The organism is Mycobacterium farcinogenes (assembly GCF_019739075.1).
In the GTDB taxonomy this organism is placed as follows: Bacteria; Actinomycetota; Actinomycetes; order Mycobacteriales; family Mycobacteriaceae; genus Mycobacterium; species Mycobacterium senegalense.
This window is the reverse complement of the sequence record NZ_CP081673.1, coordinates 1,602,263-1,831,219: the sequence shown is the minus strand read 5'-3', so window position 1 is coordinate 1,831,219 and position 228,957 is coordinate 1,602,263. Positions and strand designations below refer to the sequence as shown.

221 protein-coding genes, 3 tRNA genes and 1 pseudogene (1 of these 225 running past the window's edge) are annotated in these 228,957 nt (G+C 66.2%); 116 read left to right on the top strand and 109 right to left on the bottom strand.

Annotated features, from left to right (window positions below; genetic code table 11):
• Positions 1–23 carry the end of a lipid-transfer protein gene (locus tag K6L26_RS08645; protein ID WP_019343066.1) on the top strand. Its footprint begins 1,168 nt before the window's first position, so the window shows 23 of its 1,191 coding nt (coding positions 1,169–1,191); its start codon lies off the left edge, out of view; its stop codon occupies positions 21–23.
• 193 nt (positions 24–216) lie between these two features.
• Here K6L26_RS08645 and K6L26_RS08640 read toward each other — a convergent pair whose 3' ends face one another.
• Positions 217–822, bottom strand: coding sequence for a TetR/AcrR family transcriptional regulator (locus K6L26_RS08640; protein ID WP_064894807.1), 606 nt, complete (start codon positions 820–822; stop codon positions 217–219).
• Between the two features lie 62 nt (positions 823–884).
• Between K6L26_RS08640 and K6L26_RS08635 the strand changes: the two genes are divergently transcribed.
• The gene (locus K6L26_RS08635; protein WP_065063106.1) at positions 885–1,715 is read left to right on the top strand and encodes an alpha/beta fold hydrolase; all 831 of its coding nucleotides are present in this window, start codon (positions 885–887) and stop codon (positions 1,713–1,715) included.
• 243 nt (positions 1,716–1,958) lie between these two features.
• On the opposite strand, the gene K6L26_RS08630 is transcribed toward K6L26_RS08635, so the two are convergent.
• Entirely contained in the window at positions 1,959–3,581 is a 1,623-nt protein-coding gene (locus K6L26_RS08630) for a fatty acid--CoA ligase (protein WP_221852948.1), read from the bottom strand.
• A gap of 107 nt (positions 3,582–3,688) precedes the next feature.
• On the opposite strand from K6L26_RS08630, the gene K6L26_RS08625 reads away from it, so the two are divergent.
• Positions 3,689–3,997, top strand: a complete 309-nt coding sequence (locus tag K6L26_RS08625) for a hypothetical protein (protein WP_064894801.1) — start codon at positions 3,689–3,691, stop codon at positions 3,995–3,997.
• Positions 3,998–4,000: 3 nt separating this feature from the next.
• On the opposite strand, the gene K6L26_RS08620 is transcribed toward K6L26_RS08625, so the two are convergent.
• From K6L26_RS08620 to K6L26_RS08610, 3 genes are all read right to left on the bottom strand, one after another.
• Positions 4,001–4,315 (bottom strand): hypothetical protein, encoded by a 315-nt coding sequence (locus tag K6L26_RS08620; protein WP_221852947.1) that lies wholly within the window; start codon positions 4,313–4,315, stop codon positions 4,001–4,003.
• A gap of 95 nt (positions 4,316–4,410) precedes the next feature.
• Positions 4,411–5,766 carry a cation:dicarboxylate symporter family transporter gene (locus K6L26_RS08615; protein WP_019343062.1) on the bottom strand — a complete coding sequence of 452 codons (1,356 nt, stop codon included), beginning with the start codon at positions 5,764–5,766 and terminating at the stop codon, positions 4,411–4,413.
• Positions 5,767–5,901: 135 nt separating this feature from the next.
• Entirely contained in the window at positions 5,902–6,171 is a 270-nt protein-coding gene (locus K6L26_RS08610; protein ID WP_036394538.1) for a hypothetical protein, read from the bottom strand.
• A gap of 197 nt (positions 6,172–6,368) precedes the next feature.
• Here K6L26_RS08610 and K6L26_RS08605 point away from each other — a divergent pair, with 197 nt between their 5' ends.
• Together K6L26_RS08605 and K6L26_RS08600 are read left to right on the top strand one after the other, a co-directional pair.
• A complete protein-coding gene (locus K6L26_RS08605; protein ID WP_221853355.1) occupies positions 6,369–7,904 on the top strand; it encodes a sensor histidine kinase in 1,536 nt (511 codons plus the stop codon).
• 16 nt (positions 7,905–7,920) lie between these two features.
• Positions 7,921–8,610: a response regulator gene (locus K6L26_RS08600; protein ID WP_036394534.1), complete on the top strand. Its 690-nt coding sequence runs from the start codon at positions 7,921–7,923 to the stop codon at positions 8,608–8,610.
• 1 nt (position 8,611) lies between these two features.
• On the opposite strand, the gene K6L26_RS08595 is transcribed toward K6L26_RS08600, so the two are convergent.
• Positions 8,612–9,703 (bottom strand): MmpL3/TtfA transport complex stabilizer, encoded by a 1,092-nt coding sequence (locus K6L26_RS08595; protein WP_084676912.1) that lies wholly within the window; start codon positions 9,701–9,703, stop codon positions 8,612–8,614.
• Positions 9,704–10,167: 464 nt separating this feature from the next.
• On the bottom strand, positions 10,168–11,007 hold the full coding sequence (locus K6L26_RS08590; RefSeq protein ID WP_064894795.1) for a peptidoglycan recognition protein family protein: 840 nt from the start codon (positions 11,005–11,007) through the stop codon (positions 10,168–10,170).
• Between the two features lie 185 nt (positions 11,008–11,192).
• Between K6L26_RS08590 and K6L26_RS08585 the strand changes: the two genes are divergently transcribed.
• Entirely contained in the window at positions 11,193–11,954 is a 762-nt protein-coding gene (locus tag K6L26_RS08585; RefSeq protein WP_245008706.1) for a DUF3060 domain-containing protein, read from the top strand.
• On the opposite strand, the gene K6L26_RS08580 is transcribed toward K6L26_RS08585, so the two are convergent.
• Positions 11,927–12,814 (bottom strand): alpha/beta fold hydrolase, encoded by an 888-nt coding sequence (locus tag K6L26_RS08580; RefSeq protein WP_221852946.1) that lies wholly within the window; start codon positions 12,812–12,814, stop codon positions 11,927–11,929. The genes K6L26_RS08585 and K6L26_RS08580 overlap by 28 nt on opposite strands.
• Positions 12,815–12,918: 104 nt before the next feature.
• Between K6L26_RS08580 and K6L26_RS08575 the strand changes: the two genes are divergently transcribed.
• Positions 12,919–13,521: a TetR/AcrR family transcriptional regulator gene (locus K6L26_RS08575; protein WP_019343054.1), complete on the top strand. Its 603-nt coding sequence runs from the start codon at positions 12,919–12,921 to the stop codon at positions 13,519–13,521.
• 1 nt (position 13,522) lies between these two features.
• Here K6L26_RS08575 and K6L26_RS08570 read toward each other — a convergent pair whose 3' ends face one another.
• Positions 13,523–14,296, bottom strand: coding sequence for an amino acid ABC transporter ATP-binding protein (locus K6L26_RS08570; RefSeq protein WP_019343053.1), 774 nt, complete (start codon positions 14,294–14,296; stop codon positions 13,523–13,525).
• Positions 14,293–15,708, bottom strand: coding sequence for an amino acid ABC transporter substrate-binding protein/permease (locus tag K6L26_RS08565; protein ID WP_065064906.1), 1,416 nt, complete (start codon positions 15,706–15,708; stop codon positions 14,293–14,295). The genes K6L26_RS08570 and K6L26_RS08565 overlap by 4 nt, the downstream gene beginning before the upstream one ends.
• Positions 15,709–16,350: 642 nt before the next feature.
• On the opposite strand from K6L26_RS08565, the gene K6L26_RS08560 reads away from it, so the two are divergent.
• Entirely contained in the window at positions 16,351–16,644 is a 294-nt protein-coding gene (locus K6L26_RS08560; protein ID WP_064896635.1) for a hypothetical protein, read from the top strand.
• Between the two features lie 12 nt (positions 16,645–16,656).
• Here K6L26_RS08560 and K6L26_RS08555 read toward each other — a convergent pair whose 3' ends face one another.
• Together K6L26_RS08555 and K6L26_RS08550 are read right to left on the bottom strand one after the other, a co-directional pair.
• Positions 16,657–17,568, bottom strand: a complete 912-nt coding sequence (locus K6L26_RS08555) for a TauD/TfdA dioxygenase family protein (RefSeq protein ID WP_221852945.1) — start codon at positions 17,566–17,568, stop codon at positions 16,657–16,659.
• 72 nt (positions 17,569–17,640) lie between these two features.
• Positions 17,641–17,955, bottom strand: a complete 315-nt coding sequence (locus tag K6L26_RS08550; protein ID WP_234791813.1) for a hypothetical protein — start codon at positions 17,953–17,955, stop codon at positions 17,641–17,643.
• A 156-nt stretch (positions 17,956–18,111) separates the two neighbouring features.
• Here K6L26_RS08550 and K6L26_RS08545 point away from each other — a divergent pair, with 156 nt between their 5' ends.
• Complete coding sequence (locus K6L26_RS08545) at positions 18,112–18,408, top strand: DUF4193 domain-containing protein (protein ID WP_019343048.1); 297 nt, start codon at positions 18,112–18,114, stop codon at positions 18,406–18,408.
• 35 nt (positions 18,409–18,443) lie between these two features.
• On the opposite strand, the gene K6L26_RS08540 is transcribed toward K6L26_RS08545, so the two are convergent.
• Positions 18,444–18,803 (bottom strand): Rv2640c family ArsR-like transcriptional regulator, encoded by a 360-nt coding sequence (locus tag K6L26_RS08540; protein WP_019343047.1) that lies wholly within the window; start codon positions 18,801–18,803, stop codon positions 18,444–18,446.
• A gap of 98 nt (positions 18,804–18,901) precedes the next feature.
• Here K6L26_RS08540 and K6L26_RS08535 point away from each other — a divergent pair, with 98 nt between their 5' ends.
• The 10 genes from K6L26_RS08535 to K6L26_RS08490 all read left to right on the top strand — a co-directional run bounded on the left by K6L26_RS08535 (position 18,902) and on the right by K6L26_RS08490 (position 26,818).
• The gene (locus K6L26_RS08535) at positions 18,902–19,333 is read left to right on the top strand and encodes an ArsI/CadI family heavy metal resistance metalloenzyme (protein WP_065064861.1); all 432 of its coding nucleotides are present in this window, start codon (positions 18,902–18,904) and stop codon (positions 19,331–19,333) included.
• Entirely contained in the window at positions 19,330–20,403 is a 1,074-nt protein-coding gene (arsB, locus tag K6L26_RS08530; protein WP_260508808.1) for an ACR3 family arsenite efflux transporter, read from the top strand. Before K6L26_RS08535 ends, arsB begins: the two co-directional genes overlap by 4 nt.
• Complete coding sequence (locus tag K6L26_RS08525) at positions 20,403–20,825, top strand: arsenate reductase ArsC (protein WP_036394520.1); 423 nt, start codon at positions 20,403–20,405, stop codon at positions 20,823–20,825. Before arsB ends, K6L26_RS08525 begins: the two co-directional genes overlap by 1 nt.
• Positions 20,826–20,974: 149 nt before the next feature.
• Positions 20,975–22,336 carry a cytochrome P450 gene (locus K6L26_RS08520; protein WP_221852944.1) on the top strand — a complete coding sequence of 454 codons (1,362 nt, stop codon included), beginning with the start codon at positions 20,975–20,977 and terminating at the stop codon, positions 22,334–22,336.
• Positions 22,337–22,348: 12 nt separating this feature from the next.
• Positions 22,349–22,666 carry a hypothetical protein gene (locus tag K6L26_RS08515; protein ID WP_221852943.1) on the top strand — a complete coding sequence of 106 codons (318 nt, stop codon included), beginning with the start codon at positions 22,349–22,351 and terminating at the stop codon, positions 22,664–22,666.
• Entirely contained in the window at positions 22,666–22,962 is a 297-nt protein-coding gene (locus K6L26_RS08510) for a cupin domain-containing protein (RefSeq protein ID WP_221852942.1), read from the top strand. The genes K6L26_RS08515 and K6L26_RS08510 overlap by 1 nt, the downstream gene beginning before the upstream one ends.
• A 105-nt stretch (positions 22,963–23,067) precedes the next feature.
• Positions 23,068–23,631 (top strand): hypothetical protein, encoded by a 564-nt coding sequence (locus K6L26_RS08505; RefSeq protein WP_064896624.1) that lies wholly within the window; start codon positions 23,068–23,070, stop codon positions 23,629–23,631.
• Complete coding sequence (locus tag K6L26_RS08500; RefSeq protein ID WP_221852941.1) at positions 23,628–24,953, top strand: Dyp-type peroxidase; 1,326 nt, start codon at positions 23,628–23,630, stop codon at positions 24,951–24,953. Before K6L26_RS08505 ends, K6L26_RS08500 begins: the two co-directional genes overlap by 4 nt.
• Before the next feature lie 8 nt (positions 24,954–24,961).
• Positions 24,962–25,975, top strand: a complete 1,014-nt coding sequence (locus K6L26_RS08495; RefSeq protein ID WP_221852940.1) for a hypothetical protein — start codon at positions 24,962–24,964, stop codon at positions 25,973–25,975.
• 12 nt (positions 25,976–25,987) lie between these two features.
• On the top strand, positions 25,988–26,818 hold the full coding sequence (locus K6L26_RS08490) for a bile acid:sodium symporter family protein (protein WP_221852939.1): 831 nt from the start codon (positions 25,988–25,990) through the stop codon (positions 26,816–26,818).
• Here the strand turns inward: K6L26_RS08490 and K6L26_RS08485 are convergent.
• The 3 genes from K6L26_RS08485 to K6L26_RS08475 all read right to left on the bottom strand — a co-directional run bounded on the left by K6L26_RS08485 (position 26,748) and on the right by K6L26_RS08475 (position 30,112).
• Positions 26,748–29,012 carry a LuxR family transcriptional regulator gene (locus K6L26_RS08485; protein WP_221852938.1) on the bottom strand — a complete coding sequence of 755 codons (2,265 nt, stop codon included), beginning with the start codon at positions 29,010–29,012 and terminating at the stop codon, positions 26,748–26,750. The two genes, K6L26_RS08490 and K6L26_RS08485, sit on opposite strands and share 71 nt — an antisense overlap.
• A 39-nt stretch (positions 29,013–29,051) precedes the next feature.
• Positions 29,052–29,714, bottom strand: a complete 663-nt coding sequence (locus K6L26_RS08480) for a YczE/YyaS/YitT family protein (protein ID WP_064896653.1) — start codon at positions 29,712–29,714, stop codon at positions 29,052–29,054.
• A 140-nt stretch (positions 29,715–29,854) separates the two neighbouring features.
• Entirely contained in the window at positions 29,855–30,112 is a 258-nt protein-coding gene (locus K6L26_RS08475) for a hypothetical protein (RefSeq protein ID WP_036395071.1), read from the bottom strand.
• 132 nt (positions 30,113–30,244) lie between these two features.
• On the opposite strand from K6L26_RS08475, the gene K6L26_RS08470 reads away from it, so the two are divergent.
• The gene (locus K6L26_RS08470; RefSeq protein ID WP_076213642.1) at positions 30,245–31,084 is read left to right on the top strand and encodes a glycoside hydrolase family 16 protein; all 840 of its coding nucleotides are present in this window, start codon (positions 30,245–30,247) and stop codon (positions 31,082–31,084) included.
• Positions 31,085–31,089: 5 nt separating this feature from the next.
• Here the strand turns inward: K6L26_RS08470 and K6L26_RS08465 are convergent, their stop codons facing one another.
• Positions 31,090–31,704, bottom strand: a complete 615-nt coding sequence (locus K6L26_RS08465) for an LGFP repeat-containing protein (RefSeq protein WP_019348051.1) — start codon at positions 31,702–31,704, stop codon at positions 31,090–31,092.
• Between the two features lie 104 nt (positions 31,705–31,808).
• Here K6L26_RS08465 and K6L26_RS08460 point away from each other — a divergent pair, with 104 nt between their 5' ends.
• Positions 31,809–32,117 (top strand): GNAT family N-acetyltransferase, encoded by a 309-nt coding sequence (locus K6L26_RS08460; protein WP_019348052.1) that lies wholly within the window; start codon positions 31,809–31,811, stop codon positions 32,115–32,117.
• Between the two features lie 10 nt (positions 32,118–32,127).
• Here the strand turns inward: K6L26_RS08460 and K6L26_RS08455 are convergent, their stop codons facing one another.
• Positions 32,128–32,742 carry a TetR/AcrR family transcriptional regulator gene (locus tag K6L26_RS08455; RefSeq protein ID WP_245008705.1) on the bottom strand — a complete coding sequence of 205 codons (615 nt, stop codon included), beginning with the start codon at positions 32,740–32,742 and terminating at the stop codon, positions 32,128–32,130.
• A 92-nt stretch (positions 32,743–32,834) separates the two neighbouring features.
• Here K6L26_RS08455 and K6L26_RS08450 point away from each other — a divergent pair, with 92 nt between their 5' ends.
• Positions 32,835–34,043, top strand: coding sequence for an alpha/beta hydrolase family protein (locus tag K6L26_RS08450; RefSeq protein ID WP_076213636.1), 1,209 nt, complete (start codon positions 32,835–32,837; stop codon positions 34,041–34,043).
• Here K6L26_RS08450 and K6L26_RS08445 read toward each other — a convergent pair.
• Both K6L26_RS08445 and K6L26_RS08440 read right to left on the bottom strand, forming a co-directional pair.
• The gene (locus K6L26_RS08445; RefSeq protein ID WP_019348055.1) at positions 34,034–35,176 is read right to left on the bottom strand and encodes a zinc-binding dehydrogenase; all 1,143 of its coding nucleotides are present in this window, start codon (positions 35,174–35,176) and stop codon (positions 34,034–34,036) included. The two genes, K6L26_RS08450 and K6L26_RS08445, sit on opposite strands and share 10 nt — an antisense overlap.
• Positions 35,177–35,193: 17 nt before the next feature.
• A complete protein-coding gene (locus tag K6L26_RS08440; RefSeq protein ID WP_131828874.1) occupies positions 35,194–37,068 on the bottom strand; it encodes a hypothetical protein in 1,875 nt (624 codons plus the stop codon).
• A gap of 162 nt (positions 37,069–37,230) precedes the next feature.
• Here K6L26_RS08440 and K6L26_RS08435 point away from each other — a divergent pair, with 162 nt between their 5' ends.
• Complete coding sequence (locus K6L26_RS08435) at positions 37,231–37,851, top strand: VOC family protein (RefSeq protein WP_076213631.1); 621 nt, start codon at positions 37,231–37,233, stop codon at positions 37,849–37,851.
• A 29-nt stretch (positions 37,852–37,880) separates the two neighbouring features.
• Here K6L26_RS08435 and K6L26_RS08430 read toward each other — a convergent pair whose 3' ends face one another.
• Positions 37,881–38,513: a cutinase family protein gene (locus tag K6L26_RS08430; protein ID WP_019348058.1), complete on the bottom strand. Its 633-nt coding sequence runs from the start codon at positions 38,511–38,513 to the stop codon at positions 37,881–37,883.
• A gap of 248 nt (positions 38,514–38,761) precedes the next feature.
• Between K6L26_RS08430 and K6L26_RS08425 the strand changes: the two genes are divergently transcribed.
• Positions 38,762–40,069: a hypothetical protein gene (locus tag K6L26_RS08425; protein ID WP_221852937.1), complete on the top strand. Its 1,308-nt coding sequence runs from the start codon at positions 38,762–38,764 to the stop codon at positions 40,067–40,069.
• Between the two features lie 193 nt (positions 40,070–40,262).
• Positions 40,263–41,120 carry a CDP-diacylglycerol diphosphatase gene (locus tag K6L26_RS08420; RefSeq protein ID WP_221852936.1) on the top strand — a complete coding sequence of 286 codons (858 nt, stop codon included), beginning with the start codon at positions 40,263–40,265 and terminating at the stop codon, positions 41,118–41,120.
• Between the two features lie 59 nt (positions 41,121–41,179).
• Here the strand turns inward: K6L26_RS08420 and K6L26_RS08415 are convergent, their stop codons facing one another.
• The 4 genes from K6L26_RS08415 to K6L26_RS08400 form a co-directional block, all read right to left on the bottom strand.
• The gene (locus K6L26_RS08415; protein WP_076213627.1) at positions 41,180–41,743 is read right to left on the bottom strand and encodes a dihydrofolate reductase family protein; all 564 of its coding nucleotides are present in this window, start codon (positions 41,741–41,743) and stop codon (positions 41,180–41,182) included.
• Between the two features lie 144 nt (positions 41,744–41,887).
• Positions 41,888–42,283 (bottom strand): nitroreductase family deazaflavin-dependent oxidoreductase, encoded by a 396-nt coding sequence (locus tag K6L26_RS08410; protein WP_221852935.1) that lies wholly within the window; start codon positions 42,281–42,283, stop codon positions 41,888–41,890.
• 79 nt (positions 42,284–42,362) lie between these two features.
• A tRNA-Leu gene (locus K6L26_RS08405) sits at positions 42,363–42,436 on the bottom strand.
• Between the two features lie 66 nt (positions 42,437–42,502).
• Positions 42,503–42,691, bottom strand: a complete 189-nt coding sequence (locus K6L26_RS08400) for a hypothetical protein (protein WP_221852934.1) — start codon at positions 42,689–42,691, stop codon at positions 42,503–42,505.
• A 254-nt stretch (positions 42,692–42,945) separates the two neighbouring features.
• Between K6L26_RS08400 and K6L26_RS08395 the strand changes: the two genes are divergently transcribed.
• The 3 genes from K6L26_RS08395 to K6L26_RS08385 all read left to right on the top strand — a co-directional run bounded on the left by K6L26_RS08395 (position 42,946) and on the right by K6L26_RS08385 (position 46,780).
• Positions 42,946–43,353 (top strand): nitroreductase family deazaflavin-dependent oxidoreductase, encoded by a 408-nt coding sequence (locus tag K6L26_RS08395; RefSeq protein ID WP_221852933.1) that lies wholly within the window; start codon positions 42,946–42,948, stop codon positions 43,351–43,353.
• Positions 43,354–43,553: 200 nt separating this feature from the next.
• Complete coding sequence (locus tag K6L26_RS08390) at positions 43,554–44,267, top strand: ABC transporter ATP-binding protein (protein ID WP_435405364.1); 714 nt, start codon at positions 43,554–43,556, stop codon at positions 44,265–44,267.
• The gene (locus K6L26_RS08385; RefSeq protein ID WP_221852932.1) at positions 44,267–46,780 is read left to right on the top strand and encodes an FtsX-like permease family protein; all 2,514 of its coding nucleotides are present in this window, start codon (positions 44,267–44,269) and stop codon (positions 46,778–46,780) included. Before K6L26_RS08390 ends, K6L26_RS08385 begins: the two co-directional genes overlap by 1 nt.
• Here the strand turns inward: K6L26_RS08385 and K6L26_RS08380 are convergent.
• From K6L26_RS08380 to K6L26_RS08370, 3 genes are read right to left on the bottom strand one after another with little or no spacing between them, the layout of a single operon-like run.
• A complete protein-coding gene (locus tag K6L26_RS08380; RefSeq protein ID WP_221852931.1) occupies positions 46,767–47,390 on the bottom strand; it encodes a class I SAM-dependent methyltransferase in 624 nt (207 codons plus the stop codon). The two genes, K6L26_RS08385 and K6L26_RS08380, sit on opposite strands and share 14 nt — an antisense overlap.
• A 5-nt stretch (positions 47,391–47,395) precedes the next feature.
• Positions 47,396–47,956, bottom strand: coding sequence for a DUF4389 domain-containing protein (locus tag K6L26_RS08375; protein WP_221853351.1), 561 nt, complete (start codon positions 47,954–47,956; stop codon positions 47,396–47,398).
• Between the two features lie 10 nt (positions 47,957–47,966).
• Positions 47,967–49,154, bottom strand: coding sequence for an FAD-dependent oxidoreductase (locus K6L26_RS08370; protein ID WP_221853350.1), 1,188 nt, complete (start codon positions 49,152–49,154; stop codon positions 47,967–47,969).
• Between the two features lie 113 nt (positions 49,155–49,267).
• On the opposite strand from K6L26_RS08370, the gene K6L26_RS08365 reads away from it, so the two are divergent.
• From K6L26_RS08365 to K6L26_RS08335, 7 genes are read left to right on the top strand one after another with little or no spacing between them, the layout of a single operon-like run.
• The gene (locus K6L26_RS08365; protein ID WP_208862501.1) at positions 49,268–49,441 is read left to right on the top strand and encodes a hypothetical protein; all 174 of its coding nucleotides are present in this window, start codon (positions 49,268–49,270) and stop codon (positions 49,439–49,441) included.
• A complete protein-coding gene (locus K6L26_RS08360; protein ID WP_019347277.1) occupies positions 49,438–49,527 on the top strand; it encodes a potassium-transporting ATPase subunit F in 90 nt (29 codons plus the stop codon). Before K6L26_RS08365 ends, K6L26_RS08360 begins: the two co-directional genes overlap by 4 nt.
• Positions 49,527–51,197, top strand: a complete 1,671-nt coding sequence (kdpA, locus tag K6L26_RS08355) for a potassium-transporting ATPase subunit KdpA (RefSeq protein WP_065061868.1) — start codon at positions 49,527–49,529, stop codon at positions 51,195–51,197. Before K6L26_RS08360 ends, kdpA begins: the two co-directional genes overlap by 1 nt.
• Position 51,198: 1 nt before the next feature.
• Positions 51,199–53,373 (top strand): potassium-transporting ATPase subunit KdpB, encoded by a 2,175-nt coding sequence (kdpB, locus tag K6L26_RS08350; protein WP_280639571.1) that lies wholly within the window; start codon positions 51,199–51,201, stop codon positions 53,371–53,373.
• Position 53,374: 1 nt separating this feature from the next.
• A complete protein-coding gene (locus K6L26_RS08345; RefSeq protein ID WP_221852930.1) occupies positions 53,375–54,235 on the top strand; it encodes a potassium-transporting ATPase subunit C in 861 nt (286 codons plus the stop codon).
• 19 nt (positions 54,236–54,254) lie between these two features.
• Positions 54,255–56,792, top strand: a complete 2,538-nt coding sequence (locus K6L26_RS08340) for a DUF4118 domain-containing protein (protein ID WP_221852929.1) — start codon at positions 54,255–54,257, stop codon at positions 56,790–56,792.
• Complete coding sequence (locus K6L26_RS08335) at positions 56,789–57,490, top strand: response regulator (protein ID WP_221852928.1); 702 nt, start codon at positions 56,789–56,791, stop codon at positions 57,488–57,490. Before K6L26_RS08340 ends, K6L26_RS08335 begins: the two co-directional genes overlap by 4 nt.
• Positions 57,491–57,493: 3 nt before the next feature.
• Here K6L26_RS08335 and K6L26_RS08330 read toward each other — a convergent pair whose 3' ends face one another.
• The 3 genes from K6L26_RS08330 to K6L26_RS08320 are packed head-to-tail and all read right to left on the bottom strand — an operon-like array spanning position 57,494 to position 60,386.
• On the bottom strand, positions 57,494–59,092 hold the full coding sequence (locus K6L26_RS08330; protein ID WP_221852927.1) for a phytoene desaturase family protein: 1,599 nt from the start codon (positions 59,090–59,092) through the stop codon (positions 57,494–57,496).
• Positions 59,089–59,562 (bottom strand): SRPBCC family protein, encoded by a 474-nt coding sequence (locus K6L26_RS08325; protein WP_043369976.1) that lies wholly within the window; start codon positions 59,560–59,562, stop codon positions 59,089–59,091. The genes K6L26_RS08330 and K6L26_RS08325 overlap by 4 nt, the downstream gene beginning before the upstream one ends.
• 20 nt (positions 59,563–59,582) lie before the next feature.
• Positions 59,583–60,386 carry an SDR family NAD(P)-dependent oxidoreductase gene (locus K6L26_RS08320; protein ID WP_221852926.1) on the bottom strand — a complete coding sequence of 268 codons (804 nt, stop codon included), beginning with the start codon at positions 60,384–60,386 and terminating at the stop codon, positions 59,583–59,585.
• On the opposite strand from K6L26_RS08320, the gene K6L26_RS08315 reads away from it, so the two are divergent.
• Entirely contained in the window at positions 60,361–62,382 is a 2,022-nt protein-coding gene (locus K6L26_RS08315) for a propionyl-CoA synthetase (RefSeq protein ID WP_342394409.1), read from the top strand. The two genes, K6L26_RS08320 and K6L26_RS08315, sit on opposite strands and share 26 nt — an antisense overlap.
• A gap of 69 nt (positions 62,383–62,451) precedes the next feature.
• Here K6L26_RS08315 and K6L26_RS08310 read toward each other — a convergent pair whose 3' ends face one another.
• Positions 62,452–64,407, bottom strand: a complete 1,956-nt coding sequence (locus K6L26_RS08310) for a heavy metal translocating P-type ATPase (RefSeq protein ID WP_221852924.1) — start codon at positions 64,405–64,407, stop codon at positions 62,452–62,454.
• A gap of 105 nt (positions 64,408–64,512) precedes the next feature.
• Between K6L26_RS08310 and K6L26_RS08305 the strand changes: the two genes are divergently transcribed.
• The 6 genes from K6L26_RS08305 (at position 64,513) to K6L26_RS08280 (ending at position 70,222) form a co-directional block, all read left to right on the top strand.
• A complete protein-coding gene (locus K6L26_RS08305) occupies positions 64,513–64,866 on the top strand; it encodes an ArsR/SmtB family transcription factor (RefSeq protein ID WP_036395046.1) in 354 nt (117 codons plus the stop codon).
• Positions 64,867–65,367: 501 nt separating this feature from the next.
• Positions 65,368–66,072 carry a ZIP family metal transporter gene (locus tag K6L26_RS08300; protein ID WP_019349182.1) on the top strand — a complete coding sequence of 235 codons (705 nt, stop codon included), beginning with the start codon at positions 65,368–65,370 and terminating at the stop codon, positions 66,070–66,072.
• Positions 66,073–66,097: 25 nt separating this feature from the next.
• Positions 66,098–66,883, top strand: a complete 786-nt coding sequence (locus tag K6L26_RS08295) for a prolipoprotein diacylglyceryl transferase (RefSeq protein ID WP_047040067.1) — start codon at positions 66,098–66,100, stop codon at positions 66,881–66,883.
• The gene (locus tag K6L26_RS08290) at positions 66,880–67,371 is read left to right on the top strand and encodes a hypothetical protein (RefSeq protein ID WP_245008704.1); all 492 of its coding nucleotides are present in this window, start codon (positions 66,880–66,882) and stop codon (positions 67,369–67,371) included. The genes K6L26_RS08295 and K6L26_RS08290 overlap by 4 nt, the downstream gene beginning before the upstream one ends.
• Positions 67,368–68,939, top strand: coding sequence for a radical SAM protein (locus K6L26_RS08285; protein ID WP_065061856.1), 1,572 nt, complete (start codon positions 67,368–67,370; stop codon positions 68,937–68,939). Before K6L26_RS08290 ends, K6L26_RS08285 begins: the two co-directional genes overlap by 4 nt.
• A 212-nt stretch (positions 68,940–69,151) precedes the next feature.
• Entirely contained in the window at positions 69,152–70,222 is a 1,071-nt protein-coding gene (locus tag K6L26_RS08280; RefSeq protein WP_245008703.1) for an MPT63 family protein, read from the top strand.
• Between the two features lie 112 nt (positions 70,223–70,334).
• Here the strand turns inward: K6L26_RS08280 and K6L26_RS08275 are convergent, their stop codons facing one another.
• From K6L26_RS08275 to K6L26_RS08255, 5 genes are all read right to left on the bottom strand, one after another.
• The gene (locus K6L26_RS08275; protein WP_280639569.1) at positions 70,335–71,273 is read right to left on the bottom strand and encodes a Ppx/GppA phosphatase family protein; all 939 of its coding nucleotides are present in this window, start codon (positions 71,271–71,273) and stop codon (positions 70,335–70,337) included.
• Entirely contained in the window at positions 71,270–71,761 is a 492-nt protein-coding gene (locus K6L26_RS08270; protein ID WP_019347208.1) for a DUF501 domain-containing protein, read from the bottom strand. Before K6L26_RS08270 ends, K6L26_RS08275 begins: the two co-directional genes overlap by 4 nt.
• A complete protein-coding gene (locus K6L26_RS08265) occupies positions 71,754–72,461 on the bottom strand; it encodes an FtsB family cell division protein (protein WP_221852921.1) in 708 nt (235 codons plus the stop codon). Before K6L26_RS08265 ends, K6L26_RS08270 begins: the two co-directional genes overlap by 8 nt.
• Positions 72,462–72,488: 27 nt before the next feature.
• Positions 72,489–73,772: a phosphopyruvate hydratase gene (eno, locus tag K6L26_RS08260; protein ID WP_019347206.1), complete on the bottom strand. Its 1,284-nt coding sequence runs from the start codon at positions 73,770–73,772 to the stop codon at positions 72,489–72,491.
• 96 nt (positions 73,773–73,868) lie between these two features.
• Positions 73,869–74,600 carry a lytic transglycosylase domain-containing protein gene (locus tag K6L26_RS08255; protein ID WP_043369906.1) on the bottom strand — a complete coding sequence of 244 codons (732 nt, stop codon included), beginning with the start codon at positions 74,598–74,600 and terminating at the stop codon, positions 73,869–73,871.
• A gap of 207 nt (positions 74,601–74,807) precedes the next feature.
• Between K6L26_RS08255 and efeU the strand changes: the two genes are divergently transcribed.
• Genes efeU through efeB form a run of 3 tightly spaced genes read left to right on the top strand, consistent with a single transcriptional unit; the run spans position 74,808 to position 78,227 of the window.
• Positions 74,808–75,755 (top strand): iron uptake transporter permease EfeU, encoded by a 948-nt coding sequence (gene efeU / locus K6L26_RS08250; protein WP_221852920.1) that lies wholly within the window; start codon positions 74,808–74,810, stop codon positions 75,753–75,755.
• Positions 75,752–76,924, top strand: a complete 1,173-nt coding sequence (gene efeO, locus K6L26_RS08245) for an iron uptake system protein EfeO (RefSeq protein ID WP_221852919.1) — start codon at positions 75,752–75,754, stop codon at positions 76,922–76,924. The genes efeU and efeO overlap by 4 nt, the downstream gene beginning before the upstream one ends.
• Positions 76,905–78,227 (top strand): iron uptake transporter deferrochelatase/peroxidase subunit, encoded by a 1,323-nt coding sequence (gene efeB / locus K6L26_RS08240; RefSeq protein ID WP_019347202.1) that lies wholly within the window; start codon positions 76,905–76,907, stop codon positions 78,225–78,227. The genes efeO and efeB overlap by 20 nt, the downstream gene beginning before the upstream one ends.
• Before the next feature lie 81 nt (positions 78,228–78,308).
• Here the strand turns inward: efeB and K6L26_RS08235 are convergent, their stop codons facing one another.
• On the bottom strand, positions 78,309–79,118 hold the full coding sequence (locus K6L26_RS08235) for a serine hydrolase (RefSeq protein ID WP_221852918.1): 810 nt from the start codon (positions 79,116–79,118) through the stop codon (positions 78,309–78,311).
• A gap of 496 nt (positions 79,119–79,614) precedes the next feature.
• Here K6L26_RS08235 and K6L26_RS08230 point away from each other — a divergent pair, with 496 nt between their 5' ends.
• A complete protein-coding gene (locus tag K6L26_RS08230; protein ID WP_221852917.1) occupies positions 79,615–82,479 on the top strand; it encodes a PE-PPE domain-containing protein in 2,865 nt (954 codons plus the stop codon).
• Positions 82,480–82,601: 122 nt separating this feature from the next.
• Here K6L26_RS08230 and K6L26_RS08225 read toward each other — a convergent pair whose 3' ends face one another.
• From K6L26_RS08225 to mfd, 3 genes are all read right to left on the bottom strand, one after another.
• Complete coding sequence (locus K6L26_RS08225) at positions 82,602–83,621, bottom strand: nucleoside triphosphate pyrophosphohydrolase (protein ID WP_065061844.1); 1,020 nt, start codon at positions 83,619–83,621, stop codon at positions 82,602–82,604.
• 182 nt (positions 83,622–83,803) lie between these two features.
• Entirely contained in the window at positions 83,804–84,292 is a 489-nt protein-coding gene (locus K6L26_RS08220) for a hypothetical protein (protein ID WP_076214489.1), read from the bottom strand.
• 258 nt (positions 84,293–84,550) lie between these two features.
• Complete coding sequence (gene mfd / locus K6L26_RS08215; RefSeq protein ID WP_221852916.1) at positions 84,551–88,171, bottom strand: transcription-repair coupling factor; 3,621 nt, start codon at positions 88,169–88,171, stop codon at positions 84,551–84,553.
• 67 nt (positions 88,172–88,238) lie between these two features.
• On the opposite strand from mfd, the gene K6L26_RS08210 reads away from it, so the two are divergent.
• Positions 88,239–88,808 carry a hypothetical protein gene (locus tag K6L26_RS08210; protein ID WP_221852915.1) on the top strand — a complete coding sequence of 190 codons (570 nt, stop codon included), beginning with the start codon at positions 88,239–88,241 and terminating at the stop codon, positions 88,806–88,808.
• 81 nt (positions 88,809–88,889) lie between these two features.
• Positions 88,890–90,230 carry a diaminopimelate decarboxylase gene (lysA, locus tag K6L26_RS08205; RefSeq protein ID WP_221852914.1) on the top strand — a complete coding sequence of 447 codons (1,341 nt, stop codon included), beginning with the start codon at positions 88,890–88,892 and terminating at the stop codon, positions 90,228–90,230.
• Positions 90,231–90,240: 10 nt separating this feature from the next.
• On the opposite strand, the gene K6L26_RS08200 is transcribed toward lysA, so the two are convergent.
• Positions 90,241–90,834, bottom strand: coding sequence for a TetR/AcrR family transcriptional regulator (locus K6L26_RS08200; protein ID WP_019348299.1), 594 nt, complete (start codon positions 90,832–90,834; stop codon positions 90,241–90,243).
• An 85-nt stretch (positions 90,835–90,919) separates the two neighbouring features.
• Between K6L26_RS08200 and K6L26_RS08195 the strand changes: the two genes are divergently transcribed.
• The 8 genes from K6L26_RS08195 to pth all read left to right on the top strand — a co-directional run bounded on the left by K6L26_RS08195 (position 90,920) and on the right by pth (position 96,881).
• Positions 90,920–90,991, top strand: a tRNA-Gln gene (locus tag K6L26_RS08195).
• A gap of 47 nt (positions 90,992–91,038) precedes the next feature.
• Positions 91,039–92,511 (top strand): bifunctional UDP-N-acetylglucosamine diphosphorylase/glucosamine-1-phosphate N-acetyltransferase GlmU, encoded by a 1,473-nt coding sequence (gene glmU / locus K6L26_RS08190; RefSeq protein ID WP_221852913.1) that lies wholly within the window; start codon positions 91,039–91,041, stop codon positions 92,509–92,511.
• Between the two features lie 101 nt (positions 92,512–92,612).
• On the top strand, positions 92,613–93,593 hold the full coding sequence (locus K6L26_RS08185; RefSeq protein ID WP_019348297.1) for a ribose-phosphate diphosphokinase: 981 nt from the start codon (positions 92,613–92,615) through the stop codon (positions 93,591–93,593).
• Positions 93,593–93,931 carry an arsenate reductase (glutaredoxin) gene (gene arsC / locus K6L26_RS08180; RefSeq protein ID WP_019348296.1) on the top strand — a complete coding sequence of 113 codons (339 nt, stop codon included), beginning with the start codon at positions 93,593–93,595 and terminating at the stop codon, positions 93,929–93,931. Before K6L26_RS08185 ends, arsC begins: the two co-directional genes overlap by 1 nt.
• Complete coding sequence (locus K6L26_RS08175) at positions 93,928–94,572, top strand: LpqN/LpqT family lipoprotein (protein WP_019348295.1); 645 nt, start codon at positions 93,928–93,930, stop codon at positions 94,570–94,572. The genes arsC and K6L26_RS08175 overlap by 4 nt, the downstream gene beginning before the upstream one ends.
• 24 nt (positions 94,573–94,596) lie before the next feature.
• On the top strand, positions 94,597–95,469 hold the full coding sequence (locus tag K6L26_RS08170; RefSeq protein ID WP_047039968.1) for an oxidoreductase: 873 nt from the start codon (positions 94,597–94,599) through the stop codon (positions 95,467–95,469).
• 170 nt (positions 95,470–95,639) lie between these two features.
• Entirely contained in the window at positions 95,640–96,293 is a 654-nt protein-coding gene (locus tag K6L26_RS08165; RefSeq protein ID WP_036394443.1) for a 50S ribosomal protein L25/general stress protein Ctc, read from the top strand.
• Between the two features lie 12 nt (positions 96,294–96,305).
• Positions 96,306–96,881, top strand: coding sequence for an aminoacyl-tRNA hydrolase (gene pth / locus K6L26_RS08160; protein WP_019345030.1), 576 nt, complete (start codon positions 96,306–96,308; stop codon positions 96,879–96,881).
• A gap of 6 nt (positions 96,882–96,887) precedes the next feature.
• On the opposite strand, the gene K6L26_RS08155 is transcribed toward pth, so the two are convergent.
• Both K6L26_RS08155 and K6L26_RS08150 read right to left on the bottom strand, forming a co-directional pair.
• Complete coding sequence (locus K6L26_RS08155; RefSeq protein WP_221852912.1) at positions 96,888–97,973, bottom strand: metallophosphoesterase; 1,086 nt, start codon at positions 97,971–97,973, stop codon at positions 96,888–96,890.
• Between the two features lie 70 nt (positions 97,974–98,043).
• Complete coding sequence (locus K6L26_RS08150) at positions 98,044–99,078, bottom strand: 4Fe-4S binding protein (protein WP_043368315.1); 1,035 nt, start codon at positions 99,076–99,078, stop codon at positions 98,044–98,046.
• Positions 99,079–99,186: 108 nt separating this feature from the next.
• Here K6L26_RS08150 and K6L26_RS08145 point away from each other — a divergent pair, with 108 nt between their 5' ends.
• Both K6L26_RS08145 and K6L26_RS08140 read left to right on the top strand, forming a co-directional pair.
• A complete protein-coding gene (locus K6L26_RS08145; RefSeq protein ID WP_221852911.1) occupies positions 99,187–99,714 on the top strand; it encodes a DUF6611 family protein in 528 nt (175 codons plus the stop codon).
• Complete coding sequence (locus K6L26_RS08140) at positions 99,714–99,896, top strand: hypothetical protein (protein WP_019345034.1); 183 nt, start codon at positions 99,714–99,716, stop codon at positions 99,894–99,896. Before K6L26_RS08145 ends, K6L26_RS08140 begins: the two co-directional genes overlap by 1 nt.
• 22 nt (positions 99,897–99,918) lie before the next feature.
• Here the strand turns inward: K6L26_RS08140 and K6L26_RS08135 are convergent, their stop codons facing one another.
• The 4 genes from K6L26_RS08135 to K6L26_RS08120 all read right to left on the bottom strand — a co-directional run bounded on the left by K6L26_RS08135 (position 99,919) and on the right by K6L26_RS08120 (position 103,955).
• Positions 99,919–100,146, bottom strand: coding sequence for a hypothetical protein (locus K6L26_RS08135; protein ID WP_048896319.1), 228 nt, complete (start codon positions 100,144–100,146; stop codon positions 99,919–99,921).
• A 74-nt stretch (positions 100,147–100,220) separates the two neighbouring features.
• Entirely contained in the window at positions 100,221–100,652 is a 432-nt protein-coding gene (locus K6L26_RS08130) for a DUF4189 domain-containing protein (RefSeq protein WP_019345036.1), read from the bottom strand.
• 256 nt (positions 100,653–100,908) lie between these two features.
• The gene (locus tag K6L26_RS08125) at positions 100,909–102,543 is read right to left on the bottom strand and encodes a fatty acyl-AMP ligase (protein WP_019345037.1); all 1,635 of its coding nucleotides are present in this window, start codon (positions 102,541–102,543) and stop codon (positions 100,909–100,911) included.
• Positions 102,544–102,986: 443 nt separating this feature from the next.
• The gene (locus K6L26_RS08120; RefSeq protein ID WP_174551628.1) at positions 102,987–103,955 is read right to left on the bottom strand and encodes a 4-(cytidine 5'-diphospho)-2-C-methyl-D-erythritol kinase; all 969 of its coding nucleotides are present in this window, start codon (positions 103,953–103,955) and stop codon (positions 102,987–102,989) included.
• Positions 103,956–104,010: 55 nt separating this feature from the next.
• Between K6L26_RS08120 and K6L26_RS08115 the strand changes: the two genes are divergently transcribed.
• A complete protein-coding gene (locus tag K6L26_RS08115; RefSeq protein WP_085143080.1) occupies positions 104,011–104,874 on the top strand; it encodes a serine/threonine-protein kinase in 864 nt (287 codons plus the stop codon).
• 55 nt (positions 104,875–104,929) lie between these two features.
• Here K6L26_RS08115 and rsmA read toward each other — a convergent pair whose 3' ends face one another.
• The 3 genes from rsmA to K6L26_RS08100 all read right to left on the bottom strand — a co-directional run bounded on the left by rsmA (position 104,930) and on the right by K6L26_RS08100 (position 107,901).
• The gene (gene rsmA / locus K6L26_RS08110) at positions 104,930–105,832 is read right to left on the bottom strand and encodes a 16S rRNA (adenine(1518)-N(6)/adenine(1519)-N(6))-dimethyltransferase RsmA (protein WP_036394433.1); all 903 of its coding nucleotides are present in this window, start codon (positions 105,830–105,832) and stop codon (positions 104,930–104,932) included.
• Positions 105,829–106,956, bottom strand: a complete 1,128-nt coding sequence (locus tag K6L26_RS08105; protein WP_221852910.1) for a resuscitation-promoting factor — start codon at positions 106,954–106,956, stop codon at positions 105,829–105,831. Before K6L26_RS08105 ends, rsmA begins: the two co-directional genes overlap by 4 nt.
• A 90-nt stretch (positions 106,957–107,046) precedes the next feature.
• On the bottom strand, positions 107,047–107,901 hold the full coding sequence (locus K6L26_RS08100; protein WP_221852909.1) for a TatD family hydrolase: 855 nt from the start codon (positions 107,899–107,901) through the stop codon (positions 107,047–107,049).
• Positions 107,902–107,925: 24 nt separating this feature from the next.
• On the opposite strand from K6L26_RS08100, the gene metG reads away from it, so the two are divergent.
• The 5 genes from metG to K6L26_RS08075 all read left to right on the top strand — a co-directional run bounded on the left by metG (position 107,926) and on the right by K6L26_RS08075 (position 114,359).
• The gene (metG, locus tag K6L26_RS08095; protein ID WP_019345043.1) at positions 107,926–109,473 is read left to right on the top strand and encodes a methionine--tRNA ligase; all 1,548 of its coding nucleotides are present in this window, start codon (positions 107,926–107,928) and stop codon (positions 109,471–109,473) included.
• A 1-nt stretch (position 109,474) separates the two neighbouring features.
• Positions 109,475–110,824 carry an NADP-specific glutamate dehydrogenase gene (gdhA, locus tag K6L26_RS08090; RefSeq protein ID WP_019345044.1) on the top strand — a complete coding sequence of 450 codons (1,350 nt, stop codon included), beginning with the start codon at positions 109,475–109,477 and terminating at the stop codon, positions 110,822–110,824.
• A gap of 97 nt (positions 110,825–110,921) precedes the next feature.
• Positions 110,922–112,103 (top strand): NAD(P)/FAD-dependent oxidoreductase, encoded by a 1,182-nt coding sequence (locus K6L26_RS08085; RefSeq protein ID WP_036394425.1) that lies wholly within the window; start codon positions 110,922–110,924, stop codon positions 112,101–112,103.
• Positions 112,103–113,026: an RNA polymerase sigma-70 factor gene (locus K6L26_RS08080; RefSeq protein WP_221852908.1), complete on the top strand. Its 924-nt coding sequence runs from the start codon at positions 112,103–112,105 to the stop codon at positions 113,024–113,026. Before K6L26_RS08085 ends, K6L26_RS08080 begins: the two co-directional genes overlap by 1 nt.
• A gap of 91 nt (positions 113,027–113,117) precedes the next feature.
• On the top strand, positions 113,118–114,359 hold the full coding sequence (locus K6L26_RS08075; protein ID WP_221852907.1) for an aminodeoxychorismate synthase component I: 1,242 nt from the start codon (positions 113,118–113,120) through the stop codon (positions 114,357–114,359).
• Here K6L26_RS08075 and K6L26_RS08070 read toward each other — a convergent pair.
• Both K6L26_RS08070 and rsmI read right to left on the bottom strand, forming a co-directional pair.
• Positions 114,348–114,713, bottom strand: a complete 366-nt coding sequence (locus tag K6L26_RS08070) for a hypothetical protein (protein WP_221852906.1) — start codon at positions 114,711–114,713, stop codon at positions 114,348–114,350. The genes K6L26_RS08075 and K6L26_RS08070 overlap by 12 nt on opposite strands.
• Positions 114,714–114,775: 62 nt before the next feature.
• The gene (rsmI, locus tag K6L26_RS08065) at positions 114,776–115,612 is read right to left on the bottom strand and encodes a 16S rRNA (cytidine(1402)-2'-O)-methyltransferase (RefSeq protein ID WP_221852905.1); all 837 of its coding nucleotides are present in this window, start codon (positions 115,610–115,612) and stop codon (positions 114,776–114,778) included.
• A 24-nt stretch (positions 115,613–115,636) separates the two neighbouring features.
• On the opposite strand from rsmI, the gene K6L26_RS08060 reads away from it, so the two are divergent.
• Together K6L26_RS08060 and K6L26_RS08055 are read left to right on the top strand one after the other, a co-directional pair.
• Entirely contained in the window at positions 115,637–117,187 is a 1,551-nt protein-coding gene (locus tag K6L26_RS08060; protein WP_085143072.1) for a dolichyl-phosphate-mannose--protein mannosyltransferase, read from the top strand.
• Between the two features lie 99 nt (positions 117,188–117,286).
• Positions 117,287–118,126, top strand: a complete 840-nt coding sequence (locus K6L26_RS08055; protein ID WP_065064539.1) for a type IV toxin-antitoxin system AbiEi family antitoxin — start codon at positions 117,287–117,289, stop codon at positions 118,124–118,126.
• A gap of 59 nt (positions 118,127–118,185) precedes the next feature.
• Here the strand turns inward: K6L26_RS08055 and arcA are convergent, their stop codons facing one another.
• Positions 118,186–119,394: an arginine deiminase gene (arcA, locus tag K6L26_RS08050; RefSeq protein ID WP_019346372.1), complete on the bottom strand. Its 1,209-nt coding sequence runs from the start codon at positions 119,392–119,394 to the stop codon at positions 118,186–118,188.
• Between the two features lie 33 nt (positions 119,395–119,427).
• Here arcA and soxR point away from each other — a divergent pair, with 33 nt between their 5' ends.
• On the top strand, positions 119,428–119,859 hold the full coding sequence (gene soxR, locus K6L26_RS08045; protein ID WP_036394420.1) for a redox-sensitive transcriptional activator SoxR: 432 nt from the start codon (positions 119,428–119,430) through the stop codon (positions 119,857–119,859).
• A gap of 34 nt (positions 119,860–119,893) precedes the next feature.
• Complete coding sequence (locus K6L26_RS08040; protein ID WP_221852904.1) at positions 119,894–120,490, top strand: alpha-ketoglutarate-dependent dioxygenase AlkB; 597 nt, start codon at positions 119,894–119,896, stop codon at positions 120,488–120,490.
• 6 nt (positions 120,491–120,496) lie between these two features.
• Here K6L26_RS08040 and K6L26_RS08035 read toward each other — a convergent pair whose 3' ends face one another.
• A complete protein-coding gene (locus K6L26_RS08035; RefSeq protein WP_076214464.1) occupies positions 120,497–121,171 on the bottom strand; it encodes a DUF5642 family protein in 675 nt (224 codons plus the stop codon).
• 47 nt (positions 121,172–121,218) lie between these two features.
• The gene (locus tag K6L26_RS08030) at positions 121,219–121,899 is read right to left on the bottom strand and encodes a DUF5642 family protein (protein WP_221852903.1); all 681 of its coding nucleotides are present in this window, start codon (positions 121,897–121,899) and stop codon (positions 121,219–121,221) included.
• Positions 121,900–122,073: 174 nt separating this feature from the next.
• On the opposite strand from K6L26_RS08030, the gene K6L26_RS08025 reads away from it, so the two are divergent.
• Positions 122,074–122,778 carry an envelope biogenesis lipoprotein LpqN gene (locus K6L26_RS08025; protein WP_221852902.1) on the top strand — a complete coding sequence of 235 codons (705 nt, stop codon included), beginning with the start codon at positions 122,074–122,076 and terminating at the stop codon, positions 122,776–122,778.
• Here K6L26_RS08025 and K6L26_RS08020 read toward each other — a convergent pair.
• The 6 genes from K6L26_RS08020 to K6L26_RS07995 all read right to left on the bottom strand — a co-directional run bounded on the left by K6L26_RS08020 (position 122,768) and on the right by K6L26_RS07995 (position 127,053).
• Positions 122,768–123,631, bottom strand: coding sequence for a shikimate 5-dehydrogenase (locus K6L26_RS08020; RefSeq protein WP_221852901.1), 864 nt, complete (start codon positions 123,629–123,631; stop codon positions 122,768–122,770). The two genes, K6L26_RS08025 and K6L26_RS08020, sit on opposite strands and share 11 nt — an antisense overlap.
• Positions 123,628–124,629, bottom strand: coding sequence for an acetyltransferase Pat (locus tag K6L26_RS08015; protein ID WP_064898914.1), 1,002 nt, complete (start codon positions 124,627–124,629; stop codon positions 123,628–123,630). Before K6L26_RS08015 ends, K6L26_RS08020 begins: the two co-directional genes overlap by 4 nt.
• A 32-nt stretch (positions 124,630–124,661) precedes the next feature.
• Positions 124,662–125,396: a molybdate ABC transporter substrate-binding protein gene (modA, locus tag K6L26_RS08010; protein WP_435405363.1), complete on the bottom strand. Its 735-nt coding sequence runs from the start codon at positions 125,394–125,396 to the stop codon at positions 124,662–124,664.
• 118 nt (positions 125,397–125,514) lie between these two features.
• Positions 125,515–126,069, bottom strand: coding sequence for a hypothetical protein (locus K6L26_RS08005; RefSeq protein WP_019346382.1), 555 nt, complete (start codon positions 126,067–126,069; stop codon positions 125,515–125,517).
• Positions 126,066–126,341 carry a hypothetical protein gene (locus tag K6L26_RS08000; protein WP_080989632.1) on the bottom strand — a complete coding sequence of 92 codons (276 nt, stop codon included), beginning with the start codon at positions 126,339–126,341 and terminating at the stop codon, positions 126,066–126,068. Before K6L26_RS08000 ends, K6L26_RS08005 begins: the two co-directional genes overlap by 4 nt.
• 139 nt (positions 126,342–126,480) lie before the next feature.
• Positions 126,481–127,053, bottom strand: a complete 573-nt coding sequence (locus K6L26_RS07995) for an SDR family NAD(P)-dependent oxidoreductase (protein WP_221852899.1) — start codon at positions 127,051–127,053, stop codon at positions 126,481–126,483.
• A gap of 109 nt (positions 127,054–127,162) precedes the next feature.
• Between K6L26_RS07995 and K6L26_RS07990 the strand changes: the two genes are divergently transcribed.
• Positions 127,163–127,963: an enoyl-CoA hydratase/isomerase family protein gene (locus tag K6L26_RS07990; protein WP_065064556.1), complete on the top strand. Its 801-nt coding sequence runs from the start codon at positions 127,163–127,165 to the stop codon at positions 127,961–127,963.
• Between the two features lie 68 nt (positions 127,964–128,031).
• Here K6L26_RS07990 and K6L26_RS07985 read toward each other — a convergent pair whose 3' ends face one another.
• Positions 128,032–128,601: an RING finger protein gene (locus tag K6L26_RS07985; protein WP_221852898.1), complete on the bottom strand. Its 570-nt coding sequence runs from the start codon at positions 128,599–128,601 to the stop codon at positions 128,032–128,034.
• Positions 128,602–128,646: 45 nt separating this feature from the next.
• Positions 128,647–129,486 carry a helix-turn-helix transcriptional regulator gene (locus K6L26_RS07980; RefSeq protein ID WP_221852897.1) on the bottom strand — a complete coding sequence of 280 codons (840 nt, stop codon included), beginning with the start codon at positions 129,484–129,486 and terminating at the stop codon, positions 128,647–128,649.
• Between the two features lie 87 nt (positions 129,487–129,573).
• Between K6L26_RS07980 and K6L26_RS07975 the strand changes: the two genes are divergently transcribed.
• The gene (locus K6L26_RS07975; RefSeq protein ID WP_221852896.1) at positions 129,574–130,512 is read left to right on the top strand and encodes an SDR family oxidoreductase; all 939 of its coding nucleotides are present in this window, start codon (positions 129,574–129,576) and stop codon (positions 130,510–130,512) included.
• 4 nt (positions 130,513–130,516) lie between these two features.
• Here the strand turns inward: K6L26_RS07975 and K6L26_RS07970 are convergent, their stop codons facing one another.
• Positions 130,517–131,179, bottom strand: a complete 663-nt coding sequence (locus K6L26_RS07970; protein ID WP_019348692.1) for a TetR/AcrR family transcriptional regulator — start codon at positions 131,177–131,179, stop codon at positions 130,517–130,519.
• A 46-nt stretch (positions 131,180–131,225) separates the two neighbouring features.
• Here K6L26_RS07970 and K6L26_RS07965 point away from each other — a divergent pair, with 46 nt between their 5' ends.
• Complete coding sequence (locus K6L26_RS07965; protein WP_221852895.1) at positions 131,226–132,656, top strand: cytochrome P450; 1,431 nt, start codon at positions 131,226–131,228, stop codon at positions 132,654–132,656.
• Here K6L26_RS07965 and K6L26_RS07960 read toward each other — a convergent pair.
• The 7 genes from K6L26_RS07960 to K6L26_RS07930 all read right to left on the bottom strand — a co-directional run bounded on the left by K6L26_RS07960 (position 132,653) and on the right by K6L26_RS07930 (position 139,243).
• Positions 132,653–133,285, bottom strand: coding sequence for a TetR/AcrR family transcriptional regulator (locus K6L26_RS07960; RefSeq protein ID WP_065064562.1), 633 nt, complete (start codon positions 133,283–133,285; stop codon positions 132,653–132,655). The genes K6L26_RS07965 and K6L26_RS07960 overlap by 4 nt on opposite strands.
• On the bottom strand, positions 133,278–134,531 hold the full coding sequence (locus K6L26_RS07955; RefSeq protein ID WP_221852894.1) for a cytochrome P450: 1,254 nt from the start codon (positions 134,529–134,531) through the stop codon (positions 133,278–133,280). Before K6L26_RS07955 ends, K6L26_RS07960 begins: the two co-directional genes overlap by 8 nt.
• A 248-nt stretch (positions 134,532–134,779) precedes the next feature.
• Positions 134,780–134,852, bottom strand: a tRNA-Ala gene (locus tag K6L26_RS07950).
• Between the two features lie 54 nt (positions 134,853–134,906).
• Positions 134,907–136,085, bottom strand: a complete 1,179-nt coding sequence (sepX, locus tag K6L26_RS07945) for a divisome protein SepX/GlpR (protein WP_221852893.1) — start codon at positions 136,083–136,085, stop codon at positions 134,907–134,909.
• A 238-nt stretch (positions 136,086–136,323) separates the two neighbouring features.
• Complete coding sequence (locus tag K6L26_RS07940; protein WP_036394399.1) at positions 136,324–136,977, bottom strand: GNAT family N-acetyltransferase; 654 nt, start codon at positions 136,975–136,977, stop codon at positions 136,324–136,326.
• A gap of 46 nt (positions 136,978–137,023) precedes the next feature.
• Entirely contained in the window at positions 137,024–138,262 is a 1,239-nt protein-coding gene (gene glp, locus K6L26_RS07935) for a molybdotransferase-like divisome protein Glp (protein ID WP_036394397.1), read from the bottom strand.
• A 51-nt stretch (positions 138,263–138,313) separates the two neighbouring features.
• On the bottom strand, positions 138,314–139,243 hold the full coding sequence (locus K6L26_RS07930; protein ID WP_036394395.1) for a UTP--glucose-1-phosphate uridylyltransferase: 930 nt from the start codon (positions 139,241–139,243) through the stop codon (positions 138,314–138,316).
• A 27-nt stretch (positions 139,244–139,270) separates the two neighbouring features.
• On the opposite strand from K6L26_RS07930, the gene K6L26_RS07925 reads away from it, so the two are divergent.
• The 6 genes from K6L26_RS07925 to K6L26_RS07900 all read left to right on the top strand — a co-directional run bounded on the left by K6L26_RS07925 (position 139,271) and on the right by K6L26_RS07900 (position 146,812).
• Positions 139,271–139,870: a 5-formyltetrahydrofolate cyclo-ligase gene (locus K6L26_RS07925; protein ID WP_019344064.1), complete on the top strand. Its 600-nt coding sequence runs from the start codon at positions 139,271–139,273 to the stop codon at positions 139,868–139,870.
• Between the two features lie 19 nt (positions 139,871–139,889).
• A complete protein-coding gene (locus K6L26_RS07920; protein ID WP_047040929.1) occupies positions 139,890–141,119 on the top strand; it encodes a PucR family transcriptional regulator in 1,230 nt (409 codons plus the stop codon).
• Between the two features lie 126 nt (positions 141,120–141,245).
• A complete protein-coding gene (locus K6L26_RS07915) occupies positions 141,246–143,078 on the top strand; it encodes an amino acid permease (protein ID WP_047040931.1) in 1,833 nt (610 codons plus the stop codon).
• On the top strand, positions 143,075–143,962 hold the full coding sequence (locus tag K6L26_RS07910) for a universal stress protein (protein WP_221852892.1): 888 nt from the start codon (positions 143,075–143,077) through the stop codon (positions 143,960–143,962). Before K6L26_RS07915 ends, K6L26_RS07910 begins: the two co-directional genes overlap by 4 nt.
• Before the next feature lie 51 nt (positions 143,963–144,013).
• The gene (locus K6L26_RS07905) at positions 144,014–145,084 is read left to right on the top strand and encodes a MarR family winged helix-turn-helix transcriptional regulator (RefSeq protein WP_081282857.1); all 1,071 of its coding nucleotides are present in this window, start codon (positions 144,014–144,016) and stop codon (positions 145,082–145,084) included.
• A gap of 345 nt (positions 145,085–145,429) precedes the next feature.
• A complete protein-coding gene (locus K6L26_RS07900; RefSeq protein ID WP_221852891.1) occupies positions 145,430–146,812 on the top strand; it encodes a hypothetical protein in 1,383 nt (460 codons plus the stop codon).
• Here the strand turns inward: K6L26_RS07900 and K6L26_RS07895 are convergent.
• A complete protein-coding gene (locus K6L26_RS07895; protein WP_245008702.1) occupies positions 146,809–147,486 on the bottom strand; it encodes an HNH endonuclease family protein in 678 nt (225 codons plus the stop codon). The two genes, K6L26_RS07900 and K6L26_RS07895, sit on opposite strands and share 4 nt — an antisense overlap.
• A 129-nt stretch (positions 147,487–147,615) precedes the next feature.
• Here K6L26_RS07895 and K6L26_RS07890 point away from each other — a divergent pair, with 129 nt between their 5' ends.
• The 3 genes from K6L26_RS07890 (at position 147,616) to mscL (ending at position 149,280) form a co-directional block, all read left to right on the top strand.
• Positions 147,616–147,948, top strand: coding sequence for an FmdB family zinc ribbon protein (locus tag K6L26_RS07890; RefSeq protein WP_076214482.1), 333 nt, complete (start codon positions 147,616–147,618; stop codon positions 147,946–147,948).
• A 69-nt stretch (positions 147,949–148,017) separates the two neighbouring features.
• Complete coding sequence (locus tag K6L26_RS07885; RefSeq protein WP_221852890.1) at positions 148,018–148,677, top strand: SAF domain-containing protein; 660 nt, start codon at positions 148,018–148,020, stop codon at positions 148,675–148,677.
• 135 nt (positions 148,678–148,812) lie between these two features.
• Positions 148,813–149,280, top strand: coding sequence for a large-conductance mechanosensitive channel protein MscL (mscL, locus tag K6L26_RS07880; RefSeq protein ID WP_019344970.1), 468 nt, complete (start codon positions 148,813–148,815; stop codon positions 149,278–149,280).
• Positions 149,281–149,346: 66 nt separating this feature from the next.
• On the opposite strand, the gene K6L26_RS07875 is transcribed toward mscL, so the two are convergent.
• The 7 genes from K6L26_RS07875 to rpmF form a co-directional block, all read right to left on the bottom strand.
• Positions 149,347–149,994: a porin MspA gene (locus K6L26_RS07875; RefSeq protein ID WP_221852889.1), complete on the bottom strand. Its 648-nt coding sequence runs from the start codon at positions 149,992–149,994 to the stop codon at positions 149,347–149,349.
• A gap of 386 nt (positions 149,995–150,380) precedes the next feature.
• Positions 150,381–150,539, bottom strand: a complete 159-nt coding sequence (locus K6L26_RS07870; RefSeq protein WP_085980495.1) for a hypothetical protein — start codon at positions 150,537–150,539, stop codon at positions 150,381–150,383.
• Positions 150,540–150,686: 147 nt separating this feature from the next.
• Complete coding sequence (locus K6L26_RS07865; protein ID WP_036393029.1) at positions 150,687–151,238, bottom strand: MogA/MoaB family molybdenum cofactor biosynthesis protein; 552 nt, start codon at positions 151,236–151,238, stop codon at positions 150,687–150,689.
• 23 nt (positions 151,239–151,261) lie between these two features.
• Complete coding sequence (locus tag K6L26_RS07860; RefSeq protein ID WP_019347848.1) at positions 151,262–152,623, bottom strand: S1C family serine protease; 1,362 nt, start codon at positions 152,621–152,623, stop codon at positions 151,262–151,264.
• 203 nt (positions 152,624–152,826) lie between these two features.
• Complete coding sequence (locus K6L26_RS07855) at positions 152,827–154,299, bottom strand: HAMP domain-containing sensor histidine kinase (protein WP_019347849.1); 1,473 nt, start codon at positions 154,297–154,299, stop codon at positions 152,827–152,829.
• 4 nt (positions 154,300–154,303) lie between these two features.
• Positions 154,304–154,990 (bottom strand): response regulator transcription factor, encoded by a 687-nt coding sequence (locus K6L26_RS07850; RefSeq protein WP_043370307.1) that lies wholly within the window; start codon positions 154,988–154,990, stop codon positions 154,304–154,306.
• 143 nt (positions 154,991–155,133) lie between these two features.
• Positions 155,134–155,307, bottom strand: coding sequence for a 50S ribosomal protein L32 (rpmF, locus tag K6L26_RS07845; RefSeq protein WP_003885704.1), 174 nt, complete (start codon positions 155,305–155,307; stop codon positions 155,134–155,136).
• 267 nt (positions 155,308–155,574) lie between these two features.
• On the opposite strand from rpmF, the gene K6L26_RS07840 reads away from it, so the two are divergent.
• The 8 genes from K6L26_RS07840 (at position 155,575) to K6L26_RS07805 (ending at position 167,019) form a co-directional block, all read left to right on the top strand.
• On the top strand, positions 155,575–157,281 hold the full coding sequence (locus K6L26_RS07840) for an acyclic terpene utilization AtuA family protein (RefSeq protein WP_221852888.1): 1,707 nt from the start codon (positions 155,575–155,577) through the stop codon (positions 157,279–157,281).
• Complete coding sequence (locus K6L26_RS07835; RefSeq protein ID WP_019347853.1) at positions 157,278–158,426, top strand: acyl-CoA dehydrogenase family protein; 1,149 nt, start codon at positions 157,278–157,280, stop codon at positions 158,424–158,426. The genes K6L26_RS07840 and K6L26_RS07835 overlap by 4 nt, the downstream gene beginning before the upstream one ends.
• Complete coding sequence (locus K6L26_RS07830) at positions 158,423–160,018, top strand: acyl-CoA carboxylase subunit beta (protein WP_019347854.1); 1,596 nt, start codon at positions 158,423–158,425, stop codon at positions 160,016–160,018. The genes K6L26_RS07835 and K6L26_RS07830 overlap by 4 nt, the downstream gene beginning before the upstream one ends.
• Before the next feature lie 85 nt (positions 160,019–160,103).
• Positions 160,104–162,038, top strand: a complete 1,935-nt coding sequence (locus K6L26_RS07825; RefSeq protein WP_221852887.1) for an ATP-binding protein — start codon at positions 160,104–160,106, stop codon at positions 162,036–162,038.
• A complete protein-coding gene (locus K6L26_RS07820) occupies positions 162,035–163,192 on the top strand; it encodes an acyl-CoA dehydrogenase family protein (protein WP_019347856.1) in 1,158 nt (385 codons plus the stop codon). The genes K6L26_RS07825 and K6L26_RS07820 overlap by 4 nt, the downstream gene beginning before the upstream one ends.
• Entirely contained in the window at positions 163,192–163,959 is a 768-nt protein-coding gene (locus K6L26_RS07815; RefSeq protein ID WP_221852886.1) for an enoyl-CoA hydratase family protein, read from the top strand. The genes K6L26_RS07820 and K6L26_RS07815 overlap by 1 nt, the downstream gene beginning before the upstream one ends.
• Before the next feature lie 262 nt (positions 163,960–164,221).
• Positions 164,222–164,665 carry an ester cyclase gene (locus K6L26_RS07810; RefSeq protein ID WP_019347858.1) on the top strand — a complete coding sequence of 148 codons (444 nt, stop codon included), beginning with the start codon at positions 164,222–164,224 and terminating at the stop codon, positions 164,663–164,665.
• A 347-nt stretch (positions 164,666–165,012) separates the two neighbouring features.
• Positions 165,013–167,019 (top strand): alpha/beta hydrolase family protein, encoded by a 2,007-nt coding sequence (locus K6L26_RS07805; RefSeq protein ID WP_245008701.1) that lies wholly within the window; start codon positions 165,013–165,015, stop codon positions 167,017–167,019.
• A gap of 65 nt (positions 167,020–167,084) precedes the next feature.
• On the opposite strand, the gene K6L26_RS07800 is transcribed toward K6L26_RS07805, so the two are convergent.
• The gene (locus tag K6L26_RS07800) at positions 167,085–167,336 is read right to left on the bottom strand and encodes a hypothetical protein (RefSeq protein ID WP_064898101.1); all 252 of its coding nucleotides are present in this window, start codon (positions 167,334–167,336) and stop codon (positions 167,085–167,087) included.
• Between the two features lie 124 nt (positions 167,337–167,460).
• On the opposite strand from K6L26_RS07800, the gene K6L26_RS07795 reads away from it, so the two are divergent.
• From K6L26_RS07795 to K6L26_RS07785, 3 genes are all read left to right on the top strand, one after another.
• Positions 167,461–167,826, top strand: coding sequence for a heme-binding protein (locus K6L26_RS07795; protein ID WP_036392337.1), 366 nt, complete (start codon positions 167,461–167,463; stop codon positions 167,824–167,826).
• A gap of 50 nt (positions 167,827–167,876) precedes the next feature.
• Positions 167,877–168,638 carry an SDR family oxidoreductase gene (locus K6L26_RS07790; protein ID WP_221852884.1) on the top strand — a complete coding sequence of 254 codons (762 nt, stop codon included), beginning with the start codon at positions 167,877–167,879 and terminating at the stop codon, positions 168,636–168,638.
• Positions 168,639–168,735: 97 nt separating this feature from the next.
• Entirely contained in the window at positions 168,736–169,317 is a 582-nt protein-coding gene (locus K6L26_RS07785) for a DUF1707 SHOCT-like domain-containing protein (RefSeq protein ID WP_036392335.1), read from the top strand.
• A gap of 48 nt (positions 169,318–169,365) precedes the next feature.
• Here K6L26_RS07785 and K6L26_RS07780 read toward each other — a convergent pair whose 3' ends face one another.
• The 8 genes from K6L26_RS07780 to K6L26_RS07745 form a co-directional block, all read right to left on the bottom strand.
• On the bottom strand, positions 169,366–169,914 hold the full coding sequence (locus tag K6L26_RS07780) for a hypothetical protein (protein WP_048896124.1): 549 nt from the start codon (positions 169,912–169,914) through the stop codon (positions 169,366–169,368).
• A 265-nt stretch (positions 169,915–170,179) separates the two neighbouring features.
• Complete coding sequence (locus tag K6L26_RS07775) at positions 170,180–171,730, bottom strand: hypothetical protein (RefSeq protein ID WP_221852883.1); 1,551 nt, start codon at positions 171,728–171,730, stop codon at positions 170,180–170,182.
• A 799-nt stretch (positions 171,731–172,529) separates the two neighbouring features.
• The gene (locus K6L26_RS07770; protein WP_019344959.1) at positions 172,530–173,891 is read right to left on the bottom strand and encodes a hypothetical protein; all 1,362 of its coding nucleotides are present in this window, start codon (positions 173,889–173,891) and stop codon (positions 172,530–172,532) included.
• 686 nt (positions 173,892–174,577) lie between these two features.
• Positions 174,578–175,810, bottom strand: coding sequence for a PE-PPE domain-containing protein (locus tag K6L26_RS07765; protein WP_221852882.1), 1,233 nt, complete (start codon positions 175,808–175,810; stop codon positions 174,578–174,580).
• Positions 175,811–175,882: 72 nt separating this feature from the next.
• Positions 175,883–176,551 (bottom strand): hypothetical protein, encoded by a 669-nt coding sequence (locus tag K6L26_RS07760; RefSeq protein ID WP_064964352.1) that lies wholly within the window; start codon positions 176,549–176,551, stop codon positions 175,883–175,885.
• 81 nt (positions 176,552–176,632) lie between these two features.
• Positions 176,633–177,484, bottom strand: coding sequence for a type IV toxin-antitoxin system AbiEi family antitoxin (locus K6L26_RS07755; protein ID WP_221852881.1), 852 nt, complete (start codon positions 177,482–177,484; stop codon positions 176,633–176,635).
• A 114-nt stretch (positions 177,485–177,598) separates the two neighbouring features.
• The gene (locus K6L26_RS07750) at positions 177,599–179,587 is read right to left on the bottom strand and encodes a vWA domain-containing protein (protein ID WP_221852880.1); all 1,989 of its coding nucleotides are present in this window, start codon (positions 179,585–179,587) and stop codon (positions 177,599–177,601) included.
• Complete coding sequence (locus K6L26_RS07745; RefSeq protein ID WP_036393018.1) at positions 179,580–180,962, bottom strand: sigma 54-interacting transcriptional regulator; 1,383 nt, start codon at positions 180,960–180,962, stop codon at positions 179,580–179,582. The genes K6L26_RS07750 and K6L26_RS07745 overlap by 8 nt, the downstream gene beginning before the upstream one ends.
• Positions 180,963–181,087: 125 nt before the next feature.
• On the opposite strand from K6L26_RS07745, the gene K6L26_RS07740 reads away from it, so the two are divergent.
• Positions 181,088–182,944 carry an LpqN/LpqT family lipoprotein gene (locus K6L26_RS07740; RefSeq protein WP_065062890.1) on the top strand — a complete coding sequence of 619 codons (1,857 nt, stop codon included), beginning with the start codon at positions 181,088–181,090 and terminating at the stop codon, positions 182,942–182,944.
• 36 nt (positions 182,945–182,980) lie between these two features.
• A complete protein-coding gene (locus K6L26_RS07735) occupies positions 182,981–183,994 on the top strand; it encodes an alpha/beta hydrolase (protein WP_221852879.1) in 1,014 nt (337 codons plus the stop codon).
• Between the two features lie 100 nt (positions 183,995–184,094).
• Here K6L26_RS07735 and K6L26_RS07730 read toward each other — a convergent pair whose 3' ends face one another.
• The 6 genes from K6L26_RS07730 to sfnG all read right to left on the bottom strand — a co-directional run bounded on the left by K6L26_RS07730 (position 184,095) and on the right by sfnG (position 191,086).
• On the bottom strand, positions 184,095–184,946 hold the full coding sequence (locus K6L26_RS07730; protein WP_221853347.1) for a hypothetical protein: 852 nt from the start codon (positions 184,944–184,946) through the stop codon (positions 184,095–184,097).
• Between the two features lie 217 nt (positions 184,947–185,163).
• The gene (gene purH / locus K6L26_RS07725) at positions 185,164–186,726 is read right to left on the bottom strand and encodes a bifunctional phosphoribosylaminoimidazolecarboxamide formyltransferase/IMP cyclohydrolase (protein WP_065062896.1); all 1,563 of its coding nucleotides are present in this window, start codon (positions 186,724–186,726) and stop codon (positions 185,164–185,166) included.
• A complete protein-coding gene (purN, locus tag K6L26_RS07720) occupies positions 186,723–187,352 on the bottom strand; it encodes a phosphoribosylglycinamide formyltransferase (protein ID WP_043370288.1) in 630 nt (209 codons plus the stop codon). Before purN ends, purH begins: the two co-directional genes overlap by 4 nt.
• A gap of 9 nt (positions 187,353–187,361) precedes the next feature.
• A complete protein-coding gene (locus K6L26_RS07715; RefSeq protein WP_221852878.1) occupies positions 187,362–188,873 on the bottom strand; it encodes a cell division protein PerM in 1,512 nt (503 codons plus the stop codon).
• Positions 188,874–188,933: 60 nt separating this feature from the next.
• On the bottom strand, positions 188,934–189,821 hold the full coding sequence (locus K6L26_RS07710) for a DUF5336 domain-containing protein (RefSeq protein WP_221852877.1): 888 nt from the start codon (positions 189,819–189,821) through the stop codon (positions 188,934–188,936).
• A gap of 134 nt (positions 189,822–189,955) precedes the next feature.
• Positions 189,956–191,086, bottom strand: a complete 1,131-nt coding sequence (gene sfnG / locus K6L26_RS07705; RefSeq protein WP_076216482.1) for a dimethylsulfone monooxygenase SfnG — start codon at positions 191,084–191,086, stop codon at positions 189,956–189,958.
• Positions 191,087–191,216: 130 nt separating this feature from the next.
• Between sfnG and K6L26_RS07700 the strand changes: the two genes are divergently transcribed.
• The gene (locus tag K6L26_RS07700; protein WP_036392311.1) at positions 191,217–192,065 is read left to right on the top strand and encodes an LLM class F420-dependent oxidoreductase; all 849 of its coding nucleotides are present in this window, start codon (positions 191,217–191,219) and stop codon (positions 192,063–192,065) included.
• Positions 192,066–192,145: 80 nt separating this feature from the next.
• Here K6L26_RS07700 and K6L26_RS07695 read toward each other — a convergent pair whose 3' ends face one another.
• Positions 192,146–193,672: an acetyl-CoA acetyltransferase gene (locus tag K6L26_RS07695; protein ID WP_221852876.1), complete on the bottom strand. Its 1,527-nt coding sequence runs from the start codon at positions 193,670–193,672 to the stop codon at positions 192,146–192,148.
• A 27-nt stretch (positions 193,673–193,699) separates the two neighbouring features.
• Between K6L26_RS07695 and K6L26_RS07690 the strand changes: the two genes are divergently transcribed.
• Positions 193,700–193,957, top strand: coding sequence for a hypothetical protein (locus K6L26_RS07690; RefSeq protein ID WP_221852875.1), 258 nt, complete (start codon positions 193,700–193,702; stop codon positions 193,955–193,957).
• Here the strand turns inward: K6L26_RS07690 and K6L26_RS07685 are convergent.
• Positions 193,928–194,887, bottom strand: a complete 960-nt coding sequence (locus K6L26_RS07685) for an oxygenase MpaB family protein (RefSeq protein ID WP_076216475.1) — start codon at positions 194,885–194,887, stop codon at positions 193,928–193,930. The two genes, K6L26_RS07690 and K6L26_RS07685, sit on opposite strands and share 30 nt — an antisense overlap.
• A gap of 139 nt (positions 194,888–195,026) precedes the next feature.
• Here K6L26_RS07685 and K6L26_RS07680 point away from each other — a divergent pair, with 139 nt between their 5' ends.
• The 3 genes and pseudogenes from K6L26_RS07680 (at position 195,027) to K6L26_RS07670 (ending at position 198,246) form a co-directional block, all read left to right on the top strand.
• Positions 195,027–195,593, top strand: coding sequence for a TetR/AcrR family transcriptional regulator (locus K6L26_RS07680; RefSeq protein ID WP_019347799.1), 567 nt, complete (start codon positions 195,027–195,029; stop codon positions 195,591–195,593).
• Positions 195,594–195,753: 160 nt separating this feature from the next.
• Positions 195,754–196,371, top strand: a complete 618-nt coding sequence (locus tag K6L26_RS07675; RefSeq protein WP_221852874.1) for a TetR/AcrR family transcriptional regulator — start codon at positions 195,754–195,756, stop codon at positions 196,369–196,371.
• 7 nt (positions 196,372–196,378) lie between these two features.
• A pseudogene (locus K6L26_RS07670) lies at positions 196,379–198,246 on the top strand (alpha/beta fold hydrolase).
• Positions 198,247–198,319: 73 nt separating this feature from the next.
• On the opposite strand, the gene sucD reads toward K6L26_RS07670, so the two are convergent.
• A complete protein-coding gene (gene sucD / locus K6L26_RS07665; RefSeq protein WP_019348944.1) occupies positions 198,320–199,219 on the bottom strand; it encodes a succinate--CoA ligase subunit alpha in 900 nt (299 codons plus the stop codon).
• 12 nt (positions 199,220–199,231) lie between these two features.
• Positions 199,232–200,395: an ADP-forming succinate--CoA ligase subunit beta gene (gene sucC, locus K6L26_RS07660; protein ID WP_019348945.1), complete on the bottom strand. Its 1,164-nt coding sequence runs from the start codon at positions 200,393–200,395 to the stop codon at positions 199,232–199,234.
• Positions 200,396–200,668: 273 nt separating this feature from the next.
• On the opposite strand from sucC, the gene K6L26_RS07655 reads away from it, so the two are divergent.
• From K6L26_RS07655 to K6L26_RS07645, 3 genes are read left to right on the top strand one after another with little or no spacing between them, the layout of a single operon-like run.
• Positions 200,669–201,736, top strand: a complete 1,068-nt coding sequence (locus K6L26_RS07655) for a M23 family metallopeptidase (protein WP_043371175.1) — start codon at positions 200,669–200,671, stop codon at positions 201,734–201,736.
• Complete coding sequence (locus tag K6L26_RS07650; RefSeq protein WP_019348947.1) at positions 201,737–202,420, top strand: hypothetical protein; 684 nt, start codon at positions 201,737–201,739, stop codon at positions 202,418–202,420.
• A 40-nt stretch (positions 202,421–202,460) separates the two neighbouring features.
• Positions 202,461–203,369, top strand: a complete 909-nt coding sequence (locus tag K6L26_RS07645) for a hypothetical protein (protein WP_221852873.1) — start codon at positions 202,461–202,463, stop codon at positions 203,367–203,369.
• Here K6L26_RS07645 and K6L26_RS07640 read toward each other — a convergent pair.
• Complete coding sequence (locus tag K6L26_RS07640; protein ID WP_019348949.1) at positions 203,359–204,561, bottom strand: cytochrome P450; 1,203 nt, start codon at positions 204,559–204,561, stop codon at positions 203,359–203,361. The two genes, K6L26_RS07645 and K6L26_RS07640, sit on opposite strands and share 11 nt — an antisense overlap.
• 191 nt (positions 204,562–204,752) lie before the next feature.
• Here K6L26_RS07640 and K6L26_RS07635 point away from each other — a divergent pair, with 191 nt between their 5' ends.
• From K6L26_RS07635 to K6L26_RS07610, 6 genes are read left to right on the top strand one after another with little or no spacing between them, the layout of a single operon-like run.
• On the top strand, positions 204,753–205,709 hold the full coding sequence (locus K6L26_RS07635; RefSeq protein WP_019348950.1) for an ABC transporter substrate-binding protein: 957 nt from the start codon (positions 204,753–204,755) through the stop codon (positions 205,707–205,709).
• Positions 205,688–206,569 (top strand): ABC transporter permease, encoded by an 882-nt coding sequence (locus tag K6L26_RS07630; protein WP_019348951.1) that lies wholly within the window; start codon positions 205,688–205,690, stop codon positions 206,567–206,569. The genes K6L26_RS07635 and K6L26_RS07630 overlap by 22 nt, the downstream gene beginning before the upstream one ends.
• Positions 206,566–207,303 (top strand): ABC transporter ATP-binding protein, encoded by a 738-nt coding sequence (locus tag K6L26_RS07625; RefSeq protein WP_065062914.1) that lies wholly within the window; start codon positions 206,566–206,568, stop codon positions 207,301–207,303. Before K6L26_RS07630 ends, K6L26_RS07625 begins: the two co-directional genes overlap by 4 nt.
• A complete protein-coding gene (locus K6L26_RS07620; protein WP_221852872.1) occupies positions 207,287–208,873 on the top strand; it encodes an FAD-dependent oxidoreductase in 1,587 nt (528 codons plus the stop codon). Before K6L26_RS07625 ends, K6L26_RS07620 begins: the two co-directional genes overlap by 17 nt.
• Positions 208,870–209,280, top strand: coding sequence for a 4Fe-4S dicluster domain-containing protein (locus tag K6L26_RS07615; protein WP_019347928.1), 411 nt, complete (start codon positions 208,870–208,872; stop codon positions 209,278–209,280). Before K6L26_RS07620 ends, K6L26_RS07615 begins: the two co-directional genes overlap by 4 nt.
• Positions 209,273–209,764 carry a DoxX family membrane protein gene (locus K6L26_RS07610; protein ID WP_109749038.1) on the top strand — a complete coding sequence of 164 codons (492 nt, stop codon included), beginning with the start codon at positions 209,273–209,275 and terminating at the stop codon, positions 209,762–209,764. Before K6L26_RS07615 ends, K6L26_RS07610 begins: the two co-directional genes overlap by 8 nt.
• 35 nt (positions 209,765–209,799) lie before the next feature.
• On the opposite strand, the gene pcrA is transcribed toward K6L26_RS07610, so the two are convergent.
• Positions 209,800–212,127 (bottom strand): DNA helicase PcrA, encoded by a 2,328-nt coding sequence (pcrA, locus tag K6L26_RS07605; protein WP_019347930.1) that lies wholly within the window; start codon positions 212,125–212,127, stop codon positions 209,800–209,802.
• A gap of 70 nt (positions 212,128–212,197) precedes the next feature.
• On the opposite strand from pcrA, the gene K6L26_RS07600 reads away from it, so the two are divergent.
• Genes K6L26_RS07600 through K6L26_RS07590 form a run of 3 tightly spaced genes read left to right on the top strand, consistent with a single transcriptional unit; the run spans position 212,198 to position 214,632 of the window.
• The gene (locus tag K6L26_RS07600) at positions 212,198–212,440 is read left to right on the top strand and encodes a chorismate mutase (RefSeq protein ID WP_085980501.1); all 243 of its coding nucleotides are present in this window, start codon (positions 212,198–212,200) and stop codon (positions 212,438–212,440) included.
• Between the two features lie 60 nt (positions 212,441–212,500).
• Positions 212,501–213,709, top strand: a complete 1,209-nt coding sequence (locus K6L26_RS07595) for a DUF6973 domain-containing protein (protein ID WP_019348436.1) — start codon at positions 212,501–212,503, stop codon at positions 213,707–213,709.
• Positions 213,706–214,632 carry a hypothetical protein gene (locus tag K6L26_RS07590; protein ID WP_221852871.1) on the top strand — a complete coding sequence of 309 codons (927 nt, stop codon included), beginning with the start codon at positions 213,706–213,708 and terminating at the stop codon, positions 214,630–214,632. The genes K6L26_RS07595 and K6L26_RS07590 overlap by 4 nt, the downstream gene beginning before the upstream one ends.
• 5 nt (positions 214,633–214,637) lie before the next feature.
• Here the strand turns inward: K6L26_RS07590 and K6L26_RS07585 are convergent, their stop codons facing one another.
• Both K6L26_RS07585 and K6L26_RS07580 read right to left on the bottom strand, forming a co-directional pair.
• Entirely contained in the window at positions 214,638–216,644 is a 2,007-nt protein-coding gene (locus K6L26_RS07585) for an SGNH/GDSL hydrolase family protein (protein WP_047038608.1), read from the bottom strand.
• Positions 216,645–216,723: 79 nt separating this feature from the next.
• The gene (locus tag K6L26_RS07580; RefSeq protein WP_019348783.1) at positions 216,724–218,172 is read right to left on the bottom strand and encodes an NAD-dependent succinate-semialdehyde dehydrogenase; all 1,449 of its coding nucleotides are present in this window, start codon (positions 218,170–218,172) and stop codon (positions 216,724–216,726) included.
• Between the two features lie 50 nt (positions 218,173–218,222).
• Here K6L26_RS07580 and pgi point away from each other — a divergent pair, with 50 nt between their 5' ends.
• Positions 218,223–219,872: a glucose-6-phosphate isomerase gene (gene pgi, locus K6L26_RS07575; RefSeq protein ID WP_221852870.1), complete on the top strand. Its 1,650-nt coding sequence runs from the start codon at positions 218,223–218,225 to the stop codon at positions 219,870–219,872.
• An 18-nt stretch (positions 219,873–219,890) separates the two neighbouring features.
• Here pgi and K6L26_RS07570 read toward each other — a convergent pair whose 3' ends face one another.
• Positions 219,891–220,220, bottom strand: a complete 330-nt coding sequence (locus K6L26_RS07570) for a hypothetical protein (RefSeq protein ID WP_064964353.1) — start codon at positions 220,218–220,220, stop codon at positions 219,891–219,893.
• A 218-nt stretch (positions 220,221–220,438) separates the two neighbouring features.
• On the opposite strand from K6L26_RS07570, the gene K6L26_RS07565 reads away from it, so the two are divergent.
• Positions 220,439–220,861, top strand: a complete 423-nt coding sequence (locus K6L26_RS07565; RefSeq protein ID WP_131805782.1) for a hypothetical protein — start codon at positions 220,439–220,441, stop codon at positions 220,859–220,861.
• 14 nt (positions 220,862–220,875) lie between these two features.
• On the opposite strand, the gene K6L26_RS07560 is transcribed toward K6L26_RS07565, so the two are convergent.
• Positions 220,876–221,625 (bottom strand): SDR family oxidoreductase, encoded by a 750-nt coding sequence (locus K6L26_RS07560; RefSeq protein ID WP_019347320.1) that lies wholly within the window; start codon positions 221,623–221,625, stop codon positions 220,876–220,878.
• Between the two features lie 44 nt (positions 221,626–221,669).
• Positions 221,670–222,527: an Fpg/Nei family DNA glycosylase gene (locus K6L26_RS07555; RefSeq protein WP_019347319.1), complete on the bottom strand. Its 858-nt coding sequence runs from the start codon at positions 222,525–222,527 to the stop codon at positions 221,670–221,672.
• 40 nt (positions 222,528–222,567) lie between these two features.
• Here K6L26_RS07555 and K6L26_RS07550 point away from each other — a divergent pair, with 40 nt between their 5' ends.
• Positions 222,568–224,313 carry an FUSC family protein gene (locus tag K6L26_RS07550; protein WP_081281675.1) on the top strand — a complete coding sequence of 582 codons (1,746 nt, stop codon included), beginning with the start codon at positions 222,568–222,570 and terminating at the stop codon, positions 224,311–224,313.
• Here the strand turns inward: K6L26_RS07550 and K6L26_RS07545 are convergent.
• Entirely contained in the window at positions 224,284–224,667 is a 384-nt protein-coding gene (locus K6L26_RS07545; RefSeq protein ID WP_036392277.1) for a phage holin family protein, read from the bottom strand. The genes K6L26_RS07550 and K6L26_RS07545 overlap by 30 nt on opposite strands.
• Before the next feature lie 6 nt (positions 224,668–224,673).
• The gene (gene cobF / locus K6L26_RS07540; protein ID WP_064896810.1) at positions 224,674–225,432 is read right to left on the bottom strand and encodes a precorrin-6A synthase (deacetylating); all 759 of its coding nucleotides are present in this window, start codon (positions 225,430–225,432) and stop codon (positions 224,674–224,676) included.
• Positions 225,433–225,556: 124 nt separating this feature from the next.
• On the opposite strand from cobF, the gene K6L26_RS07535 reads away from it, so the two are divergent.
• On the top strand, positions 225,557–226,834 hold the full coding sequence (locus K6L26_RS07535; RefSeq protein WP_019344230.1) for a diiron oxygenase: 1,278 nt from the start codon (positions 225,557–225,559) through the stop codon (positions 226,832–226,834).
• Here K6L26_RS07535 and K6L26_RS07530 read toward each other — a convergent pair.
• Positions 226,818–228,068: an MFS transporter gene (locus tag K6L26_RS07530; protein WP_081281676.1), complete on the bottom strand. Its 1,251-nt coding sequence runs from the start codon at positions 228,066–228,068 to the stop codon at positions 226,818–226,820. The two genes, K6L26_RS07535 and K6L26_RS07530, sit on opposite strands and share 17 nt — an antisense overlap.
• Between K6L26_RS07530 and K6L26_RS07525 the strand changes: the two genes are divergently transcribed.
• On the top strand, positions 228,067–228,930 hold the full coding sequence (locus K6L26_RS07525) for an LLM class flavin-dependent oxidoreductase (protein WP_019344232.1): 864 nt from the start codon (positions 228,067–228,069) through the stop codon (positions 228,928–228,930). The genes K6L26_RS07530 and K6L26_RS07525 overlap by 2 nt on opposite strands.
• The last annotated feature ends 27 nt before the right edge of the window (positions 228,931–228,957 follow it).

The following is a 228,957-nucleotide window of genomic DNA, read 5'->3' as shown; positions in this document are numbered from 1 at the left end:
CCTACCAGCGCGCCGAGCGGTAACCGTTCTTCCGCCGACGCCGGTCTCCGTTGTGCCTTTGTCGCGCTTGCTTTTGTCACGCTAGCGTGGCTCTCGAGCCCGAGCGTCACGCTAGCGTGACAATTCAGAGCGGCCCGACTCCCCATTGTCACGCCAGAGTGGCTCCCGAAGCCGACAGCCACTCTGGCGTGACAAAGCCCACGGCGCGGGGAGAAACTAGCCCGTCAACATCGCGTCGATCAGGCGGCGTAGCACCTGCTTGATCTCGCGGCGGGCCTTCTTCGGATCCTCGGCGGTGGCGATGGCCATGGCCGCCTCGTCGAGCGCACCGATCAGCACATGGGCCAGCGCCCGCACCGGCTGCTTGGCGAGCTGGCCTGCCTTGATCGCCTCGGCCAGCAGCTGCTCGGTCATCCCGAGGCTGTAGCGCTGGGCGACGTCGCGGAAGCCCGCCCAACCGAGCACACTCGGCGCGTCGAGCAAGACCAACTGCCGCACCTCGGGATCACCCGACACCTCCAGCCAGCCGTCGACCGCGGCCCGGATCGCGTCGGCCGGCGTCGTCGCACCCGATGCGGCCACCTCGGCCGCCAGCCTGCCCATCACATCCTGCTCCACCACCTCCACCACTGCGAGGAAAAGCGCTGCCTTGTCGGCGAATTGGTGGTACATCGCGCCACGGGTCACCCCGGCGGCAGTGGCGATCTCCGGCGTGCCCACCTCGGCATACCCGCGTTCGCCCCATAGCCTCCTGGCGGCAGCGATCAGCGCCTCGCGGGTCGCCGCGGAGCGCTCTTCCTGGGTACGTCTCTTGTTTTCCATACACCCTGTTGGTAAGTTACGGACACTCTGTTTGTAAATGTGTATCGAGCTGGGAGTCATCCATGTCGACCATTGAGATTAACGCCGGAACCATCCACTACGAGGAATTCGGCCCCGAGGACGGTAGGCCGGTCGTCTTCGTGCACGGGTACATGATGGGCGGTCAGTTGTGGCGCCAGGTCAGCGCCAGGCTGGCCTCGCAGGGCCTCCGCTGTATCGTCCCGACCTGGCCGCTCGGCGCGCATCCTGAACCGCTGCGGCCGGGCGCCGACCGCAGCATCCGAGGTGTGGCGAACATCGTCGCAGATACCCTGGCCGCACTGGATCTCGACGACGTCGTGCTCGTCGGCAATGACACCGGCGGCGTGGTCACCCAACTGGTCGCCGTGCATCATCCGGAGCGGATCGGCGCCCTCGTGCTGACGAGTTGCGATGCGTTCGAACACTTTCCGCCGCCGATCCTCAAACCGCTCATCGCGGCGGCGAAATACAAGGCACTGTTCCGGGTCGGCACCCAGGCCGTGCGGATCCCGGCCGTGCGCAAGCGGGCATACGCCGGGTTGGCGCACACGAACATCGACGCGCTCACCCACGAGTGGGTGCGTACCGCATTGTCGAATCCGGCGATCGCCGAGGACCTCCGGCAGTTCACCCGGTCGTTGCGCACCGAGGTCACCACCGGGGTGGCCGCACGGCTGCCCGAATTCGACAAGCCGACGCTCATCGCGTGGTCGGCCGACGACGTGTTCTTCGAACTCGGCGACGGCGAACGCCTCGCGAGGATCATCCCGGAGGCCCGCCTTGAGGTTATCGACGGCGCCCGCACGTTCTCGATGGTTGACCGACCGGACCGGCTCGCCGATCTGCTGTCGACCATCGCCGTGCGCGCGTAGCCGGCCTTGTCCCGCCACCTGCGACCCGTTGTCACGCTGGAGTGGCCGTCGAGGTCGATAGCTGCTCTGGCGTGACAAAGCGGACACGGCCCAGCGCGTTTGGTCACTCCAGCGTGACGCTCGGGCTCGAGAGCCACTCCAGCGTGACAATGGCGGGGACGGGCAATTGCGGGGACGGGCGACGGCGGGGACGGGCGATGGCGAAAGGGTGACAACGGGCGGGGACGCCGGGCCAACGGCGTACTAGAGCGTGATCACCTCATAGGCGCCGTCGGCGTGACGGGCCCGGATGGTCTTCTTGTCGTACTTGCCCACGCTGGTGCGCGGTACCTGCTCGATGAACGTCCACCGCTCGGGCAGCCACCAGCGGACCACCTTGTCCGCCAGGAACTCCCGCAGTTCGGCCGGCTCCGCTGACGCTCCCTCGTTCAGCACCACCACTGCCAGCGGACGTTCCTGCCAGCGTTCGTCGGGCACCCCCACCACGGCGGCCTCCAGCACCGCCGGGTGCGCGATGAGGTGGTTCTCCAGTTCCACCGAGGAGATCCACTCGCCGCCGGATTTGATGACGTCCTTGGCCCGGTCGGTCAGGGTCACATAGCCCTGCGGATCGATCACGCCGACGTCCCCGGTGCGCAGCCAACCGCTGTCGAACTTCTCCGAGTCGCGGTCCAGGTAGTAGGACCCGGTGATCCACGGCCCGCGCACCTCCAACTCACCGACGGCGTCGCCGTCGCCGGGCAGCGGGGCTCCTTCGTCGTCGACGATGCGCACCTCCACGCCGCACATCGGGCGGCCCTGGCTGACCCGCATCTGCCAGCTACGTTCCTCGGTAACTCCGGGCAACGGCTTGGCGACGGTGGCCAGCGGCGAGGTCTCGGTCATCCCCCAGGCCTGCTGGATGTACACGCCGTACCGTTCCTGGAACTCCTGCATCAAGGACAACGGCACCGCCGAACCGCCGCACGCGACCAGTCGCAGCGACGAAACGTCATGTCCCGGTTCCTTTTCCAAGCGGTGCACGACGTCGTTCCAGATGGTCGGCACGGCACCGGCCAGCGTCGGGCGCTGTGATTCGATCAGGTCGATCAACGAGGCGCCGTCCATGAACCGGTCGGGCATCACCAGGTTGGCGCCGGCCATCAGCGCCGCATACGGCAGCCCCCAGGCATTGGCGTGGAACATCGGCACGATCGGCAGCACCGAGTCGCTGCAGCTGACGTCGAGCGCATTGCCCGTGCAGGTGTTCAACGCGTGCAGATAACTCGAGCGGTGGCTGTACACCACACCTTTCGGGTTTCCCGTGGTGCCGCTGGTGTAACACATTGCCGCCGCCGAGTTTTCGTCGACCTCCGGCCAGTCGAACTCTTCTGGGTGCCCGGCCAGCAGCTCGTCCCAGCGCTCGACGGTCACGCCTTTCAACGCGCTCACGTCGCCTTCGCCGACCACGATCACGGTGTGCACGGTTTCCAGCAGCGGCAGCACGGGGGCCAGCAGCGGCACCAGGGAGGCGTCGGCGATCACCACGTTGTCGGCGGCCTCGTTGGCGATGTAGGCGATCTGCTCGGGCGAGAGCCGGATGTTCAGGGTGTGCAGTACCGCGCCCATCGCGGGCACGGCGAGATAGGCGGCGAGGTGTTCGGTGTTGTTCCACATGAACGTGCCGACGCGCTGGTCGCCGTCGATGCCGAGCCGACGCAGGGCGTGCGCCAGCCGGGCCGCCTGCCCACCCAGCTCCCGGTAGTTGATCGTGCGGTAGCGGCCCTGGCCGCAGGCGGTGGTCACGGTCCGGTCCCCGTTGACACCGCAGGCGTGTCGCAGGATCGCGGTGATCGTCAACGGCCAGTTCTGCATCGTGCTCTTCACGGGCGCGATGGTATGCGCTCGCCGACCGGCGCCGGCGGGAACGATTCGAATTCCCCGAACGATGTACGTAGGGGAAGATGGACAGGTAACGACGGAAGGACGTGCCGATGCGCGTGAAATGGTCCCTGCTGGCAGTCACGGTGGCTGTGTTCGGGGCAATCGGCGCGTCGTCTGCCGTGGCGTCGGCCGAGACGGCGCAGGAGACCATCAACCGCCTGCAGTCCGAGGGGTACACCGTCACCATCGACAAGATCGGCACCGCACCGCTGGACCACTGCACTGTGACCAGCGTGCGCAATCCCCAGCAGGTCAGCCAATTGGTGCCGTATGTCGGGCCCGGTCTCGGTGGCGACCGGATCCTGGTTCCGTCGGTCACCAGCCGCACCGTGTCGGTGTCGCTGAACTGCCAGCGCTGAAACTTACTTCGAGCAGTCCAGTGACACCGTGATGGTGCGTCGCACCACCACGGGTACCAGGTCGAATTCCTTCGCGCCGTTCTTGCCGAACCGTTCGACCCGGATCAGCTTGGTCTGGGACTGTGGGTTACGGACGCTGGTGACGATGCACTGATCGAGCGGGGCGCTGCCCACCCGGTCGATGTTGACGTAGTAGCCCTCGGCTTCCAGTAACCCGATGGTCTCGACCGCCGAGTCGGCAGAGGCCGATCCGGCGGGCGCCAAAATGGTTCCCAGTGCCGCCCCCGACGCGACCATCATGATGATCGATGTGTACATGGCCGTGTCTTCTTTCGTGCTTCCCGCACTCACTCTTTCGGTGATGTCCTGCCCCTTGTTACGGGCGTGAGCGGCTGCGGGTTCAACGACGAAGGCTAGGCGTGAGCGGGTTCTGCCGCCGTGGCCTGGTGGTCGACCATCGTGAGCTCGTCGAACGGGTCGTCGCCGCGCAGCACCGCATCGACCTTGGCCTTGTCCACGGTGTGCGTCCACGAGCCGACGAGCAGGGTGGCCACCGCGTTGCCGGAGAAGTTGGTCACCGCGCGGGCCTCAGACATGAACCGGTCGATCCCGACGATCAGCCCGACCCCGTCGAGCAGGTCAGGGCGGTGGGCCTGCAGCCCGCCGGCCAGCGTGGCCAATCCGGCACCGGTCACACCGGCGGCTCCCTTCGAGGCGACGATCATGAACACCAGCAGGCCGATCTGCTGCCCTACGGACATCGGTGCGTGCAGCGCGTCGGCGATGAACAGCGCCGCCATGGTCAAGTAGATCGCGGTGCCGTCGAGGTTGAACGAATACCCGGTCGGCACAACGACACCCACGGTGCTGCGCTCGACGCCCAGGTGCTCCATCTTGGCGATCAGCCGGGGCAGCGCCGACTCCGACGAGGACGTCGAGAAGATCAGCAGGTACTCGCGGGCGAGGTACCGCACCAGTTTGAAAATGGACACTCCCGACACGGCGCGAAGCAGAATGCCGAGGACGCCGAACACGAACAGCACGCAGGTCACATAGAACCCGAGCATGAGCGTCAACAGCTGGGTGACAGCGGTCCAGCCGGTCTGTCCGACGACGTTGGCGATCGCGCCGAAGGCACCGATGGGCGCCAGCCACAGGATCATGATCAGCACCTTGAAGACCAGCTTCTGCAGGTGCTCGATGCCGCGCAGGATCGGTTCACCGGAGCTGCCCATGCCTTGCAGCGCGAACCCCACCAACAACGCCACGAACAAGGCTTGCAGCACACTTCCGGCAGTCAGCGCCGAGAACAGCGTCTCGGGGATGATGCCCTGGACGAAGTCCATGAGGCCACCGGCCTCGTGTGCCTTCTCCGCGAGCTCGGCACCCTTGCCCGCCGAGCTCTCCGAGAGATGCATGCCGCTGCCCGGGTGGATCAGGTTGCCGACCACGAGACCGATGGCCAGCGCGATCGTCGACATCGCCAGGAAGTACCCGAAGGCCAGGCCACCGACCTTGCCGACGGTGGCGGCTTTACGCACCGAGCCGATTCCCAACACGATGGTGCAGAAGATGATCGGCGAGATCATCATCTTGATCAGGTTCACGAACATGGTGCCGAGCACGCCGACGCTCTTACCGACCTCGGGGGCCACGAGCCCGACCACCACGCCGATGACGACGGCCGCGATGACCGCGATGTAGAGCCAGTGCGTGCGGTCGCGACGCGTAGACGCCGGCTCCGGTTGCGGCTCAGCGGTGACGCTCATCGGTACAACCTCCAGTTCGGTCCGGGTCCGCGTGAATGCGCTCTACAAGCACTGTCGACCTTAGGGTGAGCCAGGTCACGCTTTAGTTCATTCTGTTCACGCCGCGAGTCGCGGCTCGCAGAGAGTCGCCGCTGCTCAGATACCGGTGCAGAGTGCGACGAATGGGATCGGCGCGCAGATGCCCACCGAGAAGTAGGGCGTGATGTCGCCGTTCCAGGCCGGCGGAGGGGGCGGCGGGGGCGGTGGCAACGGGGCCGCCACGCACGAGTTGGTGGGCGGGTCGAAGACTGTGCCGGGCCCGCATTCGGCCGCTGCGCCGCGCGCCGGGGAAACCGCCGTCACTACTGCCAGTGTGGCAACCGCGGCCATGACAATGGTCGTCAAGCGATGATTCATCCAGCTCATCGCAGGTCTCCCTTGGATCTACCCTCGACCCTGCTTATCGTCAGATTCTACGTCGGCATGCCCGCCTGCCACAGCCCTCGATCGGCGGTGACGAGTGCTCGTCGCGAACCTGCTACCCGCGGATATCCGAGCCACTATTTTGGGAGATCATTGCCTTCTCAATCGGAGGTGCTGTGACGCACTGGTGGCGACGGTGGTTGGGTCGGGCCTGGCCGCGCTCGCTTGCCGGGCAGGCCATCGCGCTGCAGGTCCTGGTGGTCGCGGTGGTGGTGCTGGCCGGAACGGCGCTGGCTCTGCTCGATGCCCGTCGGGATGGCGAGGATGCCGCCCGCCAGCAGGTGATCGGTATCGCGACGGCCCTGGCGGACTCCCCGTCGACCGCGCAGGCCATCGAATCCGGCACTGCGACACAGGTTTTGCAGCCGGTCACCGAGGCGGTTCGCACCAGCACCGACATCGCGTTCATCACGATCATGGCGCCGGACGGAATCCGGTTCACTCACACCGATCCCAGCCAGATCGGCGGCCACTACCTTGGCACCGTTGAGCCGGCCTTACGCGGTGAGACGTTCAGCGAGGTATACACCGGGACGCTGGGTCCGTCGGTGCGCGCGGTCGCCCCGGTGCGTGGTCGCGACGGACGCGTCGTAGGCCTGGTCTCGGCCGGGATCACCCAGCAGACCCTGGGGCAGCGCTGGCGCGCGCAGATTCCGGCGATCGTCGCGGTAACGGCTGGGGCACTTGCAGTTTCGCTCATCGGAGTATGGGCCATCCGGCGGCGGCTGCTCCGCCAGACCCGGGGGCTGCGCCCGGACGAACTGCGGGTCATGTACGACCACCACGATGCGATCCTGCATTCGGTGTCCGAGGGGCTCGTCGTGATCGATCGTGACGGGGTGGCACTGGTCAACGATGAGGCGCGCCGACTGCTCGGCCTGGCGGCCGGTCCGGTCCGCCTGCACGACCTGCCGGAGTTTCTGCGCAGCGCCGATCCCGGGGTGCGCGATGAGCTTCACGTCACCGGCGACCGAGTGTTGGTGGTCAACCGCGCCCGCGTCGCCGGTAGAGCCGGGTCCGAGGTGGTCACGATTCGTGATCGCACCGAATTACAGGGCGCCTTGGGCGAACTCAGCTCACTGCAGGTGCTGGCCGACTCGCTGCGGGCGCAGGCTCATGAGTCGGCGAACAAGCTGCACACGGTGGTCACCATGGTCGAGATGGGCCGGCCCCAGGACGCCGTCCGCTTCGCCACCAGCGAGTTGGAGCTGTCGCAACAGCTGGTGGACCGGCTGTCGTTGGCGGTCGGCGAGCCCGCCCTGGTGGCCCTGCTGCTCGGCAAGACCGCCCAGGCGAACGAACGGGGGATCGCCCTCACGGTCACCGAGGACACCCAGCTGTCCGCCGGCGCCGTCCTCACCGGGCAGGAGATGGTGACCGTTCTGGGTAATCTGATCGACAATGCGATGGATGCCTGTGACCGCGAGGATCCGTGGATCGAGGTCACGGTGAGCCAAGACGATCACGAGTTGTTGATCCGGGTGGCTGACAGCGGTCCCGGAATGGACGCCTCCACCTTCGAAAAGGCCATGCAGCGTGGATATTCGACCAAATCCGATTCGTCCGGCCACGGACTGGGGCTGGCCCTGGTGGCGCAGACGGTCAAACGGCACGGCGGGACGCTGCACACCGACGTGACGTACGGTTCGGTGGTCACGGCAACGGTGCCGCGATGAGCAGAGGGCCGAGCCGATGATCCATGTTCTCATCGTCGAAGACGACCCATTGATCGCCGAGGCTCATCAGGTGTATCTCGGTCGCCTAGAGGGGTTTTCGGTGGCGGCGGTGGCACATACCGCACGAGACGCGATGCGGTCGGCAGCCGCCGCGGCGGCGTCCGAGCATCCCGTCGACCTGGTGCTGTTGGACATCGGATTGCCCGATGCCAACGGAATCTCATTGGCGTCGGGCCTTTCCGGGTTGCAGCCGGCCCCCGACATCATCGCGATCACCTCTGAACGCGACCTGGAGATGGTGCGGGCCGCGGTGTCCCACGGCGCCCTGGCGTATCTGCTCAAGCCGTTCACGTTCGCGGCTTTCCGCGATCGTCTGGAACGTTATCGCCGCTATCGCGAGGCGTTGCCGTCAGGAACCGATGCGGCCAGCCAGGCCGAAGTCGACCGGGCCCTGGCCGAATTGCGGATAACGACTGACCGATCGACCACACCCAAAGGTGCGGCACCGCAGACCACCGAGGAGATCGCCGCCGCGGTGCGCGATGATCCCGGCGGGTTGACCGCCGACGAGGCAGCGAGGCAGGTCGGGGTATCGCGGGTGACGGCGTGGCGCTATCTCGAACGTCTCGCCGACGACGGCGTCGTCATGCGCAGTACGGAGTACGGGAAGGCCGGACGGCCGCGCACCCGCTACCGGTGGCGCTGAATCAGGCGCCTGCCGCCTGGAGCGCGGGCAGCCGCTGCATTTCGATCTCGTCCACCGCGGCCAGCTGCGAGTAGAGCGACTCCGCGACGTCGAAGACGTTGACCTGGCCGTCGTAGTCGGCGATGTATAGGCGGGTGCCGTTGTCGCGCAGGGCGACTGCGGCGGGCTGGGCGTGGACGTCCACGCTGCCGTGGATCTGGCTGGTCAGCGTGCACCACACGATGACACGGTCGTAATCGACCAGGTAGGCGCGGGTGGCGTCGCGGCTGAGCACCAGTTGCGTCGGCGCAGCGCCGACCTCGACGGCGTCAACGACCGCCCCGGCGGACAGATCGACGGTGTGGATCACCCCGCGGTGTTCCAGATCAGAGGTCAGCACGTAGGCGACGCCGTCGCCGACGGCGATGTCGCGGATCGGGGCGCCGATCCACACCGTGGCCTGCGCCTGCGCGGTCTCGGTGTTGACGACGACCAGCCGGCTGCCGCGGAAGTCGGAAGTGGCGACGTACAGGCGCTTGCCGGTCGAGTCGATCTCCAGTGCGTCCAGGTTGACGCCCGCGCCGGTGGCGATGTCGATCGTGCCGACGCGCTCGGCGGTGGTGTCGATGACGGCGATGTCGATGCGCTCGTGACCGGCGCGGCCGGCGAACACGCGCTTGCCGTCCGGGCTGATGGCCAGGGCGGTGACGCTGAAGGCCAGGGGGTATTCGTTGAGCACCGCACCGGTGATGGTGTCGACCGTGACGATCGAGTCGTGCCCGGCGGTGGCGACGCTGACGTAGGCGCGGTCATCGGCGACCACGACGGCGAACGGGTCTCCGTCGAGGCGCACGGAACCCACCAGACCCATGGTGTGCGGGTTGATCACCGTCAGGCTCTGAGCGGCGGTGTTGGTGACGACGACGGTGTCGCGGTCGCGGTCGACGGCGATGTCGCCGATCGGCCCGCGCCCGACCTCGGCCAGACCGGCCACGTCGATGTCGTCGAGGGCGCCGTCGAATGCGACGCCGCGGGCGGACGTATCGTCGATGGCGCGCTCATCGCGCCCGGGGCGCAGCGCTTCACTCAGCGCGCGCAGGAAGTTGTTTGCCATCGTCATCGGCACCTCCGCCGGCAAGACTTATACCGGCTCTAGATTCCAGGTCTATCTGCGCCGGGAGTGGCGCGGTTGCATTGAGTCTAGCGACGAAAACGACAAGCTCTGGACGTGTTCGCAGCGAATAACCGGCCCCCGCGGACACTCTCTCAGAATGCGCTTAAGAAATTCTTCGTTATCGACTCGTTACCTTTTGGTCGCATTTGATTAAATGCCTGTTACCAGGGACTTCCCAGCCCAAACTGGACGTGTCACATTTCACGGTCAGCACGGCCGTCAATAGCAATTCTTACCAACGCCGGCAAAAGTGAGCGGTAGATCACACCTGGACACGCCAGCAAACTTTCTTCCACGTCAACCCCGGTCGACTGGCGGCGATGCGCAAAAGGTGTTACCGCTGTGAAAATTGAGCCGTCCCGGTCGTCTGGTTCGCTGACTGAAAACGTTCGCCGCCCGACGCCTCACAGCCGCAGCGCGGCCGCGGTGGCCGGACCGACGATGCCGTCCACTTTGAGCCCGCGGGTACGGCGCTGGAATTCCCTTACGGCGGCCTCGGTCTTCGGACCGAACACACCGTCGACCTCAAGATCCCCCGCATACGCGGCGTAGGCGGTCTTGAGCCGGCGCTGCAAGTGGGCGACCTCGGGCCCTTCCATGGGCCGGAACATCAGGACGTCCGCGTACTGCCCTACCGGAGCCGGCGGTCTCGGCGTCGGTGCCGGATGCGCGACGTCTCCGATCTGCGCCTGAATGTCAGCGCGCAGGATGTCCATGTCGATGGCGCCCGGATCCCATTTGCCTTGGGCGCGGCCCGCGTATTCCTTGTGTCCGATGGTGCGTTCAGAAGTCTGAGCCAGCCGGCGATTGATCGCGGCGCAACACCGCACCAACGCGAAATACTGTGCGTCAGGCCAGTTCTTGCGGTGCGGCGCGGTGGGGCTGGTGCCGCTGTTCGCGCATTCGATACCGATCATGTGCCAGTTGCCCATGTTCGTCGGCAACCACGGGTACATGCCCACACCGGCATGCCACGCCACGCCGAGCGCCACCACCGTCACCGTGCCGTCACGCGCAATGTGCAATTGCGACAACGGACCCGACAGGTCCGGGCGGCCATTGGCGATCGAGGCAGCCGTCGCGGCATCCGACCCGGTGTGGTGCACCATCACCCCGCGGATGTCCTTGAAATCCCCATGCCCCCGGGTGCGCCAGCCCGGATACTCGACGAGGTCGATACCTTCGGCCCGAAGTACATCGGCCAGCCAGACCGGATCACCGGTCCATCGTCCTGTCTGAGGCACTGAGATCCCGCTCCTTCATCTTCCCGCACAGCAACTACCTGCGAAGACAAGGCTACGCGCGACCACCGACATCGCACCGCCTGCCATAGAGCAGCGAGACTGGTTATGCATCAAGAGCTTTGCCCTGGGCCGGCTCAACTGCGCCAGGGTTACGGCCGCGGTTCGCGCCGGGCAAAGTCAGCAAAGTGTCCGGCGCATCGGCAAGGACGCTTTCCGCCCACATCGACGGTCGGATGTGCGAGCATCTGCGCATGGACCCGAAGGACGACCCCGAGGCCCGCATCCGGGAGCTCGAGCGCCCACTCGCCGACGTCGCTCGCTCCTCGGAACTCGGGACTGGGGCTCCGGCCGCCCCGCCCCCCACACCGCCCTGGCCATCGGCGAACTCCTTCCCGCCGCCGCCCCCGGGACCGCCGGCGCCCTGGCCGGGCTATGAGCCGTATCCGGCACCGCCGCAGCCGGCTCACAACGCCGGCAGCACGCGCCTGTTCCTGTTGTTCGGCGGATTCGCACTGGCCCTGGTGGTCGGTGGCCTGGTGACGGCGTACCTGACGTTCAGCAAGCCCGACTCCGGCGACTCCGCCGCCGACACGGTCACCGACAGCCAATCGACGACCATCCGGCAGACCACGATCAACGGCGTACCGCTCCCGGGATCCGTTGCACCGACCCAGGTTCCGGCGGGGCAGACCGTGATCGTCTCCGGGATCAACGAGCACCGGACCATCGAATGCCAGGACAACACGGTGATCGTCAGCGGCATTCAGAACGAGTTGGAGATCACGGGCCACTGCACTGCTGTGACGGTGTCGGGCGTCGAGAACGTCATCAGGGTGGAAGCCGCGGACACCATCGGGGTATCCGGATTCGACAACCGGGTCACCTACCGCACCGGAGAGCCCGAAGTGAGCAAGTCGGGTCAGTCCAACGTGGTCGAGCAGGGCTGACCAGGGTCCGCCGCGGGCTGCGGTCGGCCGAGGAATTCGCTCAGCATCGCGACCAGCGGGGCCGGATTGTCTTCGGGCACCCAGGCATAGGAGTCGTCAATGTGCTTCAGCGTGGCCCGCGGCAGTGTCTCGGCCAGCCGCCGTGCCCCGTCCGCCGGAAAGTACCGCTCCTCGCGTGGCCAGACCACCATGGCGGGCCGGTCGTAGTCCGCCAGCCGGGGCGAGTACTCCGCCAGGTACGACGGCGACAACCCGCCCAGAAAACGTCTGAAATCGCTGCGCACCAACGGATCGGTGCGCAGTGGGCGGAGATACTCCGCCATGATGTCGGCCGGTATGGGGCGTTTGGTCGCGCCGCCGTAGGTGATCCGCAGCCGTTGGACCGGCCTCAATCCGATGGCCTTCGACTGAATCAGCCCGGCTCCCGGTAGCGCGGTGAGCCGGGCGAGCACCTTGACCGGCCACGGGTCGGAGTCGAATGCGTTGGTCGCGACGAGAACCATTGCCTCGACGCGCTGCGGATAGCACGCGGCGACCACCTGGGCGATGTCGCCGCCGTAGCCGTTGCCGACCAGTACGGCCTGCTCGATGTCGAGCGCGTCGAGCAGATCGATGACGGTCCGGGCCAGGCCGGGCAGGGTCAGGTCGGCGCCGGGAACCGCCGGGCTGTGTGATCCGAGCGCAAGATCTGGGGCGATACAACGGATCCGGTCGCCGAGACCGTCCACGACATGGCGCCAAACCAGGCCGTTGGCGACCAGGCCGTGCAGTAGCACGACGGGCCTGCCGTGGCCGTGTTTGCGGACGCCTACCTGGCCACAGGGCAGCTGAACCAGCCTGGGGGTGTCGAGCGCGTGCATTTCGGAGCCCTCTCGCCGCGAGCATTGGGACACAATCAATACAGACTGTATGCAAACACATCGCGGGCCGAACATCAATACATACAGCTTGTTAAAATTTTCGCGTGAGTGAAGACACCCGCGACGGCCGAGAGCAGCGCAGTGAAGCCACCCGGTCGGCGCTGGTCGCCGCGGCCCGTGCCCTGTTCGTCGAACGCGGCTATACGGCGGTCTCCACCGGCGACATCGCGCGCGTCGCAGCCGTCACGCGCAACGCGCTGTACTACCACTTCCCCACCAAGGAGGCCGTGTTCCGCGCGGTCTACGAGAACGTGGAAGGCGAGCTGGCCGAGCGTGTCCTGCCCGCAGCACTCGCTCACGACACCAGCCGGGCCCAACTCGAAGCCGGCATCGAGGAATTCTTGGACGGGTGCCTGGATCCCACGGTGGCCCGGATCAGCGTGCTGCAGGCGCCGGCCGCGCTCGGTTTCGCCCAGATGCGCGAGATCGACAACCGCAATTACCTCGGCGCCCTACGCGACGGCATCCGCGGCGCGGTCGACGCCGGTGAACTGCCCGACCTTCCGGTCGACACCCTGGCGTCGATGATCATCGGGGCGCTGGACGAGGCGGCCCTGCTGATCGCGACCGCCGACGACCCGAAGGAGGCCCGGCGCGACGCGGGACGGGTAGCGCAGGCCATGGTGGCCGGACTCTTCGCAGGTTGAGCTAGAGCACCTTCGACAGAAACTCTTGCAGCCGAGGGTGTTTCGGATTGTCGAACACCTCGGCCGGAGTGTCGTCCTCGACGATGTTGCCGTCGGCCATGAAGATCACCCGCGAAGCCACCTCGCGGGCAAACCCCATCTCGTGAGTCACCACCACCATCGTCATGCCACCCTCGGCCAGATCGCGCAGCACCTGCAGCACGTCGCCGACCATCTCCGGGTCCAGGGCGCTGGTGGCCTCGTCGAACAACATGATCGACGGATTCATCGCCAAGGCCCTGGCGATCGCGACACGCTGTTTCTGGCCACCGGACAACGTGGCCGGCTTGACCTTCGCTTTCTCGGCCAGGCCCACCTGGGACAGCAGTTCCATGGCCCGTTTCTCGGCAGCGGCCTTGTCCATCTTCTTGGTCAGCAACGGCGCCAGGGTCACGTTGTCGATCACTGTCATGTGCGGAAAGAGGTTGAAGTGCTGGAACACCATGCCGATGTGCTGACGGACCTTGTCCAGGTCCACTTTTCGGTCGGTGAGGTCGAATCCGTCGACGGTGACCTTGCCCGCCGTGATGTCCTCGAGCTTGTTGAGGCACCGCAGGAACGTCGACTTCCCCGAGCCTGACGGTCCGATGACACAGACCACCTCGCCCTTGCTGACCGTGGTGTCGATGCCGTCGAGCACCACCAGATCGCCGAAGGATTTCTTCAGGCCCTCGATGCGGATCTTGACGGTGCCCTCGGGCTCGGCGGCCGCGGCTTCCGGTACCAACTGGGTCATTTCACCATCCGTTTCTCGAGCCGGTCGGAGAGCTTGGTCAGCGCCATGATGACGATGAAGTAGATGATGCCGATGATCAGCCACATGGTGAACGACTGGTAGTTGCGGGCGATGATCAGCCGTCCGGTCTGGGTGAGTTCGGCGATGCCGATCACCGACAGGATCGAGGTGTCCTTGAGGGTGATGACGAATTGGTTGACGTAGGACGGAATCATGGTGCGGACCGCCTGCGGCAGAATGACTTTGCGCATCGTCGGCAGATATCCGATACCGAGGCTGCGGGCCGCCTCCATCTGTCCCTTGTCCACCGATTGGATTCCGCCTCGGACGATCTCGGTCATATAGGCGCCGGCATTGAGGGACAGAGTGATGATGCCGGCGGTCAGCGCCGTCATCTGGAATCCGAGTGCGGTCGGGATGCCGAAGTAGATGAAGAAGGCCTGCACCAGCAGCGGTGTGCCGCGGAAGATGTCGACGTAGGTGGTGCCGATGCCCCGCAGGATGATCGACCGCGATACCCGGAAGAGCCCGAAGACGATACCGAGCACCAGCGCGATGGCGATCGACACCACTGTCAGGATGACGGTCATCTTCAGGCCGGCCATCAAGAACGGGAAGGTGCTCTTGAGCAGGCCGAAGAACGAGTTGTCCGCCTCCGAGGCACCCTCGCCGAGGTACTTCTCGATGATCTCGTCGTAACGGCCCGAGTCCTTGAGTTCCTTGAGGCCCGCATTGAACTTCGCCAACAACTCGGCGTTGCGCCCCTTGTTGACCGCGAACCCGTAGCTGGAGCCCTTCTCCTTCGGTGTCACGGTCTTGAACCCGTTGCCCTGCTGGATGCCGTAGTTCAGCACCGGGTAGTCCTCGAAGATCGCCACGGAGTTGCCCGTCTTGACCTCCTCGAACATCGACGCGGAATCGGCGAACGAGACGATCTGGAAGCCGTACTTGTCTTTGATCGACTCGGCGAACTCGGCACCCTCGGTGCCGTTCTTGACCGCGACGCGTTTGCCCTTGAGGTCGGCGTAGGACTTGATGTCCTCGTTGGTGGCCAGCACGGCCATCTGCACGCCCGATTCGAAGTACGGGTCGGAGAAGTCGAAGACCTTCTTGCGCTCGTCGGTGATCGACATGCCGGCGATCACGCCGTCGGCCTGGTTGGCCTGCACCGCCTGCAGCGCGGCGTCGAAGCCAAGCGGCTTGATGGTGATGTTGAACTTCTGGTTCGCCGCGATCTCGTTGATCAGGTCGATGTCGATGCCGACGAATTTCCCGTCCACATCCTGGAATTCGAACGGTGCGAAGGTGATGTCGGTGGCGACGACGTAGGTCTCCCCCTCGGCCGCGGCGCGGGCGGGTGCCAGCATCGCGGCCCCGAACAGCCCGACCAGCAGCGCCACGACGGCGGCCATCAGCCGTTGAGGGGACCGGATCACTCCCGCGATGCCCTCACCCGACGTGGATTCGACTCTCATCGTCCAGTCTCCTATCCGGTATGAAACGACGAGTCCTCACGCTATCGTCGCGACGACGATTAGGGCGGGATTTCCGGTGTCTGGCAGGCCGCACCGGCCGAGCATCAACTGACGGCCGACTCAGACGTGCCGGGGCGTGTTCGCCAGGCGGGCTCGGGTCAAGGCCGCTCTCGTTGGGTTGACCGCGATGAGGGGTGGACGTTCAACTCCTGCGCGGCCACACCCGAACTGCTTGTGCCGCCGTGAGTCTGACCGGTCAGGAGCTCGTTGGCCCAAACGCCGCATGCGGGTCGCGCCACCTGGGAGCCCACCAATTGCCCTGCGCGGGAAGGATTTCCTTGCACAGGCAACGTCGCAGGGCCGCGCCATCAGTCGATGGCAAAGCGCGTGTGCGACTTTACAAATCTATCCGGGTGTCTATCTCGCGACCTCATGAAGCTGAGCTGTAAAAGGACGTCGGGTCCGATACGTCGCATAAAGAGGTAGTGCACTACGCGTGAGGAATGACCACAACCAACCGTACGTTCTTTGCATCAGAGCGCTCGCAAGTACGGCGCTTGGTTCAGAGGAAGTTTCGACATGAGCGTTTTCCACCCGGTTTCCGCGGTCAAACGCGAGACCTCACGACGTTCCGCATCGGACCCGCACCCCCACGAACCGGTGCTCATCACCGAACAGCAGGTCCTGTTCAGTACCGCTGCCGCAGCAGGCGCGCCCGCGCGCCACAACGCCATCGCGATGATGTCGAACGCGGTGTCGTCGGTCGCCGAACACTGGCACGCGCTTGCGGCCCGGCGGCGCGCCACGTACTACCCGCCGCGGTGCAGCTATCTCGAGAACAGCCTGATGGCGCGGGAGATGGATCGACTCTGACCGCACACCCGGTCAGCCCGCCAGCGCCACCACCTCGGAGTATCGAGACGCGTCGCCGGCGACAGTCCGGCTGCGACGTCCGTGCACGTCGACCGGCACGTCTCCGGCCAAGGTGATACGGCTCAGCCGGCGGAACTGGTCGCCGTAATCGTCCACGGCATAGTGCTGGGTGGCCCGGTTGTCCCAGATCGCCAGGTCGCCTGGCTCCCAGTTCCATCGAATGGTGTTCTCCAGTTTGATGACCCGGTTCTGGAGCAGCTGGAACAGGGTGGCCGACTCCGCGGCGCTGACGCCGACGAACTGCTTGATGAAGTGCCCGAGCAACAGCACTTTCTTACCGGTTTCGGGATGGACCCGTACCACCGGATGTTCGGTCTCGTAGTACTCGGACTCGAATTCTTCGCGGTATTGGCGGTGGCCGTCGGCCAATTCCTCGTGGCGCCCGTCGTAATCGGCCGCATAGTCGTATTGATTGGTGTGCACGGCCCACAGGTTCTCGACCAGGGCGCGCAGCGGCTCGGGCAGCCGGTCGTAGGCCGCCTCGGTCGATGCCCATGTCGTGGTGCCGCCGTAGCTCGGCAACGTGACCGCCCGCAGCAGTGAGGCTTTCGGGATGCGGTCGACGAACGTCACATCGGTGTGCCAACTGTTCGCTTTGTCATACCGCGAGTCGATGGGCAGGATCCGGTCGCCTCTCGAGGTGACTGTCGGGTGCGCTTTGGTCGGCGTACCCAGTAACCGGGCGAATGCCAGCTGGCCGTCGTCATCGAGGTGTTGTTGGCCGCGGAAGAAGATGACCTTGTGCTCGAGAAGGGCGTCGTTGATCGCCGACACGGTGGCCGGCTCGAGGCGGCCGCTGACGTCGATGCCATCGATGCGGGCCCCGATGTGGGCGCCGAGCTTCACTACACGTAGGGAGGACACCCTGACACCATCGGCGGCAGGGCCACGAAACACCACGGTTGCGCTCAGCACGAGCGCAACGACCTCAGAAGGTCAGTCGATCCGGATGACGTAGGTGCCGTCGTCGTCGCGCTCGATCTGCCCTTCGAGGGTGTTGATCCACACCGGGGTGTCGCGACGTGAGCCGAGGAACGCGCTCTGCACCGAACCTCCGGGCTGCAGGTCGACGTTCCACTCGTCGTCCTGCGCGACGATGGTGAGGATCTCCTCGCCATTGGCGCGACGGATCGAGATCAGCTGGCCGTTGGAGTCCAGGTCCTCCAAGTCCGCATCGTCGTCATCGAGGTACTCATCAAGCTCAGCGTCATCGAAGATCTCGGCGTCCGAACCCCTGACATCGTCATGCACGCCGAAGACTGTACCCAGGATCACGTTTTCCGATGAAGACCCCCGGGCGTTGAACCGCTAACGTGCATCCGACGTTTACAGGCTGTTCGCCCGGGGAACAACGAGTCCCGCTGCGGCGTTGGCCAAGCATTGGTCTGGTTATTAGGAGGATCATCTATGGCAACCGATTACGACGCTCCTCGCGTCAAGGACACCGACGAGGCCACTGACGAGTCTCTCGAGGAACTGGCCGCCCAGCGGCGCACCTCGGCGAACACCGCGGTCATCGACGAGGACGAGGTGGTCGATTCGTTCGATCTGCCCGACGCCGACATCTCCGGCGAAGAGCTGAGCGTGCGCGTCATTCCCAAGCAGGCTGACGAGTTCACCTGTTCGAGCTGTTTCCTGGTGCAGCACCGCAACCGGATGGCCCTGCAGAAGGGCGACCAGCAGCTCTGCGTCGATTGCGTCTGACCGACGCCATCGACGCGTCGCGGCCCCGCCGCCTGCTAACGGCAGCAGTTGGGGTCGAGCACGGTGCACAACGCGACGAGTGAGTCCCGGCGCGGGCGGTGGTAGACGTTCATGCCGCGCCGTTCGGACTCCACCATCCCCGCACGTCGCAACTGTGACAGATGGTGGCTGATCGTTGATTCGGCCAGGCCGACCGCGGCCGCCAGGTCACACCCGCAGACTTCTCCCGCCTCCGCGCTGAACAGCAGCGACACCAGTTTGACCCGCACCGGGTCTGCCAGCGCTTTGAGCCGCAACGCGATTTCCAGCGCCGCGTCGTCATCTATCGGGCCTGCCGCGACAGGTGAGCAGCAGACCGGTTCAGTGGTGTCGACCACCGGCAACGCCTTGGGCATGCACCCCAGTCTGCCAGAGAATATTGACATATGTCGAAGAGGTGCATCATGATGCTGCCTGATAGTTCGATGTAAGTCACAAAGGCTGGGAGACGGTCATGTCCCGCGCACAACTCGCCTTGAACGTCGACGACCTCGACGAGGCCATCACGTTCTACTCGAAGCTGTTCAACACGGCACCGGCAAAGGTCAAGCCCGGCTACGCCAACTTCGCGATCGCCGCTCCCCCACTGAAGTTGGTACTCATCGAAAACCCCGGCCACGGCGGCACACTGAACCACCTCGGCATCGAAGTCGAGTCCAGCGACCAGGTGCACGACGAGATCGCCCGCCTGACCGGCGAGGGCATGTTCACCGAGGAGGAGATCGGCACCACCTGTTGTTTCGCGACGCAGGACAAGGTCTGGGTGACGGGTCCCGCAGGCGAAAAATGGGAGGTCTACACAGTTCTCGCGGATTCGGAGTCCTTCGGCACCAACTCGTCCACACTCGACGGCGCCGACGCCGGCGGCCCGTGCTGCACCTCGTGAACCAGCCCGCCGCAACCAGACTTTCCACCCTGGATCGGCTGCTGCCCGTCTGGATCGCGGCGGCGATGGCCGCCGGCCTACTGCTCGGCAGGATCGTTCCGGGGATCGACAACGCACTGAATCACATTCAGGTCGACGGTATTTCCCTTCCGATCGCATTGGGCCTACTGGTCATGATGTACCCGGTCCTGGCCAAGGTGCGCTATGACCGGCTCGATCGCGTAACCGGCGATCGCAAGCTGCTCATCAGCTCGTTGATCCTCAACTGGGTGCTGGGCCCCGCCCTGATGTTCACGCTGGCCTGGCTTTTTCTGCCCGATCTCCCGGAATATCGAACGGGTCTCATCATCGTGGGGCTGGCCCGGTGCATCGCCATGGTGATCATCTGGAACGACTTGGCGCGCGGTGATCGCGAAGCCGCCGCAGTGCTCGTCGCCCTCAATTCGATCTTTCAAGTGCTCATGTTCGCCGTCCTCGGCTGGTTCTACCTGTCGGTGCTCCCAGCCTGGCTCGGCCTGGAGCAGGCCCGCATCGACACGTCACCGTGGCAGATCGCCAAGTCGGTGCTGATCTTCCTGGGCATTCCACTGCTGGCCGGCTACTTGTCGCGCCGTATCGGCGAGTCCACGAACGGAAGAGCCTGGTACGAGTCGAGTTTCTTGCCTCGGGTCGGGCCATGGGCGCTGTACGGCCTGCTGTTCACCATCGTGGTGCTGTTCGCACTCCAGGGCCGACAAATCACCGACCGACCATGGGATGTCGCGCGTATTGCGCTGCCGCTGTTGGCCTACTTCGCCATCATGTGGGGCGGCGGATACGTATTGGGAGCGGTCCTGGGCCTGGGGTATGAGCGCACCACGACCCTCGCATTCACGGCCGCGGGCAACAACTTCGAGCTGGCCATCGCGGTGGCCATCGCGACGTACGGCGCGGCCTCCGGCCAAGCCCTCGCAGGCGTAGTGGGCCCGCTGATCGAAGTCCCCGTCCTGGTAGCCCTGGTCTACGTGTCCCTGGGTCTGCGGAAGCGGTTCAGCGCCACAGCAGATGACCGTCCGGTGAGGAGCAGCTGATGGCCGAGCGCGTCCGCCCCCGTGTGTTGTTCCTGTGCACCCATAACGCGGGCCGATCCCAAATGGCGATGGGCTACTTCGCCCACCTCGCCGGGGACCGGGCGTCAGTGTTCTCGGGAGGTTCGGAGCCGGCCGCACAGGTGAATCCCGCCGCCGTCGCGGCGATGGCCGAAGTCGGCATCGACATCGCCCATGCACGGCCCCGACGGTGGACCGACGCCATCGTCGAGGCAGCGGACGTCGTCGTCTCCATGGGGTGCGGCGACACGTGCCCGTACTTCCCCGGCAAGCGTTACGAGAACTGGGACCTGGCCGATCCGGCCGGTCTCGGGGTCGATGCGGTACGTCCGATCCGCGACGACATCGAACGGCGGGTTCGCGTTCTGCTCGCTGAGCTGGGGCTCAGTCCGGCGTCTGGTTGATATTCCACGACCGCGTCCCGGTGCCCGCGGACCTGGAATACGGCAAGGCAATTCTCAATCTCACGCCGTGATCCGCCGGAATCGCCCCCACCGTCGCTTCTAGTTCCTATCCTCAGACCTGCAGACCGACAACGACGTTGGGGGCGCAGATGTCTGACAGTGCCACGGCTGAAGCCCGACACTCCGAACACAGCTACCATTTCGACCGGCACACCCCGCAATACCGCGACCAGTTCGAGCCGATCACTGCCGAAATGTTGGACTCCTGCCCGCTGGCTTGGACCGACACCTACGGCGGGCACTGGGTGGCCGCCGGCAGCAGCCAGGTATTCGAACTGGCCCGATGCCCGCACATCTCGAACGACAACGACGTCGTGGGTGAACGAAAAGGCTACCGGGGCATCAACATTCCGCGCGGTGAGGTGAGCACACAGTTCCGCGGCGGCATGTTGGAAATGGATGATCCAGAACACCGGGCGTACCGGACACCGCTCAACGGGTATCTCTCACCGGCCGCGGTCGCGCGGTGGAAGCCAGTGGTCGACGAGCTGGTGCGGGCGTGTCTGGACGAGAAGATCGAAGAAGGCAGCATCGATTTCGTCGACGATCTGGCGAACATCGTCCCAGCGGTGCTGACGCTGGGCCTGCTCGGTGTTCCCCTGGCCGAATGGGAGATCTACTGCGAGCCCGCGCACGCCTCGGTGTACACCCGCGCCGACTCCCCCGACGCCAAACGCGTCTTCGACCTGTCGGTGGCCTCGGCGGTACACATGATGGGCCACGTTGCGGTAATCCGCGAGAATCCGCGGCCGGGTTTGATCGACGCCATGGTGCAGATGCGCATCGATGGTGAGCCGGCACCCGATTCGGAGATCCTCGGCATGCTGATGCTCCTGATCGGCGGCGGTTTCGACACCACCACAGCCTTGACCGCACACTCGCTCGAATGGCTCTCCCAGCATCCCGATCAGCGCGAGCGGTTGCGCTGTGACCGCGATTCCCTGCTCGACTCGGCGACCGAGGAGTTCCTGCGGTTCTTCACGCCGGCACCCGGGGATGGCCGCACCGTCGCCGAGGACATCGAGGTGGACGGGGTACCGCTGAAGGAGGGTGAGCGGCTCTGGTTGTCCTGGGCGATGGCCAACCGCGATCCCCGCGTCTTCGACAAGCCCAACGAACTGATGATGGATCGAACAGGTAACCGCCACTTCAGTTTCGGGCTGGGCGTGCACCGCTGTATCGGGTCCAACGTGGCACGCACGGTGTTCAAGTCGATGCTGACCGGCGTGCTCGACCGGATGCCGGACTACCGATGCGATCCTGCCGGTGCCGTGCATTACGAGACGATCGGCGTCATCCAAGGCATGCAGCACCTGCCCGCGACCTTTACCCCCGGCCGCCGAATCAGTCCGGGCCTGGCCGAGACGCTGGAGAATCTGCAACGGATCTGCGATGAGCAACAGTTGGCCGCGCCGATCACCGTGCACAAGGCAACCGCGGTCATCGACTGAGAGTATGAGGACATGAGGGCTGAACAGCACACGGTTCGACAACTGCTTCTCGGCGCCGCGCTCGCCATCGCGATCGCCGCGCCGATCACCGCATTGCCCGCGCCGTCTACCACGCAGGCGGCCTGCCCCACCGGAGAGGACCACGACACCTACACCGGCAATTGCGTCCCGTACCTGGTGCCGAACTCACCGTCGGGCAACACCCTGTGCCCAGCCGGGGTCAGCGGCAGCGAGTGCGGCTCGGCAGAAGGCCAGGCAACGCCGACCGCACCGATCGCGCCGACCGGTCCCGAGGCGGAACTCGAAGACGTCAGCACACCGGACTTCTGATGGCTGAAACCACCGGATCTCATGGTGAGGTCCAGCTCGAAAACGACTTGTTCCGAGTCACCAAGTGGACGATCGATCCGGGCGGTGCGATCCCGATGCACCGGCACGACCACGAGTATGTGGTGGTCCCGCTGGTCACCGGAACCATGCATGTCATCACCGCCGACGGCACGGAGATCGTCGCGGAACTCGTAACCGGCCAGAGCTATTCACGTTCCGCCGGCTCCGAGCACACCGTGGAGAACCGCGGCGACCATGACCCGATCGTCTTCGTCGAAGTTGAGCGGCTGGCCTAGCGCCGCCACCCGTGACGCACATATCAGCGCTTCCCGGCTGTGACGAGCTGTTTTCCCCCGAATTGGGGGACGACGTGAGCCGGCTGCGTTCATAGTCTCGTTGCCATGGCGCACAACGGAAACAACGACTGGTCCCAGCCGGCAGCTCTGGCCATCCCGAAGGAGGGCTACTTCGAACTGACTCGGGGGCGTTACGGCCCGGTCTTCCCCCGGACCCCCGCGTGCTATGGCTTCAACATCATCGCCAAGGTGAAGGAAGGCCGCGAGGACGCTATCCGGGCCTACGGCAAGCAGCTCGAAGCAGCCGTGGCCGCACAACCCGACGTGCTGGCGCCGCTCAAGCTGCATTACCTGCGCTGGCAGCTGTTCGACGTCGGTTCCGGTCTGCATTTCCAGTACCAGGGCATCTTCGACACCGATTTCGACAAGTACACCGAAGATGCCGTCAAACTGTTCAGCTCGACGGGCATCACCACGGCCTTCGTCAACCTTGAGGGCTTCCCGGAGGACTGGAAGACCAACCCCGAAGCGTTCATCATGTTCGTCCGCGAGCACCAGGTGCCCAGCTTCTTGGAATATGGCGAGTACCCGTACGTGACGGCCGACGAGGTCAAGAAGGCGTTGCGGCTAAAGGCCGCGTTCTCCGACATGTTGGACCAGATGCAATGACCCAACTCGAATTCGACGACATCCAACACATCATGCTGACCGGGACACCCCACTTGACCGGTCGGTACGAGTTCCTCTCCTTCGACACGCCCGAAGCGGGCCGGGCCTGGCTGTCGGAGATGGTTCCCCTGGTGCAGTCGGCCACCGATGTCCGCGAAACTGTGAATGTCTTCAAGCGTTGGGTCAACCTGGCTTTCACCTGGAACGGGTTGCGCGCGCTGGGGCTTGACGAGGAGTCGCTGGCGAGCTTCCCAAACGAGTTCCGTGAAGGCATGGCGGCGCGCGCCGACATCCTCGGGGATACCGGTGCGGCCGCACCCGAGCACTGGCCGGGCGGGCTCGCGGGTGACGACCTGCACGCGATCGTCATCCTGTTCGCCCGGGACGAAGAGGAACGCGTGCGGTGCGTCGGTGAACACGACGCGCTGCTGGCTCGCTGCCCCGGGGTACGGTCCCTGTCGCACCTGGATCTGGCCGCCACCGCACCGTTCGAATACGACCACGACCACTTCGGGTACCGCGATCCGGTGGCCCAGCCGCAGATGGAGGGCTCGGGTGAGGCGTTGATACCCGGTGCTGGCGGGTACCTGGCACCGGGCGAGTTCCTCCTCGGCTATCCGGATGAGGAGGGACTGGTCGCCAACCAGCCCACACCCGAGGTGCTTTCGCGCAACGGAAGCTACCTGGCGTACCGCCGCCTGGAGGAACATGTCGGGGTCTTCCGCGACTACCTCAAACAGAATGCCGAGGGCGCCGAAAGTGAGGAACTGCTGGCCGCCAAGTTCATGGGACGCTGGCGCAGCGGTGCGCCGCTGGTCCTGGCTCCCGAAAACGACGATCCAGAACTCGGTGCGGATCCGATGCGCAACAACGATTTCGACTACGGCGAGATGGATCCGCACGGATATGCCTGCCCGATCGGTGCCCACGCCCGTCGCCTCAATCCGCGCGATACAGAACCGAATCCGAACCGGCGTAGGCTCATCCGGCGCAGCGGCACCTACGGTCCGGCGCTACCCGAAGGGGTGGCCGACGACGGCATCGAACGCGGCGTCGGGATGTTCCTGATCTGCGCCAGCCTGGTACGGCAGTTCGAGTTCGCCCAGAACGTCTGGATCAACGACGCGGCGTTCAAAGATCTCGGAAACGAACACGATCCCATCTGCGGTACTCAGGACGGCACGCTGGACTTCAAGATTCCCAAGCGCCCGATCCGGAAAGTACTCAAGGGATTACCTGCGTTCACCACACTGCGCGGTGGGGCGTATTTCTTCCTGCCCGGCCTGAGCGCGCTGCGTTATCTCACGACACTCGAGAATTAGGAGCCGACATGGCGACTCAGTCTTACGCCCGTACCTACAACCAGGCGCACATCGGCCGCCCGCACAACGGCACACGGCGGGTGTCGATCTACTGGTCCTGGAGCTACCCGTGGGAGGTCCAGCGCGATCCGGCATTGTTGTACAACCGGTTCTCCACCATGACGGAAGTTCGTCTGGCGACGTGGCCGGCCTACGCGGGTCCCGAATACGACCCGCGCGACTTCCTGCAGGGCATCGACGGAACGCTGGAACTGTTCCACCGGTCGTCCTTGCTTTTCCAGGACGTGGCAGGCGAGGCGACCGGGCATCCGGTGGCGGTGTTCCAGCGGGTCGATCAGGCCGGGTACCGGCTACCGATCGACGAACGCATCCTGGACGACACCGACACGCTGATGATCTTCGGCCTGGACCATCTGCTCGGCGACGAGGCCGCCACCGAAGACGAGATCACCGCGATCCGGCAGTGGTTGAACCGCGAGGGCACCTGCCTGATGCTGGCACCGCATCACGACGTCGGATTCACCGATGACAAAGAGCAGCAGCAGATGGAGTATCTGCACCACGGCGATCCCCTGACACCACGGATCCAGCGCTTCAGCGGCTATGCCCGCTCGCTGCTGACCGGGCTGAACATCCCGGTGCACAACACCTGGGGCCTGCGGCCCGCCACGGTCGAAGGCACCAAACAGATCGTGCCGCTGACCGCTTTCCGCGATCTCGATTCCGCGGGGCTGCTACGCGACGTCAGCACGCTGGCGTTGCATCCGCATCTGCCGCACTACGCGCTGACTGCGCCGGAGGGTCCAGATCTGCGCGTGCTGGGCCGGCAACCGATCGACATGACCCGGCCGCACCCGTTCACCGTGGCAGGCAACACCGAGTTCAACGCACTGATCCACATGCCACCGTCCGGTGACCGCGCAGGCGACATCGTGCTGGCCGACTCAACTCACTTCACCACCCTGTTCGGCGCCAGTGACAGCCTGAAGTCCTTCTGGCGCAACCTGGTCACGATGGGTTGACGGGGGCAGGGCATGAACGATCTGCTGCTGCAGGGTTCGAATATCGCCGTTGTCTTTTTCGTTGTCACCAGTACTCTGGCCGTCGGTCTGAGCCTGACAGTCGGCCAGATTCTGGCCCCGCTCAAGAATGTTCGGCTGGTGGCCCTGTCCCTCGTGGCCAACTTCGTGCTGGCGCCGTTGGCCGCGTTCGGGCTGTGGAAGGTGTTCGATCTCGATGAACCGCTCGGGGTCGGGCTGTTGCTGTGCGGGCTGGCGGCCGGCGCACCGTTTTTGATCAAGCTCGCCGAGTTCGCGAAAGCCGACATGGGCTTCGCGGTGGGCCTGATGGTGCTCTTGATGGTGGTCACCGTCGGGTATATGCCGCTGGTACTGCCGATCTTCGTGGCGGGCACCGCGGTCAACCCTGCCCAGATCGCGGCCTCTCTGGTGGTACTGATGCTCATCCCGCTGGCCGCAGGCCTGCTGCTGCGGGCCCGTGGTCCCGGCCTGGCCGAGCGCATCCGGCCGATGGTCGGCAAGGTGTCGACCGTCAGCATGATTCTGGTGATCGTGTTCACGATTGCCGCCCATTTCAACAGCGTGCTGTCGGTTTTCGGCACGTTCGGCATCCTGGCGGCCATCGTGTACACGGTGATCTGCGCCGTGATCGGTTGGCTGCTGGGCGGCCGCGCGGCACGGGATGTCTTGGCGCTGGGAACCGCTCAGCGCAATGCCGCGGCGGCATTCGTGGTGGCGGGGCAGAACTTCGACGATGCGACGGTGGTCGTGATGATCACCGTGGTGCTGATCGTGGAGTTCCTGATGTTGTTGCCGTTCTCGCGGCGGCTCGCGCGCTCTCGCTGAGCAACCCGAGGTTGTCGGCCTCGGCTACCGCGGCGGCCCGGGATGAGACGCCGAGCTTGCGGTAGATCGACTTGGCTTGGCTTTTAACGGTTTCCCGGCCTATGACGAGCTCATCAGCGATGCGCTGCAGGGACAGGTGAGTGGCCAGATGAGGAAGCAGCCGGAGTTCGGCCGTCGTCAGCGACGGTCGGGCGCCGCGGGTCGCTCGGGCCGCCGACAAGGCCCGGATGCGCTCCAACCATTGCGCGATGCCGACCGCCCCGGGCTCACGCCGATAGGCGCGTTCGGCCTCACCGAGGTGACGTTCGCACAGCTCAGTGTCGTCGATCTCCGCGGCCGCGCCGGCAACCAGGACATGGGCCGTCAGGGCGGTCCGGGCCGACAGGTCACCCAGCCGTTCCACGAGCCGCTTGGTCGCGCGGATGGCCGAGCGCGCGCCTGCGACATCACCGCGGCGAGATCGGACCAGTGCGTCGACCGCGTAGACCACCACCATCGGGACCATGTCGGACAGGTCCCTCGAGTCGACGATCGAGCGGGCCGCGTCGGCGTGTGAGGCGGCGGCCGACAGGTCGCCGTCGCGGAGATCCAGCGCGGCAAGGTGGGCCAGGGCGGCGGCCTGGAAGCCGGGCAGGTCCTCGATCACCGGGAGCGCCGATTCCAGGGTGGCCCTAGCCTGGGCGGGTTCGCCGAGCATCGACAAGGCGGCGCCCTTCATCGTGGTGGCCGCCCCCCACCACGGGTTGACCAGGTGATCGCCTGCGCCGCAAACTGTTTCGGCATGCCGGATCACCTCCCCGACTCCTCCGACACCCAGCAGTGAGCCGATCAGTGCCGCAGCCACCTCGACCGAGGGCGTGCCGTCGGCGAGCGGTTCACCGGTATCGGCGGCGCTCGCGGTCAGCAACGACCGCTGGATCAATTCGGCGTCGCCGGTCATCACGCCCAGCCAGGCCCGCGCGATCGCGGCGTCGGGATACTCGGCGAAGGTCTGCTCATCGATCAGGCTGAGCCGCCGGGCCAGGATGCCGGCGCGGCCGTCGAAACCCAACCGCACCGCGTCTATGCCCACCAGAACCGCCGCCTGGGCGCGGTCCCCTGCGGCCAGCGCCTGGGCCAACGCGCCGTCGATGTCACCGGCCTGAGCCAACCGGTCTGCCGCCTTCGTCGCCAATTCCCGGAACCGGTCCGGATCACGGTCGCGTAGCCGCGCCCGTAGCAGATCACCGAACAGCTGGTGATAGCGATACCAGATGCCTTGCCCATCAAGGGGAACCAGAAACATGTTGCCCGAACCGGTGATCGCGGCGAGCATCGCGGCCGAGTCGGTGCGACCCAGGAGGGCGTCGAGTTCGTCGGCGCAGAAGCGGTCCAATACGGCCGATTCCGTCAGGAACGTGGCGGTGTCGGGTTCGAGCTGACTGAGCACTTCCTCCACCAGATAGTCGGCCACCAGCCGGTGCCGGCCGGTGATCGCCTCATCGGGTGCGCCGTCGCGCAACGCCAGTGCGGCCATGACCACGCCGGCCGCCCAGCCTTCGCACTTGTCGAGCACCCTCGCGATGGTGGCGTTGTCGGCGGGACCGCCGATGGCCGCGAACGCCTGTGCCCCTTCGGATCCGGACAACTGCAGCTCCGGAATTCCGATCTCGACCACCTGCTCCTGCAGTCGGCGCCGCGCCAGGTCGAGCGCGGGCAGTTGCCGGCCGACAAGTGCCAGCGTCGCGGAACCTGGGGCAAGGTCCACCACCGCGCGAAGGGTGTCGAGGGCTGAGTGGGCCGACAATTCGTGAATGTCGTCGAGCACCAGCACCACAGGCCCGCAGTTCTCCAGGGCCCGGACGAAGGCCGACACCAGCTGGGTTTCCGCCCGGCCCGCGCCCTGCAGGTAACGCAGCACCGCCGGGTCGATTAGTTTGACCTGGTTCAGCGCCGTCGCCAGATGCAGCAGCAGGTGGGCTGGGTCGTTGTCGAGGTTGTCCAGCCGCACCCACGCGAACGGGCGTTCATCGGCGTCGTCCCACTGCGCCACTACGGTGGTCTTGCCGTATCCGGCGGGCGCCGCCACCACGGCCAGGCCGGTGCGATTCTGCAGCAGGCGGATCACTCCCGGGCGGGCAACGCCGGCGCGTGCGGTTGCCGGTCGCCCGACGGTCGCCACCGGAATGTGCGACGCCCAGGGTCCTGCTATCACCTACGCATCCTAGGTCAGGTGCATCGAGGCGCTTCGGGCTCAGAAATGCCAGCGGGTGGTCTTGACCCGCCGCTGGAACGCCTCGAGCGCCGCCAGGTCCTTCTTCATCAGCGGCTTGTTGACCCTTTCGGTGAAGAAGTCGATCAGCGGGCCCGCGAAGAACGCGGTCATCACGGTTCCGATGCCCACCTGTCCGTGGAAGGCCAGCGCCAGCGCGACGAACGCGAGATCCTGGGCCACGCGCACCACCCGGTACGGCAAGCGGGTGTGGTCGACGATGATCGGCGCGATGGCGTCGTACGGGGCGTTGCCCAGCGCGGCGGTCATGTACATCGACGCCCCGGCTGCGAACAGCGTGATCCCGATCAGGAACATCACGGTCTGCACCAACCGAGTCGGCTCGTCGGGAATCAGCGGGTTCAGCAGGGCCGAGAACCACTGGACGAAATACCCGGTCATCACCATGTTGATGACCGAGCCGATCCCGATGTACATGCGGCCCAGGAAGAAAACCGGGATCAGCAGCACTGCATTGCTGATCAGTTGGTAGGTACCGAGATCCAGGCCGATCGTGTTGCTGATGCCGATGTTGGCGGCGGTGTAGGGATCCACACCCACCTGCGCCACGCGCAACACGGCCGATCCGAAACCCAGGACAGCGACACCCACCAACGCCCAGAACGACCGTCGCAAGTAGTGCATGCTGTCACCGCCCACGATCCATGACTATGGCAGAGCTAGGGCGGTTTTCACGGTCGACGCGTTGAGATTGCGCACAGGGCCGTGATCCGGCAGAGATCACGACCGTGTCCGCAATCTGAATGTGTCAGCCCACGATCAGGTCAGCGGGATTCGACCTCGGTCTCCACCAACCCGGCGCTGCGGGCGTTGAGGACGACGTGTTCCCAGCTGATCACCACGGCCGCGATCATCGTGATGGCCGTGGCGAAGCCGGCCAGCGAGGCCAGCACGGTCACCCACTGCCCAGCGGTGGATATACCGAGCAGGATGGCGACAGTTGCCCCGCCGACCACCAAGGCAGCGGTCAGCGCACCGGGCCGCCGGATGGCTCGGCGCGAAGATTCGATCGGCGTGGTCATGTAACCCACTGTCCCGGCGGTAGCTGAGGAGAGCTGAAGCGTTCGTTATGGGAACGCTCTGAACTGTGCGCATCGGCTGGCAAAACCGTTCAATCCCGACCCGCGCACGCCGCACGGCTATCGTGGTCCAACATGGCCAACTTGGATCGCCGAAAAATGATGATGCTGTCAGGTCTGGGCGTGATGGCGGCGGCACTTCCCGCTCCACAAGCTCAGGCCGTCCCGGCCAAGCCTCAGGCACCGCGCGTCCCGGCGCCCTCAGCGCCCCAGGCGGCGGTGAACTACGTGTTCGCCGACGAATTCGACGGCCCCGCGGGGTCGTCGCCGAACACCTCGAAGTGGACCATCGCCAAGGCCCGGGAGACCATCAAGGACCCCACGTACTGGGAGGTACCCGGCCGTATCGGTCAGTACCGCGACGACCGCAAGAACGCTTTCCTCGACGGCAAGGGCAACCTCGTCATCCGGGCCACCAAGGAGGGCGACACCTACTACGGGGCCAAGCTGGCCAGCGTGTGGGAGGGCGGCGCCGGGCATACCTGGGAAGCTCGGATCAAGTTCAACTGCCTTACCGCGGGAGCCTGGCCGGCGTTCTGGCTGGGCACGCTGGGCGAAGGCGAACTCGACATCGTCGAGTGGTACGGCAACGGCAAATGGCCCTCGGCCACGACGGTGCACGCCAAGTCCAACGGCGGTGAATGGGAGACCCACAACATCGCCGTCGACACCGCGTGGCACACCTGGCGCACCCAATGGGATGCCAACGGTGCCCGGTTCTGGCAGGACTACACCGAGGGCGCGAAGCCCTACTTCGAGGTTTCGGCGAGCCAGTTGCCCGACTGGCCGTTCAACCAGCCGGGCTACACGATGTTCGTGGTGTTGAACCTCGCGGTCGCGGGGTCGGGTGGTGAGGACCCCAGCGGGGGTACCTACCCGGCCGACATGCTCGTCGACTACGTGCGCGTCTGGTAGCTCGGCTACTTCGGCGTAACGGTCTCGGCGAACGTGCCGTCACCCTTGTTCAGCCAGGTGATGGTGCCGTGCTGGAATTCGGAGATCCACCCGCCGTTGGCGGCATCGGGACCGCCGCCCGTCTCATCCTCGTCTTCGGTGGGGAAGCCCAGCTTGCCCGCGGGACCGCCGTTGGCGGTGTAGACGCGCAGGATCTCGCCCTGCACGACGTGCGCGCCGGTCGACGGCGAAGAGAAGATGGTGCCGTTGGCGAATGCCTGCACGGTCCCATCCCCGACCTTCTCCGGTTGCGCGGTCGGCGGGCCCAGCTTGGCTTCACCACCGGCATCGGAGTACTCCTCAGCAATGGGAGGGTCGAGCACCACCTCGCCGACACCCGGAGCGTTCACCGTGCTGGGCGCGCCTTCGATGGCGGACGAGACCGCGCTCGAAGCCGAGCTGGCTCCTTCCTTGGCCTTGCTCGTGCCGGCATCGACGGCCGACGACGCAGCACTCGTCGCGCTGGACAAGGCGTCCCTGGTCTGGTCTTTTGATTCCTCTGAGCATGCGATGGCAGCCGCCCCAGTGATGGCGAAAGCTGCAGCCAGCGCACCTGCGCGTTTCATCAGCTTTTGATCCATTTTTCGAACGTAACACCGGTGTGGGGCGCCTCATCAGCAAATGCCGGGATCCTTCGACATCGACTGCCGCGGTTATCGTGGGGGTAACGGCGAATGGAGGCCAGATGAGCTCGGGGACCCAACTCGACCGCACCGGTGCTGCGACCAGCGTGACCGAACACCCTGACCGGTTCACGATCGAGGTCGAGGGCAAGACGGTCGGGCTCGCCGACTACCACGACCGAGACGGCCGGCGCGTCTTTCCGCACACCGAGGTTGAGCCGCAGTATCGCGGCCGCGGTCTGGCGACCATCCTCATCGCCGAAGCCTTGCGTTCCACCCGCGCGGCCGGGCTTCGCATCGTGCCGACCTGCTGGATGGTGGCCGAGTACATCGACAAACATCCGGAGTACGCCGATATCACCGACCGGTGAGGATGCGGCTTCAGCGCTTCGCAGATCGTGAGTCGGCTGCGACGAGGGCGACGATGGCGTCGCTCAGCCGATCGAGATAGTCGTCGTCGGCGTCGATCTGCATGACCGACTGGCGCCAGTACAGCGCTCCGCCGATCATGTCGAGTGCGACATCGATGTCGGCGTCGTCGGCGATCTCGCCGCGCTGCCGAGCCCGCTCGAAAAGCTGAGAAGCCTTGAGACGCCGTGGTTCTCGGATCTGGCCGGCGATCGTGGCTGAATAGTCGGGATCTCGGGCGGCCTCTGCCAGCAGGTCCGGGATGATGGTGCGGGCCAGCCGGTGGGTGAGCGCCTCGCGTCCGTTCTGCAGGTAGGCCCGGACATCGCCCCGAAGCGTGCCGGTATCGGGGACGTCGATCGCGGCGACGGCCACCTTGGTCACCAGGTCGACGGCCAAGTCCTGCTTGGATTTCCAGCGGCGGTAGATGGCGGCCTTGCCGACGCCGGCACGTTTGGCGACGGCGTCGACAGAGAGCCTGCCGTACCCGACGGCGGCCAACTCCTCGAAGAACGCGGACTCGATCGCAGCGGTCACGTCATCGAGCAGGACGGGACCGCCCGACGTCCGACGCACAGGAGAAGCCACGGGCCGATTCTACGAGACGGAACGGTTGCGTTCCGTTTACTCTGGCTCTACCGTAAACGAGACGATGCAGTTCCGTTTCGTTAGGAGTAGTCATGAAATTTCTGTTCGACGACGAGTCGTTCTCGTTCGAAACACTTCGCGCAGCGGGCTACGCCAACGCCGGCGGCGCCGATCTGGGCGAGATCCTGGTGACCGCCCGAGCCATTCCCGAAGGCGATGAGGCGGCCTGGCATCGGGAATGGAAGGCCACCGCGCAGCGGGTCGAGGCCCTCGGCCGCCAGTCGATGGCCGCCGGTCACACCGTCAGCGCGCGTGAAGCACTGCTGCGAGCGTCGAACTACTACCGCACCGCCGAGTTCTACCTCCGCGAGAACCCCGCCGACGACTCAGAAGCCAAGGATCTGTTCGACCGCTCACGCGAGACGTTCCTGGATTCAATGCCGTTGTTCGACTTCGGTTTTGAGCGCATCGCCGTCCCGTACCTGGACACCACGCTGCCCGGGTACCTCTATCTCGTCAACGACTCCGGAATCCCCCGCCCCACCGTCATCTTCAACGGTGGCTACGACTCGACGCTCGAAGAGTCCTACGTCGCGCTCGCGGCCGGGGCCCTGGTGCGTGGGTACAACGTGCTGGCGTTCGACGGACCCGGCCAAGGCGCCGCGTTGCGTGAGCAGGGCCTGACATTCCGATCGGACTGGGAGGCTGTGCTGACCCCGGTGGTCGACTTCGCTCTCACCCGTCCCGAGATCGCGTCGGAGGCTATCGCCGTTTTCGGCTACAGCCTGGGTGGTTACCTGGTGGGTCGTGCCGTCGCGTTCGAGAAGCGCCTCGCCGCGGTGATCCTCAACGACGGCGTCCACGACTTCCACGCGGCGTTGGCCAACATGATGCCGCCGTTCCTGTCCAAGTGGGTCGACGACGGCAATGACGAGGCCGCCGAATCCGTGCTCGGACTGCTGATGGCGGTGAACACCCAGACACGTTGGGCGGTGCGAAACGGGCTGTGGGCGTTGGGAATCGACTCACCCGCCGAGCTGGCCCGGGCTTTCAAGGCCTACACGATCGCCGACGTGGCCCACCAGATCACCACCCCGGTGCTGGTGCTCGACGCCGAGAACGACCAGTTCTTCAAAGGTGAGCCGGCGCGGGCGGCGGAGGCGATGGTCAACGCGAAGACCACGCTGGTGACGCTCTATGAGGCGGACGGTGCGGGCGAGCACTGCCACATGGGCGCCGCGTCGCGGGCGAACCAGGTCATGTTCGACTGGCTCGACGAGCAGGTGGACACTCAAGCTTGAGGAGTCACCAAATATTTCTCGCCGGTGGCCTTCTGTAGGTAGCTGTTGAATGCCTCGGGCTGGAGCATGCCGGCCAGTGAGACCTCTTGGGTGTAGGCGCTCGCGAACGTCGTGGTGAGTTCCGCGGCGACGCGGGCGCGCAACCGGGCAATGGTCTCGGGCCCGGCACCGGCGAGAAACGGGGTGAGCAGCCAACCGCCGACACCCCAGGCCATCCCGAAGTTTCGGGTCAGCACGGTGGGGCCGGTGTCGAGGCTGCCGTAGATGTACACCTGCTTGTGCACGCTGGACCCGTAGCGGGAGTATTGCGCGGCAGTCGCGTTCGCGGCCCGCTCCATGCCGTTGAGAATCTGACTGGCCAACGTGCCACCGCCGGTGGCATCGAATGCCAGCGTCGCCGATGTCGCCTTGAGTGCCTCGACGAGATCCGTCTCGAACGACGGCGACGCCGAGTTGCACACATGGACCGCACCGAGTCCCCGCAGGATCTCCTCCTGCTCGGCCTTGCGGACGATGTTGACCAGCGGCACCCCGTCGGCCAGGCACGCCTTGACGAGCATCTGGCCGAGGTTCGACGCCGCGGCCGTGTGCACCAGAGCCGAATGTCCTTCGCGGCGCATGGTTTCCAGCATGCCAAGGGCCGTCAGCGGGTTGACGAAGGACGACGCACCCTCTTTGGCGCTGGCCCCCTCGGGCAGCACCAGGCACGCCTCGGCCTTGACCACCCGGTACTGCGCATACATCGCACCACCGGCGATACCCACGGTCTTGCCGAGGACCGCTTGCGCCTGCGCCGACTCCCCCGCCGCCACCACGGTGCCCGCTCCTTCGTTGCCCACCGGCAGCGAGATGCCGACGCGCGCCGCCAGCCCGGCCAGTGCCCCGTCGCGCAGTGGCGCGGTGACGACAGGTCGGTCGGGCGTCCCCGTGACAGTGGCCGCCGACATGTCGGCGGCGCTGGGAATCAGCAGGCCCAGATCCGACGGGTTGATCGGCGAGGCTTCGACCCGGACCACCACTTCGTCCTGCGCCGGGGTGGGCACCGCAACCTCGTGCAGCGACAGTTCAAGCGTGCCGTCCTCGGTCACCAGCGACCGGAGTTCCAGGGCGGTCTTGGGTAGCGCCTCAGTCATGACTGAACACTACGTCGCTACACCGTGCATTTGTCCCCGGTAAACAGATCGCAGGTGGTCTGCAGGCCATTGAGCACGCCGGCCGGGATCGCGGAGATGAAGTCGGTGACGCTGATGGCGCGCAACGAAGTGAGATCGGTGGCCTTCTGCGTTCCGATCAGGACAGCCACGGCGTCACCTTTGTCGGTGGAGATGGTGAACGAGTCGTCGCCGTCGCCGTACTGGCCCGCGCAGTCGGTGAGGCACATCCCGGTCGTGGGATCGATTTTCTCGTCGAACATGTCGTTGATCCACCCGGCCGACAACTCGCGGACGGCCAATGGGTTCTGCGGCTGCGGGAACCCGGCGATGAGGTACGCCGCGGCCTGGATCAACGGATTACCGCCCTGCATCGGGTCCATATGTACGCCGTCTTCGAGGACGACACCGGTGAACTGCCCCGGCCTCGCTTCGGTGAGCTGGTCGTTGACGTCGCTGAAGACGTTCAGGAAGTTCAGCGGGGCACCGATTTCGTAGATCGGAATGTAGTCGTCGGGGTCGTCGTCACTCGGGTCGGCCGTCCCGTTCGTCTCGAGCTCGTCGAGCCGTTCCATCGCGTCGGGAATGATCGAACCCATCGGCACCGCGTCGTAGATCACCACTCCGGCAAGGTCGTTCGGCGCATCCAGCCCCTGATCGCGCCGACGCGTCAGCCCCTCGGCGTAGTACCCGGCGACTCCCGGGCCGAACCCGCCGCCCAGGGAATGCCCGACCAGGACGAACTGCATCGGCACGTCGAGATCCTCGGTCCGGCCGGCCTTCAACTCGGCCGTGTCCATGCTGGCATTGAGAGCGGTGCGGTCAGGATCGAGGAACAGCTGCGCGACGGCCTCGTGCAGGTTGTCACCACCCAGCCACATGCCGTCCTCTTCGAACGGGTTGGAGGAGAACGTCGTGGTGACCACGATGCTGTTGGTCGACTGCGCCAGATAGGACGCGGTGTAGCTGTAGAGCGGGCCATTCGCCAGGAAGCCGTGCTGCAGGTAGATCATCCGGGTCGGCGGCTCACCATTGTCGGATTTGGGGAAATACCAATTCGATTCGACCTCATGGCCTTCTGAGATCACCAAGGTGGAGGTGCTGACCTCGACCGAGTCGCGCAAGGCGGGCGGGACCACCGGGTCGCCGCCCACGGCGCGCTCCAGGGCGGCCAAGGTGTCGAACACGACACCGGTGATCACCGATACCGGCTTGGGATAGTTCTGCGGCTCGGGGTTGAGCGCCAAGGCACCGAGGCTGCGGATCACATCGTGGATCGCCTCGATGGGATCGTTCGGGACCGCGGCGGCCGCGGCGAGATCGACGGCACCTTCTGTTTCGGACCGCTTCGGAACAGCCTGCTGCAGAGTGTCGCGCAGCGTTCTCGGCACCTGAATATCGCGCTGCTCGGTTGCCGGTGTCGCAACCTCCGCCTGCGGATGCAGGCGCTCACGTTGCGCAGCTAGCGCGGACCTGATGCTGATCGGCGGCCGAACCCGGACATCGACGTCGTCCACTGGGTTCTGCTCGTCGCGGGCGGCTTCCCGAATCTCACTGCGCGCCTTGGCCCGAACTGTATCGGCGAGTTGGCGGCTGGGCCGCTGCGTCTCCGCGCTGCGTTGTTTGGTCTCGGGCTCTGTGTCGGTGGCCGGCTTCGTTACCTTCTTTACCGCCGATGTCGGCCGCTGTTTCATCACGCGCGTTTTCGGCTTCTGCGTTTTCTGCGTGGAGTCGTTGTGCGTAGCCGCCGGCTTCGCGTCGTGCTTCGACCCGCCGTCCTCGTCGGCGTGAGCGGTGCCGGCCCCGGCGAGTACCGCCGCCGATAGCCCGGCCGTGAAAACTCCAGCCCCCACCCACGCTGCGACACGCGTCATCATTCGCCCCCCCGTTACATCGAACTCGACTTGTGTCACGGTAACCGGCGTCCGGACGGAGCGGGCAGAATTCGGCAAGTTGCCGCGGCATGTCTGGGTACGGGCGAAATCAGGTAGCCGACTACGCTACGCAACCCATGGGCGCGGCGGGACAATTGGCCGGTGACCGCATCGGACGGGAAGAATCTGGCACCGGACTACCTGGCTCACTGGGTGGTCAAAACCGCGCGCAGTGACGAGATAATCGCTTGGTATGGCACGGTCTTCGGCGCCCGCGTCGTACACCAAGACTCCAAGATCGCATTCTTGACCTGGGACGAGGAGAGCCACCGCCTCGCACTGGTCAAGGTACCGCGCGTGCTGCGCTACCTGTTCCCCCTCGCCCGCCTGCGCCGAAAGTTCTACGGCATCGACCATCTCGGTTTCACCGTCGGATCGTTGGAACAGTTGTTGTCGACCTATGAGCGGCTCAAGAGCGTCGGCATCACCCCGGTGTGGTCGATCAACCACGGTCCGACCACATCGTTGTACTACGAGGACCCGGACGGCGTGCGACTGGAATTCCAGGCCGAGAACTTCGCCACTGCGAAGGAGACCGCGGACTACTTTCTCAGCGGCTCGTTCGCGGAGAACCCCATCGGGGTGAATTTCGACCCGGACTATCTGCTTGAGCGGCTGCGCAGTGGCACCGATCCGGCCGAACTAAACCGGCAAGGCGCGGGCACCCGCCCCGGCACCACGGCGCGGGCGAACAAGCGCGCGCTCACATGGAAGACGCTCTGAGCCCTTGCCGGCCGCGAGGCTGAGGTTGCCTACAGCTTGCCTGCGGCGAAATCGGCTGCCTGCGCGACCTTTCCGGACTGCACGTAGGACACGTGGGCACCCATGTCCCAGCCACCTTCCCAACAGATCGGGTCGCCCTCGTTGCACTGGGCGATGGAGTTGGCCGTGTACTGCGGCGCCAGCATCGGCAGCGTCTGCCCGGCGGCCAGCAGACCCGAGAAGCTGGTGACCGGTGTCCCGAACAGCGCGGTGGCCGCGACATGATCGGCGACCTGCGGGGCGGCCTCGTTGGTGGCCTTTTCGATGACCGCCGCGCCCTGCGAGTAGCCGCCGAGAACCATCTTGGTGTTGGGACAGCTGGTCGCGATGGACTCGATGAGGGAGCGCGCGGCATCGGTACCGGCCGGCGTGCTCACGTTGAAGTCGTTGGTGGCCGGGTAGTCGACCGCAACCGCATCGACGGTGCGGGGCGCCAGCCGCGACCGTAAATCGTCGGCGAACGGACCGCCGACACTGCCCAGGCCCGGCGGCTCATTGGTACCGCGCGCGAAGACCACCTGGACATCGGGACAGGGTGCCGCGGTGGCCGGTGCCGGCGTGACCACCAGAGCGGCTCCGGCGAATGCCGCCAACACCACGATCAATACAGGCTTGCGGGTCATACCGCCCGATCGTAGGCGGACCGTACGGACAGCCGCCCTGGACCGGCGTCGATGCGGTGGCATATCAGGTCTGTAGCAAATAGCGGAACCATCAGCTCACGGCGGCACTCACCGCTGAATGGGACCAAAAGTATGTACTGCAAAGTCGTGAAGACCTGGCGAACGCTGCGGGCACGGGAGGATTTCTCTGACCGGCAGATATTTTCCTTAGAAAAGATCGACACCTCGATCACGCGGGAAATTGAGCAATGTCCTCCGGTGCGCCAATCCGGCGACATAACGTCGCTACGTTCGTGTCAATTTTTGGGGAGGAAGGTTCACAGATGGGTAAGCGTCGGGAACTCGCCATGGCAGGACTGGTAGGCGCCGTGGCCTCCGGGATGGCGGTCGCAGCGATGAGCACGCCCGCACCGGCACATGCGTGGTGTGTGGGAATCAGCGGGATAAACATCGGCGGGGGCTGCTCGAGCACCCTGGGCAACTTCGCACTCGGCCTCGGGCCCAATGCGGTAGCGGTCTCCAGCGGATTTGTCACCGGCGCGATCGCCTTCGGAGACGCATTCGCAAGCTCGGCAGGCATTCTGACCGCCGCCTGGGCAGGCGGTACCGGTTCGGAGGCATACACCGACGGCCTCGTCAGCTGGGCCGTGGCGCAAGGCACCAACCCTTCCGCCGTTGCCGGCCGACAGAACGGTGATTTTGCCAACTTCGCATTCAACTTCGGAAATGCGTTGGAGCCGTGGCTTGCCGGAGAAAATGAGGAGTTGGGAACCAGCAATGTCGAGTCGAGTTTCGGCAGCTTCAACCTTGCCGCAAACCTCGGCGGCAATGCCAATTCCGTCGAAGGAACGACGAAGGACATGCGAGTGTGGGCCGGCGGCTTGGAAGACAATCAAAGCTTCGGGGCGGCCGCGCTCAATCTCCTAGGCAACCGCAACGATGTTCAGGCGTTCGGCTCAGGCGTTGCGGCGATCGCCGTGGGCAACCTCTTCTCATTCCCCAACGGCAGCGACAGCGTCGTGAAGGTGGGCGATTTCCTCGAGGGCATCCCCGGCGGACGACTGGCCCTGGCGTTCAATGTCCAGCCCCCATTCATCACGGAGCCGTGCAACACGGGGCAGTGCGGCAACGTGGTTACCGTCAACAACGGCTATCTCTCCGTCGCGGGAGCAGTGGGACTGGTCAATCGCATCGTCCAACAGATCGGACCGGGCATCCGGATCAACACCCCGATCAATCCGGCGCCGCCCATCCCGGATGAGCCCGACGCGACCGAGACCAGCATCGCAGCCAAGTCGACCCCACAGCTGGCACCGCGGAAGTCGATCAGCGAGCGAGTCAAGGCCGCCGTCAATCGCAACCTGGTCCGAACGAGCCGCAACACCGGCCCAGAAGCCAAGGCTGTCGAGGCAGGATCATCAGCACTGAAGGCGACACCGAAGTCGGGCAAGAGCCGGATCACCGACGCCAAGAACAAGTCGAAGGCCGCCGGCAAGCCGTCGCGCGAAACCAGCGGCAACGCCAAAGCCAGCGCCGGCGGTTCCGACGCCGACTGACGGCGCCCGTCCGCATCAATCACCCATCGGCCCTTTGCCTTTCGGCAGAGGGCCGATGCCTTGCGGCTAGCCCTGTCCTCCGATCGGGGGACAGGCGATTCCGGCGATTCATGGCCTGACCGGCGGACATACACGGGAGCTCCCAAACGGGATGGTGTATCCAACACACCAACCACCCACGAGGGGACACCACATGACCACCACCAACCGCATCGGGTTCGCCCGCCGCTTCGCTCTCATCGCCGCAGCCGTCGCCGTGCCGGCCATCGGAGTCGCTGTCGCACCGACCGCCGGGGCGCAGGCCACCGAGTTCGGTCCGTGCGGCCACGTGAACGACAACGTCGACCTCTGGAAGGACGTCAAGTACGCCACACCGAAGCACATGGACGGCGCCATCGACGTCGTGTTCCCCGGCGGCGACAAGTCCCGCGGCTACGCCGTGCGCCAAGGCCACAAGCCGGCTCAACTGACCGACCTCCTGGTGATCCCGACGGCCCGCGAGACCGGTATCGAATGCGACAACCTGCGCGACGGCGATGCTCCCCACTACTTCAAGGACGCCTTCGAAGCGGCCAGCGTTCTGCCGCCGGGCAACCAAGGCCAGGCGCCGGATTGGGCGTTGGGCATCAACTCCGCCGACAACCGCGGCCAGGACCAGCTGCACATCCACGTCACGCTGCTGGACCCCACCGCCCGCGGCGACATCGACCAGGCCGTCAAGGACCACAAGGTCACCAAAGATGAGAAGGCCTGGAAGGCCTCGGTGATCGGGGTGCGCGGCCACACCGAGGCGGGACCGATCGAGAAGAGCCCGCGCGGCTACCGGGCCTGGAACACCGACAACATCGACCAGAACTTCTTCGCCGCGCTCAACACCCAGATCGTGGCGCCGCTGAAGAAGGCGGGCGCCGATGTCGGCATGAACAATGAGACTCTGCTGATCACCAAGAACCACCAAGGCCCCGGGTACATCGTGCTTGCCAGTGACGAGAAAACTGGCCTGACCCCGTTCGGCGTCAACAACATTGAGCGATTGCTCGACAAGGGCTAAGCCTGACAGAAAGCCCAACGGCCACCCGTGCTCGGGTGGCCGTTGGTGTTGAACTCCAGTTACGCAGTCGCCTCGTAGCGCAGCAGTACCGTCCCGCCCGGAAAGGTGCGGTTCTCCAACAGTCGCAGCGAAATCCATGACGGCAACGCCGGAAGGAACGGGATGCCGCCGCCCACTGCGGTGGGCGCGACCACAATCCGGTACTCGTCTACCAGTCCGGCCTGCACGATCGGCGCGGCCAGCGTCGCACCGGCCACCTCCAACTGGCCGTCGGTGTCGGCTTTGAGCTTCCGCACCACCTCGACCGGGTCGCCGCGTTCCAGTCGGGAGTTCCAGCCGACGGCCTCCAGGGTGCGCGAGAACACCACCTTGGGCATGTCGCGCCAGATGTGGGCGAAGTCGACGATCAGCGGGGTGGCGTCCGGAGTCTGGTCAGCGGTCGGCCAGTACGCGGCCATCAGTTCGTAGAGCCGGCGCCCGTAGAACGCGCACGCGGTCTCCCGCTCGAAGTCGTTCCAGTACTGGTGCAGTTCTTCGCTCGGTTCAGACCAGTCGATGTTGCCTCGCGCGTCGGCGATGTACCCGTCCACCGACACGTTGAAGCCATAGATGAGCTTGCCCATACACATCTGACTACACCGACGGTCAGAACTCATCGCGCTCGAGGAGATCAGGTGCTGGTCGATATCAATGCCCCCAGCCGCACTCGAACCGACACTGGGCGATTTGAGCCGCTTCGTCGGGTTAAATCCCGCGCGGTAACGAGGTCAACCGGCAGAGCCCACTTTCGTCAGCAGGACGGCTCCCTCGTTGTAGGGAAACGCTCGGTAGAACAGCCGAGAACGCGGTATGACGAGGTCCGCGGCCTCGGCCTTGCTCACCACCCGCGGGTTGCCGAGCGCGACAGCCCGTGCGCGCTTGCGCAGCACCGTCGGTCCGCCGGCCAGTACGTTCTTCAACCAGTCCGTCTGTGGGCCGTAGCCGATGAGAATCGCGTAGCCATCACGGGTCTCGAATACCAGAAGGGGCGTCCGATATCGCTTACCCGACTTCCGCCCGACATGCTCGAGGGTCCCGAGGTTCGGAAGCCACGGTGTGACCGTGCGAGCCGCCGGATTGGTGACTCGCTTGTTGAACTCTGCGATTCGGCGAGGCATGCGCATTCTCGAAGTCTAGGTATCAGGTCCAACAACCGATTGCGCGATCGGTGTGAATACCGGCCTCTACGTGCAAGGACGTCGGTGCCCCCAGTCGGACTCGAACCGACACTTGGCGGATTTTAAGTCCGCTGCCTCTGCCAATTGGGCTATGGGGGCGTCGCAGGAGAGCATATTTCAGGAGGGTTCGCCGTCATCAGACCGCCCCGAGTCGCGCAGCGTCGATCACCCAACCTCGACGACGATCTTGCCGAACGGGCCACGATCGAGATGGTCCAGCGCCGCCGGCAGGTCGCCGAATGGATAGCGCGCCCCGATCACGGGCTTGGTCACCGTGATGTCGATGGCGCTGACGAGCTCGGTGAGTGCACGCCGACGCCCAGTGCCGATCCCGTGAATTGTGATGTCTTTCATCAGTATTGGCATGACGGGCGTGGATACCTCGAACCCCTCGAGCGCGGGCCTTGCCGAGATGAGCGCCCCCGACGAGACCAATCCCATCCATCTGCCACCGGCGCATGATGTCAGCCATGAGCCGCTGTAACCGAGGCAAACACCCGCCGATTCCCGCGGAATGCCAAGCCGAGCGTCTCAGCCACGGCCCGCGCAGGCGGGGTTGCGCAGTTTGGTTGAATTAGCCCCAAGGTGCACAGCGACGGGGGCCGCACATGCCGAGCAGTATCGCCAATTCGATTGCCGTAGTTGCCGAACGGGTGGCGGCAACACTGGGACCACGCGCGATGCGGGTGATCGCCCGCGTCAATAAATACGTCACCAATCCGCTGCAGCGGCTGTGGGCGCCACGGTTGCCGTACATGGCCGTCATCGAGCACACCGGCCGGAAGTCGGGCAAGCCGTACCGGACCCCGGTGATGGCGTTCATCGACGACAAGTCGGTCAGGGTTGTACTGAATTACGGTGAGCATTCGGATTGGGTGCGCAACGTACGCGCTGCCGGCCACGCCGAAGTGGTTCACCGAGGCAAGCGGTACCAGCTGACCAACCCCCGCATCATCCCGGCCACCGACCAGAAGGCCCGGTTCGTCGCCTCGTTGGCGCCGGTAACCGCCCCTTGAGACGAAGCGCGGCGGCGCGACCCCGGCGTCGAAAGCGGCGCTAGGGAAATCGCGGAAGCACGCTCTGACCGCTCGCTTCCATCGAGCGTGCGCAAACTGCTGGCGAAGTGCGGCGTGTTGGCCAGCAAACACGCACGTTCGCGCAGATGAGAGGACCACCCGGCGTAGGCTGCGGATATCCCGACTCCCGGGAGGCTGCGATGCCCGAACTGGCCATCGAACTGCGCGACGTGGTACGCGAGTACCAGGTCGGCGGCCATACCGTGCGCGCTCTCGACGAGATCAGCCTCCAGCTAAACGGCGGGCAGTTCGTTTCGATCATCGGCCCCTCTGGCGCGGGTAAGAGCACGCTGCTGCACCTGCTGGGCGCGTTGGACTCCCCCGACTCGGGCTCGATCACCTTCGACGGCCAGGAGATCGGGCGCCTCGGCGACGAACAGCAGTCGGCGTTCCGCCACCATCGAGTGGGCTTCGTCTTTCAGTTCTTCAACCTCCTGCCGACGCTGTCGGCGTGGGAGAACGTGGCCGTCCCGAAGCTGCTCGACGGCGTCCGGCTGGGCAAGGTCAAACCACAGGCCGTGGAGTTGCTGGAACGCGTCGGCCTGGGCAACCGCACCGAGCACCGGCCGTCCGAACTGTCCGGCGGTCAGATGCAACGCGTCGCGGTGGCCCGGGCCATGATGATGGACCCGCCGCTGATCCTCGCCGACGAGCCGACGGGCAACCTCGACTCGACGACGGGCGCGGCGATCTTGACCCTGCTCGGCGAGGTCGCCCACGAGGAGGGCCTGGGCCGGCTGGTGGTGATGGTGACCCACAATGCCGACGCCGCTGCGGCCACCGACCGGGTGATCACCCTGCAGGACGGGCGCCTGGGCTCCGACGAGATGTCGGTGGTGCCGGGCTCGGTCTGATGTTCTTCGCGCGAGCGCTCATCACCAGACTCGCGGCCGCGGCGAGTCGGCTCCGAGTGTTCAGCCTGCGCGAGCTCACTGTGCACCGGCGGCGCACCGTCGCCTCGATTGCCGTAATGGCCGTGTCGGCAATGTATCTCGTCGCGATCCTCGGCATCTTCGGGTCGATCACCGGATCGGTCAACCGGCTCGCCGACGGCGTCGCCGGCGTGGCGGCGCTCGAGGTCTCCGGCGTCACCGATGCGGGCTTCCCCGAATCCGTGCTGGCCGACGTCGCCAAAGTGCCCGGTGTCGCGAACGCCGCCCCGATGATCCGGATGTCCGCGCCCACCGCCACCGAACCGGTCCTGTTGTTCGGTGCCGACGACCGAAGCCGCGCCTTGGAGGGCGCGCTGAAAGATGCGGTCGGAGTGGAGGTTCAAACCCCCATGGCAGCCGAGGGGGTCCGTGTCGGGCCCGCCGTCGGTCACGCGAAAGGCGAGACGTTTCAGCTCGGCTCGGGCTCGGTGACCATCGCCGAGGTCCTCGAGGGCAAGCAGCTCGCCGATCTCAATGGAGGCCACTATGTTCTGGCCCCACTGCCGTTGGCGCAGAAGGTTACCGGCAGGCCGGGCCAGCTCGACTCGATCCTGCTCACCACGTCACCCGGGGCGAGCCTCGCCACCGTGAGAGACGAGGTCACGAAGGCCGTGAACGGCCGGGCCATCGTCGCTGCGCCGAGCTTGCGGGCCGCCCGGGCCGGTGACGGCGTCAAGCTGATGAACTACATGGCGCTGATGGGTGCGGCCGTCGCGCTGGTGGTCGGCGCGTTCCTGATCTACACGACAATGACCATGGCGATCGCGCAACGCCGCCCCGTCATCTCGATGCTGCGCGCCATCGGCGGCCGGCGCACCACCATCGTGCGCGACATGCTCGCCGAAGCCGCCATTCTCGGGCTGATCGGCGGCACCCTCGGGTCGTTGTTCGGAATCGTATTGGGCCGCTTGGCGATCGGTCGGCTGCCACCGACGATGACGCAGGGTCTGGAGGCCCGCATCGAATACTGGCTGCCCGGCTACGCCATCCCGGTCGCCATCGCGGCCACGGCATTGACCAGTGTGGCAGCCTCGGCGATGGCGGCCCGGCAGGTGTACAGGGTCTCACCGATCGAGGCGCTGGCCCCCGTCGGCGTATCAGCTGCGGACAACGTCCCGCGCTGGCTGCGCATCGTCACCGGCCTCGCGGCGGTGACGGTGCTCGCCGCGTCGATCCTGGTGGTGTTCTCTGTGCCGGGCTCCATCGCGTTCGTGGCGATCGCTGCCCTGTTCACCGCCCAGATCGCGCTCGGTTTCGCGCTCGCCGGGCCCATCGTTCGCGCCACCGCCGCCGTGGCGCGACTGTTCGGTTCGCCCGGGTCTTTGGCAGGGGCGACCGTGGAACGCGCACCCCGGCGGGTGTGGGCCACGGTGATGACCGTGCTCATCGCCGTCGTCACCACCGTCGTGATCACCGGGACCAACAACGACATGATCGGATCGGCACGCGACATCTTCGCCCCGGTCGCCGCAGCCGACGTCTGGGTGAGCGCCAACTCACCCGACCAGTACCCTACCGGCCTTCTGCCCCAAGGACTTACCCAGAACGTCACCGAGGTGCCCGGGGTCGCGAAGGTCACCGAAGGCGCCCTAGGCTTCGCCGTCGTCGGCGGCACCCGCGTCATGCTCGACGGCTTCGCCCCCGACAGCCACGACGCCCTCTTCCGCGCCCTCGACGATCAGACCCGCAGCGAGGTGCTTGCCGGCCGCGGCGTGGTGCTCTCCCAAAACCTGGGGAAAACCCTCGACGTCCGGACGGGCGACGAACTCCAGCTGCAAACACCGCACGGCCCGCAGCGGACGAAGGTGCTGGCGCTGGTCCCCTACTTCTCGACGGTGATCGGCACGGTCGGGATGAGCCTCGATCAGCTGCGCGCCTGGTTCGACCGACCGGGTTCGACGACACTGCAGATCAACGCCGCCAAGGGAACCGATCCTGCTCGCCTATTGGCCAACATCCGCCAGGCCGTCCCGGCACCGAACCACGTCTACGACGGCCGCACCGCGCTGGCCGGCCTGGAGGCGCCGCTGCACCAGAGCATGCTGATCGCCAACGCGGTGTGGATCATCGTGGTGTTCGTCGCCGCTGTCGCCCTGCTGAACACGCTGACCCTGTCAGTGTTGGAGCGGCGCCGCGAGATCGGGGTGCTGCGCGCGATGGGGTCCAGCCGGCGCTACACGTTGGCGATGGTGCTGGCCGAGGCAGCGGCCATCGGCATCGTGGGCGGTGTCCTTGGTTTGGTGATCGGGTTGGTGGACCAGTGGCTGTTCAGCCTGGTCAGCGGGGACGTCATGAATTTCGAGGTGACGTTCCGGCCGAGTCCGATGGCACTCGTATTCACCCTCGGCGCCCTGGCGATCAGCCTGCTGGGTTCACTACCGCCGGCCCGACGCGCCGCACGGCTGAACATCATCGAGGCCGTCAGCGTCGAATAGTCGCGACTCCCTGCAGATGTGGCGTGCACGGCGGCGGCACCAACGTCCGCCGGGTGCTGCGCAGGCAACTGGTGTCGAATCCCGCTGCGGCGATGGCGTCGACGGTACGGCGGTTCGGTTCGCAGCCCGACGCCAGCCACGCCCAGGGCCTCGCGACCAGATCCTGGTACCGCCCCATCAAGCCGTCACCGCGGACGTGCTCGAGCACCACCAACCGGCCGTCGGGTGTCAGGACGCGCCGAATCTCGGCCAGCGTGGCCGGTACATCGTCGACCGAACACAACACGAGACCGACGTGGACCGAATCGAAACTGCTGTCCGGGAAGGGAATCGACTCGCCCGCCCCGTCGGCGACTTCCACGTCGATACCACGCCGACGGGCCAGCGCGCGTGCCATGCGCCGCATCGTCGGATCCGGTTCCACTGCCGCGACGGATGTGACCGCCGCCGGCAGGAACAGCAGATCTGTGCCTGGGCCGAGCCCCACCAACAGCAGCCTGCCGATCGCATGACTCATCGCCGACCGGCGGTACCGGCGATAGAACAGCCTGTCGAATACCGGCATACCCAGCCGATATACGTACGGGAACAACGGGTTACGGTGCTTCAAGCGTACTATCCAAGATCCATTCGAAAGGGTGGATATTCATCGCTCATCAGCGAGACGTACACGGCCACCCGGTAGCGCCATCGCACGATTCCCATCAAGAGGTCGAACATGTCTGGCGAGACGGTGCCCCGGGCCAGCAACCGCACCGCGGAGATGACGCAAAGCACTTGCAGCGGCGCCTCCATCGCCCAGCACATGATGATCTGCGGCAGCGCCAACAGCCACTTCACCAGCACCGCTGCTCTGGACAGCTGTTCGGGATAGTCGACCTCGAGATCGCCCGGATAGTCAGCCCGGGGTTTGAGCGTGAACGGCGGGTACCGGTCGGTGGTGTTCATCGGGAACCGGTAATTCATCACGCGCCACGACCAGCGCAGCACCCCGACGTTGAAATCGAACAGCGGCCGCGGATACCGGCCGGTGAACAGGATCGCCACCCCCGCGGCGAACACCACCAGCGGATACACCAGGTACAGCCCGATCAGTATCGGATAGTGCGGCACTGCCAGCACGCACCACTTGACCAGCCACAACCTGTTCGACGGCGCGTCGATCGCACCCCGCACCCGGACTATCTCAGCGGGCATGTTCGCCCCTGCCCACGGCCCTCTCGGCGAGCTCGCGGCTGATCCCCGCAGCCATCCGACGGTGGCTCACCGCCCGCAGAAACGTTGCCAGCAACCACGTCATCGCCCGATCCGGGACCAGGGCCGCCGGCGCCAGCACCGCCTCGCCGTGCGACACCTGCAGTGAGGCCACCCGGGACACCGCCGCGACCCGGTGCCGGCGGGTCTTCTCGTACCAGCGCAGGGCCCCGGACACGTCGGCGCCGTCGCGAATACCTGAAATCGCCTTACACAACACCATCGTGTCCAGCAGGGCTTGGTTGGTGCCCTGGGCGAGCGTCGGCGGCATCGTATGGGCAGCGTCGCCCAACAACGTCACCGCACCGCGGCCCGGCCCCGGGACGGGATGGCGGAAATGCGGATAGGGCGAACGGGCCAGGTGCTCATCGGTCAATGTCGCGAGCACTTCATCGACCAGCTCGGACCATCCGGTGAAATTGGCGCGGATCACCTCGATCGGGCGCTCCGGCCGAACGAAGCCGGGCGACCACGGCAGATCGAACCACCACTGCACCTCACTGCCCCCGGCGGGCCACAGGCCGAGGTTTCCGTGCTGGCCAACGATGACGAAGGCGACCCGACGATCGGCACCATCCGGAAGCGTGGCCAGCCCCTGCCAGCTGCACCACCCCGTCGGTTCGGCGTGCTGCGCGCCGACGATGTCGCGGACCTTGGAGTGCAGACCGTCCGCGCCGATCACCAGATCACCGTCCACAGAACTGCCGTCGGCGAAATCGAGGCGGACGCCGCGGCTGCCGTCGGTCACCCCGACCACCGATTTTCCGCACCGAATGCGTTCGGCCGGAAAGCCTTCCAACAGTCGCGCGAGCACGACGCGTCGCGGCACCATCCGGACCGGCGCACCCATCCGGCTCACGATCGCGGCCAGGTCGAGGGTGGTCATCGGGCGGCCCGTCGACGTCATCACCCGCACGGTGGACAACTCCTGGCCGGCGCCTTCCATGTCGACGCCGAGCTGGCGCAGCACGGTTTCGCCGTTGGACCAGATCGTGACGGCGCCGCCGCCGGCCCGTACCTCGGGCCGTTGCTCGAACACCGTGACGTCATGGCCGTCCCGTAACAACCCGCGGGCGACGGAGAGGCCACCGACCCCGGCACCGACAACGAGAACCCTCAGCGGCCGTTGCGGCGCTGGCTGGACGTGGTGCCGGCTCTGGGGCCGTTTAGAGCCCACGGCTCAATTTATGTCCCGGAAAAGATTCCGTAAAGGACCGACAGCCGGGCGTAAAGATGGCGTCAAGATCGCGACCAGCGGCCTACCGCGGGCGCACCCTCGATCAGTCGCCGAGAGCCGGCGACCGTAAACGTCTGGGAGAACCCATGTCCGTAGTGGTGTTCGTCGGGCTGACAGTGGCGGTCTTCGCGTTGCTGGGCCTGGTGCAGAAGTTGGTCGAGGGACTGTGAGTTACGAAAACGTCGTCGGCCTGGGCTTGGCAATCCTCATCGCGCTGTTTCTCTTCGCGGCGCTGCTGTTTCCGGAAAGGTTCTAGTGACTACGACAACCGCGGGGATCGTTTTCCTCGTCGTCCTCATCGCCGCGGTAGCGGCGGTTCACGTGCCGCTCGGGGACTACATGTACCGCGTCTACACGACCGGCAAGCATTCCCGTGCCGAACGCGTCATCTACCGCCTGATCGGCGCGGACCCGAATGCCGAGCAGACCTGGGGCGCCTATGCCCGCAGTGTGCTGGCGTTCTCCGCTATCAGCATCCTGTTCCTGTTCACCTTGCAGCTGGTGCAGGGAAAACTACCGCTGCACCTGAACGATCCGGCCACCCCGATGACACCGGCGCTGGCCTGGAACACCGCCGTAAGTTTCGTCACCAACACGAACTGGCAGGCCTACTCGGGTGAATCCACCCAAGGCCACCTGGTGCAGATGGCCGGGCTTGCGGTGCAGAACTTCGTCTCCGCGTCAGTCGGTATGGCGGTGGCAGTGACGTTGGTACGCGGCCTGGTGCGGCGCAACACCGGTGAACTCGGCAACTTCTGGGTGGATCTGGTGCGCGGCAATCTCCGTATCCTGCTGCCGATTTCGATTGTCGGCGCGCTGATCCTGGTGGGCGGCGGCGCCATCCAGAACTTCGATCTGCACAACCAGGTGGTCAACACGCTGGCCGGCGGCACGCAGACCATCCCGGGCGGCCCGGTGGCCAGTCAGGAAGTGATCAAGGAGCTCGGCACCAACGGCGGCGGCTTCTTCAACGCCAACTCCTCACACCCGTTCGAGAACCCAACCACCTGGACCAACTGGGTGGAGATCTTCCTGATCCTGATGATCCCGTTCTCGCTGCCGCGCACCTTCGGCCGCATGGTCGGCAATCCGAAGCAGGGCTACGCGATCGTGGCGGTGATGGGCGTGATCGCGACCATCAGCGTCAGCCTGATGATGCTGTTCCAACTGCAGGCTCACGGCACCGTGCCCACCGCTACCGGCGCCGCGATGGAAGGTGTCGAACAGCGGTTCGGCGTCGCCAACTCCGCGGTGTTCGCAGACGCGACGACGCTGACGTCGACGGGTGCGGTGAACTCCTTCCACGACTCCTACACCAGCCTCGGCGGCTTGATCGCGATGTTCAACATGCAGCTCGGCGAAGTGGCGCCCGGCGGCGTCGGCTCGGGCCTCTACGGCATGTTGGTCCTGGCGATCATCACGGTGTTCGTCGCGGGCCTAATGGTCGGACGCACCCCGGAGTACCTGGGCAAGAAGATCACCCCGCGCGAGATCAAGCTGGCCGCAACGTATTTCCTCGTCACACCGTTGATCGTGCTGACCGGCACCGCGGTGGCCATGGCCATGCCCGGCCAACGGGCGGGCATGCTCAACACCGGTCCGCACGGCCTGTCCGAGGTGCTCTACGCGTTCACCTCGGCCGCCAACAACAACGGCTCGGCGTTCGCCGGCATCAGCGTCAACACCGAGTGGTACAACACCGCCCTCGGTCTGGCGATGGTGTTCGGCCGGTTCCTGCCGATCATCTTCGTGCTGGCACTCGCCGGCTCACTGGCACGCCAGGGCAAGACCCCTGATTCGGTCGGCACCCTGCCCACCCACCGACCGCAGTTCGTCGGGATGGTCGCCGGCGTCACGCTGATCCTGGTCGCCCTCACCTTCTTGCCCATGCTCGCGCTCGGGCCCCTTGCCGAAGGAATCCACTGAAATGCCATCCGTTCACTCCGTCCCTGTCGCCGACCGTCACGCCAGAGTGGCGCCCGCGCCCGAGGGCCACTCCAGCGTGACAAAGAGCGCGCGACTTCACGGCGGCCTGCTAGACCCGAAGATGCTGTGGCGCTCGACGCCCGACGCACTGCGCAAGCTCGACCCGCGCACGCTGTGGCGCAACCCGGTGATGTTCATCGTCGAGATCGGCGCTGTAGCGGCAACACTGTGCACGATTCTGAATCCGTCCTGGTTCGCCGGGCTGATAGTCATCTGGCTGTGGCTCACGGTGATCTTCGCCAATCTGGCCGAGGCCGTCGCCGAGGGCCGCGGCAAGGCCCAGGCCGAATCGCTGCGGAAAACCAAGACCTCCACGATGGCACGGCGCCTGACCGATTCCGGCGCCGAGGAAGAGGTCGCCGCACCGTTGCTGCAACAGGGTGACGTCGTGGTGGTCGAGGCCGGCCAGGTGATCCCCGGCGACGGTGATGTCGTGGAAGGCATTGCCTCGGTGGACGAATCGGCGATCACCGGTGAATCCGCACCCGTCATCCGGGAGTCCGGAGGCGACCGGAGTGCCGTCACCGGTGGCACCACGGTGCTGTCCGACCGCATCGTCGTGCGGATCACGCAGAAACCCGGCGAGAGCTTCATCGACCGGATGATCAACCTTGTCGAGGGCGCCAACCGGCAGAAGACCCCCAACGAGATCGCGCTCAACATCCTGCTGGCGTCGTTGACGATCATCTTCGTCTTCGCCGTCGCCACCCTGCAGCCGCTGGCTGTCTTCTCCAAGGCCAACAACCCCGGTGTGCCGGACACTTTGGCACTCAACGGAAACGGCATTTCGGGCATCGTGATGGTGTCGCTGCTGGTGTGCCTGATCCCCACCACCATCGGCGCGCTGCTGTCGGCGATCGGCATCGCCGGCATGGACCGGCTGGTTCAGCGCAACGTGCTCGCGATGTCGGGCCGCGCGGTCGAGGCCGCCGGTGACGTCAACACCCTGCTGCTCGACAAGACCGGCACCATCACGCTCGGTAACCGGCAGGCCGCCGCCTTCGTGCCGCTGTCGGGCGTCACACCCGAACAACTCGCCGACGCGGCACAGCTGTCCAGCCTGGCCGACGAAACACCCGAGGGTCGCTCGATCGTTGTGTTCGCCAAGCAGGAGTATGGATTACGCGGCCGCACCCCGGGCGAACTCGACCACGCATACTGGGTGGAGTTCAGTGCCAATACCCGGATGTCCGGAGTCGACCTGTCGCGCGATCACCGGTTGCGCAAGGGCGCGGCGGGCGCGGTCGCCGAGTGGGTCAGATCCGAAGGTGGTCGAGTTCCGACCGAGCTCGGCGACATCGTCGACGGCATCTCTGCAGCCGGTGGCACTCCGCTGGTGGTCGGACACGTGATCAAAGAGAACGGCGTCGGAAAAGCTTCTGTCCTCGGCGTGATCCACCTCAAGGACGTCGTCAAGCAGGGCATGCGGGAACGCTTCGACGAGATGCGCCGCATGGGCATCCGCACCGTGATGATCACCGGCGACAATCCGTTGACCGCCAAAGCAATTGCCGACGAGGCCGGTGTGGACGACTTTCTCGCCGAGGCCACGCCCGAGGACAAGATGGCCCTGATCCGCCAGGAGCAGGCCGGCGGCAAGCTCGTCGCGATGACCGGTGACGGCACCAACGACGCGCCCGCCCTGGCGCAGGCCGATGTCGGCGTCGCGATGAACAGCGGTACCTCGGCCGCCAAAGAGGCCGGCAACATGGTGGATCTCGACTCCGACCCGACCAAGCTCATCGAGATCGTCGAGATCGGCAAGCAGCTGCTGATCACCCGCGGGGCACTGACCACGTTCTCGATCGCCAACGACATCGCCAAGTACTTCGCGATCATCCCGGCGTTGTTCGTGGCCCTGTTCCCCGGCCTGGATCTGCTCAACATCATGCGGCTGCACAGCCCACAATCGGCGATCCTGTCCGCGGTGATCTTCAACGCGATCATCATCGTGGTGCTGATCCCGTTGGCACTCAAGGGTGTCCGCTACACCCCGAGCAGCGCATCGAAACTGTTGAGCCGCAACCTGTATGTCTACGGCCTCGGCGGCATCGTCGCGCCGTTCATCGGCATCAAGCTGATCGACCTCGTCGTCCAACTCTTCCCGGGAATGTGACATGTTATTTTCCAACCTGCTCCGCCAACATGCGGCGGCCCTGCGAGCGCTTCTGGTACTCACCGTCATCCTGGGCGTCGGCTATCCGGTCTTCATCTGGCTGGTGGCCCAGCTTCCCGGCCTGCGCGACAAGGCCGACGGATCGCTGATCGAAGCGAACGGAAAACCTGTGGGCAGCAGCCTGATCGGCCAATCGTTCACCGACCCCGACGGCAACCCGCTGCCCCGGTACTTCCAGAGCCGGCCGTCGATGGCCGGTGACGGGTACGACCCGATGGCCAGCGGCGCGAGCAACCTCGGCCCGGAAAGCGTTGTCGACCAGCCCGACAAACCCAGCCTGCTCACCCAGGTGTGCTCCCGCAGCGCGGCCATCGGCAAGCTCGACGGCGTCGACGGCGCCCGCCCGTTCTGCACCGGAGGTGGTGTCGGGGCGGTGCTGTCGGTGATCGGACCGCGCGATGCCCGCGGAAACGTCGTCCACCCGACGAAGGTGGTCAGCGTCAACGAGCCCTGCGACACGACGAAGACCCCCTTCCTGAACACCTACGAAGGTGTCCGGGTGGAATGCGCGAAGGCCGGTGAGGACTACAGGATCGGCCTGATCGTGCCGATCCGCGGCGACGCCCCTGCCAACCCGCAGGTGCCGGCCGATGCCGTCACCGCCAGTGGCAGCGGCCTGGACCCCAACATCTCGGTGGCCTACGCCGATCTGCAGGTCAACCGGGTGGCCGAGGCCCGCGGACTGAACCCGGACCTGGTACGCGCGATGGTGGCCCAGCACACCGACGGACGCACCCTGGGCTTCTTGGGCGAACCGCGGGTCAACGTGCTCGAACTCAACATCGCTCTCGACGCGCTGTAGGCGCGAGGATGATGGTCTTGTGAACACGCCGCCGGCCAACCCCACCAAACGCGGTGAGCTGCGCATCTACCTGGGTGCGGCGCCCGGCGTGGGGAAGACCTACGCGATGCTCGGTGAGGCGCACCGCCGGCTCGAGCGCGGCACCGACGTGGTGGCCGCGGTGGTCGAGACGCACGGGCGCAAGAAAACCGCCGGCCTGCTCGACGGCATCGAGGTCATCCCGCCGCGCTACGTCGAGTACCGGGGCGGCCGATTCCCCGAACTCGACGTAGCCGCGGTGCTGGCCCGCAACCCGCAGGTGGTGTTGGTCGACGAGCTCGCCCACACCAACACCCCGGGCAGCAAGAACCCGAAGCGTTGGCAGGACGTCGAAGAGCTGCTCGACGCCGGCATCACCGTGATCTCGACGGTCAATGTCCAGCACCTGGAAAGCCTCAACGACGTGGTCACCCAGATCACCGGAATCGAGCAGCAGGAAAAGGTTCCCGACGGAATCGTCCGGGCGGCCGACCAGATCGAGCTGGTCGACATCACCCCGGAGGCGCTGCGCCGCAGGCTGTCCCACGGCAACGTGTACGCACCCGAGCGTGTCGACGCCGCGCTGTCGAACTACTTCCGGCGCGGAAACCTCACCGCGCTGCGCGAACTGGCGCTGCTGTGGCTGGCCGACCAGGTCGACGCCGCCCTGGCCAAGTACCGGGCCGACAACAAGATCACCGACACCTGGGAGGCCCGCGAGCGCGTGGTGGTCGCCGTCACGGGCGGCGCCGAGTCGGAAACCCTGGTGCGCAGGGCATCTCGTATCGCGTCGAAATCCAGTGCCGAGCTCATGGTGGTGCACGTCGTCCGCGGGGACGGCCTCTCGGGTGTCTCGGCACCCCAGATGGGCAAGGTGCGCGAGCTGGCCGCAAGCCTCGGTGCCACCGTGCACACCGTCGTCGGCGACGACGTACCCACCGCGCTACTGGATTTCGCGCGTGAACGCAATGCCACCCAGTTGGTGCTCGGCACGTCGCGGCGGTCCCGGTGGGCCCGGATCTTCGAAGAAGGCATCGGCCCCGCTGTGGTGCAGCAGTCGGGCAAGATCGACGTGCACATGGTGACGCACGAGCAGGCCCGTCGCGGCTTCGGCTGGTCGGCCGCCACCCCTCGGCAGCGTCATATCGCGTCCTGGCTTGCCAGCCTTGTGGTTCCGTCCGCGATCTGCCTGGCCATCGTGACCCTGCTGGACCCATATCTGGGCGTCAGCGGCGAGAGCGCCCTGTTCTTCATCGGCGTGCTGATCGTCGCGCTGCTCGGTGGCGTTGCGCCCGCAGGGCTGTCGGCCCTGCTGTCCGGGCTGCTGCTGAACTACTTCCTGGTCGACCCCCGTCACACGTTCACCATCTCCGAACCCGACAGCGCCGTCACCGTCGTCGTGCTCCTGCTGGTCGCGGTGGCGGTAGCGGCGCTGGTCGACGGCGCCGCGAGCCGGGCCCGCGAAGCCAGGAAAGCGTCGCAGGAAGCCGAACTACTGACCTTGTTCGCCGGGTCGGTGCTGCGCGGTGCGGATCTGACCACCCTGCTGGAACGGCTGCGGGAGACCTACTCCCAACGGGCGGTGAGCCTGCTGCGGGAACGCAACGGCACCGCTGACATCGTGGCCTGCGTGGGCACCAAACCGTGCGCCGACGTGGACACCGCCGACACCGCGATCGAAGTCGGGGACGACGAATTCTGGCTGCTGATGTCCGGACGCAAACTGGCCGCACGGGACCGCCGGGTGCTGAGTGCCGTCGCCAAACAAGCTGCCGGACTGGTCAAACAACGCGAGCTCACCGAGGAGGCGGGCAAGGCCGAGGCGATCGCGCAGGCCGACGAACTGCGCCGCTCGCTGCTCTCGGCGGTCAGCCATGACCTGCGCACCCCGCTGGCCGCGGCCAAGGCAGCCGCGTCCAGCCTGCGCAGTGAGGACATCGACTTCTCCGCCGAGGACACCGCCGAACTGCTGGCCACCATCGAGGAATCCGTCGACGCGCTCACCGCGCTCGTCGGCAACCTGCTGGACTCGTCGCGGTTGTCGGCCGGGGTGGTCCGACCCGAGCTGCGCCGGGTGTATCTCGAAGAGACGACGCAGCGGGCACTGCTGGGAATCAGCAAGGGCGCCACCGGGTTCACCCGCGAAGGCCTGGACCGCGTGAAGGTCGAGGTCGGTGACGCCGTCGCGATGGCCGATGCCGGGCTGCTCGAGCGGGTGCTGGCCAACCTGATCGACAATTCCCTACGGTATGCCCCCGACGGACCGATCCGGGTCAGCGCCGGCCAGGTGGCCGACCGGGTGCTGATCGCGGTGATCGACGAGGGACCCGGTATGCCGCGCGGGGCAGAGGAACAACTGTTCGCCCCGTTCCAGCGCCTCGGCGATCACAACACCAGCATCGGCGTCGGGCTGGGTCTGTCCGTCGCCCGCGGCTTCGTCGAAGCCATGGGCGGCACCATCTCCGCGACCGACACACCCGGCGGTGGCCTCACCGTCGAAATCGACCTTGCTGCACCGCCGAAGGACGAATCAGCATGACATCCAGCAACGCCGCCAAGACCCGGGTCCTGGTGATCGACGACGAACCACAGATCCTGCGGGCGCTCCGGATCAACCTGTCGGTGCGCGGCTACGAGGTCGACACCGCCACCAACGGCGGGCAGGGCCTGCGTGCCGCCGCCGACCACCGCCCTGACGTGATCGTGCTCGACCTCGGGCTGCCCGACATGTCGGGTATCGAGGTACTGGCCGGCCTGCGCGGTTGGCTGTCGGCACCGGTGATCGTGCTCTCGGCCCGCACCGACTCGTCCGACAAGGTCGAGGCCCTCGACGCCGGTGCCGACGATTACGTCACCAAACCCTTTGGTATGGACGAATTCCTGGCCCGGCTGCGCGCGGCCGTGCGCCGGGGCGCCGCGGCGTCCGAGACCGATGAGCCCGTCATCGAAACCTCGTCGTTCACCGTCGATCTCGCGGCCAAGAAGGTGACCAAGAACAACCATGAGGTGCACCTGACCCCCACCGAGTGGGGCATGCTGGAGATGCTGGTACGCAATCGGGGCAAGTTGGTCGGCCGCGAAGAACTGTTGCGTGAGGTGTGGGGACCGGCCTACGCCAAGGAGACCCACTATCTGCGGGTGTACCTGGCGCAGTTGCGCCGCAAACTCGAGGACGATCCGTCACACCCGGTGCACCTGCTCACCGAAGCGGGGATGGGTTACCGCTTCCAGGAGTGACGGCTACCGGGAGCCGGCGGTGAGCGCCAGGACAGCGCGGTTGAGCCGGCGTCGCGGCCAGCCCCGAACACCGTCGCCGGCCAACGCCGCGCGGGCGGCGTTGCGTCCACAGATACCGTGCACCCCGCCGCCCGGCGTGGCCCCGGCACTGCCGAGGTAGACGTTGGCCACCGGTGTTTCAGCCCGGCCGAAGCCGGGAGCGGGCCTAAAGATCAACTGCTGGAACAGCTGAGAGGTTCCGCCGTTCACCGCGCCGGTGTGCAGGTTGGCATCGCCGGCCTGTAGATCGGAGGGACGCTGGACGACGGTGCCCACCACGCGGTCGGTAAAGCCTGGCGCATGCTCCTCGATCACCTGGGCCACCCGCTCGGCGAGCTGGTCGGCAGCGGCGTCGTCAGCCATCCCGCGCGGCAGATGCGTGTAGGCCCATGCACTTTCGGTGCCGGCCGGCGAACGGCTGGCATCTGCGGTGGTCATCTGCCCGAACAACATGAACGGCTGCTGGGGCAGCGTCGCGGTGTTCAGGTCAGCCATCCACCGGATCAGGCCGTCACGATCAGCCCCCAGATGCACGGTTCCCACGTCGTTCAGACTCTTGGACCGCCACGGCACCGGTGCATCCAGCGCATAGTTCACCTTCAGCACCGGTGTGTCCCAGACGAAGTGATGCATGCTGTCGGCCACCGCAGCCGGAACCGAGTCCTCGGGTAACAGGTCCTGATAGAGCCGAGGGGCCGAGGTGTCGGCGATCACCGCCCGGCGCACCCGCACCGCGGCCCCGTCGGCCGTGTGCACGGTGACTGCCCGCCCACCGCGTACCTCGATGGCTGAAACCGTTTTCCCGCAGTCGATTCGGGCCCCGGCCGAGCGGGCCCGGTTGACCAGGGCCGCCGTCAGTTGTCCTGCGCCGCCGACCGGCACCGGCCACCCGCCGTCCTGAGCCATCATCAACAGCAGATAACCCATCACTCCACTGCCCGGGGCGTCGATCGGCGCATCGGCGTGCATCGCATTGCCCAGCAGCAACAGTCGAGCCGCCTCCCCCTCGAACAGTTGCTCGGCCAGCACCCCCGCCGGCAGCAGCAACGAATGCGCAAAGCTCAGCGCCTCCGCGGTCCCGAGCTTCCGCAGCAGCCCAACCAGTCCGCGCAGCGGGGGGAACGGGGCGAACAGGGCCGAGATGAGCGCATCCCGAACGTGCTGCCACTGGTCGAACAGCGCACACCACCGATCTCCGTCGCCCCGGTGACGGCGTTCCAACTCGGTTGCCGTGCGCTCGATTTCGCGATAGATCACCGCTGCATCGTCGTCGTCGGGCGAACGTGGATGGCCCACTACCGCGGGGGCGTGCGTCCACCGCAGCCCATGGTCTTCCAGATGCAGGGCGCGCAGGGCCGGCGAGGCCACCGACAACGGGTAGAACGCGCTGTAGAGATCGCAGACATAGCCGGGGAACAGCTCGGCGCTCTTGACCGCTCCCCCGGGCTCGTACTGCTCCTCGAGCACCACCACATCCCAGCCGGCGTCGGCCAGCATGGACGCGGCGACCAGCCCGTTGTGCCCCGCGCCGATCACCACCGCATCCGCGGTGCCATGGCTCATTCGGGCTCGACCCGCCGCTCTGCCAGGGCCACCAATCGCTCGGTGCATTCGCGGTTGCGTGGATAGACGGCCAACAGCGCCAGCCGCCGCGGGATCCAGTTCAGCGGCCCACCGACCGGTACCTCAGCCATTTCGACCCGTGACCCTGTGGGCGTGTCGGCGAGCCGCAAGACGATGCGGGCCATCCCGAACGGGCGGGTCTTCGCCAAGAGCACGAGTTCTGTGGTGGGCGTGCAGGATTCCACCTCGGTCTCATCGTTCACCACGACCGGCCAGACGCCGATGGTGTGGTGGATGCGGCTGCCGGGCGCCGGCCAGTTCGGGTCCACCGCACGCATGCGCGTGTTTCCCACCACCCACTGCGAATACGTCCACCCGTCGGCGATCACATCCCACACTTGTTGTCGAGTCGCCGTCGTGTCGCGTTTGACGGTCAGCGGGCTGTCCACCGCAGCCGGAGAAGAGTCCATGGCGCATGGTCCTTTCGGTGTCAGTGTCGCCCCGCCGGGCTGGAGATGAGCCGGCTCGCCGCGGCCTTGACGGAGTCCGGCAGCACCCGGTTGGCCAAGCCCAGGGCTTTGGACGAAACCGACTCGGCGACCACCTTGCGCCGCCCGCTCATCAGCGCTTCATACCCCTGCTTCGCGACGTCGGCCGGATCGTCTTTGGACATCTGGCCGACCACCGTGTCCGACATGCCGCTGCGCCGGAAGAAGTTGGTGTCGGTGGGCCCCGGCATGAGCGCCGTGACGGTGATGTTCGTGTCGCGGAACTCGTCGTGCAGAGCCTCGGACAGGGACAGGACGAACGCCTTCGAGGCGTTGTAGACGCTTTGCAGTGAACCGGGCATCGCGGCGGCGACCGACGAAGTGAACAGCACCTTGCCCGCACCATGTGCGGCCATGTCGCGCAGCACCAGCTTGGCCAGTTGGGTGGTGGAACGCACGTTGAGGTCGATGATCCCGAGGTCGGTCTGCAGATCACCCTCAACGAACGGGCCGGCGCGGCCCGCACCGGCGTTGAGCACGGCGACATCGAGGCGCGCAGTGCCGTCGGTAGCACCTTTGGTCACCGCGTAATAGAGCTGGTCGACGTCGTCGGGAACCCGCAGATCCACCTGGATCGCCCGGGCACTGGTCCCGCTCGATTCAAGTTCCTCGGCGTGGGTGTGAACAGAGTCCTCGTCGGCGACGAGAACCAGGTCATACCCGTCAGCGGCGAGCAGCTTGGCCAGCTCCCACCCGATACCACTCGACGCCCCCGTCACCATGGCCAGCGGCCGTGTATCAACCATGGTCGCTGGGCTACCCGACGCTGCCGGAGTCAAACGTGCCAGCCGTCCGCAGACAAAAGACCACCGCTTGTCGCTCATTTGCCGGGTTGCACGCCCGTTGCAAGTGACGCAGATTACGGTTTGCGCTATGTCCGGTTACCGCGCCTTGTTCGACACCAGCCTCAACGACCCGGCCTCGTTCTGGGCCGACGCCGCCAAGGCGGTGACCTGGACGTCGGAGCCGCAGCGCATACTCGACGACACCAACCCGCCGTTCTACCGCTGGTTCCCTGACGGCGAGCTGAACACCTGCGCCAACGCCCTGGACCGCCACGTCGCCGAGCGCGGCGATCAGACCGCGCTGATCTACGACTCCCCGGTCACCGGCGCCAAGGCCGACTACACCTACCTCGAGTTGCGCGATGCCACGGCCCGGTTCGCCGGCGCCCTGCGCGGCCTCGGGGTCGGCAAGGGCGATCTGGTCGTGATCTACATGCCGATGGTGCCCGAGGCCGTCATCGCGATGCTGGCCTGCGCCCGGCTCGGCGCGGTGCACTCGGTGGTGTTCGGCGGGTTCGCGGCGCACGAATTGGCGACCCGCATCGACGATGCCCGACCGGTGGTCGTGGTGAGCGCATCGTGCGGCATCGAGCCCACCCGCACCGTCGAATACAAGCCCATGCTCGACGCGGCGCTGGAGATCGCCGAACACAAACCGAGGGCCTGCGTCATCCTGCAACGCGAGCAGTGCCCCTGCGAGCTGGTCGACGGACGCGATCACGACTGGAAGCAGCTGATCGCCGACGCCGAACCGGCGGATCCCGTGCCGGTGGCCGCCACCGATCCGCTGTACGTCCTGTACACGTCGGGCACCACCGGTAAACCCAAGGGCATCGTCCGCGACAACGGCGGGCATGCCGTCGCCCTGCTGTGGAGCATGCGCCACATCTACGACATCGCACCCGGCGACGTGTTCTGGGCGGCCTCCGACGTCGGCTGGGTGGTCGGCCACTCCTACATCGTGTATGCGCCCCTGCTACTGGGCGCGACAACCGTGCTCTACGAAGGCAAACCGATCGGCACCCCCGACGCCGGGGCGTTCTGGCGAGTGGCCGCCGAATACGGCGTCAAGGCCTTGTTCACCGCCCCCACCGCGATCCGCGCGATCAAGAAGGAAGATCCCGACGCCACCCGGCTGGCCGATTACGACTTGTCCGGGCTCAAGTATCTGTTCCAGGCCGGCGAGCGGCTGGACCCCGACACCTACCACTGGGCCGCAGACAAACTCGGCATCCCGGTCGTCGACCATTGGTGGCAGACCGAGACCGGGTGGGCCATCGCGGCCGACCCCATGGGCGTCGAACCGCTGCCGATCAAGCCCGGCTCGGCGACGGTGCCGATGCCCGGCTACGACGTGCAGATCCTGCGTTCGGACGGCACCGTATGCGAGGCCGGCGAGGAAGGGGCGATCTGCATCAAGCTGCCACTGCCTCCGGGCACGCTGCCCACGCTGTGGGGTGACGATCACCGCTATGTCGCGTCCTATCTGTCGGCGTTCACCGGTTACTACCTGACCGGTGACGGCGGATACCTGGACTCTGACGGCTACCTGTTCGTGATGGGCCGCACCGATGACGTGATCAACGTTGCCGGACACCGGCTCTCGACCGGTTCGATCGAAGCCGTGTTGGCCGACCATCCTTCGGTGGCCGAATGCGCGGTGATCGGTGTCGCCGACGAGCTCAAGGGGCAGGTGCCGCGCGGCTTCGTCGTGCTCAAGAGCGGCGCATCCACCGAGGGGATCACGCAGGAGCTCGTGGACCGGGTGCGCGAAAGCATCGGGGCAGTAGCGGTTTTCAAGAAGGTTGACGTGGTGACGGCGTTGCCGAAAACCCGGTCCGGCAAGATTCTGCGCAAGACCATGCGCGGGATCGCCGACGGCCGGGACGAGCCGGTGCCCTCAACCATCGAGGATCCCGCGGTGCTCGATGCCCTCAAGGACGTCCTGCGTCCCTGATTTCTCCGCCGAGCAGACGCAAATGTACTGAAATCGTCGGCGTGTCGCGTACATTTGCGTCTGCTCGCGCTAGGAAAGTCGGGGCCAGGCGCGGTTGCTCAACAGTCGCAGGCCGTTGAGCGCGACCAGGATGGTGGAGCCCTCGTGACCGGCCACTCCCAACGGCAACGGCAAATGCCCCACCAGGTCCCACGTCACCAGCACAGTGATGACGCCGGCTGCGATCACCAGGTTGGCGATGACGAGGCGCCGGGCCCGCTTCGACAACGCCACCACTGACGCGATCGCCGAGAGGTCGTCGCCGACGGTGACGATGTCGGCGGTGTCGACGGTGAGGTCGGCACCGGCGCGGCCCATTGCCATGGACGAATGCGCCGACGCCATGGCCGGTGCGTCGTTGACGCCGTCACCGACCATGAGCACGCGACGCCCAGCGGTTTCGAACTCCCGGACCGCGGCCGCCTTGCCCTCGGGCAACAGCCCGGCCCGCACATCCTCGATGCCCAACTGGGCAGCCAGTTGTGTTGCGGCGGATTCGTTGTCACCGGTGAGCAGCACCGGTGAGCATCCGGTCATCGCGCGCAGCGCCCGCACAGCAGCGACCGCGCCCGGACGGGCCTGATCGTGCAACCCCAGCACCCCGATCGCATCACCGTCGACGGCCACGACGACGGCGGTCGCCCCGGTGTTCTCGATCTCGTTCACCGCTGGGATCGGCGGACCCGCATATGCCGCGGGGCTGAGTACCTCGACCTTGCATCCGTCGACGATCGCCTGCGCCCCGCGGCCCGCGCGGGCAGTGAAGCCCGTGGCCTCGGGCACCGTGAGCAAGCGCGATACCGCCTCGGCGACGATGGCCCGACCGATCGGGTGTTCGCTGAATTGTTCTGCGGCAGCGGCGGTTGCGAGTACCTGGTCGGGCGAGGCGCCGGCAAGAGTCAACACGTGCGATACCCGGGGCGCGCCGGTGGTGAGGGTTCCGGTCTTGTCCAGCACCACGACATCGGTGTCGGCCAGCCGTTCCATGGCCACCGCCGATTTCACCAACACCCCGCGGCGGCTCGCGTTCGCGATCGCGCACAGCAGCGGTGGCATGGTGGCGAGCACGACCGCGCACGGTGAGGCCACGATCATGAACGTCATGGCACGCAACAGAGTTGAGCGTAGATCGCTGCCCAGTATCAGCGGGACCGCGAACAACGCCAGGGTCGCCGCCACTACGAGCACCGAATAGCGCTGCTCGACCTTCTCGATGAACAGCTGTGTGGTGGCCTTAGTCGCCGAGGCCGCGGCAACCGCCTCGACGATGCGGGCCATCACCGTGCTCGACGGGTCCTGGGTCACCGTGACCCGCAGTGCCCCAGAGGTGTTGAGCGTGCCGGCGAACACCTCGTCACCGCGTTGTTTGGCCACCGGAAGCGGTTCACCCGTGATCGAGGACTGGTCGACGTCCGAGGAGCCCCCGATCACGGTGCCGTCAGCCGAGATCCGTTCCCCCGGCCGGATGAGGATCTGGTCGCCGGGCCGCAATGTCTCGGCGGCGACGACCCGCTGCGCGCCGTCACCGTCGACCAAAGTCGCATCGGGCGGCGCCAATTCGAGCAGACCACGCACCGACCGTTCGGTGCGCGTGGTGGCCACGTCCTCCAACGCTCCGGACGTCGCGAAGATGACGATGAGCAGTGCGCCGTCGAACACCTGCCCGATGGCCGCCGCACCGATCGCCGCCAGGATCATCAACAGGTCGACATCGAGCGTGCGGTCGCGCAGCGCTTGCACACCGGACAGCGCCGATTGCCAGCCGCCGGCGGCATAGCAGGCCAAATACAGCGTCCACCACACCGGTGCTGGAGCATCGGCCACCTGCGCGATCACGCCGCTCAGCATCAATCCCAGGGCCAGGACGGCCCAGCGCACCGAGCTCAGCGACCAGATCCACGTGCCGATCCCGCGTGCACCGGCGGGCCTGGCGGCGCTGTCTCGGCTGTCGCGCACCGACAATCGGTCGCCCGACACAGCGGTCATGGCCTGCACCTCCGGTTCTTCGTCTCACATAGCTTGCGAACATTTATACATGTAGAGATTGAAATGTATCACCAATGTCTTGACCCGCGTGCTTGAATGAATGTCATGGGTCACGGAGTTGAGGGGCGAGCGACGCCGGCAGCGTCCCTCGACGCCGCCTCGGCAGCCAAAGTCGCCGAGACCCTGCAGGCCCTCGCCTCGCCCAACCGGTTGCTGATCCTGACCCGGCTGCGAGAATCACCGTGCTCGGTCACCGAGTTGTCCGCCGCGGTCGGCATGGAACAGCCCGCCGTCTCCAACCAACTCCGACTATTGCGGGCGCTCGGTCTGGTGACCGGCGACAGGTCCGGCCGCAACATCGTCTACCGGCTCTACGACAGCCATGTGGCGCAATTACTCGACGAAGCCATCTACCACATCGAGCACCTGCGGCTCGGCGCCCGCGAAAACTCCGCCTGACTCTAAAACAGCTGCAGCCAAAGAGTTTCACGCAGTGTTCATCTTCGCTCGCCGCACCGGCGCGAGCGGGACGGCAAAAACGCGCGCACGTGCCCGAATCCTTTATTTTCAGGGTGGGCCGAACTATTGTGAAGTCGTTATATGTTGATATCCGCCCATACTCGGGAGTTTGCTGTCGGCCACCGGCGGCACCCGAACAGTGAGGAGTTGAACAACGATGCGCATCGCAACCAAGGGATCCTGCACCTGCCGCTGCAATGCCTGCGACGGTGGACACCACTGCGGTAACCCCCCGAACTGCAACGCGCGGCGCTGACGCCGTCGGTGGCCTGTCGCCCGGGCAGTCCGCGACAGGCCACCACCCGCGATCCCTCCGCCGCCTGATGCCCTCCCCGAACTCTCATCGATCGCACCGATCGGTCGTGCGATCTCGCGCTTCGTCACGTTTCTCCCCGCCCCCGCTTCCCCGGTTCTGAGCCTGCGCTGGCTTATGCTGCGCCTGTGCTCTCCGCACTGACCTGGGGTCTGGTGGCCGCATCCTCACTACTCATCGGCGCAGTCGCCGGTGTGGTCCGGGACTGGAACCAACGCCTCGTCGGTCTCGTCCTCGGCTTCGGCGCCGGGGCGCTCATCTCCAGCATCTCCTTCGAACTCGCCGAAGAAGGCTTCCGCGCCAGCGGCGCCTGGGCCGTGGCGCTCGGCCTGGCCGTCGGAGCCGTGGTGTTCTACCTCGCGGACAAAGCCGTAGATCGAATGGGCCGCAACGGAACCCAAACCGCCGGTCTACCCCTGCTGCTCGGTGCGCTACTCGACGGCATTCCCGAACAAGCCGCACTCGGCATCGGTATCGCGACCGGAGCCGGTGTCAGCCTGGCGCTGGTGGTCTCCATTTTCGTGTCAAACCTCCCCGAATCCATCGGGTCGGCCAGCGACATGCGGTCCGCGGGAGATTCCGCCCGCCGGATCGTGGGCGGATGGGCCGCGATCGCCGCACTGTGCGCCCTGGCGACCGTCGGCGGCTACCAGCTGCAGAACATCGCCGGCGCCCAATTGCAGGGCGGGATCAACGGTTTCGCCGCCGGTGCGCTGCTGGTCATGCTGGTGGGCTCGATGATCCCGGAAGCCACCGAGAAGGCCGGCGAGAATGCCGGCCTGGCGGCCGTGCTGGGATTTGCGGTTGCGGCCGGGCTGTCGCTGGCCGGATGAACCACTGCCGGGTTAGGTTCGGCGGGTGACTGACCAGTGGCACCTGGGGCCGCTCAGCGTCGGGGTGCACAACCTGTTCGTCGCCCTCGGGGTGTCGGCCGCATTGCTGGTCTTCATCTTCGAGGCCCGCCGCCGCGGTGCGGTCAACGAACAGTCCGTCGTGGCCGCGGCCGGAGCGCTGATCGGTGGCGCGATCGGGATGAGGATGACCGGGTGGGCACGGCACCTCGACTTGAGCGCCAACCCGAGCCTGGCGCAGGCCTGGCAGTTCGGCTCGCGCAGCATTCTCGGCGGCCTGCTCGGCGCCTATCTCGGCGTGCTCATCGCCAAGCGACTCGGCGGTTATCGCGGAAAGACCGGCGACCTGTTCGCCCCCGCCGTGGCGCTCGGCATGGCCATCGGGAGAATCGGCTGCCATCTCACCGAAGCCCCGGGCCGACCCACCACACTGCCGTGGGGCATCCACGCCCCGGCCGACACCCCGGAATGTCCGGGATGCCTCACCGGGGCCGCCATGCACCCGTCGTTTCTCTACGAGATCGCCTTCCAGCTCACCGCATTCGCCGTGTTGCTGTGGCTGCGGCCACGCATCGGCAAGCCCGGGGAGTTGTTCGTGCTCTACGTCGCCGGTTACGCGGTATTCCGTTTCCTCGTCGAGTTCGTCCGCGCCAACGAGACGGTGTGGCTGGACCTGACCCGCCCGCAATGGTTCCTGCTGCCGTCGTTGCTGATCCTCGGATTTCGGCTGTGGTACGGCTACCGCCGCGGGTACTATCGCAAACCAGCCCACCCTCAGGAGGTGCCCGCATGACGACACCGCCGCCCGGCCCACCTGACGACACGCCTCCGCACGGTGACGGCCCTGACAGCTTTGAGCCGCAAGGCATTCCGCCCGGCTACCACGGGCCACCGCCATCCAGCTACCCGGTCTACCCGGTCTACCCGTATCCACTGGACTACCCGGCCGGCCCACCGCCGCAGCAGCCGCGCCAGCGGCGGATCTCCACGGTCACAGTCCTGCTCGGGCCGTTGATATTTGTCGTGCTCAATGTGATCGTCGGATTCAGCACGGTCATGATGACCGGATGGGCCGACAGCGCCGGCATAAGTTCCGACGTGGTCCTGGGCCTGGGCGCAGCGCTGCTGGCACTCCTTGCTTTCGGCGGGGGCGCCATGATGCTGCGGTCCACCAACGCGGACACCCGGGGTCTGGGCCTGGGTCTGATGATCGGCTGGGCACTGACCTCGCTCGTCACCGCCGGCATCTGCACCGGCGTCAACCCCACGATGTATCTATGAGCGCGGGAATGGCGTTGCGTGGCGACCGGCTGCACCGGTATGTCACTGCCTTCTGCCCGCACTGTCACGACGAGGCTCCCGAGCGTCCGCTGGCCGACGTCGCGCGTCTGGCCGGCATGCTCATCGAACGCGACGGGCGCATCTGGCTCGAACGCGGCTGCCGCACACACGGATTGGTCCGCACCCTCTACGACGAGGATCCCGAGATCCTGTCTTACCTGGAAGAGTGGACCGCCCCGACGAAAGCTCACACGCCCGACGTGGCCGGCAACTTCGACCCCATCCCGTCGGCCTACCTGCGCGGCCTGCCCGAAATGCAGACGCAGCACACCTGCATCCTGTTGACCGACATCGCCGAGACCTGCAACCTGCGCTGCCCGACCTGCTTCACCGACAGCTCGCCCGACCTGCGCCACGTGGTGCCGGCCGCCGACGTGCTGGCCAACGTCGACCAGCGGTTGGCCCGTGAGAACGGGCGCCTCGACGTGCTGATGCTCAGCGGCGGCGAACCAACCCTGCACCCGGACCTGTCCGAACTGCTCGATCAGTTGGTCGCCCGGCCGATCACCCGAATCCTGGTCAACAGCAACGGACTCCGCATCGCCAACGACGACGCGCTGCTCGACCTGCTCACCCGGCACCGCGAACGCGTCGAGGTCTACCTGCAATACGACGGATTGTCCGAACAAGCGCACCGCCACCACCGCGGCGGTGACTTGCGCAGGACCAAGAGCCAGGCCCTCCAGCGGCTGTCCGAGCGGGAGATCTTCACCACCTTGGTGATGACCTGCGCGCTGGGAATCAATGACGACGAGATCGGCGACATGGTCCGACTCGCCCTGGACACACCGTATGTCGGCGGGCTGACCATCCAGCCGCAGTTCGGCTCGGGCCGCTCCGGTGCCATCGATCCGATGAACCGGCTCACCCACACCGGTGTGCTCAAACGGCTGGGTCCGCAGACCGACGGCGCGGTCACCTGGCGGGATCTGACCGCACTGCCCTGCTCGCACCCGCACTGCTGTTCGGTCGGCTACCTGATCCGCGACGACGGCGGCCAGTGGCGCTCGCTGGTTTCGGTGATCGGTACCGAGAGCCTCAAAGACAAGCTGGGTCTGGTCTCCAATCGCATCGCCGACACCGAGATCCCGCGCCAACTGCGCATGGCGGTGCAGGAATCGCTGCTGGGACTGCTCTCGGAGCAGTCGTCGCTGTCGCATCCGCAGATCGGCGATGTGTGGCGCGCGATCTGTGAGAGCTGCGATCTGGGCATGGGAACACTGCTGACACTGGCTTCCTCAGCCCTGCCGGGGCGTCGCCGCAAGATCCGTGCGTTGCTGGGCGAGCGGGTGGTACGGCTGACCGTCAAGCCGTTCATGGACATGTCGACGATGATCGAGGAACGGCTGATTCAGTGCTGCGTGCACGTCGGCACCCGCTCGCCGCAACCGGACTCGGCCCAACACCAGTGCGCCCCGTTCTGCGCCGTGCAGGCCTGGCCCGCGCTCGGGCGCCAACGGTTGTCCCTGTCGGGGGGACAAGCATTACCGCTCATCGAGATTCGATGAGACGCCGAACATCCTGGTCACCTGTGTTATCAACCTGACCACAGAGCTCGGATCCCAGGTCAACACGGTTTTCTGCCAAGCGCCGATGGCAGAAACTGCGAACTACTGTTCCTAACCGTCCTCTTAAGCTGCTAACTTCCAATGAAGTGGGTGTCCCACTGCCGGGGGCCTGCCAACTCTTTTTGGACCAGTCAGGAGTGAATGCCTTGAAGATGACGAATATCAGTACGGCCTTTGCCGGAGCGGCCATCGCCGCCGCGGCGATCGTCGCCAGCGCTCCGATGGCGCTCGCCGACGCCGACGCGGGTGCCGTCACCACCGCTGCGCTCGGCGGCCAGGGCAAGCTGGACGGCGGCACCCAGGTCTGGACGGTGACCGATCTCAAGCCCAGCACCGACACCATCAACTACGCGCCCCGCGGCACCCTGTGGGAGGTCACGGCGACCAACGAGGCCCTCCGGGGTTCGGTGACGCCGATCGTCTCCAACTTCAACGTCCGCGCCGCCGACGGCCAGAACTACCGCGCGCTGTTCCAGGTGCCCAGCCAGCAGGGCGTGAACCCGGCCACCCTGGCCGAGGGTCAGAAGACCAGCGGCAAGATCTACTTCGACGTGACCGGTGACCAGCCGACCTCCGTCGTCTACAACGCCGGTGGTAACGACGTCCTGGTGTGGAACAAGACCGCGGCGCCCGCCTCGGCTCCCGCTGCGGCCAACGCGCCGAAGCGTCAGGCCCCGGCCGCCACCCCTGCCGCTCCGGCCGCCGCCCCGTCGGGCGCCACCCCGGCTGCTCCGGCTGCCGTCAGCCCGGCCCCCGCGCCCGCCGCCACGCCGGGTGCCCCGGCCGCCGCAGGCGCTCCCGCCGCCGCAGGTGTGGGCAGCCGTGCGTCGGACCTGCCCGCCGCCACCCCGGCCCCGGGTGCCCCGGCCGCGACCCCGGCCGGCACCGAAGCCGTTCCGGCCGCTCCGGCACCGGGCGCTCCGGCCCCCGAGTCGACCCCGGTCGCTCACGGCACGCCGGTCTCCGAGGGTGCCCCGGCACCGGCCGCCGCGGGTGCGGGCAACGCCGCCACCGCGGTGACCCCGGCCGAGGGCGTGCCCGCTGAGGGTGCTCCCGCCGCGGTTCCGGGCGATCCGGCTGCCCCGGCCGCTCCGGCTCCGGGCGCTCCGGCTGCTCCGGCCACAGAGCCGGCGCTGGTTCCCGCCGGCACCCAGCCGGTCGTCACCACGCCCGCCCCGGCCCCCGCGGTGGCCCCGGCGAGCAACCACGGGACTGCGTCCTGAACTAGGTAGTCACGGCAACGGCCGGACGCGGGCAACCGCGTTCGGCCGTTGTTTTATGTGTGGACGTGGTTGCGGGCCTTCTCGATCGCCGGCCGCTCACCGATTTCCAAAGTCAGGCGATCGACAGCGCGATGCCGTCGAGAATGTCGTGCTCGCTGACCACCAGTTCGCCGATGCCGGCCCGCTCACCGAGCACGGCCGCCAATTCCTCGACGATGATCGCGCCGCCACCGATCACGTCGGCCCGGCCGGCGTGCATCGGGCCGAGCGCCAGACGTTCAGCCTTCGTCATGCCGATCAGCTGCTCGCACACCCCGAGGAGTGCGTCGAACCCGATGCGAGACAGGTGAATTGCCTCAGGATCGTATTCGGTCATGCGCTGCGCCAGCGCCGAGAGCGTGGTCATCGTTCCGGCCACACCGACCCAGGTGTGCGCTCCCTCGACCGGCACCACCCGCAGCGCCTGGGCCAGGCCGTCACGAGCCACCGCTCGTGCCTGATCCACCTCGGCCCCGGTGGGCGGGTCGGAGTGCAGGCAGCGCTCGGTCAGCCGGACACACCCGATGTCGGCGGAGTAGCTGGCCTGCACCGCCGTGCCGCCGAGCACCACCTCGGTCGAGCCGCCGCCGAGGTCGACCACGACGAAAGGGCCTGCGGCAGGGTCGAGTTCACCAACCGCACCGCGGAACGACAACTCGGCCTCTTCGGTGCCGGTGATCACCTCGGCCACCGCTGCAGGCACCACCTTGCCCAGCAGTCGGGCCGTCATCGTGAAGAAGTCGTCGCGGTTGCCGGCGTCGCGTGCCGCCGAAGTGGCAACCATACGCACCGCGGTGACCGAGTGCTCGCTCATCAGTGCGACATAGTCGGCCAGTGCGGATTCGGTGCGCGCCAACGCTTCCGGAGCGAACTGCCCCGTGGCGTCGACGCCCTGGCCCAGCCGGACCACTCGCATCTCGCGGTGCACGTCGCGCAGCTTGCCGTCCACAACGTCGGCGATCAGCAGACGAATCGAGTTGGTGCCACAGTCGATTGCTCCGACCCGACTCAAACCCACACCTCACGATCCAGGATTCCGGCCATCGCCGGCTCGACCGCCAGCAATGCCAGCGCCTCATCACCAAACGGATTGACCCCGCGGCCTTTGGCCAATGAATGCGCCATCACCACGTGCAGGCACTTGACCCGATCCGGCATGCCGCCACCGGTGAACGTGGTGCCCAGCGGTTCGATCGCGTCGCGCTCGGCCAGATACGACTCGTGCGCCCGCAGGTACGCCGCGGCCAAATCCTCGTCTTGTTGCAGGCGCTCGGACATCTCACGCATCAGACCCGAGGACTCCAGCCGGCTCGCGGCGGCGGTGAGCGCCGGGTGGGTCAGGTAGTACAACGTCGGAAACGGCGTGCCGTCAGGAAGTCTGGGCGCTGTCTTGACCACCCCGGGCTCGCCGTTGGGGCACCGGTAGGCGATCTCCAGGACTCCACGCGGTTCACGGCCCAATTGCCGTGTCACGGCGTCGATGTCAGCGGGATCAACCATTGGGACCTCGGGGTTCGGCGGGCGGAGGCGGTGCCGGCGGGCCACCCGGGGCCGGACCGCCGGGGGCCGGCGGCCCGCCGATCGTCGGGGAAACCCCGTGCGGCTCATCGGCGATGGTGTGCCACAACGAGGTGTACCAGGGCTGGCCCGCGGGCACCGTCGAGCCGGGAGGCACCGGTGCTCCCGCGTCATCCGACACCAGAGCACCGGGCGGCAACTGCACTTGGTAAGGGGTGTCGCCGGGCATGACGAAGCCGAGCCGCTCGCGGGCCCGCGCCGCGATGTACACCGGGTCGGCCAATTTGACCTTCTGCTGCTCCAGATCGGCGATCTGGGCCCGCAACTGCTGCTCGCTGGCTTTGAGCTGTTTCATCTCGGTGCGCTGGGCGAAGTAGGTGCGAACCGGTCCGGCGATGGTCAGGGTCAGCACACACACCACCGCGGCCAGGATCGCCGCCCTGCGGGCTGTCGACCCGAAACGCTGTTCGGACTGCAGCTCGGCCTGCTGCTGAGCTTGCACCGCAATGGCTTTGGTGACCTTTTCCTCGGCCACCGGTTCAGCCTGCGCCGGGCGAGATTCAGCCGCCCGGCGGCGGGCCTGCGATGCGCGCGGCCGATTCGACTCCCCGGCCTTGCCCGGCTTCCCGGGCCGGGAGGCCGGTGAGCGTCGCTTCGGATCGGGCCGCTTCGCTTCGGGCATCGACGTTTTGGTGCGCAGACGCCTGCGTTACTTGGCCTCGAACCGCGGGAACGCGAGGTCGCCGGCGTAACGCGCAGCGTCGCCGAGCGCCTCCTCGATGCGCAGCAGCTGGTTGTACTTGGCCACCCGCTCGCTGCGGGCCGGGGCGCCGGTCTTGATCTGACCGCTGCCCACCGCGACGGCGAGATCGGCGATGGTGGTGTCCTCGGTCTCACCGGAGCGGTGGCTCATCATGGTCCGGTAGCCGCTGTTGTGTGCCAGCGCAACGGCATCCAGGGTCTCGGTGAGGGTGCCGATCTGGTTGACCTTCACCAGCAGCGCGTTGGCGGCGCCGCGTTCGATGCCGTCCTCCAGCCGTTCCGGGTTGGTGACGAACAGGTCATCGCCGACCAGCTGGACACGGTCACCGATGGCCGAGGTCAGCGCGACCCAACCATCCCAGTCGTCCTCGGACAGCGGGTCTTCGATCGACACCAGCGGGTAGGAGTCGATCAGGCCGGCGTAGAACTCGGCCATCTGCTCAGCGGTGCGGGTCTCCTTCTCGAAGGCGTAACCCGTGCCGTCGGTGTAGAACTCGGTGGCGGCGACGTCCAGCGCCAGCGCGACATCGCTGCCGAGCTTGAAACCGGTGGCCTCGATGGCCGTCGCGATCAAGTCCAGGGCGGCCTTGGTGCCCGCGACGTCGGGGGCGAAGCCGCCCTCGTCGCCGAGCCCGGTGGACAGGCCCTGCTTCTTGAGCACCGACTTGAGCGAGTGGTACACCTCGGCGCCCCAGCGCAGCGATTCCTTGAACGACGGAGCGCCGATCGGGGCGACCATGAACTCCTGGACATCCACGCCGGTGTCGGCATGAGCGCCACCGTTGAGGATGTTCATCATCGGCACCGGCAGGATGTGCGCATTCGGTCCGCCGAGGTAGCGGAACAGCGGCAGGGCGGCGCTGTCCGCAGCCGCCTTGGCCACCGCCAGCGAGACACCGAGGATCGCGTTGGCGCCCAGGCGGGACTTGTCCGGCGTGCCGTCGAGATCCAGCAGTGCCTGGTCGACGAGGCGCTGATCGTCAGCGGCCAGGCCGATGATCGCCGGGGCGATCTCGTCGAGCACAGCCTCCACGGCCTTTTCGACGCCCTTGCCGCCGTAGCGGGAGCCGCCGTCACGCAGCTCCACCGCTTCGTGCTCGCCGGTCGACGCACCCGACGGCACCGCAGCCCGGGCGAACGTGCCGTCGGTCAGGGCCACCTCGACCTCGACCGTCGGGTTGCCACGGGAGTCGAGGATCTCGCGGGCTCCAACCTGCTCGATGATGGGCACTGGCTTCTCCTTATTGAGTCCTGCGTGTATGGATGAGACTAGAGCGTGGTCCGCGCGACGGCGTGTTTGGGCGTGTCACTGGGGCCACCCGTGGTGTCACAGACCGTGGCCGGCCGCATATGCCGTCGCCCAGTCCCGCACCATCCGGGCGTACTGGTCCGAGTTGTTGTAGGCCTTGAGCGCCTTCATCCAGCCCCGCGGGGTGGACAGGTCCTTGCCGTACCAGCAGAGCAGCCCGGCGGCCGAGAGCGCCGCATCGTCGAAGTTGTCCGGGCTGACCACACCGTCGTTGTTGGCATCGACCCCGAAATGCCCCCACGTCTCGGGGATGAACTGCATCGGCCCCATGGCGCGGTCCATCAGCGGATCCCCGTCCAGCTTGCCCTTGTCGGTGTCGGGAATGTGGAGGTTGCCGGAGGTGCCGTCCAATTGCACTCCGCGGATCGGCGGAGTGACGTCGCCGTTGCGCGCGATCATCGCGCCGCGGTAGGTGCCGTGGTGGCTCTCGACCATGCCGATGCCGGCCAGGGTGGTCCAGGCCACCTGGCAGTTGGGGTTTTCCACCTGGGCGACGCGTGCCGCGTACGCGTAGGCCTCGAGGGCGTTGACGGGCATGCCCAGCGCAGGCGCTCGCTGCGCGGCCCAGTCGTGCAGCTGGTCGGCGGGCCGGCCTTTGGCGTAAGTGTCGATCGCCGGTACCGGGTCACCGGCCGGCGGTGGCACACCCTCGGGAATTGGCGTCCCCAGATGCCACGAACAGCTGGATGCCAACAGCAGCGCTGTCGCAGCAATTACGGCGACAGCCCGCAGCCAACGCACTGGCGACACCGGACTCCCTCAACCCGCTCGGTCTGATTGGCCATCGTCGCATGCGTAGGTGCGGACGCGTCGGGCGACGGGGGCGTGCCGCAAGAACGGCAGGTGAAGTCGGCAGCACCCACAGGCCCCCCTGCTAAGGTGAGCCACGCCTTGCTATGGCAAGGCAAGGCTACGTCTTTTATGGTGATTTCACCCCGGCCGAACGAGGACGCTTTGATGACTGTCATCTCGGACGTTCCGACCAGCACACTGGCCGCGTCCAACGTCACCTCGCAGGTGTTCGGCAGTGGCCTGATCGGTTTGCGGGAAGGCCTCGAAGCCGCCATCGTGGTGTCGATCCTGGTCGCTTTTCTGGTCAAATCCGAACGCCGCGACGCGCTCAAATGGGTGTGGCTGGGCGTGGGCGCCGCCATCGCCATGACGGTCACCGTCTTCCTGGTCATCCAGTTCGGCGAGAACACGATCAGCGGGCTGGGCGCCGAAGCCATCGCCGGTATCGCCTCACTGATCGCCGTCGTCATCGTCACCACCATGGTGCTGTGGATGAAACGGGCGTCCGCGTCGATGTCCGGCCAACTGCGCGGCGAGATGTCGCGGGCGCTGGAGACCGGCGGCCTGGCCGTGGCGCTGCTGGCTTTCCTTGCGGTGGGCCGCGAAGGTGTGGAGACCGCGCTGTTCATGGTCGGCTACGCCGAGGCCGAAACCCTGTGGCCGCTGACCGGCCTGATCATCGGGGTCCTGATCGCCGCGGCGATCGCCTATGGCATGTACGCCGGCGCGGTGCGGATCAACCTGGCCAAGTTCTTCAAATACACCGGCATCTTCCTGGTCGTGGTGGCGGCCGGCATCCTCGCCTACGGCATCAAGGCGCTGCAGACGGTGGGCTGGATCCCGGGGTTGAACGCCAAAGCCTTCGACATGAGCGGCGCATTCGACTGGTCAGCCTGGTACGGCGAGATCATCCAGGGCGTCTTCAACATCGACCCGACGCCGACCGTGCTGCAGTTCAGTGCGTGGCTGGCCTACATCGTCGTGGTGTTGGCGCTGTTCCTGAAACCGATCCGGACCGCGGGGGCGGCCAGCGCTGCGACTTCCCCCGAGACTTCCTCCGAGCCGACCGCCGAGCCGGAGTCCTCCACCACATCCGAAAGGTCGACCAAGTGAAGCTGACTCCTGCCGTCAAGACCGGATTCGCCGCCTCCGCGGCGGTGCTGGCCGGCATCTCGATGAGCGCGTGCCAGGCCAAGGAGGCCGCCGACGGCAGCGCAAGCGGCGACGGGTCCAAGGCTGCCGCGATCACCGTCGATGCCTCCGACACCGAGTGCAAGCTGTCCGGCACCACCGCGACGACGGGGGCCAGCACGTTCGAGGTCACCAACACCGGCAACAAGGTCACCGAGTTCTACGTCTACGGCGAGGGCGAACGGGTCATGGGCGAGGTGGAGAACATCTCCCCCGGGCTCAAGCGCCAGCTCATCGTTCAGCTGACCCAGCCGGGCACCTACCAGACCTCCTGCCGTCCCGGCATGGTCGGCGAGGGCATCCGCGGCGATTTCGTGGTGACCGGCGAGGCCGTCCAGGTCGACACCCAGGGCAAGTTCAAGGAAGCCGCTGACAGCTACAAGCGGTACGTGCTCAGCCAGGTCGACGCGCTCGTCCCGTCCACCGAGGCATTCGTCGCGGCCGTCAAGGCCAAGGACGTCGCGAAAGCCAAGTCGCTGTACCCGACCACGCGCACCTACTACGAGCGCATCGAACCCGTCGCCGAGTCCTTCCCCGATGACCTGGACCCGCGCATCGACCTGCGCGAGGCGGACCTGGAAGAAGGCCAGAAGTGGACCGGGTTCCACGCCCTGGAGAAGCAACTGTGGGTGACTGGCCTCCAGCCCGACGCCAACGCGCTCGCCGACCAGCTGCTGGCCGACGTCAAAGAGCTCGAGGCCGGGGTGAAGAAGCCGGACTGGACCATCGACTCCACCCAGATCGCCGGCGGCGCGCAAGGCCTGCTCGACGAGGTCGCGATGAGCAAGATCAGCGGCGAAGAGGACATCTTCAGCCACACCGACCTGTGGGATTTCAAGGCCAACGTCGAGGGTTCGCAGACCGCGGTGGCCTCCGTGCGGCCGATTCTCGACGAGCGCGACGCCGAGCTGGGCAAGCGGGTGGACCAGCGCTTCGCCGATGTCGAGAAGTTGCTGGAGAAGTATCGTGAAGGCGACGGCTTCGTCTTCTACGACAAGGTGACCGAGCCGCAACGCCAGGAATTGTCGCGCGCCATCGACGCGCTGAGCAAAGAAGTGAGCCAGGTGCAAGGTGTCGTCGCCCACCAATAGCTCGGAGGATTCGGGTACCACGGGCACCGAGCAGTCGACCGGATTCTCCCGGCGCAAGCTGTTCGGCGCCGCCGGGGTCACAGCTGCGGTAGTCGGTGCCGCCGGTGCAGGCGCACTGGCGGGCCGGGCTTCCGCGGCCAGCACCCCGCACGGACTCCTGCAGGGTCCGGTTCCGTTTCGAGGTGACCGGCAAGCAGGCATCATCACCGAGGCGCAGGACCGCATGCACTTCTGCTCCTTCGACGTCACCACCGACAACCGCGAGGACGTCATCGCACTGCTCAAGCAGTGGACCCAGATGGCCGAGCGGATGACGCGCGGCGAAGAGACCGAAGACGGCGGTGCCGTGGACGGCAATCCGTATGCGCCCCCATCGGATACCGGTGAGGCGCTGGGCCTGCCGGCCTCACAACTCACCCTGACCATCGGGTTCGGGCCGTCGTTCTTCGTCAAGGACGGTAAGGACCGCTTCGGTATCGCCGACAAGCAACCGGCCGAACTCAAGGATTTGCCGAAGTTCCCCAACGAGACCATGGACCCGGCTCGCTGCGGCGGTGACATCTGTGTGCAGGCGTGCGCCAACGACCCGCAGGTTGCGGTGCACGCGATTCGCAACCTGGCCCGTGTCGGGTTCGGCACCGTTGCGGTGCGGTACTCACAGCTGGGCTTCGGCCGGACCTCCTCTACCACCCGCGATCAGGCCACGCCCCGAAACCTGTTCGGGTTCAAGGACGGAACGAACAACCTCAAGGCCGATCAGACCGACCTGCTCGACAAGAATGTCTGGGTGGCCGAGGGCGACGGGCCGGCCTGGCTCACCGGCGGCAGCTACCTCATCACTCGGCGTATCCGGATGCGCATCGAGAACTGGGACCGCACCACACTGCTGGAGCAGGAGCGGGTGATCGGACGTCAGAAGGGCAGCGGCGCCCCCAACGGACTGCAGCAGGAATTCGACGAGCTCAATTTCGAGATCACCGACGGCAAGGGCAATCCCAAGATCGACGTCGACGCGCACGTGCGGCTGGCCTCGGCCGAGCACCTGGGCGGCATCGAGATCCTGCGCCGCGGATACAACTTCACCGACGGGTCGGATGGCTTCGGGCATCTGGACGCGGGCTTGTTCTTCATCGCTTTCGTGCGCAGCCCCGAAAAGCAGTTCATTCCGATGCAACGGGAGCTGGCTCGCAAAGATGCCCTCAACGAGTACATCACCCACACCGGGACGGCTATCTTCGCCTGCCCACCGGGGCTCCGTGATGGTGATACCTCCGGGTACTGGGGTTCGACGCTCTTCGAGTGAGGCTCAGGGCTTTTGCGCCGAGAGTGACGCAAACGTTGCTGCCAGCAGCCGACGACGACGTTTGCGTCACGTTCGACGCACTCAGGGGCCGAGCAGGATCTGACTGAGCCGGGTGGTGGTGGCGACGCCGTCGTCGTAGCCGCCCTGCGCGTTGAGCCCGTTCATGATGGCCAGCGTGTAACGCTGGTTGGGCCCGGCGAAGCCCACGGAGTTGACGACCCAGCCGCCCTGTTCCTGCGACCATCCGTTCTTGTTGCCAGGGCTCATCGACGGTCCGGCGCCCCACACCCCCCACTGCTGCTCTCCACTGACTCGCTGCATTTCGGAGACCACGGCGGCCGCGTCGGCCGGATTCAGTTGGGTAAGCGCGTAGTTCATCAGCCGGTCGAAATCGTTGGTTGTCGATTTCTGGAAACCCCAGTACGGGAAGACGTCACCGAATCCCGGTTGCGGCCGCAGATCGGTCATGCCGTACCGCGGAAAGCCGGCGTTGAACGCCTTGTGATCCGGCCCGCCGTAGCGCGCCCACAGCGCGTCGGCGGCATCATTGTCAGAGTTCCGCAGCATGTCGACCATGAGTTGACGGTCGCCGCCCGACAGGCGCAATGCTCCGGCCCGTTCCCTGGTCAGCAGATCGACCACCATCGCCAGCTTGATGGTGGAGGCGGTCCAGATCATCTGATTCGCATTGTGATTGGCATAGCGCGTGCCGGTGACGCGATCGCGCAGCACGTAACCGACGGTGCCCGGTCGCGACGTCAGGTAAGCGTCGGCCGCCGCGATCCGCGAGCGCAGGTCGCATCCCGTGGCCGCACAGTCCGCCATAGCTTGCGGTGTCACCATTCCCAGACCGAGAGCCAGGACGACGGCAGCCACCCGCAGTACCCGCATGTGCTGAGAGTAGTGCGAGGCGGCCAGTCCGACGTTCGCGCCGCTTCGCGCCGGCCGAGCTGAAATGCCGCCGTTGTCAGGTTGTGACCCAGCGAAACAGATGTCGTCCGCGTCAATAAAATTCTAGTTGCCAGCAAACTTTGCCCGTCAGCCACAGCCGATCGGGCGATCGTTCAGCAAAATTCGCTTGACACCCGGTACTCATCCGGCCCGCCACAGCCGAGGACCGCCCGTTCAGCTAACCATATTAGTCAGACGACCTGCGACAAACCGAGCAAAATAGCCTGTTAACGAGTAATTTTTCCTCAGTTCAACCTTCACCACACGTATTCAGCTAATCATGATCAACTTGTCGCCGAACTGCGATTCGAGCGAAGGGATTTCTTTGACTTTGCAACTACCTGGCCGCGGTCGCGCTTCGGCAGGCGGCACACCGCTATTTGCCGCCCTAGAGTCCCTCTACGAAATCTGAGTTTTTCCTGAGAGGGCAGGGACCATGGGGAAGCATCGACATAGCAAGGTCACCAAGGCAGCCGTCGCCGGCACCGCGATCGCAGCGGCCGTCGGCATGGGGTTCACCCCGACGATCGCCAACGCGGTGTCCAGCAACACTTACTTCATCGGTTTCCCGGACTGGCTGCCCATCGGTGACGGCAACACGCTCGACTCGAATCCGAACACCGTCTACCAAGCGATTCTCGATGCGAAAGACAAAGACCCGCTGGTCGGCTGGGGCACGGGAGGCGTCGATCTCAATCCGGTCTGGGTGCAGTGGTACAACCCGAACCTGGGCGGATTGAGCCTCGGTGACATCAATCTCGGCGACCTGTCCCCCGCCGAACTCGCTGAGCTGGTGAGCCACATCGATCTTGGTGAGGCGACGAATCCGAACAACGACCAGTACTACACGCCCCGGCAATGGGGACAAACCGGCACCAAGGATGTGCTGGTCGACAATCCGGCATACCAAGAGGCTTTCGAAGCAGCTCTTGCCCAGGTGATGCAGGAGGACCGCGACGCGATCCTGGCAGCGGACAAGATCGACATCACCCTGTCTTACACAGTGCCCCAACCGAGTTGGTGGACCGAGAAGAAGAAGATCCTGTTCGTCGAGTACAGCCTTGAGGGCATCTTCGGGTCGTGGGCCAGCCAGAAGATCGGCGGTCAGTCGCTGGGCCAGCCCATCTCGACCACCGTCACCATCGACAATCCGTTCAAGGGCGATCCCGCCAAGCTCGACCAGTTCCTCGAAACCGGTGAGTACGAAGGCTCCTATCCCGTGGTCGTCGACCCGGCTCAAGCGCTGGGCCTGAATCGGCCGTCCTTCATCCCGGCCAGCACGTGGAACTCGTGGTTCAAGCCGATCAACATCGGCGACGTCGACTACAGCTTCGACCGCACAAAATTCGGCTTGCCCGGAGCGAGCTGGGACGAACGCGCCGAAGACATCGTCGATCCGACCATCCCGAAGCAGGTGCCCCAGACCCAGCCCGTGTTCGGCTGGATCCCGGGCGGCTGGACCACCAACACGTTCGGGCAATGGGTCTCGCCCACCAACGACATCACCGGCCTGCAAGATCTGGATCTCGGCGCCCTGCTCAATGGCAACTTCGATCTGGGTGCGCTGTCCGGACTGACCACCCGGGATCTGGCCTACTACCTGTCTGGCGACCTGGGATTCCTTGCCCCGGTGCTGAACTGGACCACATATCTGCAGAACATCAACCTGATCGCCTACGGCGACGGTGCCATCGCCACCGGCGAGGCCTATCGCCGCTACCTCGAGGCGATCAAGAACGGCGAGATCAAGGCCGGTGAGCCGCAGACCGATGGCCGCTACCTCGTCATCACCACCGACGAGGACGGCAATCCGGTGGTGAAGGTGGTGAACCACACCACCGGCGACGGGGGCATCGACGAGATCATCACGTCCTACCCGCTGCCCGACGATCTTGAGTTTCCCAACATGCCGGTCGACCCGGTGACCGGACAACCGCTCTACCCGTCCTACACCGAGGTTCCGGGCGGCGTCATCGACGTCACCCTCATGACCATGGCACTGCTCCGTAACCCGGGACGGCCCAATGGCGGGCTGTACGCGCGGTTCGCGCCGATCTACCAGGAGCTCACCGGAATCAACCCGGTGAGCCCGGAGCGCACCGACGTGCTGTACGGCCTGCCACCGGACACGATCACCAAGCTGGTCAACGGTGATGTGTCAGGCGTGGAGCTGGGCGACCTCGGCGACTTGCTGGTCGTCCTCAACGACGCCGACGGCAAGCCGATGGTGATCACCATCAAGGCCGACGCGACATGGGAGTACGACCTGCTCTCCGACGCTCCGGTGAACGCGAATCCGGTGGCGTGGGCCAACTCTGTGATGTCGTCCATGCTGGTGCTGACCTACGGCAACGAACTGCTCGGAATGGCAACGGGCGAGACGGGCTCAGGCGTCGGCATGGTGGCCTACACCGTCCCGACCGGCGAGTACGACGCCGGCAGTTTCTACGCCACTCTCACCACCGAAAGCCTGCCACTGCTGGCTCCGATCCGTCTGGTCGCCGGATTGCTCGGCACCGCAACGGGTGAGGACGTCAACACACCGGTGGCCGACGCCTTGGAGCCAGTGCTCAAGCTGCTGGTCAACACCAGCTACACCGATGTCGTACGCAACGACGATGGCACCTGGACCCGCACGCTCGATCAGATGCATGTCCCGACCTTGTTCGGCACCCAGACGCTCACACGCGAACAATCTGCTCTGCTGGCCGGCGACATCATCGCCGAACTGGGCAAGGGCGTGGGAGCGGAATACACCGACGTGGTCCAGCGCGTGACGGCCAGGGTGGTCAAGTTCCTGGAGGACAACGATATTCAGGTCCCGACGGAGGTCAAGGAGGCCGCAGCCAAGCTGGCCACCGAGCCGGGCAAGGCCATCCAGAGGGTCAGCCGTCAGATCGGCGACGACGTCAGCAAGGTACTCGGCGGCATCGAAGCCAAATTGCCCGAAGCTCCGGCCGCCCCGACCCAGCAGCAACTCGCGGCCGGTCAGAGTGAGGTCGGCAAGGTGGCACGGGCGGTCAAGGACGATGTGGAGACCGCCGGTGAGGCAGCGGCGAATGCCGGCGAGAAGGTTGAGGCTGACGTCGCCAAGCGAGTCACCAAGACCCAGAAGAGCCTCACCCACGCACAGGAACGTGCTGCCAAGGTGGCGGACAAGCTCAAGCAGGGTGACCTCAAGGGCGCAGCCAAGCAGGTGGGCGAAAACATCAAGAACCGCACGGACCGGTTGAAGAAGGACATCAACAACGGTGTGGACAAGCTGAAGGGCAAGAAGGACAAGACCAACAGCGAGGCGTAAGCCGTCGAATATGTTGATGCTCCGACGAATGTGCCCTTCCGAGCGGAGGGGCACATTCGTTGGTGGCACCAGCCACGTATGAAGCGCTGCGGCGGAAAACTGCGGTCGAAATCGCCGTAGCGCTACGCGCGCGAATCCTCGTCGTCGGATTCCTCTGGCTCTGGCTCTGGCTCGGACTCGTCGGCCACCTCGGGCTCGACGACCGCGGCCGGCCAATACGTCCGCCATTCGTCTTCGGTGATCGAGCCCAGCGGGTTCACGTCGAGCTCTTCGGGAACGTCCTCGCCCCGCCGGCCCGCAGCCACATCGGCCTCGACCATTCGCACGGTGTCCATGAACTCCAAAACCGCGCTGCGCAACTCATTCTCGGCATCGGTGTCCGGCGAGACGACCACCGAGGTCAACGTCGCGGGCACCAGATCGGCCGGCAGCCCGGCCTGAGCGACCCGAGCCAGCACCTTCTGGGCCAGAGCCAGAGCCGGCTGCCCGGTGGGTACGTCGTCCATCGACGACCCACGGGCCTTCACCTTCTGCTCCTGAGCCTTGCGCTGCTCCCATTGAGCCAGCTGCTCGTCGAGTGAAATCGATTCTCCGGCAAGCACTGCCGGCACGCGGTTACCGAGTTTGCGGACGAGCGAATCGGCGACATCATCGATGTTGAACGGGTGAACCGGCGCGTCCTCGGCGATACGGGCGTGAAAAAGCACCTGCAGCAGCACGTCACCGAGTTCTTCGCGAAGCTCGTCGGCGTTACCGCCCCGCACCGCGTCGAACAGTTCGTAGGTCTCCTCCAGGAGATAGCGACGCAACGAATCGTGGGTCTGCTCGCTCTCCCACGGCCCGTCGGTGCGCAGCTTGTCCATCATCGCGACAGCGTCCACGAGCCGCTCACCGGCTTGGGCCTGCGGGGCCGCGATCAACCGGTCTCCGGCCGCCAGACGGGCCTGGACCGCCGGGTGCTCCGGATCCGAGGACAGCAGCACCGGGGCGTCCTCGCCGTCGTAGGCAGGCCGAGCCGACGGCAACGACCACGGCACCTTGACCGGCATCTCCTCGGTGTACTGCACGTCACCGGTGAGCAGATCGATGGCATCGACAGGAATCAGTGACGGGCGGCGCGGGTCAACCAGTACCACGGTCATCGGGCTCCACCCCCTCACCATTTCGACGAGATTTGCTGATCTCGGTTATACCAACACTGCGCCCGGACTCGACGTGCCTGGTAAACGCGGCCGATGCCGGGTTTCGTCGACAGCGAGCGGCCTCCGCGCGGGATGGCCGCCCTGCCCGAAGGCAAGGCGGCCATCATGTCACAGACCGTTGCTTACGACTCCGGCGGGAACTGGCCCTCCGGGACCACCCAGTGACCCGGCGTCTCATCGAAGAACGGGTTGGCGATCCCGTTCACCGTCGGCTGTGTCTTCAGTTGACCAGGCGGGATTCCGTAGAACGGATTCGCGACACCGTTGATGGTCGGCGAATTCATCAGCTGCCCTGGTGCGATATTTCCGTTCGGCAACCGGAAGAAATTGTCTACCTCGGGAAACCGCACCGTGGGCACGTCCACATCGGGAACGTTGACACTCGGCACATTCACATCGGGAACGTTGACACTCGGCACATTCACATCGGGAACGTTCACACTCGGCACATTCACATCAGGAACATTCACCCCCGGCACCGCCGGCCCGGGGACCGGAGGCGGCTGCGGCACGTCCGGGACGGCGTGTGCGAGGCCTGTACCCAGGCCGAACGCTCCGAGACCCAGGGCTCCTGCCATTGACGTGGTTACTGCGAACTTCTTGAAGTCCATGATCACTCCTTCGCCTTGCGATCACCGCGACGTCTCCACCGAATGGTGTCGATATCGCGTGATGTTCGGTTTAGGAAATTGCATGACCGCCATCTGTCCGACGTCCTGCCGCCTTTTCTGTTGACGACAGCGCAATACCTTCGACCCCCCGCAGGTATGTCGGGCCCCGAAGCCGACGCGTTATCAGCGAATCCGAGATTCGACGCGCCAATGCCTTCGAAAACAGGCTCTCACCAGGCAATAGGAGGCCGAAAAAAATTACAGACCCGCGGTGATGTCGAGGCTGCTCTCCGTCTGCCCGTTGAGCACGAGAATCAGACCGGCCACCATCCGGACAATGTCGAGGTCACGGATGCGCGGCGAGCCGATGCCGTCGGTCTCACGTGGGATCGGCACCTGGACCACCGAGGTGGTGGCCCGGTAGTGCGCACCCGGGTACATGCGCTTGAGCCGCAGCTGCGCGGAATCCGGCAGCACCACCGGTGAGAGTTTGATCGTCGACGCCGACACCGCGCCGATCTCGGTGATGCCGTACTTGCGACACAGCAACCGCAGCCGGGCGACCGCGACCAGCCGCTGCGCCTCGACCGGAAGCGGACCGTAGCGGTCGACGAGTTCGTCCACGACGGCCCGCACCGCGTCCTCGTCCGCGGCCGCCGCCAACCGCCGGTAACCCTCGAGTCGCAGCCGGTCACTGCCGATGTACTCCGGCGGCAGGTGCGCGTCGACCGGCAGATCGACCCGCACCTCTTTCGGTTCCTCCGCTGTGGCAACGGTTTTCCCGTCGGCTGCGGCCCGGTACGCCTCGACGGCCTCACCGACCAGCCGCACGTAGAGGTCGAAGCCCACGCCCGCGACGTGACCGGACTGTTCGACGCCCAGCACGTTGCCCGCGCCGCGAATTTCCAGGTCTTTCATCGCCACGGCCATGCCGGCACCCAGCTCGTTGTTCTGCGCGATCGTGGCCAGGCGGTCGTAGGCCGTCTCGGTCAGCGGAGAGTTGGGCGGGTACAGGAAGTAGGCGTAGCCACGCTCGCGGCTGCGGCCGACGCGGCCGCGCAGCTGATGCAGCTGCGACAGGCCGAAGGTGTCGGCCCGCTCGACGATCAGCGTGTTGGCGTTGGAGATGTCCAGGCCGGTCTCGACGATCGTGGTGCAGACCAGGATGTCGTATTCGCGGTTCCAGAAGCCCTCGACGGTCTTCTCCAGCGTCTCCTCGTTCATCTGGCCGTGCGCGACGACGACCCGGGCCTCGGGCACCAGCTGACGGATCCGGGCGGCGGCCTGATCGATGGTCCGGACCCGGTTGTGGATGTAGAACGCCTGTCCGTCGCGCAACAGCTCACGGCGCAAGGCCGCGGCCACCTGCTTGTCGTCGTGCGGACCGACGTAGGTCAGCACCGGGTAGCGCTCCTCGGGCGGGGTGAGGATCGTCGACATCTCGCGGATGCCGGCCAGGCTCATCTCCAGGGTGCGCGGGATCGGGGTCGCGCTCATGGTGAGCACGTCGACGTGGGTGCGCATCGATTTGATGTGCTCTTTGTGCTCGACGCCGAATCGCTGTTCCTCGTCAACGATGATGAGGCCCAAGTCTTTCCACGTCACCCCGGTTTGCAGCAGCCGGTGCGTGCCGATCACCACGTCGACCGAGCCGTCGGCCATGCCCTCCATCGTGGCCCGGGACTCGGCCGGGTCGGTGAACCGCGACAGCCCCTTGACCGTGACCGGGAAACCCGCCATCCGGTTGGTGAAGGTCTGCAGATGTTGATCGGCCAACAGCGTCGTGGGCACCAGCACCGCGACCTGCTTGCCGTCCTGCACGGCCTTGAAGGCCGCCCGCACCGCGATCTCGGTCTTGCCGTAACCCACGTCGCCACAGATCACCCGGTCCATCGGAACCGGTTTCTCCATATCGGATTTGACCTCGGTGATGGCGGTCAGCTGGTCCATGGTCTCGGTGAAGCCGAACGCGTCCTCCATCTCGTTCTGCCATGGAGTGTCCGGACCGAACGCATGCCCGGGCGCCGACTGCCGCTTGGCGTACAGCGCGACGAGCTCACTGGCGATTTCACGGACCGCCTTGCGGGCCTTGGTTTTCGTGTTGGCCCAATCGCTGCCGCCGAGCTTCGACAGCGACGGCGCCTCGCCGCCGACGTACCGCGACAGCTGATCCAGCGAATCCATCGGCACGTAAAGCCGGTCCGAGCCGCCGCCCCGCTTGGACGAGGCGTACTCCAGCACCAGGTACTCGCGGCGAGCACCACCGACCACCCGCTCGGTCATCTCCACGAACTTGCCGATGCCGTGCTGATCGTGCACGACAAGATCACCGGCGGTCAGCGCGAGCGGGTCGACGACGTTGCGTCGTTTGGCGGCAAGCTTTTTGCCTTCCGAGGCGGTGACCCGGTTACCGGTCAGATCGGTCTCGGTGATGATGACGAGATTGGCTCCGGGCAGGATCAGGCCGTCATGCAAAGGTCCCTTTAGCACTCCGACCACACCGGCCTTGGGCGTCGCGCCGGGCTCCAACATCGCTGCGGGCGTATCGGAGTCGCCGAGCTGTTCCACCACCCGGTGGGCCGTGCCGGTACCCGGAGTGACCACCGCGGCGTACCCGCCGGTGGCCACATGGGCGCGCAGCATCGCGAAGATCTCTTCGAGGCTCTGCTGACTGCGCGCCGACGGAGAAGGCCGCAGGTCGAGTTCCGTGGCTTTGCCGTCGGGTAGCTGACTCAGCGTCCACCACGGGTGCCCGCCGGCGACGGCGTCCTCACGCGCCTGCTCGAACGGCACGAACCCGGAGGCACCCAGCGCTTCGATGTCGATGGGGGCGTCGCCGCCGACCGCGGCCGTCGACCACGAGGCCTCCAGGAACTCCTGGCCGGTCTTGATCAGATCGGCCGCGCGGGTGCGCACCTTCTCCGGGTCGCACAGCAGCACCGGGGCGCCTTCGGGCAGGTGGTGCGTCAGCGTCGTCGGCTGCACCGGGTGCAGCAGCGGCAGCAACGCCTCCATGCCGTCGACAGGGATGCCCTCGGCGAGTTTGGCCAGCATGTCGGGGACACTGCCGGGGACGCTGTTCTCGTGGGTGGGGTGATCGGCCGCGAGGGCCGCCGCGCGCTCACGCACATCGGCGGTCATCAGCAGTTCACGGCACGGCACGGCGACCACGTGCTGCACCGGGATCTCGGGAATCGAGCGCTGGTCGGCGATCGAGAACATCCGCATCTCGGAGATCTCGTCGCCCCAGAACTCGACGCGCACCGGATGCTCGGCGGTCGGCGGGAACAGGTCGAGGATGCCGCCGCGCACGGCGAACTCGCCGCGTTTGCCCACCATGTCGACGCGAGTATAGGCCAGGTCGACCAACCGGGCGATGACCGCTTCGAACTCGGCCTCGTCGCCGACCGTCAGGGCGACCGGCTCCGTGCTCACGACGTCGGGCGCCATCGGTTGCAGCAGCGAACGCGTGGTGGTCACCACCACGCGCAGCGGCGGGCCCAGCGTCTCGTCCTCGGGGTGGGCCAGCCGGCGCAGCAGCAACAACCGGGCCGCGACCGTCTCCACGCCTGGAGACAACCGCTCGTGCGGCAACGTCTCCCAGGACGGGAACAGCGCGACGGCGTCGCCGATCACGCCGCGCAGCTCAGCGGTCAGATCGTCGGCCTCGCGACCGGTGGCGGCGACCACCAGCAGCGGGCCTTGCTGGGCCAGCCCGGCAGCGACGAGGACGCGCGCGCTGGCCGGCCCCACGAGTGCCAGATCGGCGGGCCGGCCGGCGGCACGGCGAAGGACGTCCTGCAAGGACGGATCGGTCAATGCCAGCTCGACGAGACCCGCAATCGGGGTCTGGACATGGTTGTGCCCCGGTGCGGTCATGATGACCACCATCCTACGGGGCGGGGATTTGCCTCCGCTGTGATCCTTGCGGGGCGATCATGGAGCGATGAAGCGATGGGCGGCAGCGCTCGTTGTGGTGCTGACGGTGGCACTGGCCATCATCTGGCTGACCAACCGGGAGGCTGAGCAGCCCGTACCCGAATCGGTACCGACGCACCTCGGACCGGACGGGGTCCCCGATTTCGCCGCCTACCCCCCGGTGGACCCGGCGCAGTACACCCTGCGCGAGGGCGAAGGGTTTCCGGTGCAGGGCTTTCGCACCCCCGACGGCTTCGTCTGCATGACCACCCAGCACCGGGCGATGTACGCACTGGACTGCCGTGGGCCGTTCGTCGGCGCCCCCGACGATGCCAACCTGGCGCACCTGTTCAGCTATGGCACCACCAACGGTGCGATACCGATGAGTTTCTCGCGGACCGAAGAGCCGCTGAGCCCGGTCGACGGTCTCACCGAGGACGAGGCGCCGACGTTGCCCGCCGGCCGGCGCTTCGAGGCGGGCAACGCCACCTGCGTGCACACCGACGACATCCTGCTCGCTTGCCGCATGGCCGATCCGCGGAGAGGTAACGGATTCGTCGCCACCAGCACGAAGACGACCTCCTTCGGGCGGACCTGATCCCGTCAGGATCCCGCCCGGCAGCGTCAAGGAACCGTCAAGGCCGATGACGCAGGCACCAGGGAGCGCGACGGTGAAGGAATGACCCTGCTGGACATCCTGCCCTCTCTGCGCAACACCACCCGGCCACGGCTCGACCCGAACATCTGGCCACTCACCACGGGCGTCGACGGGCAGGGCCGCATCACCGTCGGCCGAGTGCCGCTCACCGACATCGCCGACGAGTACCGCACTCCCGCCTATGTGCTGGACGAGACCGATTTCCGGACCCGCGCCCAGCGCTACCGGGCTGTCCTCGGCCGGACCGAGGTGGTCTACGCGGGCAAGTCGCTGTTGACCACCGCCGTCGCCCGCTGGACTGCCGAAGAAGGGCTCGGCCTGGACGTCTGCTCAGCGGCCGAGTTGGCGACCGCGTTGGCCGGCGGGGTCGACCCCGCGCGCATCGTGATGCACGGCAACGCCAAATCGTGCGACGAGCTGCGCGATGCGATCGATATCGGGGTGGGCCGCATAGTGATCGACTCCCCGATGGAGATCACCTACCTGGCCGGGCTGGCGCGCCGGCCCCAGCCGGTGCTGATCCGGGTCACCCCAGACATCGACATCCACGGTCACCGTGCGGTCACCACGGGGGTGACGGACCAGAAGTTCGGTTTCGCGCTGGGCGATCACCGGGCTGCGCGGGCCGCGGCCCGCATTCTGGCCACCCCGAACCTCGACCTGGTCGGGCTGCACTGCCACCTCGGCTCCCAGATCACCGATCCCGCGCCGTACGGAGTGGCCGTGCGGCGGTTGATCGGCGCGATGGCCGACATCCGCGCCGAACACGGCCTGGTGCTGACCGAGCTCAATATCGGTGGCGGACACGGCGTTCCGTATGTCCGCGGAGACGCCGCCCTGGACATCGGTGCGCTCGCCGCCGTCGTCGACGACGAGCTGACCGCCGCGTGCGCCGCCGAACGGTTCCCGCGGCCGCGCCTGGTCGTCGAACCCGGCCGCGCCATCAGCGCGCGAGCCGGGGTGACGCTGTATCGGGTGTGCGGGGTGAAGTCCCAGCCCGGCGGGCGCACCTTCGTCGCCGTCGACGGCGGCATGAGCGACAACCCGCGGGTAGCTCTGTACGGCGCGAAATACACGGTGGCACTGGCGAATCGACACCCGTTGGGGTCGACCATGGTGGCCACCGTGGTGGGACGACACTGCGAGGCCGGAGACGAGATCGTCCACGACGTCGAACTGCCCGCCGATGTCCATGCCGGCGATCTGCTGGCTGTGGCCTGCACCGGGGCCTACCAGCACAGCATGGCCTCGACCTACAACATGGTGGGCCGCCCGCCGGTGGTGGCGGTGCGTGACGGTGCGACGCGAGTGCTGGTGCGTCGGGAGACGACAGCGGACCTGCTGTCGCGGGATCTGGGCTGAGGACCCGGGCCTATTCCTCGTGCAGGATCGGGTCCGACTCCAGGTGGGTCAGCCCGTTCCAGGCCAGGTTGACCACGTGCGCGGCCACCACTTCTTTCTTGGGTTCGCGGACGTCGAGCCACCACTGCGCGGTCATCGACACCGATCCGACCAGCGCCTGCGCGTACAGCGGCGCGAGGTCCGGGTCGAGCCCGCGGCGGGAGAAGTCCCCGGCCAGGATCGAGGACACCTGGTTGACCGCATCGTTGAGCAACGTGGCATAGGTGCCCGAGGTGATCGCCGCCGGCGAGTCCCGGATCAGGATGCGGAAGCCGTCGGTGTGTTCCTCGACGTAGGTCAGCAGCGCCAGCGCCACCCGCTCGACCCGCACCCGGGACCGGTTGTTGGTCAGCGAGGACGTGATCCCGTCCAGCAGCGCCGACATCTCCCGGTCGACGACGACGGCGTACAGGCCTTCTTTCCCGCCGAAATGCTCGTAGACCACGGGTTTCGAGACGTTGGCACGCAGGGCGATCTCCTCGATCGAGGTTCCCTCGTAGCCCCGCTCGGCGAACAGCGACTTGGCGATCTCGATGAGTTGTTGCCGCCGTTCGGTGCCGGTCATCCGGGCTCGAGGGGCCCGCACTTCCTTCTCGGGTGCTGCCACGCATCTCAGGCTAGACCGTTCGACTAGAGTCTCTCCCGGACATTCCGTCGTGGTGTAATCGGCAGCACCTCTGATTTTGGTTCAGATAGTTCAGGTTCGAGTCCTGGCGACGGAGCTCAGGCGTGCCATTCGGCCAGGCAGCACGCAGCAGAGAGGGGAACCGTGTCGACCACCGAGGCCGCAGTCGTCGTACTGGCAGCAGGTGCCGGGACCCGAATGCGCTCGGACACCCCGAAGGTGCTGCACACCCTGGCCGGCCGCAGCATGCTGAGCCACGCGGTGCACACCGTGGCCAACGCGGCGGCCCAGCACCTGGTGGTCGTCCTCGGCCACGACCGGGAGCGCATCGCCCCCGCCGTCAACGAGCTCGCCGACAAACTGGGCCGCACCATCGACGTCGCCATCCAAGATCAACAGCTGGGCACCGGCCATGCCGTGGCCTGCGGCCTGAGCGCCCTGCCCGACGAATTCACCGGCACGGTCGTGGTGACCTCGGGCGACGTGCCGCTGCTCGACGGCGACACCCTGGCCAACCTGATCCGAACCCACAGCGCTGCGACGGCCGCGGCCACGATTGTGACCACCACCGTGCCCGACCCCACCGGCTACGGCCGCATCCTGCGCACCCAGGACAACGAGGTCATCGGCATCGTCGAGCAGGCCGACGCCACCGAGTCGCAGCGAGCCATCCGCGAGGTCAACGCCGGCGTCTATGCCTTCGACATCGCCGACCTGCGCTCCGCGCTGAGCCGGTTGCGCTCGAACAACGCCCAGCAGGAGCTGTACCTCACCGACGTCATCGCGATCGTGCGCCAGGACGGCCGGCCCGTGCAGGCCATGCACGTCGACGACAGCGCGCTGGTGGCCGGCATCAACGACCGAGTTCAGCTCGCCGACCTCGGCGCCGAACTCAACCGCCGCATCGTGGCCCGACACCAACGCGCCGGCGTCACGATCGTCGACCCGGCCACCACCTGGATCGACGTCGACGTGACCATCGGCCGCGACACCGTCGTCCGCCCCGGCACCCAGCTGCTCGGCACGACCGAGATCGGGGCCGGCTGCGAGATCGGCCCGGATTCCACCCTGACCGACGTCGAGGTCGGTGACGGCGCATCGGTGGTACGCACGCACGGCCAGCTCGCCGTGATCGGCGCGGGCGCCACCGTCGGCCCGTTCACCTACCTGCGGCCGGGCACGATCCTCGGAGCCGACGCCAAACTCGGTGCGTTCGTCGAGACCAAGAACTCCACGATCGGCCAGGGCACCAAGGTGCCGCACCTGACCTACGTCGGCGACGCCGATATCGGCGAACACAGCAACATCGGGGCGTCCAGCGTCTTCGTCAACTACGACGGCGAGAACAAGCACCGGACCACCATCGGTTCCCATGTGCGCACCGGGTCCGACACCATGTTCATCGCCCCGGTCAGCGTCGGAGACGGCGCCTACACCGGCGCGGGCACCGTGCTGCGTGACGACGTGCCGCCCGGCGCGCTGGCGGTCTCGGACAACGCGCAGCGCACCATCGAAGGCTGGGTGGAGCGCAAGCGTCCGGGCTCGGCCGCCGCGGAAGCCGCCGCAGCGGCAAATCGGGCCGAAACGGTCGGTGACGCGGCCAACAAGGACGACTGATCCGACGTTTTGTGTTGGCAATCTGGTAACCCGGCTACGAACTACCAGAAACGCTACGTACGATTGCTCCGTATCGATCCCCAACCGCGAAGGCAGCCATAGTGGCCACGGACTGGACCGACAATCGAAAAAACCTGATGCTGTTCTCCGGGCGTGCGCACCCGGAACTGGCGGAGCAGGTCGCCAAGGAACTCGACATCGAGGTCACGGCGCAGACCGCCCGCGACTTTGCCAACGGCGAGATCTTCGTCCGGTTCGATGAATCCGTTCGCGGTTGCGACGCGTTCGTACTGCAATCGCACCCGGCTCCGCTCAACCAGTGGCTGATGGAACAGCTCATCATGATCGACGCGCTCAAGCGGGGTAGCGCCAAGCGGATCACCGCGATCCTGCCGTTCTATCCGTATGCGCGCCAGGACAAGAAGCACCGTGGCCGCGAGCCCATCTCGGCCCGCCTGGTCGCCGACCTGCTCAAGACCGCCGGCGCCGACCGCATCGTCTCGGTCGACCTACACACCGACCAGATCCAGGGCTTCTTCGACGGCCCGGTGGACCACATGCGCGCGCAGTCCCTGCTGTGCGGCTACATCGCCGAGAAGTACGCCGACACCGACATGGTCGTCGTCTCCCCCGACTCGGGCCGGGTCCGGGTCGCGGAGAAATGGGCCGACGCCCTGGGCGGCGTGCCGCTGGCCTTCATCCACAAGACTCGCGACCCCCTGGTGCCCAACCAGGTCAAGGCCAACCGCGTCGTCGGCGACGTCAAGGGCAAGACCTGCATCCTGACCGACGACATGATCGACACCGGCGGCACCATCGCCGGCGCGGTCAAGCTGCTGCGTGAGGACGGCGCCAAAGACGTCATCATCGCCGCCACCCACGGTGTGCTGTCCGATCCCGCCGCCCAGCGCCTGGCCGAGTGCGGTGCCCGCGAGGTCATCGTCACCAACACGCTGCCGATCACCGACGACAAGAAGTTCCCGCAACTGACCGTGCTGTCCATCGCGCCGCTGCTGGCCAGCACCATCCGCGCGGTGTTCGAGAACGGTTCGGTGACCGGGCTGTTCGACGGGTCCGCCTGATGGCGCAGATTTTTCACAATCCTAAATGCTCGACCTCGCGCAAGACTCTGGACCTCTTGCGCGAAAACGGGATTGAGCCGGAGATCGTGCTCTACCTCAAGACACCGCCGACCCGTGCGGAGTTGAAGCAGATGATCGCCGATGCCGGCATCGACGTGCGGACTGCGGTGCGCAAGCGTGAATCCCTTTACACCGAGCTCGGTTTGGCTGACGCATCCGACGACGAACTGCTCGATGCGATGGCAGAGAATCCGATCCTGATCGAGCGACCGTTCGTCGTCACTGACAACGGCACCCGGCTGGCCCGCCCGATCGATTCGGTGCGCGAGATTCTGTGAAGCGGCTGCTTGCCATCGCCGCCGCGGCGGGGATCCTGGCCACCGGCTGCGGCGCCGAAACGCCTGACTACAAGTCGATCTGGACTACCAGTTCGACGACACCGGCCGCGCCTGCGGACGCGCAACCGGTGCCGCTGTGGCAGTACCTGGAGGACTCCGGCGTCGTCGGCGAACCCGTCGCACCAGAGAAGATCCCGCACCTGACGGTGACCATGCCGACCCCGCCGGGGTGGCACCCGTACAACAATCCAAATCTCGCGCCAGGGACCCGGATGATCGCCAAGGGCGACACCTACCCCACCGCGATGATGCTCGCCTTCAAGTTGCACGGCGATTTCGACGCGCCCAAGGCCCTCAAAGAGCACGGCTACGCCGACGCCCAACTGTCGGAGAACTTCAAGCAGCTCAACGCATCCACCGCAGACTGGAAAGGCTTTCCCTCGGCGATGATCGAGGGCAGCTACGACCTGAACGGCAAGCGCATGCAGAGCTACAACCGCGTCGTCATCGCCGACGACGGGCTGCAACCGCCGCAGCGATATCTCGTCCAACTGACCGTGACGACCTATGCCGACGAGGCGGCGGCACAGGGCCCCGACATCGAGTCGATCATCGCGGGCTTCAACGTCGCGAAGAAGTGACGCCGCGACCGTAGGGTGGTCAGCATGAGTGGATGGACCAGCGCTGACCTGCCTTCGTTTACCGGCCGCCGGGTGATCGTCACCGGCGCCAACAGTGGACTGGGCCTCGTCACCGCCCGCGAACTCGCCCGCGTGGGCGCCAAAGTCACCGTGGCGGTGCGCAACCTGGAGAAGGGCACCGCAGCCGCGGAGACGATGACGGGCGGTATCGTCGAGGTCCGCAAACTCGACCTGCAGGACCTCGCCTCGGTGCACGAGTTCGCCGACACCGTCGAAAGCGTCGACGTGCTGGTCAACAACGCCGGCATCATGGCCGTGCCGCTGAGCCGGACCGTCGACGGCTTCGAGAGCCAGATCGGCACCAACCACCTCGGTCATTTCGCCCTGACCAATCTGCTGCTGCCCAAGATCGCCGACCGGGTGGTCACGGTGTCGTCGTTGATGCACTGGATCGGCAAGATCAGCCTGCGTGACCTCAATTGGAAGTCGCGGCCCTATTCGGCGTGGCTGGCGTACGGGCAGTCCAAGCTGGCCAATCTGATGTTCACCTCCGAGCTGCAACGACGGCTGACGGCCTCGGGCTCCCAGGTGCGCGCGCTGGCCGCCCACCCCGGCTATTCGGCCACCAACCTCCAAGGCCAGACCGGCAACAAGTTCGGTGAGCGCATGATGGTCGTCGCCAACCGGGCGTTCGCCAGCGACCCGTCGTTCGGCGCCCGGCAGACACTGTTCGCGGTGTCCCAGGACGTCCCCGGCGACAGCTTCATCGGCCCGCGCTTCGGCCAGTTCGGCCCCAGCCAGCCAGTCGGGCGCAGCCCCCTGGCCCGGCGGATCGACACCCAGAAGGCGCTCTGGGAGCTGTCCGAGCAGCTCACCAAGACCACCTATCCGCTCTAGGTCCGAACGCACGATTTTTGGGGACGGCCTGGTCTTTGCTACCCTGACCTGGCGTCACGGCGAGGGTGGGCCCTTGGGACCACCGTTATCGGCGGGAACTTCTATCAAATGTTGCGACCCTTGCCGTGCTGACGATCTGACCGCAGTACCGCAATTAGAGGAGCAACACCATGGCCAAGGCCGCCGCCAAGAACGTCCCCAACAAGCTCACCGCCACCGTGCGCACCCGCACCGGCAAGGGCGCCTCGCGCCAGGCCCGCCGTGACGGCAACGTGCCCACCGTGCTCTACGGCCACGGCACCGAGCCCCAGCACCTGGAGATCAACGCCCGCGAGTTCGCCGCGGTGCTGCGCCACGCGGGCACCAACGCCGTGCTGACCCTCGACATCGAGGGCAACGAGCAGCTGGCCCTGACCAAGGCGCTCGACATCCACCCGATCCGCCGCAACATCCAGCATGCCGACCTGCTCGTCGTGCGTCGGGGTGAGAAGGTCACCGTCGAGGTCACCGTCACCGTCGAGGGCGACGCCGCCCCGGGCACCCTGGTCACCCAGGACACCAACGCCATCGAGATCGAGGCCGAGGCCCTGTCGATCCCCGAGCACCTGAGCGTGTCGATCGAAGGCGCCGAGGCCGGCACCCAGATCCTGGCCAGCCAGATCGAGCTGCCCGCCGGTGTTTCGCTGGTGTCCGACCCTGAGCTGCTCGTGGTCAACGTCGTCGAGGCCCCGAGCGCCGAGGAGCTCGAGTCCGAAGGTGCCGGCGAGGCCGGTGAGGCTGCCGCCGAGGAGCCGGCCGCCGAAGCCGCCGAAGCTTCCGAGTAAGTACGCCTTTCGATGGCCGAGCCGCTGCTGGTGGTGGGCCTGGGAAATCCCGGGCCCGCCTACGCCAAGACCCGGCACAATGTCGGGTTCATGGTGGCCGATGTACTGGCCACCCGTGTCGGCTCGGCCTTCAAGGTGCACAAGAAATCCGGCGCCGAAGTGCTCACCGGCCGGCTCGCGGGAGCTCCGGTGGTCCTGGCCAAACCTCGGTGCTACATGAACGAGTCCGGCCGTCAGGTCGGACCGTTGGCCAAGTTCTATTCGGTGCCGCCAGGCCGGATCGTGGTGATCCACGACGAGCTCGACATCGACTTCGGCCGGATCCGGCTCAAAGTGGGCGGCGGCGAAGGTGGCCACAACGGGCTGCGTTCGGTCGCGTCAGCCTTGGGTAGCAAGGATTTTCAGCGGGTCCGCATCGGCGTGGGCCGTCCGCCGGGCCGCAAGGATCCGGCGGCATTCGTGTTGGAGGCCTTCACCGCCGCCGAACGCACCGAGCTGCCGACCATCTGTGAGCAGGCTGCCGACGCCACGGAGCTGTTGATCGCTCAGGGCCTGGAGCCCGCGCAGAACACCGTGCACGCCTGGTGATTCCCGCTACCAACTGAAGGGCCGGTCCAGGGTGATCGTGCGCTCAGCCTTGTCGTACCAACCCTGCGGCGCATATTGGTCGGTGTGCAGATAACACTGCACCCGCACCTCGGAACTGCCTGGCCGAAATGTGAGCAGCCGGCTGATCGGCAGGGTCGTGATGGGCATATGGTGGCGACTCAATGACGCCACGTTCATGAAATAGGTTTCACCCCAAGCCTGTTCGATGTGGGTCTTGCCGCCGTGCGAATCGTCGGGGTTGGTGTGGGTGTGACCGGCCAGCCACAGCGCCACCGCACCGGGATGTTCGGTGAGATACCGCTCGAAGGCTCCGGAGTCCGGCTTTCCCCCGACCCAGTAGAGGTAGGAGGCACCTTGAGGCGTTCCCTGCGGGAAGGGGCGATGGTAGTGCTCGTGGAGCGTGCCGTCCGCGGCGCGGCGCACTCCTTCCCACTCCCCCGACGCCACCGTGGTGTCCTTGAGGACGTAGTGATGCACCGTGACGATGATCGAATCACGGTTCTGTTCAACCATGTTCGCCCACCACTGGAACGTCTCCAGGGAGACCACGCCACCGGGGTTGCCGCCGAGCGTGCCGCGGCCCACCGTCTGCGAAGACTCGTTGCGGTCGCTGAGCATCAGGAACAGCAGGTTGCCCACCCGGAACGAGTACCGCTCCCAGGTCCCGCTCACGGGATACGGACGGGCCTCGGCGTCCACGCCGGAGTGCACCCTGTGCGCGCCCAGCGGATCGATCCACTTCTGCCACCACCAGGCATCCGGTTCGGAAAGCCCACTGCGATCATGGTTTCCGCACACCGAGTACACGTCTTCGCGCCGGTGCTTACGCATCGCGGAGAGCTGCCTGCGGACCTCGCGTCCCTCGGCGTCGTCGGGCAGGCTGTGATGCGCGCCGGACATGTCGCCGACGTCGATGGCAATGTCCCAGTCGAATGCCGGACCGCCGTCGGGCCCTCCGAATTCCGATTGCCGGATGGCCTCGGCCAGGCTTTCCCTGCCGAACTGATTGTCGGTACCGACGTGGGCGTCACCGAACGCCCACAGCCGAAAGTCGTCCTGCTCCGTCGTCATCGTCGCGTCACGGTAGCCGTAGCGGCGCGGCCGGGTCGGCCATTGCACTCTGGATGATTCCAACGATCGTTCAGCGCCCGCGAATCCCGCTGTCGACCACCTTGACAGTTTTGTGCGGATACCGTTTCTCGGCGTGGGCCCTGGCCGGCGAGTTCGGCAGCACGTAGAGCGTTTCTCGCTTGTCCTGCAAGGGTTTGAGCACCCGATCCATGAACGCCTTGCGGTCATCGAGATAGGGCTCGATCACGTCCTCACCCGCCGGGCACACCGCCAGGCAGTACGCCGCCTTGTAATTGGCCTTGAACGACAAGCTCTGCCACATCGACGCGTTCTCGGAATCGCTGACCCGAGAGCGGAAGTCGTCCGCATCGGCGCTGTCGGCGATGGTTTGGGCCCAGTCGGTGAAACCGCCCATGAATTCGCGGTAGTTGTGCACCGAGCAGGCGACGAAGTCGAATTCACCGTCCTTGCCGATCGCTCCGACAGGGCACGCCGCCACACACAACTTGCATTCGAGGCAGGGCGAATAGTCCAGCGGCTCACCGTAACTGCTGATGGGCGTACCCACCAGGATGGTGGCCAGCAGGATGAAGTTGCCGAATTTGGGATGAATGACGTTGCGGTGAATTCCCATCACCCCCAAGCCCGCGGCCACTGCGACGGGCTTGTGCGCCACCACCCAGATCCGTCCGGGATACCGGTCCATCTCCATCGGAAAGGTCGCCGAGGGATTGACCGCACGATGGCCGGCGTCCTCCAGTGCCCGGGTGATCCGGTGGGCGGCTTCGTTGATGATCTCGCCGCTGCGGTGGAACTCCTGATTGGCCACGCTGCGGGTGGACGATCGCACGTTGTCGCGGTTCATCTTCACCACCAGCGAGATGTAGCTGCGCACGCCGGGCAGTGCGGCCTCGACGTGTTCGCGTTCTGAGGCCAGGGCTGGGTCGTCCACGGTGGCGAACGCGACGTCGTCGGCTCCGGCGTCCAGACACACCCGCCGCAGCCAGTCGGCGTCGATCAGGTCCGGGGCCGGCGCCTCCGAACGGGCACGCACCGCGCGCACCGTCGGGTGGTCGGCCAGTCGGGGCGGGAGTTTCGGCTTCATCATCTGAGTATAGATAACTATACCCAGGGTGCAAGGATCTCCTCTTCGGCCGTAAAGAAAGCGTTCAGGCCCGGGTGCGAGCCCAGGCGCAGCGGGTACACCCGAGATATGGACGGCATGCGACTACTGACCCCACTGCTCGACGGCGCCCGGGTGTGGGGCTGCGTGCAGGTCCGGCCGGGCCGTTTCGGCATCACCTACTACCGGCTGGTGGTCTATCCCCCGGGCCTGAGCACCACCGAGCGCCGCCTGGTTCGACTGGCGCGGGGGTGGCCGCTGTGGGGAATGCTCGTGTGGCTGATGTGCCAGTTGTGGCTGGGCGGGCAGATGTCACCGTGGCCCGCGTTCGGCGCGTCCACCGCGGTGTTCGTGGCTACCGGCGCCATCACACTCGGCCTGTCCGGCGACGCGCTCCACCGGGTGCGGACGCTGTGCGCGACGACGATGGCCGGCTACGACGACCAGGGCGCTGCGGCAGCCCGCGACCACCTGGTCACGCTCGCCGCGACGCTCCTACAAGCCGACGAACGCCGAGATCGCGGAGAGCTCACCGCCGTGAATCATGAGCTGATCTGGTGGCAGGTCTACAACCGGATGGACGCCGACCACGGCGCAAATACCAAGCAGGCCAGCTGATGTCGCACCTGGCCGAAGTGATGTCGATGATGGCTGCGCCGGCCGCGGTTCTATTGATGTTGCGCGGCTATGTAATTCGACAGAACCGGCTCGCCGAGGCCGCCGAGCGCATCGAAGGATCGTCGCGCTCCATAACCGCCACGAGCGGGCGTGCCGGTGACGGCATGCCCGCTCGCGAATAGTGGCTACTGCGAAGACGATCCGTTAGCGACGAGCGCCGGGCATACCCAGCCACGGGAACACCGGGATGTTGGCCGGCGGCGCAGTGGTACCTGGCCGGGCCTTGATCGAGGTGCTGCCGTTGGTCGTACAAATCGTCTTGGTAGCGGTGTCCTGGCAGGTCGGTCGAGCCGACGCCACCGGCGCCGCAATAACCGAAGCTGCCGCCAAACCCGCCATCACGAAAGCAAACTTGCCGCGACCTGTCATCATGTCCTTCCCTTTCCGGGCTACGACCGCGATACCAGAATGGTCATGCGCTGAACGCGCCGGCATCCGCTCGCTCATCAGGGGCAGGCCGATACGACAACGGGGGAATTCGCATCCAGCGGGGTATTGGCCGCCGCCGCTCGGTTGAACGCATCCTGACGGGCAGCCTCCACAGTGGGCCCGGCGCCGCCGGCCACCGCGTGGTTACTGGGGCTGGCGACCGACACGATGCAGAGGTTGTCGTTGGTCACCTCGTCAGCCGTACATTCGACGCCACCGGCGTTCTGGCAGGCCGCCACCACCGCCGAAGAAGCCTCTTCGCTGGTGTCACCGGTCGCCGTGAAACCGCCGATCGTGTCGATGAATTCGCCCGTTCCCACTGCCACGAACATGTCTTCGGGGTCCTCGACATAGCCGCCAGGCCCGCCTGCCCACGCGGTGCCCGCGGAAATCCCGGCTGCGATAACGCCTGCGCCCAGGATCGCCGAAACCCATCGGGAATTGACCATGCCGGTCCTTTCGTCAAAGTGGTTTCCGCGTCAGAATACGCAAATGTCACGTTAACGATGGGCAAATTGACGTGCTGTCATCATATTTGGTCACCAAAATTGGTAACCCGCGGACGTGCGACCCGAAAACTCCGCCAGGATCAAGCGTGTCGCGGCCGGGTCGGTCCGCATGGGCGCGAGCGTGCGCAAAGTGCCGCAGCCGATCGGCGTGTCGTGCAGCAGACGCGCACGCTCGCGGTGGGAGGGCGTGGGGCGGCTAGGTGACCAAAGAAACCGAGTTGGCGCGACGCAGCTTGCCCGACGGGGTCTTCGGGATGCTGCCCGGCCCGAGCACCACCACGTTGCGCGGACGCATGTCGACCTCGGAGACCACCTCGTGGGCCACTTGGTGCTCGATCCGGCGCACCTCGGCCGGATCCTGCCAGGCATTGGATTCCACGGCGACGGCGAAGGTCTCACGCGAATGCCCGGCGTCCAGACGCACGGCGACGGCACAGCCGGGGCGCACACCCTCGACGCGGCCGGCGGCACGCTCGATGTCGGTCGGGTAGATGTTGCGCCCGGCCATGATGATCACATCCTTGACGCGACCACACACGACGATGTTGCCCTCTTCGGTGATGTAGCCGAGGTCGCCGGTGTCGTACCAGCCGTGCTCGTCCTGAGCCGGCAGGAAGCCGCCCATGGTGATGTAGCCGGGGGTCAGCGATTCGCCGCGCAACTCGATGACGCCGACGCCGCGGGCGGGCATCACGTCACCGTGCTCGTCGACGACGCGAGCCTCGAGGTCCTTCAGCAGCGGGCCGAGGGAGGCCAGCCGCTTGGTGTTGCCCTTGGTGGCGGGCACGGCGCGGCGCAGAGCGGCCAGCAGGTCGGCGTCGACCTCGTCGACCACCAGACCCGCGTTGCACGGGGAGAACGACACCGCCAGGCAGGTCTCGGCCATGCCGTAAGCCGGCAGGATCGCCGACTCGGGAAGACCGAACGGCTTACCCGCGTCGAGCAGGTCCTCGACGTCGGCCGGTTCCACGGGCTCGGCGCCCGAGAGCGCGAACCGCAGGGTGGACAGGTCGTACTCGCCCGGCTTGGCCTGGCGGCGCAACCGCTTGGCGAACAGCGCGTAGGCGAAGTTGGGCGCCGCGGTCATGGTGCCCTTGTACTTGGTGATCAGCTTGGCCCACAGCAGGGTGTCGCGCAGGAAGTCCATCGGCGTGACCTTGACGAGCTCGGCGCCGAAGTACATCGGAATGGTCAGGAAGCCGACCATGCCCATGTCGTGGAAGCAGGGCAGCCAGCTCACCATGACGTCCTTGTCGACGTCGTACTCCGCGCCGATGAACATGGCCTCGGCGTTGGAGTGGATGTTGCGGTGCGTGATCTGGACGGCCTTGGGCGACCCGGTCGAGCCCGAGGTCAGCTGCATCAGCGCGAGATCGTCCTCACCGGTCTCGACCGGATCGATCGGATCGGCGGCCAGCAGGTCGGCGATCTTGAGCACCTTGATGCCCTTTTCCTCCAGAACGGGGATGGCCACCAGGAACGGCTCGGAGACGATGACGGCGTCGGCCTCGATCATGCCGATCACGTTCATGGTGTCCTCGGCCCACACCGCCAGATCCGTGCGCGGCGTCGGCTGGTGCAGCATGGTCAGGCTCGCGCCCCGCATCCACACGCCCTGCGCCGTCGGCGCGATCTCCACCGGGAAACCGGCCAGCACGCCGACGGCGTCGCCGTGGCCGATACCGGCGGCCGCGAGGCCACCCGCGATGCGCCGGGCCCGCTCGTGAACCTCACCCCAGGTGTGACGAACCGGCTCGTGCGGCTCGCCGGTCACCATGCCGCGCGTGCTCTCACGAGCGTTGCGGAACATCTTCTCGGTGAATCTGCTCACGACGACCTCCTTGGCTTCCGCGGCCCCGACACCGGCGACGGTGCGCCAGGTGCAGTTGCCCGGTTATCCATGCTCCGCCCGCTGTGCACCGCTTTTGGGTAGGCGCGCGCACACGATTGGGGAGCAGTTATGTCTCGAAAAGGTGATGCTTCAGAACCGCGCGTACGCCGGGGCGACCGTCCACCGCCGTGGGCGGCGGACGTGAAAGTCGCATCCGATGCAATATCGCTAGCATTCACCGCCGCTCATCTTAAGAGACCCTTAAGTAACTGCCAAACCCTCGTGTTAATTGAGGTCTGCGTCACATTCTCCGGCGGTGCGGCAACTCCGGCCGCGCCGTTTCCCACCCAGGGGTTGTTCCCGCACGAAGTGGGCGGCCTTGGCGGCGAAAACCGCGGCCGACGACACCGCAGCCGTACGTAAGGCACACGGCCGGCCGCCGCTCAGGCGGACGCCGACGGCTCCGGGACCACCCGGGCGCCGCTCACCGGCCCACTGGCCACCCGCACCGTCCGGCACACGCCCGCCCCGGCCAGTTCCGCGCCGACATCCACCGCCGACGTCGACGACGGGCACAGGAACGCACACGTCGGGCCCGATCCGGACACGATGCCGGCCAGTGCACCCGCCTCCACCCCGGCGCGCAACGTCCGGCGCAGATCCGGATACAGGCTCAGCGCGGCCGGCTGCAGATCGTTGCCCAACAGTGCGGCGAGTTCAGCTGGATCGCCCGAGGCCAGCGCGGCCAATACGGGCTCGGGTTCCTCAGCCCGCGGCGGCCCTCCGGTCGAGGTGTCCGCACGCAGGCGATCCAGCTCACCGAACACCTTCGGGGTGGACAAGCCCTTGTGCGCGAACGCCAGCACCCAGTGGAAGGTATTGCGGGCCAGGACCGTGGCCAGCTCCTCACCGCGGCCGGTGCCCAGTGCCGTGCCGCCGTGCAACGCGAAGGGGACATCGCTGCCCAGCTGCGCCGCCAGCGCGTGCAGGTCACGGCGAGGCAGCCCGAGCTCCCACAGCGTATTCATCGCCACCAGCACCGCAGCCGCGTCGGCGCTGCCGCCGGCCATCCCACCGGCCACCGGGATCGACTTGTCGATGCTGATCGCCACATCCGGCGCCCGGCCCACGTGCTCAGCCAGCAGCTCGGCCGCGCGCCAGGCCAGATTGCGCTCGTCGGTGGGCACCGATTCGACACCCTCCCCCTCGACCGTCAACGCCAACATGTCGGCGTTGCGCACCGTTACCTCGTCCAGCAGCGAAACCGCATGGAAGACGGTGGTCAGGTCGTGATAGCCGTCATCGCGCACATCGCCGACGGCCAGATAGAGGTTCACCTTGCCGGGAACGCGCACGGTGACGGAGCCGGTGGGGACCCACTCGGAGGCGGTACTGCCGTCGGATGCTGACACGGCCACGACACTATCGCCGCCACCCCGCAGTTGTCGGTGAACTTAAGCTGAGACGGTGCCCTCACCGGAGGTGGTCATCGCGGACTACACCGCGGTGAAAGTCGTGGGGACCGGCGGCTCGGCCACCGTCTACTCGGCCCGCGATCCCGACGGGACCACCGTGGCGCTCAAAGTTCTCGATGATCGGCATCGCCGACCGGCCCAACTGGCCCGGCTCCAGCGCGAGTTCGACTTCGCCCGCCAGCTCGTCCACCCCAACATCGTCACGGTGTACGCGGCCGGTCCGGGCTGGCTGGCGATGGAACTGCTCGGCAACACCGTCAACAACCTGTCCGGGATCGCCGAGCGACTCACCGCGCTGACCCAGATCGCCGGAGCGCTCGACTTCGCTCACCGTCGCGGCATCGTGCACTGCGATGTCAAACCCGCCAATATCCTTGTCGATGAGCCTTTTTCGCGGGCAGTGCTGGTCGACTTCGGCGTCGCGCACTCGATGGCTCAGGATGTCGCCGCCCGCCTCGCCAATGATCGTTCTGCGCGGATGAGCCTCGACCCGGCCCGGCGCATCACCCGCCAGAGCTTCCAGCCGCATCCGAACATTCAAGCGTCACTGGCCTATTCGGCACCCGAACTGCTCGTCGGGCGAGCGCCGGTGGCCACCACCGACCAGTACGCGCTGGCCTGCACCACGGTTGAACTGCTCACGGGAACGCCGCCGTTTACCGCTGACACCGCGGTCGCCCTGATCGATCAGCAGCTCTATAGCCGTCCACCCCGAATATCGCAGCGCTGCAACTGGATTCCACGCAGCGCAGACTCGATCATCGCCAAGGCGATGGCCAAGGAGCCGGACCGGCGCCACGACTCGTGTTCAGAGTTCGTCAGGCTGGTCAGCGAGGCGATCGAGCCCCCAACGTGAAGAAGGCCGCGAGATTCTCGAAAAATCCCGCGACCTTCTTCACGTTCGGCGAAAACTAGCGCCGAGCCGCCTCGATCTGCGCGGCGGCCTCACCCTCGGCCTCCTTGGCCCGCTGCAGCAAGCGGACGAAGTCGGCGATGCTGAGCGTCTCACCACGGCGCGACGGGTCGATGCTGGCGGCCAGCAACCGCTCGGCCGATTCGTTACCGGACCCCGCCCAGTCGGCGAACGCGTTGCGCGACGTCTTGCGGCGCTGCGCGAACCCGATGTCGATGAGCTGGAACACCTCATCGCGGAACGCCTCGTCCGTGGGCCACGGCGACGTCTCGTACCGGTCGATGCGGACCAGCCCGGAGTACACCCGCGGAATCGGCCAGAACACCGTCGGCGACACCATCCCGTGCCGGCGCACGTTTCCGTAGAAACGCACCTTGGCACTGGGCACGCCGTAGTCCTTGCCGCCGGGTTCAGCCGCCAGCCGCTCGGCCACCTCGGCCTGCACCATGACCATCACCGTCCGGATCGACGGGAACTCGGCCAACAGATGCAGCAGTGCGGGCACCGCCACGTTGTACGGCAGGTTCGCCACGAGCGCGGTCGGCTGATCGGTCAGATCAGACGGCATCAGCGTCAGGATGTCCTGGTTGATGACGGTCAGCCGGTTGATCTCGCTGTGCGAGTGATCGGCGATGGTGGCCGGCAGTTGCTTGGCCAGCACCGGGTCGATCTCGACAGCGGTCACCCGGGCACCACGGTCCAACAGGGGCAGGGTCAAAGACCCCAGACCCGGTCCGACCTCCAGCACATGGTCGCCCCGGTGAATCCCGGAAGCCGACACGATGCGCCGAACAGTGTTCGCGTCATGCACAAAGTTCTGGCCAAAGGCCTTGCGTGGCCGAAAGTCGATTTCTTTCGCCAAGCGTCGTATCTCGGTCCGCCCGAGCAGTCGAATAGTCAGCGCGCCCCAATCCTCCCACTACACACCGGCCAAGCTCCCCAGCCCTGCCGGGCCTGCGTCACCGTAGCAATCGCAATCTGCTCTTCTCTTGTCGCCAGATCGGCCCTCGGAGCATACCGCAGACCACCCTGTCGCTCCCAGGTGTTTTGGTCGAATTGGACGCCGCCGTAGAAGCCGTTACCGGTGTTAATGGCCCAGTTACCTCCCGCTTCACACTGTGCGAGCGAGTCCCACTGGGCTCCGTTACTGATCGGCGGAACTTCGGTGCCGGGCTTTGCTCCGACCCGCAGCACGCCATCCCGCGCCGGTTCGATCACGACATTGGCTACTGGCAGTCTGCCGGTCTCCACACCGTTCACCTTGGCCACCGCGTAGGTCACGTCCTGGGTGCCCGGAGCGCCGGGATCCTCGACGATCTTGCGGCTCATGTTCAACTCGGGGTCTTCGATGCGCTTGTTACCGGGAGCCAGCGGCACCCGCTCGGTGACCTTCTCGATGCGCATACGGGTCACCTGCACCTGCATACCCTCGGTGACCGGGGACGATGCCGCCGGAACCACGGTGTCGTTCTGCTCCAGGGGCACACCCGCGGCGGCGAGCAGACCCGCCACGTTCGGGGCCGCCAGGTGCACCGTCTGCACGTTGCCGCCGTCGTCGACCCGGACCGTCTTCGCACTCACCACGGGCAGCGCCATACCGCCCAGCGGCACCCGGCTTCCGCGGGACGCCGCGGCCGGCGCCTTGTCGGTCATCTTCAGCTGCGCCAAGGCCTCGTCCACGGTCGAGGCGGTGGTCCACACCTGCTTGCTGTCATTGCCGTCCAACGACAATTGCAGCGGTCGGCTGCGGCGCAGGACGATGGTGTCGGACTGGTGCACGGACTCGTCGGCGGCCGGATAAAGATCATCGCGATCGCCGACGGAAAATCCGTTTTCCTGGACCACGTCGATCACCCGGGACTTCATGGTCGTCACGGTCATCGGCGAACCGTCGACGCTCAGCGTGACGGTCTTGTGCGATCCGACGGCGTAGCCGCCGGCTGCGGTCAGCGTGACCAGCAGGGCTCCCACCACGCCTCTCAGCAGCGGTGACCGTGATTCATGAATTTTGTTGAGCGCTTCCATATACCCGCTTTTCGGCTCGGACGGCACAGTTCACCGCCGGCGGTTGAGCTTTGATCACAAGACGGTAACGAAAAGGCCCACACCCGGCAACTACGACTGGCCGCTCCCGTTAAGTCCGTACACCCGCGCCGCAGTGGCTGCGGTCTCGGACGCGACCTCTTCGGCGGGTCGGTCCAGCAACTCCGCGAGTGCCCGAACAGTGTATGGGAGGCAGTACGGCTCGTTCGGCGCTCCGCGGAACGGGTGCGGGGTCAGAAACGGGGCGTCGGTCTCCACCAACAGCTGGCCGGGCGGGATCAAGCGGGCGGCTTCGCGCAGCTCAGCGGCGTTCTTGAAACTGACCGTGCCCGAGAGGCTGAGCACCCAGCCCGCCTCGACACAGGTGTGGGCCATCTCCGGTCCCGACGAAAAACAGTGGAAGATCACTGTCTCGGGCGCCCCTTCGGCGCGCAGCACATCGAGCACCTCGGCGTCGGCGTCCCGGTTGTGGATCATCAACGGCTTGCCGGTGCGCTTGGCCAGGTCGATGTGCCAGGCGAACCCGTCGCGCTGCTCGTCCGGCGTCGCGCAACCGTCCAACCGGCCCGGCCAGTACAGGTCCATCCCGGTCTCCCCGACCGCCACGACCCGCGGATGGGCGGCCAGCCGCTCCAACTCGGCCCTGGCCGCGTCGTCGAGCACGTTGGCCCTGGTCGGGTGCAGCGCCACCGCGCCGAATACCCGTTCATCAGCGTCGACAGCCGTGGTCACCCAGCGTGCCGAGTCGAGATCGTCGGCGATGGTGACCGCCTGGCCCACCCCGACGGCGGCCGCGCGGTCCATGATCGCGCGGACGTCCTGCGCTGTCGCCGCACCGCAGGCGTCGAGATGAGTGTGTGCATCGACCAGCGGACCCAACGGCTCCGGAGCTGGCGGCTTCTCCCTGGCTGAGCGTTTCGAACCCACCGCAACACAATAAGGTGGGACCAAATGAGTGAGCCTTTCTACATAACTACGGCCATCGCCTATCCCAACGGTGCGCCACACATCGGGCACGCCTACGAGTACATCGCCACCGATGCGATCGCCCGGTTCAAGCGTCTCGACGGCTTCGACGTGCGCTACCTGACCGGTACCGACGTCCACGGCCAGAAGATGGCCGAGACGGCCGCCGCCGAGGGCATCTCCGCGGCCGAGCTCGCCAACCGCAACTCCGACGTGTTCCAGGGCCTGCAGGAGAAGCTCAACATCTCCTTCGACCGGTTCATCCGCACCTCCGACGCCGACCACTATGAGGCGTCCAAGGAGATCTGGCGCCGGATGAATGAGGCCGGCGACATCTACCTGGGCACCTACTCCGGCTGGTACTCGGTGCGCGACGAACGGTTCTTCGCCGAGGACGAGACCACCGAGGGTCCCGACGGCACCCGCACCGCCATCGAGACGGGCACCCCGGTCACCTGGACCGAGGAGCAGACGTACTTCTTCCGGTTGTCGGCCTACGCCGAGCGCCTGCTGGCCCACTACGAGGCCCATCCCGAGTTCATCGGACCCGATGTGCGCCGCAACGAGATCGTCAGCTTCGTCTCCGGCGGGCTGAAGGATCTGTCGATCTCGCGGACCACGTTCGACTGGGGCGTGCCGGTCCCCGACCATCCCGACCACGTGATGTACGTGTGGGTGGACGCGCTGACCAACTACCTGACCGGGGTGGGATTCCCGGACGTCGCCTCCGAGGCTTTCCAGAAGTACTGGCCGGCCAAGTTGCACATGATCGGCAAGGACATCATCCGGTTCCACAGCGTGTACTGGCCGGCCTTCCTCATGTCGGCCGGGATCGCGCTGCCCGAACGGGTTTTCGCGCACGGCTTCATCAACGTCAAGGGCGAGAAGATGAGCAAGTCGGTCGGCAACGTCGTCGACCCCATCGCGCTCGTCGACACCTTCGGGCTCGATCAGGTGCGCTACTTCTTCCTGCGCGAGGTGTCCTTCGGCCAGGACGGCAGCTACAGCGAGGAAGCCATCATCGGCCGGATCAACGCCGACCTGGCCAACGAGCTGGGCAACCTGGCGCAACGCTCCCTGTCGATGGTGGCCAAGAACCTCGACGGTGTGGTGCCCGATCCCGGGACGTTCACCGACGACGACACCGCGCTGCTGAGTGCGGCCGACGGCCTGCTGGAGCAGGTGCGCGCCCATTACGACGTGCCGGCCATGCACCTTGCGCTGGAGGCGATCTGGTCGGTGCTCGGCGCGGCGAACCGCTACTTCTCCGCCCAAGAGCCGTGGGTGCTGCGCAAGTCCGAGGATCCGGCCGACCAGCAACGGTTCGGTACGGTGCTCTACACGACGCTCGAAGTCGTGCGTATCGCAACGCTGCTGACGCAGCCGGTGATGCCGGACTCGACGGCCAAGCTGCTCGACCTGCTGGGCCAGCCGACCGACGCACGCGACTTCGGCTCGATCGGCACCCGGATCAAGCCCGGTACCGAACTGCCCGCTCCGACAGGGGTTTTCCCCCGCTACCAGATGGACTGACATGGCTGGACTACACGAGAAACTGCAGGCGATCTACGAGGAAGTGGGGCAGCGCAACGCTGGCGAGAAGGAGTTCCACCAAGCCGTTTACGAGGTGCTGACCAGCCTCGGGCCGGTGGTCGCCAAGCATCCCGAGTACGCCGACGGCGCCATCATCCGCCGGTTGTGCGAGCCCGAGCGTCAGATCATCTTCCGGGTGCCGTGGCAGGACGATTCCGGTGCCAGCCAGATCAACCGCGGGTTCCGGGTGGAGTTCAACTCCGCCCTGGGACCGTTCAAGGGCGGCCTGCGTTTCCACCCGTCGGTCTACCTCGGCATCGTGAAATTTCTCGGCTTCGAGCAGATCTTCAAGAACTCGCTGACCGGCCTGCCGATCGGCGGCGGCAAGGGCGGCTCGGACTTCGACCCCAAGGGCCGCTCGGATGCCGAGATCATGCGGTTCTGTCAGTCCTTCATGACCGAGCTCTACCGCCACATCGGCGAGTACACCGACGTCCCGGCCGGCGACATCGGCGTCGGCATGCGCGAGATCGGTTACCTGTTCGGCCAATACAAGCGGATCACCAACCGCTACGAATCCGGGGTGCTCACCGGCAAGGGCCTGACCTGGGGCGGGTCGCAGGTCCGCACCGAGGCCACCGGTTACGGCACGGTCTTCTTCGTCGACGAGATCCTGCGGTCGAACGGGCAGTCCTTCGACGGCAAGCAGGTCGTGGTGTCCGGTTCGGGCAACGTGGCGATCTACGCCATCGAGAAGGTGCACTCTCTGGGCGGGACCGTGGTGGCCTGCTCGGACTCCAGCGGGTACGTGCGCGACGACAAGGGCATCGACCTCGACCTGCTCAAGGAGGTCAAGGAGCTGCGCCGGGGACGCATCGAGGACTACGCCGAGGCCCGTGGCGGCGCGGCGGAGGTGGTGACCGGCCGCAGCGTGTGGGAGGTGCCGTGTGACATCGCGCTGCCCTGCGCCACCCAGAACGAGCTTTCCGGCGCCGACGCCACCGCGCTGATCAAGAACGGCTGCCAGATCGTGGCCGAGGGCGCCAACATGCCGTGCACCCCCGAGGCGGTCAAGTTCTTCGAGGAGGCCGGGCTGAAGTTCGCCCCGGGCAAGGCCGCCAACGCCGGCGGCGTGGCCACCAGCGCCCTGGAGATGCAGCAGAACGCCTCGCGGGACTCGTGGAACTTCGACGACACCGAGGCGCGGCTGGCCGAGATCATGCGGCGCATCCACGACCGCTGCCTGGCCACCGCCGACGAGTACGGCCAGCCCGGCAACTACGTGGCCGGCGCCAACATCGCCGGCTTCATCCGGGTGGCCGACGCGATGCTGGCATTGGGCCTCGTCTAGGCAGCTTTTCCGGTGATGTAGGTCACTCGACCCCGATGCCTGTCACAAAATCGGACTTCGCGGTGTCTTGAGGGCGTAAGCCTTGAGAGGAGACACCATGAGTGCACAGAACGCCCGAGTGATCGTGATCGGCGGAGGTTACGCCGGGGTGCTGGCGGCCAACCGGCTGCAGGGCACCCCGGGAGTGGCTGTCACGCTGGTCAATCCGCGACCCGAGTTCGTCGAGCGGATCCGGCTGCACCAACTGGCGGCCGGCAACCACGACGCCACCGCGGCCTACGACACATTGCTCGGCCCCGGGGTGCGACTGCTGGTCGACGGCGCCGAGCACATCGACGCCGACATCCGCCAGGTCCAGCTGGCCTCCGGGGATGTGCTCGACTACGACTACCTGGTATACGCCGTCGGCAGCACCGCAGGCGTGCCGGCCTCGGTGCCCGGCGCCGCCGAATTCGCTTACCCTCTTTCGGAATTCGAGCAGGCTCAGCGGCTGCGCGCCCGGCTGCAGGATGTGCCGATGTCAGCGCCGGTGGTCGTGGTCGGTGGTGGCCTGACCGGAATCGAGGCGGCCGCCGAGCTCGCCGAGGCGGGTCGCCAGGTCACCCTCGTCACCGATGTGGTGGGCGCCTCGGTGGGCGCAGGCGCCCGTCGCTCGATCGTGAAGGCCCTGACCAAACTCGGTGTCTCGATCATCGACGGACCCGAGATCCTGGTTTCCGGGGTCGAGCCCGACGCCGTCATCCTGGCCGACGGCAACCGGCTGCCCAGCGCGGTGACCGTGTGGACCACCGGATTCGGGGTTCCCGGCCTGGCCGCCGCGAGCGGCCTGCGTACCGATGAGCTGGGGCGCCTACTCACCGACGAGACGCTGACCAGCATTGATGACGCACGCATTGTGGCGGCCGGCGATGCGGCCTCACCGTCGGGCGTGCCGCTGCGGATGAGCTGCCAATCGGCGGGCCCGTTGGGTGTCCAGGCCGCCAACACCGTGCTGGCCCGTGTGGCGGGCACCGAGCCCGCGGTGATCAACCAGGCGTTCGCCGGGCAGTGCGTCAGCGTCGGCCGGAACGCCGGGACCGTGCAGCTCTGCCACTCGGATGACAGCCCGCGCCGTATCTTCATCGGCGGGCGCACCGGCGCCTTCGTCAAGGAACAGGTGTGCCGGGCGACGCTGACGTTCCTGCGTAAGGAAGGTCAGAAGCCGGGTTCGTACTTCTGGTTCAAGGGTGACAACCGGGCCCGCCAGCTGGCCGAGGCCCGTGAGGAGAGCATCGTCTGATGTCGGAAACCAGTGCAGGTAACTCGAACGAGCACGCCGAACGGTTCACCCTGCTGCGGCCGTTGCTGTTCACCATCGCCTACGAGATCCTCGGGACGGCAACTGAATCCGATGACGTGCTGCAGGAGAGTTACCTGCGCTGGGCCGAGGTGGATCTGGACACGGTCCGTGACACCAAGGCGTTTCTGGCCCAGCTCGTCACCCGCCAGGCCCTCAATGCGCTTCGGGCCTCCTCGAGGCGCCGGGAGGAATACATCGGCCCGTGGCTGCCGGAGCCACTGGTGCTGACCGAGGGCGATGCCGGTGATCCGTCAGCGGATGTGCTTCTGGCCGAGTCAGTTTCGATGGCCATGCTGGTGGTGCTCGAGACGCTGACCCCCGACGAGCGCGCGGTGTTCGTGCTGCGTGAGGTGTTCGGTTTCAGCCACGACGAGATCGCTTCGGCCATCGGCAAATCCGCTGCGGCTGTGCGACAGATGGCCCACCGGGCCCGCGAACACGTGCAGTCCCGGCGCAAGCGGTTCGAGCCAGTCGACCTCGAAGAGTCCAACCGGGTCACCGAGCAATTCCTGACCGCGGCGGCGACCGGCGACATGGACGGGCTGCTGGCCTTGTTGGCGCCCGATGCGGTGTACACCGCCGACAGCGGCGGAAAGGCCAGTGCGGCGCGGCGGCCGGTCGTCGGCGCGCAGAAGGTTGCGGCGATGCTCATCGGCTTGTTCCGTGCGGGTGAGAAGGTCCCGGGGCTCACGTTCGAGCGCATCTCGTGCAACGGCGAGCCCGCGGTGATGATCCGCAGCGACGCCGGGATGGAAGGGGTTTTCACCGTCGAGGTCATCGACGGCAAGATCACCCACTTCTACGCGATGCGCAATCCGGACAAGCTGACCGGTGTCGACGTCCCGCGGGTGATCAGCCGGTAACTTTCTCGCGCCGAGCAGACAGAAAATCGCCCGCTTTCACGCGGAAATGGGCAGTTTTGCGTCTGCTCGCGGGAGGAAGCAAGCTAGGTCCATGCGGATCGAGCGGCTCGGCGCGCTGGGCGAGGGCCCGGCGGTGCTACGCGGTGTCGCCGCAGCCGCCGTCCACGCCGGCCTGCCACCGCCCGCAGCGCTGATCGGCGAGTGGTTCGGATCGCGCGCAGTCATCGCACCATCGGTCCACGTGACCCCCGTGAGCCCCCACGCCGCCTTTCCATGGACACCCGGCGACGCCGGCCCCACCGCCGTCGGGGGCGGCTGGTTCGGTTACCTGTCCTACCCCGACCCCGGCGCCGGCGGACGCGGTCCCCGCATCCCGGTGGCGGCCGGCGGCTGGTCGGACTGCGTGCTGCGCGAGGACGCCGACGGGATCTGGTGGTTCGAAAGCCTCAGCGGCGCAGCTTTTCCCGAATGGCTTGGGAAGCTGGCGCCCATCGAACCAGCCCGCTACCACATCACCTGGACCCCGCCCGATCGCGCCGAGCACCGCCGCGGCGTGCTGGCCTGCCTGGAGGCCATCGCAGCGGGAGAGGTGTACCAAGCCTGTGTGTGCACCAGATTCACCGGCCGGATCGACGGCGACCCGATCGACTTCTTCACCGAGACAGTGGCACGGACCGCACCGGCGCGGGCCGCCTATGTGGCCGGGGATTGGGGTGCGGTGGCCTCGCTGTCACCGGAGTTGTTCCTGCGCCGGGCGGGCACCGCGGTCGCCTCCAGCCCGATCAAGGGCACGCTGCCTTCCTCGGCCGACCCGGCCGCACTGCTGGCCTCAATCAAGGATGTCGCCGAGAACGTCATGATCGTCGACCTGGTGCGCAATGACCTGGGGCGGGTGGCGGCCACGGGCAGCGTGACGGTGCCCGAACTGCTCGCCGTGCATCCGGCGCCGGGTGTCTGGCACCTGGTGTCGACGGTCACCGCCGAGGTGCCGGTGCACGTGCCGACCAGCGCGCTGCTCGACGCCACCTTCCCGCCGGCGTCGGTGACCGGTACTCCGAAGCGTCGAGCCCGCCAGCTGCTGCAGCAGTGGGAGCCGGCACGACGCGGAGTCTATTGCGGGACAGTCGGTTTGGCCTCACCGGCGGCGGGCTGTGAACTCAATGTGGCGATCCGCACGGTAGAGGTCGGCCCCGACGGGTCGGCGGTTCTCGGCGTCGGCGGCGGCATCACCGCCGATTCCGACGTGGACGCGGAATGGGAGGAATGCCTGCACAAGTCAGCGTCGATCGTCGAGTTCTCCGGTCGGGCCCAACCGCTTTCGTCAGGAGGCTGAGTCGGGCGCGAGTGCCGACCCCCACATCGCGACCCGCGCGTTGAACGCACCGATGTCCGGCGACTCGGGGTGCCAGGCCGAGACATCGATGGCGACGGGCACGAAGCTGTTGCCCTCATAGATGGGTACCGCCGAGTACATCTGAACCTTCCCCTCCCGGATGAGGGAAGCGACGATGTTGAGATCGACATCCTGCTTGGCCGCCGCCGAGCCGACCGGGCAGTACACCACGTTCTGAACGTGATCCGGCCCGCCGAATTCGGCCGGCGTGAGAAACACCCGCTCCAATTGCCCCTGCGCACAAAGCTGTTCGGCCTTTTCCGCAGAATCGACCATCGAGAAATCCACACCCATCTCGCCACCCTAACCGCCGTTTCGCACCCTCAGACGCACCAAATCTGCGGCGGAAGGCGGGCCTAATCCCGCGCGCGCAACACCGCGTCGTAGAGGTCACGCCGCGACGGCGCCCCCGGGTTCGCCGCGATCACCTGCGCGCAGGCGTCTTTGACCCGGATTCCGTCAGCCACCAGTTCCTCGACCTCGGCGACCAGGGCGGGCAGTTCGACGGTCGGGGTGCCCCCGGCCAGCACCACGGTGATCTCCCCCAGCACGCCGTCGGCGGCCCATTCGGCGAGTTCGGCCAGGCTGCCACGACGGATCTCCTCGTGGGTCTTGGTCAGCTCGCGGCACACCACGGCGCGTCGCTCCGGACCCAACACGTCGACGGCGTCGCGCAGCGTCTCGGCCAGCCGGCGCGGCGACTCGAAGAACACGGTGGTGCGCGGTTCGGCGGCCAGGGTCTGCAGCCAGGCCAGTCGCGCGGCGTGCTTCCGCGGCGCGAACCCCTCGAAGCAGAACCGGTCCGAGGCCAGCCCGGACACCGCCAGTGCCGTCGTCACCGCGGAAGGGCCAGGCAGGCAGGAGACCGGTAGATCCGCCTCGGCGCAGGCTGCCACCAGGCGGTAGCCCGGGTCGTTGATCAACGGCATGCCGGCATCGCTGACCACCAGCACCGTCGCCCCCGCCGCGATCTCGGCGACCAACCCGGGTACCCGACCCGCCTCGTTCTGGTCGAAGAAGCTCAGGATCCGGCCCCCCGGCTGGACACCGAGCGACTGGGCCAGGGCACGCACCCGCCGGGTGTCCTCGGCCGCCACGATGTCGGCCGTCCGCAGCGCCTCGACCAGCCGCGCGGAGGCATCAGAGGGCAGGCCCAGCGGCGTGGCGCCGATCAGTAGTTTGCCGGGTGTCACGACCGACAGCCTACGATCGCTTGCGTGACCGCCACCGCCACCGAATCGACGACGGCTGGTCGCTCGGTCCCGTTGATCAGCCCGGCGCCGCTGATCCCGGCCCCCGATTTCGGGCCGACGGACCGGCTGCAGGGCTGGCTGATGACGGCGATCATCACCGCGCTGGCAGCGATAAGCCGCTTCCTGAACCTGGGTTCGCCGACCGATGCCGGCACACCCGTCTTCGACGAGAAGCACTACGCACCGCAGGCCTGGCAGATGCTGCACAACCACGGCGTCGAGGACAACCCGGGCTACGGCCTGGTGGTGCACCCTCCGGTGGGCAAGCAACTGATCTCGATCGGCGAGGCGCTGTTCGGCTACAACGGGCTGGGCTGGCGGTTCTCCGGGGCGCTGTGCGGTGTGGTGACCGTGCTGCTGGTGGTGCGAATCGCGCGCCGGATCAGCCGCTCCACCCTTGTCGGCGGCATCGCCGGGCTGCTGCTGATCGCCGACGGGGTGAGTTTCGTCTCGGCCCGCACGGCGCTGCTGGACGTGTTCCTCGTGGTGTTCGTGGTCGCGGCGTTCGCCTGTCTGATGGTGGATCGCGACGACGTCCGCCATCGCATGCACATCGCGTTCATGGAGGGCCGCATCGCCGAGACGCCGTGGGGTCCCCGGCTGGGTGTGCGATGGTGGCGCTTCGGTGCGGGCGTGCTGCTGGGCCTGGCCTGCGCCACCAAGTGGTCCGGGCTCTACTTCGTGGTGTTCTTCGGCGTCATGACGCTCGTGCTCGATGCGATCGCGCGCAAGCAGTACCACGTGCCCGGGCCGTGGCGGGGCATGCTGCGCCGCGACCTGGGGCCGGCCGCATACGTCTTCGGGTTCATTCCGTTCGCGGTGTACCTGGCGTCGTACGCGCCGTGGTTCGCCTCCGAAACCGGTGTGGACCGCCACGAGGTCGGCCAGTCCATCGGCGAGAACAGCATCATCCCGCTGCCGGACGCCCTGAGGTCGCTGTGGCACTACACCTATGCCGCATACCGGTTCCACGCCGGGCTGACCAACGCCGACGGCAACCACCATCCGTGGGAATCCAAACCGTGGACGTGGCCGATGTCGTTGCGTCCCGTGCTCTACGCGATCGACAACCACGATGTGGCCGGCTGCGGCGCGCAATCGTGTGTGAAGGCCGTGATGCTGGTGGGCACTCCGGCGATGTGGTTCGTCGCGGTGCCCGTGCTGCTGTGGGCTTTGTGGCGGGCCGTGGTACGCCGGGACTGGCGCTACGGCGTGGTGCTGGTCGGCTACTCGGCTGGTTTCCTGCCCTGGTTCTTCGACATCGACCGGCAGATGTATTTCTTCTACGCCACGGTGATGGCGCCGTTCCTGGTGCTGGCCATCGCGCTGATCCTCGGCGACATCCTCTACCAGCCCAAGCAGAACCCCGAACGCCGAACACTGGGCCTGCTGGTGGTGTGCTTGTATGTGGCGCTGGTGATCGCCAACTTCGCGTGGCTCTACCCGATCCTGACCGGTATCCCGATCTCACAGTCGACCTGGAATTTGGAGATCTGGCTGCCTTCCTGGCGCTGAAATTGCACACAGGGTCGTGCGATCGAGTTGTCCACAGCCCTGGACGCAATCTCAGGAATGACGGCAAGTTTTGTCGGTCTCGGGTTCCAGCATCACCGCATGAGGGACGTCTTTATCGGCAGCGAACTGCTCAGGCGCGGGGCCCTGACACGCGGCCAGTTGAGGTGGAATTACCGGCCGATATTCCCAGACATCTACGTGCCGAAGTCGGGACCACTTCCCCTGCGACGCAGGACTGTCGGTGCCTATCTGTGGTCAGGTCGCAACGGCGTGATCACCGGCCGGGCGGCCGCGGCATTGCACGGTGCGCTGTGGGTAGCCGACGGTGCACCGGTAGAAATGCTCTGGCGCAATGGCCGCCCGCCGGATGGCATCGTCGTTCGCAACGAGCGGATCGATCCCGAGGAGATCACCGTCGTAGCCGGCCTGCCGGTGACGACACCCGAGCGGACAGCCTTGGATCTCGCGCGCCATCTGCCCCGAGACCTGGCTGTTCAGAACCTCGACGCGCTGGCACGAGCCACCGGAGTCAAGGCAGCCGACGCCCTGATCCTCGCAGAACGCTATCCGAGAGCCCGGGGGCTGCGTCGGGCCGAAGTCGCACTCGATCTGATGGACGGCGGTGCCCAATCTCCGAAGGAATCCTGGCTTCGATTGGTCCTCATCGACGGTGGACTTCCGCGGCCGCGCACACAGATCCGGGTTACCGACGGATTCAACGAAGCCTTCATCGACATGGGCTACGACGAGCCGATGGTCGGAGCCGATTACGAGGGAAAACACCATGCCACCGACCGCCCGCGGTACGTACACGACATCGGCCGCAACGAGTTGATCGCACAGCAGGGGTGGATCGATATTCACGTCGTGGTCGAACACAGCAGGGCATTCATTTTGCACCGGATGCGCGAGGCGTTGAAATTGCGCACAGGGTCGTGAAATCGCCTAGTCCACAGCCCTGTACGCAATCTCAACGGCAAAACGGCACACGCCCAGAGCTAGAGCAGGTCCCGCGCTGCCGGGCACGACATACAGCGTGGGCCGCCGCGGCCGGTGCCCAGCTCGGAAGCCTCGATCGACAGCACTTCGATACCCGAATCAGCCAGCCGGGCATTGGTTTCCGAGTTGCGCTCGTAGGCCACCACCACACCCGGCGCCAGGGCAAGGGTGTTGTTGCCGTCGTCCCATTGTTCGCGTTCGGCGGTGACGGGATCGAGCCCGGTATCGATCACCCGCAGTTCCTCGATGCCCATCGCGTCGGCCGCCGCCACCACGAACGGCACTTCGTCGTCGATCCGGATCCCGGCCTCGGTGCGGTGAATGGTGAACGCCGACAACGAGTCCACGATGTTGGGGTACATCACCACCGCGTCGACGTCGACCATGGTGCACACGGTGTCCAGGTGCATCTGGGCGCGCTCCTGCCGGATCGGCACCGCCAGCACGGTGTGGGCCAGGTCGTCGTCGAACAGGCTTCGCGCCAACGCCTCGGCGCCGGCCGGCGTGGTCCGCTCCCCCACACCCACCGCCACCACACCGGGCCCCAGCAGCAGCACGTCGCCGCCTTCGACGGGTGCTGAACGGGATTCGTAGGCCCGTCGGACGCCGAGGAACCGTGGATGGTGGGCGTAGATCAGGTCGGTCAGCGAGGTCTCGCGCACCCGGGCCGGCAACGCCAGGGAGGTGATGGCCACGCGCGGGCCGATCCAGAACGACGAATCACGGGTGAACAGCAGATTGGGCAGCGGCTCGATCACGAAATCACCGCCGTGGTGCATGAGCCGCACCAGCGACAGCTCCGCTCCGTGGAACGGCACTTCGTTGAAGGTCATGCCTGCCATCAGGATGTGGGCCAGTTCCACCGGCGGCAGGCCGCGCAGGTAGGCCGAAAGTTCCTGGGCCAGTGGCACACCGAGGCGACGCGCATCGACGGCCGCGGAGATGCCGTGCATCCGCGCGGCCCCACTGTGCGCCAGCGCCTCGGTCAGCAGATCTGCCAGCAGCAGCACCTCGACGCCGCGGGAACGCAAGACGTCGGCGAAGGCGTCGTGTTCGCGCTGCGCCTTGGCCACCCAGGGCAGGCCGTCGAACAGCAGGGCGTCGTTGTTGCGGGGCGTCAGCCGCTGCAACTCCGGGCCGGGCCGGTGCAGGATGACGGCGCGCAGGGTGCCGACCTCAGAGTTGGAACCGAACACCGCAGTCTCCACCTCATGACGTTAACTCAACTATGGTTGAGGTGTATGGAGACGCACGAGTTAACTCCTGGCGAGATGTCGCTGCGCAGCGGCGTGGCGGTGTCCGCCCTGCACTTCTACGAGCGCGAAGGCTTGATCGCCAGTCGCCGCACTTCCGGAAACCAACGCCGCTACGCCCGCGAGACGCTGCGCCGGGTGGCCTTCATCCGGATGTCGCAGCGCCTGGGGATCCCCCTGGCCCGCATTCGCGAAGCACTGTCCAGCCTGCCCGATGACCGGGTACCGACCAGCAAGGACTGGGCCAAGCTCTCGGCCGGCTGGCGTCAGGACCTCGACGACCGGATCCTGCACCTGCAACGGTTGCGCGACAACTTGACCGGCTGCATCGGCTGCGGCTGCCTGAGCCTCAAGACGTGCCTGTTGACCAACCCCGGCGACGTTCTCGCCGAGCGCGGTCCGGGTGCCTCTCGCCTCTAACGCAGTCGAACGTCTGTGCGATACACTCGCGCGCATGGAGCTGGCGTTGCAAGGCTCACTGTTCGAGCACGCTGAACGTCGTCGACTCGGAAACGGCGCCTGGGTGGAACTGCGCTCGGGCTGGTTGCCCGATGCCGACTCGCTGTTCGAGGAGTTGATGGACGGGATCCCGTGGCGATCCGAGGAACGTGAGATGTATGACCGGGTGGTGGCCGTGCCGCGGCTGGTCAGCTTCCACCACCTGATCAACGAGCCGGCGCCGCACCCCCGCCTGAAACAGATCCGACGCAGGCTCAACGACACGTTCGGCGGTGAACTCGGAGAACCCTTCACCACAGCGGGGCTCTGCCTGTACCGCGATGGCAATGACAGCGTGGCCTGGCACGGTGACACCATCGGCCGCAGCCGCACCGAGGACACCATGGTGGCCATCGTCGGCCTCGGAGCGACAAGGGTTTTCGCCTTGCGCCCGCGCGGTGGTGGCCATGCCCTGCGGCTGCAGCACCGCCACGGCGATCTGCTGGTGATGGGCGGTTCGTGCCAGCGCACCTGGGAGCATTCGATACCCAAGACCACCAGCCTGGTGGGGCCGCGGATCAGCATTCAGTTCCGTCCGCAGGACGTGCGCTGAGGCTCGCTAGCCTCTTACATCGGCGACCGCGGCGCTGAGCAGATCACGAGCCCGCTTGTCGTCCACCGGCGCCACCGGCTTGCCCGGCTCCACCAACGGATTGGCGGTGACGATCACCATGAAGGTGTCGAAACTGGCGACGTAGTTGTACAACTCACCGGTGCGGGCCTGCCCGCCCATCATCGTCTGCACGATGCGGTGCGTCCCGGTGGTGCGCGCCCCCTCGATCTGAGGGGCCTCGACCACGTCCACCTGCCCGCGGACCCCGGGCCCGAGGAACTTCACCTTTTTGCACGCGTCACCGGGGTCGTTCACCGGGACCGGTTCGGAGGTCTCGACGGCCAGCACGATGAACCGGTTGCCCGCTCCTTCTGCCGTGGTGGCCGCCATGTTGCCTTTGAGCCCTTCCGGCAACGACTGCCCTTCGGCGAATTTCGCACAATCGGCGGGGTCGACCTTGACGCCGGGCGGCATCTTGTGCGGCGCCAGCATTTTCGGGTCGATCCCGGTGGGGGCCACATCGGTGACCTTGAACTCCGGGCCGAAGGTGGAGCGCACCTTGGCGACGTTGGCGATGTCCGCGTGGGCGGAATCAGACTGGTCCGATTGACCGCAGGCGACCAATCCGGAGGCGCAGGCGAGGACGCCGGCGCAGGCGAGTAACACGTTGCGGTTCCACATCGCTGTCAAGATACCTGGGGCACGTCACCATTCCCGGCAGTGCCGACTCAGCCGCGTAACGCCGAAACCGTTTTCACCAGCAGGTCGGAAGCGAACGCGGGGTCGAGCGCAGGATTCGGCGAGCCGGGATCGGTGACGACGCTGACGAACACGTGATAACCATCGCCCAGATCGGCGGTGAACGTGTCTGCGTGGGACCTGGTTTCGGTGCCACCTTCGACAATCGTGGTGACGGCCGTCGACAGCCCCGACGTTTCCGCACCCTCGATCGGTGGAGCCGCGGCAGCGGTGACGGTTCCGACAGAATGACCACCCGAAACACTCCACTGTCCGCACTCTGGTTCACGGCGATCGGAGAACAGGCCCGGAGCCAGCTTCGACACTCCCGCATACACAATGCCGCCGGGGCCCGACGCCGACCAACCCCGCGTCGGCTCGACTTCGCGCGCTGCCAGAGCCCCGCACTCCGGCGGGTCGGCCTTCCAGTCCGGGCCGAAACCCCACAGCGATATCGGGGTGGCTTGCGGATCGATGGACACCACCTCGTAACCGGGCGGCAGGTCGTGGCGGACCCGGTCGATGCGGGCCGGGTTGACCGTGACGGAACTGCCTGCGGTTGCCGAGGTCGACGATGTCCGCGCCGGTTCCGGCGCCGACCTCGACCCGCACCCCACCCCGCAAACCAGGGTGCAAGTCAGCAGGACCGCCGCGACGGCGAAAGGGCGCACGGCGTTTTGATACCACAGTCCGCGAACGGCCGAGGCCGCCCCGCCCGAGCGCCCGGAACATTTCACTGGGCAAAAGTCGGGGTGCCGTACTCCGTCGACTCGCAGCCGTCGACCGGCAAAGCGTTTATCGTGCCAGGTGCGCCTCACCGAGGCGGTGAACCGATGGGAGGACCGATGAGCAGGTCAACGAGGGCCGGCCGACTGGCCATCGCCACCACGGTCGCGCTCGCGGTCATGTTGACCGCCTGCGGCAGCAAGACGGTGTCCGGCACCGCGACGGGAGCGAACGGCGCCGGGCAGACAGATTTCGCGCCGACCACCACCAGTGCCGCTGAGACGAACCCGCCGACCGCCGGGCACCAGTACACGATCGTCGATTACATCCGTGACAACGGCATCATCGAAACGCAAGTGCACCGCGGTGATCCCGGCACTCCCTCGGTTGACATACCGATTCCGGAAGGGTGGGCGGATGCGGGATCGGCGCTACCCGAAGGGGCCTGGGGCGCAATAATATCCACCGATCCGGCGGTCGCCGCGGATCCACCGTCGATCATCGTGGTGATGTCCAAACTGACCGGCAACGTGGACGCGGCCAAGATCCTGGAATACGCCCCGAACGAGATCAAGAACATGCCCGGCTACGAGAACCAGGGCGATGGGTCGGCTGACGAGATCAGCGGATTCGAGGCGTACCAGATCGGCGGCACCTGGGTGAAAGACGGCGCGACCCGGTTGGTCGCTCAGAAAACCGTAGTGATTCCCGCGGAGGACGGGTTGTTCGTATTGCAGTTCAACGCCGATGGCACCGAGGACCAGATGGGGCCCCTGATGGACGCGACCGCGGCCATCGACGACCAGACGGTGATCACACCGTAGCCGGCTGCCGGGAGTAGGCCGATGCCGCGGCCACCTGCTCCGGCGTGGGGCGCACACCGGTGTAGCGCTCGAATTGTTCTGCCGCCTGCAACGCGATCACCTCTGCGCCGGTGATCACCGGCAGCCCGACAGCCCTGGCGGCGGTGATCAGCGGGGTTTCGGCGGGCATGGCCACCACGTCGACCACTGCACTCGCGGCCTCGATCGTGGCCGGTTCAAAGGCGCTGCGGTGTTCGTCCGGACCATCTGCCATCCCGATCGGGGTGACGTTGACCAGGATGGGCGCCGTCAGTGCGCCGACCTCGGGGGCGTAGTCGTAACCCAGAGTCTGCGCCAGGGCCCGCCCGGTCTCAGGGTTACGCGCCACCACTGTCCCCGAGTGAAAGCCCTTGTCCCGCAATGCCGCCCCGACAGCTTTGGCCATACCGCCGCTGCCCCGGATCAGCACCGCATCGCTGCGGTCCAGCCGTTCGACGAGTTGTTGCACCGCCAGGTAGTCGGTGTTGGAGGCCACGAGATGGCCGCCGGGAACCGACAGATCGTTGACGATGGTGTTGACCGCGTCGATCGCCAGCGCCGACGGTTCGATCTCGTCGACGAGGGCCATGACGTCCTTTTTGAAAGGCATGGACACCGAGCAGCCCCGGATGCCCAGCGCACGCACCCCGCCGATCGCCGCGGCGATATCGGTTGTGGTGAAGGCCTTGTAGAGGTAGTCCAAGCCCAGTTCGTCATACAGATAGTTGTGGAAGCGGGTGCCGATGTTGCTGGGCCGCGCCGCCAGCGAGATACACACCCGGGTGTCTTTGTTCAATTGCGGCCTGCGACCGCGGGCCGTCAGTGGCGGTGTCACTGACTCACCGCCCGGATCACCTGACGCGTCACGTCTCGGATCTTCGCCGCCAATTCGGGTTGCAGGCTCAGCGTGTCGACAGCGGGTACCGCGACGTCGGTGAGGACCACGCCCAGATCCTCACGCTCCCACACTGCCCCCAGCCGGTCCAGGATGCGCCGCATGGCGTAGTTGTCACTGAGCACCCGGGCGGTGAAGCGTTCGATACCAAGGTAATTCGCCGAAACCACCAGCGCGTCCATCAGGAAGGTGCCGATCCCGCGGCCTTGATAGTCGTCGCCAACGGTGAACGCCACCTCGGCCGTCGTCGCATCGTGACCCTCACGGACCACGCGGGCATCGGCCACGACCGGCCCCAGCGCCCCCTCGGTCATCACCCAGACGAAGTGGTCCGCGTAGTCGACCTCGAACAGATACTCCAACAGGGCCTTGGTCGGCTTACGCACGGATTGGAACCGCCGGTAGAGCGTCTCGCTGGAGAACTCGACCGGCCCATTCAGAGTGCGCTCGACGTCGCCGGGCAGGACGGGCCGTAGATAGAGCCAGTCGCCGTTGCGCAGCTGCACCGGGATGGGTGTGATGAACCCGGCCAGCCGCTGCCGGGCGATGCGCACCAGCCGGTCGAACATGCCGGGCAGGTGCAGGATGACCTCGAACGCGTCACGGTCACCGACCCAGCCGGACACCGGCTCCAGCGCTGTCACCGTCGCGGTGCGCGCCGCGTCGCGCAGGAGCGCGATCTCACCGACGATCAGGCCGGGTTCCAGGTCCGCGACAACGGCCTGCCCGTCGGGCCCGGCGTGGACCACCCGGGTGCGCCCCGAGGCGATCAACATGAAGGTCAGTGCGGGATCGCCCTGCCTGATCAGCACCTGACCGGGCACTGCCGACATCGGCCGCAGCAGGGCGGTCAGCGGCGCCAACACGGACGGTCGACATCCGGCGAAGAATTCCAGCGCCGCCAGGTCGTCGGCGCTGATCTCGGTCAGATCGGCCACGGTCCCAGGCTACGGCGCTGTCGCGGGCGCGGTCAGGGCTTGGCGAATCCGGCCTTGGCAAGCGCTTTTTGGCCGGCCTCACCGGTCACCAGCTCGACGAAGCGCTGCGCCAACTGCGCATGGCCGGAATCTTTGAGTACGGCGATCGGATAGGTGTTGACGGCCTGAGCGGCCTCAGGGACGGCGACGCTGGCGACCTTGTCCTTGGCCCCGGCCGCGTCGGTGAGGTAGACCAGGCCGGCGTCGGCCTGTCCACTGGTCACCTTGCCCAGCACGTCGGTGACCGAGGTCTCCTCGCTGACCGGAGCCAGCGTCACTCCGGTGGCCTTCTCGACCTTCTCGGTGGCGCCGCCGCACGGGACGGGAGGTGCGCACACCACGACGCTGACGCCCGGTTTGGTCAAATCGGCAAAAGATTTGATGCCCTTGGGGTTTCCCGGCGCGACGACGATGGTCAGCGTATTCGAGGCGAAGTCGACCGGGGCGCCCTCGACGAGGCCCGCGGCTACTGCCCTGTCCATGTTCCGCACGTCGGCCGAGGCGAAGACGTCGGCGTCGGCCCCCTGGGTGAGCTGGGTGACCAGGTCAGAGGATCCCGCGAATGAAAACTCCACCGAGCTGCCGGGGTTGTCGGTCTCGAACTGTTCGCCGATCTCGGTGAACGCCGATTTCAGCGAGGCCGCGGCGAACACTGTGATGGACTCGCCCTCGGCGGTGGTGCTGCCGGCCGAGTCGCAGCCGGCGATGAGGGCGGTCGCGGCGACCACGCTGAGCGCCAACGCGAGCGTGCGGACTCGGTTCACGGTTGTCCCTCCCGGGTTTCCACGATCACGGTCGCGGCCTTGACGACCGCGACGTCGATCCAACCACCAACCGCCGTCCCGGTCACACCGAGAAGCGGATGGCGGCGAGCTCGAGGGCCTTGCCCTCGAGCCGTTGGCCCAGATAGATCTCGGCCTGGATCAGCCGCTCGCAGTGCCACCGGATGTCCTCGGCGTGCTCCCGAGACGCCGTGTAGCGCACCGCCATCGTGTTCACGTCGATGCGGCGGGTGTCGCGCACCTTGAGGTTCTCGGAGACGGCGAACCCGTCCTCCTCGGCGGCCGCAATAGCCTCCAGCACCTGCCCCACGGCCAACCGGATGTCACGGCAGCCGTTCTCGGCGATCTCGGAGGCTTCACGCTGGATGTCGCCTTGCTTGCGAACCACCACGGCGTCGGCACTGACCTGTTCACTAGCGACTTCACTGGCGGTTCCCGACCACTCCGCCCCACCGGGCGCGCAGACATTCTGCCGATGCCACTCGAACAGTTCCTCGGACTCGGCCGCCAACTGCCGCCAGCGCGCGGCAGCGTCCGCGAGATACGTTGTGTCCCAACTCTCCAACTGAGAGCGAGTCAGTGCCCCACCCAACGGACCGGCAGCGGCTACGTCATTCACATCAACTCCGCCAGGCCCCCGGCGTGTTGTTCATCGATCGCGCCGTAGCGATGTGCGGCGGCCGACAGGTAGCCCGCCTGCGCCCGGACCCGACCCGACTGAGTGGCCCGCGCGGTGATCACCGCGTCATCCATCGCCGCGACGCCGCTGCTGCTCGGATAGCTCCCAGCATCCGGGCGGGCAGGCGGTATCCCCAATTCGGTAGCGATCACCTCACTGCTAGTGGCCCCCGCACGAAGCGCCCCCGGGTCCACTCTCAGATCGTTTGCCATAGCAATCCCCCATGTGGCCAATCTGTGCCCCGAGGCTAACTGTATTGGCTGGGTTGAACCGAGGGGCTGAGCAAGTATGCCATTGCCAACTGGCGTCGACCAAGAGCGGGTTTGTCGCCGTCTGTCTACCGGGTAGTCATCAGCCGGCCATGGTCAAGCCCCCACTGACACTGAGGACTTGGCCAGTTATGAGGCTGGCATCGTCAGAGGCCGAGAAGAGCACAGCTTCGGCGACCTCCGCAGGTTTGGCGATCCGACGGAACGGGACGGCCCTGACCAGCCCCTGACGAACCTGGTCCGGAAGCGAATGGAGGAGCGCGGTGTCGGTCGGTCCAGGGCAAACACAGTTGACGTTGATCTGACGGCGGCCCATCTCGCGTGCGAGCGACTTGGTGAAGGCGATCAACCGACCCCGTGTGCCGACATAAACCACCTCTCCCAGACTTCCCACTCGCCCCGCATCGCTGGCAATGTCGACGATCTTTGCCGTGCTTGCCTGGGCCAGGATCGTCTCGAGGAATGCGCGGGTAAGTCGCACAGGTCCCAGGAAGCTCACCGCTATCAAGGACTGCCGGCGGGGCGTCGTCGTTGGACCCGAACGGCTCGACGCGGTCGCAGCCCGCGGCAGTGACATGACGCCGGCCGGTCCGTGCGCGTCGATCACCTCGTCGCGCAGTGTGCTCACGGCCGCCGGGTCGGCCAGGTCGACCACATGAGCAGTGGCACGTCAGGCCCCACCGTTGAGTCGATTTTCGACCACCCTGGTCGGTAAAGCCGTAGCTCAGGTTGAATCGTGTGGGCAGGAACGAAGGGACCCGACGATGAATTTCACCGACTACCAGCAGCTGACTCTGACGCGCCGGGACAACGGTGTCCTGCTGATCACGCTGAACCGGCCGGAGAAGTACAACGCCGCCGACGAGGGCATGCACACAGAGCTGGCCAACATCTGGAAGGACGTGGCCGCCGACCCGCAGACCCGGGTCGCGGTGATAACCGGCGCCGGAAAGGCTTTCAGCGCGGGTGGCGACCTGGCCATGGTCGAACGGATGGCGGGTGACTACGACCGCGTGTCACACATGCTCTCCGAGATGAGCGACCTGGTCTACAACATGATCAACTGCGACAAGCCGATCGTGTCGGCGATCAACGGTGTCGCTGTCGGCGCGGGTGCGGTGGCCGCCTTGCTCGCAGATGTCGCGATCATCGCCGAGGATGCCCGGATCGGCGACGGCCACGTCAAACTGGGCGTGGCAGCCGGCGATCACGCCGCCATCATCTGGCCACTCCTGGCCGGGACAGCCAAGGCCAAGTACTACCTGATGACCGGCGAGATGATCGACGGCCGCGAAGCCGAGCGGATCGGTATGGTCGCCAAAGCCCTTCCGCGCGAGGAAGTTCTGGACGAGGCACTGCGAATCGCCGACCATCTGGCCACCGGCGCCCAGCAGGCGATCCGGCTGACCAAGCGTGCGCTCAACAACTGGTTGCGCAATGCCGGCCCGATTTTCGACCAGTCCGCGGCGTACGAGATGTTGACCTTCCTGGGCCCGGACGTGGTGGAGGGCTACACCGCGCTACGCGAAAAGCGTTCGCCCCGTTTTCCGTCCGCGCAAGCCTGAGATCAGTAGACAGACGGAGAGCCTGGTCGGCAGGCACGGTCGGCTGTTCGGCCGTGCGGACGAATAGGTCAGAGCTTGTAATAGCAGTAGACCAGGCGGTGCCCGTCGAGCAGTTCCCGAATCTCGGCAATGAATCCCTCGGACAGTTCGTCCCAGTTCCAGACCGTCAGGCCGAGAGCGCCGAACGCCCACGGGTATCCCCAATCCCAGTCATTGAGTCCGTTTTCGGCACCACAACCCAAGCACGGCACAAACCCCTGTCCACCGCCGAGCCACTCGCTGATCGCAGCGTCGAACGCGGTGTCCCAACGGCCTTGCTCGCGAGGCGTCATCGACTCGACATGACCGCACTTCGGGCAAGTCACCGCCTCCAGATCCGCACCCCAGTACACCTGCCGGCCCGACTCGACGATCAGGCCGTTCGTCCAATAGTGCGGAGCCGCAACCGATTCGTTGCCGATCGCGTAGCCGTAGCGATCGCCTGGCGGGTGGCCACCGGGTTCACCCAGAACGCAGTCGGTGACCTCCGCGGCCACGACGCCGCGCTCGATCAACCACGATTCGAGTCGCTGCTTCAACACCGGCGCTTCCGCGTCGCTCGCGTCGACATCGGTCAGGGTCTGCGCATAGTCGCCCACGCGAATGATCGTATTGCCGCCCTCGCAGCGGGCACTGCGGCAATTTCACACCGACGACGCCGCGCCGATCACCGACAGCAACTGCAGCTTCTCGTAGCTCTCACTGCCCGGGACCGCGGTGTAGACCAGCAATGAATGGGACTGGTCAGGGTCCAACAGGATCTGGCAGTTGAGCTCCAGGCTCCCGACCTCAGGATGCTGATAGCGCTTGGTGTCCCGCGGTCTGATGCCGACCTCGTGCTTGCCCCACAGGAGTTGGAACTCTTCGCTTTCGGCGGTGAGCAGTTCGAGGTAGCGAGCGGCCTTGGACCCGGGACCGCGCAACGCGAGCACTCCACGAAGCCCAGAAACGTACATGCGCGAATAGAACTCGTGGTCCTCGCTAGGGTAGAGGTCGCGCACCCTTGGGTCGGTGAACCAGCGGTACCCGATGCTGCGCGACGGACCGGTGTACCGGCACAGGTCACCCACGAGGGCGACACCGAGCGGAGTCTGCCGCAGGGTCTCCCCCAACTCGGTGACGATCTCGGCCGGAGTGTCGGCGAGCCGGTCGAAGATGCGTAGCATCCCCGGGCTGATGTGGTCGCTGCTCGACCCGCGCACCGGTGGTTGATGCCCGGCAAGGCGGAACAGGTGATCGCGTTCATCGAGCGACAAATGCAGGCCTTGCGCGATCGAGGCGATCATCTGCTCGGAAGGCTGCGGCCCGCGTTCCCGTTCCAGGCGCGAGTAGTAGTCCGTCGACATGTGGCACAGTGCGGCGACTTCCTCACGCCGGAGCCCGCTCGTTCGGCGGCGTTGTCCGCGCGGGAGCCCGACGTCCTCGGGCTGTAAGGCCCCGCGACGGCGGACCAGAAATTCCGCCAGCCCGGCTCGATCGATCATGCATGACATTTTGTCCCGGGTCGGATCGCTCAGCCAGGGATCGACAGGCCGTGGATACGGCAGCGGCTGAGGGGCAATGTCGAGCACATGCGACACGATGACGACATCACGATCGACGACCTGTCCGGCAAGAGGGCGCTGGTGACCGGTGCGAGCGACGGCATCGGCCTCGGCATCGCGGCAAGACTGGCCGGCGCCGGCGCCGAAGTCGTCATGCCGGTCCGGAACCCGGACAAGGGCGAGGCAGCCGTCGCCAAGATCCGAGCAGAGCATCCCCGCGCCAAGCTGACCCTTGAGGAACTCGACCTGTCCTCACTGGCCTCGGTGTCAGCGCTCGGCCAGAAACTGTGCGGCGATCCAGCGCCGATCCACCTGCTGATCAACAACGCTGGGGTGATGACCCCGCCGGATCGGCAGACCACGGCCGACGGATTCGAGTTGCAGTTCGGCACGAACCACCTGGGCCACTTCGCACTCACCGCACACCTGCTGCCGCTGCTTCGCGCGGGCCGGGCACGGGTCACGTCGCAGACCAGCGTCGCCGCGCGCAGCGGCACCATCAACTGGGACGATTTGAGTTGGCAGCGCGACTACGACGGCATGGCCGCCTACCGACAGTCCAAGATCGCGATCGGACTGTTCGGGCTCGAACTCAGCCGGCGCAGCGCCGCGGCGGGCTGGGGAATCACCAGCAACATTTCTCATCCCGGCGTCGCCCCCACCAACCTGTTGGCGGCCCGGCCGGAAGTTGGACGGGCCACCGATACCGTCGGTGTGCGACTGATCCGTTGGTTCTCCGCGCGTGGCCTGATTGTCGGGACGGTGGACAGCGCGCAATGGCCGGCGCTGATGGCGGCGTCTGTCCAGGCCGGGGACGGCGCGTTTTACGGGCCGCAATGGCCGGGCCACCTCGGCGGCCCTGCCGGTGCCCAGAAACTCTGGAAACCGCTGCGCGACAACGAGGACGCAACACGGCTGTGGAAGGTGTCCGAGCAGCTCACCGGGGTTACCTTCGCGTCGGAGTAGCGCCCTACGTCGTCGGCGAAATGCGGGTCCGAGCCACCTGCGCCGCCCCGTTGCCGGTGATCAGCCAGAGCGTTGCCAGTTGTGCGATGAAATCCTCGAGGGTCAGATCGACGCCGCCGTTGACGTATTCCAAGATGGCGTCGGCGGTCCCGCCGACGATGAAGGCCGGCGCCACCTTCGCCAACGGATCCGCCTCCAGTTCGACGCCGTGCACAGTACGGCCGTGCGCGATGAGCACATCGGTGAGCCGGTGCATGACGGTGGCGCGGTGGGCATGCAGCTCGGGTGAGGCTGCGACGCCTCCGAGCAGGACGCGTGCGCGACGGGGATCGTCAACCAGTGCCCGGACGGCGGCCGTCACACTCACCAACGCCTGGGCTTCCAACGGCTCGTCCGTGGCGGCATCCGCAGCGGCTACCGTCACGCTTCGCAGGCTTTCGGCGAGATCGTCGACGACGGCAGCTGCCAGGGCATCGAGATCGGTGAAGCTCTCGTAGAAGTAGCGCTTGTTGAGATTGGCGGCGCTACAGAGCTTCTCGACCGTCGCACCGCGCCACTCGTTGCGGGCCATCACCTCAAGTGCCGCGTCGAGCAGCCGTTCGCGCCGCTGCGCCTGACGAGCGTGCGCCGATTGGCCGCCGTAAGCGCGTTTGGTCGTTGACACCATCTCCACAGTCTGGCACGGTTTCGTACCAGATGGTCGAGGAGGACCCATGGAACTCTGTTCACCCGCGAACACACATCGCCTCCAAGCCTTCGGCGCCGCGGTGACCTCACGGTTCCCGAGCGGCCAGCGGCCGCTGGCCATGCCGCCGCCCGGGTCGAACCTGAAGCCGGTCATGGGCAACTACGGCTTCCCATTCCTCGGCCACGTGCTGAGCACATTGGCCGATCCCCTCGCATTCGCCCGGGACCGCTATGAGCGCTACGGCCCGGTGTCATGGGCCGGGGGCGTCGGCTTCCGCGTCGTCGGCCTGATGGGCCCCGACGCCCTGGAAACCGCATGGGTCAACCGAGACAAGGTTTTCTCCAGCACCCGCGGCTGGGCACCGGTCATCGGGCCGTTCTTCCACCGCGGAATGATGCTGCTGGACTTCGACGAACACCGCGACCACCGTCGCATCATGCAGCAGGCCTTCACCCGCAGCGCGTTGGACGGTTACCTGGACCTGATGCGACCCAGCATCGACCGCACGCTGCGCAATTGGCCTTCGACACAGGGCTTTCCGTTCTATCCGTCGATCAAGCACCTACTACTCGAACAAGCCGCGGAGGTGTTCGTCGGCACCCACCTCGGCCCCGAATCCGATCAATTGTCGGCGGATTTCCACGCCACGGTTCGAGGCGGGCAGGCCCTGGTGCGGGCCGACATACCGGGCGGCGTGTGGGCCAAGGGGTTACGCGCCCGAGAACGACTCGAACGCTACTTCGCCGAGCAGGTCCCCGACCGGCAGCGCGGCGACGGCACCGACCTGTTCTCGATGTTGTGCCGCAGCGAGGACGAAGACGGAGCCCGATTCACCCCGACCGACATCGTCAACCACATGATCTTCCTGCTCATGGCCGCCCACGACACGACCGCCATCGCGCTGTCGATGCTCACCTACGAACTCGGCCGAAACCGCCAGTGGCAGGAGGCCCTTCGCGACGAAGCGGTCAGCCGGCCGAACGACACCCCGAATCTGCTGGACCTCGACGCCTATCCACTGCTCGACGCCGCGTTCAAAGAGATCCTCCGGATGTATGCGCCCGCCGGTGCGCTGTTCCGCCAGACCATCCGCGACACCGAGATCCTCGGGCACTTCGTCCCGCGCAAGACCCAGGTGGCCATCAATGTCTATGCCTCCATGCGGCTTTCCGACTGGTGGCCCGACCCGGACACATTCAACCCGGAACGCTTCGTGAACAACGCCGCGTCCCGGGCCGCGGTGAGCCGCTACGTGTTCGCCCCGTTCGGCGGCGGTGCGCACAAATGCATCGGCCAGCAGTTCGCGGACATGACGGTCAAGACCACCATGCACCAGATGCTGCGGCGGTTCGAGTGGAGCGTGCCGGACGACTATCACCCGCAGCTGACCTGGGGCACCGGGCCGATGCCGGCCGATGACCTTCCTATCGACCTGCGAGTGCGGATCCGGCGTTAGCGCTCGTGTGCGTGGATCGGCAGCGCCTCCCATCGCGGATAGAGGATTGCCGGGCCCAACCAGCGAGCAATGAATCGGCGTAATGCAGCTCCACTGCGCGGAACCTGCCCAGGGTCGGTCAACATGGATTGCACCGTCCGCAGAGTCATCTCGGCAAGTTCACGCAGGGTGTGGTCGTCGAATCCGTGAAGCGGCCAATCGACATCGAGCCGGTGGAGAACGGACAAGCAGAATGCGATTGCCGTGTCAGAGGTCAGCGAGACGACGGCTTCCCCATCGTCTCGACCGGTAAGCAAGCCCTCCAGCTGCGGGTCACCGGACAGGTTCTCGATTCCGAATGCAATGCTCTCGACCATTGCGGTGACCGGGTCCTTGAGGCCGGCGACGTGATCAGCGACCTGGTCGATGAATCCGTTGACGGCACGCATCGCGCTGGCGATGAGCAACGCGTCAGCATTGGGAAAGTAGCGGTACACCGTCTGGCGGGTGACGCCGAGTCTGCGGGCCACATCGGCGAGGCGTATCGCCGCCCCGTGCTCAGCGATCTCCTCGTCGACCGCAGTCAGAATGCGTGAAATGGCTTCCTCGTCCGATGAGGGCGTCGAACCCGCCCAGCCACGACTACGCATCCGCCACCACGAGGCTTTCACTGGTGAATTCGATCGGAAGAGTTGTCGGGCCGGTCATTCCCAGCAGCGATTTCCAGGGTGCCGGACCGACGACCTCGGTGGCCGAAAGGCGGCGAGTGAGGACGGTGAGTGCTTCCGCCAGTTCCCGGCGTGCGAGGTTCGCCCCCAGGCAGTAGTGCGCGCCACCACCGAACGTCAGAATCGGGGGAACGTCCTTGCGGCTGATGTCGAAGCGATCAGCGTGGGCATAGATCGCCGGATCGCGGTTGGCTGCAAAGGTGTTCGCGAGTACGAAGGTACCTGCCGGGAACAGGTAGCCACCGAACTCGACATCCTCGACGGCGGCTCGCGGCGCGATACAGGCCGCGGGCGAGTGACGCATGCTCTCCTCGACCGCCTGCATCGCGAGTTCCGGATGGTCGCGCAGCTTCGCCCATTGATCCGGATGCTCGCAGAGCACCTGTACCGACGCCGCCAGTTGGTTTCGCGTGGTGTCCGTTCCCGCCATCAAGAAGCCGGCCACCAGCATGCGGAGTTCGTCGAGATTCAACCGATCGCCGTCGCTCTCGGCGCGAATGAGCTCGGACAGCAGATCGTCGGTCAGATTGTCGCGACGGGCGGTGACCATGCCGTCGACGTAGTCGTCGAGTTCGCCCCACGCGCGCATGATCGCGGACTCATCGAAGTCGGCATCCGGCTGAAAGTTGAGAGCTTTGAAGACCTCCTCGGTCCAGTCCGCGAACAACTGCCAATCCTCGCGAGGCGCACCGAGCAGCGCGCACATGATCGGGGTGGGATAGGGACGCGCGATGTCCGTCACGACGTCGCAGCGCCCGGCGTCCACCACGCGGTCGATCAGCTCGTTCACCACCTCGTGGATGGTGTCTTGCAGACGCGAGGTCGTGCGCGGTGTGAACGCCTTGGAGACCAGCTTGCGCAGCCGAACATGTGGTGCGCCGTCCAGACCCAGGAGGCTGCTCATCATCTTGTCGAACAACGGACCCGATGTGATGCCTTGCGCCGCCAGAGTGATACCGGGAGGTAGGCGGAATCTGTTGTCACGCAATATGTCGCGCGCCAGATCGTAGGACAGGATTTCCGGGCCGAGGGGCCCGATGGCGATAGGCGCGCGCGCCTGCGCCGCTCGGACATCCTCGAGGATGTCGTGCGGAGTGGCAGTGAGGCCGTAACTGAGCGTCGGGAGCCCGGCTTCGAAGACGTAGGGAGCGGCACTGTTCACGTTCATTGGCATTCCCGCCTTTGGTGAGGCACTGCGTCGGACATATTTACCGAAAGCGTATGACCACTCCACCAGAACGTCAACGACGCGCGACATACGCCCAGGTACTAATCGCCACGATCATACGAGTTAGGAAAATACGTCCGTTAGATCTGAACTGATCTTGAAATGACGCTGGAGAAGTGGCCGAAGCAGCGGTGGGCGGTCCACAAACGAGAAATGGCAGATCAGTTGCCTGATCTGCCATTTGAGAGTGGAGCTAAGGGGAATCGAACCCCTGACCTTCTCGATGCGAACGAGACGCGCTACCAACTGCGCTATAGCCCCTGATACCGGACGAAAGGCTACCAGCCGCCGGCCCGGAACCGGAAACCGGCTGCCCTACTGGCCGGCAGCCCGCGGTAGATCGTATTCGCGCGACGCCGACGCGTACGACGTGTAGGCCAGGTGCTCGAAGATCGGGTCTTCGTCGTCGATGTCGAGGACCACCGCCCCGGGCCTGCGCAATCGGGCCGGCACGACGTCGAGCTTGTGGTCGTCGGTGTTCTCCACGCCCAGCCGGGACCGGGCCATCCGTTGCGCACGGCGGCGCCGCAACTGCTCCTCGATGCGCGTCTGACGGCGCAGGTAGGCCAGATACAGCACGGTCAGCGTGGCGGCGGTGCCGCACACCCACCAGGCCGACGGCGTCACCAGGAAGGCGGCGCCCGCCGAGAACAGCAGCGTGGCGGCCAACACCGCGAGAACGCGCTTGCGGAACCGGAACTTGCGGGCGCTGATCTCGGCGGCTTTCTTGGATTCGAACCGGCGCTGCCGCGTCGCGCTCAGCGACGCGACGGGCGCCTCGGCCCGTTCTTCCTCGGCCGGCTCGTCCTCGGCCTCGGGTTCCAGGCCCGACGAGTCATCGACGTATTCGTACTCGTCGGCAATCTCTTCGGCGTCGTCTGCCGCGACCGACTCGGAATCCGCGGTGTCTTCGACCTCCTCGAGAGGCGTTGCGATGCGCTCGGTTTGGGCCTCCGACGTGACGGGGTCGACGGCTTCTTCGTCTGCGACGGGCTCCTCAACCTCGTCGACCGCGACGGGCTCCGCTTCGACCTCGGGCTCGGTCTCGAATTCCAATTCGAGTTCGGGCTCGCCGACTTCTTCAGGCTCGGCCTCGGCCGTCTCCGTCATCGCACCGACCGGCAGCGCGCCGGAGTCCTCGTCGACGATGTCGACGTCGAGGTAGTCGGGTTCGGGGGTCTCGACGCGAGCGGCGGCCACCACGACAGTGCGCTTTACCCGCACTTCGGCAGGCGCCTCGTCGTCGAGGTCTTCATCGAAGTCTTCGTCGAGGTGGTCGGCACTGGGCTGCCAGTGCGGATCGCTGTGATGTCCGGCGGCGGGGCCGCGTCGTAAGCGTTGTGCGTTGCGGCCGCTGTTGAGCACTCGAGTCGCCAGGGCGACGTCACTGGTACGACGGACCGAGTCGCGCTTGCTGATCAACATCGGAACCAAAACGAAGAGCCAGAGAACGACGAGGGAAATCCACAGCAGTGACTGGGGGATGCTTGGCATGACGCCTGCTCCTTTCCCCTTCAGGCTAGGTCTGTGACCAGCGCATCCATGGATGGCGCGCCGACACAATTACACACCTGTAATTCGATCGATACAAGCACCACGAGTCACATATGTCACATTGGTAACAGCTGACGAGGGATATTTCGCTGAGATTGCTTCCAGGGCTGTGGATCCGGCGAAATCACGACCGTAGGCGCAGTCTCGACCCGGCGCGCCGCGCCCACAGCACGCCGAATCAGCACCAACTGGCCCGGCCGGCCGAAACCAGGGACTGGGCCGCCGAATGCTTCAGCTCTTCCAGCGTGACCGCCACCAACAGATGGTCACGCCAGGCACCGTCCACCTCGAGGTACCGGCGCAACAGGCCCTCTTCGCGGAATCCCACCCGCGCCAAAACAGCCCGACTCGCCGCGTTCTCCGGGCGCACCGTGGCCTCGACCCGATGCAATTGCACTCCGTTGAAACAGTGGTCGAGCCCCAGCGCGAGCGCGCCCGTCGCCACCCCGCCACCGGTCCTGTCGCTGGCCACCCAGTAGCCGATCCACGCCGATCGCAGCGCGCCGTGCGTGACGTTGCCGATCGTCAGCTGGCCGGCGAACTGCCCGTCGAGTTCGATCACATAGGGCAGCATCCGCCCGCGCCGCGCCTCGCTGCGAAGCCCCGAGCAGATCGCCGGCCATGACGAAACGGCATGGCGGACATGCCAATCCACACCGCTCACCGGCTCCCACGGCTCCAGGTGAGCCTGATCGGCCAGCCGGATGCGGCTCCACACCGCGGCATCACGCAGCCGCACCGGCCGCAGCCGCACCACACCGGCGGGCACCCGCAACGGCCCGACCGGACCGGGCCAACCCGGGTGAAAAGCGTTGGAGCGGAACATGCTCATCCGCGGGATCGATTCGTCACACCGTCATTCATCGAATGAAGTCTTATCAGCCGCGCTGCGCCAGGAATGCCACATCCACGGTTTCGCCGGTACGAACCTCGTCGACTTCGCTCGGAATCACCACAAGACAGTTCGCCTCGGCGAGCGTGGCCAGCAGGTGGGTCGATGCGCCCGGCGCCCCGCCCAGGGCCTGCACCAGGTATTCGCCGGTGTCCTGATCGCGCATCAACTGCCCGCGCAGGTAGCCCGTGCGGCCGGCGACCGAGCTGATCGGCGACAGCGTGCGGGCCTGAACCATACGGCGCATCGGCTGGCGCTTGCCCAGCGAGAGCCGGATCAGCGGGCGCACCATCACCTCGAACACCACCAGCGCACTCACCGGGTTGGCGGGCAGCAGGAAGACCGGGACACGATCACGGCCGAGCTGGCCGAAGCCCTGCACCGACCCGGGGTGCATCGCGATGCGAGCCACCTCCATCTCCCCCAGTTCGGAGAGCACGGTGCGCACGGATTCGGCGGCGGCGCCGCCCACCGCACCGGCGATGACCACGATCTCATTGCGATTGACTTGGCCCTCAACGGTTTCCCGCAATTCCCGGGGATCGGTGCTGATGATGCCGACACGGTTGACCTCGGCGCCGGCGTCCCGGCCGGCGGCAGCCAGCGCATAGGAGTTCACGTCGTACACCTGCCCGGTTCCCGGGCTGCGCGACACATCGACGAGCTCACCGCCCACGCACATCACCGACAACCTCGGTCGCGGGTGCACCAGCACGCGATCACGACCGACCGCGGCCAGCAGGCCCACCTGCGCCGGGCCGATGATGGTGCCGGCCCGCACCGCGACGTCACCGGGTTGCACGTCGTCGCCCGTGCGCCGGACGTAGGCGCCCGAGCGCACACTGCGCAGGATCCGCACCCGGTTCTCGCCGCCGTCGGTCCATCGCAACGGCAGCACCGCGTCCGCCAGGGTGGGCATCGGCGCGCCGGTCTGGACGCGCGCGGCCTGCCGCGGCTGCAACCGGCTCGGCGTGCGAGCCCCCGCTTCGATCGAGCCCATCACGGGCAGGCTGATCTCACCGGCCCCATCGCCTACGGACAGCACGTCGACGCTGCGCACCGCGTAGCCGTCGATCGCGGCCTGATCGAATCCCGGCATGGGCCGTTCGGTGACGACCTCTTCGGCACACATCAGACCTTGTGACTCGGCGATGGCCACTCGCACCGGTCGGGGGGCCACCGCAGCAGCCGCTACCCGAGCCTGCTGTTCCTCCACCGAACGCACAACACGCCTTCCTATCTACGGGCCTCCGACTGCCGGACACCCGACGCGTTGCTAGCCGTCCTGTCCGGTCAGACCCAATCGTTCGACCAACCACCGCCGCAAATCGGGGCCGTAGTCGTCACGTTCCAACGCAAAGTCAACCGCAGCCTTCAGGTAGCCGCCGGGATTTCCCAGGTCGTGTCGGGCTCCGCGGTGCACGACGACATGTACCGGATGGCCCTCTTCGATCAGCAGCGCGATGGCGTCGGTCAGCTGGATCTCCCCGCCCACACCGCGCGAAACCCGGCGCAGCGCATCGAAGATCGCCCGGTCGAGCAGGTAGCGACCGGCGGCGGCGTACGGGGACGGCGCATCGGCGGACTTGGGTTTCTCCACCATGCCCTTGACCCGCAGCACGTTCGGGTTGGCCGCGTCGGGCACGGTCTCGACGTCGAAGACGCCGTAGGCGCTGATCTCGTCTTCGGGCACCTCGATGGCGCACAGCACGGTGCCGCCGCGCTTGGCCCGGACTTTCGACATGGTTTCCAGCACGCCGGTGGGCAACACCAGGTCGTCCGGCAGCAGCACCGCGATCGCATCTTCGTCGGGAGCCAGCGCGGCCTCGACGCATCCGACGGCATGCCCCAGGCCCAGCGGCTCGGCCTGCACCACGGACTCGACCTTGATCAGTGCGGGGGCGCGGCGCACCTTCTCCAGCATTGTCTTCTTGCCTCGGGCCTCCAGCGTGCCCTCGAGCACCAGATCCTCGACGAAGTGCGCGACGACGCCGTCTTTGCCCTCGGAGGTGATGATGATCAAACGCTCGGCGCCGGCCTCGGCCGCCTCGGCTGCGACCAGCTCGATGCCCGGAGTGTCCACGACCGGCAGCAATTCCTTGGGGACCGTTTTGGTCGCCGGTAGAAACCGCGTACCCAGACCGGCCGCCGGAACCACGGCCGTGTAGGGAATCGGCACCTCAGGCGCCTTGTGAGACGTGCTCATCGTTCACACACTAGTGTCCGTTCTGAAATGGTGGAGGGTGTGACCCTGCCGATGAAGACCGAGTTGCGAGCCGGCGTTCTTCGTGCCAGACGCGCCGTACCGGCCGACGTTCGAGACACCGAGGCGCGGGCTCTTTGCCACTGGCTGCCCAGTTTGGTGCGCAGCGGGCAAACGGTGTGCGCCTACGTTCCGGTCGGCTCCGAGCCCGGATCTCACATGCTGTTGGAAACCCTGACGGAACTCGGTGTGCGCGTGCTGCTTCCGGTCGCCCGCAACGACGGCGACGGCCGCGCGATGCCGATGCAGTGGGGCCCATACGAGCCCGGCGCATTGGTGGCGGCCGAGTTCGGTCTGCGTGAGCCGCCGCCACCGTGGTTGCCTGCCGGACACATCGCCGATGCCGAGGTGGTCCTTGTCCCCGCGCTGGCGGTCGATCGCCGAGGCAACCGGCTGGGCCGGGGCGCCGGGTTCTACGACCGCAGCCTGATCTACGCCGCGCCGCAGGCCCGGCTGGTCGCCGTGGTGCGTGACGAGGAGCTGGTCGACGAGCTGCCGGCCGATCCTCACGACGTACGAATGACGCATGCGCTGACGCCGTCGGGCGGAATCGTGACGTTGCCGCGCTGAGCTGGTCCAGAATCGTCGAGTGTCCGATCCGGTGAGTGCTGACTTCAGCGTCCGCATGCAGGTGATCGTCGACGACCTGGCCCGAGCCCTGCATCGGGCTGTGCTGCTGGACGACGAGGACCTGACGCCGCTGACGCACAGCCGTCAGCTCGGGGAGCTCGACGATGTACGGGTCCACAGTGTGCTGCAACGCGAGACGCGCGCGGAGGTCAAGGCGGCGCTGTTCGATTTCGGCATCGGCACGGCCGATTCGGCGCTGTGGATCCCGGCGTTTCCGCAACACAACCTGATGCCCCGGTTCTGCGTGCCGGTGCGGTCGGCGTCCGAACGGTTCGGCTATCTGTGGATCATCGTTCCCGACGGCGCTCTGCCCGAGGGTGGCGAGCAGCTGGCCGAGCAGGCCGGTGCCGCCCTGTTGGACATCCTCGACCGCCGCAACGCCGCGCTGCGCGCCGATGAGTCCGCTGCACAGCGCCTGTTGATGCGGCTCATCGCCACCGAAGATCCCGAACAGGCCCCAGCGGTGGTCGCCGAACTGCACACCCGCGGCATGGCCGAGCCGCACGACGTCGTGCAGGTTTTCCGGTTCGAGCCCGACGGCGCGCACGATCCGGCGGATCGCAGCCTGGCGCTGCGATTACGGCTGACGGCCACGGACCGGAGCCGCCGCTGGTACACGCTGGCCGGATCGCCGACCACCATCGTGGCGGTGGCACCTTCCGAGGCCGACTCCGCGACGACCGCCGACACCGTGGCCGAGGCGGTGCGGGCCAGTTACGGAAGCCGCCCGGCGATCGGCAGCTCCGGCGCTGCCCTGCCGATAACCCAAGCCGCCCTTGGGTTTCGACAGGCAAGCCTGGCACTGAGTCTCGCCGAGATCGGCGCCGGCGGCGGCCAGGTCTCCGACTGGTCTGCCCTCGGGTCGTGGCGCACCTTGGCAGTGCTGGGCCGGGCCTACGGCGCGAACCGGCTTGTCGAGCTGGTCCACCCGGGAATCGTCGGTCTGATCGAGCAGGGCCGCGACGACCTGCTGCGCACGCTGGAGACCTACCTGGCCAACGGAGGTGACGTGCGGCGCACCGCCGAGGAGATGTTTCTGCACCGGTCGACGCTGTACTACCGGTTGGAGAGACTCACCGAAGCCGTCGGTGGCGATCTCAGTGACGGTGAAACTCGTTTCGACCTGATGCTGGGCTTGCGGCTGGCGCGCCTGGCCGGGCTGTATCGCCCGGGTTCGACAACTGTCTGAAGGAGCCGGCTGAGTTTCCTACAGTTTCGGCCCGATTTCTGCTGCGTCGACCGTTCGCCAGGCATAGCGTTCTCTTCTGGCCGCTTGTGAGCTGAGTCACATAGCAAAGAGGAGTGGGTAACGCACATGGGCGAAACACCCGGATTGAAAAAGGCGCTCAGTCAGCGCCAACTGCGGATGATCGCGATCGGCGGCGTCATCGGCGCCGGACTTTTCGTGGGTTCCGGGGTGGTGATCGGCAAGACCGGTCCGGGCGTCTTCATCACCTATGCGCTCGCTGGCGTGCTGATCATCATGGTGATGCGCATGCTCGCAGAAATGGCCGTCGCCAATCCGTCGACCGGGTCGTTCGCCGACTATTCGCGCAACGCGATGGGCAACTGGGCGGGCTTCTCGGTGGGCTGGCTGTATTGGTACTTCTGGGTGATCGTGGTCGGCTTCGAAGCCATCGCCGGCGCCAAGATCATCCGCTACTGGGTCGACGTCCCCATCTGGTTGACGGCCCTGATCCTGTTGATCGCGATGACCGCGACCAACCTTTTCTCGGTGTCGTCATTCGGCGAGTTCGAGTACTGGTTCGCCGGTATCAAGGTGGCCGCGATCCTGGCATTCATCGGCCTGGGTTCGCTCTATGTCATCGGATTGTGGCCGCACAAGGAGATGGACTTCTCGAACCTGTGGGCCAACGGCGGCTTCTTCCCGCTGGGCTCAACGGCCGTCACCGTCGGTGTGGTGACGGTGATCTTCTCGATGGTCGGCGCCGAGATCGCCACCATCGCCGCCGCCGAGTCGGCGGATCCGGAACGTGCCGTCGCGAAAGCCGCCAACTCGGTGATCCTGCGCATCGCGGTGTTCTTCGTCGGCTCGGCATTCCTTCTCGTGACCATCCTGCCGTGGAACAGCGAACAGGTTGCCGCATCTCCGTTCGTGTCGGCGTTCACCGAGATCGGCATCCCCTACGCCGACCACATCATGAATGCCGTGGTGCTCACGGCGGTCCTGAGTTGCTTGAACTCGGGCATGTACACCGCGTCTCGAATGCTGTTCGTCTTGGCCGCCCGGCGTGAGGCGCCGCCGCAACTGGTCTCGGTCACCCGGCGCGGGGTGCCGGCCGCCGCGATCCTCGCGTCGTCGGTGATCGGCTTCCTCGGCGTGATCGCATCGGCGTTCTCGCCGGACTTCATCTTCAAGTTCCTGCTGGATTCCAGCGGCGCGGTGATCCTGTTCGTCTACCTGCTGATCGCGATCTCGCAGATCGTGCTGCGGTACCGGGCGCCGGCCGGAACGCTCAAAGTGAAGATGTGGCTGTTCCCGGTGCTGTCCATCCTCACTGCGGCAGCCATCTTCGCGATCCTGGTGCAGATGTTCGTGCAGGGCGGCGACAACCGGAAAGCACTGACCATGAGTCTGTTGTCGTGGGCCGTGGTGATCATCCTGTTCCTGGCCAACCGCTGGTTCATCGGGCACCGTCCCGAACCGCCCGAGGTCACTGCGGCGGCCGGATCCGCACCGCCGCACCGCGTGCTGGTGCTGGCCAATCAGACGGTGGAATCCGCCGAACTGCTCGACGAGCTGCGCCGAATCGGCGCGGACCGCGACACCGTCTATCAGGTGGTGGTGCCCGCCAGCCCGATCGACACCGGGGTGGCCGCCACCCACGGTCCGCTCGACATCTCCGAAGCCACCGCCCGAGCTGCGCAACAGCGCCTCGACCAGACGCTGGAAACCCTGCGTTCCGAGCAGTTGCAGGCCGACGGCGAGCTGGGTGACTACCGGCCGCTGCGTGCCCTGGCCCATGCCGTCGAGACGTTCCGGCCCGATCAGATCGTGATTTCGACGCTGCCGCCGGAGGAATCGGTGTGGCACCGGTTCGATGTCGTCGACCGGGCCCGTGCTGACTATCAGATTCCGGTGACGCATGTGGTGTCACGAGTGCGTACCCAGGAGCACGCGTCGTGACGATCCTGGCCGCGTTCAGCGCCAGCCGGCACAGCAGTGCACCGCTGAATCTGGCCGTCCAGCTCGCCCGGACCACCGGCGAGCAGGTGATCGCCGCGGCCGTCGTGGAGCGGTCATGGCCACCGCGCGACGACCCGGTGGAGAGCGAGTACCTGGCCTACGTCCGGGCGCAGGCCACGCAGGCGTTGCAGCGCGCCGTTGCGGCGCTGCCCGTCGACCTGGACGTGACCTCCGTGGTTCACGAATCCACCTCGATACCAACCGGTTTGATCGAGCTCGCAGACGCCCACCGAGTGACGTTGGTAACGGTCGGCTCGTCGTCGTCGGGGATGATCGGCCGGGTCACCCTGGGCAGCGTGACCGAGCGCCTGGTGCACACCGCCCGGGTGCCGGTGGCCTTCGCCCCGCGCGGCTACGCCCAGACCGATGGGCGGATCCGTCGGCTCACCGCGGCCTACGGGGGCGAAGCCGACGTCAACGGGCTCATCCCGGCCACCGCGCAGATGGCGGAATCGTGGAAAGCCCGGCTGCGCATCGTCTCGTTCACCGTCCGCAACACCGCAGCCTTCGCCGGCACCATCGAAACCTCGGCCGAGGAGTTGGTGGTGCAACAGTGGTCGCGGCGGACGATCGCCGAGATCACCAAGCAGCTCAACACTATTCGTGACCAGATCACCGTTCCCGATGTCGATGTGGTGGTCGGCGCCGGCCATGACTGGAATGCCGCGGTACAGAGCATCGGATGGGAAGCCGGAGACATGCTGGTGCTCGGCTCCGGAGCGGCCGCCCCGAGCGCTCAGGTGTTCCTCGGTTCGGCGGCCGGCAAGATCCTGCGCCGGTCGCCGGTGCCGGTGATGATCGCGCCGCGATACCAGCGGGGCTAGGCGCCTGTATTTGCATCTTGAAACGCTTATCGCCGTTTCCCCAGGCAGAGAATGTGCCAGCGCAGCGGCCTGTTTGATTTGAATGCATATCGGCATGTGCGCTTCTACTATCTCGCCATGCCGCATCACCGTCGCCGCACCCCAAGCGACCTGCCGGGGCTCGATCTCGCCGAACAGCGGTCCTGGCAGAACTACCTGGAGGCCGCACTTCGGTTCGAAACGGAGACAAATCGGCGACTCGCCAACGCACACCAGCTATCGGTCCTCGATCTGCGCGTGCTCGACGCACTCCGGAAATCCGACGGTGCCTTCGTCCGCATGGGCGACCTGGCGGCCGCCACCGGCGCACTGCCCGGCCACCTGACCAAACGAGTCCAGGGGCTGGAGAAACGCCTACTGGTACGCCGCGAGCGATGCACCCAGGATCGGCGGTCAGTATTGGCCACCATCACCGGCCGGGGAAATGAGACCGCAAGTCACGCCATCGCGACCTACGCAGAATGCGTGAAGCGGGACTTGGTCGGCTCGCTGTCGCGCACACAGCTGGCCGCGATTGAGGTGAACTGCCGGCGGATCTCCCACGGACTGAACACCCACACAACCGAGCGGGCCGCGAAACTAACCGCATGCCGTCTGCCAGGGCTCGATGACGGCGAGACACGTTGCTGGCGAGCGTTCTTCGAGTCCAGCACCGGACTGGTGACCCGGCTCAACCGCACCCTGACCAAGACGCTGAATCTCAACTTGGTCGATGTTTTCCTGCTCGACATGCTGTCCAAATCCGAAGCCGGCGCGGTGCGCATGACAGACCTGGCCCACGCGTTCGACCTGGCACCCAGCCGGGTGACCCAGCAGATCGACCGTCTGGAGACGCACGGCCTGGCCGGCCGTGTGCTGAGCCCCACCGACCGACGAGTGGTGCTCGCCACCGTCACCGACGCCGCGCTTGCCCGCCTGGAGCTCGCGCTGTTCCACTATGCCAAGGAGATTCGCAAGCATTACCTCGACCCGATGTCGCGCCAGCAGATGATCGCGCTGGGCGACGCCTGCCGTCGGATTACTACGCCATCGAATAACGTTGAAGCCCAACGCAATTGGACTTCTGACACCTTACGCCAGTAGGCGTGACGGCCGATAATCGACCTACCGATAAGCCGCCGTTTCCACCCACCCCCGCTACGGGCCAACCAATTTCCAGGCCTACGCCGCAGCCGGGTTGGTCCCTCATGAACGTGTTTCATTTTCCAACTGAAAAATTTCCGATCGAGTAGTTCAACCGATTTGCGACATTTGCCATAAAGGTAAACTGCCGCCCCCTTCCAGCATGGTTGCGGATTGTACAAATAACCCAGCGCATGCAGAGGTCATCTTTCTCGGTCGATGATCACGAATAGGCCTCCTCATTCAGGTTTTTCTCAGTTAATTTCATCGCTCGTCAGTGTGGCCATCTCACAGCAAAGGAAATCTATGCAGCTCTCGTTACAGCCATTCACCACGGCTGGCATAGCGCTCGTGGGGGCGAGCGCCATCGCTCTGTCACCTCTCGCGCCCCCACCGGTCACCACATCGGCGACGACGCCAGTTTCGACCGCTGCGGTGCAGCTTTCGGCAGCTGTCGATCCCTTGACCCGTTGGGGTCAGGTCATCGAAGCTTCGGCTGCCAACTTGAACGAGCTTGCCGATTACTACATGGATCGGCCGCTTCCTATCGCCACCGAGGTGTTCAAGAACGTCCAAACCTACGCCGATATATTGGCATCCGGCTTTCAAGCCGGCGCAATGAATCTGCAGAACTGGGCCAATACAATCATGGGGCCGGCGATCCAGAAAGCTGCCGGAGAACTGTCCGCGGGCAACATCGAACTTGCGGCAAAAACGTTCACCAGCGCACTCGGCCAGGTGATTTTCCAGCTTACCCCGATGATGTCGATGCTCACCATTCCTCAGACGGTCAACGACCACATCCATGCCGTGGTAGACGAGATTTTCCAGATAACCACTCTGTCGACTCCAGTGGGGCTGCCCATCACCTTGATCAACGACACGATCAGGTCACTAGCCAGCTCGATGCAAGGATCGGTGGACGCCTTCGAGGCCGGCGATATTCCGACCGCAATGGCCGCGATCGCCAACGCCCCCGCCGAACTTGCCACCGCTCTGCTCAACGACCGGGGCGGCCTGATCGATTTTGAGAGGCGCGGCAGTGCCGGCACGCTCATTACAGGCGGAGCCGTGCTGAACATGCTCATCAAACTGCCGAGGCGGATCGCCGACAAGTTGGTCATCCCGCCCACCACGGCGGCCGCCACGGGCGCTCCCCTGGCAATCTCGGGGCCCAGCACACCTGAGCTTCCAACAGTCGGCGGCCCGGCGATCGATCTTGCGCCCTCGCCCGCACCGGACACTGCAGCCACCGGTGCCGCTGAGCCGGACAAGGGGGACACCTTACCCACTGGTCGTCGGTTCTACTGGCGCCACCGATCTTTCGGTAGCCAACAAGGTCGAGGACGAGACCGCCAAAGCCCCCTCCGCGCAGCGCGTGAAGACCTCGCTGCGAAACGCCGCCGACAAAGTAGACGAGCGCATCAAGAAGCTGAGCACCGGCATCGAGAAGTCCGTCAAGAAGGTCAGCGACAACATCGCCAAGGCCGGCAAGAAAAAGACGGCAGGCGGGAACGCCAGCAGCGCAAGCGCATCGGACAAAGCAGGCACCGACAGCGACGACTGATCCGCTCACGCAAGGTGGCCCTCGCCCAGCCTGGCGAGGGCCACCTTCGCTTAAACCGAGGATTCCAGTCACTATTGAGCAGGAATCCTAGGTTTAGAGCGCGGCACCGGCGCCGTGCCTAGCAGTTACCCAACACCGTCTCCATGGCGTGCTTCTCTTTCGCCGAGACCCAAAGCTGGTAGACGGTTTTCACCTCGACCTGACGGGCCACGAACTCACACCGGAACGCCAGATTGGGCGGCAACCAGCTGGCCGCGTCGCGAAAGGCCTTGTCGAAGTTGGGTTGCGCGGCCACCGCGATCAGATTGCGCGGATCGTTGGCGAAGTCCATGCGCCGCTGCGGGTCCCAGGCACGCGCGCCCTTGTACCAGGCATCGGACAACGACACCAGGTGGTCGATTTGCACCGCGCCGGAGGTATCGGGCCCACGGGTGAACGGGATCTCGACACCGGTGTAGGGGTCGTGCAACAGGCCGGTGGCGGCGTAGCAGGTACCGGGCCGGACGGTCAGCTGGGCCAGGTCGCGGCGCAGGATGTCGTCGCGGGTGTTGCAGCCGTTGTGGCCGAACTCGACGTTGACGTCGTCGCTCCAAGCCTCGCCGAAGCGGAACCGGACGTAGTCGGTGTGGCGGTCCCAGCCTTTGACCGGCAACCCCGCCAACAGCATGCGGGCGTGATCGAAGCCGGGAGTGCGCTGCGACGGCACCGGAGGCTGAGCTGACGGCTGGGACACCGAACCGCGTTCCCGCGTACGGGCCACCACGAGCACGGCCGCCACCGCCAGGACTATCGCCACCAGGACCACTACCGCTAACCTTCCGGTGCGCCGGCGCCGGCGGCCCGCGGGAATGACATGGCCCACGTAGCGGTTCTAGCACTTGAGCCGGTAGAGTGCTAACAAGTTTGACCAACTCGGAGGGTTTTCGTGCCTACCTATTCCTACGCATGCACTGAGTGCGGCAATCGGTTCGATGCGGTGCAGGCCTTCAGCGACGACGCGCTGACCACCTGCCCCAAGTGCTCCGGCAAGCTGCGGAAGCTCTTTGGGTCCGTCGGAGTGGTGTTCAAGGGCAGCGGCTTCTACCGCACCGACAACCGCGAGTCGGGCAAGAGCTCATCGAACGGCTCGTCCGCCAAGAGCTCGGACAGCTCGTCGTCGAGCTCGTCGTCCGACTCGTCTTCGTCAAGCACTTCCTCTTCGTCGAGCAGCTCGTCGAGCAGCTCCAGCGCCGCCCCCGCCGCGGCCGCATCGAGCTAGCCCGGAAGTTATCCACAGGGCGGCGAAGACGCCGTTCTCACCCGGCCGTCGCGCACTTACCGTTGCGCCATGGCCGAATCTCTCAATGCGCCAGCTTGGCGTCGGCTGACGGCTGCGCGGCCCGATTGGACCCGCACGGTCGCGGCCCGTCGCGCAGCCGCCGCCGGGCTGGTCATATTGGCGGCCATCGCAGCCTTGCGCTCCGACCCCCACGGCGATTACGCCGAGATCGCGGTCGCGAGCCACGACCTGTCCCCCGGCGTCGCATTGACCGCTGTGGACGTGCACCTCGACCGCCGCAGCACGGACACCCTGCCCGACGGCGCCCAGCGTGATCTCACCCCGGTGATCGGTGCGACGCTGACCGCGCCGGTGCGCCGCGGCGAGGTCCTCACCGATGTCCGGTTGCTGGGGTCGCGGCTGGCCGAATCGGCGGCGGGCCCGGACGCGCGGATCGTGCCGGTCAAACTCAGCGACACCGCACTGCTCGATCTGATCCGTCCCGGCGATGTGGTCGACGTGCTGACGGTGACGGGCGAGCAGGACGACAAGCAGCAGGCCCGGCCGGTCGTGGTGGCCTCCGGGGCAGTGGTGGTGCTGGTCTCGGAGAAGGCCCGCGGGGCGGGAGTGGGCACCGAGCGCGTGGCCCTGGTGGCGTTACCTGCGCGGGCAGCAAATGAGGTCGCGGCGGTCAGCCTGGTCCAGGCCGTCACGCTGACGATTCACTGATGCGGGATTCTCCTGTCCAACAAGGCAATTGACGTTCCGTCAAGTTGTTGACCAACATCCCCCAGCCGTTCGGCCAACTCGGTTACTGTTTGCTTGTCCCACCCAACACACCACACTGCAGGAAGGGTCCGCAGCATGTTGAAGGGCTTCAAAGAGTTTCTTTCTCGCGGCAACGTCATCGATCTCGCGGTTGCTGTGGTTATCGGCGCCGCCTTCACCGGCTTGGTCACGTCATTCACAGAGAAGGTGATCCAGCCGCTGGTCGATCGCGTCGGCGCCGGCGGCGACCGCGAATACGGCATCCTCAAGATCTCGCTGGGCGGCGATCCCGAGCAGTTCGTCGACTTCAACGCTGTGCTGTCGGCGTTCATCAACTTCCTGATCGTCGCCGCCGTGATCTACTTCGTCATCGTTCTGCCGTACAAGAAGCTGCGTGAGCGCGGCGAGGTCGAACAGGCCCAGGACACCGAGCTCAGCATCCTGACCGAGATCCGCGATCTACTGGCCGAGAACGGCAGCGTCGACACCGGTAAGCACGTGACCGGTCCCGGCACCGGCCCCAGCCCGGACACCGCCAAGCACACCAGTGCCGATCGCTCGTGACGGCTCCTCGCGTACATAAAAAAGCAGCCCCTGGATTTTCCAGGGGCTGCTTTTTGTAGACCTAGATCAGTTCATGTTCCAGGGCTCGCCGTAGGTGGTGACGCTGTCACCGGTCGAGGCGATCAGCCGGGCGAACGGACGCAGCAACACACCACCGGCCGCACCAGTCACCGTGCCGTGCGCGTTGGACACCGCCACACCGCCGGCCGCACCCTTGACGTCCACCGAGAAGGTCGCCACCTCCTGGATACCCGGGCCGTTGCCCAGATCCGCACTGATCGACACACCCGGGAACAGGTTCGGGGTGATCACCGACTCCAGACCGAACGGCGGGCCGGTGATGTCACCATCGTCGATCAGGATGTTCGGGGTGGTGTAGGAGAAGTTGATCCCCACACCCAGCGACCAGGGGAAGCCGATCTGGTAACCCAGCTCCAGCGTGCCCTCGAACTCCTCGGCGCCCGGGCCGGCGACCACGTACTTGGCCCGACCGGAATGGAACCACTCACGGGTCAGCCGGTTGCGGTCCAACGGGAACACACCGTTGAGGAAGGTGTCCCACTGCTGAACGGTCAGCGTCCGATCCTGACCATCGACCAGGCTCAGTTCATTGTCCAGACCCGCATGAGAAGTACCGGTGCCTATGAACAGGCCCGCAAAGATCCCGGCCATTGCGGTCACCAACGCGACCAGCACTCGACTGAATGCCTTCATGTTCTCCCTAGCTATATCGCCGGCGTTCCCGGAGGCACACCGTTTGTGGTCGGCTTCCCGGCCCCCGCAGACCGTATCGCCCCGCAAGACCTACATGTGACGCGGATTAGAAACCCCACACGTTGCTCTTACGTAATGCTCATCGTTGACACGAGGAACATAACGGCAGCCCACCGGGGCGGCAACGCAAGCACATATCGACGGGGCTGCATACCGTCAACGGGTGAATGTTTGCTGGGAAGAAGCTGGGAGCCTGCACCCGACATGATGGCGCTGCGAATTGGGCCGCAGGGCAATGCCGGGATGCCGTTCGCCTTGATAACAAACTGAGGTACAGAACACTGCCGAAGCGGGAGGTTTCTCACCGCCACAGGCCCCTCACCTATTCATTGGTGATGTGGCGGAATGTTGTTCCGCAACCAGCGGTCGCGGTCGGCGTCGTCGTCCGGCGAAGCCGTGTCGCGTTCGTCGGGCGCGATATCCGGGATGGCGTCACCGAAAATCTTGTTAACTGCGTGGCGCGAGGGTTTGTTCGCTTCCGGCATCATCCATTCCCTTTGTGATGAAGATCACAACTCATCCTAGTCGGCGCTACGACGAGCGTTAACCTGCTCTTAACCAGAACAGCCGCCCCGCCTGAACTCGCCCAGAAACAAAAACGGCGGCCGGTTGGCCGCCGTTTCGTTTCGAGATCAGATCTCCAGACTTGATAGCTGGCCGATGACTTGGGCGGCCAGGGGGCCGAGGGTGGCCATCCCGTCGCGCACCGCGGCACGCGACCCTGCGATGTTGACCACCAACGTGCTGCCCGAGACCCCGCACAGGCCACGTGACAGGCCCGCATCGGGAATCCCGGCCGAAAGGCCCGACGCGCGCAGCGCCTCGGCGATGCCCAGCAGCTCCCGGTCGAGGATGTCGAGCGTTGCCTCCGGCGTCACATCGCGCGGGGTCACCCCCGTCCCGCCGACCGAGACCACCAGATCGACGCCACCGATCACCGCGGTGTTCAGCGCGTTGCGGATCTCAACCTCGTCCGCGGCCACGACCACAACTCCGTCGACGACGAAGCCGGCCTCCCCCAACAATTCCGTGACCAACGGACCGCTGTGGTCTTCTTCGCCATGTGCGGTGCGATCGTCCACGACGACGACGAGCGCCCGGCCCACCAACTCCCCTGGTTGTTCCATGCCTGCAACCGTATATCCGGCGGCAGACAACGGTGTAGCCAGACGGAGGGTGGCCATGTTGTCGGATCCGATCACCGTGCTCACTGTTCCGCCCTTCCAAGCGTGACTTCGACCGTCTGTGGTTTGCCGCCCTGATCCAGGAAGGTCAGCGTGACCTTGTCACCAGGGGCCTTGGACCGCACCGCGGCCACGAGGGCGTCGGCGCTGCCGATCACCCGGTCATCGACCTTGGTGACCGTGACGCCACTGGGCAGACCGGCCGCCGCAGCGGCCCCGCCGTTGGTGACCTCGACGATCTTGGCGCCGTCGCTGGCCTTGTCGTTGGCCACCTGCACGCCCAGTGAGGCATGCGACGCCGTCCCGTTCTGGATCAGCTCGTCGGCGATGCGCTTGGCCTGATCGACCGGGATCGCGAAGCCCAGCCCGATCGAACCGCTCTGCGCCTGCGGCGAATCTCCGCCCATCGTGGCGATCGCCGAGTTGATGCCTACCAGCTCGCCGTTCATGTTGACCAGCGCGCCACCGGAGTTACCCGGATTGATGGCGGCGTCGGTCTGGATGGCGTCGAGCACAGTGTTCTGATTGCGGGTGTCGCCGCCGGCCGCGACCGGCCGGTTCAGCGCGCTGATGATGCCGGTGGTGACGGTGCCTTCCAGACCGAGCGGCGACCCGATCGCGACGACGTCTTGGCCCACCCGAAGGTTGGCCGACGACCCGAGGGTGATCGGGGTCAGACCCGAGACATCCTGCGCCCGCACGACAGCGATGTCACTGCTGGGATCGGTGCCGACGACGGTGAACGGCTTGGTGGTTCCGTCGGAGAACGTCACCTTGGTCTGGGCGCCTACCGGCGCCGCGCCCGGCAAGGGCGACGCAGCGGGGGTGCCCGGCTTGGCCGCCTGCACGACGTGGTTGTTGGTCAGGATCAGGCCGTCCGCGGTGAGGATGATGCCCGAGCCCTCCTCGGAAGCACGCCCCAGATCCGTCTCGAGCTTGACCACGCTCGGCACCACCTTGGCCGCCACCTGTTCCACCGAGCCCGGGGGCAGTGCGGCCGCGGGGACGGTCGGTGCGGCACCGAGCCCCTGGGTGCCCAGACGCGGGTGGTCGTCGTGCACCAGGGTGGCGACACCGCCGCCGACGCCTGCGGACACCACGGCCACCGCGATTGCCCCGGCGAGCAGGCCGGCCTTGGAACGTTTCTTGGGTGGGATCGGCTGCGGGCTGGCCGAAACGCGGTACGGGTCATACGGCGCGCGGTAGGCCTGCTGCTGCTGAACCGGGTGCTGCTGCGTCTGATGCGTGGGGTGCTGCTGCTGACGCGCGTATCGCCAGTCGTAGGGCTGCGACTGGTAGGGGTCTGGACGCGCACCGGCGTATCCGGGGGCAACGCCGCCGGAGTGCTGCTCCGGCTGGTGGGGGTACCTCGGGTGGTTCGTCATCGTGCTGCGTGCTCTTCTCTTGTAAAAGGTCCACCGGCCAGTAACGCAGGCCCGGTCCGACCCGTTTGTCCAACCCTCGTGTCTGTCGAATCGTTCAATTCGTCAAACGATCTTGTCGCCACTCAAGTTGCCCAGATGGGCTGAGAATCCACTTAGAGATCCCTGACCCACCGATCACCAGTCCCCCGACCGACTTAACTGTCTCACCTTTTCTCCGAGCCGACGGTGTACCCACCATCGGCTCGAGTCATGTGTGTCGCTGCGCCGGTGGGGATCGGCTGCCCTGGCAGCACCATGTGGAACGAGGCTCCCGGTGGCGTGCCGCCCGGCACGGTCTCGTCAATCCGCAGTGCCCCACCGTGTTTGAGCACCACCTGCTGGACGATAGCCAATCCGAGGCCGGAACCCGGCATCGCCCTCGCCGCATCCGACCGGTAGAAGCGTTCGAACACCAACGCCCGCTCCTGTGGCGGGATGCCGGGCCCGTGGTCAGCGACCACCAGTTCGGCGTGGGTGGGATCGACTTGATGCAATCTCACACCGACGCGTCCGCCGGCCGGACTCCACTTGGCGGCGTTGTCGAGCAGGTTGAGCACAGCGCGACCCAGGCCGGGCGCGTCTCCGAACACCTGCCACCCGGTGACGTCGACGTCGAATTCGATGTCGTTGCGGCGGCGGCGGACCCGTTCCAGGCTGCGGTCGATGACCTCCGACATGTCGACGGGCTCCGGCGTGATGTCACCGGCATCGTCGCGGGTGAGGTCGACAAGGTCGCCGACCAGGGTGGACAGCTCCTCGATCTGGGCGATCACGTCGGCCTGCAGCCCATCCATCTCGTCCTTGGGCAGCGGCGGCGCCCCGGGCGCCTGCGAGGCCATCAGCAGCTCGACGTTGGTGCGCAGCGAGGTCAGTGGCGTCCTCAGCTCGTGCCCGGCGTCGGACACCAGCCGGGATTGGCGTTCCCTCGATTCAGCCAGCGCTCGCAGCATCATGTTGAACGCCTCGGTGAGCCGCGCCAGCTCGTCGCTGCCGACCACCGGGATGGGCCGCAGATCGTCGGTGCGGGCCACCCGCTCTGCGGCTTCGGTGAGTCTGCCCACCGGTCTGAGCCCGGCTCGCGCCACCGCACCGCCGGCCATGGCGGCCACCGCCACCCCGACGCCGCCGACGATGAGCAGCACCGTGCCCAGCCGTCTGAGCACTTGGACAGTGGGTGCCAGGCTCTTCGAGATCAACAGGGAACTGCCGTTGGCCAGGTGCACCGCGAGCACCCGCTGGTGGTTGGCGGTGCGCAGCGACATCAGCAGCTCACCGGAGATGACGTCTTTCTCCGCCTTGCCCAGCGGCAGCATCTGGCCCTGCTGATTGGCCGTGTAGATGGACCGGCCCGGGATCACCAGCATGGCGTTGACGTCCGAGTACGCGGTCCCCTCGATGGCCTTGCCAGGGTCAGCGGCCAGCGATCCGCTCTCGATGAGCAACCGGGCCCGGCTGTGCAGCTGGTTGTCGAGATCGTCGTACAGGGCGCGGGAGACGACGGCGTAGACGGCGACGGCCATCAGGACGACCACCATGGCGACCATCGACATCGCCAGCATCATCACGCGCCAGCGCAACGACAGTGAGCTGGTGTTTCGGAGATTGGCTGTTCGCCAGGTGTTCGCGTTGAGCGCCATCAAATCAGGGAGGTGTTTCGCGCAGCACGTAACCGACGCCGCGCACGGTGTGGATCAGCCGGGGCTCGCCGTCGGCCTCGGTCTTGCGGCGGAGGTAGCCGATGTACACCTCGAGTGCGTTGCCGGAGGTCGGGAAATCGAATCCCCACACCTCTTCGAGGATGCGGCTACGGGTGAGCACCCGCCGCGGGTTGGCGATCAGCATTTCCAGCAGCGAGAACTCGGTGCGGGTGAGGCTGATCTGACGCTGGCCGCGGGTCACCTCACGGGTCACCGGGTCGAGCGTCAGGTCGGTGAACGACATCTTCTGGGAGTCGGCGCCGTCGTCACTGACGGTGCGGCGCAGCAACGCGCGCATCCGCGCCAGGAGCTCCTCGAGCGCAAACGGCTTGGGCAGGTAGTCGTCCGCACCGGCGTCCAGTCCGGCGACCCGCTCGGAGACCGAGTCGCGAGCCGTCAACACCAGGATCGGCAGATCGTCACCGGTGCTGCGGAGCTGCCGGCAGACCTCCAAGCCATCCAGCCGCGGCATCATCACGTCCAGCACCACAGCATCAGGCCGGTCATTGGCAATCGCTTCAAGAGCTTCGACCCCATCCTGGGCGAGCTCGACGGAATAACCATTGAAGGAAAGCGACCGGCGCAGGGATTCGCGCACAGCGCGATCGTCGTCAACGACAAGTATGCGCACAGGCACAGTTTCAACCCGCTATCTGAGAGAGGGCTGAGAGGCGCGCCGCAAATTCGCCGAGCGTTTTTTGCGGGCCTGACCAACCCTGAGCACGACAAAGAGCGCTACCACTCGGGGTAGCGCTCTTTGGAAGTGTTGCGGTTCTAGCGCTTGTCGAGGTCGACCAGGCCGAGACGGGCGGCCTTGAGCAGACGGCGCGGCACCTTGTGCTGCTGACCGGCGACATTGACGCCGACGAGACCGGTGGCCTCGGCCTTCCACTGCGCGCGCCGGCTACGGGTGTTCGCGCGCGACATTCTGCGCTTGGGCACAGCCATGACGTGCATCTCCTTGCTTTGGGGGTTGCCGCGCGCATCGCAGCGGCAGACGACTGCCCTACAGAGTAACGGTTGACCTGCGTCGGATCCAAAACGAGGAGAATTCCTGCGCCGAACGCGACGCAGACGTCGCTGCACGCCCCGCCAGACGACGTCTGCGTCACACTCGGGGCATCCGCCGGCACCGGACCACCCCTTGACGCGGTACCGACGGTACCCGCTAACCTACCGGTTGGTTGGTCCCTTTCAGCGTTGACGGGAGTTCATGTGCCACCTGTAGTCCGTATCGGCAACTGTTCCGGCTTCTACGGCGACCGGCTCTCGGCGATGCGGGAGATGCTCACCGGCGGCGAGCTGGACTATCTGACCGGCGACTACCTGGCCGAGCTCACCATGCTCATCCTGGCACGCGACCGCGCCAAGAACCCTGACCGCGGCTACGCCAAAACCTTCCTGCGCCAATTGGAAGAGTCGCTGGGTCTTGCGCTCGACAAGGGCGTGAAGATCGTGGCCAACGCCGGCGGTCTGAACCCGGCAGCGCTGGCCACCGCAGTCCGTGAGCTGGCCGAGCGTCTGGGCCTCGACGTCAACGTCGCCCATGTCGAGGGTGACGACCTGGTGGGGCGGGCCGCCGAACTCGGGCTGGGCACACCCCTGGCCGCCAACGCCTACCTGGGCGCGTGGGGCATCGTCGACTGCCTCAACTCCGGCGCCGACGTCGTGGTCACCGGCCGGGTGACGGACGCGTCGGTGATCGTCGGGCCGGCGGCCGCACACTTCGGGTGGCAGACCACCGATTACGACGCGCTGGCCGGAGCCGTGGCCGCCGGGCACGTGATCGAGTGCGGGACCCAGGCCACCGGTGGCAACTACTCCTTCTTCGCTGAAATTCCAGCGATTCCCGGCGCTTTCTACCCCGGGTTCCCCATCGCCGAGATCTCCGCCGACGGCTCCTCGGTGATCACCAAACACGCCGGCACCGGCGGACAGGTCAGCGTCGGCACGGTGACCGCACAGCTGCTCTACGAGATCACCGGGGCTCGCTACGCCAATCCCGACGTGACGCTGCGGGTGGACTCGCTGCAGCTGAGCCAGGACGGCCCCGACCGCGTCCGCATCTCCGGGGTGACGGGTGAAGCTCCGCCCCCGACGCTGAAGGTGTCGTGCAACAGCATCGGCGGCTTCCGCAATGCCGCCACGTTCGTACTGACCGGACTGGACATCGAGGCCAAGGCCCAGCTGGTGCGCAGTCAATTGGAGGCCGGCCTGAAAACCCGTCCGGCCGAACTGGAGTGGACGCTGGCCCGCACCGATCATCCCGACGCAGACACCGAAGAGGCCGCCAGCGCGCTGCTGCACTGCGTGGTCCGCGATCCGGATCCCAACCTGGTGGGCCGCCAGTTCTCCTCGGCGGGTGTGGAACTCGCGTTGGCGAGCTATCCCGGATTCACCACCACCGCACCGCCCGGCGACGGCCAGATCTACGGCGTGTTCGTCCCCGGCTACGTCGACGCGGCCGAAGTGCCACACATCGCCGTGCATGCCGATGGCACGCGGGTCGGTATCGCACCGGCCGCCGAAACTCTGGCGTTGGCACCGGTCTCCGATCCTGAGCTGCCCGAGCCGCTGCCTGCCGGTGCCACCCGGCGCGCCCCGCTGGGCACCATCGCCGGGGCCCGCAGCGGCGACAAGGGCGGGTCGGCCAACGTCGGCGTGTGGGTACGCACCGACGCGCAGTGGCGGTGGCTGGCCCACACGCTGACCGTCGACAAGTTGCGTGAATTGCTGCCCGAGACAGCAGAACTGCCGGTCACCCGGCATCTGCTGCCGAATCTGCGGGCCGTGAACTTTGTGATCGAAGGCATTCTCGGCCAGGGCGTGGCCTATCAAGCCCGATTCGATCCGCAGGCCAAGGGGCTGGGCGAATGGTTGCGCAGCCGTCATCTCGATATCCCGGAGGAACTCATCAAGTGAGCATCTGGACTTCGCCCGAACGTGAGGCATTGCGCAAGACGGTGCGCAGTTTCGCCGAACGCGAGGTGCTGCCGCACGCCGCCGAGTGGGAGCGGACCGGCGAACTGCCGCGCGAACTACACCGCAAGGCCGGCGAGGCCGGACTGCTCGGGGCCAACTTCCCCGAGTCGGCCGGCGGTGGCGGCGGAGACGGTGCCGACGCGGTGATCATCTGCGAGGAAATGCATTACGCCGGAGCACCCGGCGGCGTGTTCGCCTCACTGTTCACCTGCGGCATAGCGGTGCCGCACATGATCGCCTCCGGCGACGAGCGGCTGATCGAGACGTACGTGAAGCCCACGCTGCGCGGCGAGAAGATCGGTTCGCTGGCCATCACCGAACCGGGCGGCGGCTCCGATGTCGGACATCTCACCACCAAGGCGACCCGCGACGGGGATGACTACATCCTCAACGGCGCCAAGACCTACATCACCTCCGGTGTGCGTGCCGACTACGTCGTCACCGCGTCGCGCACCGGCGGCCCGGGCGCGGCGGGTGTCTCACTCATCGTGGTGGACAAAGGCACGCCCGGGTTCGAGGTGAGCCGCAAGCTCGACAAGATGGGTTGGCGCTCAAGCGATACCGCCGAGCTGTCCTATACCGATGTGCGGGTGCCCGTCGCGAACCTGATCGGCGCGGAGAACTCGGGCTTCTTCCAGATCGCCGCGGCCTTCGTCTCCGAGCGGGTGGGCCTTGCCGTGCAGGCGTACGCCAGCGCCCAGCGTTGTCTGGATCTGACCGTCGAGTGGTGCCGCAACCGCGAAACCTTCGGCAAGCCACTGATCTCCCGTCAGTCGGTGCAGAACACGCTGGCGGAGATGGCCCGCCGGATCGACGTGGCCCGGGTGTACACCCGTCACGTCGTCGAGCGCCAGCTTGCCGGGGAACAGAATCTGATCACCGAGGTGTGCTTCGCCAAGAACACGGCGGTGGAGACCGGCGAGTGGGTGGCCAACCAGGCGGTGCAGTTGTTCGGCGGGATGGGCTATATGGCCGAATCCGAGGTCGAACGTCAGTACCGTGACATGCGCATCCTGGGCATCGGCGGCGGCACCACCGAGATCCTGACCTCGCTGGCCGCAAAGACATTGGGGTTCCAGTCATGACCGCTCTCAAGTCCGCCATCGATCCCGGCTCCCCCGCGTTCACCGAGGCTGCCGAGGTGATGGCGGCCAAGCTCGCCGAACTCGAAGCCGAACACGCCAAGGCGCTGGCCGGTGGTGGCCCCAAATATGTGGACCGCCATCACGGCCGCGGCAAGCTCACCGCGCGTGAGCGGGTCGAGTTGCTGGTCGACCCGGATTCACCGTTCCTCGAATTGAGCCCGTTGGCCGCCTGGGGCAGTGACTTCACCGTCGGCGCCAGCGTGGTCTGCGGCATCGGCGCCGTCGAAGGTGTCGAGTGCCTGATCGTCGCGAACGATCCGACGGTCAAGGGCGGCACGAGTAATCCCTGGACGCTCAAGAAGATCCTGCGCGCCAATCAGATCGCCATGGAGAACCGGCTGCCGGTGATCTCGCTGGTCGAGTCCGGTGGCGCCGATCTGCCCACGCAGAAGGAGATCTTCATTCCGGGCGGGCAGATGTTCCGCGACCTGACAAGGTTGTCGGCGGCGGGTATCCCGACGATCTCCCTGGTGTTCGGCAATTCCACCGCCGGTGGCGCCTACATCCCGGGCATGTCCGATCACGTGGTGATGATCAAGGAGCGCTCCAAGGTGTTCCTGGCCGGACCGCCGCTGGTCAAGATGGCCACCGGCGAAGAGTCCGACGACGAGTCGCTGGGTGGAGCCGAGATGCACTCCCGCACTTCGGGTCTCGGCGATTATCTGGCCAATGACGAACTCGACGCCATCCGGATCGGGCGGCGCATCGTGGCCCGGCTGAACTGGCGCAAGAAGGGTCCGGTACCGGCACCGGTGGTCGAGCCGCACTACGACCCGGAGGAGCTCATCGGCATCGTTCCCGCCGATCTGCGCATCCCGTTCGACCCGCGCGATGTGATCGCCCGCATCGTCGACGGCTCGGATTTCGACGAGTTCAAGCCGCTGTACGGGTCGTCATTGGTGACGGGGTGGGCCACGCTGTACGGCTACCCGGTCGGCATCCTGGCCAATGCCCGCGGCGTGCTGTTCTCCGAGGAATCGCAGAAGGCCACCCAGTTCATCCAGCTGGCCAACCGGTCCGACACTCCACTTCTGTTCCTGCACAACACCACCGGCTACATGGTGGGTAAGCAGTACGAAGAGGGCGGCATGATCAAGCACGGCTCGATGATGATCAACGCGGTGTCCAATTCGACGGTGCCGCACATCTCCCTGCTGCTCGGCGCCTCCTACGGGGCGGGCCACTACGGCATGTGCGGGCGGGCCTATGACCCGCGCTTCCTGTTCGCCTGGCCGTCATCGAAGTCCGCGGTGATGGGTGGCACCCAGCTCGCCGGGGTACTCTCGATCGTCAGCCGCGCCGCCGCGGAAGCCCGCGGTCAGCAGGTCGACGAGGCCGCCGACGCGGCACTGCGGGCTGCCGTCGAGGCCCAGATCGAAGCCGAGTCGCTGCCGACGTTCCTGTCCGGCCGCTTGTACGACGACGGCGTGATCGACCCCCGCGACACCCGAACCGTGCTGGGAATGTGCTTGTCCGCCATTGCGAATGCACCGATCGAGGGGACGTCGAACTTCGGCGTCTTCAGGATGTGAGCGCCATGATTACCGTCCGCGTCGAAACTGAGCTTGTGTGCGAGTTTTCGACAATTCTTCGACCACAAGCTCAGGTTCGGTGATAATGATTACGAGAGTTCTGGTCGCCAACCGCGGCGAGATCGCCCGCCGGGTGTTCGAGACGTGCCGCCGTCTGGGCATCGGCACCGTCGCGGTGTACACCGACCCCGATGCGGGATCACCTCATGTCGTGGAAGCCGACGCGCGCGTGCGCCTCGAAGGCAACAACGGCTACCTCGATTCGGCACAGATCATCGCCGCGGCCCGGGCCGCCGGCGCCGACGCCGTCCATCCCGGCTACGGGTTCCTCTCGGAGAACCCCGATTTCGCGGCCGCAGTGATCGACGCCGGGCTGACCTGGATCGGGCCGCCGGTGAACGCCGTACAGGCCATGGGCTCCAAGATCGAAGCCAAGAAGATGATGGCCGCGGCCGGCGTTCCGGTGCTGACCGAACTCGACCCGTCGACGGTGACCGCCGATCAGCTGCCGGTGCTGGTGAAGGCCTCGGCCGGCGGCGGTGGCCGCGGTATGCGGGTGGTGCGCGAACTGTCAGATCTGGCAAGTGAAGTGGCTGCCGCCCAGCGTGAGGCACAGTCGGCGTTCGGTGACCCGACGGTGTTCTGTGAGCGCTACCTGGCCGCCGGACACCACGTCGAGGTACAGGTTCTGGCCGATGAGCACGGCACCGTGTGGGCTGTCGGCGAGCGCGAATGCTCGATTCAACGCCGCCATCAGAAGGTGATCGAGGAAGCCCCGTCACCGCTGGTGGAGCGCACTCCTGGGATGCGGGAGAAGCTGTTCGACGCGGCCCGGCTGGCCGCCGAGGCGATCGGCTACACCGGGGCGGGCACCGTCGAGTTCATGGCGGACGACAAAGGTGACTTCTTCTTCCTGGAGATGAACACCCGGCTGCAGGTGGAGCATCCGGTCACCGAGGCCACCACCGGACTGGATCTCGTTGAGCTGCAGATCCTGGTTGCCGACGGCGGCCGCCTCGATGCGCAGCCGCCGGCCTCCCGCGGTTCTGCCATCGAGGCCCGCCTCTACGCCGAGGATCCGGCCAAGGGCTGGCAGCCGCAGGCCGGCACGGTCCACCGGTTCGACGTTCCCGGGCAGGTGCGCGTCGATACCGGCATCGAAGACGGTTCGGTGGTGTCGATCTTCTACGACCCCATGCTGGCCAAGGTCATCTCCTACGCCCCGACCCGGCGGCAGGCCGCCACGGTGCTCGCCGATGCCTTGTCCCGCACCAAGATTCACGGTCTGCGTACCAACCGGGATCTGCTGGTGAACGTGCTGCGGCATCCGGCATTCCTCGACGGGGCCACCGACACGGCGTTCTTCGACACCCACAACCTTGATGCGCTCGCCGCACCACTGGCGGGCGCCGATGCGGTGCGGCTCTCGGCGATCGCCGCCACCTTGGCCGACGCCGCGCACAACCGCCGCAGTGCACGCGTTTTCGGTGCGGCGCCGAGCGGCTGGCGCAATCTGGCGTCGGGTTACCAGTCCCGGACGTACCGCGATGTAGCCGGCGACGAGGCTCCGGTGCGTTACCGGTTCAGCCGCACCGGGGTGGATTTGCCCGACGACGACGGGATTGCACTGGTGTCGGCGACGCCGGAGCGAGTGGTGCTGTCGGTCAATGGTGTTGAGCGGGCGTTCGACGTGGCACGGTATGGCGATCAGGTGTTCGTCGACTCCGCGCTCGGTCCGGTCGCGCTCACCGCGTTGCCCCGCTTCCCCGATCCGGACGACGCGGTGGCGCATGGCTCGCTGCTGGCACCCATGCCCGGTTCGGTGGTGCGGGTCGGTGCCACCGTCGGCGATACCGTCACCGCCGGACAGCCGCTGATCTGGCTGGAAGCCATGAAGATGGAGCACACCATCGCCGCACCCGAAGACGGGGTGCTGACCGAACTCAATGTCGCCGCAGGCCAGCAGGTCGAGGTCGGCGCCGTACTAGCCCGCGTTGAATCCGAAGGAGAACAGTCATGAGCTTCATCGAAACCGAGGAACAGAAGGCCCTGCGCCAGGCGGTGGCAGCGATGGCCGCCAACTACGGCCAGGACTACTACCTGGAGAAGGCCCGCGCCGGCGAGCACACCACCGAATTGTGGAACGAGGCAGGCAAACTCGGCTTCATCGGGGTGAACCTGCCCGAGGAGTACGGTGGCGGCGGCGCCGGCATGTACGAGCTGTCGCTGGTGATGGAGGAGATGGCGTCCTCCGGTGCGGCCCTGTTGATGATGGTGGTCTCCCCCGCGATCAACGGCACGATCATCTCCAAGTTCGGCACCGAGGAGCAGAAGAAGCGCTGGATCCCCGGCATCGCCGACGGGTCGATCACCATGGCCTTCGCGATCACCGAGCCGGATGCGGGGTCCAACAGCCACCGCATCACCACCACCGCCCGTAAAGATGGCAGCGACTGGATCCTCAAGGGCCAGAAGACGTTCATCTCCGGCATCGATCAGGCGCAGGCCGTGCTCGTCGTCGGGCGAACCGAAGATCACAAGACCGGCAATCTCAAGCCGGCCCTGTTCGTCATTCCGACCGACACCCCGGGTCTGAACTGGACCAAGATCGAGATGGAGATCATCAGCCCGGAGAGCCAGTTCCAGGTGTTCCTCGACGACGTGCGGCTGCCCGCCGATGCACTCGTCGGGTCCGAGGACGCCGCGATCGCGCAATTGTTCGCCGGGCTCAACCCCGAGCGCATCATGGGCGCGGCGTCTGCGGTCGGCATGGGCCGGTTCGCGATCAACAAGGCCGTCGAGTACGTCAAGACCCGCCAGGTCTGGAAGGTGCCGATCGGATCGCACCAGGGTCTGTCACATCCGTTGGCGCAGAACCACATCGAGATCGAGCTGGCCAAGCTGATGATGCAGAAGGCCGCCACCCTGTACGACTCGGGTGACGACTTCGGTGCCGCCGAGTCCGCCAACATGGCCAAGTACGCCGCCGGTGAGGCATCGGTGCGTGCGGTGGATCAGGCCGTGCAGTCCCTGGGCGGCAACGGCCTGACCAAGGAGTACGGCATCGCCGCCGCGGTAAATGCCTCGAAGCTGGCCCGTATCGCCCCGGTGAGCCGCGAGATGATCCTGAACTTCGTCGCGCAGACCTCACTCGGCCTGCCTCGGTCTTACTGATGAGCACGCTGGTCCAGTACAGCGTCGACGGGGCCGTCGCCCGGTTGACCCTGGACTCCCCGCACAACCGCAATGCGCTGTCGACCGCGCTGGTGGAGCAATTGCACCAGGGCCTGGCCGCGGCAACTGCCGAGCCCGGTGTCCGAGTGGTGGTGTTCGGGCACACCGGTGGAACTTTCTGTGCCGGAGCCGATCTCAGTGAGGCTGCCGGCCAGGATCCCGGGGACATCGCGGTGGGCCGGGCTCGGGAGATGACCAAACTGCTGCGGGCCATCCTGGAACTGCCGGTTCCGGTGATCGGCGCGATCGACGGGCACGTGCGGGCCGGCGGGATGGGTCTCGTCGGCGCGTGCGACCTCGTCGTCGCCGGTCAGCAAAGCACGTTCGCGCTCACCGAGGCGCGTATCGGCGTCGCGCCGTCGATCATCTCGTTGACCCTGTTGCCGAAGCTGTCGCCGCGCGCCGCCGGACGCTACTTCGTCACCGGCGAGAAGTTCGGCGCCGCCGAGGCAGCTGCGATCGGGCTCATCACCATGGCGGCCGACGACGTCCCCGGCGCGGTCGCCACGCTGGCGACCGAGATCGCGAAGGGTTCACCGCAGGGGCTGGCCACGTCGAAAGCCTTGACGACGGCAGCGATCCTGCGCGGGTTCGATCGGGACGCCGAGGACCTGACCCGGCAATCGGCTCAGCTGTTCGTTTCCGACGAGGCCCGCGAGGGCATGATGGCCTTCCTACAGAAGCGGCCGCCGAGCTGGGTGAGCTGACAGTCACGACCTCAGCGAACCTTTCGTCGTGGCGCGCCCAACGCCGGCCGCCTCGGCAATCTCGCGATTCGTACGGCGAATCCGCGCCACCGACCGCTGGCAACGGTGGGCTTGCAGCAGGTCAGCCCGCGTGGTCTTCGCCGACGGTAGTTGCCTCTGGCAGCAAACGGGCCGGCGCCTCTGTCACAGAGCTCGCCGCGGTTCTACCGTTTCTTGTGCGGACGTCCTCTGCCGTGCGGTATCCCCAGGAAAGGCCGGAACCATGGCCGATGATCAGAACAAGGCGATTTCCCGACGCATCTGGGAGGTATTTGCTTCCGGCGACCTCAACGAGCTGGACGACCTCGTCGCTCCCACTGCCGCCTTCCACGACACTCAGGATCCGTTCGGCGATCAGCGTGGCCCCGAGCACATGCGAAGCTTGATGGGGATGTATCGGAAATCGTTCTCCAACATGAAGTTCGATGCGAAGAGGCAACTCGCAGAGGGCGACTATGTCTGCACGATGATCGAAGCACAAGGCGACAACACCGGCGAGATCATGGGCCAGGCGCCAACCGGCAAGCACAGCCGGATCAACCTCACCATTGTCGATCGGATCGAAGACGGCAAGATCGCCGAAAGCTGGGTCACCTGGGACACTTTGGGGATGCTGCAGCAGCTCGGGCTGATTCCGGCCGGAGCACAACAGAAGGCGCCCGCCTAGGCATCGGTGACGCGCATAGCTGTCCCGCAGAGGGCAACCGCCCGCGGGACAGCTATTCGCGCGCGCCAGCTGTGACCGCAATCAGGGCGGCCCAACCAGCGACCGCCTGTGCAGGCACTACAACCCTATGAGGACCGCGCTGAATCACCCTGGCACGTAGGTCACGCCGCCTGATCGACAACGGATTCCGTAGCACGCCGCATCCGCTTTTGTGCACAAGATCGCATTCTGGGCAAATTTGCTATTCCGCAAATACTCGTTGCTACAGTATGCAAGCACTTTGTCGGTTAGATCACACCTCGAAGGCGGCGCGCTTGATGTCACAGCCCACTTCTCCCCGTCTCTGCATGGCCAAGACCGCTGCCACCACGGCAGCGGTCATCGCTACTACGGCAGCGTTGACCGCCGGCGTCGCATCCTCTGCGCCCGAAGCGCTCGCCGCGCACAACCGCAGTGTGCAAGCGGATGTCGAGCTGACAGCGGCCACGAATCCCGACCCGGGCAAGATCCCCGACATCGTCGGGATCTACGGAGTCGGCCCGATTTTCTGGGCCGCGCAAGCGCTGGGAATCACTCCGGAGAACGTGATCAAGGCGGCCGGAGGGTTGACCGGCAACACTGAACTGGCAGCGGTCGCCACCGCTCTGCTCGACACGCTCGGCAAGATCTCACCCGTTGAGTCCGGAGTCAAGGGCCCGATGCCGAGTGACGTGTACGACGCGGTGAAGGATCTGGACTACACCGCTACCGGCCTCGCTGACATGCTTGGGCTTGGCGGGAAGGTACTGCAGTGGCTGGTCAAAGCCGCGCCCATTTTGAATCAACGCCGTGCCATCGTTCTTTCTGAGAGCCTGGGCGGGCTGACCACATCGCTCGCCTACCGCGACATGATCAACGCGGTGCAGTCCGACAGCGAGGACTGGGGCGAAGGCATCACCGGGCAGTGGCTGATCTTCGTCAATAACCCGAGCCGCCCGGGCGGTGGATTATTCGCCCTCGCAACACCTCTCACCAATCTCTTCGGCCTGAACCTGACCACACCGGATGCAGGCAGCTACACCAACGCCGACCAAACCAAGGTCCTCAACACGTCGATCCTCGACATCACCTGGGCCTACAACCCGCTCTCTGATGTCCCCACCACGCTGAACCCGCTGGCGTGGGCCAACTCGGCTGCCGCCGGAGTGTTCCTCACCTACCTGCTGCCCGACGAGGGCAACAACGTCACCGAGCATGTGCTGCCGGAGTTAGGCGGCGGCATAATCGACGGCCTCAAGGTCATGCTCGACCCGACCGGTGGCCAAGGCACGGACATGATTCCGCTCGTCGGTAGCCTGCTGCAGCTTATCGACGTGAAGCTCTTCAACTTCCCCGGCAACGCCACCTACATCACGTATGACTCCGGCAATCTCCCGTTGCTCGAGCCGTTCCGGATGGTCCCGCACCTTGCGAATCTCGTTCCGGGGGTGGATATCCCGACTCCGTTGACCGACAGCGTCGAAGACGCGCTGCGGATGATGGTGAACATGGGCTATCAGGACGTCAACCCCGACACCCTGGAGCGCACGTTCGACGAGGCCGGTGACCAGGCGTACTTCTGGCACTCCCCGCTCACTCCGACGCAGCAACTGGCAGCGGTTCAAACCGTCTTCGACGCGTTGGTGGACGGGATTCAGGACCATGCCCTCAACCCGGAGGCCTGGACTCCGAAACTTCCTGGGACGGACTTCAAACCGATCGTGCAGAACGCGGTATCGGTGGCGGTCGCCCAGGCATTGAGCGACGCCTTGGAGGCCATCCAGAAGAACGCCGCCGATCCCATGTTCGATGCGGTCGAGAAGGGACTGGCCCCGGTCACCCACGCCCTGGATGGCATCAACGCTCAGGTTGAGTCGGCGATCGACGGGATGCTGAAGGTCAACGGAACCACGACCAATAAGTCGGGCACCCAGTCGATCACGTCAGTCCCGTCGACTGGCGGCCAGCTCAAGACGCTGAGCATCGAGGCACCCGCCACGGAATCCGAAGGCACCGCCACGCCGATCAAGGACACACTCAAAGACGCCGGAGTGGACAAGGACTCGTTGAAGGACAACGAGATTTCCAACAATGTCACCAAGCTGTCCGAGTCCGTCAAGACCAAGGCTGAGGCCAAAGCCAAGGCCCGGGCCCGTCACGCTGTCGATGCGAATAATCCGCTGCAGAAGTCGGTCAAGGAGACCGTCGCGAAAGTGCAAGGCGCCGCCAAGGACGTCAAGGACGTCAAGGACGCGGTCGACACCACGAAGAAGAACACCCCGAAGACCAAGGCCAAGGCACAGAAGTCGGAGAAGAAGACGGGCGCAGCCGCGTAGGCGCCGACCGCGTCAGCCGCAGGCGTTGTTCGCCGACGACGCCTGCGGCCGACGCGTCTAGGACCTCAGATGAAGCCGAATGCTGGAAAGCCGTAGAACTCTTCCTCGCCGGGGTATACGCCTGGCGTCGAGTCGATCTGGACGTTGCCTTCGGACGCGCAATCGGTGGTCTGCCCGCCAGCAATCGAGCTCCCACCCGTGGTTTCGCACTGCGGCAGCAGCGAGGGATCGGCAGAGGCACTCGGCGCGGCGAGGATCGCGGCCACAGCGCCCACCGCTGCGGCACCGAGAACCAGGAACTTTGGCATCTGCGCCATGGTGGTGCTTCCTTTCATCTGGGTCGACGTTGCGTCGACCTCACCCGCGAAATTGTCCGGCACGTTATCGTTACCGCAAACATAGACCACCGCACGTCGCCGCATCCGATGATCGAGGAGTCCGATGAACCGCGTAACCCATTCACTAGGTCGCGTCACCGCAATCGTGTTGGGAGCCGGCGCGGTCGCCCTCGGGGCGTCGGCTACCGCAGCGGCCGAGCCGCCGAATTGCACGACGGCCGATGTCACAGCGGTCATGGGCGACGTGTCAACGAATATGAGTGGCTATCTCTTCACTCATCCCGACGTCAACGCGTTCTTCACCGGCCTTCAGGGCCAAGGCAAGTCCGCGGCCGCCGAGCAGACGAAGACCTATCTCAACAACAATCCTCAGGTGCGCGCCGAGCTGGATGCGATTCGCAGGCCCGCCATCGATCTCCGCAACCGCTGCGGCATCCCGCTCGAAGCCGAGATCTCCGGCGTCATCTAGAGCCGCCTAATCGCTGACAGCCCCGGCGACGCATCGGTAGCGTGGCCAACATGCCACGCACAGTGCTCGTCACCGGCGCGACCGGCACGCTCGGCCACCATGTCGTCCCTGAGGCCACCGAGGCCGGTCACCATGTCCGGGCACTGAGCCGTCGGAACCGGGTGGGTTACACGGGCGTGCATTGGCACCAAGCAGACCTGCTCAAGCCTAAGTCTTTGAATGCCCCGCTCGACGGCGTGGACGTCGTGATCCATTGCGCCACCCAGGCCACCGGAAGCAAGGACGTCCGGGCGGCGCGGAACCTGATCGAGGCTGCGCGACGCAAGGGCGTCGGGCACGTCATCTACATCTCGATCGTCGGGATCGACGACATCCCGCTTCCTTATTACAAGACCAAGTTGCGGGTCGAGCAGTCGCTCGAGACGTCCGGCATCGGGTACACGATCCTGCGTGCCACGCAGTTCCACGAGCTAATCGAAAAGTCGTTCTCGGTCCAACGGTTCTCACCGGTTTTGTGGACGCTGCGCGGGGTCCGATTCCAGCCCATCGACACCCGTGACGTGGCGGCCCGGCTGGTCTCTTTGATCGATTCAGAGCCGGCCCAGCGGGTAGCCGACATCGGCGGGCCCAGCGTCCACACTCACCCAGAATTGGGACAGATGTATCTCTCAGCACACAACAGCGTCCGGCGCGTGGCCAGATTCACGATCCCCGGACGCATCGTCACCGGTTACAGGTCGGGGGCCAATCTGACCCCGGAAAACGCGGTCGGCGGGGCATCGTTCCAGGACTATCTGGGCACCGGCGGATAGCTCGTCTTCTGCGCGCGGCGTCGATTGTCGCAACCATCCCGACACAGTTCGGCCATCGGCCTTGCATGTGACAGCGATCGTCGTAGGCTCGACAGCGATGAGCACTTCAGCGCCGCAGGGCAGGTCGATGCGGGCTGCCGACACCGACCGCATTCAGGTGGCGCAGCTGCTCACTGATGCTGCCGCCGCGGGCCGGCTGCCGATGACCGAGTATGAGGACCGGCTAGCAAAGGCCTACGCGGCAGAGACCTATGACGATCTGGCCCGGCTGAGCCGTGATCTTCCCGGCGCGGTGAACTGTTCGGCCGGCCACTGTCGCCCCGCCCCTTCGACGCTGCTGCTGGCCATCATGAGCGGGTTCGAGCGCCGCGGCCGGTGGAACGTGCCGAAGAAGCTGACGACGTTCGCACTTTTCGGCGGTGGGGTGGTCGACCTTCGCTACGCCGATTTCACCGCACCGGATGTCGACGTCCGCACCTACTCGATCTTCGGTGGGCAGACCATCCTGGTGCCGCCCGAGGTAAATGTGGATGTCGACGGTGTCGGCGTGATGGGGAACTTCGATCAGAGCGTCGAGGGCGACGGCACCGCCGGTGCTCCGCGAGTCCACATCCGCGGTTTCTCGCTGTGGGGCAGCGTCAGCGTCAAACGTAGGAAGCGCCGCAACAAGACCGACTGAACGAAAAACGGGCGGGCCAGAAGGCCCGCCCGTCCGTGTGTCTTGTGATCAGTGATTGCAGCTCGTGGCGGCGACGCAAGTCAGCGCCTTGTTCGAGTTGGAAGGCTTGGCGCTCGATTCCTTGACGCTCGACACCTTGGCGGTGGGTCCGTCCCCGGCGATGGCCTTGGGCAGGGTGCCCGGCAGGTCCTTCTCGTCGGGGAGGAGCTTGTTGCCGAGGTACTGGTTCGAGTACTTCTGCGTCTGGTTGTAGTAGTACTTGCCGGCGTTGACGTTCAGCTCGCCCTGGATCGCGCCGTTGGTGCCCTTGCTGGGATCGGCGTAGTTCGCGGTGCCGAAGTTGGTGTGGTAAACCTCGCCCAGCGGGCTGTCATCGAGCGTCTTGTTGATGCCCGGCGTCTGGTTGAATACCTTGTCGCCCACAGCCTGTGCGGCCCGCACACCCGGCGCGGGGTTGTCGAAGGCCGGGCGGCCGACCGCGTTACCCGACGCGCTGGTGTCAGCGGACGCCAGACCCGTCGGCAAGGCCACCGCCAACGCGCCACCCGCGATGACACCCCCAACCAATGTCCGCGTCCGCACCGACCGCTCAGACATCTTCCGATGTTTTGCCATGCCTGTAACCTCTCGTGATTGGCGTTGCGCCACAGCTAGATTGGGCCTACCCGGCCGACATTGCCGCTGGCCCGCCAGCGAACCTAAGGCACCGCGAGCTGCAGCGATAGGTAGTGGCGATGTTGTTCATTTGCCGTTCGGCACATGATCATGAGAACTCACAGCTGGCATACAGGTAGCCGCCAAGTACGTGAAAACGCAACGGCCCCCTCCTATTTGGAGGGGGCCGTTGCGTCAGGTCAGGCGGTTACTTGTCCTTCTTGCCTTTTGCGTCACCGCTGTCCTTGTCGCCGGCCGCACTGCCGGTGTCGGCACTGCTCCCAGTGGTGCTGCCAGTGCCGGAATCACCGTCGCGCTTGGCGGTCTCATGCTTGCTCGGTCCAGCCTTGGTGGTGGGCTTGAAGGCCTTCTCAAGGTTCTTCGTGGCGTTCTCGACGAACTTCTGGCCGGCCGTCTTCTTGCGCTCGGTGGCACGCGACCGGGGCTCGAACTTATGCCCGGTCCCCGAAGCAGCGCCCGTCTCGCCGGCGCCCGCATCCTCGGACTTCTCCTCGGCCGCAGGCTCTTTGACTTCCTCGGCCGCCTTTTCCTCAGCCTTGGGGGCGAGGTCGAGATCCACCTTCGGCAACTTGGGCAGCTCGAACTTCGGCGCCGTGGGCGTGGACACCTCGGCAGCCGGAGTGGCGGGTGCGGTGACGCCGTCGACGATCGTGTCGTCGGCCGCGCCCTCTTCCTTGACCTCAAGAGTGCTGACGGGCGTCGACTCAGCCGGCGCACCAAGCCGCTCCGCCAGCTTCTTCAGCGGCGACTCGACGTCGACTTTGGGAGTCGGCAGGCTCAGGAGTTTGCTGACGTCCGGCAGGGTCGTGGAGGTGACTCCGGTCTCGGTTTCCGTCGCGGCTTCGGTCTTCTCCACTGCCGACAGGAGGCTGACACTGTCGGCATCCGGTCCCTGCGGCTCGGTCAGCACCTTCACGGTTTCAACGATGTAGTTGACGACGCCCGTGACCCCGCCGGTGTAGAACGTCGCGTTGAGGCCCTTGGCCCACTCGCCCAGCGCATCATCCGGCAGGTTGTCGTTGATGATGCTGTAGGCGACGTAAGCCGCTCCGCCCGCGAAGAATTCGTCCACCCGCTTGGTCAGCTGGAGCCGCTCTAAGCCGGGGACAGAATCAATGAGCGCCGGGCCGATCTCCGCGGCAACCTGGAAGAACGGCACCAGGCCGGACTCCCAGAAGACATTGTCCAAATCTCCGAAGGGCAGCAAGTTGTCGGTGACGTAGTAGGCGAGGCCGGTGAATCCGTCCTGGCACACCGCCCCCTCCGCGGCGCAATTGCCCGGGTCTTCAACCCATTCGTTGGCCTCATTGCCGGCCGCGTCGTAGAACTGGACGTTGCTGCCCATATCGCCGACGGTGGCGCGGACAAGCTGGCCGTCCACCTTTTTGTAGAGAGCCAACTTGTCCAAGTCGTACAGGAGCGCGTCGTCTGGAGTGTTCTCGCCGGGATAGGCGAGCTGACCCTTGTCATTGAGGATGTAGCCAGCCGTGGGCGCGATAACAACGCCCGGATTGGCAAACCCGCCATACCCATTAAGGAAGGAATCCACGACGCCTTCAAGAGACAGCGACAACAGGTTGATCTGCTCGGCCGTCAGCTTCCGGTGCGAGGAAGCTTCCATGGCGGAGGAAGCCACTGTGACCTCGTCGCGGGGGACGAACAACGCAGGGGTCCCGGCAACGAGCGCGCCGGCGCTGAGAAGGGCGACGCCGGTGGTGACGAGCGGACGAACTGCCATCTGGGTGGAACCCCTTAATCTCGAGCGTGAGCGGGGCTCCTGAGAACCCGTGCAGATACCTGCGCAAAACCTTAAAAGTCCTTGAGAAGGGTAATTCCCGGCACCCTTACCCGCAACCTCTTTCCCTGCGACATGCGGGCCCGTGACGCTCCGCCGCGGGCTCTTTCCGCGCGGCGACTGCGACAGATTTTTTCGATGCAGAACGAGGGATTTCCGTCCGGAACCGGACCAGCTAATTGCGAATACCGTTGCCACCGAGCCCGCTGAGCGCAAAGTCGCGGGTGGGAGACCGAGGAACTCGTTGCATGGCCCACCGCCGCGCCGCCCCGGCACACTCGGAACTGCATCGGGTGGCTCGTCACATGCTCCAGTGCCGCCGCCTCATATTGCTAGGTCAGACCACATAGAGCTGGTGGCAGACTCCAGTCCTGAGCGGCCGCTCGAAGTGGTGCCGATCCGGGCTCGCGAACGCCGCGCGCCCCGCCCGTCAGACAGCGGCATGCCCACCGCCGGAGGCAAACGAACCACGGGGCGAGAAACGAATGCCCCCACCTTTGATTCAAATCGACCCATCCGGAAAAGGGTGACACCCGGACACTCGGGCTTTCCGCTTTACGGTGAAGTCAATAAGCCCAGGTCACGGGCTTGGCAGCGAATTTTCCGAGCGTTTCTCGAAGCTGAGAAATACCTGAGACCGTGGGGCAACGGGTGGACGCCGACGGGCTTCCCGCCTGTACACATAAACGAAAACGTCACGGCCCCCCCCGAGAACAGGGGCCGTGACGTGAGCGCGGAACTACTACTTGTCGCTGTCTCCGGAGTCCTTCTCACCGCCGGTGGCCTTGTCCACCGCATCCTTCAACTTGGTGAGGAACTTCTTGCCGTTGTGGTCGTCTCTCGACTTGCCGTTGTCAGAGGAGATGGCCGGCGCGACCTTGTTACCGGTCTTGGTGTCCGTGCCGCCGGCTTCCTCGCTGGCCGCAACGTCCTTCGCCTTGAACTTGAGATCCAGATTCAGCTTCGGCGGATCCAGCTTGGGCAGTTCGAACTTCGGTGTCGTGATCTTCAGCGGCTCGGGCTTCGTCTCCTCCGCCACGAGAGTGGTCTCGGTGCCGCCGTCCACGTTCTCGCTCACCTGGACCTCGTCCTCTTTCTCGAGGAGCTTCGGGGCCGGCGGCTTCTTCCACGGAGACTCGACATCGAGCTTCGTCGTCGGCAAGCTCAGCAGCTTGCTGAAGTTCGGCACGCCGGTGGAGGTCACGCCCGACTTGGCGTCAACCTCATCTTGCTCTGCAACCTGGAGAGCTTGGATTCCGGATTCCGTGGCAGTCGGCGAGATGATCGCGTTCACGACGTAAGTGACCGCACCCGTGATGCCGTCTTCGAAGAAGGCGTCGTTCAGGCCTTTGACCCAGGAGCCCACCGGCCCGTCCGGAAGGTTGTCGTCGATCAGATTCTGGGTGAGCAGAGTGATGCCGCCCGCGAAGAAGTCGTTGACCCGGCGCTCCAGGGTGAGGCGCGGAACAACGGCGTCGACCGCCTGGGCGACGGTTACCGCTGCGATCCGCGCGAACTCGGTGAAGCCTTCCTCAAAGAAGATGTTGTCAATCGGCCCCAGGGGCAGCAGCTGGTCACTGGCGTAGTAGGCCAAACCGGTGAACCCGTCCTGGCAGATCGCGCCGGTGGCGCTGCAGTTGCCGGGGTCGCTTTCCGAAACGGGTTCGCCGTCCGCATCGACGAAAGGCTGGTGGCTGCCGTCTGCACCGATGTTGGCGACCGTCGCCCGTACTGGATCTCCGGTCTCGTCCAAGACGTAGAGCGCCGCGCCGTCCGCGCTGTAAAGCTCTGCCGTAGAAGGAGTGTCGTCGGTGACAGGAACGTAGTTGCCGGCGGCATCCTTGTAGTTCGCGGTGGCAGGGACCTGCCCCACGGCATACAGCCCGCCGTAACCGTTGAAGAACGCATCGATAGCGCCGGTGACCGTGAACGCCAGCAGGTTGATCTGCTCTTGGGTCAGCGTCTTGTGCGCTTCGACCGTGGACGCGGTCGGCGAGGCAACGGTGACTTCACTATGCGGGACGAACAGTGCCGGGGCCCCGGCGACAAGTGCGCCGGCGCTGACAAGTGCGACACCAGTGGTGACGAGCGGACGAACTGCCATACGCGAAGCCCCTTTTGAGCATGAGCGGGTTGTGAAGACCCGTGCTGGTACCTGTGTACAACTTAGAAACTCCTGAGAATGCTATGTGTGGCCACCACCTCCCGCAACTTTTAGAAACGCGGGATCGCAGCCCTTTGCCTACGCAATGAATACACTTGAATCAGGCGCTGCGACGACATTTCTCAATTCAAATTTAGCGGTCCCACTACGGCCGTTTTCAGCTATTCCCAGCACGTCGCTGGCTTCCAGTTTCGGTCAGCCGAACACGCGGACCACCGCCTCGAGGGCACCGCGACAACGGTTGCTGCAGCACACTCGAGCCAGCCTCCACCGAAGCACTCGCCGACCGCAGGCCAACCGCAGAAAACACACAAATAATGCAAGTTCATGCCGGAGTGTCGAGCGCTTCGAGGCCATGCCCCGGACCGACAGCGTTCAGGATTTCGCCAGGGCCCCGGTACGTGTCAGTCCTTGCCGTGAGCGAAGGTCACCGCCGCACCGCGCTGCGCGTTTGAACCAACCATTGTTTGCAACAGGGCGGCGCACGACAAAAACTTGCAACCGCAATATGAAGTGGAATTCACATCACCGCGCCAGGCCATCGTGCGTTAACGAACGGTAAACAAATCATTTCCGAATTGGGACGGCGCACAAACGCACCAGCAAACGTTGAATCGGAGCCGACGTCAGTCCGCGTCTGACGGTTCCTTGTCGGTGCCCGGCGTGTGCGGGGAGGCCGCCGGTCGCTCGCCGCGCAGTTTCTTCACCAGCGTTCGCACGCCGGCCACAACAGGCCTACGACCCCCCTGCTCTCCCGAAACCCGTTCTCGTCCCAAGGGTTTCGGGGAGAAGTCCAGACTCTTACGCAGCGACGGACGCGTTGCCGGAACGGGCGCCGACCGGGTCGCAGAACCACCGTCGCGCAACACATTCGCGCCCTCCTGCAGCCCGGCGGTGAAGTCGTGGACGAAGCGCTCGGTTTCCGTGCGCGTCGGGATCAACCGGAGCGGGGTGTACTGCTGCGGGTTCGCGAGTGGGTCGTTGTCGGGGTAGCCGTAGTCGACCACCGCCCGCAGCACCGGCGTGGCCGCGTCCGCCAGCAGGTTGCCCTGCTCCCCGAATGCCCGCAGCGGTGACACCAGAGGCAAGTTCTCCGACTCGTAGCCGACGTAGGTCGTGTCGTCGACCTTGCTGATCCGCGCGGTGCCGTCAGCGGTATGCCGCACGACGGTGCCGCCTGAGTCCAGCGTCTCCTGACAGCTGGCATCGCAATCACGCACGTTGCCCTGGGCGTCGATCGGGAAATCCAGGCTGTCCTGGTCGAGCCGGCGATCAAGGTAGGCCATCAACGAGTTGGCCATCGCAGGCGCGTTCCACAGATAGGCCGGGATATTGGAGTTGATGTCGTATTCGTAGACGACGTTCACCACCGGCACACCGGGGTCCGTCGGCGTCGGGATCGGGTTGACACCGATCAGGGCGAAGAACGGTAGCCGCGTGCCGAATCCGCCATTGGGGCTGGCCACGTTGTTGTCGAGGACGTACAACGAGGGCTGGGTGACCGCGGGATCGTGGGTCAGCTTGCCGTAGGTCAGCAGCAAGCTGGCATTGGCCGCACCCCAACCCGAGGACAACACCACGTTGTCGTGATCGTTGTTGTCCTTGACGGCCTGATAGATCCCGAGCGGGCCGGTGAAGAAGTTCGCGACGACGGGCTCCTCTTGCCCCTGCCGGTACAGCCCGCCGTAGAAATCCGCGACACCGTCACCGCCCGGGTTCGTCGAACTCGCGCCGATGATGAGCGCCGACAGTTGCACCGCGGTCACCGGCTGCGTCGCCCCCAGCGCCGCCACCGTTGCCAGCGCCATCCCGCCCAGCACCGACGCCGGCAAAGCATGTCCAGCCCAGCGTCGTGTCATGCCGCCGCCTCTCCACCCAGTTGGAATGAGCAGAAGCTACCCGACGGCAATCAACCTCGTCAGCGAACGGGACTAGCGAGGCATTGCGATACGCAACCCGGCCAACATCACCTGAGCGTCGGCCATGTAGGTCTTGTTGTTGGGCGACGTGCTTTGGGCGAGCGCCACCACGTTCCACACCTTCGATCCCATGGGAACCATCACCGAGATGCCGGTCACGTAGATCGTCTTGCCGCCGTTCGTGGGCGGCAGGGTGTAGTTGGCCATAACCGCGGGGAATCCGCAGATCTCGGACGACACCTGGTCGACGTTCTGTCCGCCACCGGCCTTGAACCCTTCGAGGCTGTCGTTCAGCAGATCCTTCGGAGACTTGTCCCCGTCGGTGGCGTCCCCGGTGGCCACCGACACGGCAGGATTCGTCACTCCGTCGCTGAGCGACACGTTACGAAGCACCAATTTGACCGCGTCCTTTGCCAACTCAGGCACAGGTTCCCAACCGGGTGGCTGCGCGATACGCACCCTGGGCTCACCGGGAGCGGTGCCCGGCAGCTCGATCCAGCGATCGGAATGCAGCTGCTCGCAGCTCTGGGCCTTGTATCCAGACCCGCCTGGGTCAGCCGCCGAGTGTCCGGACGCGTCGAACCCGGCCTTCGCGGTGCCCTCGACCGTCGTCGAGCAGCCGCTCAGAATCAGCCCGGCCGCCAATCCGACCGCGCCCGCGACCCACTTCATGTCCCCCATCGGTGACAAACACTACGCGAGGCCTCAGCACGCCGAGTGCGACGCAGGAGTCGCTCGGGCGCGCTGCCAGCGACATTTGCGTCACTTTCGATGTGGTTGCCAACCCCTGGCGAGCAACGCGGTACGGGCCTCCGCCACGATCGCCGCGGCGCGGTCCTCTTTGACGACGTGTATGACGTGCCAGCCCAGCCGCTGCAACACCCGATTGACACGCACGTCGAGGACATACTGGTGGCGGCTGGTGAGGTGCTGTTCGCCGTCATATTCAGCGCCGACCCTGAACTCCTCCCAGCACATGTCGATCCGGCGGACGTATGAGCCGTCCTCGTCGTACACCACGTATTGCGTCGTGGGCCGGGGTAATCCGGCGTCGACGAACACCAAGCGCAGCCGCGTCTCCGGTGGCGACTCGGCACCACCGTCGACGAGCGGGAGCACCGTCCGAAGCTGTCGGAGTCCACGCACGCCGGGGTGACTCTTCGCAATCAGCAGGACGTCCTCGACGGCAAAGGGACGGGCTCGGCAAAGAGCATCGAGCCGCTCCACCGCCTTGCCGCGTGGGAGGTGGCGGGCGATGTCGAATGCCGTGCGCTCCGGCGTGGCTACCCGGACTCCGCCCATCGTCCACCACTCGTCGACGTGCAGCGTTTCCCGCCGCACGAGCAGTCCGGGCTGTCGCCGCGTGGCAGTGATGAGCTCGATCGGAGCGTCGTCATCGACCCACTGCGCGCCGTACATCGCCGAGGCGGCCACCCCGGTGACCACCGCATTGGGCGCGGCCAGGTGAGCGCCGACGATGCGGTCCCGAAGTGATGGCTGATGATGCCGCGGGACATATATGCCGGCATAGATCTGCCGATACCGGGCGCGCAATTGACCTTTGGTCAGATGGCCCGCCGCAACAGCGTCCGCGCCGACGAAGGGAATCTGCATGTGTAGTTGGACGCAGCGGCGTACCGCACGGCTCCCCGCTGCGCCGAAAGTGACGCAGACGTCGTCGACAGCTGCGTCGGACGACCTCTGCGTCGCGCTCGGCGCAAAAACGAGCTAGCGGCGACGCGAGTGCAGATAGTCGCCGACCACCGCGGCACCCAGGCCGTCGAGATCGGGCACCACCACCCGGCCCTGCACCCGGCGGGCCACCTGATCGATGAACCGGGCCAGACCTGGATCCGAGCCCAGCCGGAAGATCGTCACCTGGGCGCCGAGCCGGGCCACCTCGTCGAACCCACGCACGGTGTGCCCGATGGTGCGGGGGTGTGGCGGGTAGTCGAAGAAGACTTCCGACCCATGGCCGTCACCGAAATCTTCGAGATGGGCGGTGGGCTCGCCGTCGGTCACCACCAGCACGACCGGCTGGGCGTTGGGATGACGACGCAGGTGCCGCGTCGCCAGGGCCAGCGCATGGTGCAGGTTGGTGCCCTGCTCGTACACGCCCTCCAGACCGGTCAGCTCGGCTGCCGTCACGGTGCGCGCATACCGGCCAAAGGCGATGATCTGCAACTCATCTGAGCGGAACCGCGTGCTCACCAGATGGTTGAGCGCGAGCGCGGTGCGCTTCATCGGCAGCCACCGGTTCTCCATCACCATCGAGAACGACGTGTCGACCAGCAGCGCCACACAGGCCTGGGTGCGGGTCTCGGTTTCCGAGATCTCCACGTCCTCGACCGCGAACCGGATGGGCCGCTCGGCGACCCCGGTGCCGGCTTGACGCAGCACGGCGTTGGTCACCGTGCGGGTGACGTTCCACGGCTCGGTGTCCCCGAATTGCCAGGGCCGGGTGGCTCCCGTCAACTCTCCGGCCGCACCGGCGCGTCGCGTGTCCCGCTCCCCGTGCCGGCCCGAAAGCTGTTGCGCCACATCGCGCAACGCGGTCTGGCCGAGCTGCCGCATGGCCTTGGGCGACAGCCGCCATTGGCCGTCGGAACCGCGGTCGAGGAAGCCCTGGTTCACCAGGGCCTTCTCCAACTCGGACAGGGTGCGGGCATCGATCGCGGCGTCGTCCCCGAGCTGGCGGGCCAGTGCTTCCAGGTCGACGTCGTCCATCGACGCCCCGGAATAGCTCTGCGACAACGCGTCGGCGAGCTGCTCCAACTCGGCGATGTCGGCCATCGCCTGCGCGCCCTCTCCCATGCCCAGCGGATCGCCACCGGAGAATCGCTCCGAACTGCTCCAGTCCTCACCCGGGCGGGCGGCCTGCAGGTGCGCGTCGAGCCGGTTCAGCGCGTTCATCAGCGACGGCGAGCCAAAAGCCTGCTGTGCCAGGGAATCCAGCTCGGCGCGCTGCTCAGCCGAGAGGCTGTTGCGGAACCGCTGTGCGGCCGCGGCCCGCTGGGCCAGCGAGTCGAGCAGCTCGTCGATGTTGCGCGGCTTCTCCGGGAAGAACTCACCGTGCTTGTCCATGAAGTTCTGGAAGTCCTGCGGGGTGTCCTCCCCGCGAGCATGCTTGTCCAGCAAGTCGTTGAGGTCGTCGAGCATGTCGTTGACCCGCTGCCGGTCCTCGTCGGTGGCGTTCTCCAACGCCTCCTTCATCCCGGCGAAACGCTGATCCAACATCTCCCGGCCCAGCAGATCCTTGATCTGCTCATACTTCTGCCGGGCCTCAGGACTACGCCAGTCGTAGTCGGCCAGTTCCTGAACCGCTTTGGCCGGTGACGGAGACAGCGCTTCCATCTGCAGTTCGCCGAACCGCGCGTCGTCATCGAGGGCGCGCGCCAGCTCCTTGCGTTCGGCCAGCACGGCCTCGTCGAGCAGCTTCTTGATCTCCTGCAATGTGCCGTCAAGGTTGTGCCGCTGCAACAGCTCCCGGCGCTTGCGGTTGGCCTCGGCGGCCAACCGGTCGGTGCCGCGCATGCCCTCGGTGCCACGACGCATCAACTCCGACAGCGCGCGACGCGGCGAGCTGCCCTCCATGACGCTCTGACCGATCTGCTCGAGCGCGTCGCGCAGATCGATGGGCGGTGCCAGCGGGTCGGGACCTCCGGTGTATCGCGAATACCGCGAGGTGTGCCCGTGTCCCCGACCGGGATCAGCCATAGACCGTCTCGCCCTCCCCCGTCACCTTGTCCACCCGCTTGGCCAGATAGAGCGCCTCCAAAGCCAATTCGACCGCAGCGGCCCGCTCACCCACCGACACCGCGCCCAGGCGCGACGCCAGGGTGTCCACGACGGCGAGATCCGGCAGCGCGGCCAGGACGTCCTTGGCCGACACCCGCTCGCCCGTCGTCACCGGCGAGCCTTCCTCGACCGCGGCAACCAGCGGGGCGACGTCGATGCCGCCCAGCAGCCGTTGCGCGGTGTCCGCGGTGGCACGTCGCAGCAGGTGCTCCAGCACCGCCTGCTCACGCCCCTCCTCGCCCGTCTCGAACTCCAATTTGCCGCGCAGCACGTCGATCACGGTGGACAGGTCCACCACGCGGGCCACCGGATCGTCCTCGCCCAGGATCGCCGAGCGGTGCCGCGCCGAGGCCGCCACCGTTTCCGCGGCGGCGATCGCGAACCGGGCCGATACACCGGAACGCTGATCGATCGAGCTCGACTCACGCAGATTGCGGGCGAACCGGGCCAGCACGCCGAGCAGGTAATCCGGGACCTCGGCGGCCAATTGGGCCTCCTGGCGGATCACCCCGATCTCGTCGTCGATCTCCAGCGGGTAATGCGTGCGGATCTCGGCGCCGAACCGGTCTTTGAGCGGAGTGATGATCCGGCCGCGGTTGGTGTAATCCTCGGGGTTGGCGCTGGCCACCACGAGCACGTCCAACGGCAACCGCAACGTGTAGCCGCGGACCTGAATGTCACGCTCCTCCATCACGTTGAGCATCGAGACCTGAATGCGCTCGGCCAGATCGGGCAGCTCGTTGACGGCCACGATGCCGCGGTGCGCCCGCGGGATCAGCCCGTAGGCGATCGTTTCCGGGTCGCCCAGGCTGCGCCCCTCGGCCACCTTGATCGGGTCGATGTCGCCGACGAGGTCGGCCACGCTGGTGTCCGGGGTGGCCAGCTTCTCGGTGTAGCGCTCGCTGCGGTGCCGCCACTCGATGGGCAGATCGTCACCGGAATCGGCGGCCCGGCGGATCGACTCCGGCGTGATCGGGCTGTAGGGGTGCTCACCCAACTCCGACCCGGCGATCACCGGCGTCCATTCGTCGAGCAGCCCGGTCAACGCCCGCAACAGCCGCGTCTTGCCCTGGCCGCGCTCGCCGAGCAGCACCACGTCGTGTCCGGCGATCAAAGCCCGCTCCAGCTGCGGAATCACCGTGTCGTCAAATCCCAGGATGCCCGGCCACACGTCGCGACGGTCCGCCAGCGCGGCCAGCAGGTTCTCCCGGATTTCTGCTTTGACGCCCCGCTCACGATGGCCGGAGGCACGCAGCTCACCGACGGTGCGAGGCAGATCCTTGGGTTGGCTCACCACTCCACGCTACGACTGAACCGGCCCGCGCACATCGTCACCCGCCAGAACTAGCACCCGGCACACGCGAGCCACTCTCCCGGCATAGTCGTTGTCCGAGCGTCGCGACCGGTAGTCTGCGCTCCATGCCGTTGGCTAGCGGTCAGGAATTCGCAGGGTTCACCATCGTGAAGTTGGTGGGCACTGGTGGCATGGGCGAGGTCTATCTGGCGTCCCACCCGCGGTTGCCCCGTGAGGACGCGCTGAAAGTGCTGCCCATCAGCGTCAGCTCGGACAATGAATTCCGGCAGCGGTTCATCCGCGAAGCCGACATGGCCGCCACCCTGTGGCACCCGCACATCGTCGGCGTGCACGATCGCGGCGAGTTCGAGGGCCGGCTGTGGATCTCGATGGATTACGTCGACGGACACGACGCCGCCAAGCTGCTGCACGACCAGTACCCGAAAGGCATGCCGGCCGAGGACGTCATCGAGGTCGTCACCGCGGTCGGCGACGCGCTGGACTACGCGCATCAGCGCAAGCTGCTGCACCGCGACGTCAAGCCGGCCAACATCCTGCTCACCAGCAAACAGGGCGCCAAGCGCCGCATCATGCTGACCGACTTCGGCATCGCGCGCCGCGCCGACGAGGTCAACGGACTCACCTCGACCAACATCACCGTCGGTTCGATGTCCTACACCGCCCCCGAGCAGTTGATGGGCCAGCCTCTCGACGGCCGCGCCGACCAGTACTCGCTGGCCGCCACCGCCTACCGGTTGTTCACCGGTACACCGCCGTTCGCCCACAGCAACCCGGCCGTGGTGATCAGCCACCACCTGAACTCGCCGCCACCCAAGCTCGCCGATACGAAACCCGAACTGGCCGTGTTCGATTCGGTGATGGCCAAAGCGCTGTCCAAGGATGCCAAGGACCGGTACGACACCTGTCACGACTTCGCTGTCGCCCTCGCCGAAGCGGCCACCGGAACCACCCCCGAGGTGCGCACACCGGCGCCCGCTCACGAGCCGGCCCCGCCGACCACTCCGCTGATCATCCCGAAGCCGGCGAACACCCCCGTGGCACCGCCGCCGTCGACCCCGCGTCCGGCCTCCCCGTCCGAGCCGCCCGTGTTCACCTCGTCGTGGGCCGGCAACGAAATCTCCTCCCGCCAACCCATTGCAGGAGGCAACCCCACCGGGATGCAAAACCTCGGCGGGCCCGCAGTGCCGGTTGGCCCGCCGCAGACCAACTTCGGGCCGCCCCCGCTGCCGCACAACCCGATCCCGAAGAAGCCGGACAACCGGCGCAACCTGCTGCTGGCCGGCGGAGTGATCGCCGCGGTGGTGCTGCTGGTCGGCGGCATCACGATGGCCGTGACCTCCGGTGGCGACGACGACAACGGCGGCGGAGGCGAGACCACCTCCGCGGTTGCCACGGACACGTCCGTCACCGACACCACGAGCACACCGAAACCTGCGGGGCACGCCTTCACCATCGCCGACTACATCAAGCAGAGCGGCATCATCGAAACACCGGTCCACCGTGGCGATCCGGGCGCACCGGTGTTCACCATGCCAACCCCGCCCGGATGGATCGACGCCGGTCCGCGGACCCCCGCCTGGGCCTATTCGGCGATCGTGAACGACCCGGTCAACCCCACCGAGCCGCCGTCTGTCGTCTCTCTGATCTCCAAGCTCACCGGCGACGTCGACCCCAACAAGTTGCTCGAGTACGCCCCCAACGAGCTGCAGAACCTCGCCGACTACAAGCCGACCGTCGAAGTGACCCGCGGGAACATCAGCGGATTCCCCACGGTGCATTTGGCCGGCACATACGCCAAGGGCAACCAGCGTCGCGCGATCAGCCAGACCACCGTCGCGATCCAAGCGCCCGGCACCTCGTACGTCCTTCAGATCAACTCCGACTCCACCGAACGCGACAAGTCGACGTTGATCGACATCAACAAGGCGATCGACGCCCAGGCCACCATCACCGTGCCCTGAGTCAGGCGCGTTCAGGTACCCAGTACCCTGAGTACCGTGAATTCGCTCGATTGGCGTACCCGGCCCACCACTGTGCACTTCGGACCTGCATCTTTGCAGTCCAGGGCCCTCGGCTGGACCACCGCGATCTTCGTCCGCCCATTGCTAGGTCTGCTGACCCTGGTCGGGCTGGGCATCAACCGCGTCGCTCCCGCGGTCCTGCAACGCGCGCGCCTCGACGTCATCGACCGGCCGCTGCGGGTGATCAAGCCGCTGCCCGGCACCGAAGTGACGCACGTGGCGCTGCCCCACTGCCCCGCCGAATGGGTGATCGCGCCCGAGGCCCGCGACTCCGACTCGGTGATCGTCTACCTGCACGGCTCAGCCCTGGTGACTCTGGGCCTGAACTCGCACCGCCGGTTCGTGTCGAAGCTGTCCGCCAGCACCGGGGCCCGCGTACTCAACGTCGGCTACCGGCTGGCCCCGCAAGCCGACATCGAAGATGCCGTTGCCGACGGGCTCGACGGCTACCGCCTGGCGCTGTCACTCGGGTTCGCCCCCGAAAAGATTGTCCTGGCCGGTGACTCGGCCGGCGGGTTGTTCGCCGCCGACACCGCGCTGGCCGCTCGCGACGCCGGATTGCCCGTTCCCGCCGGGCAGATACTGCTCTCACCGTTGACCTCGTCCGACATGGACCTGAAATACCGTGCGCTACAAGAACATCGCGACGTCATGTTTCCGTTCATGACGGTGAAGTTCATCTACGACGTGTTCGCCACCGTCAACGGAACCCGGCCCACACCGGTGATGCCGCCCGAGGCAGATCTACACGGGCTCGGACCGTTCCTGCTCCAGGTCGGCACGCACGAGATGCTGCTCAACGACGCCTTCGCCCTTTCCGACAAGCTGCAGGCCGCCGGGGTGCCGGTATGGGTTCAGGTGTGGGACAGGGCAATGCACATGTTCCAACTGAGCTTCGACGTCAATCCCAATGCACGCCGCGCGGTCGACGAGATCACATCGTTCATCGCATACGCGACCGCCGAAGTCGAGGACGAGGCGAGCGCTTAGGGCTGTCGCATCTCACCGTTGCGCCTGCGCCTCGCCTCGCCGCCGCGCCATTGCGCCGGTTTTCTACACCAGGGCAGTCGATCGCCCGGCCTAGCGACCCTCACGTAGAAAACGGCGAAGCGTCGCGCCGAGCAAAGGCCTCTCGCACGCGGTGCAGGATGAATGCCTTGCTGTGTTCGGCCACGACGTGGATGTTGATCCACCCTTCGCGTTCGATGAGCGCGTTGCGCCCGATGTCGTGCACATAGCGTGGCCGGTCCGTGGCGTGGTGCTTGCCCAAGTAGTCGAGGCCGACTTTGACGTCGTCATAACCCATGTCGATGAACGCCTCGGCGAAACTATCGGTCACCCGGATCTGAGTGCGGGGTCGTCGAAACCCCGCATCGATGAGGATCAGCCGCAGCCAAGTCTCCTTCGGAGATTGGCCACCGGGGTCCATCAGATCGAGTGCTGTTCGGGCACTTCGTATTCCACGCAGACTGCGATATCGGGCCGCCAGTTCGAGCACCGGCTCCGCTTCGACGCCCGTGGCGATGGCCAGCGCGTCGAGGTGGGCGACCGCGTCGTCGCGAGGAAGAAAACGCGCGAGATCAAGCGCCGTGCGGAGCGGTGTGGTGACGCTGAACTCGCCAATCCGGCAGATCTCGTCGGGCCTGATTCGTTCCTCGCGCACGATAACGCCGCGACGGCGACGCCCATGCTCGGCGATCAGTTCTACAGGAGCGTCGTCATCGACCCATTGCGCCCCATGGAGCGCTGCCGCCGCGCGGCCGGCGATGATCCCGCGACGGCCAGTCCACAACCACGCGGCCATGGTGTTGTCTGCCAGCGTTGCGACAGCATTCTTCGGCAGATACACGCCTGGGTGCGCCGAGGTGTAACGCCATCGCAGCTGCCCCCGCGTGAGGACGCCGGCTGCCAGTGCTTCGGATCCGATGAATGGCGCGTTCATGGGCACCGATGGTCGGCAGTGTGACCGACGGATTGACGGCGCCCACGTACCCCTCAGTCGATTCTGTGGATGAACCGTGTGCTGTGGATAGCGTGGTGCGACGCCGCTTCCTACACCAGGGTCGCTAGACCACGCGATCAACAGCCCTGAGGTAGAAAACGGCGGTGCGGCAGTGCGAGGGGCGGCGGCAAAAACGGCGAGCCCAAGCCATCAAAAGCTAGTGCGCGAAATGCCTTGCACCCGTGAGGTACAACGTGATGCCCGCAGCCTCAGCGGCCGCCGTCACCTCGGCGTCACGCACCGACCCGCCCGGGTGGACGATCGCCTTCACGCCGGCGTTCGTCAGCGTCTCCAAGCCGTCGGGGAACGGGAAGAACGCATCGGAGGCACCGACGGAACCGGGCACGCGGTCACCCGCGCGCTGCACGGCCAGCCCGGCCGCGTCGACGCGATTCACCTGTCCCATGCCGACACCCACGGTGGCGCCGTCCTTGGCGATCACGATCGCGTTGGACTTCACCGCACGGCAGGCCCGCCAGGCGAAGACCAGGTCGCTCAGCGTCTGCGGGTCGGCCGGCTCACCGGTCGCCAGGGTCCAGTTCGCCGGATCGTCTCCCTCGGCGTCGAGTGCGTCGCGCTGCTGCAGCAGCACCCCGCCGCTGATCTGGCGCAGTTCGATGCCACCGACCAACGGCTCGGAGGCCACCAGGATGCGGATGTTCTTCTTGCGGGCCAGGATTTCGACGGCACCGGCCTCGTACGCCGGGGCGATGATCACTTCGGTGAAGATGTCGGCGACGGTCTCGGCCATCTCGACGCTCACCTCGGTGTTGGAGGCGATGACGCCGCCGAACGCACTCAGCGGATCGCACTCGTGGGCCTTGCGGTGCGCGTCGGCCACGGACTCCGAGGAGATGGCGATGCCACAAGGGTTGGCGTGCTTGATGATCGCCACGCAGATCTCTTCGTGGTCGAACGCCGCCCGCCAGGCCGCATCGGCATCGGTGTAGTTGTTGTAGGACATCTCCTTGCCGTGCAGCTGCTCGGCCTGGGCCAACCCGGGCCAGGCGGAGTCGTCGCGGTAGACGGCGGCCTGCTGGTGCGGGTTCTCGCCGTACCGCAGCACCGCGCTGCGATGCCAGGTACCGGCGAACCAAGCCGGCAGCGGTTGCGCCGGCTCTTCCGGCGAAAGGGTGGAACCCATCCAGCTCGCCACCGCGACGTCGTACTCGGCGGTGTGCCGGAAGGCCAACGACGCCAGCTTCTTCCGCTCAGCCAGGGTGAAGCCGCCGGCGCGGACCGCGGCCAGCACGCCGTCGTAGCCGAGCGGGTCCACGACCACGGCCACGCTGGGGTGGTTCTTGGCGGCCGCACGCACCATCGACGGCCCGCCGATGTCGATCTGCTCCACACATTCGTCCACCGACGCCCCGGACTCCACTGTCTCGGAGAACGGGTACAGGTTCACCACCACGAGTTCGAACGCCTCGACCTCGAGCTCGGCCAGTGCCGCGACATGTTCGGGTTTGCGGGTGTCGGCCAGCAGACCGGCGTGCACACGCGGGTGCAGGGTCTTGACCCGGCCGTCGAGCACCTCGGGGAACCCTGTCACGTCTTCGACGGGTGTCACCGGAACCCCAGCAGCAGCAATGGTTTTGGCGGTCGATCCGGTGGAGACGATCGCCACGCCCGCCTCGTGCAGGCCGCGGGCCAGATCGGCCAGGCCGGTCTTGTCGTAGACACTGATCAGCGCCCGCCGGATCGGTTTCTTCTCGCTCACCCTATGGTCGCCTTTCGTCCAGTCCAGGTCACGCCGCGGGTTGCCAGCGCGGCCAACACATCCACCAGCAGTCGTCGTTCGACCACTTTGATGCGCTCATGCAAAGTCTCTTCGGTGTCATCATCGAGCACCTCGACGGCCTGCTGGGCCAGAATCGGCCCGGTATCCATACCGGAGTCCACGAGGTGCACCGTGCAGCCCGTCACCCGCACGCCATACGCCAACGCCTCAGGCACCGCATGGGCGCCGGGGAACGCGGGCAGCAGTGCCGGGTGGGTGTTGACGACGCGGCCGGGGAAACGGGAAAGGAATTGCCCGCCCAGGATTTTCATGAAGCCGGCCGACACCACCAAGTCCGGCTGGTGCTCGGCGGTGGCCGCGGTGAGGGCCGCGTCCCACGCGTCGCGGTCCGGATAGTCGCCCAACCGCACGGTGTAGGACGGCACCCCCGCCCCTGCCGCGATGTCGACGGCAGCACAGTTGCGATCGGTTCCGACCGCGATCACACGCGCCGGATACTCATCGCCGGCGGCGGCCAGTAGCGAGGCGAGCAACGACCCTGTCCCCGAAGCCAGCACTACCAGCCGGGCCGGTGCACTGGGGGGCACGTGTAACGGTTGCTGCACGCGAGCAGCCTAGTCGCCCGCACTGCGGGGGTTGTCGCCGGTCGCCGGACCGTCGGAGATGTCGTCGACGATGAAGTGCTCTTCGGGATCGTCGTCGAGGTCTTCGTAGCGCCGGGGACGGGCCTCGTTGACAGTTTCCGGCACCTCGTCGTACTCGACGTATCTGTCGACGTAGTCGGCGGGTGCGGCTTCGATGACCTCCGGCTCTTCCGGCGTGGGCTCTTCAGCCGACCAGGACACGAGCGGCTGGTCCGGTTCGAGCTCGGGCTCCGGCTCGACGTCGACGTCGACGTACTCGAGGTCGGCCTCCTCGGCTGCGTACTCCTCGACGACGTCTTCTTCTACATCGGGTTCGGGTTCAGGCTCCGGTGTGGGCACGGCCACCGGCCGAGGTTTGCGCGTCAGGCCGCCGGACATCGCGACGGTCAGCCCGCCGATACCGGCGAACCACAGGAAGACCGCGGGCGCGAACGTCGTCTGGTCCACCCCGACATCACCGAAGTTGCCCAGCCGGCCGCCACCGGCGTAGCCGAGCAGGGCCATCGTCAGCGCGGCCAGCACCGACGCCACCAGCAACTTGCCGGTGGCAGCCCCGATGGGCAACGGCCGCCGCGCACACTGCTGACCCAACGCGACCGCCGATGCCGCGCCCACGATCAGCAGCGCCACCCAGATGGGGCCCAATGGCGGCGTGGGCACCGCCGCCAGCACCGGCACCGCCGGGATGTCACCACCGAACACGGTGAACGAGCTGAAGGCGGCCAGCCCGACATGGGCACTGGATCCGACCGCGATGGCCGATGCGCCGACGATCACGTTCGGGATGTAGAGAATCGACAACAGGGTGAGGCTGAGCTGGCCGAAAAGGCTGTCGGTGATGGCGAACAAGTCGTGCATCGTGGCCCAGTGCACCACCAGCGATACGGCCGTCACCACCCCGGAAAGTCCGAACAGGGCCAGCACTCCGGCGATCGCTGCCCGGACCGCCTCGGGCAGCCAATTCGGTAGCGGGGAGGCCGCCAGTGTGCGTCCGCCGACCTTCGATCCCACACCGATCAGGGCACCGATCACATGCACGATCAGCACGCTGCAGAACGCACGCAGGGCGCTGGGAGTCTGGAGTTCGGTGATCACCGAAGCGGCGTCATGGATGACGGCCAACAGGATGGCGGCGATCAGGATGGGGCCGCCCAGGGCTGAGCCGACCACCCATCGGGTGACGAGCCAGGAAGAATTGGGGGCGGTGGCCGCTGCCGTCGTGCGCGCGGTACCCCAGATCATCGCCAGAACGGGCAGCAGGGGCATCACGCCGAGTTCACGCCCGCCGATCGAGACCGGCACCTGGTGTACGCCCAGCCACATGCTGGCGATCGCCCCGAACGCACCCGTCATGTCGCTGTTGGCGATCAGCAGTTGCAGCAGCACGACCGCGGCGATGATGACCAACGCAACGACGGACGGCCCGAACGCGACCCGGAGCAACTCACGCGCCTGGCGGGTGCCGACTGGCCGGTTACTCACTTGCTGGGCTGCTCCTCGCAATGATCGGCGCGTGCGCGGGAAGCGCACGCGCCGATCAGCTTACGACGACGCAGGGCCAGATTGCTGTGAAGGCGACTGCTGTGCCTGCTGCTCGGCCTGGAAGGCCGTGGTGGGCGCAGACGAACCCGACTGCTGTTGCTGCTGCGGCTGGCCGTAGGTCGGGTAGCCGGTCGGCGGGGTCGGCGGGCCGCTCGGCTGCTGACCCTGCGGAGCTTGAACAGGGAAGCCACCGGTGTTCGGGGCGCCGGAGTAACCGCCGTACTGCGACGGGTAACCGGGACGCTGGGGCTGAGCCTGCTGATAGGGCTGACCGCCGTGCTGCGGCTGGTGCTGCTGACCGTAGTACTGCGACGGGCCACCGTACTGGCCGTATTGCGCATGCTGATCGAACTGCGGCTTGGGTGCCGGAGGGGTGATGATGCCCGCGTCGAACAGGAGCGCGGCAATCGCGGCACCGGCCTGGACCAGAGCCAGGACGAGGATGACGTAGAAACCCCAGTCGAGCACGGAGCTCAACTCGATCGTGAAGTAGATCGCCGACAGCAAGGAGAAGGTCGAGATCACCGCGGCGACGGCGGTCCAGTTCTTCTGCTTGGGCAGCAGAGAGACGCCGGCCACCAGCGCGGCCAGCACCGCGGCGTCGATCGTCCAGCCCGTCGGGTCTCCACTGGAGACGACCTGCCCACCACCGGCGAGACCGCTCAGGTCCAGCAGCGGGGCGAACCGCAGCAGGTAGATGAGCAAGCCTGCGACGGCCACGACAGCCAGCAGGATCTCGGACATCTTGTTGTCGCCGGATTCCGCACCGGCAGATGCGGCCGGTGCGGCAGGCACAGAAGCAGGGACAGCCTTGGCGAACTGCTGGGTTGCATCGAACTGCGAACCCGACTGCGGCGGGTATCCGGGATTACTGGGCGGGTAGGTCATGACCTCTCCTGTGCTATCGAGCTTCGCGACGTGTGTTCACGCAGGCATGAATACCGACCACGTGAGCGATTCGAGCTTCCACGCTAGCGCACCCCACTGGGTGCCGGGCGCCCGTGTTTGATGTCGGACAGGTCTCAAGCTGATACCAGGACGGGTGCGTCGGCGGAATCCGTTTCGGCAGCTTCGATTTCGCGGACGAGCGGTAGCACCTTGGCGCCGAAGTACTCGATTTCCTCTTGGAAATGCAGGAATCCGCCCAGGATGAGGTCCACGCCACGTTTGCGGTATGCGGCAATACGTTCGGCGATCTGCTCGGGTGTGCCGATCAGCTGGGTGCGGAAGCCGTCGTTGTACTGCACGAGGTCCTCGAAGCTGGAATCGGCCCACATTCCCTTCTTGTCGCCGGTGGAGTTGCCCGCCTGTTGTACCGCGCTGCGGAAACCTTCGACCGCGGGCTTGTTGGCTTTGGCCACGATCTCTTTGAGAGTCTCCTTTGCCTCTTTCTCTGTGTCTCGGGCGATGATGAACCCGTTCAGCCCGAACTTCACCTCACGACCGGCGTCGCGGGCATGGTCGCGCACCTCGACGACCTGTTCGGTGAGCCCGTCGAAGTCTTTGCCGTTGGAGAAGTACCAATCCGCGTAGTAGCCGCCGTTGCGCCGAGCCGCCGTGGAGTTGCCGCCCTGGAACAACTCCGGGTTGGGGCGCTCAGTGGTGTTGAGCGGCTTGGGCTTGAGGGTGAAATCGTGGATGCGGTAGAAGTCGCCGCGGAAATCCACGTCGTCCTCGGTCCAGATCTTGCGTAGCACCTGCAGGAATTCCGCGCTGCGCCGGTAGCGCTCGTCGTGCTCGAGCCACGGCTCGCCCAGGTGGGTGAACTCGTCTTTGAACCAGCCGGAGACGACGTTGACCGCGAAGCGACCGTTGCTGAGGTGGTCGGCGGTGGCCCCGAGCTTGGCCAGCACCGCCGGCTGCCACAGGCCCGGATGCACCGCCGCGATCACTTTGAGCCGTTCGGTGGCCAGCAACAGCGCGAGGCTGAAGCTCGTCGACTCATGCTGATACTCCGCGCCGTAGCTGGCCTCATAGCGAACCTGACTCAGGGCATATTCGAAGCCGTTGTTCTCCGCGGTCTGCGCGAGCTTCTTGTTGTATTCGTAGTTCCAGTCGGTGCGCTGCTCGATGTCGCTGGTGACCAGGCCGCCGCTGACGTTGGGCACCCAGTAGGCGAACTTGACGTGGTCGGCAATGCGTTCAGTCGTCATGCCGGAGATCCCAGCAAACCCATCGCCACCCGTCGCGGGTATCGCTCGCGGTGAAGTTTTCTCTCTCGCGCCCGGCCTAACGAGACGCACCGTCTTGCTACTGGGACTGAAACACGTTCTAATTCTGGATATGGACTATGGGCTCGTTCTCTTCACCAGTGACCGCGGCATCGCCCCGGCCAAGGCCGCCAAACTCGCCGACGATCACGGCTTCACAACCTTCTACGTGCCCGAGCACACGCACATCCCGATCAAGCGCGAGGCCGCTCACCCCACCACCGGTGACGAGTCGCTGCCCGACGATCGCTACATGCGCACCCTGGATCCCTGGGTGTCGCTGGGAACCGCCTGCGCGGTGACCTCACGCGTGCGGCTGTCGACGGCCGTCGCACTGCCCGTCGAACACGACCCGATCACCCTGGCCAAATCCATCGCCACCCTGGACCACCTGTCCGGCGGTCGGGTATCGCTGGGCGTCGGATTCGGCTGGAACACCGATGAACTCGCCGACCACAACGTTCCGCCGGGCCGGCGCCGCACCATGCTGCGCGAGTATCTGGAAGCCATGCGGGCGCTGTGGACCGAGGAAGAAGCCTCCTACGAAGGCGAATTCGTGAACTTCGGGCCCTCGTGGGCCTGGCCGAAGCCCGTGCAGTCACACATCCCGGTTCTGGTCGGCGCCGCGGGCACCGAGAAGAACTTCAAGTGGATCTCCAAGTCGGCCGACGGCTGGATCACGACACCGCGCGACTTCAACATCGACGAGCCGGTCAAGCTCCTGCAGGACACCTGGGCCGCGGCCGGACGTGATGGTGCCCCGCAGATCGTGGCGCTGGACTTCAAGCCAGACCCCGAGAAGCTCGCCCACTGGCGTGAGTTGGGCGTGACCGAGGTGCTGTTCGGCCTGCCCGACAAGTCCGAGGCTGAGGTCTCGGCATACGTCGAACGCCTAGCGGGCAAGCTGGCCTCGCTGGTCTAGCCGTCCCGCGAGCAGACGCAAAATTGCCCTTTTTTCCAAGGAAATTGGGCAGTTTTGCGTCTGCGGGGCGTAAATCTCGGCTATGAGAGCGTCGCGGTGTTCCGCTTCTCACCGGAAGTCACGACGATCGACGCGCCCAGCGGCTCGCCATCGGTGAGCAATCCCAACAGCGCCTCGTCCGTGGTCGTCGCCAGGAAGCGGCTGCCGTCGGAATCCAGGCGGCCGATGATGATGCCGGTGCGTGGCGTCCAGTCATAGCGGACGGTGTAGGTCTCGATGGTGGCCGGGCCTTCGGCTTTTTCGGTGATGGCGACGCGCTGCTGCGCGTTGAACTCGTCCTGCAGGGCCGCGCTGCCGTCGGCCACCCAATCGGCGGGCTCAGTCGAGTAGATGCCGACCGAGTACTTGCTCGCGATACCACCGTTGCCGCCGACCAGTGCGAATTGACCTGGCTTGTCACGCATTTCATTGACAGCCTCGGCGATGCCGTGCATCGAGTAGTTGTTGCCCGGGCCGCCGAAGAAGGGCAGACCACCGGTCAGCGTGAGACCACGCTCGTCGTCGGTGGCCAGGCCCGTGCCGTCACAGATGTTGAACACCGGGAACGGGAAGCAGCTGTAGAGGTCGAACGCCGCGATGTCGTCGAGGGTGATACCGGCGGCGCGCAGGGCCTCGTTCACCGCGATCACCGCGGCTTCGCTGTAGCCCAACTCAGCACGCTCCAGCAGCTTGATTTCCTTCATGTCGGCATGCCCGCGCAGGTACACCCACTTCTCCTCGGGCACACCGAGTTTGCGGGCGGATTCCACCGACATCAGCAGTACCGCGGCACCCTGGTTGACCTGATCGCGCGCCACCATCAGCCGCGGATACGGGTCACAGATCATCCGGTTGCTCTCGGTGACGGTGGCCAGCTCCTGCGCCGAACGCTCCACCGGGGACGACGAATACGGGTTCTTGGCCGCCACTTTGGAGAACGGCGCGAACAGCTCGGCCATCGCCTGCCGGTAATCGCTCACCGACAGTCCGAGCCGCGCCCGGCGGGCATTCTCCAGCAGGCCGTACTGCACCGGAGCGCCGATCAGCCCGTGCTTGACCGTGTACTCGTCGAAGATGCCGTCGTATCCGTAACCACGGTCCTCCAGCTGACCGTCAATGGTCTCGGAGTGATCCGGCTTGTCGTCGCGCTTGGAGAAGTGCCGCAGCGTGGAGGTGTTCTCCGAGCCGAACAGCAGCACCACGTCCGTTTCGCCGGCTGCGATGGCGGCCGAGAATTCGGTGACGAGGTGTTGGGGGCTCTGGCCGCCGATCACCTCGAGGATGGCGCGGGCCGGCTCGGCGCCGACATTGCGCGCGACGGAACGCGGGTAGTTGTTGGATACGCCCAGCGTCGCGGACTGCGGGCCGGAGATCTCGAACTGCCGCGTGCCCGCCACGGTGTCGATGGCTTGGGCCACGGCGGCGATGTCAGCGCCGGTATCGCGCAAGGCTGCCCTGGCAGCCTCGGTGGCCAGCTCGACCGAGGACATTCCGCGGTACCCGTCGAGGTCGATGCGTTCGGTGAACTGCCCGACGCCGACGATGACAGGGGTGCGCGGATCGACCATGACAATCTCCTTGACAGCTGTTAATTCGTGAGGCTAACCGATTGCTGTCTGGAGAGTGAAATCGGTGCGTATAGCGCTGCCCGAGAACTGGCCGGGCTGAGCGACGAACTGGGCCATTCACTCACTCACGAATGGCAACCGCCGTCCATGCCCATCTCCACCGGCAAGAAACTCGTTGGCGACAACAGCACCTGTGTCGTCGGCAAGAACAACCTGGTGGCCTGTATCGACGCCGACCACAAGCACGTTTTTGTTCTACAACCCTCTGGCAGCTGGACGTTCTGACAGGTTGTAGGCGAACGACTTCTGCTGACGCTGCTTCATCTTCTCAAGGCACTCATGGTGTTTGCGCGCGTGATAGGCCAGCGGAAAGTAGGTGAGCCGATCAGGAAGGATGCGGTAGGCGGTCCGGATGACGGTGTAGATGCGCTGAAGTTGACGCTCCTCTGCGTCGCTCCACGTGACACCCAGCTTGGCCCGCAACCGGGGATCGAGCAGCCCGACCACCGACAGATAGTTGAACCGCAGTGCGGGTCGCAGGGCCCGACGAACCAAGGGATGCAACAGTTTCGGCACCGACGGCGGGAGCGCGACGTTGCCGGTCTGCATCTCCTCGATCAGCTGCAGGGCCTGGGGCGTGCCTTCCAGCTTGTCGATCATGGCCTCGTAGTACTCGGTCATCTCGGCACGGGTGGCCGGGTAGCCGTTCATCGGCACGTGCAGCAGGCGGGCGAGCCGGCGGTTGTCCCGCAGTAGTTCGTCCTTCTCAGCGTCGGTGAAGTCGCGTCCGATCAGCAACTTGCCGCCGCCTTCGGCGTTGACGATGTAGCCGGTGGCGATCACCCATTGATATGCCTCGGGATTGAGCGCACTGATCTGCTTTCCGGTCTGGTCGCTCTTCATCGTGATCGGCTGGTGCAGTGCGCGCACCCGGTTTCCTTCGGCGACAGCCTCGGTGCCGCCGTAGGTCCAGCGCAGCACGGAGTCGACGCTGCGGATGGCTCGCCCGCCCGGATCTCCGTGGAACGCAGCCGAATAGCGGCCGGTGATCTCGGCGATGACGGGGTGCATCGCCTGCATCATGAACGCCGCCCCGTCGACGATCAGGAAGGTCCACCTGCCGGTGTGCTCACCCGTCAGGGAGTCGAGCGGAACCAGTTCGATGTCATCCGACTCTTCGACGGCCGGCATTGAGACGTCCTGTGTAGCGGTCATAGAGCGCACCTCCTTGAGCGTGAGGCGACGGTAATCTGACCTCAAGGTCGCATTCAAGTCGCATTCGAGTTCGGGGAATGAATTGGAAAACCGCACGTCAGGCCAGCGTAAGCTGCCTCAGCAAGAGCGTTCTCGTGAGATGGTCGCAAAAATCATTGCCACTGCGGTGAAGATGCTGAAGAAGACCGACCCCGAGCAGATCACCACCAACGCCATCGCCGCCCGGGCCGGGGTCAGCAAGGGATCGGTCTACCAGTACTTCGCCAACAAGGAGGAGCTCATCCACGCCGCGATCGAGCAGCTGGCTGCCGAGCAGGCACCGCTGATCGAGGACATGCTCCGCTCCGTCACCATGGAACAGCCGCAGCAGGCCATGCAGGCGTCGATCGACATCCTGATCGATTTCACGATCGCCAACCGGAAGTTGATCCGCTATGTCGCGGACCGACCCGACTATGCCCGCACGCTGGAAAACGCCTCGGGCCTGAACGCCACACTGCTGGCGTTGACCACGCTGCACATGGCGCACTACCGCGACCAGTACCGCCATGAGCTGAGCCCCCGGGCGTTGGCGTGGTTGTTCTTCAACATGGCAGTGGCCACCACCACTCGCTATATCGAAAGCGACGACCCGATCCAACTCGACGAACTACGCAGCGGGTTGAAGTTCGCCTCGGCCGGTCTGCTGGCGGCCGGGCGACAGTAGCCCGGGGTTCAGCGCCGCCGGTTTCTACGCCACGGTCGCCGTCGGCGAATCAGCGCAACCCAGATGTAAAAACCGGCGCCGACCAGCACACCTTGACCTCGCTGTCACTTAGTGACACATTGGGTCTGTCACTAAGTGACAACTTCTGGAGGTGAGCAGCGTGGGGGTAAAACAGGAACAAGCCCGCCTCGAGGTGTCACGACACGCCTGCAAGTTGTTCTGGGAACGTGGTGTCGCCGGCACCAGCGGTGACGACATCGCTGCTGCGGCAGGGCTCTCGACACGGACGATCTGGCGATACTTCCGCGCCAAGGAAAGCTGCGTCGAACCGGTACTGGCCAAATCCGCCGACCGGTTCATCGCCATCTTGAACCGCTGGCCACATGACCTGTCATTGGCTGAACATCTTGCCGCCGAAGGAATTTCACATCCGATGTCGCCTCAAGACGTCGAGGACGAGATCAGCGCGATGCGGATCGCCACCATGACACCGTCCGAGCCTGCCCTGCGTACGTCGTACCTGATGGTGCATGACCGGATGGAGAAGGGCTTCATCCCGGTGATCGCAGACCGGTTGGGACTGCCCAAAGATGACCTCACCGTCCGACTGTGTGCCGCGGCCGTCACCGGCGCCTTCCGCGTCGTCGACGAAGACGTCAGCACGGCGGTGATCGTCGAGGGCAAGAAAGTCACTGAAGAGCAGGCGCTCTCGCTGATCGACCGCGCAATCCGCGATGCCACCAACGGGCGGCTCGGCGGTCCCGCCAAACCCCAATAGGAGCAAAATGGCACTGCCCGAACTCATCTCGGTAGAGGAATTCTTCAGTCCACCCGAACGTACCGCCGCCAGGATCTCACCGGACGGAACCAAGATCGCCTACCTGGCTCCGTGGAAGAACCGCCTCAACGTCTGGATCCAGCATCTCGATGACGATGCACCGCCACGCTGCGTCACAGCAGACGACACCCGCAGTGTCTACCTCTACTACTGGACCGACGACCCCCGATGGCTGCTCTATCTGCAGGACACCGGCGGTGACGAGAACTGGCATATCTTCCGCGTCGACCTGGACACCCCCGAGGCTCCCGCTGTAGACCTCACTCCATTCCCCGGCGCCAGAGTCGAACTCGACCTGCCCAAGGGCCGCCCCGGCAAGGCCGTCGTGCAGATCAACAACCGCACCCCGGAACTGTTCGACGTCTACGAACTCGACATCGCCACCGGCGAACTCACCCTGCTCGCCGAGAATCCGGGCAACGTATTCAGCTGGCTGTCCAGCAAAACCGGTGAGCTGTTCAGCTCGACACAGACAGTCGACGGCGATGTCGAACTGTCGCAATGGGTTCCAGGGACCAGATCGTTGCGGACCATCACCACCTTCGACGGGACCGACTATCCGCTCGGCATCCATCCGATCACCGTCACCCCGGACGGCACCGGTATCTGGCTGGGCGCCAACACCGGCACGGACCGCACGCGCCTGGTCCGCATCGACGTCGCCACCGGTGCCGAGACCGAGGTGGACAGCCACCCGGCCTACGATCTGGCAGCGCAGATGGTGCTGCCGTCACCACTGATCCTCAGCGAACGCACGGGCGAACTGATCGGCGCCCGCTACTACGGGGAACGCCAGGTGATTCATGCACTCGATCCCAATTTCGCTACGGCACTGGAGAATCTGACCAAACTGTCCGACGGAGACCTCGGCGGCATCTCTTCCGATGACAGCGGGCGGCGTTGGGTAGTCAACTTCACCCATGACCGCGACCCGTGGGCCACGTACCTCTACGACCACGACACCGGCGAGAGCAAGCTGCTGTTCCGGCCGTATCCGAATCTGAATTCAGATTCATTAGCGCCGATGACGCCGGTGACCATCACCGCACGCGACGGGCTGGAGCTGCACTCGTATCTGACCCTGCCCGTCGGGATCGAGCCGACCGATCTACCCATGGTGCTGCTGGTGCACGGCGGGCCGTGGTCGCGGGATTGCTGGGGCTTTCAGCCCGACGTGCAGATGCTGGTCAACCGGGGATATGCGGTGCTGCAGGTCAACTTTCGCGGCTCTACCGGTTACGGCAAGGCCTTCACGAAGGCCGCGATCGGTGAGTTCGCCGGCAAGATGCACGACGACCTGATCGATGCGGTGGACTGGGCCGTCAAGCAGGGGTACGCCGACCGCGACAAGGTGGCGATCTTCGGTGGCTCCTACGGGGGCTACGCCGCCCTGGTCGGCGTGACCTTCACCCCGGACGTCTTCGCCGCGGCCATCGATTATGTCGGAATCTCCAGCCTGGCCAACTTCATGCGCACGTTGCCGACGGTGGCGCGGCCGTTCCTGGCCAACAACTGGCACCGCTACGTCGGCAATCACGACGATCCGGTGCAGGAGGCCGACATGCTGGCCCGCTCCCCAATCACGAAGGTCGATCAGATCCGCACCCGCTGCTGGTCATCCAGGGCGCCAACGATTCTCGCGTGATTCAGGCCGAGTCCGACAATCTCGTCGAGGCGCTACGCAACCGCGGCGTCGAGGTCGAGTACATGGTCAAGGCGGACGAGGGCCACGGATTCCTCAACCCCGACAACCAGATCGATATGTACCACGCGGTCGAGAAGTTCCTCGCCGAGCATCTGGGCGGGCGCGTTTAACTGCCGAACAGACGCAAATGTCCCCGACACGCCGGGCGTGCGGGGACATTCGCGTCTGCTCGCGCAGAGAAAACTAGCCTTCGAGGATCGCGCGGGCCAGTGCGGCGGTCTCGGACGGCGTCTTGCCGACCTTCACACCGGCGGCCTCGAGGGCTTCCTTCTTGGCCGCGGCGGTGCCCGACGAGCCCGACACGATGGCGCCGGCGTGGCCCATGGTCTTGCCCTCCGGAGCGGTGAAGCCCGCGACGTAGCCGACAACCGGCTTGGTCACGTTGGCCTTGATGTAGTCGGCGGCACGCTCTTCGGCGTCGCCACCGATCTCACCGATCATCACGATGACCTTGGTCTCGGGATCCTTCTCGAACGCCTCGATGGCGTCGATGTGGGTGGTGCCGATAACCGGGTCGCCGCCGATGCCGATAGCGGTCGAGAAACCGAAATCGCGCAGCTCGTACATCATCTGGTAGGTCAGGGTGCCCGACTTCGAGACCAGACCGATCGGGCCCTTGCCGGTGATGTTGTTCGGCGTGATGCCGACCAGCGACTCACCGGGGGTGATGATGCCCGGGCAGTTGGGCCCGATGATGCGGGTCTTCTTGCCCTTGTCGACGTTGTAGGCCCACGCATAAGCGCTGTCCTGCACCGGGATTCCCTCGGTGATGACGACCAGCAGCGGGATCTCGGCGTCGATGGCCTCGATGATGGCGTCCTTGGAGAAGGCCGGCGGCACAAAGGCGATCGACACGTCGGCGCCGGTCTCCTTCATGGCCTCGGCCACCGATGCGAACACCGGCAGCTCGATGTCGTTGCCGTCTTTGTCCTTGTGCGAAACCTTGGTCCCGGCCTTGCGCGCATTGACGCCGCCGACGACCTGGGTGCCCGCCTTGAGCATCAGCGCGGTGTGCTTGGTGCCCTCACCACCGGTGATGCCCTGGACGATGACCTTGGAGTCCTTGTTCAGAAAAATCGACATTTGAAGTGTCCCTTACTTATTCGCCAGCTCGGCGGCCTTGTCGGCACCGGCGTCCATCGTCTCGGCCTGGATCACCAGGGGGTGGTTGGCCTCGGCCAGGATGCGGCGGCCCTCTTCGACGTTGTTGCCGTCCAGGCGGACGACCAGCGGCTTGTTGGCCTCGTCGCCGAGGATCTGCAGCGCCTTGACGATGCCGTTGGCCACGGCGTCACACGCGGTGATGCCACCGAAGACGTTGACGAACACGCTCTTGACCTGGCTGTCGTTGAGGATGACGTCCAGACCGTTGGCCATCACCTCGGCCGAGGCGCCACCGCCGATGTCGAGGAAGTTGGCCGGCTTCACACCGCCGTGCTTCTCACCGGCGTAGGCCACCACGTCCAGCGTCGACATGACCAGACCGGCACCGTTACCGATGATGCCGACCGCGCCGTCGAGCTTGACGTAGTTGAGGTCGTTCTCCTTGGCCTTGAGCTCGAGGGGATCGGTCGCGTCCTTGTCCTCGAACTCGGCGTGGCCGGGCTGACGGAAGTCGGCGTTCGCGTCGAGGGTGACCTTGCCGTCCAGCGCCAGGATCTGATCGTCGGGCGTGCGCACCAGCGGGTTGACCTCAACCAGGGTGGCGTCCTCCTTGACGAACACCTCCCACAGCTTCTGGATGGTCACGGCAGCGGCGTCGAGCACCTCGGCGGGCAGGTGGCCCTTCTCGGCGATCTCGCGCGCGAAGGCCAGGTCGACACCCTTGACGGCGTCGACGGGCACCTTGGCCAGCCGCTCGGGCTTGGTGGCGGCGACTTCCTCGATCTCCATGCCGCCCTCAACCGAGCACATGGCGAGGTAGGTGCGGTTGGCGCGATCGAGCAGGAAGGAGATGTAGTACTCCTCGGCGATGTCGCTCGCCTCGGCCACCAGCAACTTTTTGACGACGTGACCCTTGATGTCGAGACCGAGGATGTTCTGGGCGTGGGTCAGGGCGTCGTCAGGGGTGGCCGCGTACTTCACGCCGCCGGCTTTGCCGCGGCCGCCGACCTTCACCTGCGCCTTGATCATCACGGGCTTGCCGATTTCGGTGGCGATCGCCTTGGCGTCCTCAGCCGAGTCGGTCACCCGGCCCGGAGTCGTGGGGACGTTGTGCTTGGCGAACAGCTCTTTCGCCTGATATTCGAAGAGATCCATGTGCTTCCTAGATAGGCGTTGTCTGTCTGCGTTGACTTAAAACTGCCCGGTCCATACCTCGTGTGACGGGCCCGCTGGCACTTTATCCACCGCCGAGTGATGGCTTAGCATCACCTCCGGCTCATGTGGTAGATCTCACCGCCGAGCAGAGGTGATACGGATCACATTCCTAACCCGGAATAGACCCATAAGTTGCCACCATCATTGGGATTTGGTTAACGTGCCTCTGGTCCAGATAACGTTCAGGTCACGACGAAGAAGGATTCTCGAGTCTTGCCGCAGCATCGTTCGTCCGCAGCTCCGCGAGGGGTGCCGACGGACGCGCGCCGCCGCCGACACCGCGTTTCCCCTGATGAGGTGAACGCTGCCGAGGTCACAGACGTCATCCCGTTCAGCGCTTTCGAAGAGTTCGACGAGCGCTCAGAGGATCACGACTCCGGCGTTATCTATGCCCCCGAACTCGACGATCTAAACGACACCGACGACTTGGTGCCCGTCCGTCTTGCCGTGCCGTCCCGTTTCCGCCCGGAGGCCGGCAGCGAGCGCAGCTCCCGTTACGCATACCGCGACAGCCACACCGACGTGAGCGACGGCGTCGCCGCCACGGACGTGATCAACATGTCCGGTCGCCGTGGGGCCCACCGCAAGGAGCACGCCGGCGCCGTCAAGAGCCGCCTCATGATCGCGGCGATGGCCGCGGGCGCGACCGCCGCCGGCGCCTACTCGTTGGGCAACCCCACCGAGACCCAGGCCGACGACACGATCTTGGCCTCCGAGGGCACCCGCGTCGAAGGTGCGTCCGTCACCGGCTCGGTGGACGGCATGCAGATCGTCTCGGTGTCCTCGACCGCCGACACCTCCGTGCATGCCGAGGAGATCACCAAGGCCGCGGCCTTCGCGCAGGAACGTGCCGAGCGCGAGGCCCGGCTGTCGCGCCCGCTGTTCGTGATGCCCACCAAGGGCTACGTCTGGACTTCGAACTTCGGCTACCGCTGGGGTGTTCTGCATGCCGGTATCGACCTGGCGAGCCCGATCGGTACCCCGATCGTGGCGGTCTCCGACGGCGTCGTGATCGCCGCGGGCCCGACCGCCGGCTACGGCGCCTGGGTCAAGCTGCGCCACGCCGACGGCACCGTCACGCTCTACGGCCACATCAACACCTGGCTCGTCAGCGAGGGCGACCGGGTGATGGCCGGCGACCAGATCGCCACCGTCGGCAACCGGGGTTACTCCACCGGCCCCCACCTGCATTTCGAGGTTCTGCAGAACGGCACCAGCCGCATCGATCCGGTGCCGTGGCTGAACAAGAGAGGGCTCAGCGTCGGCAGCTATGTTGGCTGAGTGAGCGACGACCGTCAGTCAGCAGCCGATCACCCCGACGAAGACGACGACCGCACCCGCATCATCCGGCGCCAGCCACAGGACCCGGTTTCCAAACCTGTGCCGATCGCCGACGAATCACACACCAGCATCATCCGGCGTCATCCCACGGGCGCCATTCCCACCGCAGCCGCCGCGGAACCCCAGACCGGCCTGATCGCCGGCACCACGGGCAGTGACGCCCAGACGGGCCTTGTCGGCCCCACGGACGACGACGCCAGGACGAGCTACGTGCCACGTGCCCGCCCGGTGGCCATCCCCCGGACGTCGGTGAGCATCAACCCGCGTACGGCGATCGTGGCGGCCACTTTCGCGATCCTCAGCGGCTGGGCCACCGGCGTCATCGCCACCGACCTGATCGCGGGCTGGTGGCGGACCGACCGATTGTTCTGCGTGGCCGTCGGTTTCCTGGCCGCGATCTCGGCTGCAGCAACCATCGGAGGGCTCATCGCATTGTTGCTGCGGCGACGGATGGGCCGGCTGCTCGTGGTCGTCGGCGCGGTGATCGGCCTGTTGATCTTCGCCAGTTTGTTCATCGCCGGGGCAAGACTGCACCCCATCGTCTACGCCATGCCGGCCCTTCCGGTAGCCGCCATCCTGTTCACGGTGTTGCCCTCGACCGGCCGCTGGAGCGCGCGACGATAGGCGTCCGGCAGGGCCGATGATCCGCTGTTAGGTTTGCGTGGTGCGTCCAATTGCGCTGACCACGATCACCCTCACCCATATATGTGGCCTTCTCGGGATCGTCGCGACGCTGCGGGCGCTCCTGGTGACCTGGTACACCATCGGCTACGGCTTCGGTACCGCTCCCCTGCGGTTCTGCCATTCGATCCTCAATCTTCTGGTGTTGACGGCCGTGACCGTTGCCCTGTTCGGCGGCGCCGTTCTGCTGAGCCGCGGTGACCGTCGCGGCCGCACGCTGGTGGTCGCGGCCACCTCGGTCGTGATCGTGCTGTCGCTCCTCGAGTTCGTGGTGTGGTTGGGCTCAGGCTTCGCGGCGTGGACGGATCAGGGTGTGCTCGGTGTGACGCGATGGGTCTGGTTCGCGCTGTCGATCATCACACTCGTTGTCGCGCTGCTCGCCGGAAGCGAAACACCGAGTACCGCAAACAATCCCGAGAGCGACGAGTACAGCGGCTCCCGAGCCGCCAACCTGCTCGTCGCGGCCCTGTCGGTGGCGATGGCCGCCGGCCAACTGTGGCTTGCCAAGAAGCAGTTCGACAACAGCTTGCTCTACGTCAGCGATTTGACCGACCTGCTGCCGACGACACCGAAGGCCACATGGACACTGGCGATGTTCGAACCCATGGCAGCCTCGATCGTCGCGGCGACAGTGCTCTTCATCGGCGCGGCACTGATGGCCGTCGGAGCCGCGGCCGGGCGGTACAGCGTCATCGCCGGTTGCACAATCATGTTGGCGCAGGGCATCTTTGGCTGGACCGATCTGGATCGGCTCTTCTATGAGATCGGCGCAAGTGACCTCACCGCGATCTTCGCACCTCGGTCCGCATCGGTGGTGGTGCTCACGCTCACGGTGCCCGTGGTCACCGCGGTGCTGGCGGCGACCGCACCGGCACGGACGGCTAGAACTTGACAGGCAACCTGGCCCAGCCGCGGACACTCGAGGTATGCGCGCGGAAAGCGTTGTCGTAGTCGACATCCCAGTCTGTCCACCGCTTGAGCACCTCCTCGAACGCCACCCGGGCCTCCAGCCGGGCCAGCGCCGAACCCAGACAGAAATGCAGGCCCTGGCCGAAGCTCAGGTGGCCGCCCGTGCGGTGGATGTCGAAGCGGTCGGGATCGGTGAACTTCGACTCGTCCCGATTGGCTGATCCGTTGAGCAGCAGCATGTATGAGCCTTCGGGGATAGCTTGCCCGTAGTGCTCCACGTCCTGGGCCACATATCGGGCCTGCACCGGCGACGGCGGCTCGAACCGCAATGTCTCCTCCACAGCACCCGGGATCAGGCTCGGATCAGCCGCCAGCTCGCGCCGCTGGTCAGGATGCTCGGCCAGGAGTTGCCCCATGAAACCGATGAGGCGAGCAGTGGTCTCATTGCCCGCGCCGGCAATCATCGCCGTGTAGGCGAGTACCTCGGTGCGGGTCAGCGGCCGCGATGTTCCGTCAGCTTCCTCGATGTGCGCGGTGAGCAGATCGGTCATCAGGTCATCAGAAGGATGCGAAGCTCGCCATTCGATGTATTCGGCGAACATCGTGATGGCGTCGGCGAAGATCGTCGGGCTCACCCCGTCGGCACTGGCATCGACCGAGGCGGCCGTGATGGTCTTGTCATTGCGATCCCGGATGCTCTGCTGCTCCTCTTCGGGAATGCCCAACAGGTATCCGATGGTGCGCATGGGCATGAAAGCCCCGAGGTCGGCGACGAAATCCAGACCGTCCTGCTCGCGAAGGGGATCCAGTGCCTTCACGCAGAAGTCACGCACCAGGTCCTCGACCGCCAGCATGCGCCGCGGCGTGAAGACTTTCGACAGCAGCCGGCGGTGCAGATCATGCAGCGGCGGATCCTCGAACAGCAGAATGCCCGGTGGTACCTCGATGCCGCTGAACAGGATGTCGGCTGTGGTGCCGCGCCCCGATCGGTAGGCCTGCCAGTTGGGCAGTTCCCGGGCCACATCGCCCCAACGGCTCAGCGCATAGAAGTTGTACTTCTCGTTGTAGTACAGCGGTGCCTCGCTGCGCATCCGCTTCCAAACCGGGTACGGGTTGTCATCGATGTCGTGGTCGAACGGGTCGTAGTAGAGCTCCACCGCCTGCTGCGTCGTCACCGATCCGCTTCCCCATCCGTGATACCAAATAGTTGTTCCACCGTACTGTGCGGCTCGCCGACCGGTCAATCGCCCGTTCACAGCCACCTTCCAGTCAAGCTGAGCCAAACCGTCGACCCGAAATCGGACCCGGGCGTCTACTAGGGCGATTCGCGTGTGCTCACGCATGAGACCTTCGGAGGCCCGCTCCCATGCTCAACCGCCTGTTGCGCACCGCCTTTGCGCTTACCCTCATCGCCGCCGCCGTGTCCTGCAGCAGCAATGACGACGCCGATGGCTACACCCTTCGCGTGGGGGCCACCTCGGTGACGGGAACGCCCGCGGGCTCCCTGGGGTGGGGTGACAAGCAGGGCATCCTCACCGAACAGCTGAAGTCCGCAGGCGTCGGCAAGATCGAGTACTCGTTCTTCCAGTCCGGAAGCGACGTCGCCTCAGCCCTGTTCGCAGGTGCCATCGACGTCGCCGCCATCGGCGACAACCCCGGATTGCGGGCACGCAGTCGAGACCCGAAAGTGGTTCTGCTGTCCCTTGATTCGATCAACGGTGATGCCTGGTTGGTGGGCGCCAAGGGCGGCCCCACCGAGATCAAGGGCCTGATCGGCAAGGACATCACCGCGCCGCAAGGCACCATCCGCGACCGCGCCGCCAGACAGCTCATCGACGCCGCAGGATTGAACGGACAGATCCACGTGCGCGACGTTCCCACGCCCGAGTCGATCGCCGGGCTGAGTTCCGGGAAGATCGACGCCGCCATCGTGACCGGTGCCAGCGCCGCCGAGCTGGAATCCAAAGGCTTCCCGATCATCGACAGCCTGTCCCGGCACGGCTTCGGCAGCACCGGCACCAACATCGCCCTTCGCTCGTTCACCGATGCCCACCCCGAGTTCGTCGGCGCCTGGCAGCAGGCGGTCACCACGGTCAACCGCGACATCACCGAGAACTTCGACGACTACCTGTCCTGGGTCGCACAGACCGACGACACCGAGCTGGAGTTCGTCAAACGGTCGACTCATGCCGATGAGTTCAACACCGAACCGTTCCCGCAGGTCGGCATCGACCAACTCGAGGCCGCCTACAAGTTCCTCAACGCCGACGGATCGTTCGACCACGAATACTCGGTCCGCGAATGGGCCGGAGCCAAGTCGTGACCACCGCCGCCATACGGCCGGCAGCCACCCGCCCGGAACTCATCGACGTCGTCGGTGGCCGCAATCGACGAAAAGGCCTGTGGGAACGCTTCCCCCGGCCGGTACGTCGTCTCATGGGCCCCGCGTCGATTCTCGCGATCTGGACCGTCGGCTCGGCCACCGCGATTCTCAACGCAGATCTGTTCCCACCGCCGACCCAGGTGGCCGCCACCGCATGGCGCCTGCTCGGCGACGGCCAACTCGCCACCCACGTCGGCGCATCGGCGGTCCGCGTGCTGACCGGCACGCTGCTCGGCATCCTCATCGGCGTCGTGCTGGCGGTCCTGGCCGGGCTCACCCGCACCGGCGAGGACCTGCTCGACTGGACCATGCAGATCCTCAAGGCGGTACCGAATTTCGCCTTGACCCCGCTGCTGATCATCTGGATGGGCATCGGCGAAGGCCCCAAGATCGTGCTGATCACCACCGGCGTGGCGATCGCGATCTACATCAACACCTACTCCGGAATCCGCGGTGTGGACCGGCAACTCGTCGAGATGGCACAAACGGTGGAAGCACCACGCCACACCCTGATCACCCAGGTGATCCTGCCGGGCGCCATGCCGAACTTCCTGGTCGGCCTGCGTCTGGGACTCTCCAGCGCGTGGCTGAGCCTGATCTTCGCCGAGATGATCAACACCACCCAGGGCATCGGATACCTGATGTCGCGCGCCCAGACCAACTTGCAGTTCGATGTCTCGCTGCTGGTGATCGTCATCTATGCCGTGGCGGGTCTGCTGTCCTACACGTTGGTGCGGGTTTTGGAGCGGCTACTGCTGTCTTGGCGCAACGGATTCGAGGGTCTCGGGGTACCGGCATGAATTCTTCGGTCGTCGACGTCAGCGGCCTCAGCCGCGCATTCGGTGATCAACAAGTTCTCGACGAATTCGAATTGCAGATCGACGACGGCGAATTCGTCGCGATGCTCGGCCGGTCCGGATCCGGCAAGAGCACGCTGCTACGCGTGCTGGCCGGTCTCGACGATCAGGTCACCGGCTCGGTGAAGGTGCCCCGCTCGCGGGCGGTGGTGTTCCAGAATCCGCGTCTGCTGCCGTGGCGGCGGGCTCTGGCCAACGTCACCTTCGCACTGCCCGATGCCGGACCCGACGCGCCCAGCCGCACCGCACGCGGGCAGGCCGCACTTGAGGAAGTCGGCTTGGCGGACAAGACCCGAGCCTGGCCGTTGTCGCTGTCCGGAGGTGAGGCCCAACGAGTCTCCCTGGCCCGCGCACTGGTTCGTGAGCCCGACCTGTTGCTGCTCGACGAGCCGTTCGGCGCGCTCGACGCGCTGACCCGGCTCAAGATGTATGGGCTGCTGCATGATTTGTGGTCCCGCAGACACATGGCAGTTCTGCACGTCACCCACGATGTCGACGAGGCGATCCTGCTCGCCGACCGGGTCGTGGTGCTCTCCGGCGGACGCGTGTCTCTGGACCGTCGCGTCGAGCTGCCGTTCCCCCGCACCCGCAGCGACGACGGCTTCGACGAACTGCGCCGCGCACTGCTCGCCGAACTCGGCGTCAGAGAGGAGGTGGGCCATGACCGTTCGCGCTGACATCCAGAGCACCGACGTCCTGGTGATCGGTGGCGGGCCCGCGGCCACCTGGGCCGCGATCTCCGCCACCGAATCCGGCGCCCGGGTCATCCTGGTGGACAAGGGCTACTGCGGCACCAGCGGGGCGACCGCCGCCGGTGGCAACAACCTGTGGGCGATCAGCCCCGGCCCGCGTCGTGAAGATTCGGTGCGCGAACGTGAGCTGGCCGCAGGCGGGATCACCGACTCCGAGTGGATGTTCCGAGTCCTGGCGACCTCGTGGGACCGACTCGAGCAGCTCTCGGAGTGGGGTTATCCCTTTCCCATCGGCACCGACGGACGCGAGATGCGCAGCAGCCTGCAGGGCCCGGAGTACATGCGGCGGATGCGTCGCAAGGCCCATCGCAGTGGAGTGCTGATCCTCGACCACCACCCCGCGCTCGAGTTGACCGCCGACAGCGACGGCGTCGTCACCGGCGCGACCGGCATCGCCCGCCAGCACGGGGGCCGGCCGTGGCACATCACCGCGGGCGCGGTCGTACTGGCCTCCGGCGGAACTGCGTTCCTGTCCGGAACATTCGGCACCAATGTCGATACCGGCGAGGGGCTGCTGATGGCTGCCGAGAAGGGAGCACACCTGTCCGGCATGGAGTTCTGCACCGCCTACGCGCTGGCCCCCGAATGGGGTGTGCACACCAAAGGCCGAATGCTGCAGTGGGGCAGCTTCTATGACGAGAAAGGTCGTCCGTTCACCACCCAGCGCGGACTGAGTGGCCGCCAGGACGCGCAGCGGGCACTGACCCGCGGTGAGCGGGTGTTCGCCCGGCTGGACCGCGCACCCGAACACATCCGCCAGACCATGCGCGACGCGCAGCCGAACTATTTCCTGCCGTTGGACAAGGCGGGTATCGACCCGTTCACCACGGCCTACCCGGTTCGGATGGTCTACGAGGGATCGGTGCGGGGTACCGGCGGCCTGCGCCTGATCGGGCCTGACTGTGCGACAACGGTTCCCGGGCTGTACGCCGCGGGCGACGCCGCGACCCGCGAACTCATCACCGGTTCGCTGTCCGGCGGTGGCAGCCGCAACGGCTCATGGGCGATCGCGTCGGGAACCTTCGCCGGCCGCGGCGCCGCGGAGTTCAGCCGGACCCGTCGGTCGCGCCCGGCATCGGCGACACCGCCGACCCGGCCCGCACGCTCAGGCGCGCCCACTGTCGACGAAGTAGTGGCCGCCGTCCAGTCGCACATCCTGCCCCCACACCGCAGCTACCTGAAGACGGCTGAACGACTTCAGGAATCGGCTGATGTGTTGGAAACCGTGTGGCGCGACATCTCCGACGGCCTGGCCCCGGTGCCGGCCCGCGAGGTCTACAAGCAACGCCAGGCGGTCGCCATGGTGGCCGCGGCACGCTGGATCACCGCCGCCTCCCTGGCCCGGCCGGAAACCCGCGGCCTGCACCGCCGTGAAGACCGGCCCGACTCGGATCACCGCTTCGAGCACCGCATCCTGGTCGGCGGCCTCGACGAGGTCTGGACCACCCCCGATCCCATTGCACCTCAACTCGTCTCTGCCGAGGCCGTGGCGTGATCGAGATCGTCAGCGCCGCCTCCTGCGTCAAGTGCGACGTCTGCGTAAAGGTGTGCCCCACCGATGTGTTCGACCGCGGCGCCGACGGCGTGCCCGTCATCGCACGGCAGTCCGACTGCCAAACCTGCTTCATGTGCGAGGCGTACTGCCCCACCGACGCGCTCTACGTCTCGCCGGTGTCCGTCCCCGTCGACGCCGAGAGCCCACATGCGTCGGAAGAAGCGGTGCGCAGATCGGGTCTGCTGGGCAGTTACCGGGAGATGATCGGGTGGGGCCAGGGCCGCACGCCGGGATCCCGCCTGGACCAGAACCCCGTGCTGACCTCGATCCCCCCGTTGGCCGAGCCACGCCTGGGCACTCCGGCCGAGCTCGCGGACGGACCCTGGCATCATTTGGGGCATGCCTGAGGACTCGCCAGTGGCCGACCACCGACCCGAGAAGGCCGACAGCAACCGATTACTGTGCGGGGCAATCATTTTCGCTCGGTTAGCGCTGGCTGTGGGGTTTCTGTCCGCCGTCGCCGACCGGTTCGGCCTGTGGGGACCTCCTGGAACACCGAATGTCGGCTGGGGCAACTTCGAGGCGTTCACCGCCTACGTCAAGGTCCTGGCGCCGTACCTGTCCGGAGCGCTCGTGGACATCGCTGCCTGGGGCGCGACGGTCATCGAGATCGTCCTGGCCGTGGGACTGCTCCTGGGCATCACCTTGCGGTGGGTGGCATTAGCCAGTGCAGCGACGCTGCTCGTCTTCGGTGTCTCGATGTTCTTCTTCGCCGGCTTCGAGACACCGTTCAGTGCATCTGTTTTCACCGCTGCCGCGGCGGCCCTGTTGCTCGCCGTAGCGCCCGACGGCAGCCACCTGTTGCGACTGGGCCGGCGCGCCCAGGCCTGACCGCTGCTTCCCGGTGCGCGACGCTGGTGCAAGCCTCAGAGCTTTTGCACCGGCGCGTGATTGTGCATCAGCTTGACCCGACCCGCACTGCCGAAGTCGATCAGTGACATCGCCGATTCGCCCACGCCCGAGACCTCCTCGACCCGGCCCAGCCCGTACTTGTCGTGGGTGACTCGGTCGCCGGGCTCCAGGGTGATCACCGGACGGTTGCGCGCCGGCGCCGGCCGGGACGGCGACGGACGCGGGGTGCCATACCGGCCGGCGTTACCGACCGGCGCGCTCAGCGACGACGACGGCTGCTCGACGCGGCGCCAGTTGATCAGGTCTTCGGGAATCTCGCGCAGGAACCGCGATTCCGGGTTCAGCATGGGCTGACCCCACGACGAGCGCACCTTGGCCCGCGACAGATACAGCCGCTTACGTGCCCGGGTGATCCCGACGTAGGCCAACCGACGTTCCTCGGACAGCTCGTTGGGGTCACCCAATGCCCGCATGTGCGGGAACATGCCGTCCTCCCAACCGGTGACGAACACCGCCGGGAACTCCAGCCCCTTCGCGGTGTGCAGCGTCATCATCGTCACCACGCCGGCTCCGTCTTCGGGGATCTCGTCGGCATCGGCCACCAGCGACACCCGTTCCAGGAACTGGGCCAGCACCCCGGTGTCGGGGATGTCCTCGTCGACGGGCTCGCCTTCGCCTTGTTCGGCCAGCGCCCGGGCGTTTGCCAGGTCGGTGCTGAATTCGTGTGCGACGCTGACCAATTCATTGAGGTTGTCCAACCGGGCCAGGTCCTGCGGGTCACTGGAGGCTTCCAGCTCACGGCGGTAGCCGGTGCGCTCCAGCACGGCCTCCACCAAGTCCCCGAGCTCGTCGTCGAGCTTGGCGCGCAGCGAGTCCAGCATCTCGACGAAGCTCGCGATGGCCTTCTCCGAGCGAGAGTTGAGCATGGGCACCCGGCCCTCGGCGGCGGCCTGCAGCGCATCGTTGAAGTTGGCACCGGTGTTCTCGGCGTACACCGCCACACAGGCTTCGGCTCGGTCCCCGATACCGCGCCGCGGGGTGTTGAGGATGCGGCGCATACTCACCGAGTCACCCGGGTTGTCGAGCACCCGTAGGTAGGCCACGATGTCGCGGATCTCGCGTCGTTCATAGAAGCGCACCCCGCCGACGACCTTGTACGGGATGCCGGCGCGGATGAACACCTCCTCCAGCGCGCGCGAGGAGTTGTTGGTGCGGTAGAACACCGCCACGTCGCCGTATTTGAGGCCCTCGCTGTCGGCGAGCGCGTCGATCTCCTCGGCTACGAAGCGGGCCTCGTCATGCTCGTTGTCGGCCACGTAGCCGACGATCAGCTCGCCCTCGCCCTCCTCCGTCCACAACCGCTTCTCGCGGCGGCCCGTGTTGCGGGCGATCACCGAGTTGGCCGCGTTCAGGATGGTCTGGGTGGAGCGGTAGTTCTGCTCCAGCAGGATGGTCGTCGCATCCGGGTAGTCGCGCTCGAAGTCCTCGATGTTGCGGATCGTCGCGCCACGGAACGCGTAGATGGACTGATCGGCGTCACCCACCACGCACAGCTCCGACGGGCCCACCCCGTCGTTCTCGTCGAGGTGATGCCCCACCAACTCCCGCACCAGCACGTACTGCGCGTGGTTGGTGTCCTGGTACTCGTCGACCAGGATGTGGCGGAACCGGCGCCGGTAGTACTGGGCGATCTGCGGGAATGCCTGCAGGATGCCGACCGTCTCACCGATCAGGTCGTCGAAGTCCAGCGCATTGGCCGCCCGCAGCCTGCGCTGGTATTCGCCGTACACCTGGGCGATGACGCCGGCCATCTCCTCGGCGGCCTCCGACGCCTCCGCCGCCGCCTGCTCCGGGCCGATCAGCTCGTTCTTCAGGTTGGAGATGCCATTGGCCAGTAGGCGCGGCGAATACCGCTTGGTGTCCAACCCCATGTCCTTGCCGATCATCATCAGCAGGCGCCGGGAATCGTCCGAGTCGTAGATCGAGAAGTTGGAGTTCAGCCCGGGCAGCAGCGAGGCCTGGTTGCGCAGGATCCGCACACAGGTGGAGTGGAACGTCGACACCCACATGTTGCGGGCCCGCGGGCCGACCAGCCCGACCACGCGCTCGCGCATCTCAGCGGCGGCCTTGTTGGTGAACGTGATGGCCAAGATCTGCCCGACACCCACCTCGCGAGCCGCCAGCAGATACGCGATGCGCCTGGTCAGCACCGCTGTCTTACCCGAACCCGCGCCCGCGACGATCAGCAACGGCGACCCTTCATGCAGCACCGCCTGGCGCTGCTGAGGGTTCAAGCCGTCAAGGAGTTGGTCGATTTCTGAGGCGACGGGGGAAGTGGTCATCTTGCGTTCAAACTTACCGCTGAGGGGGGACAGTTTTGCGCTGGCACGGGCCGACTGGGACTATCAGCCTGTGCCTGAGATCGATGACCTGCGCCGGGAGATAGACGAACTCGATGCCACCATCCTGGCCGCCATCCAGCGGCGTACCGAGGTCTCCAAAGAGATCGGCAAGGTCCGGATGGCCTCCGGCGGTACCCGGCTGGTGCACAACCGTGAGATGAAGGTCATCGAGCGCTACAGCGTGCTCGGCCCTGAAGGCAAAGACCTGGCGATGCTGCTACTGCAGCTCGGCCGCGGCCGGCTGGGGCACTAGGTCGACTAGCCCGCCTGGCAAAATGCTGTAAAGACCCTGCGCTCTCGGCCCGGATAATTGGTGGGTGACAAACCGTGGGCGGCACCGGTGAGCGTGCTTGAGGCATTTCTGAAGACCTCACGCATGGCGCAGTCGAACTTCGGCAGCGGCACTCCACAACCGGGTACGCCGCTGTTCGAGAGCAGCGCCACCGTCCGCGCGGTCGAGAGCGACATGGCGGGAACCATCGCGAGTGACTCATGGACGGGCACCGCGTCCGAAGCGTATCTGGAGGCCAACAACAGGAACATCGCGAAGATGGGGGCGTTCGCCGCTCTGGATCAGCGTCTTGGCTCGCAAATCGATGCGTCCGCCTACGTTGTCAAACTGGGACGCGAGGATCTGCTCTCCGTTCACAATCAGGTGGTCGACTTGGCTAAGTCGGTTCCGCCAGGCCCCCTTCGGGAGAAGATGCTGCTGCCGATCGTCGCCGCCGGCATGGGCCAGATCAGCGAGATCATCAGCCGCACCACGGCTGATCTCTCGGACATCGGCAACGACATCACCGAAATCGCCGACGGGTACCAGAAGCTCGGAGCAGGTGAGGCCGCCGGATCGACGCTGGAGGACGATCCCCGTAAGAAGCTCGAAGAGATTCTTCGCGAGTACCAGGTCAAAGACGATCGGATGCTTCCCAAGTGGCTGCTCGACACAATTGGGGGCGTCCTCGGCGACGAAGTCAAAGGGGATGCCAACCTCACGGTCGGGGAATACCGCGTGCTCGCAGAACTGGCCGCAACCCAAGGTCCTTTCGCGGTCAAGGACTTCTTCGACATCAAGCAAGCTGCAATCGACGAGGCCGGCAGGAAGTTCCCGCCACCGGACGGCAACACCAGCGATAACCACACCGACGCGTTCCGGCACACGTATTGGAATGCGCTGATGACACAACGATTCGGTGAAGAGTGGACCCGCAAGTTCGCCACGGCGCACGAACGCCGCCCAGGCGATCCTGCCCCACGCGAGGCAATGGATCTGTACAACAACGAGATTGGCCGGCAGATCGGCATGGCCAACCCGAAAGCGTCACCTGAGGAACTCGCCGCTCAGGTGGAATCGGCGGTGCGAGGTGGCGACACCGTGATCGTGAGTGAGGACGGCGCAGGCTTGACCTGGAGCAACGACCCCAAATTGCCGATCGGCCTGCCTGGTGGCGATCCCAAGAACGCTCCACCCGGCGATCCCACCCCCTACCCCACTGAGGGACGAACCCCAGGAGTACCAGCATGACGCGAGCGATAGCCGCGATCGCTCTTGTTGTCACCGGTCTGCTCAGTGGATGCTTCATCGGCCCCGGCAAAGACAACGGCGCCGATAGGCTGAAGGACACCGTCGCCGCCATGCCTGGTGTCACCAGCGCAGGGTTTGCGACAAACGACGCAGAGCTGGCCACCGTCACGCTGCCGAATCTCTTTGTGACGATGACAAGCGCGACGCCCGGGCAGATCCGGGCGGTCGTCGACACACTCAAAAACAATCCCCACGAGGATCTCGACACCGTCAACATCCGTGTCGCCGAAAAGCCACTGATCCTCGTCAGCGGCACGGTCGCCGACCTCGATGCCCGTCAGTTCGTCGACGATGTCGAGCGGCTACGTCAACTCACTCCAGCGGTGGGTCCGGCTGCGGTGGTGAAGTGGACCCGCCACGACATCCCGGACGGCAACCTCTATGTCTCACGCGAATCGCCGCTGCCGGTCACGCTCGCCATGATTCGGGAAAGCCTGGGCAGCATTGGTCTGGCCGAGATCTACCCGGGCGCATCGAGCAGCGTGCAGCGCTGGCGCATCTATTTTCCGTTCTCACCTGAGGAAGAACGCCGCGTCAGCTCTCAACTCGACTCGCTCCCCGTTCAGGTAGGCGCGGTGACGGTCAGTTCCGGTGTCATCACTGAGCTGAATGTCGCGGTCACCGACTTCCAGGCGGTCGAGCCAGCCATGAAGGATGTCATCGGCCGGCTAGGCGCCGGACCAGACTCGCCATTGATGTTGAGCTGGCAAGTCGGCCAGATCTTCCTTCCCGCGGCACCCGACGGGACCGTGCATGTAGGCGCTTGCGGGTATCCCGGAACGGCGCGCGGCGACAGCCTGTCGTCAGCGGAAAAGGAACTACAGCAGCGCTTGCGCGCGCAGTTCGACACCTGCCCTCGATAGGTCGACTAGCCCGCCGGTTTACCGGGCATCTTGAGCGAGTCGAGCAACCACGGGGTTAGCCATTGCACTGCCTCTGAGGTCGGGTGCACACCGTCGCTGCGCATCCGCACGCCGTTGATCTTCGCGGTGTACTTGCCGTCCGGGTTGAGCTTGGCATTGAAATCCAGGATCGACACGTTCGGCCGTTGCGCGACCACATTGCGCAGCATGGTGTTCCAGGCCTGCACGCGGCCCGGCTGATCTTCGGGGTACAGCGTGCCGTCCGACCGCTCGCCGCGCCGGTTGTAGGGCGCGGTGGTGACGACCACCCGCGCGCCGGTCGAGCTGAGGATGTCCAATGCGCGCTGCAACTCACCTTTGAGATAGGCGTCGTAGGCGTCGTTGCCGATGTGTGTCCACCGGCCCTTCCAGGTCCGGTCGACGACTTCCCAGCGGCCGATCATCAACAGCACGGTTTGCGGGCGGTCATGGGCGATCCGTTGCGCCCAACGCTCCGGCCAGGAATCGCACTCGGGCTTCTGGTTCAGGGTCTCCCCCGCCGACCGGTAGGGGCCGCCGCGGGCGACGCCGCAGCCGATGGTCGTGTAATCGCTGAAATGGAAACCCGGAGTGGCAGGCAGATATCGCATCAACGTCCAGGCCACCGAGTCGCCGAACACCGCAACGGTCTGGGTGCCGGGGGGTAGTGCCGGCGGCGGTCCCACCGGGACGGCGCGTTCGGCGCCGACGTCCTGCTCGGACGCGGCGGCGGCCATCACGTCAGGGCCCGCAGGGCGGGTCGGCACGCCGACCGGGACGACCGTCATCGTCACCACCGCGGCGGTGGCCACCGTCGCCGCCGCCAACCGCAGCATCGGGACGTGCTGAGGACGCCAGTGCCGGACCGGTTGCTCGATCGCCCACCACGACACCCACGACACCGCGATCGTCACCGCGCACCGCAGTGCCAGCAGCGACCAACCTTGCAGCCCGGTGCGCTCGCCGTTGAGGATCTGGAAGATCGGCCAATGCCAGAGGTAGACGCCGTAGGAGATGACGCCGAGGGTGACCAGCGGGTACCACGCCAACACCCGGGCCACGTAGCCGTCCTGATCCAGGGCGACCGGGGCGACGACGAGCACCGCGCCCAGGGCCACCACGATCAGCAGGCCATGGTGGAATTCGTCGGCGCTGCCGGTCGCGAAGTGCGCGGCGGCCGCCAGCACGGCCACGCCGATCACCGGCAGGATCCAGGCGATCCAGCGCCGCCACCGGGTCCGGATCAACGTGCCCGACATCGTCAACGCCGACCAGTCGCGAACCAGCAGTGCCGCGGCAGCCGCGCCGATCAACAGGGCCTGCGCTCGAGTGTCGGTGCCGAAGTACACCCGGTTGAGCTCACCGGCATCACCCGACATCACGATCGCCAACACAGCCGAGCCGACCACTCCGAGCACCGCGAGTACGAACACCACGGCCCGCACCGCGCCGGCCGAACGGCGGCGCACCAACAGCGCGGCGGCCAACACCAGCAGCGGCCAGACCACGTAGTACTGCTCTTCGACCGCCAGCGACCAGGTGTGCTGCAACGGTGACGGCGGCGCGCCCTGACTGAAGTAGTCGGTGTCGGCGGCGACGAAGACCCAGTTCGCCATCCAGAAGAACGCCGCGACCGCGTCCTCGCGAAGCGAGGTCACCGCATCCGAGGAGAACAAGGGACGGGCGATCACCACCGCCAACGTCATCAACACCATCGCCGGCAACAGGCGTTTGGCCCGCCGGATCCAGAAGCCCTTGAGATCGATGCGCTCTGTGCGTCGATACTCGTCCAGCAGCAGCGAGGTGATCAGGAATCCGCTCAGCACGAAGAAGACGTCGACGCCGATGAACCCTCCGGCCACGCCCGGCACTCCACCATGGCCGGCCAGCACCAGAGCCACGGCGACGGCACGGATGCCGTCGAGTGCGGGTATGTCGCGCCGGATGGAGGCACGCCGACGCCGGCTGGCAGCACGGACCGGCGCCGCAGTCACGTAAGCCCTCCCGTCTTGGCGTCCGAGCCCCAGAGTTTAGGGGGCATCGGGCGCCGAGTCGGGAAGGCGCGACGGAGCGCTACCGGGTCAGCGCAATATATTTCGTGTCGAGGTACTCCTCGATGCCCTCGATGCCGCCCTCACGGCCGAACCCGGACTCCTTGATGCCGCCGAACGGTGCGGCCGCATCGGAGATGACACCGCGATTGATGCCGACCATGCCGGATTGGATTCCCTCGGCCACCCGCAAGGCCCGATCCAGCGACTGCGTGTAAACGTAAGCAGCCAAGCCGTATTCGGTGTTGTTCGCGGCGGCCACACCCTCGTCCTCGGTGTCGAAACCGGTGATCGGGGCGACCGGACCGAAGACCTCCTCTTTGAGGATCCGGGCATCGGCGGGCACATCGGCCAGGACGGTGGCCGGGTAGAAGTTGCCCGGACCGCCGGGCGCGACGCCGCCGACGGCGACCGTCGCCCCTTTGGACACCGCGTCGGAGACGAGTTCGGTGACGGTGGAGACCTGCTTGGAATTGATCAGCGGGCCCAATGTGGACGACGGGTCGATGCCCTTGCCGAGGGTGAACTCGCTCATGCGTTTGACGAGCTTGTCGGTGAACTCTTCGCGTACCGAGTTGGCCACGTGGAACCGGTTGGCGGCCGTGCAGGCCTCACCGCCGTTGCGCATCTTCGCCAGGATCGCCCCGTCGACCGCCGCATCCACATCGGCGTCGTCGAACACGATGAAAGGAGCGTTGCCGCCCAGTTCCATCGACGTGCGCAGCAGCTTGTCCGCGGACTGCTTCACCAGGGCCTTGCCCACACCTGTCGAGCCGGTGAAGGTCAGCTTGCGCAAGCGGCCATCGTCGATCAGTGCGCTGGTCACCACACCCGGGTTGCTGGTCGGCAACACCGAGAGCACACCCTTGGGGAGGCCGGCCTCATCCATCAGCTTGGCCAGCAGCAGCATGGTCAGCGGGGTTTCCTGTGCCGGTTTGACGATCATGGTGCAGCCCGCGGCGAACGCCGGCCCCATCTTGCGAGTGCCCATGGCCAGCGGGAAATTCCACGGCGTGATGGCGTAGCACGGGCCGACAGCCTGTTTGGTGACGAGGATGCGGCCGGTACCCGCCGGCGCCGGGGTGAAGCGGCCCGCGATGCGGACCGCTTCTTCGGAGAACCAGCGGAAGAACTCGGCGCCATAGGCGACCTCGCCCTTGCTCTCGGCCAGCACCTTGCCCATCTCGAGAGTCATCAGCGCGGCGATGTCGTCGGCTCGTTCGGTGATCTTCTCGAACACCGAACGCAGGATCTCGCCCCGTTTACGAGGTGCGGTCGCGGCCCACTCGGCCTGAACCGCACATGCGGCGTCCAATGCGGCGACGGCATCGGCGGCTGTCGCGTCGGCCACTGTGGCCAACACCTGATCGTCGCTGGGATCCAGCACATTGAACGTCGCTGCGGCCTGGCGTTCCTCACCACCGATCCACAGACCCGTGGGTACGGATGAAATCAAGTCTTCAATGGCCATACATCCATCATGTACACCTTCACTTCGAGTCCCGCATTAAGGTCGAGAGAATGAGTGCTGACATCACCGCAACCCCGGCCTGGCAGGCATTGTCGAAGCACTATGACGAGATCGGTGACCTCCATCTGACGGAGTTGTTCGCCGAGGACCCGAACCGCGGCACCGAACTCGTGCTGACCGTCGGCGACCTCTACATCGACTACAGCAAGCACCGCGTCACCCGGCGCACCCTGGAACTGCTGGCGGATCTGGCCCGCGCAGCCGGGCTGGAAGCCCGCCGCGACGCGATGTTCGCCGGGGAACACATCAACACCTCCGAGGACCGCGCGGTCCTGCACACCGCGCTGCGGTTACCTGCCGACGCATCGTTGACCGTCGACGGCCAGGACGTCGTAGCCGATGTGCACTCTGTATTGGACCGGATGGGCGACTTCACCGATCGGCTACGCAACGGTGAGTGGAGCGGCGCCACCGGCGAACGCATCAAGACCGTGGTGAACATCGGCATCGGCGGTTCGGACCTGGGGCCGGTGATGGTGTACGACGCCCTCCGTCACTACGCCGACGCCGGCATCAGCGCGCGCTTCGTCTCCAACGTCGATCCGGCCGACCTGGTGGCGACACTGGCTGATCTCGACCCGGCCACAACACTTTTCATCGTCGCCTCCAAGACGTTCTCCACCCTGGAGACGCTCACCAACGCCACCGCCGCCCGGCGGTGGCTGATCGACGCCCTCGGCGAAGACGCCGTGGCCAAGCATTTCGTGGCGGTGTCCACCAACGCGAAGCTGGTGGGCGAGTTCGGCATCGACACCGCCAACATGTTCGGGTTCTGGGATTGGGTCGGTGGCCGGTACTCGGTGGACTCGGCCATCGGGCTGTCGGTGATGGCGGTGATCGGCCGTGAGCGCTTCGCCGAATTTCTGTCCGGTTTCCATCTGGTCGACGAGCACTTCCGCACCGCCCCGCTGGCCGAGAACGCTCCCGCGTTGCTGGGGCTGATCGGGCTGTGGTATTCGAATTTCTTTGGCGCACAATCGCGTGCGGTGCTGCCCTACTCCAACGACCTGTCCCGCTTCGCGGCATACCTTCAGCAGCTGACCATGGAATCCAACGGCAAGTCGGTACGGGCCGACGGCAGCGCCGTGAGCACCGACACCGGTGAGATCTTCTGGGGTGAGCCGGGAACCAACGGTCAGCACGCCTTTTATCAGCTGCTGCACCAGGGCACTCGCTTGGTGCCGGCCGATTTCATCGGCTTCTCCGAACCCACCGACGACCTGCCGACCGCCGACGGCACCGGCAGCATGCACGACCTGTTGATGAGCAACTTCTTCGCCCAGACCCAGGTATTGGCGTTCGGCAAGACTGCCGAAGCGATTGCGGCAGAAGGCACACCGGCCGCTGTGGTGCCGCACAAGGTGGTGCCGGGAAACCGACCGACGACGTCAATCCTGGCAACCAGGTTGACGCCGTCGGTGGTGGGCCAGCTCATCGCCCTCTACGAACACCAAGTGTTCACCGAAGGAGTCGTGTGGGGTATCGACTCCTTCGACCAGTGGGGCGTTGAGCTTGGCAAGACCCAGGCCAAGGCCCTGCTGCCGGTGATCACCGAATCGGGATCACCTGGCAAGCAGTCGGACTCATCGACCGATGCCCTGGTGCGCCGATACCGCGTCGAACGCGGACGTTCGGCCTAGGGCTGGTCGCCGGCTGGCTCAGCCGGGCAGGTCAATGGTTCGGCACGGCCCGCCCGGAACACAGGCGACGCCGCCACCGGGGCCGGCTTCGGCCCACGGACCGCCCGGAACACCGGCGGAAACGTGGCCGTCAGACCCGGCCTGTGCGCCTGGGCCACCGGGCACCTCGGCGCCCGCACCCTGCGGACCCGCCGACGGGGTACAGGGGGTGCCGTCCGGGTTGTAGCAACCCGGGGCCGGCGGAGCCGGCGGCGGCGGTCCGGGCTCAGCGAAAGCCACCGGAGCGAAGGCCACAGCACCTGCTGCAGCGCCTGCGAACAACATCGAGGTAATCAACTTTGTGGTCATGGGACTGGGCTACCCACGTCCACTTCGAGCCCAAACCTGACGTCCACCGACAGTGGTCCGGATCATGCTGATGATTCAATCCGGCCGGCAATGGGAACCCGTTCCGTGCTCCACAGAAAATGTGGACCGACAGAACTGGGGGTTCAACGATGTCAACGCACCGACCGATCTTGACAACCTGCAACAACGGCGCCTGGCCAACTATCCGCAAGTGGTCGATGACAGTCGGTGTGGGCGTCGCGCTCACCGCGGCACCGCTGCTGGCGGGGTGCGGTTCGAGCGACGACACGGCTCCGGCATCCTCGGTCGCCACCACGACAGTGACAACCCCGGAAACCACGACCTCTCCGGCTCCGGCTCCCGGACCGACCGGTACCGGCGGCCCAGAAGGCGGTAGCGGCTCCATTCCGGGCGGCCCGACCGGTGGCGGCGGCCCCGGTGGTGGCGGCGGCATGATCCCCGGTGGCCCGACCGGTGGCGGCGGCCCCGGTGGCGGCGGCGGCATGATCCCCGGTGGCCCGACCGGTAGTGGCGGCCCCGGTGGCGGCGGCGGTTCAATCCCGGGTGGCCCGACCGGTGGTGGCGGCCCCGGCGGTGGCGGCGGCTGTGTTCCCGGCGTGGGTTGCGTACACGTCCCCTGACGCCAGGTGAAGCGCTAGGCGAAGCGCTTGGTGTACTTCGGTGGCAGCAAGCGCATCACCTGCGTCAACGGAGCCCAGGGCCAACGCGGAACCACGGCCCGGCCTTTCTCTCGCTCGATGGCCTCAACCATCGCCCGGACGCCGGTTTCGTTGTCCACCATGAGCATGGTGGTCGCCGACTTGGCCGTCATCTCCGACTCGATGTAGCCCGGCTCGACGACAGTTACCCGGATCGGGCCCTTGTCGTATTCGGCGCGCAGCGACTCACCGAGTGACGTCATCCCGGCCTTCGATGCGCAGTAGGCGGCCTTGCCACCGGGCACGCCGGTGTTGCCGAGCACCGACGAGATCAGCACCAAGTGACCGTTGCCGGACTTCTTGAACATCTCCAGCGCCGTCTCGATCTGCACCAGCCCGGCGATCAGGTTCGTCTCGATCGTCGCCTTGTTCGCCCACGGCTTGCCCTCGCCCAGCGGCCAGCCCTTGCCGATGCCGGCGTTGACGATGACCCGATCGATGCCGCCGAGTTCCTCGGACAGCTCGCCGAAAACGCGCGGCACGGCCTCATGGTCATTGACGTCCAGCGCGGCGACAGCGACTTTGATGTAGGGGTGCCGGTCGGCCAGTTCGGCCTTGAGCTCGTCGAGCCGCTCGGTGCGGCGGGCACACAGAGCCAGGTCACGGCCCTTGGCCGCGAATTGGCGGGCCATGCCCGCGCCCAGCCCAGAGCTGGCACCGGTGATGAGGATCTTCTGACGGGTCATCGCTGCAGGATAACCGAGTTAGACAACTGTCAAAAACGGGGCCGCTACTTCAGCAGGCGTGACATCCTCCGGTCCGCCAGCACCTTGCCACCGGTCTGGCACGTCGGGCAGTACTGGAACGATTTGTCGGCGAAAGACACTTCCCGCACCGTGTCGCCGCATACCGGGCATGGCAGTCCGGTTCGGGCATGCACCCGCAGGCCAGACCGCTTCTCCCCCTTCAGCGTTGCGGCCTGCTGCCCCACCGACCTCGCGACCGCATCGGTGAGTACCGAGATCATCGCGTCGTGCAACGCGGCCAGCTGGGCGTCGGTCAGCTTGCCCGCCGTCGCGAACGGCGACAGCTTGGCCACATGCAGGATCTCGTCGCTGTAGGCGTTACCGATGCCCGCTATCACCTTCTGATCGGTGATCACTGTTTTGATCCGTCCGGAATTGCCTGCCAGCACGCCGGCCAGCCCGGCCGAATCCAGCGACAGCGCATCGGGTCCCAGCGCGGCGATCTGCGGTACCGCCATCGGATCGTCGACCACCCACACCGCCAACCGCTTCTGGGTGCCCGCCTCGGTCAGGTCGAAGCCCACGCCCTCGCCCAGGTGCACGCGCAGCGCGATCGGGCCCTTGCCCGACGGCTTGAGCGGCGCCGGCGACAGCTTGTCGGACCACTTCAACCACCCCGCCCGGGACAAGTGCGTGATCAGGTGCCAGGGGCCGACCTCGAGACCGAGGTACTTGCCCCACCGATTCGCCCCGGTCACCGTCTGGCCGTGCAACGCCGTCGTCGGCGGGTCGAACGTCTTGAGCACCGACAACGCGGCCACGTCGATGCGGGTGACCTCCCGGCCGGTCGCATGTCGGCGGAGGTGATCGGCCAGCGCCTCGACTTCGGGCAGTTCAGGCATGGCTCCAGTGTGTCAGCGAAACGCCGAGCATGCTGTAGACATGTCCGACCGGCCTGCGCCCCCAGCGATCAACCCGATCCGGAACATCTTCGTGATCAACAGCGTGCCGCGGCGGTGGCCGTTCGCCCTGCGCGCCGGAATCTGCATGGCCGTGCCCGTTCTCGTGGGGTGGCTGGCCGGGGACACCACGGCCGGGCTGATCGCCACCATCGGCGGGTTCACCTCGCTCTACGGCAGCGGCCGCCCCTATTTGAATCGCGGCATATACCTCGGGGCGGTCGCGGTGTGCTTCGCCGCCGCGGTAGCCCTCGGTGATTGGGCGTCGGCAACGCCGTGGCTGGGCGTGGCCACCGTCACCGCGATCGCCGTGGTCGCCACCCTGGTCTGCCACGCACTGAGCATCGGCCCGCCCGGCGCGTACATGGTGGTGCTGGCCTGCGCGGCCGGCACTGGCACGCCGGCGACATTGCATCTGAGTCCGGCCCATCACGCCGCACTCGTCCTGTCCGGGGGCGCGTTCGCCTGGCTGGTGCACATGTCCGGCGCGCTGATCCGACCCCGCGGGCCGGAGAAGGCCGCGGTGGCTGCGGCCGCGGGCGCCGTCGCGGCCTACCTGGAGAACCCCGCGCCCGATACCCGCCACAAGGCCGCGCTCCTGCTGCACACCGCCTGGGTCACCCTGGTCAACTATCAACCAGTACAACCGAAACCCGACCAGGCGCTGTATCGGTTGCGTGTGGTCAACCGACGGCTGCACGTGCTGTTCGCCGAAGCCATGCGGGCCGCAGACACCGGAGAGCCGCTGGCGTATGACGGCGTGGCCCTGGCCCGTCACCTGGCGACTCTGCCTGCCGACGCGGTCACCGATGAGCATGGCGCCGAAAGGATTCCGCTCGGTCGGCCCAGTGCACTGCGACTGCTGCACCGTGCCCTGACGCCGGGTTCGGTATCGCTGCAACTGGCCGCACGGGTAGGGGTCGCGGTCGCGATCTCCGGTGTGATCGCCGTGCTGATCTCGCAGGCCCTGACGATGACGCACGCCTATTGGGCGATGGCTGCCGCGGTGCTGATGCTGCATCAAGGTTTCGACTGGCAGCGCACCGTTGCCCGTGGGGCGGAACGCACGCTGGGTACCTGGCTCGGACTCGGTGTCGCCGGGGCCATTCTCGCCTTACACCCGCAGGGCCTGTGGCTGGCGCTGGTGATCGGCGCACTGCAGTTCGCCATCGAGATGTACGTGGTGCGCAATTACACGCTCGCCGTCGTCTTCATCACCCCGGCCGCACTCACCATCGCCTCGGGCGGTCAGCCGATCGACAATCTCGGCGAACTGCTGCTGACCCGCGGTAGCGACACCCTGATCGGTTGCGCGGTGGCCCTGGCGGTCTACTGGGCAACCCAGCGGCTACGCCATCCGACCGGCCTGCACACTGCGATCACCGCCACGCTCGACGCGGTGACCGCCACCGTGCCTCACCTGGCCGCCGACGACGCCACCTCCGCCGCAGCCCGGACGGCGCGGCGCGATCTACAGTTGCGCGCCATGGAACTGCTCCCGGCCTACGACGCGAGCATCGGCGGGTCGGCCGCGCAACGCGTTGGGGCCGAACGTATGTGGCCGACGGTGGTGGCCACCGAACAACTCGCGTACCGCACGTTGGCGGCCTGCTGGGGCGCCGAGCGTGACCGCGACACAGACGCGGGCGCCGAGGCCGCCGCCGACACGGCAGCGGCACTCAGCGAGCAGGTTTGTGCCCTACGCGAGGGCCTTGACCAGCGACAGTAGCCAGCTGACCAACGACAGCACGATGGCCGCCCAGATGGCAGTCCACCAGAACTGGTCGATGTGCAGGCCCCAGTGGGTGGTGTGGTCGGTGATCCACGACGTGATCCACAGCATCAGAGCGTTGATCACGATGTGGATCAGCCCGAGCGTGAGGATGTACAGCGGGATCGACAGGATCTGCACGACGGGTTTGATGAACGCGTTGACCAGACCGAAGATCACCGCGACGACGAAGATGATGCCGACCCTGGCAATGGTCGTGTCACCACCGATGAAGTAGATCCCCGGCACGATGAGAGTGACGACCCAGAGCGCGAATCCGGTTATCGCGGCGCGCAGGAGAAATGAGCTCATGGCGGACTAGTCTGCCGAGCGCAGCAGGTACGTGTCCATGATCCAGCCGTGCCGGGCCCTCGCTTCGGCGCGTGCAGCTACGATTTCGGCGCCGATATCGCCGACCGTTCCCGCATAGAGCAACTCATCCGGCGTGCCGAGATAAGCGCCCCACCAGATCCGGGTCTGCGGCGGGCATTGCGCGAACGTGCAGTCCGCGTCGAGCATCACCACGGCGCTGCCGGCCAGGCCGTGCTCGCGCAATTGGCGTCCGGTGGTGATCAGTACCGGTTCGCCTACGTCGTTGAGGGGGATACGGTGCCGGGCGGTGAGCACCTGGATCGCGGTGATGCCGGGAATGACGTCGTACTCGAAGTCCACATATTCGGAGACTTTGTCCAGGATCCGCAGGGTGCTGTCATAGAGCGACGGATCGCCCCAGGCCAGAAAGGCCCCGACGCCGTCGGGCCCGAGTTCGGTTTCGATGGCCGCGGCCCAGATGCGGGCCCGCTCGGCATGCCAGTCCGCCACAACTCGGCGGTACCCCGCAACGTCTGCGGCCTCGGCACGCGGCGGGTCGACCAATTCGACGAAGCGGTAGCCGGGTTCGGTGATGAAGCGGTCGCAGATCTGCTTGCGTACGGCGACCAGCTCATCGGTCGCGCCTCGGCGCGGCCCCTTGTCCATCGCGAAGAAGACCTGGGTGTCGTTGAGCGCGGAAACAGCCTGGGCCGTGACGAAGTCCGGATCACCGGCCCCGATTCCGATGACGTGGATGCGACGCACTGTCGAAGGTTATCCGAACCAGAACCGGGTACCCCAAGTATCCGGTACCCGGGGTATTGACATCACGCATTGTCGGTCCCTAACGTCGGAGTGAGGGGGACCACAAACGAAGGGAACGTCAACGGTGACAACTTCGGTCAGGCCCGGCGCAGGCTCGTCCAACGCCGCACGGCGGGACGCGTTTTCCGAACGCCTGCTCAAGGGTTCAGTTCGCAAGTCCTACGCGCCGGTGGTGGACATCGACTGGCAGGCGCCGATCGATCCGGACAAGTTCTTCCTGCCACCGCGGATCGTGTCACTGTACGGAACCCCGTTGTGGGACAAAATGTCTCGCGAGGAGCAGATCGAGCTGTCGCGCCAGGAGCTGGCGAACACGCTGTCGGCCGGCATCTGGTTCGAGAACATCCTCAACCAGTCGCTGCTGCGCAAGATGATGCACCAGGACCCCACCTCCAGCTCCACGCACTACGAGCTGACCGAACTCGGCGACGAGACCCGCCACATGGTGATGTTCGGCAAGGCCATCGACAAGATCGGCGCCAAGCCCGTGACGCCGCGGCTGTACCAGCGGATGATCATCAACACCCTGCCGTTCTTCTTCCGCGGCTCGGTGCTGTGGGTGGCCGCGCTGGTCGGCGAGGAGATCTTCGACTCGTTGCAGCGGCAGATGATGGACGACCCCGAGTTGCAGCCGATGGTGCAGCGCCTCATGCGCATTCACGTCACCGAGGAAGCCCGCCACATCCAGTTCGCCCGGGACGGCCTGCGTCAGCGCACACCGTCGATGCGCTGGTACAAGCGAGCCTGGGTGGCCAACCTCAACGGTGTCGGCGGCTACTTCTTCCGCTACCTGTTCACCAACAAGGTGCAGTACGCGCGCATCGGCCTCGACGCCCGCGCCGCCCGCCGGATGGCGCGCTCCAGCGCCCACCGCCGCGAGGTACAGATCTCCGGATTCGCCCCTCTGGCCGCATTCCTCGAAGAGGTCGGACTGATGGGCCGCCTCGGCCGGCGCATGTGGCGGCGGTCAGGCTTCCTCCCAGCCAAGACGCCGCCCTTGACGGCCGCCTCCGGTTCGGCCACGAGCGTGGAGGCCGACCTCACCGAAGACGTGTACGACGGTTTCGCCATCCTCGACACCGGTGACGGCGATCGGCGGGTCCACGTGCGGCTGACCGGCCACCTCGATCCGATCGACGGCCAGTACCACTGGCGCGGAACGATTCTCGATGCGCCCAGCACCGTGGTGGCCGGGCCGGTGCGGCTGAGCATCGGTGCTCGCACCGTCGACGCCCGCATCACCGAGCGCACCTCGCAGGGCACGCACACGGTCGCCGGGATCGGTGCGCCGCCGTTCGCACTGGACGGCGCCGACGGGTCCGAAGTCAGCGCCGCCGGGTAAGCACCGAGCGGCCGAGCAAGCCGGCCGCGAAAACCGCCCCGGCGATCCCCGAGATGAGCAGCGGCAGTTGGCCGGGCTGACCTGGCACGGCAGTCCAGGTCAGCCCGGCCCATATCCCCGCGCCCAGCACGGCAAACCCGCTGAGCCCCTGGAAGACTCCTTGCGCGCTGCCCTGCAGGTCGGAGCCGACCAGGGACGACACCCACGCCTTGCTGACCCCGTCGGTGCACCCGGTGAACAATCCATAGGCTCCGATCAACAGCCAGGCCATGAGCGGATCGGTGGTAAGCCCCAGCCCGGCGTAGCCGATCGCGAAGAACACCAGCCCGATGCCGAACACGGGCAGCCGGCCGATCCGGTCGGCCAGCAGCCCGGCCGGGAAGCTGGCCAGCGCGTAGACGGCGTTGTAGGTGACGTAAGCCAGGATCACCTCGACCACTGAGAAGCCGATCTCGTTGAGCCGCAACAACAGCAGCGCATCGGGAAAGTTCACCAGGCCGAATGCCACCAGCACGGCCGTCACCCGCCAGTAGCGTCCGGGCAGGTCGCGCACCCTCGAGAACACCGGCTGACGCTGTTTGGCCGGACCCGGAAAACGTTTCCCCCTGCCCCTTTCGGAGACCAGGAACACCAACGCCACACTGAGCACCGCGGGCACCACGGCCACCCACAGCAGTGGCGCGATCTGGTGGTCGAGCATTTCGTAGGCAGCCAGGCCCAGCAGGGGACCGACGACGGCGCCCATGGTGTCCATCGCCCGGTGAAACCCGAAGACCCGGCCGCGGGCAGCGTCGTCGATATCGGCGACCAGCAGCGCATCGCGGGGCGCCCCTCGGATGCCCTTGCCGAGCCGGTCCACGACGCGGCCCGCGAGCACGCCCGACCACGCACTCGCGGCGGCCACCATCACCTTGCCCAGCGCGGCCATGCCATAGCCGGTGGCGATCAGGGGCCGCTTGGAGAATCGGTCACCCAGCGGGCCCGCGGCCAGCTTGGTCATCGCCGCCGCGCCTTCTGCAGCCCCCTCCACCGCCCCGACCACCGCGGGCGGGGCACCGAGGACGACGGTCAGATAGATCGGCAGCAGCGGATAGAGCAGTTCGCTCGCGGCGTCCTGCAGGAAGGACACGGCGGACAGCACCCGGACGTTCCGGGTCAGCCAGGCGGGCACCCGGTCATCATGCCTGCCCGATCCGGCCCACAGAACTAGAACACGTTCTAGTGTGTACGGCATGCGGTTCACCTACGCCGAAGCCATGACCGATCCCACCTACTACATTCCGCTGGCCCAGGCGGCCGAGGCGGCCGGGTACCACGCCATGACGATCGCCGACAGCGTCGCCTACCCGTTCGAATCCGACTCGAAGTACCCCTACACGCCCGACGGCAACCGGGATTTCCTGGACGGCAAGCCGTTCATCGAGGCCTTCGTGATGGCCTCTGCCCTGTGCGCGGCGACCACCACGCTCAAGTTCAACTTCTTCGTCCTCAAGCTCCCCATCCGCCCGCCTGCCCTGGTGGCCAAGCAGGTCGGGTCGCTCAATGCCCTGTTCGACAACCGGCTGGGGCTCGGTGTCGGCACCAGCCCGTGGCCCGAGGACTACGAATTGATGGGTGTGCCGTTCGCGCGCCGCGGCAAGCGTATGGACGAGTGCATCGACATCATCCGCGGCCTGACCAGCGGTGACTACTTCGAGTACCACGGCGAGTTCTACGACATCCCCAAGACCAAGATGACCCCCGCACCGTCGCAGCCCGTGTCGATCCTGGTCGGCGGGCACGCCGAGGCAGCCCTGCGGCGTGCGGCCCGCAATGACGGCTGGATGCACGGCGGCGGCACCGATGACCTCGACGTCCTACTCAAACGACTCGACGAGATTCGAGCGGAGGAAGGCCGGACCGGACCGTTTGAGGTCCACGTCATCTCCGCCGACGCGTATACGCCCGACGGCATCAAACGGCTTGAGGACAAGGGCGTCACCGACGTGATCGTGGGCTTCCGGCTGCCCTACATCAAGGGCGATGATCCCGAGCCACTCGATCGCAAGATCCGTCATCTCGAGAAGTTCGCGGAGAACGTCATCGCCAAGGTGTAGGCCAAGGGCGTTCTCATCGCGCATCGA

Bases quoted from the DNA above. Each gene is read 5' to 3' on its own strand.
- K6L26_RS07770 (WP_019344959.1), bottom strand. From the start codon at position 173,891: ATGGCAGTTCGTCCGCTCGTCACCACTGGTGTCGCACTTGTCAGCGCC.
- rpmF (WP_003885704.1), bottom strand. From the start codon at position 155,307: ATGGCTGTGCCCAAGCGCAGAATGTCGCGCGCGAACACCCGTAGCCGG.
- K6L26_RS08085 (WP_036394425.1), top strand. From the start codon at position 110,922: ATGAGTGCACAGAACGCCCGAGTGATCGTGATCGGCGGAGGTTACGCC.
- K6L26_RS07875 (WP_221852889.1), bottom strand. From the start codon at position 149,994: ATGAAGGCATTCAGTCGAGTGCTGGTCGCGTTGGTGACCGCAATGGCC.
- K6L26_RS08545 (WP_019343048.1), top strand. From the start codon at position 18,112: ATGGCAACCGATTACGACGCTCCTCGCGTCAAGGACACCGACGAGGCC.
- pth (WP_019345030.1), top strand. From the start codon at position 96,306: ATGGCCGAGCCGCTGCTGGTGGTGGGCCTGGGAAATCCCGGGCCCGCC.
- K6L26_RS08315 (WP_342394409.1), top strand. From the start codon at position 60,361: ATGGCCAGCGGCCGTGTATCAACCATGGTCGCTGGGCTACCCGACGCT.
- K6L26_RS08480 (WP_064896653.1), bottom strand. From the start codon at position 29,714: ATGCACTACTTGCGACGGTCGTTCTGGGCGTTGGTGGGTGTCGCTGTC.
- pgi (WP_221852870.1), top strand. From the start codon at position 218,223: ATGAGTGCTGACATCACCGCAACCCCGGCCTGGCAGGCATTGTCGAAG.
- K6L26_RS08000 (WP_080989632.1), bottom strand. From the start codon at position 126,341: ATGGCAAACGATCTGAGAGTGGACCCGGGGGCGCTTCGTGCGGGGGCC.
- K6L26_RS07610 (WP_109749038.1), top strand. From the start codon at position 209,273: ATGCCTGAGGACTCGCCAGTGGCCGACCACCGACCCGAGAAGGCCGAC.
- lysA (WP_221852914.1), top strand. From the start codon at position 88,890: ATGACCCTGCTGGACATCCTGCCCTCTCTGCGCAACACCACCCGGCCA.
- K6L26_RS08475 (WP_036395071.1), bottom strand. From the start codon at position 30,112: ATGACCACGCCGATCGAATCTTCGCGCCGAGCCATCCGGCGGCCCGGT.
- K6L26_RS07815 (WP_221852886.1), top strand. From the start codon at position 163,192: ATGAGCACGCTGGTCCAGTACAGCGTCGACGGGGCCGTCGCCCGGTTG.
- K6L26_RS07970 (WP_019348692.1), bottom strand. From the start codon at position 131,179: ATGGTGTCAACGACCAAACGCGCTTACGGCGGCCAATCGGCGCACGCT.
- K6L26_RS08200 (WP_019348299.1), bottom strand. From the start codon at position 90,834: ATGACCGGCACCGAACGGCGGCAACAACTCATCGAGATCGCCAAGTCG.
- K6L26_RS08140 (WP_019345034.1), top strand. From the start codon at position 99,714: ATGTCGCACCTGGCCGAAGTGATGTCGATGATGGCTGCGCCGGCCGCG.
- K6L26_RS08415 (WP_076213627.1), bottom strand. From the start codon at position 41,743: ATGGGCAAGCTCATCTATGGCTTCAACGTGTCGGTGGACGGGTACATC.
- K6L26_RS07700 (WP_036392311.1), top strand. From the start codon at position 191,217: ATGGACTATGGGCTCGTTCTCTTCACCAGTGACCGCGGCATCGCCCCG.
- K6L26_RS07570 (WP_064964353.1), bottom strand. From the start codon at position 220,220: ATGACCACAAAGTTGATTACCTCGATGTTGTTCGCAGGCGCTGCAGCA.
- K6L26_RS07545 (WP_036392277.1), bottom strand. From the start codon at position 224,667: ATGAGCTCATTTCTCCTGCGCGCCGCGATAACCGGATTCGCGCTCTGG.
- sucD (WP_019348944.1), bottom strand. From the start codon at position 199,219: ATGTCGATTTTTCTGAACAAGGACTCCAAGGTCATCGTCCAGGGCATC.
- K6L26_RS07860 (WP_019347848.1), bottom strand. From the start codon at position 152,623: ATGACGAACCACCCGAGGTACCCCCACCAGCCGGAGCAGCACTCCGGC.
- K6L26_RS07740 (WP_065062890.1), top strand. From the start codon at position 181,088: ATGCCGTTGGCTAGCGGTCAGGAATTCGCAGGGTTCACCATCGTGAAG.
- K6L26_RS08505 (WP_064896624.1), top strand. From the start codon at position 23,068: ATGGCGCACAACGGAAACAACGACTGGTCCCAGCCGGCAGCTCTGGCC.
- K6L26_RS07975 (WP_221852896.1), top strand. From the start codon at position 129,574: ATGCGACACGATGACGACATCACGATCGACGACCTGTCCGGCAAGAGG.
- K6L26_RS08595 (WP_084676912.1), bottom strand. From the start codon at position 9,703: ATGGCAAACAACTTCCTGCGCGCGCTGAGTGAAGCGCTGCGCCCCGGG.
- soxR (WP_036394420.1), top strand. From the start codon at position 119,428: ATGGAGACGCACGAGTTAACTCCTGGCGAGATGTCGCTGCGCAGCGGC.
- K6L26_RS07760 (WP_064964352.1), bottom strand. From the start codon at position 176,551: ATGGGGGACATGAAGTGGGTCGCGGGCGCGGTCGGATTGGCGGCCGGG.
- K6L26_RS08470 (WP_076213642.1), top strand. From the start codon at position 30,245: ATGGCCAACTTGGATCGCCGAAAAATGATGATGCTGTCAGGTCTGGGC.
- arsC (WP_019348296.1), top strand. From the start codon at position 93,593: ATGGCGCAGATTTTTCACAATCCTAAATGCTCGACCTCGCGCAAGACT.
- K6L26_RS07905 (WP_081282857.1), top strand. From the start codon at position 144,014: ATGTGCCAGCGCAGCGGCCTGTTTGATTTGAATGCATATCGGCATGTG.
- K6L26_RS08495 (WP_221852940.1), top strand. From the start codon at position 24,962: ATGGCGACTCAGTCTTACGCCCGTACCTACAACCAGGCGCACATCGGC.
- K6L26_RS08500 (WP_221852941.1), top strand. From the start codon at position 23,628: ATGACCCAACTCGAATTCGACGACATCCAACACATCATGCTGACCGGG.
- K6L26_RS08070 (WP_221852906.1), bottom strand. From the start codon at position 114,713: ATGGGTGTGGATTTCTCGATGGTCGATTCTGCGGAAAAGGCCGAACAG.
- K6L26_RS08640 (WP_064894807.1), bottom strand. From the start codon at position 822: ATGGAAAACAAGAGACGTACCCAGGAAGAGCGCTCCGCGGCGACCCGC.
- K6L26_RS08570 (WP_019343053.1), bottom strand. From the start codon at position 14,296: ATGACCCAGTTGGTACCGGAAGCCGCGGCCGCCGAGCCCGAGGGCACC.
- K6L26_RS08230 (WP_221852917.1), top strand. From the start codon at position 79,615: ATGGGGAAGCATCGACATAGCAAGGTCACCAAGGCAGCCGTCGCCGGC.
- K6L26_RS07695 (WP_221852876.1), bottom strand. From the start codon at position 193,672: ATGGTCGATCCGCGCACCCCTGTCATCGTCGGCGTCGGGCAGTTCACC.
- K6L26_RS07855 (WP_019347849.1), bottom strand. From the start codon at position 154,299: ATGGCGCTCAACGCGAACACCTGGCGAACAGCCAATCTCCGAAACACC.
- K6L26_RS08155 (WP_221852912.1), bottom strand. From the start codon at position 97,973: ATGACGACGGAGCAGGACGACTTTCGGCTGTGGGCGTTCGGTGACGCC.
- K6L26_RS08600 (WP_036394534.1), top strand. From the start codon at position 7,921: ATGATCCATGTTCTCATCGTCGAAGACGACCCATTGATCGCCGAGGCT.
- K6L26_RS08620 (WP_221852947.1), bottom strand. From the start codon at position 4,315: ATGTACACATCGATCATCATGATGGTCGCGTCGGGGGCGGCACTGGGA.
- K6L26_RS08625 (WP_064894801.1), top strand. From the start codon at position 3,689: ATGCGCGTGAAATGGTCCCTGCTGGCAGTCACGGTGGCTGTGTTCGGG.
- K6L26_RS08420 (WP_221852936.1), top strand. From the start codon at position 40,263: ATGACCACCACCAACCGCATCGGGTTCGCCCGCCGCTTCGCTCTCATC.
- K6L26_RS08440 (WP_131828874.1), bottom strand. From the start codon at position 37,068: ATGACGCGTGTCGCAGCGTGGGTGGGGGCTGGAGTTTTCACGGCCGGG.
- K6L26_RS07555 (WP_019347319.1), bottom strand. From the start codon at position 222,527: ATGCCTGAACTGCCCGAAGTCGAGGCGCTGGCCGATCACCTCCGCCGA.
- K6L26_RS07625 (WP_065062914.1), top strand. From the start codon at position 206,566: ATGAATTCTTCGGTCGTCGACGTCAGCGGCCTCAGCCGCGCATTCGGT.
- K6L26_RS07805 (WP_245008701.1), top strand. From the start codon at position 165,013: ATGGCCAAGACCGCTGCCACCACGGCAGCGGTCATCGCTACTACGGCA.
- K6L26_RS08460 (WP_019348052.1), top strand. From the start codon at position 31,809: ATGAGCTCGGGGACCCAACTCGACCGCACCGGTGCTGCGACCAGCGTG.
- K6L26_RS08290 (WP_245008704.1), top strand. From the start codon at position 66,880: ATGACGACACCGCCGCCCGGCCCACCTGACGACACGCCTCCGCACGGT.
- K6L26_RS07785 (WP_036392335.1), top strand. From the start codon at position 168,736: ATGAGCACTTCAGCGCCGCAGGGCAGGTCGATGCGGGCTGCCGACACC.
- K6L26_RS07820 (WP_019347856.1), top strand. From the start codon at position 162,035: ATGAGCTTCATCGAAACCGAGGAACAGAAGGCCCTGCGCCAGGCGGTG.
- gdhA (WP_019345044.1), top strand. From the start codon at position 109,475: ATGGCTGGACTACACGAGAAACTGCAGGCGATCTACGAGGAAGTGGGG.
- K6L26_RS07800 (WP_064898101.1), bottom strand. From the start codon at position 167,336: ATGGCGCAGATGCCAAAGTTCCTGGTTCTCGGTGCCGCAGCGGTGGGC.
- kdpB (WP_280639571.1), top strand. From the start codon at position 51,199: ATGCCATCCGTTCACTCCGTCCCTGTCGCCGACCGTCACGCCAGAGTG.
- K6L26_RS08165 (WP_036394443.1), top strand. From the start codon at position 95,640: ATGGCCAAGGCCGCCGCCAAGAACGTCCCCAACAAGCTCACCGCCACC.
- K6L26_RS07900 (WP_221852891.1), top strand. From the start codon at position 145,430: ATGCAGCTCTCGTTACAGCCATTCACCACGGCTGGCATAGCGCTCGTG.
- K6L26_RS08280 (WP_245008703.1), top strand. From the start codon at position 69,152: ATGACGAATATCAGTACGGCCTTTGCCGGAGCGGCCATCGCCGCCGCG.
- K6L26_RS08170 (WP_047039968.1), top strand. From the start codon at position 94,597: ATGAGTGGATGGACCAGCGCTGACCTGCCTTCGTTTACCGGCCGCCGG.
- K6L26_RS07955 (WP_221852894.1), bottom strand. From the start codon at position 134,531: ATGAACGTGAACAGTGCCGCTCCCTACGTCTTCGAAGCCGGGCTCCCG.
- K6L26_RS08430 (WP_019348058.1), bottom strand. From the start codon at position 38,513: ATGACCCGCAAGCCTGTATTGATCGTGGTGTTGGCGGCATTCGCCGGA.
- metG (WP_019345043.1), top strand. From the start codon at position 107,926: ATGAGTGAGCCTTTCTACATAACTACGGCCATCGCCTATCCCAACGGT.
- K6L26_RS08365 (WP_208862501.1), top strand. From the start codon at position 49,268: ATGGCGTCAAGATCGCGACCAGCGGCCTACCGCGGGCGCACCCTCGAT.
- K6L26_RS08615 (WP_019343062.1), bottom strand. From the start codon at position 5,766: ATGAGCGTCACCGCTGAGCCGCAACCGGAGCCGGCGTCTACGCGTCGC.
- pcrA (WP_019347930.1), bottom strand. From the start codon at position 212,127: ATGACCACTTCCCCCGTCGCCTCAGAAATCGACCAACTCCTTGACGGC.
- K6L26_RS07980 (WP_221852897.1), bottom strand. From the start codon at position 129,486: ATGATCGATCGAGCCGGGCTGGCGGAATTTCTGGTCCGCCGTCGCGGG.
- K6L26_RS08080 (WP_221852908.1), top strand. From the start codon at position 112,103: ATGTCGGAAACCAGTGCAGGTAACTCGAACGAGCACGCCGAACGGTTC.
- sucC (WP_019348945.1), bottom strand. From the start codon at position 200,395: ATGGATCTCTTCGAATATCAGGCGAAAGAGCTGTTCGCCAAGCACAAC.
- K6L26_RS08135 (WP_048896319.1), bottom strand. From the start codon at position 100,146: ATGATGACAGGTCGCGGCAAGTTTGCTTTCGTGATGGCGGGTTTGGCG.
- K6L26_RS08025 (WP_221852902.1), top strand. From the start codon at position 122,074: ATGAGCAGGTCAACGAGGGCCGGCCGACTGGCCATCGCCACCACGGTC.
- K6L26_RS07915 (WP_047040931.1), top strand. From the start codon at position 141,246: ATGGGCGAAACACCCGGATTGAAAAAGGCGCTCAGTCAGCGCCAACTG.
- K6L26_RS07930 (WP_036394395.1), bottom strand. From the start codon at position 139,243: ATGAGCACGTCTCACAAGGCGCCTGAGGTGCCGATTCCCTACACGGCC.
- K6L26_RS07775 (WP_221852883.1), bottom strand. From the start codon at position 171,730: ATGGCAGTTCGTCCGCTCGTCACCACCGGCGTCGCCCTTCTCAGCGCC.
- K6L26_RS08285 (WP_065061856.1), top strand. From the start codon at position 67,368: ATGAGCGCGGGAATGGCGTTGCGTGGCGACCGGCTGCACCGGTATGTC.
- efeU (WP_221852920.1), top strand. From the start codon at position 74,808: ATGACTGTCATCTCGGACGTTCCGACCAGCACACTGGCCGCGTCCAAC.
- K6L26_RS08465 (WP_019348051.1), bottom strand. From the start codon at position 31,704: ATGGATCAAAAGCTGATGAAACGCGCAGGTGCGCTGGCTGCAGCTTTC.
- K6L26_RS08535 (WP_065064861.1), top strand. From the start codon at position 18,902: ATGTCCCGCGCACAACTCGCCTTGAACGTCGACGACCTCGACGAGGCC.
- K6L26_RS07565 (WP_131805782.1), top strand. From the start codon at position 220,439: ATGACAGTCGGTGTGGGCGTCGCGCTCACCGCGGCACCGCTGCTGGCG.
- K6L26_RS08270 (WP_019347208.1), bottom strand. From the start codon at position 71,761: ATGGTTGATCCCGCTGACATCGACGCCGTGACACGGCAATTGGGCCGT.
- K6L26_RS07685 (WP_076216475.1), bottom strand. From the start codon at position 194,887: ATGACCGCTACACAGGACGTCTCAATGCCGGCCGTCGAAGAGTCGGAT.
- sfnG (WP_076216482.1), bottom strand. From the start codon at position 191,086: ATGACGACTGAACGCATTGCCGACCACGTCAAGTTCGCCTACTGGGTG.
- mscL (WP_019344970.1), top strand. From the start codon at position 148,813: ATGTTGAAGGGCTTCAAAGAGTTTCTTTCTCGCGGCAACGTCATCGAT.
- K6L26_RS08055 (WP_065064539.1), top strand. From the start codon at position 117,287: ATGAGGGACGTCTTTATCGGCAGCGAACTGCTCAGGCGCGGGGCCCTG.
- K6L26_RS07590 (WP_221852871.1), top strand. From the start codon at position 213,706: ATGACGCGAGCGATAGCCGCGATCGCTCTTGTTGTCACCGGTCTGCTC.
- K6L26_RS07750 (WP_221852880.1), bottom strand. From the start codon at position 179,587: ATGGCTGATCCCGGTCGGGGACACGGGCACACCTCGCGGTATTCGCGA.
- K6L26_RS07795 (WP_036392337.1), top strand. From the start codon at position 167,461: ATGAACCGCGTAACCCATTCACTAGGTCGCGTCACCGCAATCGTGTTG.
- sepX (WP_221852893.1), bottom strand. From the start codon at position 136,085: ATGCCAAGCATCCCCCAGTCACTGCTGTGGATTTCCCTCGTCGTTCTC.
- K6L26_RS07550 (WP_081281675.1), top strand. From the start codon at position 222,568: ATGTCCGACCGGCCTGCGCCCCCAGCGATCAACCCGATCCGGAACATC.
- K6L26_RS08635 (WP_065063106.1), top strand. From the start codon at position 885: ATGTCGACCATTGAGATTAACGCCGGAACCATCCACTACGAGGAATTC.
- K6L26_RS07825 (WP_221852887.1), top strand. From the start codon at position 160,104: ATGATTACGAGAGTTCTGGTCGCCAACCGCGGCGAGATCGCCCGCCGG.
- K6L26_RS08320 (WP_221852926.1), bottom strand. From the start codon at position 60,386: ATGGTTGATACACGGCCGCTGGCCATGGTGACGGGGGCGTCGAGTGGT.
- K6L26_RS07865 (WP_036393029.1), bottom strand. From the start codon at position 151,238: ATGGCCACCCTCCGTCTGGCTACACCGTTGTCTGCCGCCGGATATACG.
- K6L26_RS08520 (WP_221852944.1), top strand. From the start codon at position 20,975: ATGTCTGACAGTGCCACGGCTGAAGCCCGACACTCCGAACACAGCTAC.
- K6L26_RS07925 (WP_019344064.1), top strand. From the start codon at position 139,271: ATGGTGGAGGGTGTGACCCTGCCGATGAAGACCGAGTTGCGAGCCGGC.
- K6L26_RS08400 (WP_221852934.1), bottom strand. From the start codon at position 42,691: ATGAAAGACATCACAATTCACGGGATCGGCACTGGGCGTCGGCGTGCA.
- K6L26_RS08105 (WP_221852910.1), bottom strand. From the start codon at position 106,956: ATGGAAGCGCTCAACAAAATTCATGAATCACGGTCACCGCTGCTGAGA.
- K6L26_RS08145 (WP_221852911.1), top strand. From the start codon at position 99,187: ATGGACGGCATGCGACTACTGACCCCACTGCTCGACGGCGCCCGGGTG.
- K6L26_RS08335 (WP_221852928.1), top strand. From the start codon at position 56,789: ATGACATCCAGCAACGCCGCCAAGACCCGGGTCCTGGTGATCGACGAC.
- K6L26_RS08580 (WP_221852946.1), bottom strand. From the start codon at position 12,814: ATGCACGCGCTCGACACCCCCAGGCTGGTTCAGCTGCCCTGTGGCCAG.
- K6L26_RS07885 (WP_221852890.1), top strand. From the start codon at position 148,018: ATGGCCGAATCTCTCAATGCGCCAGCTTGGCGTCGGCTGACGGCTGCG.
- K6L26_RS08515 (WP_221852943.1), top strand. From the start codon at position 22,349: ATGAGGGCTGAACAGCACACGGTTCGACAACTGCTTCTCGGCGCCGCG.
- K6L26_RS08075 (WP_221852907.1), top strand. From the start codon at position 113,118: ATGCGGATCGAGCGGCTCGGCGCGCTGGGCGAGGGCCCGGCGGTGCTA.
- K6L26_RS08395 (WP_221852933.1), top strand. From the start codon at position 42,946: ATGCCGAGCAGTATCGCCAATTCGATTGCCGTAGTTGCCGAACGGGTG.
- K6L26_RS08150 (WP_043368315.1), bottom strand. From the start codon at position 99,078: ATGAAGCCGAAACTCCCGCCCCGACTGGCCGACCACCCGACGGTGCGC.
- K6L26_RS07790 (WP_221852884.1), top strand. From the start codon at position 167,877: ATGCCACGCACAGTGCTCGTCACCGGCGCGACCGGCACGCTCGGCCAC.
- K6L26_RS07780 (WP_048896124.1), bottom strand. From the start codon at position 169,914: ATGTCTGAGCGGTCGGTGCGGACGCGGACATTGGTTGGGGGTGTCATC.
- K6L26_RS07960 (WP_065064562.1), bottom strand. From the start codon at position 133,285: ATGCGTAGTCGTGGCTGGGCGGGTTCGACGCCCTCATCGGACGAGGAA.
- K6L26_RS07710 (WP_221852877.1), bottom strand. From the start codon at position 189,821: ATGACCTACCCGCCCAGTAATCCCGGATACCCGCCGCAGTCGGGTTCG.
- K6L26_RS08450 (WP_076213636.1), top strand. From the start codon at position 32,835: ATGAAATTTCTGTTCGACGACGAGTCGTTCTCGTTCGAAACACTTCGC.
- K6L26_RS07635 (WP_019348950.1), top strand. From the start codon at position 204,753: ATGCTCAACCGCCTGTTGCGCACCGCCTTTGCGCTTACCCTCATCGCC.
- K6L26_RS07580 (WP_019348783.1), bottom strand. From the start codon at position 218,172: ATGGCCATTGAAGACTTGATTTCATCCGTACCCACGGGTCTGTGGATC.
- K6L26_RS08390 (WP_435405364.1), top strand. From the start codon at position 43,554: ATGCCCGAACTGGCCATCGAACTGCGCGACGTGGTACGCGAGTACCAG.
- K6L26_RS08130 (WP_019345036.1), bottom strand. From the start codon at position 100,652: ATGGTCAATTCCCGATGGGTTTCGGCGATCCTGGGCGCAGGCGTTATC.
- K6L26_RS08330 (WP_221852927.1), bottom strand. From the start codon at position 59,092: ATGAGCCATGGCACCGCGGATGCGGTGGTGATCGGCGCGGGGCACAAC.
- K6L26_RS08040 (WP_221852904.1), top strand. From the start codon at position 119,894: ATGGAGCTGGCGTTGCAAGGCTCACTGTTCGAGCACGCTGAACGTCGT.
- K6L26_RS07755 (WP_221852881.1), bottom strand. From the start codon at position 177,484: ATGCAGATTCCCTTCGTCGGCGCGGACGCTGTTGCGGCGGGCCATCTG.
- K6L26_RS08540 (WP_019343047.1), bottom strand. From the start codon at position 18,803: ATGCCCAAGGCGTTGCCGGTGGTCGACACCACTGAACCGGTCTGCTGC.
- K6L26_RS08445 (WP_019348055.1), bottom strand. From the start codon at position 35,176: ATGACTGAGGCGCTACCCAAGACCGCCCTGGAACTCCGGTCGCTGGTG.
- K6L26_RS08525 (WP_036394520.1), top strand. From the start codon at position 20,403: ATGGCCGAGCGCGTCCGCCCCCGTGTGTTGTTCCTGTGCACCCATAAC.
- K6L26_RS08265 (WP_221852921.1), bottom strand. From the start codon at position 72,461: ATGCCCGAAGCGAAGCGGCCCGATCCGAAGCGACGCTCACCGGCCTCC.
- K6L26_RS07940 (WP_036394399.1), bottom strand. From the start codon at position 136,977: ATGAGCATGTTCCGCTCCAACGCTTTTCACCCGGGTTGGCCCGGTCCG.
- K6L26_RS08345 (WP_221852930.1), top strand. From the start codon at position 53,375: ATGTTATTTTCCAACCTGCTCCGCCAACATGCGGCGGCCCTGCGAGCG.
- K6L26_RS08510 (WP_221852942.1), top strand. From the start codon at position 22,666: ATGGCTGAAACCACCGGATCTCATGGTGAGGTCCAGCTCGAAAACGAC.
- K6L26_RS07620 (WP_221852872.1), top strand. From the start codon at position 207,287: ATGACCGTTCGCGCTGACATCCAGAGCACCGACGTCCTGGTGATCGGT.
- K6L26_RS08385 (WP_221852932.1), top strand. From the start codon at position 44,267: ATGTTCTTCGCGCGAGCGCTCATCACCAGACTCGCGGCCGCGGCGAGT.
- K6L26_RS07870 (WP_085980495.1), bottom strand. From the start codon at position 150,539: ATGCCGGAAGCGAACAAACCCTCGCGCCACGCAGTTAACAAGATTTTC.
- K6L26_RS07560 (WP_019347320.1), bottom strand. From the start codon at position 221,625: ATGACCCGTCAGAAGATCCTCATCACCGGTGCCAGCTCTGGGCTGGGC.
- K6L26_RS07680 (WP_019347799.1), top strand. From the start codon at position 195,027: ATGGTCGCAAAAATCATTGCCACTGCGGTGAAGATGCTGAAGAAGACC.
- K6L26_RS07830 (WP_019347854.1), top strand. From the start codon at position 158,423: ATGACCGCTCTCAAGTCCGCCATCGATCCCGGCTCCCCCGCGTTCACC.
- K6L26_RS08310 (WP_221852924.1), bottom strand. From the start codon at position 64,407: ATGACCGCTGTGTCGGGCGACCGATTGTCGGTGCGCGACAGCCGAGAC.
- K6L26_RS08210 (WP_221852915.1), top strand. From the start codon at position 88,239: ATGAAGCGATGGGCGGCAGCGCTCGTTGTGGTGCTGACGGTGGCACTG.
- K6L26_RS08305 (WP_036395046.1), top strand. From the start codon at position 64,513: ATGGGTCACGGAGTTGAGGGGCGAGCGACGCCGGCAGCGTCCCTCGAC.
- K6L26_RS08325 (WP_043369976.1), bottom strand. From the start codon at position 59,562: ATGGACTCTTCTCCGGCTGCGGTGGACAGCCCGCTGACCGTCAAACGC.
- K6L26_RS08560 (WP_064896635.1), top strand. From the start codon at position 16,351: ATGAGCGTTTTCCACCCGGTTTCCGCGGTCAAACGCGAGACCTCACGA.
- K6L26_RS07730 (WP_221853347.1), bottom strand. From the start codon at position 184,946: ATGAACGCGCCATTCATCGGATCCGAAGCACTGGCAGCCGGCGTCCTC.
- K6L26_RS08225 (WP_065061844.1), bottom strand. From the start codon at position 83,621: ATGACCGTGGTACTGGTTGACCCGCGCCGCCCGTCACTGATTCCTGTC.
- K6L26_RS08425 (WP_221852937.1), top strand. From the start codon at position 38,762: ATGTCCTCCGGTGCGCCAATCCGGCGACATAACGTCGCTACGTTCGTG.
- K6L26_RS08610 (WP_036394538.1), bottom strand. From the start codon at position 6,171: ATGAGCTGGATGAATCATCGCTTGACGACCATTGTCATGGCCGCGGTT.
- mfd (WP_221852916.1), bottom strand. From the start codon at position 88,171: ATGACCGCACCGGGGCACAACCATGTCCAGACCCCGATTGCGGGTCTC.
- K6L26_RS08490 (WP_221852939.1), top strand. From the start codon at position 25,988: ATGAACGATCTGCTGCTGCAGGGTTCGAATATCGCCGTTGTCTTTTTC.
- K6L26_RS08220 (WP_076214489.1), bottom strand. From the start codon at position 84,292: ATGGACTTCAAGAAGTTCGCAGTAACCACGTCAATGGCAGGAGCCCTG.
- K6L26_RS07965 (WP_221852895.1), top strand. From the start codon at position 131,226: ATGGAACTCTGTTCACCCGCGAACACACATCGCCTCCAAGCCTTCGGC.
- K6L26_RS07810 (WP_019347858.1), top strand. From the start codon at position 164,222: ATGGCCGATGATCAGAACAAGGCGATTTCCCGACGCATCTGGGAGGTA.
- K6L26_RS08235 (WP_221852918.1), bottom strand. From the start codon at position 79,118: ATGCGGGTACTGCGGGTGGCTGCCGTCGTCCTGGCTCTCGGTCTGGGA.
- K6L26_RS07530 (WP_081281676.1), bottom strand. From the start codon at position 228,068: ATGCCGTACACACTAGAACGTGTTCTAGTTCTGTGGGCCGGATCGGGC.
- K6L26_RS07990 (WP_065064556.1), top strand. From the start codon at position 127,163: ATGAATTTCACCGACTACCAGCAGCTGACTCTGACGCGCCGGGACAAC.
- K6L26_RS08035 (WP_076214464.1), bottom strand. From the start codon at position 121,171: ATGTGGAACCGCAACGTGTTACTCGCCTGCGCCGGCGTCCTCGCCTGC.
- K6L26_RS07765 (WP_221852882.1), bottom strand. From the start codon at position 175,810: ATGACACGACGCTGGGCTGGACATGCTTTGCCGGCGTCGGTGCTGGGC.
- K6L26_RS07630 (WP_019348951.1), top strand. From the start codon at position 205,688: ATGGGCCGGAGCCAAGTCGTGACCACCGCCGCCATACGGCCGGCAGCC.
- K6L26_RS08565 (WP_065064906.1), bottom strand. From the start codon at position 15,708: ATGGCCGCCGTCGTGGCGCTGCTGGTCGGGCTGTTCGGGGCCGCGATG.
- K6L26_RS08410 (WP_221852935.1), bottom strand. From the start codon at position 42,283: ATGCGCATGCCTCGCCGAATCGCAGAGTTCAACAAGCGAGTCACCAAT.
- K6L26_RS07525 (WP_019344232.1), top strand. From the start codon at position 228,067: ATGCGGTTCACCTACGCCGAAGCCATGACCGATCCCACCTACTACATT.